This window comes from Pseudanabaena sp. PCC 6802 (genome assembly GCF_000332175.1).
Classification (GTDB): Bacteria; Cyanobacteriota; Cyanobacteriia; order Pseudanabaenales; family Pseudanabaenaceae; genus PCC-6802.
In genome coordinates, this window is the sequence record NZ_KB235914.1 from 3,658,891 (window position 1) to 3,889,576 (window position 230,686).

Here is a 230,686-nt window from a genome sequence, read left to right on the forward strand (position 1 = left end):
TCTGATGTTGTCAGAGATGGGGAAGTTGTAGAACAACTCCAGGTTAGTTTGAGTGCTGTTACCCACCTGGTTAGTAATGAATGGCTGACCCACAGCGATCGCGGCGAGAGAGCCTGGCTTAAATAAGTCTGGGAAGGCAAACCCAAACATCCAGGTTTGAGGGTTAATGTTGTTGCCTGTGCCGGGGTTGACAAAGTTGCTGTAGGATGATGCGGTAGCGCTAAGCGGCACGCCACGACCATCTATACTGCCGAAGCCATAGCGACCAAACAAAGCTGCACCCTTCGCAAACGCCCACTCAACGTTGACCCCGCCAGAGTTAATATCCACATTGCTGATTGCACCTCTGGTATATTGCAGACGCAAAGCAAATGGGCCTTTCTTATCGCCATCCTTAGGCGCGAACTCAAGTTCGATCGTCCCTTGGTAGGGGTCGCCGAATAAACCACGGTTGGTAATAGCGCCAGTACCGTTATTGCCTGAAGAAGCGATCGAGCCATTGGCAGCAGCATACACGGCTCGGAGGCTAAATGCTCCACCACCAGGGTTCCAATCGAGAGCAGCACCGGGTACGCCATTGAATGGGTTAATCAGCACTATCAATGGATTGTTGATGAAGAAGGTAGACGAGAAGTCAACGGCTTCGTTGTTGGCAAAGCTATTTACATCAACGTAATCCCAAACGTTGATTGCAGGACCAATAGCGACCTTGAGATCTTTGAATGGTTTAAATTCATAAACCAGTTTTTGCAAGCCAAAGTTAGATCCAACCCCAGCATAGTCCAGGGCAAATGTGTCAAAGCCAATGTTGCCAAGGTCGCCAGCCGGAGCAATGCCAATGATATTACCGGCAGTCGAACCACCGTTACCAGCTTGCAGTCGGGTAATTAAGATGTCATCTCCGGTAAAACTGGTATTGAAGTCAAGGCGAACTCTGGAATTGAAAGTCGTGTTGGTATTGTTGTTATTGCCACCACTAGAGCCAGTAACAGCAAAAATGGCCTGACCGCTGAGTTTAGTTGTGGTGGAGAACTGCTGTGCTTCTAGAGTTGCAGTCTTAGATTCTAAGGTGTCTACGCGACCTTTCAGGGCAGCTAGTTCGGCTGCAAACTCTTCTTGCAGTTTTTGGACGGCGGCGAAGTCTTCTTTACTGACTTTATCTGCCAGACCAGCCGTGATGATTTCGTTGATTTTGTCCAAGCAAGCATTGAGACCTGCAGCAAACTCAAAGCGCGTCATGGCGCGTTGACCGCGATAGGTGCGATCGGGATAACCAGCAATACATCCGTAGCGCTCGACCAGGGACTGCAAAGCCGTAAATGCCCAGTCGGTGGACTTAACGTCGCTTAGTTGCGAAACAGAAGTAACATTTTGAGATAGAACCTCATTGTTATTCAGTACTTCCGTAACCTGGCTAACCTGGTTTGGTTGAGTAACTTCTGCTGTAGTTTCGGCTAATACCGGACTGCCTGCCACTAGACCGGCCATAGTCAGGACACTGATACCGCCTGCTAACCTAAGGTAATTTTTCATGATTTCTACTCCTCACGAGAGCAATTAGCTATTGAACGTTGTATTTGGACTAGTAGTGGAACTAGTGAATACCCTCACAATCTCGTTTCTTCTATTTTGAGATAGGCGTAGCACAGGAGGGCACAATTTGTCTGACTTCTAGAGTCTAGATATTAGTAAGCCAAATGTAGCAGATTACTTTGCTATAGATGGTTTCATAACTCATTCTTCTAGCTTAAGCCAGATTAGCATAGATATAGGCGTTTCATGCTAGCATCTCAAGCATTCAAGTTAAGTAAATGTTAAGAATGGTTAACTCCGACAAAGCTCGATTCTGCGAGTTCTTAGAGGTGGGTAATTGTATTTAAGGTTATTTAAGGTTATTTAAGGTTATTTAAATTTATTGCCGTGTGATGAATTCTTGACAAGCAGTTGGTCGTGTTGAATTGCTAAGGTTTTCATAACTCCAGCTAGAATAGCGCATTAATGCGCTCGTACATTGCTATAGCACTCCTATTTGAGTTGTAAAATTTCTGCGCTGACCGCTGGCTGCTAACTTGCACGAATCATTTTGGATTGCTATATAACCTTGTAACGATCTAGGAAAATCTGAATTCGGTATGGCAATAGTATTAGCTGGCGACGTGGGTGGCACCAAAACCTTACTGCGTTTGGCAGACACCACAACTTCCAAATATGGGCACCTGCCCTTACTCCTATTTGAAGCGAGTTATGCCAGCAACACCTACGAGCATTTAACGGTAATCGTGCAGAAGTTCCTGACCACGTCGGAGGCTAGCTTGGGATATTTGCCGCAGCCGAAAACTGCCTGTTTTGGCATTGCTGGGCCAGTGGTCGATCGTACTTCAGAACTGACAAATTTGGGCTGGTCGTTGCAAGGCGATCGCCTTGCGGCAGCTTTGGGCATTGGGCGGGTAGAGTTAATCAATGACTTTGCGGCTGTAGGCTACGGCATTGAAGGGCTTGCTCCCCAGGATTTGCATACGCTCCAGGTTGGGGAATCACAACCACATGCCCCCATAGGGTTGATTGGAGCTGGTACGGGACTGGGAGAGGGTTTCATGATCTGGGATGGGAGCGGCTACAAGGTTTATAGTTCGGAAGGCGGACATACTGATTTTGCTCCGCGCGATCGCTTGGAAATAGATCTACTGCAATATCTCTTGCAAAGACACGAGCGCGTATCCGTCGAGCGAGTAGTGTCCGGACAGGGAATAGTCTCAATTTATCAGTTTCTTCGAGATAGCCAATTTGCCACTGATGAGGTTGGACTCGATGCGATCGTAAGAGATTGGGAACAGGGTAAGCAAGCTCTCTCTCCAGCCGCTGCTATTTCTCAAGCCGGAATTGAAAAGCGCGATCGCTTAGCGGTACAAACTATGCAGATGTTTGTACGGGCTTATGGTGCGGAGGCAGGCAATTTGGCACTCAAGTTGCTCCCCTATGGTGGGTTATATATTGCTGGTGGTGTGGCGGCTAAGATCTTGCCACTGATGGAACAGGGCGAATTTATGATGGCATTTCAGCAGAAGGGGAGAATGCAACCGATTTTGAAGGATGTTCCCGTCCACATCATTTTGAATCCAGAGGTAGGATTGATTGGCTCGATGCTTTATGCGACAAGAGCTTGCTTGGAGGATTAAGGGCAGCCTCCCATAGGCGATCGACGCTTAGTTATGGGAGTCTGCCCTAATATCCAATGGATGATAGATATTATCCCAAATCCTGTTGAGTTACTCCCTTTCACTTGAAGTCCGCGCAGGCGGACTTTGTTCGTGTAGCCGCGACTTCCCATCGTCAGGCAATATTAGGGATAACTAACGCGGATTGGTATTACCCCCTAGGCAGCTATTTCTGCCATGGGGCGTTTGACGACAACGCGGTCGATCAACCCATAGCTTTCCGCTTCTGCAGCAGACATAAAAAAGTCGCGCTCCGTATCTTGCATAATGCGATCGATCGGTTGACCTGTGTGGAATGCGAGCAGTTCGTTAATGCGATTTTTATGGTAGAGAATTTCCTTTGCCTGAATCTCAATATCAGTTGCTTGACCTTGAGCGCCACCTAGAGGTTGGTGGATCATAATTCTGGCATGGGGTAGGGATAATCTCTTTCCGCTAGTTCCACCTGCTAGCAAAAATGCCCCCATACTGGCAGCTAATCCCACACAGATGGTAGAAACATCGGGGCCAATGTGCTGCATGGTATCGTAGATTGCCATGCCTGCGGTCACGGAGCCGCCAGGAGAGTTGATGTAGACAAAAATGTCCTTTTCAGGATCTTCTGCTTCGAGGAACAGTAATTGGGCGACTACCAAGTTTGAAATAGTGTCATCGATGGGCTGGCCCAAAAAAATGATCCGCTCTCTTAGCAGGCGAGAGAAAATATCGAAGGCACGCTCTCCACGGCCAGACTGTTCAATGACGGTTGGGATCATAATGACGTTTAATAATTTCAAGTAGTTATATTTTAGCTCTTTAGCATATAGCGTTATGACGCATGGCAGAATTAGATTGAGGAAGTTTGCTCAGTATGCCGCGTTTTCAAAGTTGGTTGTTTAATTCTGTCGATCGCTCATTGCCCGTAGAACTGGGTCGTCGGGCCAGATGGGCTTGTCAGCGGTTTATCGATCGCTTCAAGCGAGATCGGCCACTACTGCGACCATCCGAAGTTTGGGCACAGGTTACCAAGCAGGTAGCAAAGGTCGTGCTCTATCCCGTATACCTGATTGCAACCGCTGCCAAACGCAGCGATCTTCAATTGCGTCCGGATAGTACAAAACCGCCGCTGCTGCTTCGACCATTTCAGCAATTGGTGGTATGGGCAGAATCCACCGATCTATATACGGCTAGATCGGCATCCGATCGAACCGACCCGGAAATCGATCGAGAAATCGGTATAGAAGGCGATCGGCCTCAGTTAGGGGCTAATCCAGAAAGTAGCAATCCCAAACTGCCTCCATCTCAAGCCGAGCAGGCAAAGATAGCGCCCCGCACCAATATTTTTCCGCAAATCTGGCAGCCGCCAGCCAATCTTGGGCACCCGAAAGCCTTTAAATTAGTGTCGATCGCCTACGAACAACAGTTGGAGCGCATCCGTCGCTTAATTAAAGCCGCAATCGACTATTTCTTTGGTAAAAAAACGACTAAGCCACAGCTTGAAACTGCGGAAGTGCCATCGCAGCCCTGGTTGACCATGGCCGATCTGTTTGATGATGGCGAGCCTTGGCCTCAAATCGAACAGCGACATGCGGAGCGATCGCACGAGCAGTTACCCGCACATGTGAAGCAATCCCAACAAGCTTTTACTGGCAAGCGCGAGCGATCGCTCTCCCAACGCAGCTCTGCTACGACAACCCCAGCAATAGCAGCAGAAAGCCGATCGAGTAGCATAACCAGACGTGCGACTGGTAGTATAACCAGCAGTGAGGCAAGCGATACGGCTATTACACCTAGTAGCGATTCTCCTGGAGAGATAGTGCCTGACTTGAGTGGTTGGTTAGAAGAAGTTCCAGACTTAGAACCCGAAGAACCCTATCGTACCTTACAAGCCTGGATTGAAACTCAAGCTACATTTCTTGGCTATGTTTACAGTCCGATTATGGAGTTTATCCATCGCCTGGATCGCTTAATCGCTAGGTTCGAGCAATGGCTGGTTAGTTTATGGCGAAAATTATGTCAAATGTTGCGCCGTAGTTCTTAGCTGATAGCTATAGCGATGCTAAATCATTTATGAACGGGGTGGGGTAGAACACGGCAGTGGCTTTAGGGGGAAACCCCCAAGACCGCCCTGCCTCCCCTGCGTGGGGCGCAGCCCCACATCCCCTTTTTCACAAATCATTTGTGATTGCTATATATGCGATCGCGATCGCTAACTTCCAGGATCGAAATCACAATACTCTAATAACTCAAATCACAGAAATCTGCGATGGAGCGATCGAGAATATTGGTAATTAAGCTTATAGCACTACGAAATTAAGGGGTACAGGGATAGCAGCCCTTCATAGGGACGCAGCACCTCCAGCCCCATCTCACAAACCAGTTTGCTGCTATATATGCTTAAAGCACGTAAAACAATCGTTAAACATCACCAAGCGATTGTTAAACATCCTCTATATTTTCTAGATATTAAGGTTGAGGTAATTTGGTTATGACTACTCGTAAGTTATTACAGCAGGTGGTTCTGGCTGGACTTGTGACAATGCCGATTATGGCAATGGGTGCTACTGCGGTATCCGCACAAAACTTATATGGCGCGATCGCCCGTTCCCGTTCCACAGGAGATAAAGGCTTTGCCTGGAACTATAGTACTCGCTATGAAGCCGAAAGAAGAGCGATCGCCGAATGTAATAGTTACTCTGGAGCTGGTGATTGCCGCGCATTGCTGTGGTTTAGAAATGCCTGTGGCAGCATAGCCGAGTCTAACGATGGTGGGGCTGGTACTGGCTGGGGTACGACTAGAGCTTTATCCCAAGATTACGCGATCGATTCATGCAGCGGTGTAGGTAGTGGCTGTCGGGTCACCAGAACAATTTGCACTGGTCGGTGATTTGCTTTTTAGGAGGCAGGGAAGAATTATGAAAAGTACCGCAAAGTACCTCCTAAATTAAGCATACACAAATAACTAATAGGGATAACTTACATGATGATGCGTCAATTAGGTCGACATCTAGTTCTGGCCGGAGTGATGGCAGTGCCAATGGTAGCAATGAGTGCGGCGGCTGCTTCTGCAGGAGATTTATACGGGGCAATAGCCCGTTCCCGTTCCACCGGAGATAAAGGATTTTCGTGGAACTATAGCACTCGCTATGAAGCTGAAAGAAGAGCGATCGCCGAATGTAGTAGTTACTCTGGAGCTGGTGATTGCGAAGCTTTGTTGTGGTTTAGAAATGCCTGCGGCAGTATCGCCGAGTCTAACGATGGTGGTGCCGGGACTGGTTGGGGTACGACTAGAGCTTTATCCCAAGATTACGCGATCGATTCATGCAACAGCGTAGGCAGCGGTTGTCGGGTCACCAGAACAATTTGTACTGGCAACTAAAACTTTACTGCTGGAGTTGTCTGGCAAATACCCCCCTATGCGTGCATATTATTAATGTTGTCAAAAAGCTGACCACTAGTAAGTGCTTGTGGAAATTCCGTTAATTCGAGATGTGGGCGAGCAGGGACTTTTGCAACTGTTTCGCCCCTTTTGCTCTGACCTGGTTGGCGACGATGCCGCTGTGATGGGAGCGTTGCCAGAAGATCGCGAGCTGGTAGTAACGACGGACATGCTTGTTGATGGCGTGCATTTCAGCAATGCTACTACCAGTGCCGGAGATGTGGGCTGGCGAGCAGCGGCAGTTAACTTATCAGATCTGGCTGCTATGGGTGCCCAGCCTTGGGGCGTGACGATCGCGGTAGGATTGCCCCCCACAACTTCAGTGGATTGGATTAAATCTGTCTATCAGGGCTTCCACGACTGCTTGCAACAGTATGGCGTGCAGTTAGTGGGAGGGGATACGGTGCGATCGCCCCATACTTGCATATCCGTCACGGCCTTTGGCACGGTGATGCGGGGTCGAGTTATCCAAAGACACGCAGCACAAGATGGCGATCTAATTCTGATTACGGGAAACCACGGACTATCCAAAGCGGGCCTAGAACTACTACTACATCCTGAATTGGCCGATCGATTATCAGATTCCTCGTTCAGAGAGGAAATCATCTCTAGTTTAGTGCGATCGCATCAAAGGCCAACACCTCGTTTGGATGTCCCACCATTAATCTGGTCGATTTTGCAAGAACAAGCTCTATCGCCTCCTATTAGACTGGCGGGTATGGATAGCAGTGACGGGCTTGCAGATGCAGTTCTGCAAATTTGTCGTGCCAGTGGTGTCGGCGCTCGTTTAGATTGGCAGGAAATTCCAATCCCAGAAGTAATAGAACCCCTGGCAGGCGATCGGGCATTAGATTGGGTACTGTATGGTGGTGAGGACTTTGAACTGGTTTTGTGCTTGCCCCCTCGCGTAGCAAAAGCCTTAGTAGCACGGTTGCCAGAGGCAGCTATTATAGGGGAGATTATCAGTGGCGATCGCGTTGAAGGTTTAGCTTGGCAAAGCACGTTTCAACATTTCCAGAGCCAGTAGATATTGGCATATTATGGCGGTCTATCAAGTACGTCTGCTCAATCCCTCGCTAGGTCTCGATCGCACGATCGCGGTACCAGATGACGAATATATCCAGGATATGGCGATCGCAGAGGGAATTAGATTGCCCGCCGGATGCCGTCAAGGTAACTGTTCTGCTTGTATTGTTAAAGTAGCGATCGGTGAGGTCGATCAAAGCGAGCAGAAGTTTCTGCGCCCAGAGGAAATTGCCGCTGGCTATGCCATTACCTGTGTTGCCTATGCCTTGTCGGACTGCACCTTAGAAACTCATCAAGAAGGAGTTTTATACAAGTCCTCTCTTTATGCACCCGTGCCGGAGTTAAAGAAAAGTGAAAGCCAAAGCGATCGCCAATCGGAAACATAAACCCATCGTACCGCCGCCAACTCCAATTCGGCAGCAGTACGAACAGCATAGCGTGCGCGGTTTTTACGAACAATTTGGTGCCGAATATCGCAATCCCCATGAAAGCGCGATCGTGGCTCTAGTTACATCCGCAGTCGAGCGCTGGCAATTAAATTGCGATCGGGTGTTAGATTTAGCTTGCGGTAGCGGTGAAGTAACTCTGGCTCTACGCGGCTCAGGCTATGCAAATATTACTGGGATCGATCCCTACACCTATGCAGCCTATCAGCACCGCACGGGTCTAGAAGCTGAAACCTATAGCTTTGAAGATATTGCCGCTGGTATGCTTAGTGACAGGTACTATAGTTTAATTGTTTGCAGTTTTGCCCTACATTTAATTCCCTCATCCTGGTTACCTCTAGTTGTTTATCAACTCAGACAAATCGCGCATAGCCTGGTGGTAATTACCCCTAATAAATCCCCACAACTAAAACCAGAATGGGGATGGACTTTTCTAGATGAGATAGAAAGCGATCGCGTTCGAGCGAGGCTATATCAATAAATGCCACACCAGAATAAAGGAAATTTAACAAATTCCAGTGACGCTGACGATCTCCCAGGTCATGACTTGGCAGATCGCCTCCTCAATGCGCTCGCACAATCGGAAGTTGCGCAGCTAATTGATGCTTTGTTTCAGGTTTTACCCCCTCAATTGCAAGAGCAAGCGATCGCTCAGCTCTCTCCTAACACGCAACAAGTTATAAAGCAAATTCTGGCTCTACCACCTACAGATAGGCCAGCTCAGACAAATGCTCCAACCGAGCAAACTGTTTCGCTAGCTAAACAGGCGCAGATCTGGTCTGAACTATGGCAAGATTGGGATGCGATCGTAGAAGAAGCTGCCCAAGAAGAGGGAAAGTATATTGTCCAAGAAGAGCACTGGGAGCCACCCTATTTTGATGCCACCACATTTAATGAGGATTTAGAGAAACTTGCTGACAAGATGCTGCCAATGGTTCAGATCGCATTTGAGCATGGATTTACACCCGATCGTAGTTTTGTTGCTGCCCTTTTGGATGCAGAGGCAGATATTTTGACAAGCATCCCAGATTGGATGGAAATTACCGACGGAATATATTTAGAGCGGCAATTAACCCACTGCGCACTGCAATGGGAATGGCTAACTATTCAGCAACAAGGACAGGATGCCTTTGATTTTACTCAACACATGTGCCAGTACGAGCAAGAATTTCAAGAGGTAAAGTTTGATAGTGATGTAATTCCCGATTTCCTGGTGCAGTTATCTCAATCCGATCGGCGGTGCATTTTAGCAGGATTAAACGCGAACAAAGAAACTCCTCTATGGAGTCGCGTGCTGAGTGATGTCCATTCTCATTGGTACGATCTCTATCTAAACCTTATCGAGCAATTTACGCCTGAAGTCTATTTGGATAATCTGCGCGAAACGATTCCACAACGGTGGCAAAATGGTTTGCCCGTTATTAATGCCTTACTGACCGCACGTAACTATACAGAAAGTCTGAATGCGATTTCAGAAACACTGAGAGCATTTCTGAAATCAAATCGGGGAGAGGCGAATTGGATGCCTGAAACTTCACTTTTGCTGTCTAGCTCGGGCTTTTACTATCTGAGCGAGTCGGAAAATATTCTTCTACTATTGCGCTATTACCAGCAAACCACACTGGAGTTAAATCAAACAGAGCGAGCAAATGCTCTAGAGATTCAGCAGACAGCGATCTCCGAGTGGTTTAACTGGTCGGAAATGTTTAAGGTCTTTGCTGAAGTATCCCTATCTAAATCTACGCACCAAGCACTGTTTACATCATGGCGAGGTTACATCGATCGCCAATCTAAACCCCATGCTTGGGGTGGATATGGCACAGTCAAAGTCGATGATTGGTGGGTTCCCTGGCTGATTGATAGCATTGCCGATCCCCAAAAAGGAGCAACCTGGTTTGGGGAGAAAATTACCCAATGGATTGCAAATCTACCTGGAGACAAAACTCAGTTAGGTGAGAACTACGACATACTACGACTTTTAACTAAAGATCTAGTCGCAATCCAACCCCAGAGGCAGTCATTCTATCCTCAGTTCCATCAGGTTGTGATTCATCCGCAAATGGCATCTCAACAAAGCGATCGATCTCGGCAAGAGTATCTTCAACAATACGCACCGACTGATTTGTGGGATCGGGTAATGAATTATTGGAAAACCAACCTGCAGTACTTTATCCCGAAGCCGGAGTTTGCTCAAAAATCTGACTATAAGGAACATGCGCGTTGGATGCTGACTCTGAAGGAGTTATCCCCACAGGACTATGCAACTCTCTTGGCTCAGTGGCAAGTAGTTCACCAACGACGGAGCAATCTGTGGAAAGCGATGGGACAGATGGGATTAGTTTAATTATGACTATTTCATTTCCCCAATTGGATAAAGGAGGTTAAAGATGAGCGAGCATCAATATTACGAATTTCAGACAATCGATCGCCCGCTCTCCACAAGCGAACAAGCGGAGATTAAAAAGCTATCTAGCCGGGTTCAACTCACTCCCACACAAGCGATCTTTGTTTATAACTTTGGTGATTTTCGTGGTAAGCCCGAGCAAATATTAACCCAATATTTTGATGCCATGTTTTACATCGCTAACTGGGGTACCTGGCAACTAATGTTTCGGTTCCCCAAAGCGATTATTGACCCGAGTTGGTTTGTACCCTATGACCTGCCCAATGCGATTACTGTTACCACAACCCCTAAATATATAGTCCTTGATATTCAAATTATCGAGGAAGATGGATTTGGATGGGTTGAAGGTGAGGGGTGGTTGCCAGAGCTGCTGCCGCTGCGCAACGATCTATTGAGTGGAGATTTACGCTTGCTGTACCTGGTGTGGTTGCGAGTAGCTCCCTACCTAGCTGGAGAAGAGCTGGATGACGATCCGATTGAACCACCAATTCCTCCTAATTTAAGTCAGCTATCCCCACCGTTGGAAGCGTTTATTAAATTAGTAGAACTCAATCCCGATTTAGTTGATGCTGCGGCTCAGGCAAGTACTCGCCACCAAGCATCTTCAGATTTGCCTTTGGAGAATTGGTTGTCTGCTCTTTCGGAAGCCGAGAAGCAGAAATTTCTGCTTAAACTCTTGCAGCGAGAACCCCATACCGATCTGCAGTTGATTAATCGCTTGAAGGAGTTAGCGGGGGCAGGTCGATCCTCTCCTCCATTCACTCCAGGTCAACGCCGATTATCCGAATTAGAAGCGATCGTCGATACATTGAGAGCGAAGCGCGAACAAAAAGAACAAAATGCGGCAAAGAAAAAACGCATTAAAGAACTAGAAGCACTAGCGCCCCAAGAAGCTGAAGCATGGCAAAGAGTAGGGCAGCTAATCGAATTTAAGCAGGCTAAACCTTATGATGAAGCCGCTGCCCTACTCAAAGATTTGCTCGATCTTGCAGACTATCAAGGGCGATTGCCGGAATTCGATCGACGCTTTGAAAAGCTCAAGTCAGACTATAGTAATCGCCCAGCCTTAATCGCGCGTCTCAGAAAAATTAGATCGTAGCTTATTGAGGTATAGCGGCTGCAATCGAGCTATACTGGGAACAGTAGGCAAAGAGAGCAATCCTTTATTCAGATAGCAGTTTGGATAAGGATTTAGATATAAAAAGCAAGATCTACGCTGAAGCAGGAATTCCTGAATATTGGGTAGTCGATCTCAGAAATAGGCAGCTTATCGTATTTCGAGATCTCCAGTATGGGGAATATAGATCGAAATCCACCCTAACTGGTGGGACGATTTATCCTCTAGCTTTTCCCGATCTCCCTGTATCGATTAGCGAAATTATCAGTAATGCATGATATATTGCTCCGGCAACCTGAGATATTACAGGAGATACGGTTGTTTCAAGGGTCACTACCTAAAAAATGCAGGCTGTATTATTGCCGGAGCAATAGCTATAGCCAACAGGCTTAGGACGGGGGGCAGGGGTAGAACCTCTGCGTGGGGGCGTAGCCCCCACACCCTCTTGTACTAACAGATTCTGAATATAGCTATATTCAACTGTGAATTATCTTGCTCATTTGTTCGAGGTTTAAGACTTCTGCTAGTTGCTCCTCTGACATTAAACCCTTTTCTAAGACGATTTGGCGGAGGGATTTACCCGTCGCCAGCGACTCCTTGGCAATGTCCGCGCTATTAAGATAGCCAATGTGCGTGTTTAGAGCCGTGACCAGAGATAAACTGCCTTCCGCATAGTCAAGGCAGCGATCGCTAACTGCGGTAATTCCTCTAATACACTTCTGCGCTAAGCTTTGCAGTGCATTACCCAAAATTTCAATACTGTGTAGCAGGTTATAGGCGATCGAGGGCATCATCACGTTTAGCTCCAATTGACCTGCTTGTGACGCGATCGCAATGCTAGCGTCGTATCCCATCACCTGAAAACAGACCATATTCGTCATCTCAGCAATCACGGGATTGTATTTACCTGGCATGATCGAAGATCCTGGCTGTACTGGGGGGAGTTGAATTTCCTTCAAGCCTGTTTTAGGCCCAGAGTCGAGCAGGCGCAGATCGTTGGCTATTTTGTTGCAATCCTGGGCCAGGTTGCGCAAAGCCCCCGATACATGCACGAATGGAGCCATACTCTGCATGGCTGCCATCAGATGCGGTGCTGGCTGCAAATTGAATTTAGTTAATTCACTCAGAACGGCAGCGACGCGATCGCAGTATTGGGGGTGGGTATTCAGTCCCGTGCCAGCCGCACTACCGCCCAAACCAAGTTGCTTGAGATCGTCAGCAGCTTGACAAATCCGTCGTGTGTGGTCGGTAATAATCTGAGCATAGGCACCAAACTCATCTCCCAGTCTGACAGGTACGGCATCTTGCAGGTGCGTGCGCCCCGACTTCACAATATCCTGAAACTCCTCGGCTTTTTGGGACAGCTCAGCCTCAAGACTAGAAAGAGCCGGATACAGAAATCGCTCTAACGCCATCAACGCCCCAACCCGAATCGCTGTAGGAATAACGTCGTTGGTAGACTGGCCGTAGTTGACCAGATCGTTGGGACTAACGCGCTTGTAATTACCTTTGACATCGCCCAAGATCTCCAGAGCTAGATTTGCCAGCACCTCGTTGACGTTCATGTGATGCGACGTACCTGCACCTGCTTGGTAAATATCGACAACGAATTGATCCCGCAGATTGCCGTTCAAGATCCGATCGCAGGCTGTAGCGATCGCCGCGCCCACATCCGCAGGAATGCAACCTAACTCGGCATTCACCAGTGCCGCCGCCTTTTTGATTAGCAGGCAAGCATCCACATAAATGGGTAAAGGCTTAATTCCACTAATCTCGAAGTTAGCGATCGCCCTAGCAGTTTGAATGCCGTAATAAGCCGTATCAGGTATGAGCATCTCGCCCATAGAGTCTCGCTCAATTCGATTTTGGTTCATACGTTATCGATCGGATATTTATTAAGTATTTATACAGCAATTGCAGGAGCGATCGCGGCTAATACAAGGGAAGCGTATCAGTGTGGGGCATTTCCCCCACATCCGATCTCAAACCAGATCGATTTTTGCGATGAGTGTTTATACATGCCTGGTGAACGGGAATAATAAGCACAAATAATAAGGGAAATATCAAATTTTGAAGACATTATTAAATTAACTTCTTCTTCGGGATCGCTGCATGATAATTCCAGTAACGATCCCAATGTGATTGATTCCCTAAGCCCTACTGCATAATTATGCACGTATCTAAATTCTGAATCGCTTTAAGCACACTTTGAGCAAACACGCACACATTGTAATGGCTTTGCAATAAATGAATTTCTTTACAAATTCAGGTTTAACTTGTCGTTTTTGTCATCATTACGATCCCATTGGTAGGAGGGGTGGCAACTGTCAGAAACTACAAGCTTTAGTAGAGGCTACCTGGGAAGCCTGCTCCCTTGCTGTTCCAGCCTTCGATCGCGAATGGGAAACTCCGGCGGAAGTAGCAAATACCTATAGCACCCAAGTGGCTAACAGAGTCAATCATAGGGTTGCTCAACAGGAAGAGCAATGCAGGCAATTGATCGAAGAAACTTTGCTAGAGCGCAACTCACTTAAAAAGGGCGATCGGAAGATCGCACAGGAAGAGCAATATATACAGGCGATCGAAGAAGTGCTAATGGAGCATAACTCGTTAGCTTTTGTAAGGCTCAAACAAGACTCTTAGTTGAATGGCACTGATGGAAGGTGGGGGAAATGCCCACCCTATAATAAATTAAGCCTTAAAAGTTTTAGAGAGCTTGATTCTAAACCGTTTCAAGCTCATTTGTCTCCACATTTTGTATTCCGCATGAATAATCCAGGTTAGGGTGAAAGTCCCCGATAGGTCAATAGCAGTAGCTGTACCGAGCAAGATCCATGTCCTAAACCAAATTAGGCAATTTGTGCTTTCTTGTAAAAAACGTAAGTATGTATGTAATAATTTAAAAGCTAAATTAATCGCATTTAACTGTGGTTAAGCGTTGCCCTCATGGCTCAGGGGTAGAGCATCTCCTTGGTAAGGAGAAGGTCACGGGTTCAAATCCCGTTGAGGGCTTGAGTTAGAGAAAATCACCTTCAGTTATCTACCCAATTTCTACCCAAACTCATTTGGGTTTATTGAAGTTTCTTTGATTACTGGGTAGACTTCTCTGCCAATTTTCGATAGCTCGTAAATGAGAATTAGGATCGTGCTGATTTGCTACCCAATCTTGCAATAAGTAGGCATTGTATCGAATCGAGGTTCTGCTCGTGTGCTGGTAGTGAATGCCAGCCAACAACTTACCAGACTCGCGCAGTTTTTTAAGTGTTTCTGTAGACTTCCCAATAATTCTTGCTGCTTGATGCTTGTCTACCCAAACTGAATTCGTCAGCTTGCCAATACCTAGTAGCTTGAGTGCTTGATATTCTTGGTCTGTAACTTCGATCGGCATGATGATTTCATCTACCCAATCAATTCAGCTTCGATTTATGGTGGTGACTTTCGAGATAGAGAACCCGTTGCAAAGCGATCGCAGCTAAAGCAGGGACAACGGCGTTGCCGATCGCTGCAAGTCTGTCCAATCGGCGGGGAAGCCCATGAGCCACTCCACAAATTGGGGGTTCAACACCTCGCCAGGGGGCAAGTATGGTTTGATTTCCTTGACCAGTCCGTAGCCCTGCGATGCCGTCGGGGTCGGTAACAGCCGCAATTTGCGATCTAATTTGGTCTGACCAGGGCGGCGCTTGCCCGCATAGGCTACGGGTGTAGGCAACCGCAAAGATACGTTCGCGCAGATGGGGCGCTCCGATTGCCGCTGCTGATAGGATCTCCACATCGAAGCGATAGCCCAATTGACAGAGTCCTTGCAAAACTTCGGCAAGCCCTCCCGTATAGAAGGCACCTTTGACGTTCTCCCAGATGACGAAATTGGGCTTTGCCTCCTCGATGACTCGGAGCATCTCGAACCAGAGTCCTGAGCGATTTCGTTCCGAATGCCTTCGGCCGCCTGAAATTCCGGTTCTTTTTCCAGCGAGGCTAAGGTCTTGGCAGGGCGATCCGCCTGTGATGATGAGGTTGAATTGCATCGCGAAGTTACTATAGAAGAGGATTTCAGCCGTAAAACGTAAAACACGTAATTCATTATTGACAAATTAAACATCCTGTGGCATTATTACTTGTGACCAATAGCTAGTGAGAGCCATGACAAAAACATCATGGATTTAAAATCATGAGCTACAGTTTCAAACAGATCCCTATGTCTGAGATGAGGGTAAAACTCCCTAAACTTAGGCGACTTGTGCAGTTGGGGAAGCAGCGAATCGTAGTGACCTATTATGGTGAAATTATTGGATTTCTCTTACCCATAGATGATTTGGTGAATGAACAGATACCTATCACCGCGTCAGAAGAGATGCCTTTAACAAAATTTCGAGATCAGATGACGGAGGCGTGGGAACTTTTACAGTCAGGAATAGATTGTATCTACCTAACTTTTCACAATAGACGGGTTTTAGTTTTTCTTAGTCCGAAGCTATCACAGTATCTCTCTCTACCTGTTATTGGGGATGCTGACAAAATAATATTTCTTCTGTCCACTCAACTTGAAAGTTCTAAACTTTAGGGAGGAAAAATGTTTCGATTTGATTATGTGACTCATGAAGTTAAACAGAGACTCTGCGATCGAGACACATTCTGGGATGACTTGTTGACAGGGGAATTACACTCAAGCAACTGAAGGAATCTGGAGAATCATCCTCTGATTTTGGGATCAATCCAGTTGTCAGTGGCTCAATGCACAAGATTAGGGGCAGGACATTTGAACTAACATATGCTGTTTCCCCAGAGCTAAAACTTGTCAAGTTTTATGACTTCCAGTTGGTCGCTCAAGATATTGACTGGAGGACAATTATTCAGATGAATTCAAACTTGAATGAACGCGAAATCTATCTCCCTCAAATCGGTATTGATCGGATTATTAATCCTCTGAAACTGATATATAAAGGAGAAAACACTCCATATAAGCTTGGTAAAGCATCAGGCAGTAAAGCACTAAAAGAAAGATACGTTTCTCGACATGGGCAGTATACTGCCAGATTTTTGAAAGAGTTAAGGTTGATTGAGGGTATCAAAGAAGAAAAATCTTCTGAAGTGTACAAATGTGCCCCGAGAATTCAAGCTAGCTTAGAACGAGGTGATGAAGACACTACTCACCGCCTTATTGCTGAAGCACTGCTTGGATTTGCTCCTATTCAACTTATCATTGAACAGACAACTAATGGTGAGAAAGAACTAACTAAGGAGTTGATCCAGGAAATTTTCAAGCAACTAGAGATCTCAGAATGTGGAGGGACTACAGCTCCCAGACGAGCGCAGTCGATTAGAGGACTAACAAACTGGGTTGCACGAATGGCAGGTATTCCTATACGTCGTCAAGGACAAAAACATCTTCAACCTTATATTCCTTACATCTATGCAAGCCAAGCAATATGATTTCAATGTCCAACATGAAATCGGCAAAAAAGGGGAACAGATTTTAGATCGATGGTTAGGAACTACGTACAAAATTACTGATGTTTCTCACGATCCAAAATATCAAGGAGTTGGGATAGATCGAATTCTAACTCGTCCTGATAGCTCTGTTATCACTGTTGAATACAAGTTTGACTTAGCTGCTAAGAGAACTGGCAACTTATTCTTTGAGACGGTTTCCATAGATTGCAAAAGTATTCCAGGGTGGGGGTGGAGTTCACAAGCTGACTACTGGATATTCTTGATTCCCGATCAAGAGATTCTTATTATTAAGCCACCAAGTTTACGCGCTTTGATTTGGAGGAAATATCGAGAAAACTCTGAAAAACAAATTCCCAATCGTGGCTATAATACTCTTGGCTTGCCAATTCCTCTATCTGAAGTGCGAAAAATCGCAACTCAGGTTCAAAAGCTCTATCTTGACAACTTGTAGAATTTGTTTCCTCATGTGATTTTTCAATAGTTGGAAGAAAAATATGTTGGAATGTTTGAGCCATAGCATTTGGAATGTTTGAGCCATAGCATTTGGAATGTTTGAGCCATAGCATTGAGTTTGCGAGCGCACTCGCGGTTAATCAGAGCTATGACCTCGTTCCTGATGGATTTAGGGATGCGGATCATCTCGGTTTCACCAGACTTGAAGATTTGGGGTCGTCTTTCAGCGGCCACTACCATATACCTGCTACTAGCGTGGTGTTGACAGACTAGCATCTCTTTCCCGTCTATGGCAAGATATAGTCTGGTCGCTAGCAAGTTAGATTCATGGAATTGCAAAAGTGGGTGCAGTCCGAAGTGGACAAGCATGGTTCGGCTAATCGGTTTGCGGCAGTGCTGGGCGTGGCTCGCCAGGCTGTTGGCGATTGGCTATCGGGTAAGAAAATATTGAAGGATCGCTCGATTGAGGCGATCGCTCAGTACATGGGCAAGTCTGCGGCGGAAGTGCGTCGGCAATTTAATCTGGAGGATTTTGCCGCGTATCAGTCGAAAGCACGAACGCGAGGTGCGAGTTTGCCCAAGGGGCAGGCGGCTAAACTGGAGGCAGAAAATCGGCAAATCAAGAAAGAAATCGACGAACTGCGCGAGGCGATCGAGGATTTAACTGTTGTTGTGAAAGAGTTGGTGGCGCGCGATGGAACCAAGAGAAATATGGGCACCAAAACAAAGATTCAGGAGCCTTGAACTTTTACTGAGTCTGTGCGATTGGTCTTTGCAGGAACGGGCTTTATCCATTTCCGGTTCTGAGGCGATCGCGACAAAGTTAAAGACAAAGGTGGAGATTTTGCTGCTTTACTTCGGGCAGTTGGAGTCCATTGCCATCAACAATGAGGTTGTCCACAGGACGTTACCCGTAATTCTCGACCCGCCGAAGCGGGATATCAAACTGGAGCGGGTCGAGATAGATCTGACTAAATAGGTGACAATTCCGCTGTATCGGATGAAAAGGGACTAGATCGGCTGGGATTTTTATGCTTTGATAAGAGTACAGTATTCCGAGTCCTATTATGCCTATCAATCCTTCTGACATCGATTTTTCGATTCTGGTAGAAATACCTCTGTTTCTATGCCCTGTTTCGGCGGGACAGCCTTCATCTACAGACGATTACGTTCAGAGTAGCATCAAGGTTCCAGCAGCGCTGGGGCTTCTTCCTGAGACATCATTTGCATTAGTGGTGGCTGGGGATTCGATGAGTGGTGTGGGTATCGTCGATCGAGATATAGTTTTTGTGAATAAATCTATCGAACCCGTACATGGCAAGATTGTAGTAGCGGCAATTAATGGCGAGCAGACGATTAAGCGACTGTACAGGCGAGACGGACAGGTGAGGTTATTGCCTGAGAATCCAGACTATCAGCCGATTGCGATCCATCCTGAGATCGATCTGATTATTCAGGGGGTGGTAATAGGTATGTACAGACCGTATTAATTTAGAGTGTTTGGGGTGGTGAGTGGCGAGGATCTTCCTTGGGAGGATGCCAGTTACCCCGAACCCAGAGCTTGCGCGATTGCTGGATGAAGCGATCGCTTCTGCGGTCGTCATTGAGAGCCAGACGATGACAAGTAGCTCTTCCTGTAGGTGTCGTGCCAATAATTCTTGAGCCGTCTACTGACCAGATAAAATGCTCCGACCAGGATTGTTGTCTTGGATTAAATAGAGCTACTTGTTGTTGCGAATCTGGATCGATGCCAAAGGTAAAGTTGTAGTGGCGCTCGTTGCAGCGGCGGCAAGCCAGAGCCAGGTTATCAGCATCATCGCTGCCGCCCAGAGATTGAGGCTGGATATGGTCGATGGTTAGAGGAGATGTACTGAGAAATTCAGGATAGTGGCAATATTCACAACGATAGTTTGCCCGTTGCCTTACAAATTCCTGCGTACTGCTTGAAATGGTCACGATTGCGAGGCAGTAATAGCATTAATGTAGCTGAAGATCGTGTCTAGCTCGCCAATGGCATCGAGTTCGGCGGATTCCTCTTGCGTTAGCGCGTCAGCTTTTTTCTTGTTAAGTAGCTCGTTCATGCGATCGCCTAGTTCTGGCGTAAATTTAAACAGATTCAGGTTGTGGATACGCTCGACCCGGACTTGGGTGATGCCCCGCGCTTTTTACTCACGGATGCCCAACATTGGGAAAGCACGCGCATCATGGAAACTTGGAACTATCGCTGGTCTTGTGAAGTCTTTCATGAGTTCTGCAAGCAAGTTACAGGATTGGAAGCGGCTCAGGTACGCAACCAGCAAGCGGTCAAACGCCACTTGCGTTTATGTTGTCTAGCGCAGTCTTTGCTCCAACGCGTAACGGGCTCGGGCGGAAAATCGGAAAGTTTTTCGTTTGCTAAGGGAACGCAAACCATCGGGCAGAAGCTCCATTCCCTCTCGCGTGAAGCGCTTGCTCAACTACTGGAGTTGGCTCATGGCTTGTTTGCCAACGGACGTTCTATAGCTCAGGTATTGGAGGTGCTTATGCCTGCTTAGAAGCCATTTAGGAAGTAAAAGGCGCACCAAAAGCAGGTATAAATACTGATGAAGTCTAGTATAAACCTGAAGAGATGCGCCGATCCTATAATACCGATTTATCCAACCAAGAATGGGAAATTATCGCACCCATGCTACCCAAACCATCAAAATGGGGTAGGCCACCCAAAACAAATATGCGAGAGTTACTGAATGCCATTTTCTATATACTCAAAAATGGTTGTACATGGCAGAATCTACCCCATGACTTTCCGCCTTACTCAACGGTCTATTTCTACTGGCAAAGGTGGGAAAGAACTGGGCTACTGGAGGAGATTAATCGCAAATTGAGCCAACAATTTAGGGAAAAGGTTAGTAAAGAGGCGACCCCAAGCTTGGTGAGTATCGATAGCCAGAGTGTGAAGACAACAGAAAGTGCGGGCAGTCGAGGTTTTGATGGCGGTAAGCAAATCAAGGGCAGAAAACGCTTCGCTATGGTTGACACCTTGGGCTTAGTTGTAAAGGTGTTGGTGTGTGCAGCTAACATCGGTGAAAGAGCAGGAGCTAAGCAGTTGTTACAGAATCTCACATCTCCATTACCACGATTAGAGAAAATTCTGGTTGATGCTGGATTCTCTGGTGATGAAATCACACAATGGGTCAACGACAACTTCGGATGGCTTTGGGAAGTTAGCAAACGGGCAGACAATCAGAAAGGTTTTGTAGTGGAGTCAAAGCGTTGGGTGGTAGAGCGAACCTTTGCTTGGTTAGGTAATTGTCGTAGACTAAGCAAGGATTATGAATTTTATGAGCAAATGTCTGAATCGTTTATTTACTTGGCTTTAATCCGCAAAATGCTAAGAAATCTGGCAACTGCGACTTCCTAAATGGGTTCTTAGGTAATTGTCGTAGACTAAGCAAGGATTATGAATTTTATGAGCAAATGTCTGAATCGTTTATTTACTTGGCTTTAATCCGCAAAATGCTAAGAAATCTGGCAACTGCGACTTCCTAAATGGGTTCTTAGATTCATCTGACATTCTGTCCTCGGCTTGAATAACCTTCCAAGTCGTGATAAGTAAGATGATTCTTCAGAGTGCCGCTACTATCTGCCAGATCGCGTACAGAATTCTGATGGTCGTTCAACGTCCACAGCGTACTACCACTACTTTCATCAGCCAAAATCTCATCAATACTATTGCCATGCAAGTAACGATTAGTAAGCGTACCGCTACCATCGAATTTCAAACCAATATTTTGATTCTGCCCGTAGATATATCGCTCAGTCGTCCCGTTTGCAGTCCTGCCAATCCTTAGATCGTTGGGATCGTAAGTCTGGTTGCTTTGATTGATTACCGTGTCAGCAGAATTTTTCTCTGTGATCTGAGTCAACCTGTTTCGATAATCCCAGGTGTAGGCTGTGACTTCGCCTGTGAGGATGTCGGTTTGCCTGATGACATTGCCCTTGGCAGGTTGGGTCGAGGAGGAATATGACTTCCTGCCCCTCCCAATTAGATCGCAGCGTGCGACTTTCACCGCACTGCGCTCCCGATATTCTCTAGCTTGCGCTTTTGCCCATGTGGAAATAGGTATGGCAACTCTCATGAATCGCTAACAGGTTTTCTTTCTTCCAGTTGTTGTGGTTGCCATCGGCATGGTGGAGATGAACTCTTTCGTCCGATAATAATTTGTGACCGCAGGAAGCACATGAATGGTTTTGCCTTTTTAGGGCTTTAGAGGTTTGACCGTCATAGAGCTTGCTGTTTCGCTCACTCCAGTAGACCAAATCGCCATCAAAGGGAGATTTATTTCCTCTGACATTTACGTGTTTGTTTTCAGAGTAAGGAACAGATGGGAATGCTTTCTCAATCAACTGCTTGGTTGAGTATCGATCCTGCTTCTTCTCCTGATTGAATACCTTCCATGCCCTGTGACTGATGTGCCATAGGCTATGCTTAGCCCCATCCATCTTGCAGTACCTGTGGTATCTCCTCCATCCTCTCACGAGCGGCGCTAGCTTTTGAGCTTTCACCTCTGCACCATAGTTTGAGTTGTTGACTATGGCTTTGACTTTCTTGCGGAAAGCTTTGTAGTTGTCCACTGAAGGGAAACTTCTAAACTTGCCGTTGTTTTGGACTTTAAAGTGCCAACCGAGAAAATCGAATCCATCTGTCGTTGCGGTTAGCTGCGTTTTGTTTTGGCTAATGTTCATGCCTCGTTTGGCAAGGAACTGGCTGATTTTGACCAGTATCAAGTCTGCGTTGTCTTCTGGCTTGAGCATAAACACCATATCATCAGCATAGCGGATGGATGGATGCATATCTTCTATGCCATTTAGGGCAATGTTCGCTAATAGAGGACTGACCACTCCGCCTTGAGGCGTTCCTTGTTCAGGAAATTCAACACTGGTTCCTGCTTTTAGGCATCGGAATATGCCGAGCTTTAGCCCTGATGGGGCAATTAGGTTGTCCATTATTGCTTTGTGGTTGATGCGGTCGAAGCATGTTTCGATATCAAGCTCAATCACTCTTTTACCTATGCCATTGCTTCTGGAGCTTAAATTGTTGAACAAAAGTCTCTGGGCATCATGTGCCGAGCGTCCTGGTCTAAATCCATAGCTCCTAGCATGGAAGGTTGCTTCGTGTGCTGGTTCTAAGGCGAACTTAGCCAGACAATAGACCTCTTGCAGATTAGGTTGAGGTTGAGTTGCCAAAGAACCCCAAGATAGGAAAATATCAGGACATAGCAATAACGAAAAAGCGTCCTGATGATGAACTATATAATAGCGCAAACCCTACCTGCTGCACACTAGACCTCTTGCAGATTAGGTTGAGGTTGAGTTGCCAAAGAACCCCAAGATAGGAAAATATCAGGACATAGCAATAACGAAAAAGCGTCCTGATGATGAACTATATAATAGCGCAAACCCTACCTGCTGCACACTTTAAGCGTCGATTTGGTATCGAGACTAATACGTTCAAAGCAATTGTGAAAGTGCTTAAACCAGAGTGGCGAGCAACGCCAACACCTGGAGCCAAGCCTAAACTCGGACTAGAAGACCGCATATTGGTTGCCTTCGAGTATTGGCGGGAATATCGCACCTACTTTCACATCGCCACTAGTTGGGGCATCAGCGAGTCTACAGTTTGTCGAATAGTGCATTGGGTAGAGGAGACTTTAATCCGCTCACGTCGCTTTCGACTACCTGGGAAGCGCCAGTTGGTGCGGGGCTTTGGGATACCTACAGTCGCGACGTTGATGTGACTGAAACTCGCATTGAGCGTCCTAAGCGGCACCAACGTGCCTTTTATAGCGGCAAACAGAAAGGGCACACGCTCAAATGTCAACTCATAATTGACGCTCTTACTGGGCAGATTATCTGTACGTTTTTCGGCAAGGGGCGACGGCATGATTTCAAGCTGTTCAAAGCTTCTGGCATCCATTTCCATCCTCAAACCGAGAGTTTGCAGGACAAGGGTTATCAAGGCATCCAGAAACTGCATCTCTACTGCCGCTTACCCCACAAGAAACCGAAAGGTGGTCAGCTTACGCCTGAGCAGAAAGCGTTCAACCGCCAACTTGCGCGCCAACGGGTTGGCATTGAGCATGTTAATCGCCGCTTGAAGATCTTCCGCATCTTATCTGGACGCTATCGCAATCGTCGTCACCGCTTTGGTTTGCGTTGCAATCTAATTGCTGGTCTCTACAATTTTGAACGCTCTCAAGGCTCCTCAGTTGGCTAATTTGCAAGAGGTCTACTTTAAGCGTCGATTTGGTATCGAGACTAATACGTTCAAAGCAATTGTGAAAGTGCTTAAACCAGAGTGGCGAGCAACGCCAACACCTGGAGCCAAGCCTAAACTCGGACTAGAAGACCGCATATTGGTTGCCTTCGAGTATTGGCGGGAATATCGCACCTACTTTCACATCGCCACTAGTTGGGGCATCAGCGAGTCTACAGTTTGTCGAATAGTGCATTGGGTAGAGGAGACTTTAATCCGCTCACGTCGCTTTCGACTACCTGGGAAGCGCCAGTTGGTGCGGGGCTTTGGGATACCTACAGTCGCGACGTTGATGTGACTGAAACTCGCATTGAGCGTCCTAAGCGGCACCAACGTGCCTTTTATAGCGGCAAACAGAAAGGGCACACGCTCAAATGTCAACTCATAATTGACGCTCTTACTGGGCAGATTATCTGTACGTTTTTCGGCAAGGGGCGACGGCATGATTTCAAGCTGTTCAAAGCTTCTGGCATCCATTTCCATCCTCAAACCGAGAGTTTGCAGGACAAGGGTTATCAAGGCATCCAGAAACTGCATCTCTACTGCCGCTTACCCCACAAGAAACCGAAAGGTGGTCAGCTTACGCCTGAGCAGAAAGCGTTCAACCGCCAACTTGCGCGCCAACGGGTTGGCATTGAGCATGTTAATCGCCGCTTGAAGATCTTCCGCATCTTATCTGGACGCTATCGCAATCGTCGTCACCGCTTTGGTTTGCGTTGCAATCTAATTGCTGGTCTCTACAATTTTGAACGCTCTCAAGGCTCCTCAGTTGGCTAATTTGCAAGAGGTCTATTATCAAATTCCTGAATTTAACAGCTATGACCTGAGGTGGACCCCAAAAACTGGACAGGGGGTTAAGCTCTGAACCACACAAAATAATGATAGGAGTAGTTCATGAGTAACAAACGCAAGCAGTACAATCCGCAATTCAAAGCGAAAGTTGCCCTGGAAGCGATTCGGGGCGAGAAGACCATCTCGGAATTGGTAAGTCAGTATGAAGTTCATGCAACGCTGATTAACAACTGGAAACGACAGTTGCTGGATGAAGCCATTAGCCTGTTTGAGAAAAGTAGTGGGGCGCATAAAGCTGATGAGAGCCAACAAGCCGAGATTGACGAGTTATATCGTCAGATCGGACAGTTGAAGGTAGAACGGGATTTTTTAGCCAACAGGTCAGCACAGTTGGGGTTGAAGAACGCAAAGCCCTGGTAGTGTCTGACCATTGTGAACTGAGTATGGTGCGGCAATGCCAATTGCTAGGGATTGCTCGTTCCAGCTTCTACTATCAACCGCAAGCACCCACAGAGGAAGAGTTGAGATTGTTAAAGCTGATTGACCAGCAATACTTAGAAACACCATTTTATGGTAGTCGTCGCATGACCGTAGTGCTGCGCCAACAAGGTCATGAGGTGAATCGCAAACGGGTACAACGGTTGATGCGTCAGTTGGGGATAGCAGCGATTTATCCCAAGCCCCGTTTAAGCCAGGCACATCCAGAGCATCAGGTATATCCCTATCTGCTGCGTGGATTAGCTATTACCGACGCCAATCAGGTCTGGTGTACTGATATCACCTATTTGCCAGTACTGAAAGGGCATTTCTATCTCGTGGCAATGATGGACTGGTACAGTCGGAAAGTCTTGTCTTGGCGGATTTCAAACACCTTAGAAGTAAGGTTTTGCATTGAAGCCTTGCAGGAGGCAATTGCTCAGTATGGCAGTCCTGAGATTTTTAACTCGGATCGAGGCAGTCAGTTTACCGCAAATGCCTTTACAGGATGTCTGAAAGCCTCTGGAGTGCAAATCAGCATGGATGGGCGTGGACGGTTTTACGACAACATTTTCATCGAACGGTTGTGGCGATCGCTGAAATACGAGTTGATTTACTTAATCGCTTTCGAAGATGGTATTCATTTGAATAAGGAAGTACGAAAATGGTTTAATTGGTATAGCGGTTTTCATCTGAAAACGAGAAGGGGGTTTGGGGCGTTGCCCCCAAGAAGGGGTTTCACCCCTTCACCCCGTCAATAAAACCTGTTCTCAATTGAAAAACGCTATATAATCAAGAGCGTCCGCATCAAGCATTGAATTATCGCACCCCAGAACTTGTTTACTGGGAAAGGCTTTCAGGTAGTGTCTCCACTGGAGAATCATTTCCTAAAACCACTTGATGAGGAAATTAGAGATCTCAATTTCTCAGAGCTTAGAGATCCCTCAAAGTTGTTCAGGCGATTGGAGCCACTTCACATGTTGCGGTCTCCTTGATTTTTGTGATTCTAGACCGCTTACACAAAATTCTGATCAGTCTCTTTCCTAAAACCACTTGATGAGGAAATTAGAGATCTCAATTTCTCAGAGCTTAGAGATCCCTCAAAGTTGTTCAGGCGATTGGGTCCACTTCAGACTTACTGATTTTCCTGTAACCAGCGATCGCCTTTAAATGTCATTAGGATTTACCCCAAGCGATCTGAGGTATGCTGCTAGTCTTTCCTTTTCTTGACGTTCTTGGATGGAGATCGCTTCGGCTTGTTCTTTAGCTAGTTTTTCTTGTAGGGCGATCTTATGATCTTGAATGGCGATCGCTTTTATGATTGTGAACAGCGATCGCATAGATTGCCATGAGATTTTATGACTAATTCTGCAACCAAGTTACAAGATCGTCGGTGAGATTACTTTTAACATTGCCTTACAGACTTTTGCTCATCCTCTTTATCCAGGGTTTTCCTAACTCGTTCTGACTTGCGTTGGCAAATTTCCAGTCCTAGCCTAGCGTTAAGCGCAGCCAACTCCAGGTTTAATTCTTTCAGTTCTAAGCGCGATCGCCTTAAATTAGCTAGACCGCGATCGCGCGTTTCAGGATTTGGAATACGTGGTTGCTCGATCATGACAAATTCCAGTCAACTATTGCCTCTTGGATGCTACGTTCTAAAGCAGGAATTCTTGCTTGAAACCGAGGAATCATCCTTGCCATCAAATTTAGCATATCAGCAGAAGCAAAAGGTTGAGCTTGTGAAACTTGGATCTGAAATGTCGATAACTGAGTAAATGACGAAATTGACTCCTCTACAACATTTTGCAGTTCCTCAAGGTATGGCTGCGTTGCTTCTGTCTCCCCAAAGGTCTCAAACAATATAAACTCAGTTGCTGTTGCTCGATCGACAATTTCTAAAAATTGGCGTTTTAACAACCAGATAGTTTCGATAGTCTCTTCAGGAATCTTAGCCATCTATGAATCTTGCGCGATCTCACTTCTTTGTAAACTTTACCCGCATAGCGATCGCTCGGCAAAAAATCCACTAACTTGGATTCAGATCCTGACCTAGTGGTGACAATTCGGCCAGGCAAGATGGTGTTTCTGCAACGATTTCGTTCCGAATGCGTTCCGACGCCTCATCTCTGAAACCAATGCATCAGGAGCAACCCGCACCTATACTTACGATGCCGCAGGCAACCGCACGGGCATCAGCGATCGCATTTTAGTTTTCGGTCAGCCAGCGATCGCCATCAAGGAATATTTGCAGAGCGATCGCTGTTTTTATGGGATAAACTTTTTGGAATAGCGATCGCTTCATCAAATTTCATTAGGATTTATGCCCAAAGACCGCAAGTAAGCAGCAAGTCTCTCTTTTTCTTGACGTTCTTGTTGGGCGATCGCTTCAGCTTCTTGTTTAGCTAAATTTGCTTGAATGGCGATCGCTTCAGCTTCTTGTTTAGCTATACGCTCTTGTAATTTTTCTTGACGTTCTTGGGTGGCGATCGCTTCGGCTTGTTGTTTAGCTAAACGTTCTTGTAATTTTTCTTGACGTTCTTGTTCGGCAATCGCTTCAGCTTGTTGTTTAGCCAGTTCAGCTTGCTCTTTCGCCAATTTTTCTTGGGCTGCACGTTCTGAATCTGTCGGGTATTTTACGCCAGAGCGATCGTACCAATACAGCCAATCGCGTTCCCAATCCCCTCGCATCCCTTGCTCGTAGCCAATCCCCAACCCAATTTCATTCAGCCATACCATGCGTCCCCCGTCTGGCAGGATCGCCAAGGGCATCAACTCATACTTGCCATCAACTAACTTGTATACGTCCATGAATTGACGTTTTTTGTACGGTCTTTTGCCACTAAACGGGTTGTAAATTACATAGTACAAAACCCCTAAATCCTGATACTTGGTGACCTTGTCATCGTATTCCCCGTTATAGGTCTTAGAAACTACTTCTAAAACTAAAATCGGTACCTTCTCCTGCCACAGCGGATAACTAGAGCGTCCATCTTTATCCGGTCTTCGTTGCGCCACACCCAAAGCCAGAAAACCATCAGGCACAATTGCCTTGGAATTTTCAGGCTGTTCGAGGTCAGGTTCGTAGTAGACACCCATATCAACACCCCAATACCAGTCCGAGCGATCGCGCCAAATCCACCGCAGTATCTCTAGCAGGATATTGGGGGTATCGTTCTGGAGTTCGTTATCCACGGGAGTGTCATCGGAGTCGGGCAGTTCTGCGGCTGTAGGCAAGCGGAGTTGTTCAGAGGCTAGAGTAGTCATAGGTTTCTGCCACTCTTAGTTACATTAGCTTCATTCTGCCATAGTTCTGGCTGTAGTGACCGTATCTGCAGGCGATTTCGTGCCGAAAGCGTTCCGCCGCCTCATCTCTGAAACCAACGCCTACGGAGCAAATCGTACCTACACCTATGACGCACAGGGTAACCGCACGGGCATCACAGACCGCAATGGCAAAACCCGCCGCTTCACCTACGACCCCCTCAATCGCCTCACGACCGAGACATGGGTGGGAACGGGACGTACCACCACTTCCACTTACGATGCGACAGGACAGCTAACCAACATTAGCGATCCAGATGCCACCTACGCTTACAACTACGACCCCAACGGGCGCTTGCTCTCAGTCAACAATGCTGGCACGGCGGGTAGTCCGAACGTCCTGATGACATACGGTTACGACGCGACAGGCAATAGACCTCTTGCAGATTAGGTTGAGGTTGAGTTGCCAAAGAACCCCAAGATAGGAAAATATCAGGACATAGCAATAACGAAAAAGCGTCCTGATGATGAACTATATAATAGCGCAAACCCTACCTGCTGCACACTTTAAGCGTCGATTTGGTATCGAGACTAATACGTTCAAAGCAATTGTGAAAGTGCTTAAACCAGAGTGGCGAGCAACGCCAACACCTGGAGCCAAGCCTAAACTCGGACTAGAAGACCGCATATTGGTTGCCTTCGAGTATTGGCGGGAATATCGCACCTACTTTCACATCGCCACTAGTTGGGGCATCAGCGAGTCTACAGTTTGTCGAATAGTGCATTGGGTAGAGGAGACTTTAATCCGCTCACGTCGCTTTCGACTACCTGGGAAGCGCCAGTTGGTGCGGGGCTTTGGGATACCTACAGTCGCGATCGTTGATGTGACTGAAACTCGCATTGAGCGTCCTAAGCGGCACCAACGTGCCTTTTATAGCGGCAAACAGAAAGGGCACACGCTCAAATGTCAACTCATAATTGACGCTCTTACTGGGCAGATTATCTGTACGTTTTTCGGCAAGGGGCGACGGCATGATTTCAAGCTGTTCAAAGCTTCTGGCATCCATTTCCATCCTCAAACCGAGAGTTTGCAGGACAAGGGTTATCAAGGCATCCAGAAACTGCATCTCTACTGCCGCTTACCCCACAAGAAACCGAAAGGTGGTCAGCTTACGCCTGAGCAGAAAGCGTTCAACCGCCAACTTGCGCGCCAACGGGTTGGCATTGAGCATGTTAATCGCCGCTTGAAGATCTTCCGCATCTTATCTGGACGCTATCGCAATCGTCGTCACCGCTTTGGTTTGCGTTGCAATCTAATTGCTGGTCTCTACAATTTTGAACGCTCTCAAGGCTCCTCAGTTGGCTAATTTGCAAGAGGTCTAATTTATTCTCGTCTAAAAACTCATAAATGCAAGCATACACCTCCGAAATTTCTTGCAGAAACCCATTAAATAAATGACAGTTGGTAGTACGATTAGCATCGATCGCACCTCTAAATTCATTCTGGATAAGATCGGCTCGGTTGCAGAGCGCTTGACAATTTTCACGATCGATTACCTGAAGGATAAGTGGGATAGAATCCAGATGGAAGGCCGAAGATAGCGTTTACAGCTTCCTGCGATCGCGCCATCAAATTCTGGAATTCAGGGCGATCGCGGATTAGATCGAATCGCGGCTCGCCAGCCACGATGTCGTGATAAGGCCATATCGAATTGGACTTTTTGGTAGCGATAATTTCTATAGCTTGAGTGAGATTGGCGATTGCATCCTCAGCCTTATCCTGGATAGCGCAGAGCAACGCTTTGCCGTAGAAAGATGGGTGGTGATTGACATCGATGGCAAGACCGCGATCGTAGCTAATCAGAGCTTCATCATAGCGATGCAGTTCTACCAGAATGCTGCCGTGATGGTAATGAGCATAGGGTTCGGGCAGGAGTGCGATCGCGCGATCGTAGCTTTCTAGAGCTTCTTCGTAGCGTTTCAGCGATTTCAACGACCAGGCGCGGTTGAACCAGGCATCGCGATCTTCGGGTTTGAGTGCCAGCAGCCGCTCGTAGTCCGATACCGCCTCAGTGTAGCGTTCCAGTTTGAGAAAGGCATAGGCGCGATGTTCTAACTGCGTCGCGGGATCGGCACCGAGATCTAGGGCTTTAGAAAGTACGATAATCGCAGCGGTGTAGCTGTCATCGTTGTTGCAGATCAACTTGTTGCCCCAATGGCTCCAGAGTGCAGGTTCGGTCAACCATTGCGCCACATTCTGTAACTCCTCAGAGTTAAAATTACCCTCCAGGTAATGACAGATGAAAGCTTCTTCAAATCGTTCCAGTTCGATCGCCGCCACACCGCGCTTGTAATTAATCCATTCTAGTTGCTGGGTTCCTATGGTAGCAACCGCAGCCGCCCGTGTGTAACTCGCGATCGCATCTTCATAACGTTGTAAGCGGAACAGGGTATCGCCCCGTTTGCACCAGGCATCGCTCGCTAGCGAATCGTCTGAGAGAGAATGCTCTAGGGCGCGATCGAAAGCAGCGATCGCATCGTCATAGCATTTCAAAGCACGTAGCGCCAAGCCGTGCAAAATCCAAATTTTGGCATTACGTTCGTCGAGCGCGATCGCGCGATCGCAACTGGCAAGTACGTCATTGTAGCGGCCTAGCTCGAATAGTGAAGTACCGCGATCGAGCCATACTTCAGCGAGATCGGGCTGGATCGCCAGGGCGCGGTCGTAGAATTGAACTGCTGCCGCCCGATCCTCTTGTTTGGAAGATTCCTTCCCTCTGGCATACCACGCTTCCCAGTCGTCGGGATGCGCCTGCGTTCTTTCTTCTAGTTGTTTAATTTGAATCTTTTGCCGTAATTGCTTGGCGCGACTGTGACTGTCGCTACCACCATATTGGAGCGATCGCTCGTAACTCTCTAAAGCTTCTTCATCTCGCCCCAGTTGTTCGAGGGCAATGCCGCGACCGCGATAGGCTCTCAATCTTTGCGTGCCGTCTGTTTCTGGTGCTAGGAATAGGACGCGATTGTAGGAGTTCAAAGCATCTTGAGGTCGGCTCAAATTCCACAACAATAGAGATGCGCGTTTATTCCAATTGATGTAGTCTTCAGGAACCAGTTCCAAAACTCGCTCCGCACTTTGATATGCCTCATCGAAGCGGCTTAGTTTTTCTAATACTTTGATACGAGTTACCCACATGTCTGGATTGTCAAGTGCCAAGGCGATCGCCCGTTCGATACTCTGCAATGCTTCAAGATAGGCATTGGTACGACCTTCCAGATTATTGTGAATGCAATCGCCCAGCCATAGCGAATGTTCCGCTCGCACCTGATGGAGTTCGGCGGTTGTAGGTGGAACTGCGAGAAGGCGATCGAAACTGGCGGCTCTCTCTCGTTCGAGCGCAGGTTTCCAAGTCAGAGAATCTTGAGCAGCGATCCAGGTATCGGAATGCTGCGGGGGTAATAGCGCCCTGCGATCGTCATTGAGAGGCAATATCAACCACATTTTAGTTAAGACAATGCCCCGCCAGCCCCACAATACCGCATTCTCAGGTTCCAGCTCCAATGCACGCTCGAACTTTAGGAAGGAATGGAGATATTCCTGATATTCCTCACTGCGAAAGGAACCTATCCCCTGTTGTAGCAGCATACGTGCGGCATCTTGATTTGCACCCATTTTCCCTCCGATTGTGAAACCCACCAAAGTAAATAGGCAGGAATTATTGTCTAGATTATGCCCAATATTGGTAGTAAATAGATCTCCTGCAATGAAGAGGTGACAAGCTCGACTTCGCATCAAAGTCCCTCTCCATGCTAAAATCCGTCAATGCGAACTGATACGATCTTCTACCAGTTATTTATCACTTTTCACTCCCTGCTGTTTGAACTACTCGGCCAACCAGTAGAGAATGCGGACGGCTATCAATTCACCTCAGTCGAGGTTAAAGAAAAAGCATTTCGCTTCGATGGCATCTTTATGCCCGACAGCGTGGAGAAACCGATTTATTTTGTGGAAGTTCAGAGCCAAAACAAGTCGGAATTTTATTGGGAACTGATTGCTGAAATTAATATCTACCTCAATCAATACAAACCAGTTCAAGATTGGCAGGCTGTCGCCATATTTGCTAAACGCAACCTGGAAACCGAGACATTGTCTGGTTATCAGCAAGAATTGATTGCCAGTGGTCGGATCGTCCGCATCTACCTTGACGAGTTGCCCCCAGGGTCAATCGCAATTAATTTGATTGAGCTAATCGTCAGTCAGGAGAAACGTGCCTCAGAACTAGTCACAGAAATAATGCAACGCACCAGGATTGAGATTACCGATGCAGCAGTTCGGCAAGGTATCATAGAATTGCTGGAGACAGTTTTAGTGTCGAAGTTTTCTAAGTTAAGTCGGCAGGAGATAGAGGCGATGTTTCAACTAAGCGATATCAGGCAAACGCGGGTATATCAAGAGGCTATGCAAGAAGGCAGGCAAGAAGGCAGGCAAGAAGGCAGGCAAGAAGGCAGGCAAGAAGGCAGGCAAGAAGGCGAAGCAAGATTGTTACTGCGTCTGTTTTCCAAACGTTTTGGCAAGCTGAGCGATCGCTATATCCAAGCGATCGATAATCTCGAACTCGAACAACTAGAAGATTTGGGTGAAGCAATGCTAGATTTTGAGAATATCTCTGATTTAGATCGTTGGTTAGAGGGGTAGTGTTTCAGACTTGTTGCTACTGTTCAGGTACCCCTTGTACAGCAGGGTATCTAGATGAGGTGTCCACACTTTTGCAACACTACCGGGATTTGCTCGGAAATAAAATAATAGCGGCGCGTTACGGCTAGCGCCTAACACGCCCCCTAGAGGAGGGACACTATTTGTTAGCAATTCCCTAACTGCTAAGGTAATTGATGCGAAAAATGTTAGGATCGACATACTGAAGCCTGGCTGGAGGTAAGATAGTGACTGTTGCAACTCAAAAGTTATTAACCTTCGAGGAATTTCTCAACTACGATGACGGTACTGATGCATTGTACGAACTAGAGAATGGGGAGTTGATTGACATGTCTGCTGAAAGCGAAATAAATCGACGAATTGCAGTATTTCTGCTGATTTATTTTAGCCAGCTAGGAATTTCTCCCAGTCGCTTGACAATGAAGACTGAGGTGGTAGTGAGCAGCACGCGTTTATCAGTGCGCGTACCCGATCTACTGATTCTATCCGAGGAACTGGCGATCGCGCTTGAAGGAGCCAGTCGTTCGATTATCCTAATAGATATGCCACCCCCATCGTTAGTAGTGGAAGTAGTAAGCCCGAACCAGGAGAAGCGCGATTATCGTTACAAACGGTCTGAGTATGCGGCAAGGGGAATTAAAGAATACTGGATTATCGATCCAATTCAGCAACAGGTAGTCGTATTGGAATGGGTGGAGGGACTGTATGAGGAGCATGTATATACTGACGAGCAAAGACTCATCTCGCCATTGTTGAGCGGTCTGGTGACAGAAGGTCGATTGGAATTGACTGCTGCCCAAATCCTGAAAGGAAGTTAGCATAGCGACTCGAGCAATGCGGTAGCCCTAACCAAGTAAGGATGAATTACAATCTGAGAAATCCTGTGTTCGTCACTTCAAAAAGACAAATCTGCCATTATTCCCATCCGCATCCATCTTTATCTGCGCTACGTAAAAATTCTTTTGCAGCACCTCTCCTTCTGGTGTGAAGGCAATCTCTCCGAGGGGAGTATTGTAAGTGCCTTTCAGAAGTTGCTCGTTCAAAGCCGTCCGCAAGTCCGCAAGTAAGAATTGGCCGAGCTTTTGCCTGCGATCTAGCGATCGCAATGCTTCTACAAATACCTGAACGGCGGTGAAAGCCTGGGCGCTAAACTGCGGCGGTGCTTTCTGGTAGCGATCGCGATAGAGCTGGCGAAAGGCGAGATTGATTTCATTTTCGTAGTCGGGACTGTAGGCTTGCGCGATTAACACGCCATCGCACAGTGTTTTGCATACCGCGAACAGATTGGAGGTATTCAGTCCGTTGCCACCGACGATAATTCTGCCATAACCGAGTTCGCGCAACTGTCTCACCAAATTGCCCCCATCCGCTGCCAGACCAGAAATTACAATCAAATCCAGTTTGAGATCGATCGCGCTGGTGGCTTGTGTTTGGAAGTCCGTATCCGTAGTCTGAAATTTTTGCACTGTAACTAGCTGCAACCCTTGAGATTTTATTGCTTGCTGGAATATCTCTGTCTCTGAGGTCGTAAATGCATCGTTCTGCGCGTAGAATACGGCAACGCGCTGGATGTTGGGATCGAGCTTCAGAGCTGCCGCGATCGCGCTAGGAGCGACTTCGGCAATGGGAGCGGAGACGCGCGCGATATAATTCCCAATTTGCGGTATGCCCTTGGCTGTATTTGAAGCACCGATGACAGGTACCTTAGCGCGTTCGGCGACCGGATCGGCACTGAAAGCCTGCTGTGAAGATGATGGCCCCACAATTCCCACCACCGCATCTTTAACTATCAGCGTTTGAAAAGCATTAATCGCGCTCGTTTCATCGCCACCCACATCCTGAAAAATCAGCGCGATCGGCACGCCATTAATACCACCCTTCGCATTGAAATATTCGCCCGCAATTTTGGCACCCGCCACCGATTCCTGACCGAGCAGGGCAATGTTGCTGGTCTGAGCGAGGGCGATGCCAATCGGGATGTTGCCAGTTGCATTGGAGGTGGGAGAAGGGATATTGCGATCGCAAGCAATAAATAAAACCGCGCAAATTAGCGATAGCAGAATGTAAAGCGCTTGCCGTCTCAGCATGGGTTTGGTATGGGTCTAAAGCAAAGCTTGGGCGTGATGGCGGATATGATCCTCCATAAAAGTAGAGATAAAGTAGTAGCTGTGATCGTAACCCTTCTGTCGCCGCAAAATCAAGGGTTGCCCCACCTTGGCGCAGGCTTGCTCGAATATTTCGGGTTTGAGTTGTTCGTTTAGGAAGCGATCGCTCGTTCCCACATCGATGAGAATCGAGCCGTGAAACTGTCGCTCCAGAACTAATTCACTAGCATCGTAGGCACGCCAATTCTCCCGATTCTCACCGAGATAACCTGCAAGCGCCTTGTTACCCCAAGGACATTGCATGGGAGCGACAATGGGAGCAAACGCCGAAACCGAACGATAGCGATCGGGGTTGCGCAAAGCGCAAACCAGCGCTCCGTGTCCGCCCATGGAATGACCGCAAATACCTTGCCGTTCGCTCTGGATTGGAAAATTAGCAGCAATCAAAGCGGGTAATTCATCGGTAACGTAGGAATACATGTTGTAATGCGATCGCCAGGGATGTGCGGTAGCGTCAACGTAAAAACCCGCCCCCGCACCAAAATCCCAGTCATCGTCTTCGCCAGCAATACCCGTCTGGCGCGGACTGGTATCGGGCACGACAAGCATCAAACCGTACTCCGCCGCAAATTGTTGCGCTCCCGCTTTAGCCATAAAATTCTCTTCGGTACAGGTTAAACCGGAAAGAAAGTAAAGTACTGGCACGGACTGCAATTTCGCCTGCGGTGGTTGATAAATGGAGAATCTCATCTCACCGTTGCAAACCTGCGATCGATGTCGATAGAGCCCAACCGTGCCGCCATAACATTGATGCTCCGATGTTAGATTTAGAGGGATAGACATACATTTACTATTACGAGAAAGTGATAACGCTGCGAATGGATTCGCCCTTGTGCATCAGATCGAAGGCATCGTTGATTTTCTCTAGGGGCATGACGTGGGTAATCAGACTGTCGATATCGATTTTGCCATCCATGTACCAATCGACAATTTTAGGGACATCCGTACGACCCCTAGCACCGCCGAATGCCGACCCTTTCCAAACGCGACCCGTCACTAACTGAAAGGGTCGCGTACTAATTTCCTGTCCCGCCCCCGCCACGCCAATAATCACACTCACACCCCACCCTTTATGGCAGCATTCCAATGCTTGACGCATGACATGCACGTTGCCAATACATTCAAAACTGTAATCGGCACCGCCATCGGTCAAATTCACCAGATAAGGAACCAGATCGTCACCCACTTCTAACGGGTTGACGAAATGGGTCATGCCGAACTTCTCCGCCAGTTCGCGCTTGGCCGGATTGATATCCACGCCGATAATCTTATCTGCTCCCACCATGCGAGCACCCTGAATTACGTTCAGTCCGATACCGCCCAAACCGAATACCACCACGTTCGCTCCTGGTTCGACCTTCGCCGTATATATCACCGCCCCAATCCCTGTGGTAACGCCGCAGCCGATATAGCAAACCTTCTCAAATGGAGCGTCGTCGCGAATCTTGGCAAGGGCAATTTCGGGCAGCACGGTGTAGTTGGCAAAAGTAGAGGTGCCCATGTAGTGATGCAGCATTTTACCATCGAGGGAGAAGCGACTGGTGCCATCGGGCATAAGACCGCGCCCCTGCGTACTGCGAATTGCCTGACAGAGATTGGTTTTGCGACTGAGACAGAATTTGCACTGACGGCATTCTGGCGTATAGAGAGGAATGACGCGATCGCCCTCTTTGAGGCTAGTGACTCCCGCACCTACTTCTACCACCACACCCGCGCCTTCGTGACCTAAAATTGTGGGGAATAGTCCTTCGGGATCGGCTCCAGAAAGCGTAAAGGCATCGGTATGGCAAACACCCGTCGCCTTGATTTCGACCAGTACCTCTCCTGCTTTAGGCGGTTCTAGCTGCACCGTCTCAATTTTGAGCGGTTGACCTGCGCCAAAGGCAACTGCTGCTTTTACATCCATAGCCTTACTCCAGAATCGATGCTTTTGTAATTTGGGTTAAGCGATCGCGCGTAGCGATCGCTTGCTTAATTATCTACCGTGTCTGGCAGTACGATGCTTAAGGCACTATAAAATTCTCAGGGGGGCACTTAATAGGCAGCTTTGGTTTCTTTCTCTCAATTTCCGAGCTTAAGCTCTCCTAATCCCATAGCTCTTATTTCGCGATTTGTATATCGCTATTGATTTAACTTAATAAAGACGCTAGAGTAGACATGGCTTCAACAAATTTATCTACCCAGGTGTCAAATCATTTTTTGATAGCAACTCCCATCTGTCAACAGTTTTGAGGAGTTTGAGTGTAGGGGGTAAGAGAAATCACCTGGACTGGGGGCGCACTTTTGCTACCCTTAGTCGATCGTGGCGATCGCACCTCCTTATCCAAAGCTTAATCTTTTAGGTATTGACAAATTTCTTAGGGGAGGTAGGGTTTTGATAGGTAAGTTTTTGATGGATTAGATTTAGCTCTAGACATCAAATTGCTTGTTCCCTTAGTATTATTCACTATTCCGAGACTATATCTGCCTGCTCTTCCAAGATAAGTGTTCGAGAGGCTATGCGAGCCTTTGGAGAGCGATCTCATCTTTTCCATGTTCCGTCTAATCGCGATGGGGTAGGAGATCCGTTTTTGAATCTGTTTATTTGACTGTTCCATTAATGAGGAGCGGGTGGTGAAGTTCGATGTTGAGATTGATATTATCTCTAGCAATAGTTGTAACTTTATTTATTGCAGGTATCAGTCCTGTATCTGCAACGAAATACGATCCGTATAAGATGTCAGTAGCCGAGGTATTTTCTTGCTCTAACTGGCTTTGTTGCATGATTGAAAAACGGACAGATTCGCCTTGATATCTTTCTAGAATTAAGCCTCAACCTTGTAGCTATCGGGTTTAGCGATCTGAATCATGCGATTGAGCGCAGCACATTTATTGCGCTAAATCCCTACCAATCGCCTGGGTTACCGCTGTAAGATCCTCTATTTGCTCGTCAATGCGATTAGCTCGTTCGGCATTAGCTGCCTGTACTTGTTCTATCCTGGCAATCGCCTCAGCATTGGCTTTGACTAACTCATTAATTAGCCGCGATCGCAGTTACCACCGTTGCCGCAAACCGGTCTAGCGTCTCTTCCGTCCAGCGTTCGACAGTCATGACCGATCGCCTCCCATCAGTTTCCGTTGGGCTGCTTCGGTGATGACTCGCCTCAGCCATGCCGACCGATTGGGTAGCGATCGCACTAAGGCATCGATATCGCTAAACAAAGCAATACATCTAAGAGAAAACAGGCGCCGACGACCAATCTCTCTCATAATCCCGATCGATCTGAGCAATGGGATGCCAGTTCGTCACATCTTCCCACAGAGAGCGATAACCCTCCACATTAGGATGGAGTCCATCGGAACTGAGGCGAGAACGCCACCAACTTTCTCCCCGCGACATCCAAAGGTCGAAAATGTCCAAATACGGAATCTGGCGAACTGCGCAGGCACTTTTTGTCGCTTCCTTGTAACGGAACTGGTCGATATGGTTGAAATAGAAGCAGTCGAGGAAGGGCATCCTGGTTTCATCGACAGGAACCAGGCCGACAAAGAGAACGGGGCACATTTGCTTCGCCTCATCCAGCAAATTATTAATTTCTCCCTGGAAGTCATCAAAATCGGTAAAAGAACGCCCATCAGAGCGACCCAAACGCGCCGAGTCATTAATGCCAACGGACAGAATAATTAAATCGGGGACGCGGTTGCGCAGTTCGCCCCGATAACGAAATTCTTGGCCCAGCCGTTCTCTGACCTGGAAGGTACGATCGCCACGAATACCCAAATTGTAGAGGACGTGTCCGCCATCGCTGGCTGCCATCCACTGCCGACGCAGGCGCTCTACCCAACCGCCGCCTTCAGGATCGCCAAAGCCATAAACCAGGCTGTCCCCCAGCGCAACAACCTTGAGCGGTTGAGCGTAGCGATCGGCAGACCTGGCTGTAGAAGGTAGAGAAAGGGTTAGCATGGGGCAATTCATTGTAACGGGCTTTACGTAACTTTACATTTCTATATAGATGTATAAAGAGTGTACCCTAACTAGCTATTGTCAGTAAGTAATTATTCTTACAAATTATTCTTGCAAAATCGGACTAGGTCATCTGCCGCCAGTTAGAAACTCCTGCTCTACTGCATTCAGGTGTAGCAGAGGTATAGGCTTGCTAAAATGGAGCCTATCCGCCTCCAACATCGTGAGGAACGACGCTATGTATCAACAGCATCCGCGATCGCCTGCGGAATCTATGCCAACCATGTATGACTTGCCGAGCGAAGATCCGGAGGAACCTGGTTTGCCCGATGAATTCCATGACTTTCAGCCCAAGTTGCTACGCGAAACTTGTAAGCCGATCGCTTATCCACCTGAAGAAGTTTTCATTGGCGCAGATTTAAACCTCTACTACGATGGTCGCCACCCCCAGTGGTACAAGCGCCCCGACTGGTTTTTGGTACTGGGGGTGACAGCAGGCGATCGCGTTGAGAATCTGCGCTGGAGCTATGTAGTGTGGCAAGAGAGCGTAAATCCCTTTGTGGTGGTGGAATTGCTATCTCCGGGTACAGAGGATGAGGATCTGGGGTCGAAGGTGCGAGAGATTGGGAAACCACCACTGAAGTGGGAAGTGTACGAGCGGATTTTAAGGGTTCCTTTCTATGTCGTTTTCGATCGCTACGAACAGCAACTTCGCATCTTCGTATTGGAACAGGCGCGTTACCGATCTGTCGAATTAGATGAGCTGCGCTACTGGTTTGAACCATTAGAACTAGGCTTAGGTGTGTGGGCCGGTCGCTATCAGGGGATTGAAGGACAGTGGTTGCGATGGTACGACCGATCGGGCAACTGGATTCCCACAGATGCAGAACGTAGCGAACAAGCCGAACAGCAGGTACGAGAAGAAGCTCAAGCCAGACAGCAGGCCGAACGGCAGTTGCAGGAAGAAACCCAAGCTAGACAGCAGGCCGAACGGCAAGCAATAGCTGAAGCGCAGGCTCGACGAGAAGCAATTCCTCGTTTATCAGCACTGGGCTTGACTTCAGCTCAAATTGCCGAAGCTCTAGGGCTGACAGTTGCAGAGGTAGAAGCATTTTGAGGAACGGAATCGCTCGTCATGCTGAAACATTTCTAGCGATCGCTGAAGATACTCTGTCAGTTAAGATGTGCTAACCCCCAAATGTACTAAGGGAGTTGCAGGTTGATAGGATACCAATCGTAAGGGCGAACGGCCGTTCGCCCTTACAGAAGCGCATTCCCGATCGTGGTAGGTTATTTAATTGCGGATCCCTAATTATTTATGGCAATGGCTATAACTGCAAGTTTTGACAGGCTCAGACAAATCCTTGGAGTTGCATCGCTCATAGTAGGTTTAGGAATATTGGCTCCAGTCTCGGTATCGGCGCAAAACCTGGCGCGATCGCTCCAGTTAATCGCCCAGACCAATCCTCCTGGCACGCCCGTTAAACCTGTCGCTGAACCGAGCAATGAGAAGGTAAGCCGAGCTAAGTTCGATCGGGTTATGCAGTATGCGATCGCCCAAAAATTGCACCAGAAAACCATGCCCGAAATTATGCAGGCGATCGCTACTCAATTTATCGGCACGCCTTATCAAGCTGGACTGCTGGATATAACATCGAAAGAACGACTCATACTTGCCTTAGATAAGTTTGACTGCGTGCTGTTTGTAGAGGCGGTATTGGCGATCGCGCGGGGAATTGCCATTCAGGACTACAACTATGCCACCTTTGGCGAACGGATTAGCGATTTACGTTACCGCGACGGCAAACTGGATGGCTATTGCAGCCGCCTGCATTACTTTTCGGAATGGATTGCGGAGAATCAAGCACGCGGTACGGTCAAGCAAATTACGCAGGAATTAGGTGGGGTAAAAACGAACAAGTCCCTCAATTTCATGAGCAACCATCGCCAGAAATACGCTCAGTTGAAAAGCAATGAAGTATTTCAATGCATCGTCCAAGCGGAACAACAATTGGTCGATCTAGATTTTATTTACATTCCGTCCGATAAAATTAAGCAGGCTTACAGCAAGATGCAAGCTGGGGATATCGTGGCGATCGCCACTAAAGTCAAAGGTCTAGACTTCACCCACACCGGCCTGGTATATCGCAATCGCGATCGCAGTATCGGGCTAATTCACGCTTCTCCCAGCGGCGCGGTCAAAATCTCCCCCGATTTGCACGCCTACGTCAATCAGGTCAAAGAACAACAAGGTATAGTCATAGCTCGCCCCACCGATCCGCGCTAAGGCGATTCTCGCCAGGCAATATTTGGTTATTTGTCTGCCAAATGCGAGTGTAATTAGGTAAAGTGACATAAGAACTCCTGGCAGCAACTTAAAATGAGCCTTCATTCCGTCGAATTACCAACACTTGGCAATACATCGCCCATGCAGTGGCAGCGTCTTGACGGTCGCAGTTGGGATCAATTGCGTGCGGTCAGCTTCAAGAAGCACTTTACAGACATACCAGCAGGCTCGGTGTTAGCTAAATTCGGCAATACCCAACTCATTTGCACGGTATCGATTGAATCGGGAGTCCCCAAGTTTTTAGAAGATAGCGATCGCGGCTGGCTCACCGCCGAATATCGTTTTTTGCCCGGAGCGACCAAACCACGCCAACCCCGCGAACTGCAAAAGCTATCCGGGCGCACCCAAGAAATTCAGCGCCTGATCGGGCGCAGTCTCAGATCTGCCCTGGATCTCAAAGCGATCGCCAATTACACCATTACCGTTGATGTAGATGTCCTGCAAGCGGATGCAGGCACCCGCACAGGAGGCGTGACGGCTGGGTTTGTGGGCTTGCAGTTAGCCATAGATCGCCTGCTGGCGGAAGGTGTCATTACGCAGTCGCCGATTCAGCGAGCGATCGCCGCCGTGTCGGTCGGCCTGATTAACGGCGAACCATTTTTAGATCTCGACTATACCGAGGATGTGGTTGCCAGCGTCGATCTGAATGTGGTGATGGACGATCGCTTCAATTTAATTGAAATTCAGGGGACGGCAGAGTCAGAAACCTATAGCCGCCGCCAACTCAACCAAATGCTAGATCTAGCCGAAACAGGCATCAAAAGTTTACTAGCTTTGCAGCAAGCCTGATAAAGGATTTGCGAACAGCGGAAATGTTAATATTCCAGAAGCCGAAATGCCGTGCCCATCTAAGTCAATTCTGATTTAGTCAGGCATAGCATGTTATAGCCGTAGACAGATCTGTTAGGACAGGGGGTGTGGGGCTGCGCCCCCACACAGGGGTGGAACCACTGCACCCCGTCCTAAGCCTATTGGCTATAGCTATACTTAAAATCTTTGGAGAAATATACCTTGAAAGGAATTCTAATTAGCTTCGGAATAGTCGCCGTAGCGGTTTTAGTCTTGTTTTTCGCCCAACCCAAAGGTGGCTCCGATCGGGCGATCGCCTCCGAACCACCTGCTACTGTTATTGCTAATACAACCGCAAATATCAAAACAACTACCGAAGAACCTACTATGACTGCTGCCGCTAATGATGCCGACCTGGTAACTACTGAATCTGGACTCAAATATAAAGAAATCAAAGTGGGAACGGGGGCAACTCCTACCCAAGGACAAACCGTGACCGTCCACTACACGGGCACCCTGGAAGATGGCTCGAAGTTTGATAGCTCGCGCGATCGCAATAGTCCCTTCTCATTTAAGCTTGGTGTCGGTCAGGTGATTAAGGGTTGGGATGAAGGTCTATCGACAATGAAAGTAGGCGGTCGCCGTCAGTTAATCATTCCACCTGAATTGGGCTATGGTGCTAGAGGCGCTGGTGGAGTGATTCCTCCAAATGCCGTTCTCATCTTTGATGTGGAACTGCTCAAAATCTCTTAGTTATAGCGTTTTTCAATTGAGAACAGGTTGTATTGACGGAGTGAAGGGGTAGAACACGGCAGTGGCTCTAGCGGGGAACCCCCGAGAACGCCCTGCCTTCCCTTCTTGGGGGCAACGCCCCCAAATCCCCTACTCACCTCCGATCTGAAAACCGCTATAGGGATAATTAACGCGAATTTGGTATGAGAGATGGGGGCGATGGTGATGTCCGCTACAGTTAGCAGTCATACACTGCTGGAGAATAAATAGTAGAACTTTTGTAAAACCCGTAACCTATGGCTCTTGATGGTGTAGCAAAGGCGCGGATTATCGTTTGCGGACTTAACCGAACTGGTTACAAGATCCTGTGCCTTCTCAAACAGCAGGGAGCGTCAGTAATTGGCGTGCACGATCGCCGCCCCACCGATGCCCAGGATCGCGATCTTGATGGAATTATCATTGGCGATTTGCAGGCTGCTGCTACGCTGCTCGCTGCGGGTATATCTGAAGCCCATACTTTGGTCTTGTCTGGCGCAGATGAAGCCCTAAATTTAGCTATCCTCATGCAAGCGCGGGCGCTCAATCCCCGCATTAGAATTGTGAATCGGCTCTTTAATGCTAGTTTGGGCGAACGGTTAGACCGCACGCTACCAGAGCATTTCACCATGAGCGTAGCGGCACTTGCCGCTCCGGTGTTTGCTTTCACGGCATTGGGTAATAAAGCGATCGGGCAACTCCGCTTGTTCCATCAAACATGGCCGATCTACGAAGAATATATTGACGAGCGCCACCCCTGGCGCGGCCATACTTTAGCCGAACTGTGGGTCGATCGCTCTCGCATGTTGATCTACTATCTTCCCATCGATGGCAATATAGATCTGGTATCGGCGGTGACCGGAGAACAAAAGCTGCGCCTAGGCGATCGCCTGCTCATAGGCACGCAACCAAAGGTACGCACTGTCCAAAGAAAACTAAACCAAAAGCTCGGCAAGGTAGTATCTAGCCTGCGTCAACTCAAGGAATATAGCAACTCCATGCTCGTGGTTGCTCTCGCTCTGATTAGCACTATCTTCGTGGCGACGCTTGTTTATACCAGTTTGCAACTGCACGTCTCTTTGGTAGATGCCCTTTACTTTTCTGTGGGCATGATTACTGGTGCGGGGGGCAACGAGCAGGTAGTAGAAAAATCATCGGATGGCATCAAGATATTTACGGTGGTGATGATGCTGACTGGTGCGGCGGTAATTGGCATTTGGTACGCATTGCTGAATGATTTTGTCCTCGGTACCAGGTTTCGGCAATTTTGGGATGCAGCGCGGGTACCCCAGCGCAACCACTATGTTGTCTGCGGTCTGGGTAATGTAGGCGTGCAGATTGCCTCCCAGTTGCATAAATACGGGCATGAAGTCGTGGCGATCGAGCGCGATCCGAATAACCGCTTTCTAGAAACCGTGCGATCGCTAGGCATTCCCGTAATCCAAAGCGATGCTAGCCTGCCAGCTACGCTGAAATTAGCAAACTTGGCGCAAGCTGAGGCATTGATGTCTGTAACCCGCAGCGATACTGCCAATTTAGAAATAGCGCTGAATGCTAAGGGTGTTGCGCCTAAAGTACCTGTCATCGTCCGCTACGAAGATCCCCACTTTGCGCACATGGCACAGCAATTATTTGAGTTTGAATCAGTACTTAGCCCTACGGAAATTGTGGCACCAGCTTTTGCAGCAGCAGCTTTAGGAGGTAGAATCCTGGGTAATGGCATTCTGGGCGATAAGTTATGGGTATCGCTAGCAACGATAATCACGGTTAACCATCCTTTCTGCGGCAAGCAGGTGAAGGATGCGGCCAGGATGTCGGATTTCGTCCCACTTTACATCGAAACCGAATCTGGCACTATCCACGGATGGGATCTACTAGCAGCTCATCTTAGTGCCGGAGATGTTTTGTACCTGACCATACCTGCAACAAAGCTGGATCAACTATGGCGGGTTACCCCACTTCAAGTTCCATCTAGTCAAAACACCATCTAACAAGGCAATGCCTCATAATTGGCTAGACTAGACACAGATTCGGTATCGCCACTTATGAGCTACTGCCTCAACCCTAACTGCCCCCAGCCCCAAAATGACGATCGCTTCCAGTTTTGTCAGAGTTGTGGAGCGCGGCTACTGCTAAAAGACTCATATCTGGCGATCGCTCCCATTGGCGAAGGAGGTATGGGCAGAACCTTTCGCGCCATCAATCGCGCTAAGTTCGACCAGCCTTGCGCGATTAAGCAATTAATGCTCCAGTACCAGGCTGGCAGTCATCGGCAAAAAGCGATCGAGCTATTCAACCGCGAAGCCGCACAACTGCAATCCCTAGGCAAGCACCCTCAAATACCCGAACTAATCGCCTACTTCGAGCAAGAGAATTCTCTCTATCTCGTCCAGGAGTTGATCGAGGGACGGAATTTACTGGATGAAATGAAGGAACAGGGAGCGTTCGACGAAGCCAAAATTCGCGAGTTGCTGCTGGACTTACTGCCAGTCTTGCAATTCATTCACGAGCGCGGCACGATCCATCGCGATATCAAACCAGAAAATATTATCCGACGGCGATCGCCCCTTACACCTGAGGGGTGGCAGCTAGTTCTGGTTGACTTTGGTGCCTCGAAGGTAGTGACATCTGCCACAGTATCCAAAACCGGAACGTTTATTGGCAGTGCAGAGTACACAGCACCGGAACAACTGAGGGGTAAAGCCACTTTTGCTAGCGATATTTATAGCTTGGGTGCGACTTGCATACATCTATTGACAGGAACCTCTCCGTTTGACCTATATAACGATATTGAAGATCGATGGATATGGCGACAATATCTCAAAGAGCCAGTCAGCGAGTCTTTAGGAAACATCCTGGATCGAATGCTGGCCAAACCCACCAGCAATCGCTTTGAATCGGCTGGTATTATCTTAGATATACTAAATAATAAGTCATCAATTTCATCTCTAGTAGTAACAAAAAAATCGAGTGATGATGATAAAATCGCACCTGTAGGCAATTACTCCAAATTGAAGGAATTACTGGAGACAGGGAATTGGCTGGAAGCAGATCGCGAAACTAGCGCCATCATATTAAAACTTACAGGTAAAGACAAGATACGCGAGATCGCTCGCAAAGATATCGAAATTCTTTCCTGCGCCGATCTCTACGAACTAGATCGGATGTGGGATTACTACAGCAATCACAAATTCGGATTTAGCGTTCAAAAGGAGATTTGGCAAGGCTTGGGAGGAGTTTTATTCTATGACAGCAGAAATTACTGGAAATTTGCCGAAACCTATATCAAATTCGCCGAACGCACGGGCTGGGCAAAGAAATCCTGGTTTTCAGAGTCAAGCTGGCTCAAATATAAAGATTTAAACTTCTCAATCGATGCACCTAGAGGACATCTCCCCGCCACTTTCCATTGGCACGGACACGAAGTCATGGATGCATTGTTCCTGCGCATCAAAGTCTGCGGCTATTAAAGAAATTTCTAGTGGATATAGCTATAGCTAATAGGCTTAGGACGGGGTGCAGGGGTTCCACCCCTGCGTGGGGACGCAGCCCCCTGTCCTAACAGATCTATCTACGGCTATAACATCTCTATCTACGGCTATAACATCCCCATAAGGGCAGGTTGTGCCAAGATGGCGGAGTTGGTTGTGGCCGATCGCGAAGCAGCAATTGCGCAAGCAAAGCAACTCACGCAGCAGATGCAGGAGGATTCGAGCAGTTCGGGTTTTGAGGAGGGCCTATTAAAATTAATCCAGGCAGTTATTGTTTACAAGTTAGAGTATAACGGTCTCCAGGATTTACAAGCCACGTTCGCATTAGATGATGTCAGGAAAACACGTTTGTTTATAGTAAGTTACCCCTACTACTGGTCAGAACTTATCCTGATTGGTAACCAGTTGTAGAATAGGGGAGTGTAGAGTCTATATTCTCCTGTTTTCTAATTAAAAATGTCGCTATGACTTCTCCCAATTTTCCTTTCTATACTGCAACTGCTGCACTACTGGCATCTCTTAATCTTGTAGCTCTTCCCCTTGCACCAGTGTCTGCTCAGAAGATCTCAGGCGATCGGGGCGAAATTGCCAGCGCGATCGACAAGCTTAAGGGCGGTAAGGTAGTCTATACCCCACCCAAGGATGTTGGTACGCCTACAAATACCGTAGGAGGATTGTCGCGCGGCGAATGTAAAGAAGTTAGATGCTTAATGGCATTAATGCCCAATACTAAGTCTGGTGTCGATCACTTCCCGCAAACTGTCTCCTCCCATCCCGTTTTCTTTTTCAATGCCCCCAAATTCTCAGGTTGGGCTGAATTCAGATTGTACGAAGTAAGTACGAAGGCAGCGCCAAAACGCATCTACAAAACAAGATTCCCAATCGAAACCCAAGCCAGCATTATTAGTTTCCGCATGCCCCTGGATGCTCCAGAACTGAAAGTTGGGAAATTTTATCGCTGGGAATTTGCGTGGAATAACCCTGCCAATAGTACGTGCGTGGGTGTGGTACGGCGGGTAGACCTCGATCGCACCGTATTGCAACAGATAGCTAAAGCCAAGCCTATTGACAAAGCTAGCCTTTATGCCAAAGCGGGAGTTTGGTTTGAGGCGGTGGAAACTCTGGCAGAAGCTCGTCGCGATCGCCCCGACGCTCCCGACTTAATGACGGAATGGAGCGATCTGCTCAAATCGGTCGGTTTAGATGTCGTCGTCTTGCAGCCGATTAGCCCCGAATCGCTAAGTACAAAAGCAAGCAATAGCTATTGATGCCGAGCGCGATCGTTAAACAGCGAGGAATTGTTGAATGATGTCATTACTGAGGCTTTTGGTTTCGCCAGAAGCAACGATCGTGCCCTTTTGCATGGCATAGTAGCGATTGGCCTGACGGACAAAATGGAGGTGCTGTTCCACTAACAGCACTGAGATACCTGTAGTCTTGACGATTCGTTGGATCGATGCTTCGATTTCCAGAACGATTGAGGGTTGAATCCCTTCGGTTGGTTCGTCCAAAAGTAAGAGTTGCGGTCTGCCCATTAAAGCGCGGGCGATCGCCAGTTGTTGCTGCTGCCCGCCGCTGAGGTTACCACCCAAGCGCCAGAGCATGGATTTGAGCACCGGAAAAAGCTCGAATGCTTGTTCCATCATCTCGGTTTCTCTTCCTTTCGTTCTACCAGTTTCCAAACCAAGCAGCAAGTTTTCTTTTACGGTTAGCTTCGGGATAATTTCTCTGCCCTGTGGCACATAACCTATACCCAGCTTGGCACGGCGATCTGGCGATCGGCGCAGTATGGACTCTGTCATCAAGTTCACTTCACCGCTACGGGCAGACAGCAACCCAATAATGGTTTTGAGCAATGTTGTTTTACCGACACCATTGCGTCCGATCAAGCAGACCATTTCACCTGAAAACACGTTCAGATCGACATTGCGCAGGATGTGACTTTCGCCGTAATAAACATTAAGCCCCGATATGTTGAGAATGGGGTGGGTAACCTCCGGCTTGTCGAGCAGAGCGGAATTGAGATCTTTTGTCATAGTAAACAGTCCAGGTGACGATCGTCTAGCTAACCTAACCCAATTAGTGTAGGGGTTTCTGTAGCCTTTATACATTTTTTATTAGCAACGATAACGATGCCCGATATGGGTAAATAAGCGCGTAGCAATCCAATGTTGGATTGCTACGAAAAGTTATTGCTGCAAATTTCAGGCAGATCGGGGTTGGGGCTAGGGAATGCCAAGCAGGTTTTAATTACCAAGTTTCCTCAGTTTGGTTTTGTTTCTCCCAAAATTCCAAGTCCAGTTCCTCCAGGTAAACCAGAGCACTTTGAATCTGTCGGTCAGTACCAACTAACTCCAGATTAAACCAACCATCTTCTCTGGTATTTTCTCCCAACAGGGCTGCAGTGATGTTAACCGTCAAGCCGTGCTCTGATACGAAATTAGAAACAATCGGTTCCTGGTGATGGGTTTGCGGAACCCTGAGGGTAATGTGGTGCTTGGCTAGCCTTTCCTGGATAGCCTGTTGGCGATTAAGCTGGTGATCGAATTGAGCATTTTGCGTGCGAGCGGACATATTCATGCTTGCGTCTCCTAAACGTTTTGCTTTTGTAAAACACGAAATTAATATCAATTGATACTGACTAATTAAGCGTTCAGTTACGTTCCCGATCGGGAGTGCTCTCTAGAACCACTATCAGGTTAACCAAAGATTGCAAAATGTAAAGCGATCTACATCACAGTTTTTAGTGTTTGTTGGTAGAGAAGTCTCGTCTGTGGAGCTTTTACAGCTAACTTGAGAAATTCAACACCTGCATAAACTTTTTTTGCCATGCATAAATTTTGGGCGCACCAAGCAAACGTGCGGTATTGGGATTTGCTGCGATCGCTACCATTTGGTGCCTAAAAGTATCTTAAGATACCAGTCCAAACTCAACAGCCCGAAAAGCTTGTAAGTATTTTAGATTATGCGATCGCTCAGACACCTCAGTATCAAATCGCAATTGATTGTCATGCTTTTATCCGTTAGCGGACTATCCATTCTCGTTACCACCTATTTGGGCTACCGCAGCGGACAGGCGAACCTCACCGATCGCGCTTTCAGTCAGCTCACCAGCGTGCGAGCATCCAAAGCCTACCAAATCGAAGCTTACTTCAAAAATATTCGCAACCATACCCAAACTCTTAGCGAAGATCCCGCAATGGTGTCGGCACTTCAGGAATTTGCGCTTGCCTATCAGCAGTTACAAGGCGCGACTGTCCCCGAGGCGTTCGATCGACGAATTCAATCCTACTATCGCGATGAATTCCTGCCCAAACTTGCCAAGACCGAATCCGGGTCTCCCGTTTTGGCTGCCTACCTCCCTAAAGTCACTGCCTCCCGCTATTTGCAATACCACTACATTGCTGCTAATCCACACCCCCTGGGCAAAAAACATTTGCTGGATGCCGCCAACGATAGCAGTAACTACAGCCGCCTCCACGCCCGCTACCATCCGATTTTCCGCAATATCATCGAAAAATTTGGCTATTACGATATGTTCCTGATCGACACCCAGGGTAACGTGGTTTATACCGTGTTTAAAGAAACTGATTTCACCACAAATTTTAATAATGGTGCTTATCAAGATAGCAACCTGGCCAGTTTGAATGCCACAGTGCGCTCGTCCAAGGAACGAAACTATGCCAAACTGGCAGACTTTGTAGCTTATGCCCCTTCCTATGGCGCACCAGCAGCATTTATTGCTGCCCCCATGTTCGATCGCTCCGAATTTGTCGGCGTTCTCGCCTTTCAACTCCCCGTTGATGAAATTAATAACGTGATGACGGGCAATCGCCATTGGGAAAGCGATGGTTTGGGCAAAACTGGGGAAACCTACCTGGTTGGGCGAGATCGGTTGATGCGATCGGTATCTCGCTTTTTAGTGCAGGATCCGCAAACTTACTTGAATACCCTGCGATCGCTGGGAATGCATGCGGCTACCATTAACCGGATCGAGCAATATGGCACCTCCATTTTGCAGCAACCCGTACACACTGATGGCGCTACCGCAGCTTTGAACGGACAACAAGGCACCCAAATTATCAACGATTACCGAAATATTCCGGTGCTCAGCTCCTACGCGCCGATTCGGATTGATGGACTGGACTGGGCAATCTTAGCGGAAATAGATTTGGCGGAAGCTTATGCCCCCATCTATGACTTTGAGCGCCAGATTTTAATTTCGGCTACGCTTTTAATGCTGCTGGTGACCCTGTTAGCGATGGGATTGGCAAATCTATTTGTGAAGCCAATTCAACAATTGATCGATAGTGCCCGTAAAGTTGCGGCTGGGGAATTGGATACCATTGTGGCTCTGGATACACGCAACGAATTTGGTGAATTGGCTCAATCTTTTAACCTCATGGTCGATAGCCTGCAAACTCAGACCAATTTGGTTGAGGAGAAAAATCGCGAGAACGAACAATTCTTGCTCAGCGTCTTTCCCGCCGCGATCGCAAAGCGTCTGAAGCGAGGAGAAAAAGATATCGCTGAAGATGTTTCCAATGTCTCCGTCCTGTTTGCCCATCTCACAGGGTTTTCCCAACTTTCTGCCGCTCTGACAGCCTACGAAATAGTGACAATTTTGAACGAACTCGTGACAGCCTTTGACGATGCCGCCGAGCGACATGGCATGGAGAAGATTAAAACGATTGGAGATAGTTATCTGGCAGTTTGCGGCGTTTCTACACCCTATTTAGATCAGGATAAGCGGGCGGTCGATCTGGCAATGGAGATGCGTGCGATTATTCGTCGATTTAACCACGAACGCAATTTTCATTTGAATATCTGCATCGGTCTGAATTCAGGAGATGTTGTGGCGGGAATCGTGGGGCGAAATAAATTTATTTATGATGTTTGGGGCGACACGATTGACCTGGCGAATACCCTATGCACGACTTGCCCACCCGGTGCAATTCTCGGGTCTACGACAATTTACCAGCGATTGCACGATCTCTATGCTTGGGAAGCACTGGAAGTGTCGAATAACGGCACTAAGCTGCGTGCCTGGCAACTGAAGCCCTCTGAGTTTGCGGATCGCTGATGGGGCTATCCATCCAATTCCTCCCGCCCCCCTAAATAACTTCCCCTCTCAACGGTATCTATGAACAGCAGCACCCTTTGGCAAAGTAGCACCTGGATTTGGGCGATCGCGCTCGCAATTGGCTTTCCCTTCACGACTATTCTGCTGGGCGAAACCATCCACTGGTTAAGCCGACATGGCAAGCCCCTGGCTACCACCCTGCGGTTGGTTCGCAACTTGATCGTGCCAGTACTGGTATTCCTGCTGTTTATGCAACATGTCTTGCATCTAGAGGCCGATGGGCGCACGATCAAAACTATGCAAACCCTCCTCTGGGTCTGTATTCTCCATGCTTCTTTATCTCTACTGAATGTAGTGCTGTTTGAAGAAGCCGAGACCGATACGTGGCGCTCGAAGGTGCCAAAACTGCTGATCGATCTGTTGCGTTTAGTCCTGATCCTGGTGGGAACGGCAATCGTCCTCGCAACGGTGTGGAATGCCGATTTAGCCGGTCTAGCTACCGCTCTTGGGGTTAGTTCGATCGTGATCGGTCTAGCTTTACAGGATACCCTGGGCAGCGTGACCTCTGGAATAGCCTTGCTGTTCGAGCGCCCCTTTTCCGTGGGCGATTGGCTGCAAGTGGGGGATTTTGTGGGACAGGTGATCGACATTAACTGGCGAGCGGTGCGACTCCAAACCTTGGAGCGAGAAATGCTGGTGATTCCCCACAAAGTAATTAGTGCTGAAATCATTCGCAATTTTAGTCAACCGCTGCTGCTGCATGCAGAACGAATTAAACTGGGATTTTCTTACAATAATCCACCGAACCTCGCCAAACAAGTGCTGAAAAGTACGGCTTTGGGAACTCAAGGGATTCTGTCCGAACCCGAGCCTCAAGTTTTTACATTAGCCTACGATGATTCTGCGGTGACTTATGAAGTGAAATTCTTTATCCACAACTATGGCGAGCTAGAAGAAATTCGCGATCGCTTCATGACGCGAGTTTGGTATGCTGCCCAGCGCAATGGTTTATCCATTCCCTTTCCCATTCGCACGCTTTATCATTTCCACGGCCCCACCGCCCAAGCTAAGCAAACCGCCAAACGCTTTGCCAATAGTTTGCAATCGCTGCCCTCGTTTGTGCCTTTGGAGGAAGAAACCGATCTGCAAAACCCCTCCGAAAATATCGAGCTACAGCACTTTGGAGCAGGTGAAAAAGTCATGCGCCAGGGGGATTTGAGCCACGCGCTGTACATCATTATCTCTGGCAGAGCGCGATTGACTACCCGCGATCGCCAGGGAGTGGAGCAGGAAGTTCTGGTGCTGCAAGCTGGAGAATTCTTTGGGATGATTACCTTATTTTCCGGCGAACCTAGCGCGGTATCGATCGCAGCAATTAACGATCTGGAGGTCATGCGCCTTTCCGCTACGGTGGTCGATCGAATGATCGAGCGCCAGCCTCAATTTGCCCGCGAAATCGGACAAGTTTTAGAAAACCGCCGTCGGGCGATTCAAGCGGTGCAGCAGCCGGAGGAGAAGCCCGCTTAGGGATTTGCGGAATGTACCAACTGTAGGATGTGTTAGGCGTTAGCCGTAACACATCGCCGTTTCGTGCAAGCTCCTTAACAACGCTATACGACAAATCGCTGGCCGGATACAGGTTCTATTACTTTTGTGGTGAGTTGATGCTCGGCCAGGGAAGTTCGCAAACAATCGGCACTGCCCTCTGAGCGCAGTAGAGAAAGCAGCACGCCCTTAAATTCGATATCGCCACCGGCAGCGGTCGGTACGATCGCTTTTGGTTTTAACCACTGCGCTAGCTGCAATGCGCTTTTGTGCCCCTGAATCACTGGGCCTAACAAGGGGATGCGCAGATCGATGATGGGGGCGATCGCTACATCCACAGGTGCAAATTCCTTAATTTCAGGACTGTGAAACCCATGCGGTTCGTAGTATAGGGTTTTGCCGTCCTCAAGTTGCTCGATCAGGTAACCGTTTTCCACTAGCATCGGGCCGATGGGCGAACCGGGCAGAGCGCGAATTTTCACGCGATCGCTGAGGGTAAATGTCTCGCCGTGTGCTAAAGCCGTGACCTGGGTAAATCCTGAGTGTTTGGCAACTTTTGCCGCATTTGGCGATGCCACCACGGGTATATTTTTATCCAGTTGTTGCAGGGTAGCAGGATGAGCGTGATCCTCAATGCCTTGGGATAGCAAAATCAGGTCGATATCGGTTGGAATCGGCTTCGGTATGGTGCGCTCCCCCTTAAATAACCAGGTCATGTTGCCAAACACTAAAGGCCCGACCAACCAGGGATCGAGGAGGATATGCTTACCCCCCATTTCAATCAGCCAGGAATTGCTGTCTAACCAGGTCAGGTACATAGCTTTAAGTTTTAACAATAACAAAGTATGTACTATTGTAAAGAAATCTTCGACAACTATTTTCGCCGTAATAGCTGGCGATCGCCACGCCCAAACCGTAAAAGCAATCACAAAAGCGATCTGAACGAGAAGAAGATCGATCGTACAAGTCGAGCTAAGCCTTGTTTTTTTAGTGTTAGAGAAAGCGATCGCGCTCTTAGTTTTCTGTCAACCAGCGATCGAGGTCGGTAATATTATTGAAGTCTAACAACGCCTCGCTGAGTGCTTCCATTTGCTCGAGATTAAGATTGTTAATTTGGGTTTGGTGGCAGTCTAAATTACCAAACTTTTTGTTTAGGAGACGTAATAAAAGCGATCGCGCCTCATTTTGTCTACCTTGCTGCATACCCTGCTGCATACCTTCTTGTCTACCTTGCTGCATACCCTGCTGTATACCCTGCTGCATGCCCTCTTGCCTAGCATCCTGATAAACCCGAGTCTGCCGCAGATCGTCTAGTGTAAACATAGCTTGAATCTCCTCCCGACTTAGCTTAGGGAATTTATATACCAGGACAGTCTCCATAAATTCTACTACAGTCTCTTTTAGCTCTGGCAAGCATCTCTGCTCCACCTCTGTTTTGAGGTTCGCAACCAATTCAGGAATTGTCGCCGATGGTGTGACGATTAACTGCACGATCTTAATTGCCCAAGAATCAGTTTCGCGCTCCTGCCAATCGTCCAGGTAAACCCGCCTGATTCGATTACTGGCAAATAGTTCGCGAAAATGCTCGGCTTCACCAGGGTCGTAGCTGCGGCGGGCAAAGATTGCCACTGCTTGCCAATCTCGTTCCGGTTCGTACTGGCTGAGGTACATGCAAATCTCTGCCATGAATGCGCTGTAGAAATTATTCTTGGGCTGAGACTGCACCTCGGTAAAGACGATCGGGTTGTCAGAGTTTTTGGGTAAAAAAACGCCATCAAATCGAAATGCCTTTTCCTTCACTTCGACAGAGACAAACTCATAATCATCTACGTTGGGAATTGGCTGCTCGGTTAGCTCAAACAGGAGCGAATGAAAGGTTTTTAGCAACTTATAGAACAGGGTGTCAGTTTTCACGACGAATTATTACAACTCAAGTTTGACAGTGCGTTTAGCTTGCCATCCAATTATCGCAACAGGAGAGACATGTTCCCAATCTCTGGGCAACAATCTTCCCACCATTCCTTCCGTATCACAAGCAGTCACGACATTGGAGCGCATCTATCAGTACGACCTGAACTTCAGGCCAGCCATAGAGTTTCTGTGTAAAATCCAACAGGTTATTGATTTACGACTCCTTATAGAGTTTTTCACATAGAAAACGCTATATCAACCGTGAAACAGCCATAACCAGAGGGGAATTGTGATCAAGATACCGACGCTACTGAGCGCGATGCCGAGCAGGATTGTTTCCTGGCGCACGTTGTATTCTTCTGCCAAAATTGCTCCGGCAAAGGCGCAGGGCATTCCTGCTTGTAAAACCATTGCCAAACGCGACATATCAGTAATGCCGAGCAAAGTCATCGCTCCACCCACGCACAAAGGTACGAGCAATAGCTTAATAACCACGGCAGGCATCGCTTTGCCAACACCATCCCACTGCTTCAATTGGCTCAAGCGCACGCCGATTAGTAGTAGTGCCATTGGGATGACTATTTGCACCGATGTTTGGATGCCGCTAGTTAGAGGTGCTGCCAGTTCGACATGCTCCAACTTCAGCCAGATCCCGATCGCGCAGGCCCAGATCGATGGTGTGGCCATCATGGACTTGAGATGTGTAGACCAGTGAGTCGGCCAACTATGTTCGCCGTAATAGCTGGCGATCGCCACGCCCAAACCGTAACTGCAAATCACGTTATGCGCCAAGCTGAATAACACCACCCAGGCGAGGTAGGCATCATCTACCAGGTAAGGTGCGATCGCCAAACCCACAAACCCCACATTCCCCAAACTAGAGGAGAGCAGAAAGCCACCCCGTTCTGCCTTGGGCATCTGCCGTATGTGCGTCCACAGCCAGCCTAAGCCCAAACCTATTAAAAAGGCAAAAGCAACCACAAAAGGGACAAGCCCTACAGATCTAGTTAAATCTGCCCTCTGAATAAATGCCAATACCTGTAGAGGCACTCCCACCCAATACAGCGATCGGCCCATAAACCTGGGTACTGTTTCAGGTAAATATCTGAGGAATAAAAGCCCCGCTAGTGTCCAGCCAACTAGAGGTAGGTAAATATCAGTAAGGCTGTCAATCACTAAAGTTTAGAGGTTAAGAGCAAGTTAAGTTTAAGTATCTTAGCTTTTTTACTCTAATCTTTCCAAATCTAGTGCTTGTTTTAACTCTGTCAGTTCGTCTTTATGCCCGCGCATCCACAGACTGCCATCCGATCGCAAGCTTAAACTAATTTCTTCGCGGCGATCGGCACCGCGCCAATAAAATATGCCAACCAATGGCGCGATCGGGACAAAGCACCACCACAGATCGCCTATTTCAGGAATTAACGCTTTGAGGACTAACCCCAAACAGCCAAATCCAACTGTGGCCAGACCGACCAGAAATATTGCCAGAAATATGCTGGGTTTTACCTGTCCGGCCAGGGTTACGGAGTCGGTTTGGCGATCCAGTTTCTCGACTTCGTAGGCTCTACCAGTTAAGTAGTCTCTGACCTGTCGCAACAGTTCGTCGCTATCCAGGGTTTTGGATTTAAACAACATCTCCGTCGTGCGATCTTTGACCGACGATCGCAGGAAAGATACCAAACCAACCATCAGCAAGACTGTCAGGAGGAAGGTAGAAGACAAAACGCTATCTTTTAAGTCCATTAAACGCACTAATGTCGTAGGTTCACGATAATGATGATATTATTCTAGACTGGGTGGCTTACTATAAGCTGCTAGGCTGAAGATCGTGCCAAACCAGCTATGTCCCCTGAGCAATGTATTGTAAGCGTTTTGCGGGCAAATACAACGCTAATTGGGGCATACATGTTAGATGCATAAACATGCAATTGTGGGATGAGGAAAAATGGCAGAATACTCAGTCACCTATCGTGAAGAAGGCAGCTTGTCTAAGCTGCAAAGGATATTGCGGCGACGCTGGCTCGCAGCACTGGCAACATCAGTTACCGTATTTGCTGGCGCGGCAGCTTATACTTTTACGAGAACTCCCATTTACGAATCCTCCACTTCTTTACTTGTCGATATCAATGCCAATCGGACTGGCAATTTGCAGGGTAAGCCCGATCGCGTTATCAATCTCGATCGCGTCAATGTCGCTACGGAAATAGCTATTCTGCGCAGCCTGCCTCTAATTGAAACCGCCGTCTCAAATTTGAGAGCTGCACAAACAATTCCCATCCCAGCAGATTTCGTCACTAAAGTTTCCAGCAATCTCGCAATCAGGCAAGAGAACGATGCTATGGTGCTGTGGCTGACGTATCGAGATACCGACCGAACTCGGATACCGCAGGTTTTGCGCGCTTTAACCGATGCCTACAACGAATACAAGCTTAAAGATCTGCGCTCCCAGACGACCTATGCCATTCAATCCATTCAAGCTAAGATACCGCAGTTAAAGAAGAAATCAGAGCAGTCTGCTCTGGCAATTACGCAGTTCCGCAGAAAGAATGGCATCACCGATCCCGATACCTATGCTGCTTCCGTATATGCCATGAAGCAAGCTTTGGAGCAGAAAGAGCAGGAACTCGAAATGAAGGCGATCGAAGCTGAGAAGAAATACAGCGAACTCCAAAAGCAGATTGGGAATCCTACCGATGTAGCTGTCGATCGGGCAATTTTGGCACAGGATACAACCTATCAAAATCTGGTCAAGCAGTTCCAAACAGCGGAAATAGACTATTTCATGGCACGTACCCGCTACCAGGAAGCCCACCCCTCCGTGCGCGTGCTTAGAGATAAGCGCGATCGCCTCTACAGCCTTTTGCAAGCCCAGGTGGAATCTACGCTTGGCGGCAGAGCCTCATCCGTGGGAGTAATCACCGATGGCGAATCGAATATCAGACAAACGCTGGCGAGCCAGTTATTTGACACTAAGGTCGCGATCGCCGTGCAATCCGCCCAACGAGAAAGCGTGCGTCGCGCCAGCGAGCAGGTGGTAGCCGCATTCGCCCAAATTCCCCAGTTGCAACAAACCTATACGGAACTACAGCGCCAATTCTCCTTTGACTCTTCTTTACATGCGAAATTTGCAGAGCGATTAGAGGAGTTGCGCCTCGCTGAATCGCAAGAGAGTCCCTCCTGGCGCTTGCTCGATCGCCCAATATTACCAGAATATCCAGTCGATCCGAATATCCTTCTCAATCTCGTGTTGGGTGGTGTTGGTGGAGTTCTACTAGCTTTAGCACTCGTCCTCCTTTTGGAACGCAACGAGCGTCGCATTCAAGAGGTAGATGAGATTAAAGAGCTGACTGATATTCCTTTGTTGGGAACGATACCCAAACTTAAGACATCGCCATTTTATGCCAGCAGTACTAGCGATCGGACTGACAAAAGCCATGAGAGCGTATCTAATGCTGTGGCAAACATCGTATCGAACTACCAGCATGCTGCTTTTGTCGAGTCTCTGCGCTCCCTGGCAATTAACCTGCGCTATCTCGATGTGAACCGCTCCATCAAATCGATCGCGTTCACTTCAGCGCTGCCAGCGGAAGGCAAAAGTACGTTGATTTACAACTTAGGTTGTATCTTAGCAGAACTGGACTATAGGGTACTCGTGGTCGATGCCGACCTGCGCAGGCCAACTATTCATAAACTGGCTGGACTATCTAACGGCTTAGGTCTATCTACAGCGATCGCGACCAATCATGCCTGGCGGGAAATAGTCCGTACCTTGTCCTTGCAAAATTCCCTGGACGTGCTGACATCAGGGCCGATTCCGCCTAACCCATTAGTGCTGCTAGAGTCCGTCAAGATGACAAACCTGATGCAAGCCTGGGAAGACGAATACGACTATGTTTTATTCGATACACCCCCCATCGTCGGTCTTGCCGACGCTCAAAGTCTGGCTGCTAAGGTCGATGCGGTGGTGATGGTAGCGGCAATTCAAAAGTCTACTCGCACTGCGATCGCCCGCACTGTGGATATTCTCATCAAGCGACACGCTCGTATTGCTGGGATTTTAATTAACATGTGCGATCGGCACGATAGCAGTGACTACTACACCGACTACCGCAGCTACTATACGGAACCTCCCATCGAGCAAATCGATCGCATCGATGGCATTGATGGGGAAGATCGAGCCGATCGCTTTGCAGGCTCGGAAATTAATCCATCCCTAGCACTACCACAGGCGAAGGATATGGAACCAGACGACGATACCGCAGCCGTAACTGAAATCGATCGTTGATAACCATGTAGTTTCTACGCAATCGCATATCCGCTAAATTGGCGTTTGAAGGGAGAGTGAAAACCTAGCACAATATCGGAGGGTGGAACGCCTTTTTCGGTCAAAACTTGAGCGATCGCCACTTCCGTTCCATTATGCTGAATCCAGATTTTGCCATCTTTAATATCAAAGTGCAGGATGAGATTAAAAATTCGTTGCTGATCTTCCCAGCCGATATAGGTGAGTTGGTAATGATCGTGTTCGGTGTCGCAAATGATTTCAGTCTCTACCTCATTGGAATGAGCGTAGGGATGGGCTTGTTCTGTTAAGACCTGACGAATTATTTGTTGGTATTGTTGAAGCTTATCCATTGTTTGATTTCCTCCTTGGTAGGGTTGTAAATAATTAGCTTTACCGCATGACGTTTGAGAGATTTTTGGATGAAAGGGACTTGAAAAAAATCACGATAGGTTTCAAGGGGAACTGCAAGATACAAAACGCGATCGGGTTCTTTATCTTCGAGTGCCTGAAGATAGTTCAAATATTGTCCTAAAGCTGTGTGAAACTCATTAATGTCTGAGTCTGTAATAAAGCTTTTGATTTCGACAGCAATTTTTTCCTGGCCGCGTTGAGCCGCGATCGCGCTTTCAGCCCCCAAGTCAATTTTTAGTTTAACGGCTTCGCTAATTTGGATCGTAAATGGATCGTGGGTAATCAGCCAGCCATCTTTTTCTAGAGCGTGTTTAACTGCTTCATGAAATCGATCTTTGCGAGACATGGCTCTACACCCCCACCTCTACAGCAATCGAGGTATCGCATACCAAGGCATCGATGCCCTTATGAAGGACAAGAACTTCGTTGGCTTGCAGTACTGCCATTGCATATTCGCGTCCTTTAAGGTCGGCAAATTACTTCTTAGAAGGCTCAAGCTTTTTGGGTTCCGGTTCTGATTTAGGAGCGTCGCTAGACTGTAATGCTCTATCCAGGACTTCCCTAGCGTTATGTGCCTGAGATTTGGCTTCTTGATAGCGCAAATTATATTGGGCAAAGTTCTTGAGGACTTTGAACCCTTCGCGCAAACTGGAAATTTCCTCCTCGCTAACAGGTTCGTCGGTAAATAAAATATCTACCTGCGATCGCACTTTCATAGCTTCGGCTCGCAGTTCCTGCATTTTTACCTTTAAAGTTGCCAGATTATTCAACACCTGTACTGCTTGAGTAATAGCATCCTCTGCCTCATTAGTAGCTGGCATAGGTAGCTCCTTGACTTCAATAAACTGTTGGGGACTAAACCCATCCTCTAGCTCCGCCTCTATCTGACCGGCATCCATCAGTTCGACTAATTGAGCCATGGCTTTTTCGCGGGCTTTGGGTGAATCTTTGCCAGGAACTGCAATTACAACTTCTGGACTTTGGGCAAGCGTGTACTGAACCATACTTAACCTGGTATTGTGTTTATCCGAGAAATAACTATTGAAAATCTAACTTTTCATGTAGCATATTCACACAAAATTTCTGGAATTGGAAATTATTACCATGCACTGGGGACAATTAGGTCGGGGTTTAGTATCTACTACTGGTACTTTAGGGCTATGTACTTTAGGGCTATGTTGGTCGGCAAATGCAGGTGTAACAGGCACTCCAGAAATTACATCTGTGGAGGGTGCTTTAAGCCATGTAAGTCCTGGCACCATCACTGACAAACCTTTGCTGGTAGCCCAGCAAGACACGAACGTTATCTTTGTCGCGCCCAATGGCACTGATATTACAGGCGCAGGTACGCAGTCGCAGCCATTCCGAACGATTACAGCCGCATTAAGCACTAACCCCCAACCAGGCACCACGATCCAACTAGCCCCTGGTGTATATGATGCGGAAAATGGAGAGGTGTTTCCAATCAAATTGCTGCCAGGGATCAAACTTATTGGCACTAGCAACACCAAAGGCGAAGGCGTGACGATCTCTGGTGGCGGTAAATTCATCAGTCCTACATTTGCCAGCCAGAATATTACGATGTTGGCGGAGCATAATACTACTATCGAAGGCATCACTCTCACTAATAGTAACTTTAGAGGTTATGCCCTTTGGTTAGAGTCCAGGCGCAATGTGGTAATTACCAACAACACTTTTAGGAATACCACCCATGATGGTATTTTCTTGACTGGCGATACTCAAGCTCTTATCGCGCACAATATATTTACTCGAAACAGAGGCAGTGGTATTTCAGCAGTTGGTAATAGCACGGGAGAAATTCGGGGAAATACCTTCAACAACACTGGATTCGGCTTATCTATCGGACAGAAATCTCAGGTGATGCTTGTCAACAATCGCATCGTCAACAATGTAGATGGGGTAATTATTTCCAATGTCGCAACTCCAGTTCTACGCGGTAATACGATTACCAACAACAATCGCAATGGTGTAGTCATTCTTAAGGATCGGGAGGGTCAGCCCGTACCAGACATGGGTATCGCCACCGATCCCGGTCGTAACATGATTCAAAATAATAAGGTTAAAGATATTCACAATGTCTCTGGCGTGGCGATCGCTGCGGCTGGTAACGAACTGAGTCGCAGTAAAATTGCTGGCCCCATCGATACAGTCGCAACCCGATTTGTGGCGAGAACTCCTAGTTACACCCCACCGCCGCAAACTACTCCCAGGGTAGTTTCGCCAGTTTCTCCCATCACAACATTACCGTCACGTACGACAATCCCACCGCGCGTAACGTTACCTCCACGTACGACGCTGCCGCCACGCACGACTACATTACCTCCACGTACGACGCTGCCGCCGCGCACCACCAACCCAGAGATTAATCCAGACCCTGCTAGCGTTGCACCTTTACCCTCGCCCAACGAACCTATTCCTACTACGATTTCGATCGAGCGCAGTTTACCCCCTGTGTCGACTAAGCGGCCTCCAGGTAAAGTGGTGGAGCGCCCCATCAGTACAGTTGTAACTCAGCCCGTGACACCCGTAACTGCCCTGCCACCAATTACTACGAGCAGCCGGGTCGAGAATCCCACTACGAACAGAGAGGTGCTGCGCTATCGCGTGGTAGTACCTCTGAGCGCAAGCACTACCAGAGAAGCGATCCGCCGTGTAGTTCCTAATGCTTTTATGGCTAGATATAACGGTCGCCCCGCCATGCAAACCGGAGCCTACAGCGATCGCGATACTGCTGAAGAGCAAGCCAAAATATTACTGGATTCTGGTTTGCCAGCGATCGTCGTTCAGATGAACAGCTAGCTAAATCTGAGTTACTGCGTATTTATCTTTAGACTTGCCCATAGCAAAGCGCAATGATTCGGCGAGGCTGTGGTTTGCTTGCGTGCTGAAAATAACGATCGCCAGAATAGATAATCCTGTAGCGATCGAAAAGGAATTTGCTAATCCCACGCGCGGAATAATATTGCCCATCACTGGCCCCGCAAAAGCGATACCTAAGTCGAAGCCAGCCCAGGCTAAGCCAAAGACAAAACCCCTTTCAGCGGATACAGTCCGATCTGCGAGCAAAGTCACGATCGCCGGAATCGTAATACCCGCTCCAATCCCCTCCAGCATTCCTGCAACAAGGAAGTGAGGTGCAGAGTGGGAGACAAAGATCGTTAACATGGACGTTGCATAGAAACACAATCCCAACGATATGAATAAGCCGCGTCCGTAGCGATCGCTAATTCTAGCCAGTGGCAATCGCACTATAAAACCTGCGATCGCGGCGGCCATGTAGAACAGGCCGACATTAAAGGGAATTTTCTGCGCTTTAATCAATAAAGGCAAAAAGGCGCTGAGATTGCCGAATATCAGACCGATTAGGAATAAAATCAAAGCGGGAGTTCGCACCCTGGGGCTAAGCAGGGTCGGCCAAAATGGTAGATGAGTGCGACGATCGATCGTACCGAGATCTTGCACTGCGACACCTCGTACTGTGGATGTATATCCTTCCTCCTCAATCTCCCAAGTGACGGCGTATCCCATCATTGCCAGCCCAGCAGCAACGATAAATAGATTTTGATAGCCCCATGTTGCCTGGATCCACCCCCCTAATGCGGGGCCAATGCCCAAGCCCAATGGATTCACCAAACTCATATAGCCAATGATTTCACCGCGCTGCTTCGGTGGAGCCAGATCGGACGTGAGGGCACTATAACCAGTGGTAAAGGCAGCAATACTGATACCGTGCACGGCTCGAAATACCATCAGCAATGGGATGGAATTAGATAAGGCATAGCATAGTGGCATAGCAGCAGCAACTGCTAAGCCAAGTTGCATCACGATCCGCCTACCTCTGCGATCGGCCAGCCTGCCCAGATAGGCGCGACAGAGGAGCAATCCGATCGCAAAGGCACCCATCACCGAGCCAACCTGTGCCTCAGTACCGCCTAGACTGTCAACGTACAGCGGCAGGACAGGTAGCTGTGATGCCATGCTCGACCAGAACAATAGTCCTGTAAAGAAACATGCAACCAAATTGCGCCGCGTATCAACGGGAAGTTGCTGAAAGGTTTGAGATAAGCGCATCTGGTTATGTAAGAGTTAGCTTTTAGCTTTTAGCTTTAAGTCCCTACCTGATAGCTAGAGAAGCTAAGGGATCTGGGATAGTTGCGCTAGGTGCAGTGAATTCGCCTGTGGCGACAAACTCCAGGCGAAGCTTTAACCAGCGTACTACGTTTGGATCGGTGGAAACGATCGCTGCCGCCGGTTGCGGGCATTGCCGTTTCACATCCGCCATTTCCGGCGCATCCAGAAAAGCTGGCTGCTCTACCAGCCAGAAGTCGATTTCTTTTTTGCGATCGCCATAATTTCGGGTACGTTCTTTCAGCGATTCTGCTAGGGGTTCGTCTTCGCACAAAAAATTACGGCTAGCGGCGACAAAATAATAGTTTTTTGGCTCTTGCATATGAAAAAAGTTTTGAACAATTGGAAAAAGTCAGCTTCGTCTATATATAGCCGCAGACAGATCTGTTAGGACAGGGGGTGTGGGGGCTGCGCCCCCACGCAGGGGTTTCACCCCTGCACCCCGTCCTCAGCCTATTGGCTATAGCTATATTTTAAGACTTAAGCATAAGCCCTAAAATTATCGATCTTAATTACTTAATGTTATAGCCGTAGACAGATCTGTTAGGACAGGGGGTGTGGGGGCTGCGCCCCCACGCAGGGGTTTCACCCCTGCACCCCGTCCTCAGCCTATTGGCTATAGCTATAAAAGGTTATCGATCTTAAACCGCAGCTAAACCCAGTGCTTGCATGACTGCCAATTGAGCTGCAGGTAGCTGGCTGTAGGAAAACGTCCAGGGTATGCCAGGTGGTAGCAATGGAATGATGCGGTCGAGATTGTAGGGACTGCCATAGACGGCGATCGCAGCTAGTTTGTCTTGTTCTACTAGTTCTGTGATTAATTTACCGATCTGCTCGTGCAGATCGACACTGCCCCGGAAGGGATTACCGCGACTAAATATTTGCAGGAGTACGTGCGGATAGCCTTCTAACTTGACGTACGGCAAAGTATAGCGATCGAGAATCAAATGCGGGTAGCCCAATTGACTGGGCACTGCAACCGCAGCCGATCGCGGAGATAAAAATTCCGTGCAGGTAAGTTGGTCGTCGACGATTAGAAGATCGATCGCCTGGCGATCGCGGAGTGGCGCAAGCGATGGAGGCTTATGAATGCGTAGAGAGTTAACCGTAATTTCCTGGCTGGCCTGGAGATTTTCCTCACTACCCAAGTTGGTATAAAGCTCGTCAAGGGCGGGCTGTTCGCCACAAACACGGGTCTTTGCTTTCCAAATTCTTTCCAGTGAGGCTTTGATGCGATAGCGACTAATTTTACCTGCTTCAACGGCAGCGCAGATCGCCTCAATGGTGGCGACAGGATCGACAGGCATCAGCAGTATATCCGCACCAGCCATCACAGCTTGTACTGCCACCTGCTCGACTGTATAGCGATCGGCAATGCCAGCCATAACCAGTGCATCGGTGACAATCAGACCATCAAACCGCATTTCCTGTCTTAGCAAATCTGTAACGATTTTGGGTGATAGGGTGGCGATATACTGAGCGTCCAGAACGGGCGCGTAGACGTGTGCTGTCATCACCGCATCCACACCCGCAGCGATCGCGCTGGCAAAAGGCGGCAGTTCCACATTAGTAAAACGCTCGCGATCGCAGTCAATAGTAGGTGTTTGCAGGTGAGAGTCAATGGCTGTGTCTCCATGTCCGGGGAAGTGTTTGGCGGTAGTCAGCACGGCATGGGATTTAGCACCGCGAATAAACGCCGAGCCTAATCTAGATACCTCCATACTGTTTTCTGCAAACGACCGGACGTTGATGACTGGATTGGCAGGATTATTGTTTACATCTACAACGGGAGCCATTAACCAATTCAGCCCAATTGCCTTTGCCTCCTGCGCCGTGACAGCTCCCATCCTTTCTGCCATATTTATCGCTGTGTGTGGCGATGCCAGATTCGAGAGTGCCATCGGCGGTGGAAAGCAAGTAGCTCCCTCAAATCTTTGCCCCACACCCTCCTCAACATCAGCAGCGATTAGAAGCGGAATCCCTGCCCAGGAATGGAGTTGCTGCGATCGCAAATAAACTTCTGGCGCGCTACCACCCATCAGGATGACACCACCCACACCATACCGACTAATCCAAGTTTGCAGAGTTTGGTTGGGTGGTTCCCAGTTGGGATATTGAATCTGATGATCGTATAAGTATCCTGATGCCCTGATCGCAATCATCTGAGCCACTTGTTCTTGCAGCGACAGCGAATCAATATTTGGGAGAGTAATCATGGAGAGTGCCTCGCAGCATGTGACGCTTAAAGCTGCCAACCTTGTAGTTGACAGCTTATCAAAAAATTTAGAACAATTTAGTTATAGCCGTAGACATATCTGTTAGGACGGGGTGCAGGGGTTCCACCCCTGCACCCCGTCCTAAGCCTGTTGGCTATAGCTATATAGAAAATCTATAGCGATCGCAAATGATTGGTGAAAAGGGGTTGTGGGGCTGCGCCCCACGCAGGGTTGACCGCCCCTGCACCACGTTCATAAATGATTTAGCATCGCTACAGATTACTTTAAGAATTTAAACTTACCGTTACTACCGCCTGGTTCCATACTGATTTGTGCGACATAAAATTCCTTCTGAATGATTTCGCCTTCGGGGGTAAAGGAGATCTCGCCCAGTGGAGTATCGTACTTACCTGCCAAAATCGCTTTATTTAGATCGGTGCGCAATTGAGGTAGGGATAAAGTACTAATTTTAGTTTTGCCATCTACGGCTTTCAGTGCTTCTACGAATACCTGTACGCCTGTAAATGCCTGCGCGCTGAACTGCGGTGGTTCCTTCTTGTTTTGCTCGGTGTAGATTCTGCGAAATTCTTTGTTAATTTCGTTAGGATGCTCGGGACTGTATGCTTGGGCGATCAGGATGCCATCGCATAGAGCTTTACAAACAGGTAGCAGATTAGAAGTATTTAACCCATTACCACCAATAATTAAGCCCTTGTAGCCTAGTTCGCGCAACTGTTTCACCAGGTTGCCGCCGTCAGCCGCTAGCCCGGAAATTATAACCAGTTCGGGCTTCAGGTTAATTGTATTAGTTGCCTGGGTTTGAAAGTCGGTATCCGTGGTCTGAAACTTTTGCACGGTAACCAGGTCAAGCCCTTGAGCCTTCACCGTCTCTTGAAATGTTCCGGTTTCCGACTTACTAAAAGCATCGTTCTGGGCGTAAAATACTGCCACCTTTTTAATATTGGGGTTAATCTTGAGCGCGGCTTTGACGGCGTTCGGTGCTACAACCGCTACTGGTGCCGATACCCGCGAAATGTATTCGCCTATTTGGGGAATGCCCTTAGCCGTATTTGAAGGCGCGAGCACGGGGACTTTGGCTCGTTCGGCGATCGGGTCGGCGCTGAAAGCATGTTGAGATAGGGTAGGCCCCACTATACCGACCACTTTATCTTGATTAATTAGGGCATTAAAAGCATTGATGGCACCTTGTTCGTCACCGGAAGTATCCTGGAAAAACAACTTAATTGGCGTGCCATTTACACCACCTTTCTGATTAAAAAACTGCTCGGCAATTTTGGCACCAATTACTTGCTCCTGACCCAAAAGGGCAACGTTACTGGTCTGAGCCACACCTATCCCAATGGGGATAGGTGCGTTACCCGTTGTGTTAACTGGGGCTGTAGTTGTAGTGGCGATCGGTGTGTTTGACTGGCCGCAGGCTACAACCAGAATGCAGGTTATAAATGCAGTCAGCAGGTGTTTAAATATGCTTTTCATAAAATCATTACTTAAATATACGAGCACAATTATCTTAAGAAATAGTTGCTTCTTGTCACTTTCCTACCCTACACAATAACAGAGGCTTTCGATCGGGGTTCGGTATTGCGCTCCGGTACAATTTGTTATGGTCAAACAATTTATGAAAAAAATCGATCGCTTTTATGAGTCAAGCAAAAGAGCTAAGCCCAGAAGAGTTGTTTCAAGAGGGGATTCGGCTCAGTAAAATCGGGCAGTACGAAGCGGCGATCGCGGCGTTTAACCAGGCACTGATTGCTAAGCCAGGTTTTGCGGAAGCTTGGAACGATCGTGGTATGGCGCTTGGCGATTTGCAGGAATACGATGAGGCGGTTGCCAGTTACGACAAAGCCATAGAGATTAATCCCAAACTCCATCAAGCTTGGTATAACCGAGGTGTGGCTCTGGGCAACTTAGGCAAATATGAAGAGGCGATCGCCAGTTGGGATAAAGCCCTAGAAATTAATCCCGATCTGGCAGAGGCCTGGTACAATCGCGGCTGCGCTATGGGAAATTTGCAGCACTTCAACGGTGCGATCGCTGCCTTTGCCAAAGCGATCGAGATAAATCCTAACTATGCGGCTGCCTGGTTCAGCCAAGCTTGCATTTACATGGTGCAGGGTAATGTAGACTCAGCGATCGAGTATCTCCACCAGGCCATTCAATTAGATCGGCATCGATATCTCAACCTAGCTAAGAAGCATCCTGGTTTTGATGAAATCCGCCAAGATTCAAGATTCCAAAATTTGCTGATGCAATAGGTTACGAAGCCACGAGATAGTCTTCTGTTTCAATTACTTGTCGATCTGGTTCCACATCTGCAATTACTGCACTAACAGCAATACTAGTATGCAAGGTACACAAAGTGCGGAATGGATCCATAATCGGATCGACCGCAAAAAAGAGAACCAGAACCGCATCTAAAGGTAAGCCTAAAGGTTGTAAAACTACACCCATAGTTGCGAGGGTAGCAATACCCGTTGCGCCCGAGCTAGCGATGCCTGCAAAAATCGAACCAACCACTACTATCGATAGTCCCCCCACACCCAAGTCAAACTTATAAAGCTGAGCCACAAATAGACTGGCAAGGGCGAAGTAGAGCACCTGACCAAATCTACCGACCGTAACTGCCAAAGGCACAATCACATTGATTGCCTGCAGATCGAATTTAAGTCCGTCGCTCATGGCGGCAATGCTAGAAGGCAGACAAGCAAAAGCATTACTCGTAGCTAGCGCTAATATGGAAGTATCGCGCAACGTGGCAAAAGTGAATAGGAAGGAGCGCTTGACTCGACTCCAAATTACTAACATGCTGATGATGTAGACAATGGCATAGGCGATTAGCCCAGCGATTAGAAAATTTACCATCGCAAAGATCACATTTAAACCTGCTTTAGCAATCTGTGAAGCTAACAAGCAGAACAAACCAAAGGGTAGTAGTAAGGTCAGCCAGCCAATCAGCTTATTGAAAGATTTGTAGATATAGTCAAAGGTACTAAAGACTCGATATGGATTACTAGATTTACTATTAACAATCCCAAGCGTGGCACCGAATACAATTGAGAAAAAGACAACTTTAAGCGTTTCCCCTTCGCTGAGCGAGCCGAATATATTACTAGGAATCATGCTAGCAATAAAGCCGAGTAAGTTCGGCACCTCTTTGGGTGGAGTTAGAGGCCCACTTAGAGATATGACTAAATCCACTCCTTCTTTATTGATTAAAACGCCTAGCCTCTGGAGTGTCCCCGAACTCAAACTTCTGCCAGGCCCTAAGATTAATGCGGTCAGAAGACCTACCAGCGATACCGCCAACATGCCAATGGGAAATACGAGAAGAACTCTCTTAATATACCGCCCAGCTTCATGGGAGACCATCAATCTGCCTATACTCATGGTAATTGCTGAAATCAGTATGGGCAGAACGCACATTTTCAGCAAAGAGAGATAGATATTTCCAAATGGAGCAAGTGATTTCGCAAAATTTGGTTGAGATGCACCCAGATATATTGCAATTAAAGCACTACACAAAATAGTCCACGGATTGCGCAGTACCCCGAATAGCCAGGAAGTGGGAGTCCATGATTTTAGCTCAGCCAATGCAGTTACTCCTTCCGAAATGAATTTTCATAGGTTTTTATTAGTTGATCTGCCGTATAACTCAGCTTGTTCAGACTGAGGTCATAATTGACAAAATCTATGAGTTGAGAACTCTGCCAGTGGCCAACAACGGCAAGTAGGTCTGTCGTATCGCTAAATGCAACTGTCTGCACCTGAAGTGCGAAATCAGGTTGGAGGAGAAGGACTTTCTTAATTTCTAGCTCATCGCGGAAGGCAGCCAGAATCTCGCCTTTGCCAACAGCATCAACCGCATCAGTCCATTTAGGGAACTCTACCACCGTTGACTTGGGGAATCTTTTCTTCGCAAATAGAGAATACTGCGTACCCTGAATTACACCTACCTTACCATCAAGGCCTCTAATCACTTCTTCCGCCGTAAAGCCTCCACTCATTCTCTGCGCGAGTTGTAACCTATTTACAAGAAGGGCTTGACGCATAGTCACGTACGGCAACGAGAATTTCATTTGTTTAGCTCGTCTCAAGCTAATACTGAGTTTAGAGATTGCTAAGTCAGCTTTTCGTCTTTGCACCAATTCTACAGCTTCGTTAAATGTTTTCGGCGAGCGATCGAATCTCACTTTTACGCCTAATTCCCGAGCGATCGATCTGCCAATATCGACATCTAAACCTGAAAGCACGTTACCCTTTGCCCGTTCAAAAAAAGGTGGATTATCAATTCCCAGCATTGCTACTATAAGTTCGCCGCGTTTTAATATTCTCCCTATATCTTCTGGAAAGCTAGGTTCTATTTCCTTCTCAGCAGGTACTTGCTTGGAAATCTTCAACTGAGTGAATGTTGGAGATATAGAATCTGGGGCTGCTTGCTCTAGATGACCTCTCACGCTTATTGTCGGTAATACCTCTGTAGCACCATGCTCTATGTCTATGTCTTTAAGCACGCCCTGAATGCTGACATCTGGTAAGACTTCAGATGCTCCTTTATCCAAAGTCATTTGCTCGATCGCGCCTCGAATGCCCGAGCGATCGCTGACTGGAATGTCCTGAGCAATTTTAAGAGGAAGCGCCAAAGCGTAGGGCGATCGCCCCATAAAAATAAATAAAATTAGAACGATAATCAAGCCCGAGCGGGTTCTTGTCAATAAAGTTTGCAAGCCTTGAATTACTGCATAGAACTTTAAATTATTTATTCTAGGTAGCATTTAGTGAGTCTCCTAGCGCATGTTAGCCCTGTGGTTGTTTGGGCTTAATAACTTCTCAGTTAGTCGATTTAGCTATGACCTGTACCCCTATAATTCCCAAATTCTAGGGGAATTTGAACAATCTGTCTCCCCTAGTTGTGCAGGGGGCAAGGACTTGACCAAGAAGTATTGGGTTTAGGTTAATATAGTAGTTTGTTGCCACTAATACCACATGACTACCCATTTCGTTACCGCAGAAATCGACTTAAATAGCGCGGAATCCTCAGTAATTGAGGCGGTCAATACCGAACTAGCCAAGCACGGCGAACCACTGCGCTGGGCGATTACTTCTGTAGATGCCGATCGACAAACTGCGCAGGTAGAAGCAGTAGTTACGGTCGGCTCCGTACAAAACTTACCTAAGTAGACGCTGAGGTTCGTGCAGAAGTGTAGCCTGAATTCAGCCAAACTACTCCATATAACAACACATTAACCCCTATATGTCCACTTATCAAACTGCTCCTGACCTCCAGCCTTCAGATTACATTATTTTGGGCATTGCCAACTGCTTCATTAAAGCTGATGGTGAAGTTCAGCAAGTCAAAGTGGCAGAACCGATTCCCTCTGCGGCTTTAGAGGCAATCCTCAAGCAGATCCCGACCTCCTACGAACTTGCCTATGCCACCGATCTCGGGCAGATACTGGATAGTGATGGTAAGCCCCAGCTACCGGCAGGGGTTTTTCCGGCTGATGTCCAGATCTGTAGTGAGTTTCTCGATCGCGCGATCGCTGCTGCCCGCACCTACAAAACTCGTCCCGAGGCCAAAAAACACATTCCCGTAGGGCAAACTCATACCAACTTTAACTTTTCGCTAGAGAAAAAACGCATTCTCAACCCAGATCGCGTCGTCCGCGAAGAAGATAACGTCAAGCAACATCCCCACACCCATAAGGTACTCTAGATATCAGCTTTTAGCTATGAAATATTAGGAAGTTTTTGATGTTAAGCAGTGCCAGATCGAGATCGAGAAAATTGGCAGGAGCTAAATAATCTACACCACCTGAAGTGGATGCAGCGCTGTCTGGAACTTGCTCAAGGGGCTAGAGGGCGGACTGCACCCAATCCTATGGTTGGTTGCGCGATCGTCAAAGATGGCGAACTAATCGGTGAAGGCTTTCACCCCGCTGCCGGACAACCCCATGCGGAGGTGTTCGCGATCGCCGCCGCCCAATCTAATCGTGGTATTGATGCCACGCAGGGAGCCACGCTCTACGTTAATTTAGAACCATGCAACCATTTTGGTCGTACCCCTCCCTGCACCGAAGCGATCGTCAAGGCAGGTATTAGCCATGTGGTAGTGGGCATGGTCGATCCCGATCCGCGCGTTTCGGGTAGCGGCTGCGATCGCCTGCGTCAAGCCGGAATTTCTGTTACGGTGGGCGTAGCTGAAACTGCCTGTCAAGAACTAAATGAGGCATTCATCCATCGCGTCACCCATCAAGTCCCGTTTGGCATTCTCAAGTATGCCATGACTCTAGATGGCAAAATCGCCACTGCAACTGGGCATAGTTACTGGATTACTTCTGAACCTGCGCGTCGCGAAGTACACTACCTGCGGGCAGGATGCGATGCTATTGTCACGGGTGGCAATACCGTACGCCTCGACAACCCCCATCTCACCACCCACGGCATCTCAGAGCAATCACCTTTGCGAGTAGTCATGTCTCGAACCTTAGACCTTCCAATTGAGGCTAACCTGTGGCAGGTGAACGACCGACAGCGTACCTTGGTAATTACCCAAACCGATCGAGATCGTCAGGTAGCAGAATGCCTGCGCGATCGCGGTGTTGAAGTACTGGTGTTGCCAGAATTATCTCCCCAGTATGTCATGTCAGAATTAGGTCGGCGCGGCTGCAATGCGGTGTTGTGGGAATGCGGTGGTGTCCTGGCTGCCAGCGCGATCGCATCGGGATCGATCCAGAAAGTTTATGCTTTTATCGCACCTAAGTTAATTGGTGGGCTTGACGCACCTGGGCCAATTGCATCGCTGGGCTACACCAGGATGACGCAAGCATTAAATCTAGAGAGAATTAGCACCTCAAATATCGGCGACGATTTGCTTGTTGCAGGTTACGTGAGACAAGAGATAGATATCCCAAGTTGAGGCAGAAAGAATCGAGTCGTTGAAACCTTCTTTGTCAACATATAGTTTTTCCAACTGAACTGAAAGATTGCTCAATCGATCTAGCATAGGCAGTAAACTTATCCGGTTTCACTTCGATATTCCCGACAAGAGATGCGATCGCAAATCTTAACAGCAATAGGTAGAGCAAAATAAAAACTCTCAGGAATATCACTCGTTTACTTTTCTTGTCTCCCATCAGGAACCATGTCAGCACTAAGAGTGGAGCTACAAGCCAGAAATCGATCGCAAATAGACGATTGCCAAATTCTTGGCAAATTGGGTGGCTGGCATGGAAATAAGCGGAGGTTGTTCCAGTGCAATATATTCTAAGACCGACAAAATGTAATATGTAGTAGAGTTGACTGGCTACAAAGATAACCAGTAAGAAGCACCGCCAAGAAAATCCTGCCATATTTACTTCTCGATCGCAAATTTACGGTAAATAGATATTATTAATCTCTGGATATAACTGTCGATACTGCTCGGAAGAGTTTAACCACTGACAGCGTTTGAGCTTTACCTGATGCCAACCGACCATATATTTTCTAAATCCTTCTACTTCTCTAGTTTCACCATCGCGGAGGGGTGGCTCAAAACCGAAAGTCCATCCCTGGTAGCGTCGATATGGGTTGCTCAACGTACGCAGATCGTTGCCATCCTTATCCAAAATTTCTAGTTCGACGGCAAGAATTTGTTGTTTTCTCTTGCTACGGTTGGTGACGGCGATCGTGAAGGTTACTTCTCCATATGGATCTAACAAATTCCAATTTTTGAGACTGCAAGTTGAGGAATCGCTAGTGTGGGCTGAGTTGGCAGTTGGAGCGGCAGGAGATTGCCATCGATCTTTAGTTGCCTCCAGCAAGCGAACTACTTCTTCGCGATTGAGATAGTAAGAATCCACTAAAACTGTGCGATAGAAGATATTAACAGCATTGGGTGCGTAAGGGCGTTCCCAATCTTTCCATGCTTGTGGCTTGTTGAGATCGAGGCTATTGGAACGATTGGAGCTGTCAATTCTTTTGCCCTCGCTCGCTCGCTCGAACTCTGGCCAGGTGACGCACCTCGGCACACTCGAATGAAGTCGTTCGCCGCTCGACTTAGATGTCGTCAGAGGGGGAGGATCGATGGGAATTGGCTCGGAAGCAACTGACGGATTACTAGCACAATTTGTCGTAACCAGCAGTATGAAGGGTGCTAGCAATACGGAAAAAGTAACTTTGGAAATTTGCATCTCGATCGATAGCTATATCAACGTCAAAATCAGCCAGAATTAATGGTAATGACGCACTTCCAGTTTTAAGCTGCGATCGCTCTAACATCCTAATTGAACGCTTCGACCGCTCTCTTGTACCTGATGTTCCCCAATTCACCTTAAGATTTAACCTGCCTTGGGAGGAGGGGCTGGGGGATGAGGGAGTACGTTAGTTGCACATCGCGTAAGTATTGCATTAACACTAAAAAAACTCAGGTCATTTAAACCTGCTTTGTCGGCATAGCACGGGCTAAAATCAGAATTAAGGTTTGTTCTGAGTTACTGCACGTATGCCCGTTTTATCGCCCGATCTCCAACAAAAGCTGGCTGCACCGCTCAAGGTAGGCAACTTTGAGCTGCACAGCCGCGTATTGCAGTCACCCTTGTCCGGTGTTACGGATATGGTATTTCGCCGACTGGTGCGCCGCTATGCCCCCCAGTCAATGCTCTACACCGAGATGGTGAACGCAACTGGATTGCAATACGCCAAAGAGCTACCCAAGATTATGGAAGTAGAGCGATCGGAAACGCCAATTAGCATCCAACTATTTGACTGCCGACCTGATTTCCTCGCTGAAGCTGCTCGCATGGCGGTCGCTGAAGGAGCCGATACCGTTGATATCAATATGGGTTGCCCGGTAAATAAAATTACTAAAAATGGGGGTGGCTCGTCCTTGCTGCGCCAGCCAGAGGTGGCAGAAGCAATTGTCCGCTCTGTAGTTAGTGCGGTTAACGTTCCCGTCACCGTCAAAACTCGGATTGGCTGGAGTGAAAGCGAGATTAATATCCTGGACTTTGCGCGACGCATGGAGGATGCGGGCGCTCAGATGATTACCGTACACGGGCGCACGCGAGCGCAGGGTTACAATGGTCCTGCCAAGTGGGAATGGATTCGTCGCGTTAAAGAAATAATGTCCATTCCCGTAATCGCCAATGGCGATATCTTCTCGGTGGAAGCGGCGATCGCTTGTCTAGAACAAACAGGCGCGGATGGTGTGATGTGTTCGCGCGGCACACTGGGCTATCCGTTCCTGGTTGGTGAAATCGACCATTTCCTTAAAACTGGAGAACTTAAACCCAAGCCTTCACCCATAGAACGCCTGCAGGTGGCGCGCACCCATCTAATCGAACTGTACGACTATAAGGGCGATCGCGGCATTCGGCAGGCACGCAAACATATGACCTGGTATGCCAAGGGTTTTGCTGGAGCCGCAACTTTGCGGGGGCAATTATGCCTGGTAGAAAACCTGCAACAGGGTTTAGATTTACTAGATGCCGCGATCGCTCAACTAGCAGATCGATCGCACGAGTTGCAAGCAACCGAAGCGGATCTGGCGATGTCGGTGGCAATGTAGGCATATGCAGCCCGATCTATGTTATCGTCACGGAGGTTTGGCAAGATTTGTAGGACTTACGTATTGAATGCTGAGATCGAGATCCCCCCTAGCCCCCCTTAACAAGGGGGGGACTTCTAAAGCCCTCTTAATTAAGGGGGTTGGGGGATCTATCTTGCGTAAGCCCCGATTCGATAACTCCCCCACTAGGAGCATAGATTTATGAAAAATTTGGATTGGTCGAAGCTGCGCTTTGTATGGCTACTGGTTGGGGCATTGCTTGGAGTTGGAGCCTACACTGTCTGGTGGTTTACCATCCAGAGGCAAACAGTCCCAAATGGCTCTATACCACCAGTATTACCAGGATCTAGCCTTTCCAATATCACGTTTTCAGAAGTTGACAAGAATGGCAAGCAGTTGTGGGAAATTCAGGCCAGCAATGCGGAATACAACCAGAATCAGCGCATAGCTTCGGTGAAGAAAGTCAGGGGCAAGTTTTTCCGCGATGGCAAGCCAGCGATCGAAGCTGTGGGTGAGAGGGGGACGATCGATCAAGCTAAGCGCGAGATTACGATTGAGGGGAAAGTGAGCGCGATCGCCATTAAAGACGGGATTAACCTCAAAGCAGATCGGATTGTGTGGGAAGCGGATCGAGATTTATTAACCGCAACGGGCAATATCAAGGCCGAAAAACCTGCCGATAAGCTAGCGATCGTCGGCAAAAAGCTGACGGCCTATCCCAGTACGAACCGCTTTAAACTAGAGAAAGAAGTGGTTGCAACCTCGGTGAAACCGCCGCTCAGACTAGAAAGTGCCTTACTAGTGTGGGATGCCAATCTCAATAAGGTGATTGCGGATGTGCCTTTTCGCGTCGTCCATCTCAAGGAAAAAGTGAGGATCAGAGCTGACAAGGGCGAATGGAGTATCAAAGATAGTCTGGTGACTTTAGTTGGGAATGTGAAGGGCAGATCCTTCGACCGCGATCTTGATGTCATCTCTAATTCCTTAGTGTGGGATATTCAGAAACAAATCGTGAACCTGCCTGTTTCTCTGCGCGTGGTCAGCAACAGCCGAGGCGTGGAGCTAAATGCTAATAAGGGGCGAATCGATCTAGGCAAACAGCAAATAAACCTGGACGGCCAAATTCAAGCTAGTTCCAAGCAGAATCAGGCTGTCCTCACAGCAGATGCGGTGGAGTGGCAAATTCCCGCTCAGACAATCGTCGTTCAGGGTAATGTCAACTACCGTCAAACCGAGAAAAATGTCAGCGTTACGGGCGATCGCGCCGTTGCCAATATTGCCGAGCAAACCGTACAAGTTTCCGGTGGCGATGTGGTTACCAAAATTACACCATAGTTAGCTATAATTTCTAAGCCTTGCTTTTATCGAATGATATAGCCGTAGACAGATTTGTTAGTACAGGGGGTGTGGGGGCTGCGCCCCCACGCAGGGGTTTCACCCCTGCACCCGGTCTTAAGCCTGTTGGCTATAGCTCTATAAAAGCCTAATGTCCACAAGGAAACTGTATTAATGCGTCCATACGAAACCATGTACATTCTCCGCCCCGATTTAGGTGATGGAGAAATTGAGAGTGCGATCGCCAAGTACCAAACTTTCTTACAAGACCAGGGATCTGAGTCAATTAAAGTCCAGCATCGCGGCAAGCGCCGTCTTGCCTATGAAATTGATAGGCATCGCGAAGGCGTGTACGTTCAAATGAACTACTATGCCAAGCCCAGCACCATCGAGCTGTTGGAGCGCTCTATGCGTCTGAGCGACGATGTAATTCGCTATATGACTTTAGCTAGAGAGGCTGAAGATCGAGTCGCAGTAGGCGCGGGGAATGAAGTTGAGTCAGAAACTGCTGCTAGCTAAAACGAGCGCTGAACGCTAAAAGTAACCAATACCCAGCCTATTTATTTTGTATAATGATAGGCTGGACTAAAAACAAAAAAACAACAAAGCATTAAATAGGTTGAACTAACATGAGCCGCCACTGTCAGCTAACAGGCAAAAAAGCCAATAACTCCGTTACCATTTGCTTTTCCCATAAACGTCACAAGCGCCTACAACACGTTAACTTACAGTGGAAGCGTATTTGGTGGCCGGAGGGCAATCGTTTTGTGACATTACATATTTCCACGAAAGCCATTAAGACCCTGCAAAAGAAAAGCTTGAGTACCTTTGCGAAAGAAGCAGGCATAGATCTAAATAAATTCTAAGTGCGATCGATCTGCGATCGCGAAATTAGAAATAGCGGCATGTTAGGGGTTTGCAGTTTTGCAGACCTTTTTGCTCGTTGAAATACAACAGGGACGGGTTTTGTAGTTAATCTAACGAATAGAACCATAGGATTCGTGCTAAACCTGCCCCTAAACCAGGGGTATATTTTCACTGAGAAATCTCCCTATGAACATTGGCATTGCTGGTTTAGGCTTAATTGGTGGCTCTCTCGGTTTAGATCTGAGAAGCTTGGGGCATTACGTTTGGGGTATCAGTCGCAGTTCGGATACCTGCAAGCAGGCCGTAGCGATTGGTGCCGTAGATGCCGCCTGTCAGGAGGTATCTATGATCCCTTATCTGAATAAAACCGATGTGGTGTTCGTTTGTACGCCCATCACCGCCATCTTGCCAACGATCGCGGCGATCGCGCCACAACTCAGCCCAAAAACTATCTTCACAGATGTTGGCTCTGTTAAATCCGCCATAGTCGGCGAAGCAACTAAGCTATGCCGCTTTGTGGGCAGCCACCCTATGGCAGGTACCGCCTTTAGTGGCATTAATGCCGCCGAGCGCAATTTATTTAAAAACCGCCCCTGCGTAATCGCACCTACCGAAGATCGAGAGGCAATGGTAGTAGTGCGATCGCTATGGGAGTCATTGGGGATGCTTATCTATGAGTGCGATGCCGCAGTTCACGACAGGGCTGTAGCCTGGATCAGCCACCTACCCGTAATGGTCAGTGCCGCGCTCATCCATTCCTGCCAGCAGGAACCTGATGCAGAAGTAGTCCAACTGGCAAAAAATCTAGCCAGTTCTGGGTTTCGCGATACCAGCCGCGTGGGTGGTGGCAATCCAGAGCTAGGCAGGCTAATGGCAGAGTATAACCAAACCGCACTACTGAAAACATTGCATACGTACCGCGATGTTTTGCAAAGCTTAATTGGTGAAATCGAAAATGGCAACTGGGATGCTCTGCAAGCTTTACTAGAGACAACTCAAGCCGCAAGACCTCTTTATATCAAGTAAAGCAGGCCAGTCTAAACTGGAGAGCGACTCTCCAGGAAATACTCAAACGCATAACCGAAGATCTCAATATATACTTTGAACAGGAGCTGCAAATGTTCAGCTTGGAGGATAAAGGAAATTTATGAGTACAAATCCTACACAACAAACTTCGCAATCTCCCACTGCTGAGGATAAACTTGAAAATATCCAAGCAATGGCATTAACTATAATTGATGAACTTCATAAGTTGACTGAGGGAGGCGCGAAATCTAAAAGCGCTCTAGAAGAAGCTCAACTATCAAAGAAGCTAGAAAAACCACCAGCTAATTCTCGTGTAATGGTGAATATATCTTCTGATATAGATGAAAAACTTGAAAGTCTTGCAAACAAGATAGGACGGACAAAGGATGAAATCCTGCTAGGAGGTATTTCCTTGATTGAGCTTGCCGTTAAAGCAAAAGAAGAAGGAAAGAAATTTGGAGTGGCTGAACAAGATCAGACACTTATAACTGAGGTTGTTGGATTGTAAGCATACTGATGACATCTGAGAACCCAACTCCTGCAAATCTTCCAGAAAAATTCGACTTATTTAGTAAATCTGGACAATTTCAATACAGTCAAGAGCCTGACGATGTAAGAGCTGCTCGTTTAGCAAACGATCGCCTTAAGCTCGAAAGTGAGACTCGACAAAAAGAGTATGACTTAAGCTTCCAACGAAGAATGGAAGTTTTTAAAACTACTGCATTCACAATTGTCTCGATTGCAGCAATTGGTTTTGGTTTGTACTTTTGCTTGCAAATTATTAACAGTTCTACCTCATCTGAAGACGCGAAAAAAGCTGCGATCGCAACTATTAGCTCTATTTTGACTTCATCTATAACTGGAATTGCAGGATATCTTGCTGGAAGTAATAAGAATAGTAATCTCAAGTAGAAAAGGGTGGAATTTCGTAGCCAAATAGATTAGCATCTACGGCATCGAGTTTTAGATCTGCCAAGCCGTACTCTGCCCAACGGCGATCGCACATAGCAGCAACGTCAGGATCGCTCTCCAGGGCTTCACCCCATTCATGCTCCGCTTCAGGAGGTACTTTTGTAGTGGCATCAATGCCCATGCGACCGCCTAAGCCGATCTTCTCGCTGGCAAAGTCGAGGGAATCGAAGGGAGTGCTGGGTAGAATAAATACATCGCGCACCGGATCGACTTTGGAACTAAGCGCCCATACTACCTGACGCGGATCGCGAATATTAATCGACTCATCCACTACAATTACGAATTTGGTGTAGGTAAATTGCGGTAACGCGCTCCAAAACGCTAGAGCCGCGCGGCGAGCCTGTCCGGGATATGACTTTTTAATTGAGATAATCGCAGCTTTGTAGCTGAGAGCTTCCATTGGCAGAAAGAAGTCGGTAATTTCCGTTACCTGTTGGCGCAGAATAGGCGTGTAGATGCGATTGAGCGCGATCGCGATCATAGCCTCTTCTTTAGGCGGTCTGCCGCTGAATGTCGTGAGATAGATCGGATCGCGGCGATGGGTAATTGCCTGGAAGCGAATCAAAGGGGAATCTTCCACACCGCCGTAGTATCCCATATGATCGCCAAATGGACCGTCGGGCAGAACTTCTCCTGGCGCGATCGTACCCTCTAGAATAAACTCGGCTTGGGCGGGAACTTCTAAATCTATGGTCTTGCACTTGACCAGTTGCACTCCTTCACCACTATAAAGTCCAGCAAATATCCATTCTGAGAGATCGATAGGGATGGGAGTCGCCGCCGCCATAATTAATAAGGGATCGACTCCAATCGCGATCGCAATTTCTAATTTCTTCCCCATTTCGGCAGCTTTGCGCAGATGCCTCGCTCCTCCCCGTACTGAAAGCCAATGCACGGTCATCGTATTTTTGGATTGCTGCTGCAAGCGATAGACGCTGACATTGGGAATTCCATTCTCTGGGTCTTTGGTAATGACTAATCCCAGCGTAATTACCTTACCCGCATCCTTTGGCCAGGGACGGATCGTGGGAATGATATCGAGATCGACTTCTTCGCCGTGCAGTACGACTTCTTGGCAGGGAGCGTTACCGAATAGAACTTTCTGCGGGCGCGACTTCACCACATCAAATAGAATTTTACCAAAATCCACAGCTTGAGATAGTTTTTTGGGCGGCTTGGGGCTTTGCAGTTTGCCAAGTTTTTCGCCCAACGCTTCCAGTTCCTGTTGACTTTCCATTCCCATGGCCCAGGTTACCCGCTCGACCGTACCGAGTAGATTCACCACAACTGGAACCTTGCTACCTTTCACGTTTTCAAAGATCAGCGCGGGGCCAGCAGCCTGTAAGAGTCGGTTGCTAATTTCGGCGATTTCCAGATCGCGATCGACTAAAGCGGTGACCCGCCGCAGTTGGTTGCGAGTTTCGAGCAATTTCAGGAACGAACGCAGGTCACGGGTCATAGTTTTAAGTCGGACTTTGTTAAGTTATGTATCAAAATTCTGTTACTATTCTATGCTAGTTAAACCAAACAGTTGAAGTGGATCCAATCGATTCATCCCTTAAAGAAGGCGAAACTTTGCCAGAACCACAAGTCTTTGCGCGATCGCTTCAAACTGCATAACTACCTTTTAGGTATAAATAGTCGAGCTTAGATTTTTGAGGATGAGTTTTGAGGCAGCGATCGCTTCTAAAGGCTCGGTCAAGTAAAATCCCTGCCCCTGCTTGCATGCCAATGACTTCAGTTTGTGCAGTTGGGCTGGCGTTTCAATCCCTTCTGCGATCGCCCCTATCCCCAAAGCATCGGCCATCATGATAATGGCATTCACCACTGCCCACTCTTCCTGCGACACAAACGAGCGATCGATTTTGAGCGTGTCGATCGGGAAATTATGGAGGTGCTTCAAAGAAGAATAGCCGGTACCAAAATCATCGACGCAAAGCTGAATTCCTAAATTCTTGAGCTTCCTTAGTATTTCGCACACATAGTCCGGATCGGTCATCAACGTACTTTCGGTAAGCTCAAAGTTAAGGTTGGCGGGAACGATCTGATTGTCGTGCAGTACCCTTTCAATTAGCTGTGCAAATCCCGAACCGTTGATTTGTCTGGAGGATATATTAACGCTCATGGTGAGATGGGCAGCATGAGGAGCTTGCTGCAACCAATTGCCCATATCCTGACAGGATTGGCAAATCACCCATTCCCCTAGTGCCTCGATCAATCCCATAGTTTCCGCTAAAGGAATGAAGTCCAGGGGTGAAACCTCCCCAAAGTCGGGATGATGCCAGCGCAGTAATGCCTCAAACCCTCTAATCCTGGACGTTTCCAACTCGAAGATCGGTTGATACTTTAACTGCATCTCGTGATTGGCGATCGCCGCACGTAAAGCTGGATGCAGAGATTTATCAACCCGCCGCAGAGCTAGGATTTGACGTTGCAGATCGCGATTCTGGTTTTCCAAGATCCTGGCTTGTTCCTGTAATTGTAGTTGCAAAGATCGCAATCTGAGGTGGGTCTCGACCCGCGCCAGGACTTCTAATACTTGGAAAGGCTTGTTGATGTAGTCTAGACCGCCGACCGAAAAAGCCTCGATCTTATCGAGGGGGTCGTCGATCTCGCTGATAAATAGAACGGGAATCTCGCTAGTTCTAGCATTACTTTTGAGGTGGTTGCATACCTGATACCCATCTATATCGGGTATGTAGACAGCCAGCAAGATTAGATCGGGCGGATCGGCTGCTGCCTCAGCTAGCGCGTCCGAACCGTTTAGGGCTATACGTACCTCGTACCCCTGCCGCCGCAATAGTAGAGACAAAAGCTCTAGGTCATTTGGGGCATCATCGACAATGAGTATACTAGCCTTATTTTGCTCGTCTGTATAATCTGGGTAATCTAAGCTGGCTGACATGGAGGAGTGTAAATTTAATGGGTTGGCTAGGTAAGTGCTGTCTGACATTACCTAACTTCATTCATTTTAGTCCCTCTGCGAACTGCTGTACCTGCGCGATCGCTGCTGGACGAATTTCATGCCCCATATCGTATTCTAAGTATTTGACTTTAGCTCCCAGCCCGAGCAATGTGTCGCGGGCTATCTGTGCTGCCTTTAATGGTACAACTGCATCCTGCTTGCCATGTACGATCAAAATTGGCGAAATTGGCGATTTAGGGGGAGTGGCGATCGCGTGCAAATAACCGCTCAAACAAACCAGACCTGCCAGCGGCAACCTCAAGCCTACGTCGAGTGCCATCGCCCCACCCTGAGAAAAACCCAATAGAATCGTACGAGATAGCGGAATACCGGTGGTTTTCGGTAGAGAGTTTAAAAATTCTGCGAGTATTTGACGACTTTTGGCTAAGCCGCCGCGATCGGGATCTTGAAGGTCGTACCACATTTTGCCGCCCGGTACCTGGGGGTGGTCAAATGGCGCTTCCGGAAAGATAAATTCATAGTCCGGCAGATTTAACTCAGGTGCGAGCGGTACTAGATCGTTGCCATTAGCACCCCAGCCGTGCAAGGCAATCAGTACGCCTGACTTGGTTTTACTAGCCGGAATAGTTCTGAGTTTCAAAGGTTTAGATTGTGCCATTGGGGTTGGGGGTTGGGGATTGGGGGTTGGGGATTGGAGGGTAGAGCGATCGCCAGTCGAGCGTTCCGCACTACAAGCTGCTAGCGATGCGAGAAATTGTGCTAGAAATAAGCGCCGTGAAAATTTTGCGATTACCTACCACCTACCTTATTTGTTAATTATGCGATGTACAACTTTCCCCCATTACCCTCACCCTAAATCCCTCTCCCGCTCTGGGAGAGGGACTTTGACCGATTCTGGCTCCTTCCCTTCTCCTGGCTTGGGAGAAGGGGCTGGGGGATGAGGGAATGAGGGAGTACGTTAGTTGCACTTTGCGTTTAATTAAGTTTCTGCTTGTAATTCCCGAACGATCATTTCGGCAGCCAGACTGTCTACAGGTCTGGAAATGAAATATCCTTGCACTGATTCCTGCCCCATTGCTTCCAGGCAAGCTAACTGCTCTGATGTCTCAACTCCTTCCGCCACTACGCCCATACCAATACTACGGGCCAGTGACATGATTGCCTGGACGATTTGCAAGCTGTTTTCGTCAAAAGCAATCTTATTGATAAAGGATTTGTCGATTTTCAGCACGTCGATCGGGAGATTTTGTAGGTACCCAAATGATGAATAGCCAGTACCAAAATCATCAATGTAGACCTGAATATTTCGGTTGCGCAATTGCTCGAACCGCTTACAGGCAATATCAAGATTGTCCATAAGGGCAGTCTCTGTGATTTCTAGCTTTAAGCATTTGGGATCGAGTCCAGTTTCTTGTAGTATTTGTTCGACCTGGTCGATAAAGTTAGGTTGGGTAACTTGCAAACTAGAAATATTGACGCTAATTGTCAGTGGCGTATCCAGGGGGAACTGTGCCTGCCATTTTAAAAGTTGGCGACAGGCTTCGCGCAATACCCATTCGCCGATCGCCACAATTAGTCCGGTTTCTTCAGCAAGAGCGATGAAGTCAATGGGGAAGATAAATCCCCGCTCGGGGTGGTGCCAGCGTAGTAAGGCTTCAAAACCCGTCACCTTTTTAGTAGCGAGCGACATGATCGGCTGATAAAAAAGCCTTAGCTCGTTGCGTTCGATCGCTTTGCGCATGTCAATTTCAGATTGCAGTCTGGTTACCGCACCTGCATACATGGCGGGTTCGAACATGACATATTGCGCCTTACCCCTAGCTTTAGCACGATACATCGCCGTGTCGGCATCGCGTAACATCGACTCCGGATCTTCATACCCAAAGCTACTCATAACAATACCAATACTGACAGAAGTAAACACTTCATATCCGCTCAGAACAAAGGGTTGGTGTAATTCTTGTTGCAAGCGATCGGCGAGGGAGATAGCTTCGCTATAGTCAGCAATATCTTCCAGCAAGATCGTAAATTCATCTCCCCCCAGACGAGCAAACGTATCAGAGGAATAAAGACAAGATTGCAGGCGCTTGGCGATCGCAATTAACAGTTGATCGCCAATCGTATGTCCGAGACTATCGTTAACGACTTTAAAGCGATCTATATCGAGAAAAAGCACCGCAAATAAATGCGAACTGTGCCGCTTGGTACGCTCTACAGCGTGACTGAGGCGATCCATAAATAAAGCTCGATTTGGCAGATCCGTAAGGGAATCGTGAAAAGCATTGTGCAGTAGCTTGGCCTCTGCGAGCTTGCGCTCCGCCAACTCTACCTGCGATTGCTCTAAAAGAGAAGATTGATGAATGGTGATGGCTAGCTGCGGTGCAAACCTTTCCAGGAAAGCAATTTCCGTTGGTTGCCATTGCCGCAGTTCCGTGCAGTGGTGAATTACCATCAACCCCCACAGTTTATTTCCCCTTGGGATCGGTACGATCAGACTGGATTTCACCTGCAACTCGGTTAAAAACTCAACATCTGTTTGCTCTATTCTGGCTTGAGAAATATCTTCGATCGCGATGGCATTGCCGCGCAAGAAAGAATCGGTAGCAATATTGTCAAAGTAGTCGTGGCGAATATTTCTACCTAAAAGCGACCACTGCAGTGCAGATACTGATTCAAGACTAAGTATCCCATCCCAATTCGGATCGAAGGGATAAATAAATACGCGATCGCTCTGCAGCCAAACCCTGATTTCTAAAGCAGCGGTTTCTAAAATTTCTTCTAAATCTAGAGACTGGCGCAGTCGCATAGCAATGATTGCCAGTAGATAATCGCGCTCGATTTCAGCTTGAATCGTTGAGTTACTTTGAGTTTCAGGGACTTCTGCACTCTTATTCAAACTTTGCAGCAGTTCTAATTTCTCTTGCTTGAGACTATTGACCTGTTGCTGTAAATTTGCAGCAAACCCATAGACAATTGTGGGATTGAATACTTCTAAAATAGACAGTTGTGGCATTACACCTACCAGATTTCCCCGACGATCTACTACCCCCAATTGAGAGACTTGCAGTCGTTGCATCATTTGATGTGCGTGCCACAGAGAGTCATCGCGATCGATGCGATCGAAGTTTGCATTCATGACCTCACCAACTGATAACCCGCTGAGGCCGCGATCGCGCACGGACAGGTAGATGATATCTCGGGCAGTAATAAGGCCAACTGACTCGTCAGCAAGAACGATCGCGTAGTTAATACTATGCTTTGCCATTAATTTGGCTGCGGAAAGTACAGATGTAGATGGCAGCGCGGAGACCAAATCGACCTGCATGAATTCGGCAACCGAGCAATATTTCAGCAGGTTAGTCACTTCCAGAGCTTGCAATAGCTTATCCAACGTCACCACCCCAACTAAACAGCCCCGATCGTTGAGAATAGGAAGGCAGTTAGATTGATGGTGCTTTAACAAATCGAGGACAGCAAAGATATCTTGGAAATCTGACTCTTCCAAGGTCGCAAGCGGTGACACCATGACATCAGCAGCATGCACCGCACTTATATCCTCCCCTCGAGATATAAGCCCTAGAATTGCAGCTTCAGTGATGATACCGACTAGTTGTAGCTCATTTACCACTACAGTAAAGTCATTCCCCCCCGTAACCGAGCTAGAAGCATCTTCCTGCTTTGATTCATCTGCCTCCAGCCTTCTACCGTTATAGCCAATTAGCTTGATAATCTCTACTAGAGGAGTATCCTGTGTAACAGTTAATACATTGGAGTCGAGAACGTCGCGCAGTGGTGGCAATAAGCTATGCAAACCTTTATTGTTCTGCATACTTAGAATTTGTAATTAGCGATCGATTATATTACATAGCCTTTCACATATAGCAGTCCCGTTTGAGTTGTAAAATCTCTGCACTGACCGCTGACCGCTGACCGCTAATTTGCACGAATCATTGCGGATTGCTATACACCTAGCTTTAATTAGTAACAATACCTAGGTTCCTCGCCGTTTAATCTCGCTGCTAACAGCAGCCAGGGTGTTGCTGAGCGAGCTTTTGAAAATATCGTAGAAAGTGGACTGCGGTACAGATGACTTTGGCTGAGCGCTAACATTATGCGTGATCAGCACTTGGTTAGGCTTAGCACCCGGATAGGTAGCAACCAGTTCCATTTTCCAGTAACCTTGCAAACTTTCCAGATCGCCATCGACCATTTGAAAGTCAATTTGCTTTTGAAAGGTTTCTTTAATAGCCAGTTTAGTGCGCGATCGCACGTTAATTAAAAATACTTGACGGCTATCGACCTGCTCTACTACTTTTCGGTTGCCCTTGTTCTCCAGCACCTTGCTAGAAGCTAGGTTAGGAATAAACTTAGACAGATTAGCGTAATCGGTTAAAACACTCCACACGGCTTGGGGCGAAGCTTGCACCAATACCTTAGCCTCATATTGGCCCAGATCGCCTTTGACAACTACCTGTCCCTTGCGCAGAGCATCGCGCTCGATGGGCGGCAATCGATCTACAGGCCCATTGAATAGCTCTGCTTGCACAGATGAGATGTTGTTGAGACCGATTAGACTAGTTAATGCACTCCCTAAGACCGCTAAGCTAACTTGCTGGCATGTCCTAAGTACCACCCGCGTACGATTTATCTTTTTGCTCAAGCTAAATCTCCTACTTCCTAATACTTATGTACATTAAAGTTTGCGGAATTACTAAGCCGGATCAAGCCGTAGCGATCGCCGCTATGGAAATCGATGCTTTGGGCTTTATTTGCGTACCTTACACGCCCCGCTATGTCGATTGCGAACAAATTCGCTGCATATGCGATCTCCTGCCTGCAAGCGTAGATCGAGTTGGTGTATTTCTGGATGCCAGTTTACCTGAAATCCACCAAATAATACAGCGATCTGGTTTAAATTGCGTGCAATTACATGGGAAGGAATCGTTACAGTTTTGTCAGGCTCTGCGGTCTGCAATCCCAAATGTCAAGTTAATTAAAGCATTCAGAATTCAGACAAAAGAGGATCTAGAGCAGGCACGGGCATATGTTGAAGGGACTGATGCCATTGATGCCATCCTGCTTGATGCTTACGATCCTAAATTAGCTGGTGGTACAGGTAGAACGATTAACTGGGACATTCTGACTGATTTTCGCCCCACCTGTCACTGGTTATTGGCAGGTGGGCTAACGCCTGAAAATGTCGCGATCGCTCTAGAGCAGTTGCATCCCGATGGCATAGATATATCGAGTGGAGTAGAAATTGCACCTGGGAATAAGGACATCGGTCGTGTTAGGAAATTAATCCATGCAGTTAGACAACCGCTCGCAATTTAACTATGAGTCTCTGACGCAGGTGCACCTGCATCGGAAAGCAGTTGAGCTGATTTTGCAGTGCTATAGCACGAGCTGGGATTGGGTAGCTAGCCAAAATACCTAGACTGAGGCAACACTAGGCACCAAATAGAACTTTTAAAGTAGGTTACTAAGAGTTAAATTTTGGCAAAGATGGGGAATACTATTTCTGAAGATCGGGAATACTAGTGCTATGGTTGTGACTCAGATTATAAAAATTACTAATTTGCATAATTTGCATCGCTCATCGTAGCTTTACTTTTTGTCAGCTATATTTTTATATTTTGAGACTGGCTTAATATTAAGTAATGCTAGGTGAAGTATTTTCCTATAGCATTAGTTAATAAAAACTTGGAGCTAACCCTCAAGCTCAGCAGTTACTTAGCTGACAATACCGATCGCTTCGGATACGGCAAGATATTACTAACTATACCCTAACTATAACTTTACGCTTTTAGTTCTTCCAAATACAAATGGATCTACTAGTAGTTGTACGAGTAGGCCAATCCAAACCGCAACTTAAATTAATGAGACTTCGAGCGCATGGAAGCAGAAATTTCAGCATTATCAGGGATCGCGAACGAGCTAAAGCTCTTGCAACACGATCGCGCATCAGGAGAGTTAATAGTTGTTCCAGAACAGCAGCCATCTTCTACCTGGAGCTTTTACCTCTACCAGGGGCGGTTGATCTATGCCACCGGTGGCAGCCATCGGGCAAGGCGTTTATTTAGGGCAATTAGGCAGCATTGCCCTAGTGCCATTTCCGAAACCTGGCTGCGTACTCTGGGTAATCTGCCTGAGCCGTGGGAATTTTATCTGATTGGGAACGCGCTCAAACAGGCAAAAATCGACTCGGAAAAGGCGAAGGCATTGATTGTAGCAAGCGTGCAAGAAGTGCTATACACCTTAATCGATCGCGGTCAGCTCCAAATTGACTGGAAATTTAGCAAGCAGCCTTTACAGCCTCTAGTCTTGCTATCAGTGGATCAGGTGATTCAACACGCCTATGATGCCAAGACAAAATGGCAAATGGCCGGTCTAGGCCATATTCAAAAAATGATGCCGGGGTTCTCTTTTGACTTCGCACCTTTTCTGGCATTGCCCGATCAGCTCAAAGCTATGGTTGATAGTGGCTCGATCACCCCACCGACATACAAGGTCTTAGTCAGCTTGCTAAACGGTCAGAATACCCTTTGGGATCTGTCGTTTAAGATGCAGCGCTCCATGATTGCCGTGATGCGATCGCTCTTGCCACTGATAATCGATGGCATTGTGGAATTAAAAGAAATTCCCGATTTACCCTATCCGCCAGTCAGCCAGCAACCGGAAAGCGAGCCACCGCCTCCCAAGAGCAAAGGTTTGATTGCCTGCATTGACGATAGTCCGCTCATCGGGCAAGAAATGACTCAGATCCTCAATAATGAAGGGTACGAAGTCATACATATTATCGACCCACTGCAAGGGGTAAGTTTGCTGTTAAAACGCAAACCCGACCTGATTTTTCTAGATCTGGTCATGCCCAATACTAATGGCTATGAGTTATGTACGTTTTTGCGTAAAACTTCCACCTTCCAAGATATTCCGATCGTGATCTTGACTGGACACGATGGCGTAATCGATCGGGTGCGAGCCAAGATGGTGGGTGCATCGGATTTTCTAGGGAAACCAGCCGATCCAGTGAAAGTGAGGCAAATGCTTGATAAGTACCTAAATCAAGCAGAAACGGAAAATTAGTTGCGGAAAAGTTAAGATTTTGCGCGTAAAACGCTGACCTACAAGTGCTTTATGTTTGAATGCCAAGTTAGAGATCGATGCGTTTTTTTTGGGAATTATTTAGTTTGAGAACCATTATTAGGGAGACATAAATGTCAACAGTTCTAATTGTCGAAGATACACTGACAGAAGCGGAAATCATCACCAGCACGCTCAAAGGTGCTGGCTTCACGACTGTGGTAGCAAAGAGTAGCGAAGATGCCAAGACTATGCTGGCACAGCAAAAACCCGACCTGATTGTTATGGATGTTGTTTTACCAGGCGAAAGTGGATTTGAGCTTTGTCGCGAACTCAAGGAAAAGCCAGAAACTAAAGATATCCCCATCGTCATGTGTTCGACCAAGAGCGGTGAGATGGACAAGTTCTGGGGCATGAAGCAGGGCGCATCTTCCTACTTGACCAAACCCATCGATCCAGCAGAATTAGTGCGTACGGTTAAATTATTGGCTAAAGGTTAATCTTTGATTTATGGCAGAAAGCACCTCGACCAAAGCAACTGCTAGCGAGCAGTTCTTAACCTTCTTGCTGCCTCCTAAGCAAAGGGTAATGATCTCGACTAAACAACTGGTAGAGATCGTTAATATCTCTATCGGTCAAGTTGTGCCCATACCAGATGTCTCTCCCTATGTTATGGGAGTAAGTAACTGGCGGGGGGAAGTTTTGTGGATGGTCGATCTAGGTTGCATGCTGGGGTTTGAGCCGCTTCACGCGGCAAGCTACACCCAAGCCACCTACAAATCCATCCTGGTACGCAGCCAGGGACAAATTATGGGTCTGGTGGTAAGTGGGGTGGAACAGATGCTCTGGTGCGCTCCCGATCGAATTCAAACATCAGTCGCGAACTACGTTACTTCGGATTTAGCTAGTTACTTGCGAGGGTATTATTTGGCTCCCGATCGCGACTTGACACTAGTTTTAGATGGGGATGCGCTTGCGCCAGCAATGAATGCGATAGATGCATAAGTGTCAATCCGATGTAGATATCAGATAAAAGTCAATTTCCACCTCAGGACTAATCCTCATACTATGACTGAGCCGATCGAAAATTTTAAAATTCTGACGGATGCTCAAGGTGAAACGGTTGCCAGAGATTTGCAGGTCGTCAGCGCATCTCAGCTTCAGGTTAGCTAGCTACTAATCTCCCGTTATCAATATTGCAGATTCTTCCTCGATTATCCAACCACATCAGCAAAGGACAACCAACCATGCTTTTAGATAACAATCAGGTTTCCAAATTCGACGACACCCAATCCCCCAACGGCACCACGATCGCAAAAGGTACGCTCAAACTATCTCCTACTCACCTTACACGAGGTACTGGCGGAGCGACACCCCCACCTCCAAATAACCTTCAATCTGCAAACAAGAAGCGTTTTGGCTGGCGGTCGCTGAAGTTACGCACTAAGGCTACAGCGCTAGCAGTGGCGATCGGAATTGTACCTGTAATTGCGATCGGGACGGCTGCATATTTAGCAGCGGATAGAGCCTTTGAAGCCCAGATCGCGCGACAAAAAACTTCCGAAGCTGAGGAATTTCTGGCAACAATCGAGCGCTTTTTGTTCGAGCGTTTCGGAGACATTCAGGCGTTATCCTATCAACCAGTATTGCAAGAAAAAAACACCCAGGATAAATCCCTCCTACTGACAAAATTTAAGCAAATCCATGGCGTGTACGACAGTATTACGCTCATGGACTTAACCGGCACTGATATTGCGGCAAGTGAGGGCACGCAACTGGGCAAACACGAAGATGACGACTACTTTCAAGCGATCGTAAAGGGTGCAAATGTCTTTTTTTCGCAGCCGCGTGTGGCTAAAGCGACTGGCGAGGTTGTGATGTACTTTTCGGCTCCTGTACGCGATCCTGCTACGGGTAAACTTACTGGTGTGGTGAGAGCGCGCATGCCAGTCAAACACATTGATGCCCTGGTCAGCAGGTTTGGGCAAAACTCGACCACATATCATTTGGCGGATCGTAATGGTAAAGTTTTTGTGGTTAACGACGGCACAGCAATTGGTACGCCTGCTAAAGAGCACCTACCGATTTTTGAACAATTGCGCAAAGAAGGCAAAACGACGACAGTTGATACTTACGAACCGCTTGAGAAACGAGATGTGTGGGGAGTTTACGCTCCTTTTAAATCGCAACGCCTACCAGATATCGGTTGGGATGGCTTCCTCTTAGCTGATGACAAGGTTGTTTTTTCCCCATTGTATGGTCTGGCTGCTAACCTGATTGGTGGTACTTTAATTGCCTCGGGTGTGGTGGCTCTGCTTGCCGCATATTTGGCGAGACGGGCAACTCAACCGATTCAAGATGCGGCTTTAGCTGTGGAAAAAATCGGGCAGGGCGAATTGGATACCCGTATTCCTACGGTTGGTACCGATGAATTGGCGGTGCTAGGTACCAGTATTAACTCGATGGCGGCGCAAATTCAGCAGAGAAACAAGCTTTCTAGTCTGGCTCTGTCAATTCGGCAATCCGTAGATTTAGAAACGGCATTGGAAATGTTCGTGCGGGAAACGCGGCAACTGATTGGGGCTGAGCGAGTGGTGATCTACCGCTTTAACCCTGACTGGAGCGGTTATCTATCCCACGAATCCGTCCTGTCCGGCTTACCCAGTGCCCTCAAAGAAAAGGCTACTGACTCCTGTATCAGTCCAGATTTGCTCGAAGCCTATCGCCAGGGGCGCGTGGCAGTAAATAATGACGTATCCGAACGCGATTATCATCCAGAGCACAGGCAGTTATTGCAACGCCTGCAAATTAAGGCGAATTTGGTCACCCCCATTGTGCAGCAAGGGCAACTTTTCGGTTTGTTGGTCGCCCACCACTGCACTAAAAAACACACTTGGCAAGCAGATGAAATCAATCTGCTCTCCGAAGTTGCGTTTCATGTGGGTTATGCCATCGGTCAAATTATCTCAATCGAACAAAAGGCTAAAGTCGCTGCGCTTAAAGATAGATTGGCGGAAATCTCGCTCAAGATGGGGAAAAATCTCGACTTCCAGGAAATCCTCGATACGGCGGTGCATGAGGTGCGCGATTTACTCAGAACCGATCGCGCCATTATCTATAGTTTTGACGCGGATTGGCAAGGCACGATCGTCGCAGAATCGGTGGGAGACAAATGGCCGAAATCTCTGGGCACTCAAATTGCCGATCCTTGTTTCGCCGATCGCTATGTGGAGAAATATCGCAACGGTCGAGTTCAAGCTACACCGGACATATACGCCGCTAACTTAACTGACTGCCACCTCAAACAATTGGAACCCTTTGCGGTGAAGGCAAATCTGGTCGCACCCATTCTGCGCAATAAAGAGCTAATGGGGCTGTTAATCGTGCACCAGTGCGATGCCCCGCGCAAATGGGATGAAAACGAGATCGAGCTCCTGGGACAGTTGGCGGTGCAGTTGGGCTACACGATCGAGCAAGCCACAACGATCGAACAAATTGAAAAAGCTCGTATTGATGCTCGCGCTGAAGCAGATGCGCGGGCAGAAGCACAAAAGCAAGAGAAAGAGTTCCTGCAAAAACGCGCTCTAGAACTACTAATGGAAGTCGATCCAGTCAGTAAAGGCGACTTGACCGTGAGAGCGAGAGTGACTGAGGATGAAATCGGTACGGTGGCTGACTCATATAATTCCACGATCCGCAACCTCAGACAAATCGTCGAACAGGTGCAATCTGCCACCCAAGCTGTATCTCAAACTACAGCAGATAGCGAACCAAAGGTAAAGAGCATGGCTGTTGAGGCGGTACGGCAGGTGGAAGCGATCGCCGCAGCCCTAGAGCAAATCGAAACCATGTCCAAATCTAGCCAGGGTGTAGCTACTCGCGCCAAAACCGCCACCGAACAAGTGCAAATGGCCGATCGGGTTGTAAAGGCAGGTGACGAAGCCATGAACCGCACGGTATCGAGTATCTCTTTGGTACAGTCCACCGTATCCGATGCTGCCAAGAAAATAAAGCAGCTAGGGGAATCTTCCCAAAAGATTTCCAAGGTAGTCAAGCTGATCCGCAATATCGCTGCCCAGACTAATATGCTGGCGCTGAATGCTTCGATTGAAGCTGCCCGCGCTGGCGAAGAAGGACAAGGCTTTGCGGTGGTAGCAGAACAGGTACGGGCGCTAGCACAGCGATCGGCATCAGCCACCACTGAAATCGGACAAATTATCGAAGAGATTCAAGCTCAAACTAGTGAAGTGGTGCTGGCGATGGAAACCGGCACGGAGCAGGTAAATACCGGGTCCCGTCAGGTAGAAGAAGCCCGACAGCAACTAGCCCAGGTTGCTGAGGTGAGCGCCCAGGTTAACAAACTGGTACAAGAAATCGCACGGGCAGCCGTAACTCAGACACAGGTATCGACCAAAGTCGGTCAAACCATCAAAGATGTAGCCGAAATCGCCTCCAATACCCAAACGCAATCTGGCAGCGTCGTCGCATCATTTAGCAATTTACTCGAAGTTGCCAAAGAACTACAGGTCAGTGTCTCGCAGTTTAAAGTCAACTAGCTGCTAATCTCCCGTTGCGATTTTGCGGAATCTTAACTTTACCCATCTAACCACACCATCAAAGGACAACCAACCATGCTTCTAGATAACAATCAGGTCTCCAACTTCGATACCCAATCTGCCAACGGCACCACCACGAAAGATACCATCAAACTAACTCCCCCCTCCCAGCCCCCAACCCCCAGCCCCCAACCCAAGAGCGAGAAGCTTTCTAAGCAACGATCGCTTAATCTACGCACCAAAGCCACAGCTCTGGCGATCGCGCTCGGAACGATACCTGTAATTGCGATCGGTACAACGGTCTCCTTACTTAGTGCTGGTAACTCTACTCGGCAGTTGGAAGCGAATCAAATAAATCTAACGCAGTCTTTGGCTACCAACCTTAGTGGCTTTATGTTCGAGCGCTATGGCGATGTCCAGGTGCTGGCTGACTTACCAATTCTCACCAATGCTAAGCTCCGTACTACCCTGACTACAGCAGAAAAAATTGACATTTTAGATCGCTACATCCAAGCTTATGGTGTTTATGACAGCATTGCTGTCTACGGTTTAGATGGCAAATTGCAACTGGCATCATCCAAGGTTGAATCACCTGCTGACGTTAACTTCCGCCAATACTTTCAAGAAGCAAAGCGTACTAACCAGCCCTACATCGAACAGGAAGTGCAGGTTTCAAAAGTTACGAAGCTTCCCAGTTTCTTTCTAGCAGCACCAGTAAAAGATAGAGCTACTGGTGAGACAATTGCGATTCTGCGTACTCGCATTCCTGCTTCTGCAGTAGAAGTTTTGTTCTCAGATAACGAGCAATTTGGTGAATATCACCTCGTTGATAGTGCGGGCAAATTTGTTCTTGCATTAGAAAAAAATCAGATTGGCAGAGAAGCCGATAAAGATTTACCAGGTTTTGCTCAGAAAATTGCTACTAGTAAATCGGGGGCATTTTACTCAACCGACCAGATTGATGGCAGTCGACAGATTCTTGCTTTTAGCAAGACACCCCAAGTTCGCTCCCTACCTCAGCTCAACTGGTTTGTCATCCTCGGCCTAGATGAAGATATTGCATTTAAACAACAACGCGAGTTGCAATTGCTGCTTGTGTCCAGTATATTGCTGGCTTCTGTTGTGGTTGCTGCGATCTCGGCAATCTTGGCAAATCGCACTGTTAGACCAATTCAAACTGCGGCAACAGCAGTAGAAAAAATCGGTCAAGGCGAACTCGACACCCGCGTTCCCGTCGAGGGTGCAGATGAATTAGCACTGCTGGGTTCTAACATCAACTTGATGGCCGAGCAAATTCAGCGCAGAAATGATGTCTCTAGCCTGGCTCTGACAATTCGACAATCTACGGATCTAGACAATACCCTGGACGTGCTCGTTACCGAAACCCGCCGCATGCTCGATGTCGATCGCGTGGTGATCTACCGCTTTAACCCCGACTGGAGCGGTTATCTGTCCCACGAATCCGTCCTCCCTGGCTTGCCCAGTGCCCTCGAAGAAGATGCTACAGATTCCTGCATCAGCCCAGACTTGATCGAAGACTATCGCCAGGGGCGCATAGTCGTCAATAACGACGTATCGGAGCGAGATTACCATCCAGAGCACCGACAGTTATTGAACCGCCTGCAAATTAGAGCGAATTTGGTAACGCCAATCGTACAGCAAGGACAGCTATTCGGTCTTTTAGTAGCGCACCACTGTAAAAACACCCACGTTTGGCAGGCAGATGAAATCGGTTTGCTCTCAGAAGTATCAGTCCAGGTAGGTTATGCTGTGGGGCAAATTCTCTCAACCGAACAAAAAGCTAAGGTTGCCGCGCTCAAAGATAGGCTGGCTGAAATCTCGCTCAAGATTGGTAAAACTCTCGACTTCCAAGAAATCCTGGATACAGCAGTGCATGAAGTGCGAGATTTGTTCAAAACCGATCGCGCGATTATCTATAGTTTTGATGCCGATTGGAAAGGGACGATAATTGCAGAGTCCGTGGGGAGTCAATGGCCGAAAGCTCTGGGTGCCCAAATTCACGATCCCTGTTTCGCCGATCGCTATGTCGAAAAATATCGTGAAGGGCGCGTTCAGGCTACACCTAATATCTACAAAGCCAACCTCACCGACTGCCATTTAAAGCAACTAGAACCATTTGCCGTGAAAGCCAATCTGGTCGCTCCCATTGTGCGCAACAAGGAGCTAATCGGCCTGTTGATCTTGCATCAATGCGATGCCCCGCGCATTTGGGATGACAGCGAAATTGACTTGTTCAGACAACTGGCAAGCCAGGTAGGTTATGCGATCGAACAAGCCACGTTCATCGAACAAATGGACAAAGCCCGCCAAGAAGCTCGTGCCGAGGCTGCCGCGATCGCTAAAGATCAACAAGAGCAAAAGGAACTACTGCAAAAACGAGCGCTTGAGTTGCTGATGGAAGTCGATCCTGTGAGTAGAGGCGATCTGACGGTCAAGGCCAAGGTGACACCCGATGAAGTTGGTACCCTGGCTGACTCCTACAATGCGATTATTCGCAGCTTGCGCCAGATTGTAACCGACGTGCAAGGTGCCTCGGTTGAGGTGGTAAAAACAGCCATGAGTAATGAAGGTGCAATTAGCGAAGTTGCAACGGTATCATCGCAACAGGCTGAAACGATTAGCACAGCACTCAAACAGGTGGAGGCGATCGCTGAATCGCTGCAAGTGATGGCAACCCGAGCCAAGCAAGCCGAACAGCAGGTGCAACGCGCTAACCAGGAAGCCCAAGCTGGCGACGAAGCTATGAACCGCACAGTGACCGGGATCTCTAACATCCGCGAGACGGTATCTGAAACTGCCAAGAAGGTAAAACGATTGGGTGAAGCTTCTCAGAAAATTTCTAAGGTAGTTAACCTGATTAGTGGCTTTGCCGACCAAACCAACCTCCTGGCACTGAACGCCGCCATTGAAGCAGCCCGCGCTGGAGAAGAAGGTAGAGGCTTCGCGGTGGTAGCCGAAGAAGTCCGCGCCCTAGCTCAACAGTCCGCTTCTGCTACAGCCGATATCGAGCAGTTAGTCGAAGAAATTCAAACCCAAACTAACGAAGTAGTAGCAGCAATGGAAGATGGTACCGAGCAAGTAGTAGTCGGGACGCAACTCGTAGAAGAAGCTCGCCAAAAGCTCGCCCAGATTACAACCGTAAGTAATCAGGCCAATAAACTAGTGCAGGAGATCGCTCAAACGGCGGCGGCACAAACTCGCACCTCGGCGACGGTAAGTAAAACCATGCAAGACGTTGCCACCAGCGCTAAGGAAGCATCCGAGCAGTCCACCTCTGTGGCAGCGTCGTTCGAACAGCTTGTAAACGTTGCCGAACAATTGCAAGTTAGCGTATCTCAGTTCAAGCTGTAGCGTTGGTGCCTGGCTCTCTTCCCTTCTGCTTAGCAAGGGGTGAGGGCTTTGACATTACGCGCTCTAGAAATTACCTTAGTTGTTAGTGGCTAATTCCTATGTCTAGTCTCGATCCCCAAATCCGCGACCAAGCCTATCAATTTTTTGCCCAGGAAGCCATCGAGTTCTTGCACACCATCGAAGGCGGCCTGATGCAACTACGCAGCGATCGCAGCGTACCTCAGGTGCACAGTCTAATGCGAGCGGCGCACTCGATTAAAGGTGGAGCTGCCAGCGTCGATCTACCTGGCATCCAAAAAATTGCCCATCGCCTCGAAGACGTGTTTCGCGCCTTATATCGCCAGGAAAAAGAAATCGATCTAGATGTCGAAGAACTTCTACTCCAGGCCTTTGACTGTTTGCGCGTGCCATTAGTCGAGCAAATTGAAACTGGCTACTACAATGCTGAAGAAGCGATCGCTAAAGCAGAGCCAATTTTTAGCGTCCTGGAAAATTATTTAGGCGATAGCATAGGAGCGGATTTGGAGCTGCCCACTGCTGCCGAACTGGGGTTTGATATCGCTCAGGTGGTGTTCTCCGGCGACGTAACGATGGGGATAGAACGACTAAAGTCCGTGCTGGCTCATCCTGAGGTAGAGGAAGTAGAAGGTGAGATTAGGGCGCAGGCAGAAGTATTTGCCGGTATTGCTGAGTTGTTGAATTTGCCAGGGTTTAAGGCGATCGCCCAAACCACAGTTCAGGCACTAGATCGCCATCCTGAAAATCCATTGCTTGTAGGACAGACTGCCATAGCTAATTTCACAGAAGCACAAGCTGCCGTTTTAGCAGGCGATCGCTCCCAAGGTGGCACTCCCAGCACCGAACTATTAGCGCTCGCTGGCGCGACAGATAGTTCTAATGGCTCGTCGCAACCGGCAGTCGCAGACTTAACGGACGTTGATAGCAGTATTTTGCCTGACTTAGGATTGGACTTTTCTGATGCGGATCTAAACCCTCTAGCGGATCTGAGCGATCTTTCCGATTTATCTAATCTATCGTTAGATAACCTGGACATAACCGATAATGTTGAAGATATTTCCAACAACTTCTCCAGTGCTTTTAGCGACGACCTTCAAGGCGATCTGGCTGACTTAGATCTCAGTGCGCTGAATGCAACTGTATTTGATGATGCTCGCGATTCCCAGATCGGCGATCGACTAGCCCCATCTACAGAATCCCAACTTGTTAATACCGATTTAGCGCACAATCTTGGCGATCTGGATGCTGATACCTATCAACTTATAGATCGAGGTATCGGTCTAAATGAAGAAGATTTAAATGCCGAGCTAGGAACCGGATTAGATGCTTTGTGCGATCGCATAGATGAGGTGACCTTAGACGAAGCTCCAACTACCCAGTTCCAATTCTCATCTTTTGCTGACGAGGCCGACCTCAACGAGAATGTAACCTTACTGGATAATACGTTTGGTAATATTAGCGAGGCAGAAGCAGATAGTCTCATCGCCGCTGAGATATCGGCATTTCCATCGCTGCCAGACATCCCAATTACATCCGTCAGCGCACCTTCCACAACTACTCCCACTAATGCTAATGCGTCCGACACATCGGGAGTCAAGCCACAACTAACTCCTCCACCTCCAGACCCTGCCAGGAGACCTGCCGCCAGATTGGAAATTACAACTAACTCGGGAGCTACCTCTTCCCAATCTCCTGCCCAGCTTGCCACCAGTATGGTGAGAGTAGATTTGGGAAGGATGGAGCGCTTAAATAACTTGGTGGGAGAGCTAGTAACCCAAGAAAATGGCTCCATGCTGCAAAGCCAACAGCTACAGGAGACACTGCGCACCTTGCAAAGACGGTTCGAGCGGTTTGAGCAAATCGCCAAGGAATTAGAAAAGTGTCTTGATACCAGTCAGACCTCGCAGGTGAGTAGTATCAAGTCAGAAGCTCTAGAACGTAATTCTTTGAGTTTATCTACCGTCCTTACACCTACCAATGCTCTGGCCGAACTCGATAGTTTCGATCCCTTGCTGATGGATTCCTACAGTTACGTTTACACCGTCGTGCAGGAATCTTTAGAAGAGATTGCCCAAATGGGAGAGACCATGCGGGATATGGCTCTCCTGACGCAACAATCCCAACAAACTCAACGCCAGAAGCAGCAAACCCTGAAACAGGTTCGTAATGACCTGTTATGGGCGAGGATGATGCCCCTCAGTGAAATATTGCAGCGCTTTCCACGGATGGTGAGAGATTTAGCGGCCAAAAATAATAAGCAAGTAAAGCTCAAGACTGTTGGTGCTAATACTTTAGTAGATAAAGCGGTATTAGAGAAACTCTTCGATCCTCTGGTACACCTGATCCGTAACGCTTTCGATCACGGTACTGAGACCCCAGAAGAGAGGAAAACCAAAGGCAAGCCACCAGAAGCAACGATCGAACTGCGCGCCTATCATCGCGGTAACCAAACCTACATTGAAGTACGGGATGATGGGAGGGGCATCGATATTGAGAAAGTGCGATCGGTGGCGATCGCAAGGGAAGCCATGACTAAGGATGAGGCCATGGCAGCTTCGGCTGCGGAACTATACGAACTGCTTTTCTCACCCAGTTTCTCAACTGCCGACAAAGTAAGCGAGATTTCCGGTCGCGGTATGGGTTTGCCAGCCGTGCGAGAGCAAATCGGCAGTCTCAAAGGTGGTATTGTGATTACTTCTGAACTAGGTCAGGGCACGACATTCACAATTCGGCTACCACTAACTCTGACCATTGCTAAGCTACTCATATTTAGCATCAGTTCCAACTTGATGGCAATCCCCGTCGATACCTTAACCAGCATCGTGACTGCTGCTGATGCCGATATTCAAACAATTCAAGGCAAACAATTCTATCGTTACCAAGAACGTCTCATCTCCCTTTATCCGCATTCAGCTTTCTCCTATGCCTATCCATTACCGAAACGAGCCGAGGAACCGATCTCTACAATGGCTTTACCTTCTGAAGAAGGAATACCGCTGCTGATTGTATCGAGTGGCGAACAAACAATTGCCCTGGAGGTAGACCAGATCCTGAGCGAACAAGAATTGGTAATTAAGCCGTTTGGCAAAGCGATCGCCGCACCTTCATATCTCTATGGCTGTACTATTCAAGGCGACGGTTCTATGCTGCCAGTAATCGACGGTCTGGCCCTAGTATCGAAACTCCTCAACCCTCAACCATTACAGGACAAGCGCTTTGCCAGGTCAGCCAGCACCTTCGCAGATCTGTCTGCCGCTCCTAATCCTCAACAAAACGCCAGGAGTGTCCTGGTTATAGATGACTCGCTCACAACTCGCCAAACCTTAGCTTTAACTTTAAAGAAAGCAGGCTATCGCGTCATTCAAGCTGGTGATGGGCGCGATGGGTTAGATAAACTGCAACAGGAACCTGAGATTGATGCCGTTTTCTGCGATGTGGAAATGCCGCGTATGAATGGCTTTGAATTTTTGAGCCAGTGTCGCCAAGAGCCAGCCCGTGCGGGATTGCCCATCATTATGCTGACCTCCCGTTCTGGAGAGAAACATCGCTCGCTTGCCAAACTGCTCAAAGCTACCGCATACCTCACCAAACCCTACTTGGAGCAGGAATTACTCAAAACCCTAAACTCGTGTTTAGAAAGTCAACCTGTGGGTAGTATTAGATAAGTAGATCCGCTCGACTCGCACTCAATTCGTGCTGAACCCATGCTAAAAACAAAGACTAAAGAAGCTACGCAGAAGATGCTAGTTTTTGCCCTAAAGCATCTTAATGTTGCCATCAAACTAGACGACGTAATTAAAGTTATTCCCACTCCCGAAATCTTTAGAAGCGGTGACAAAACCCTAGGGCTTGCCAACTTTGAGGACAAGGAGTTACTAATCGTCGATCTTTCCCATGAAATCTTTGGCAGCTCTAGTACCAACCCAGGGCGCTATTTAGTCGTCATGCAAGGAGACAGGCAAGAGTTTTTTGGCGTGCCTGTGCCCGGTTTACCAAAGATGAGCGATGTGGCTGCGTCGGCGGTGCGTCCGATTCCTAGCGACTACCGCGATCGCGATGCCCTCGGCATTGCCAGCCACATGGTACAGGTACCGAGCGGCGAAGCAACCCAAACCGCATTCCTCCTCTCAACAGATAAGCTAATCGAGATCGTGCGCCGCCAGAGCCAAAGTTAATACGGTTGCCTGACTTAAACCATCGATTCAGATAGGATTGCTATAGTAACGCCATCTAAAACTAATGTTTGCATCTTTATTCAGCACGCTCCAAATCTGGCTGTATCAACTCGAGCAGTGGTCGGATGTTCTGGTAAACAGCCAGTTAGCTCATCTCTCCTTGTTTAGTGCTGGGTTCGTATTTTTGGCGGGATTAGCAACAAGTCTATCGCCTTGCACTTTGTCGATGTTGCCTTTGACGATTGGCTATATTGGTGGGTTTGAGTCAAAAAATAGCTGGACGGCGGCAACTCAATCGATATGGTTTGCTCTGGGATGTGCCACGACGCTGACAGGACTCGGACTGGCAGCAGCCCTACTGGGTAAAATCTACGGTCAGGTTGGTTGGGGCTGGTCGATTCTGATGGGTGCCGTGGCGATCGCAATGGGACTGCAGCTATTAGAAATTCTGCCGATGCAGTTGCCGAATTGGGGCAATATCGAGATTTCGCGTCAGTTACCTAGTGGGGTTAGATCCTATTTAGTGGGATTGACTTTTGGTCTGGTGGCCTCACCCTGCAGTACGCCAGTTCTCGTCACGCTACTAACCTGGGTGAGCGCGACTGGCAGTATTGCAATTGGGGCAGGATTCTTGCTGGCCTATGCCATAGGCTCTGTTGCACCCTTAATCCTGGCGGGTACTTTTACAGGCGCGTTAAATCAGATTGTTGCCATCCGCACCTGGTCGGGTTGGTTAACGAAGGGAAGCGGCATAATTCTGATCGGCTTTGGCACTATCTCTATTCTCAGTCAAACTTAATCAACAGGTAGCGATGCAAAGTAATGTTTAGGCGCAAAGCCTCTCAACACAGAAGCAGAAGCGCTAACACGCATTCTTGGTGCGATTATTGTCAAAGTTAAGAGAAGTAAAAAATGGAACTCTACTTTTTACTTTTTACCTTTAAAAACCGATCACGTACTTTTGCCACTCCTGATGGCCGCCGCTGCGGAGATACTTTGTTACCTCAAAATAAAGGCCGCTGTGAGGGCGGCGCGGTTGTTTCTTTAAAGGCATGTGGGCTTCTTTAGGCGTGCGATTACCTTTTTTGACATTACAGCGCACGCAGGCAGTGACTATATTGTCCCAAGATTCACCACCGCCACGCGATTTAGGAATGACGTGATCTAGGGTCAGATCGTCACCCGTATAACTACAATATTGACAGGAGTGCCCGTCTCTATGTAGTATATTTCTCCTTGTCAGCGGAATTTCCTTGTAAGGAAGATTGATGTAGTGCAGAAGCCGAATCACCGTTGGCGCAGGGAAGCCTGGATAAAGCATTCTGCCGTTGTGCTCTACCTGTTCGGCTTTTCCTTTAATTAACAAGCCAACCGCGCGTTGCCAACTAGTTATGTTTAGCGGCTCATACGATGCATTGAGTACCAAGACTTTTGCCATCGGTTAAATCTACATAGGCTTTCAGAAGATGCTAGCATAGGCGGAACCGATCGCATATATATTAAGTGAGTTTTATAGTCAAATTTTTATATAGCGACCTCATTCTGCATCACGTCGTAAGTTGCTATTCGATCCAAGCTCAATCCAAAATCGGCTGGCATGTTAACTACCGAAACACTGACTAAACAGACTAAACGGAGCGATCGCTCTATTTCATTGCCAGCCATGTCAAGCCGCGATTGGGTCTGGAGGGGCTGGCAAACCCGCTACACCTTTATGCGCCCATCACAGGAGCAGAGCCGTATTCCGATTATTCTCGTGCATGGTTTTGGCGCGTCGGGACTGCACTGGCGGCATAATATGCCCGAACTTTCCCAACGACATATGGTCTACGCGCTAGATCTGGTTGGGTTTGGCGGCTCGGAAAAACCGCCGGCTAGTTACAGTATTAGTTTGTGGGTAGAGCAGGTGTTTGAGTTCTGGCGTACGTTTGTGAAGCAGCCTGCGGTAATTGTGGGGAACTCGTTAGGCGCGCTCATCTCAGTAATTGCCGCACATACCCATCCAGAAATGGCGGCAGGGGTAGTGGCGATTAGTTTGCCCGATCTCGATGCCCTGGAGGCAATGGTGCCGAAACCAGTACGACCGATTAAGCGATCGCTAGAAGCTATTGTTTTGCGGTTGTGCCTCAAGCCCATGTTTTATTTTCTCGCTCGACCCCAGACGATCGAGTCAGTGTTGAAAAATTTTGTCTACTGCGATCGCAGTAATGTCGATCCCGAACTGGTGCAGATTATCGTCGAACCAACTCTGGAGAAGAAAGCCGTTACTGCTTTTTTACACCTGAGCCTCAGCCTCAATCGACCTGGATACTCGCCCAGTTTGACCAAAGCCCTGCAAGCATTGCACGTTCCCTTATTGATTCTGTGGGGAGCTAAAGATAAAGCAATTCCGCCCACCGAAGGGCCGCGTTTAGTTAAATTAGCTCCCAATGGACGGCTTATTCAACTGCCGGATCGGGGTCACTGCCCCCACGATGAAGATCCGGCTAGAGTAAATCGGGAAATCCTAGACTGGTTGGATGCGATCGCAAAGCAGCAATCGTGAATTATCAACGCATGGAATAGAGCCTTAGGTGTTATAGCAATTAGCGATTGGTTTTATTGTGCAAGTTGAGCTAGGTGTCTAAAGCTCTATCCCAGAGAGCGTTAGTGGAGAGCGATGGTAGCCGCTACGTGGCTTCAGGAGATTCACGCACTCTACGTTTGAGGCTTCGGAGCAATTCTCTCAGTACTTCAGTTTTGGTTCGCTGAGTTTGCTGACAATAAAGCTCCAGAAGTTGCTTTTCTTCATCAGAAGCCTGAAACGTAATCCAGCCCTGTTCTTTTCTTGGCATTGATTACCTCTCAATCGCGTCTTCATTGTTCACTGTTCATTGTAACAACAACTTTTTATCTTAGTTGGTATTTGCCACATATCTGTCAAAAGTGATAGCCTTATAGCGCAATCAACTCGCAATCACCCCCCCTAGCATTATGTTTCGCCCCTCCTGCGGGCGATCGCATTCATCAAGCCATCAGTTTGGCTGGGTATGTTCGACTCACGTACAGGCTTATGAATAGAAAGGTTGCGGATAAAAGATTTATACCAAATCCCGATCTGTTAACCCGATTTTCTTGGAGTCCGCACAGGCAGACTTTGGTTGTGTAGCCGCGACTTCTAGCTGCCAGGCATATAGAGGTGTAATCAACTCGGATTTAGCCTTAGTATGGCGATCGCGTGAATTCTTGAAGAATTTGAATATTTGCAGGATCGATATCCAGGCCAATAAGCCCAACAAAACGAATAAACCAAATCGCGTCACGTAATGAGCTAGCTGTTCTAGGGAGATGAAACTACCTGCAAAGTAGGCAAGGCTGGTTATAATCGACGACCATATAATTGCCCCAGTGGCATTAAAAAATAAAAATCGCCTGTAGGACATACCCGATAGCCCCGCCATCGGGCCTGCAAAGATACGGAGTAGGGTGATAAATCTACCAAAAAATACCGCGCGATCGGCATTGCCAACAAATTTCTCTCTGGCTCTAACCACTTGCTCGTGACTGACGCGGAACAGTCGGCCAATTTTCTCTAGAACCTTTATCCCTCCCCATCTGCCCAGCCAATAACCAAAGTTATCGCCGAGGATTGCCCCTAATGCAGTACAGACAAGCACTATGGGATATGAAAGTTCGTTGCTGCCAGCCAGAAATCCACCTACTAGTACGATCGTCTCCCCAGGAATAGGGATGCCAGCATTTTCCAGCATAATGCCCAAAAAAATGAACCAGTAGCCATAGGTATGGGCGAGGTTCTGAATTGCTTCTAGAGGTATAAAGTCGAAGGACATCCAGTGGTTTGCCTGAGGAGATTGTTACTTTTTGTATCAATGTATCAATTTTATTATAGGAGCTAAGCTCAGGTTTTTGGTTTAAAAATTGAGATACTGAGATACAACGGAATTCTAGATATAGCCGTAGACAGATCGGTTAGTTCAGGGGGTGTGGGGGTTTCACCCCCACGCAGGGGTATAACTCCTGCACCCCGTCCTACGCCTAGCTATAATTCTTCCCTGTATTCGGAATTGCCGATCGGGTTGAAATTGCTTTAAGAAATTGCTTCAAACAGATCGGCAATAATCTCGTTAGAAAATAGCCAGCCTTCAGGTACTGAAAGACTGAGGTAATCCTGGCGATCGCCGATTAACTGCGCCCATCCTTTTTGAAAATAGGGTTGCAAGCATGTCAAAGCTCTTGCCACTAAGTCTTTGCCATAGTTCTGGTTTAGTTTATGCAGGCTAATCCCCTCCGCTAAACGCAAACCCTGCATGAGCGTATCGAGTAATTCATCTTTCGGTAGAGTTGGCGGCGCGTTGGGCGCAATGCCTCGATCTCGCCACGCAGCCACCATCTCAAAGTAATCTCGCAGTTTGCGGGGGCGATCGATACGACATTTATCGACATAGCTGGTTGCGCCCATGCCGACACCGTAAAACGGGCGGTTGTGCCAATAGGTGAGGTTATGGCGGCATTGATAGCCAGACCGAGCATAATTCGAGATCTCGTAATGCGTGTAGCCTGCCGCTTGCAGTTGGGCGCTCGCTGATAGATACATTTCCACCGTAGCTGCCTCAGTTGGTAAGGGTCGATCGCCTGCTTGATAGCGTTTGCCAAATGCCGTGCTGGGTTCGATCGTCAGATCGTAGACAGAGAGGTGGGTGGGCTGCAGCGCGATCGCCCGTGCGAGCGACTCCTGCCATTGGTGCATATTTTGATGGGGGAGACCTGAAATTAAGTCGAGGCTGAAATTAGTAATTCCAGCAAGAGCGATCGCCTCAACCGCCGTGTAGATGTCGTCAACACCGTGACCGCGTCCGGCTAAGTCGAGCAGTTCCTGTTGAAATGCCTGAGCACCTAAGCTAATCCGATTAACCCCCGCCGAGCGATAGCCGCGCAAACTCTCCAGGGTTACAGTGCCAGGATTAGCTTCCAAGGAGATCTCCACATCATCGGCAATGCCAAACTGGCGATCGATTGTCTCCAGGATGGTTGCGATCTGCCGTACATCTAGCAACGAAGGCGTACCACCCCCAAAAAATATAGTTTGTAGAGGGGGACAGTGTTTTTGTTGTATTTCGGCTGCGGTCAGTACGATCTCCCAGCAAATAGCATCGACATATCGTGCCTTTAAGTCCTGACCGCCTGTTGTAATGGCGAAGTCGCAGTAAAAACAACGCCTGAGGCAAAAGGGAATGTGTAGATAAATTGACTCAACTAGTTCCACAAATACATAAAGTGCATAAAGACTCTACTAGGCAGAGCACGATCTCTATAGGTTAAGGTGGTAGTAATTCCCACACCACCTAACCTACCTAATTTATTAAGAGATGGTGGAAAAATGGTAGTTGTGTAAAATTATATGTTAAGCCTTGAGAAAGGCTGAAGGGATCGTGCTGTGGCAGGAGTAACACTCTAAGCTAATCCAAGTTCCCCAATTTAGAACATACATAACACATACATACATACTAGAGCGGAGATGCTCAACCATCATGATTGATGCTGTCATTATTATTACATTCATTCTTGCAGGTGCGGGCACGGGCTTTCATGGCGTGGACTTGCTACCTGTAGAAGTACTAGCAAAAATTAACCCTCACGGGTTGCGCTGGGTAGCCTTAGGTTTTGGCGCATTTTTTGGGTTGATTTTAGGCATAGTAGCGCAAAATGCCTACCGTCGCCTCGAAGCCAAAGTTAGGGTTATGCCAGTTGAGGCTCTACTCAGCCGCGCTGTAGGCCTGGTAGTGGGGTTGCTGGTTGCCAATCTGATGCTAGCGCCATTATTCCTATTACCCATTCCCGATGACTTCTCCTTTTTCAAGCCTCTAACGGCAATCCTGGTGAGTATCATGTTTGCCTATACGGGCATGACGCTTTCAGATACTCACGGACGTGCCCTCGTGCGCTTGATTAACCCCAACAACATTGAAAGTAGCTTGCTAGCTGAGGGTATCCTCAAGCCAGCAGCGACCAAGATTCTCGATACAAGTTGCGTGATTGACGGTCGGATTGAAACCCTAATGAACACGGGCTTCCTGGAAGGACAACTCCTGATCCCGCAGTTTGTGATTCAGGAATTGCAGACGATCGCCGATAGCTCCAACGATCAAAAGCGCGTGCGCGGACGCAGGGGACTGGATATTCTCAATAATATGCGGAACGATTACGGCGATCGCGTGGTCATTCACCCCGCCGACTACGAGGATATCTCCACTGTTGATGCTAAACTCGTGCGACTGGCGCAGGAAATTAACGGCACGCTCATCACTAATGACTACAACCTCAATAAAGTCGCAAACCTCCAGCAGGTCGATGTACTGAACATTAACGATCTGGCTCAGGCATTGCGTCCTACCTATTTACCTGGCGACGGCTTGAACCTCAAAGTAATCAAAGACGGGAAAGAACCAACACAGGGAGTTGGTTATCTCGATGACGGAACTATGGTAGTGATCGAAGATGGACGACGCTACATTGGTAAGCAATTACATGTAATTGTGACGAGCGCCTTGCAAACGTCCGCTGGCCGCATGATTTTTGCCCGACCTGAAGTGACGGCAAACGTTTAGTCATGGTAATTCCCGAGCGTCAGGTGGTTTCAGGTAAGCCAGATTGGGGTTCGTCGCAATCGGCGCAGTTAATTGCTATTTCCTCATTTTTGGCTGGTCTTTTCATTCTAGTCAATAGCATCGTGCCTGTTTTGAGGGTAGGCAATCCGCAGCTATTAACGATTGTTTTAGTCTCTTCATTACTGGCATTTATTTTTTCTAGGTATGTAGCGCTTTCGATCTGGCGAGACTGCCGACAAAACTCGCCTTTTAGCTTTACGGGCGAGTTAACTACGGGCATAGGAATTGGTTGGTTGGTGCTGTTAGGGCTATTAAACTTTAACCTACCGCCAGAAATAACAAATGCACTGGTTGCAGCTTTATGGTTGTTTGTAAGTGCGGGATTATTAGGTATATCAACGTGGCTGGGTTTAGCCATAGGTAAACCAATAACAGAAGCAGATTTAGCCATTTCCGATCGCCTCAGCGTGATTACGTATGGCGATCGAAGCGTGTGCATCAGCCCCACATCTCTCAGCCAGCAACCGCGTCAGTTTAACAGCGCGATCTTATTGCTCCTGAGCGTGTTTTTTTGGACGACGCTAGAAGGTTCTGGGTACATTCGGACAATTGTGGCGATCGCGCTGGCAATGGCAGGTTTGACGGGCTTAAGTACGTGGCAAATTCTAGTAAAACCACAGCAGCGGCTGTTACAGATGCAATTTAGCGGTATCTGGGGCTTGGAGTCTATCTACACAATTAACTTGCAAGCCTTTTCCAGGTTAGAGGTGGTGAAGTTGCGCGAAGGCGATCTGAGTTGGATGCAGTTGGCTGGCTATAGTAAGGATATTACCTTACCCAGTGCGGTTCTAGGTACGGGTAAGACAAATGGCGAAAGCGAGTTAGGACAAGCCTTATTGAACAGTTGCAATTTAGCACGCCATGAAACTACCCGCGATAGTTTAGGTTTAGTTGGCATTCTATTACCTCAAGGAGCTGGCATCCTGGCTGGTATAGCGTTTATCGCTGTTGGCTTGTTTTCTATGCTATTTTTACCTTCACTGCCCAGGACCGCCCTTCCAGGCTGCGTTATGCTGATGGGTGCATGTCTGATCGCTCCTGTGGTGGCACGATATGTAATTAATTTGGTTGCACCTGCGAGCCTGATGCCAGACTCGCCAAAGTATGCCGATCGCCTGCAAGCATGGGAAATAGGGCTGGCTTTAGTAATTGCATTTGCCGCACTGAGAAACGCTCAAGGAGTTAATGTCTTACCATTAATTAGTTTGGCCGGAGCGTGGACGTGTTTTGGCATAGGGGTTTGCATTCTTACCTTAGTGCGGCGCACGCCGATCGCAACTAAAAATTAGAATTGGAACTTATGCCAGCTTCATGAGAACAAATGGCTGGACGATTAAGCTAGGAAATGTTTGCTCTTTGTTTTGATTCCAGGTTAAGAATTGTTCCTCTGTTGGATGTGCAAGTAATCCATGCTCCAACCATTGCTGTACCAGAGCTACGTTATCTTGGGCGATCGCCACTCCCACATCGACTAAATCCAAACTGGAAGAGACTAGAAATAGTCTACTCCGTAGTGCGTGTTCCTCCAACCAGCCCCATTCAGCCACATCCATCATTTCCGTTAACTCTGCTCTCAGGTCGCTCATTAAAATTCCTCCTCTGCCATCAGTTCCAAATACCTAGCCTTTACCCGTTGAATATCTTGCCACATCAGCCACTTGGGGCTGCCTTCTTCTCGACTAGCATTCCGCAATAAATAAGCAGGGTGGAAAATCGGCATTGCCAATCTTCCTTGCCACTCCATCCATTCGCCTCTAATCCTGGTAATGCCGCGCTTATCACCCGTAATTGCCTTTACGGCAGTCGCTCCTGTGAGAAGGATAATTTTGGGATCGACGAGACGGATTTGCTCTAATAGGTATGGCTTGCAAGCGGCAACTTCTTCATCGGTGGGCACGCGATTGCCAGGCGGCCTGCATTTATTAATGTTGCAAATATAGACATTCGACTCGTCTAGTCCCACTGATGCCAGAATCTTATCCAGCAACTGCCCGGCCTTACCCACAAAAGGTAGCCCCTGTTCGTCCTCGTTCTGACCGGGAGCCTCGCCAATAATCATAATCTTGGCATTGCGATTACCGCGCTCTACCACAACGTTAATCCGCGTTGCTGCTAGAGGGCACTTCTGGCAAGCCATAGCCTCCGCCCTTAGAGCGTCAAGGTTGGCATAGATAGCGTTACTTGCAGGTGGTACTGCCACTGGCACGGTGGGCTTAGCCTCCGATTTTGGTGGAACTGGCTCTAGATCGAACAGGCTCATTTGTTCGCGATCGCTTTGGTTCATTGAAATATCCAACAAATTTTCCACTGATGGGCGATTCTGTAGGGGGCAGGTTTTGTAGGAGCGTATCGTTGAAAATCGACAACTTCGGGCTAAACCTGCGCCCCGCGCTAATAAATTTTTACCGCACCCTGATGCTACTCAGCATAATATTCAACTATATTCTTAATCTTATTCGCCGTGTAAAGAACAGTTGCTAGTGCCAGCATTATAAAAATAAAGAATGTTTAAGCGATCGCCCCAAGGTGCTTACCCGCCATTTAGGCTTAAAAAAGATTTATAAGTTAGCGCTATAGAGAAGAACATATATGAAATTGGCATATTGGATGTACGCTGGCCCCGCGCATATTGGCACGTTGCGCATAGCTAGCTCGTTTAAGAACGTTCACGCCATTATGCATGCGCCTTTAGGCGATGACTATTTCAACGTCATGCGCTCCATGTTGGAAAGAGAGCGCAACTTCACCCCAGTCACGACCAGCGTAGTCGATCGCCACGTACTGGCACGCGGCTCTGGCGAAAAGGTGGTCGATAATATTACGCGCAAAGACAGCGAAGAGTCCCCGGATTTAATCGTACTAACCCCTACCTGCACGTCCAGCATCCTGCAAGAAGACCTGCATAACTTCGTCGAGCAGGCTCAAATGAATTCCAAGGGCGATGTGATGCTGGCGGATGTCAATCACTATCGCGTTAACGAACTGCAAGCTGCCGATCGCACCCTGGAACAAATCGTCAAATTCTACATTGAGAAAGCACGCAAGAAGGGCGATCTGCCTACGGGCAAAACTAGCAAGCCCTCTGTAAATATCATCGGCATTTCCACGCTCGGCTTTCACAACCACCACGACTGCACTGAACTGAAGCGCCTGATGGCGGATCTCGGTATTGAGATCAATCAGGTAATTCCTGAGGGTGCCTCGGTACATGAATTGAAGAATCTCCCACAAGCCTGGTTTAACCTCGTCCCCTACCGCGAGTTAGGATTGATGACAGCTAACTACCTGCAAGCAGAATTTGGGATGCCATTTGTGGATATCACACCTATGGGCGTAGTGGAAACCGCACGTTGCATTCGCAAAATCCAGGAAGTATTGAACGCTCAAGGCGCAGAGGTTGACTACGAAGAGTTCATCAACGAGCAAACTCTCTACGTCTCGGAAGCCGCATGGTTCTCTCGTTCGATTGACTGCCAAAATCTCACGGGTAAAAAAGCCGTAGTCTACGGCGATGCCACCCATGCTGTCGCAATGGCAAAAATTCTCACCCGCGAGATGGGAATTCACGTCGTCTGGGCTGGAACGTTCTGCAAATACGACGAGGAATGGTTCCGCCAGGAAGTAAGCGAATATTGCGATGAAGTAATTATCAGCGACGATCACGGTTATATCGGCGATCGCATTGCTCAAGTCGAACCCGCCGCCATCTTTGGCACTCAGATGGAGCGCCACGTTGGCAAGCGCCTGAATATTCCCTGCGGCGTGATTTCGTCACCCGTCCACATCCAGAACTTTACGCTGGGCTTCAAACCGTTCCTGGGTTATGAAGGCACCAACCAGATCTGCGACCTCGTCTACAACTCCTTTACGCTAGGCATGGAAGATCACCTTTTGGAGATCTTTGGCGGCCACGACACCAAGGAAGTGATTACCAAGGGTATCTCAGCAGACTCTGATATGAACTGGAATAAAGAAGCCAAAGAGCTGCTCAATAAAATCCCCGGATTTGTGCGCGGCAAAGTGAAGCGCAATACAGAGAAATTCGCACGCGATCGCAACATTAGCGAAATCACGTTAGAAGTCTTCTACGCCGCCAAGGAATCTGTTGGTGCATAAAAACAGGTAAACATAAGCGACTAGCTGTAATTTTGAGTAATACTTAAGGCAGGGAGAACCAATTGACACGATTGGCTTATCCCTGCTTGTTTTTGCTACAAGTATAGATAAATACTATAGCTGTGTATTAATTACTTAGCAGGAATATTATGGTTACATTACAGGCAAAGAACTTAACTCTAGAGGATGTACAAAACCTGTTAGGCCTTCAGGAAGAAGTTGACGGCTCATTTACAAATTTATTAGATTTAAAGCCCCTTACAGAATTTGAGCAACAAGAGCTTACCCAAATTAGAGATGATTTTCGACACTATATTGCCAGTGGCAAGGTTTCTGAAGGACAGGTGAAATTTTTGGTAATTGCGCCTTTGATGCGTCTAGCTGGTTTTTATAAAGCTCCTTTGGAAATTACCCTCGAAGAGGATATTGCCGCGATCGAGATCGTTGATGAAGATACTAAAATTAACGGTAGGTTGGACATCCTAGCTGTCAAGAAAACTCTCTCAAAAACTGAAGCTGCTTTTTGGATTTTGGTAGTTGAGGCAAAGAACAGTGAAATCTCAGCCCTCGCCGGACTACCACAACTGCTGGCCTATGCCTACAAAAGTCTGGAATATCAACCCAATATTTGGGGATTGACTACAAATGGCGTAACGTATCAGTTCGTCCACATTCGCCAAGGGAATCCACCAACTTATCAATTACTGCCGGATCTGAGCTTGATTAATTCTGAGCGTTTAGTGCAATTACTCCAGGTACTTAAATCTATTCGCGATTTGGTAGCCGCATAAATCTGCTACAGATTTATCGCCGACGGGCAACTCTGAGGATTTGACAGGCAAGCATTGCCGCACCAAAGCCATTATCAATATTAACGACCCCAATGCCTGTGGCGCAGGAATTGAGCATGGTAAGTAAAGGTGCAATACCGTTAAAACTGGCACCATAACCCACGCTGGTCGGTACGGCAATTACGGGACAATCCACCAAACCTGCTACGACGCTCGCCAAAGCGCCTTCCATTCCCGCTACGACAATCAGGACATCGGCGGCGTGCAATATTTGTTTGTGTGTTAAAAGACGATGAATGCCAGCCACACCGACATCCCAGAGACGCTGCACTTGATAGCCGCACAGTTCGGCGGTAACCGCTGCTTCCTCGGCCACTGGAAGATCGGCTGTACCCGCTGTCACGATCGCGATCGCTCCCTTCTCGGCATCAATGTCTGGGGCTTTGCCTAGCGTGCAGATCTGCGCCAGGGGAAAGTAATTTAAATCGGGTAGTTCGGACTTTAGTTGTTCGTATACAGGCTGGGAGATGCGAGTTGTCATGACGAGAGGAGTGCGCGATCGCATCGCCTGCACGATCGCCACAATTTGCTCCGGGGTTTTACCCAAGCCAAACACGACCTCTGGGAATCCAGTGCGCAGTTGGCGGTGATTGTCGATTTTGGCAATGTCGCCAACTGGTTCAAAATCGAAATATTTGAGTTGCTCTAGTGCCGCATCTGGGCTGAGGGTACCGTCAGCTACAGTCTGCAAAAGTTGTCTCAATTCTTCTTTCATTAACTAACTTACCGCACAGTGCGGTTAAAAACCTACCACAGAGTTACTAGACCGCAATATACAGTCTAACATGCACAAATAAACATACTAGACGCAAAAAGTGGTAAAAGACGCTTTTTAAAGGTACTAGACTACTAAATGCGGTAATATACGTCAATTCAGTGTGCTATACTACACTTGGCGCTTTAATATATAGTTCGACAGACCAACGATGGGAGCTGCGACCAGATATCTGTGCCGAGGGCGACTCGAGGGCGGCGAGCGAATCTTTCTGTGGGAGACGAATGATCGCGACCGCGTCGTGGTTGATGAGGCTGGCGATGTGGTCTCGTTCGCCACGGAGGCTGAGGCCCTTGAAGCGCGGGCTACCTCAGCGGGTATCTCGAGTGAACCGAGTGCATTTTACGACTTCGACGCGATACAGGCATGGTGTCACTCTCGGAACCAAGCGGTAGACTGCCCGGCCGTCTTGAACATATGGAACCTGCTCAATGACGTTCCGGGCGTGCAGGAACTTTTCTCGGCGGCCGAGTCTCGCGCCGCCGAGATCTACGGCAAACTCTTTCACGGCTGCAATCTACCCGCGATGGGAGCAAGTCCCTGCGAGTACGTTCCCGAGTGGACAAGTGCCGAGATACTCGATCTGAAGCGACTAATCCTGCTGGGACTCAATGACTTCCGCATGCGCTGCAAGTCGTGGTAAGCTGTCGAACCAAGCGTTGCAGACGGACCTGGCCCTCGCTGGCGCTCGGAACCAGGTCGCTGAACGCCAAGCCGTTAGCCGTTAGGTTTTGTAGCCTTCAAGCTGCTGAGAGCTGAGTATTGATGACTGGCATAAGATTTGCGCTCATATGGAGTAATAGGTGGAGCTATTTAACGGGCTTGCCTGGAATCTTTGCAGTTGCAAGATAAAAATTTTTCATGTATACGATTTTCACCTGCTTGCCGATATGAGCGAAGATTTGATGGATACTATAAGTCTATAGATCCATACAATGATAAATTCATAGATATAGCGTTTTTCAATTGAGAACAGGTTTTATTGACGGGGTGAAGGGGTGGAACCCCGTCATGGAGGCAACGCCCCCAAACCCCCTACTCTTTCCGATCTGAAAACCGCTATATATTTCGTTTTTATCCTAATGGAAGTATAAGTAAATTTGTGTTAGTATAAACGGCTGAATAAATACCTGTATCTACAAATCTCATACGGTTTAGTCATGCATCTACAACTTACAAAGGTCTTTAAAAAAGTCCCAGAGGGCTACATCGGTTTTGTCGAAGAGTTACCAGGAGCTAATGCACAAGCAAATACTCTGGAAGAGGTAAGAGTAGATTTAGAAGAAGCAATTGAATTAGTTCTTGAGGCAAATCGTCTACTCTCGGAAGAACAACTTCAAGGTCAAGATGTTGTTCGTGAGTCTATTACCCTGTCTGTTGCATGAAGCGTTTAGACTTAATCCGTCACCTTGAAGCGCATGGATGTGAATTTTTGCGTGAAGGCAGCAAGCATACCATCTACGTCAATCGTGCTAAACAAGCCTCATCTTCTATTCCATGTCATCGTGAAATAAATAATATGCTTGCTCGCAAAATTTGTCGTGACTTACAAGTGCCTGATATATCTGGAACCTAACCAGGGCTTGCAGCGGATAGACTCAACACCCTAGCAATGACTCGAAAAACCTTGCAACCGCTGAAGCCCAAGCCGTTGTTATACGTAGCGATAGCGCCGATTGAGACCGTTGAGATGATCTGAGTGCGATTGGCTACGCCACGCAAGCTAACGCAAATAAGCAAGCAAGACGAATGGACTACGTTTGCAAGTCCCGAAAATGGATCGGCGATTGGCTACGACACGCAAGCTACGGAAGTTGGCTAGTAACAAAGGAGAAATTATTAATTAATTTCTTAGATGTCCATACCCTACATCCTCGATTAAGGCGAGTCTGTCTGCACGCCTCGGATAATACGCGATAGTTCGCTCTTTTCATCGATGGAGGTGCGAGAAGGCGAGCCGCTGAGGATGCGCTCGAATCCTTGGAAGGAGTCTTTAATCTGGGCACCGCGATCGGTGATGATGTACTCCCGAATCTTGTTGTCATGTCGAGAACCCCGCATCTTAAATACGTTGACAGCACGGGACATTTGACCGCGAATTTCCACATACTGCAACAGAATGATCGTGTCGGTAATCGTGGAAATGTGAGACTCGGTAATGGAATGAGAACCCATAAACTGGTCGGTGGTATTGGTGAATAGTCCGGTAATTTCCTCTTGCTTCACAAAACCAGTTAAGCCGATCACGAACTGGCGGAAGGTATTATTACTAACGCCGCGTGCCAATGCAGACAGCGAGTCGATCGCAATGCGAGAAGGCTTAAACGAATCAATTTCCGACTTGATCGTTTGCAGGTGATCCTCAAGACCAGTGGACTCGGGATAGGCGCAAATAATTTTGAGCAACCCTATGCTCTCTAACTCCTCAAAGTTAGTGCCCCAAGAGGAAGCATTGCGAGATAGCTGCGCTCGCGACTCCTCGTAGGCAAATAGAATAGCGCGCTCGCCGCTTTGACAGCCATTCTGTAAAAACTTGCTAACCATCAAGGTCTTACCCGTGCCAGTGGCACCGGTAATGAGGATGATAGAGTCTTTGAAGTAGCCACCGCCGCACATTTCATCCAGGGTTTCCACACCAGACGAAACGCGCACGTTTGAGGATTTTTGCGTGAGGCGCATGGCTCCTAAGGGGAAGATATTGATGCCATGGTGGGTCATGGTGAAAGGAAACTCGCCTTTCATGTGGGTAGTACCGCGTAACTTTAAAATTTCTACAGTGCGGTGCCGTCTTTCCCCTTCCAACACGTTGCGCATAATGATCACGTTATCCGAGACAAACTCTTCCACGCCGAATCTGGCAACGGGGCCGTACTCATCGACTCGCTCAGTGGTCATTACAGTCGTAACTCCTAAGGATTTGAGCCTGGCTACCAGGCGAAAGATTTCGCGCCGCACTAAACCTAAGGAATCATATTGCTGGAAAATTGCCGTAATTGAGTCGATCGCTACCCTTTTCGCTTTGTACTTGACGATGGCGTACTGAATGCGTTCGATCAGAGCTGACAGGTCAAACTCCCCTACAATTTCCTGCATTTCTGGATCGGGCGAAGCATCGAGAATAAATAGTTTGCCCTGGTCGATCAGCGCTTGCAGATCCCAGTTAAAACTAAAAGCGTTCTTAATAATGTCCGCTGGTGATTCTTCAAAAGTAACAAAGATGCCGTGGTCGCCCAGTCCGACAATGCCGTTATAAACGAATTGCAGAGCCATTAAGGTTTTGCCAGTGCCCGACGTACCGCTGACAAGCGTCGATCTCCCCATAGGTAACCCACCGTGGGTAATATCATCTAAACCTTCAACCATAGTGCGTAACTTTTGCACGCCCTGATCTGGATTTGATAGCGGCAAATTAGACATCATCCATTAATTCCTCATAAAGTAAATCGAGACCAATCAAAACTTTCTCGCGATCGGAGAGATCGCCAATAATTTTGCGGACGGGTGGTGGCAAAATTTTGGCGAGCGTTGGAGTGGCAAGAATTTTGTCTTCTTCTGCTAGTTGCGGATTTTTTAAGACATCAATGACTTTAAGCGTATAAACTCCCTGAAATTCTTTTTCAAGAATATCATTCAGTGTTTTTAACGCGCGGACGGAATTAGGAGTGTTACCCGCCACGTAAAGTTTCAGTACATAAGTTTTACGCATAGAACTCATTGTTTTAGGCTTCCCTTGGAATCGATCGACGATATAGCTCGCATAAATGGGCAATAACATCAATTAAAGTAATACGATAATCTAACAGAACCTCATCATTGCGACCTTCTAACTTAAGCTGCTTAGAAAATTCATCAATAAGAGACATGTGAATTTCTAACACCTGGGTGACAGAAATATCGCTAAAGAAAGCCAGATTAATAAACTCATCTATTTGCTGATTTAAATTGCGATTACTATCCTTAAAGTACTCTAAAACAATGGTACGGTACACGTCTGTTAATCGTGCAATTAGTAACTTCCTCTCCTCATCGGAAAGATACCGAAAAAATTGTTTGGGATCGCGCTTATAGTACACTCCCAAGTACCCCAGTCTTTCTTTGAGTTTTTCTGATAGGCGTTGTTGTTGCGTAGTTAGAGAAATAAACGTTCTTGACTCTGGTATATCTAGATAAAGTTGCCCTCTTTGGGGCACGGAGAGTTTTAGAAACATAGCGATCGCTCGATCGATAGCATCTGGTAAATCTGTTAACTGTTGACAGTTGACTGTAACTACGGCTGTATTTAGAATATACGGCTTTTGACTGGTATAGCCCTCTTGCGAGCGAGGGCCATCCGTCACAATTACTACAGGTAGTAGTATGCCAAGCTCGGCCAACTTATGCCTGATGTCATTACCATCGTCACACACAATTAAACAGTCCTGGCTATATCCTTGCCTGCTTATTAGCTCGGTTAGCCCTTCTATATTGCTAGCAGTGGTAATAATGTAACGATCCACAGCCAGAACCTCATGAAGCTGTGCTTGCAAGTTTTGAGATTGCTTGCCTGAAATCAAGCAACAAATTTGCAGGGTTGGGGAAGAAGCCACAGTAGAACTAGCTGCTAGAGTTTACCTTTCGTAATTTATCTTTGTACAACTATACCAAGTAAGTGCCAATTGAGAATGATGACATAGTACGAAGCCGACACCTGTAGAACCCAGCCGCCCCACTCCTGCTTGCAAACCACTTGCAAACTACTTACAAACTATGCGGCATCTTTAATCTGATTTGTAAAATTTCTTTGCCGATCGCTGAGCACTAACTTGCACGAATCATTTCGGATTGCTACATGAATTGCAATTTGATTAACAGTTTGTAATTTTGCAAGTGTTTTTTTTAATCTTTATTTTCTCACTCTATTGGCAAAACCATGTGAAATTGTTTGATATTACAGGTCAAGCACTGAAAAATTCTCGGTCAATTGTTGTGCAAATTTATAGCCGCAGACAGATCTGTTAGTACAGAAGGTCTTTATCATGGAGTCAATAGCCTCAAATCAGTCTCTGGATCTGTTTGCCCAAGCTAAGGTCATAACCTGCAGCCTGGACATGTTGGTAGTTGAGGCAGTTTCTTTGCTCAAAAAAGGGCATCCTTACGCCGTCGTGCTCGATCGCGAGCGTATTCCCCAGGGCTTATTTAACTCGCAGTGCCTGTTGAGTTGGCTGGAATTCCAGAGCGAAACGATCGGCAGTCAACGACGAAACAGAAAACACGAAAAACTTGCTGATGTCGATCTGCAACCTTTACCATCGATCGCTGCTGCCACTTCGATCGATGAGTTTCTAGCGCGGGTATCGCAATACGATCACTCCGCCAGCATTTGGGCATTGGTCGATCGCGATAGTAGGTACATCGGCGCGATTGAAGTATTGCCATTGGTGCGGCAAATAGCTTGGCAAAATTTGACTGATACTGCCAGATCTTTGGAGCAGTTGCGCAGTTTGATCGAGCCTTTACCTTTACCGCTGATGATCCATAATGCCGAAGGTCATATCCTGGGGGCAAACCAGCAGTGGCAAATTTATTTGAACCAGTGCATTCACCAGATCCCGCAACACTCTGGCGATCGCCCGCATACCTATCATTGCCCGATTGATGGTGGCGCGATTCGCACGTGGCAGGTAGTCAGTGTAGAGTTATCGGGTAGACTGAGAGGCTTGTCGCTGGCGATCGCTCAAAACATTACCAACCAGGAGCAACTAGCGACGGAGTTATCGGAGCAAAATGCCAGCCTGGTACGGCTAAATCGCATGAAGGACGAATTTCTGGCTTGTATTACCCACGAGCTTAAAACCCCCCTGACATCGGTAATTGGCATGGCAAGCCTGCTAGAGACCAAGACATTTGGCGAGTTAACCGAGCGGCAAAGCCGCTATGTGAATCTGATCCATCGCAGCGGTCGGCATTTAATGGCGATCGTCGATAATATTGTCGATCTGGCAAAAGCGGAAACAGGACAACTAGAAATCGATCCAGTCACCATTGCCATCAAACAAATGTGCGAGCAAAGTATTTACCAAACCCAAAAACTCTTGCAGCAGAATGCTTGGACGGAGCAGAGTCCGGTGCCCCATATTCAGCTAGATATTGACCCCGCGCTGACAAATATAGTGGCAGATAGCGTAAAGGTGCAGCAAATGCTGGTCAACCTCCTATCGAATGCGTTTAAATTTAGCGAAGACGACAAGCAACCCGAGGTGGGGTTAACCGTGCGGCGCTGGGAGGGCTGGATTGCCTTTACTGTTTGGGATCGCGGTATCGGCATCCCAGAAGAAAAACAGCATTTGATATTCCAGAAATTTCAGCAGCTAGAAAATACTCTCACCCGCAGGTTTGACGGTACGGGCTTGGGATTGGTCTTGACTCGACACCTGGCCAGATTGCATGGTGGCGATGTTACGTTTGTGTCGCAGGTGGGAGTCGGCAGTCAGTTCACAATTTTGTTGCCTCCCATTCCACCGCGCTCGGCTGAAACTGCGAAAGTGCCGATTGTATCCAGTCAGTTTGTCCTGGTTGTAGACAATGCGGCTGTGGATATCGATAGATTGTCAACGATGTTAACGAATAGGGGCTATAGAGTCGCGATCGCCCGTACGGGTACGGAAGCGCTCGAAAAAGCCAGGCGGCTCCAACCTTCACTGATTTTGCTCAGTCCCGATTTGCCCGTCTTATCCGGTTGGGACGTGCTGGCATTACTAAAACAAGATGCCGCTACTAAGCACATCCGCGTTGCCATGATGGTTAGTAATGGCGATCGCAATCGCGATACTCAACAAGCAAACGATCTTTTGGTGAAGCCAATTGAACCGGAGCATTTAAACGCCTTTTTATCTCGCAAGCCCGTTCATAGAGATCCATTGACAATTATCTGTTTGGGTAAATGTCAACACGAGGATGTGATGACTCATTTGCAAGCGTTGGGGCATCGCCTTTTAGAAGCCGATAGTGTAGAGCAAGGAGAAATATTGACCCAAATCTGGCACCCCAATTTAGTTTGGCTTGACTGCAAGCCTAAAGACGTGTTTGCCAACCTGGAGCGTATCGATCGGTGCCATTTTTTAAAGTCCTTACCGATCTTAATTGGTTCTGAGGGCATCGATCGCTGTCGCATGGAATTTCCCAAGCTGGACTTGCATGGATTTTCTAGTACACTACCGCACCAGGTTACGGAAACAGAAGTCAGTCGTATTGTCAATCAAGCTGTAGGCTATCTACACTCCCCAACCGTATTGGTAGCGGACTTCAGCAGTTCGGGTATTCTGTCACAATCTTTGCAACAGTACATTTTAATGGCAGGATTCCACGTACAGATATCCCATTCCCACGAGCTAATCTTGCAGCAACTCCAATCTGGTAGCGTTGATGCTTTGCTCGTGACATTGCATAACCAATCTTGCCTCTCTCCTAAAGAACTAGCTGCTATAGACTTCCTGGTTCAAATCGATACGGATATCCCAATCATCGTAGTTGATGGTAGAGAAAATCCACCAGCAACAGATGAGGCTCGGTCGCTCATTAAGATTGCTACTGCCGTATTGCAACAACCCGACGCGATCGCGCAGTTATTACCAACTTTACGTCGATGCTTATCCCTCGGTTAATCTTTCCGTCCAGGTTAAAAGGGGCGATCGCTAGCAGAACCTTCATAATTTGGGCAAGTCATGATTTGGGCAAGTACAGATGTAGCATCAGTGGGACGATCTTTAGTTTATACCCTAATTTTCTAAGTGATGACAACTCCAGATCAATTTCTCGATCGCTTTAGCAAGTTCGGCATTCGCTTGGGCTTAGAGCGCATTTACCAACAATTGTCAGATCTGGGTAATCCCCATACGCAGGTGCCCGCGATCCATGTAGCGGGGACGAATGGCAAAGGATCGGTATGTGCCTATATCTCGTCAATTCTGCAAGCTGCAGGCTATCGAGTTGGGCGCTATATCTCACCCCACTTAGTCAACTGGCGCGAACGCATTAGCATAAATTCGCAATGGATTAGCGATCGCGATCTGATGGCGGCGCTCCAACAAGTAGAACGCACGATCGTCGCAGATCGGATGCCAACTCAGTTTGAAGTAGTCACGGCGGCAGCGTGGTGGTATTTCGCACAGCAAAAAGTGGATGTGGCAGTAATCGAAACGGGGTTGGGAGGGAGATTGGATGCGACAAATGTTTGCGATCGCCCCCTAGCAGCGGTAATTACTTCGATTAGCATGGATCATTGGCAGCGCTTAGGTAATACTTTGGGCGCGATCGCGGGGGAAAAGGCAGGTATTATTAAATTCCGCTGTCCGGCAATTATTGGAGAGGTGCCAGAGGAAGCGAAAGCGGTAATCGCTGCTAAGATAAATGACTGCGAAGCAGTTGCAGCCTGGGTGAAGGCAGCAGTTAGAACTGAAAATGGAGCGGAATGGGAAGGATTTAAATATCCATTACCGTTACTGGGCAAGCACCAGTTAATGAACTCGGCGATCGCTCTGGCAACGATTCGATCCTTACAAAAGCAAGGATGGCAGATATCAGAATCTGCGATCGTACAGGGCATGAGCCAGACGCAATGGGCGGGACGGTTGCAATGGGTGGAATATCAATCCCATAAATTACTGATTGATGGGGCGCATAATGTGGAAGCAGCATTATGTCTGCGTCAATTTGTAGATGAGGCTTTTCCTCAGAAGCGCGTTCGTTGGATTGTAGGCATATTAACTACAAAGGATAGCCAGGGAATTTTGCAAGCCATCCTGCACCCAGATGATTTGCTATTTACCGTCCCAGTTCCTGCGCATCAAACCACCGATCCAGAAAAATTAGCAAATCTAGGCGATGCAATTTTGATCCAACCTCCTACTGTTTGCCAGGATCTGCCATCCGCCTTAGATGCGGCTTGCAGAGATCGCAATTCCGATCCAGTTATTCTCTGCGGTTCTCTGTACCTTGTAGGAGAGATGCTCAAAATTTGCCAGTGAATATCTTGAGGAACGGTTACTTGATTTCATTAACACGGCTATTGCAAATTCAACTTGCTGAGGCAATCCAAATTGCTTTGGGTATCGATCGCATCTATGCAGAAATTCCCGTCAAACCTTATGTCACTAAACAATCGGAATCTTATCAAAGCAATACCTATCACTACACATCGCCGATCGCATTGTCTCTGGCCCATCAAGTGGGGCGATCGTCTCTGGAAATTGCACGGGATATAGATCGGGGAATGGAGAAATTAAGCTGCGATCGCTTTTCGACTGCGGTAGAAGGTGAAGGGTGGCTCAATTTTCGATTATCAGATCGGTTAATCGCAGAAAGTCTTTATGCTTTGTCCCAAACTCTGAAGGAGAATGAGATAGCAACGCCAGACCAACCTCAAAATTTTCCAGGCTATACCTACGTCCAGTATGCCTATGCCCGCTGTTGTGCCCTGTTGCGCCTGGCGCGACAGTTGGAATTAATGGGAGATTGGCACGACTTTTCCTGGCAATTATTAGATCCGACAGGTAATTTATATTTGCGAGAGTCGGTGGAGATGAGGTTGGCGTTGTGTTTGGTAGACTTTGAAAAGCGCTCTAAGTTGGATGAATTAGAGCGTAAGAGAGCAATTAAGCTCAGTAAGAATTTAGCGGCTAATTTCCTGGATTTTTACGACACCTGTCGAATTGCAAGCGCAGCCCGAGATCTGAGCGAAGCTCGCATGGGTCTGGTTGCTACCACCCAAAAAGTAATTGCATACTTAGCCTCGGGACTGATATTTTTACCTGAATTCCTCTAAGGAGCCGATCGCTGATGTTATGCGGAATCCCTATCTCTTTTAGCCTGCAAGCACCTTTACATATAAGGGTCGCAGGGACGCAGACCCCGCCCTGGTTTTCCCTCTCCCTCAAGGAGGTGGGCAGCCCGAAGCGTTGCCTCGCTAGTAGACAACTGGTTAATCGCAATAAGGATCGTAAAATGGTGCATTTTAACATCTAGATGCTACTATTGCGAGAAGTATAAATAAAGTAAAAGTCAAAGTGATTAGGGACAAGAATGACTACTACAGAAAAAGTCATCTCCTTTTATGGTCGGGAGATTAAGTTAAGGATAGGTTTATTAGCGCCACAGGCTGGTGGATCGGTATTAATACAATGTGGTGAGACGGCGGTTTTAGTGACAGCAACGAGGGGGCCTGCTCGGGAAGGCATTGATTTTTTACCCCTTTTGGTAGATTACGAAGAAAGGCTCTATGCAGCCGGTAGAATTCCTGGAGGCTTTTTGCGGCGCGAAGGCAGGCCGCCAGAAAAAGCAATTCTGATTTGCCGATTGATCGATCGCCCCCTCCGCCCGCTGTTTCCTGGTTGGCTGCGCGACGACATTCAAATTGTTGCCACGACTCTGGCGCTAGACGAAAAAGTGCCCCCCGATATCCTGGCTGTAACGGGGGCGTCGATCGCCACCCAACTAGCAGGTCTACCGTTTAACGGGCCGATGGCAGGCGTGCGGGTTGGTTTGGTGGGCGATGAATTTATCATTAACCCCACCTATGCCGAAATTGAAGCGGGCGACCTGGATCTAGTCGTTGCAGGTACGCCTGAAGGCATCATCATGGTCGAAGCAGGGGCTAACCAACTGCCCGAACATGACACGATCGAGGCGATCGAGTTTGGCTATGAAGCGGTGCAGGAGTTAATTGGCGCTCAGAAATCGCTCATGCAAGAGCTAGGTATAACGCCACCAGAAGTTGTAGAACCCGAAGTGGACACGACGCTGGAGAAGTATATTGCCCAGCAGTCTGAAGCCAAAATTCAGCAGGTAATTGCTAGCCTGGAAAAAGATCGCACCGTGCGCGATGCCGCTTTAGATGGGATTAAGGCAGAGTTGGTCGCAGCGATCGAAGCCCTGCCTGAAGAAGATCCGATTAAGCTATTGGCTGATGCCAAAGCTGTTGGCAATACCTTTAAAGCCTTGACCAAAAAATTGATGCGCCGTCAGGTGCTCGATCAAAATCTGCGGATTGATGGGCGCAGTCTGGATGAGGTGCGTCCCATATCGGCAATGACCGGACTCATTCCTCGCGTGCACGGCAGCGCTCTGTTTAATCGCGGTCTTACCCAGGTGATGTCTGTTGCTACGCTCGGCACTCCCTCAGATGCCCAGGAACTCGACGATCTGCATCCCGACGAGAAAAAGCGCTACCTGCACCACTACAATATGCCGCCCTATTCCGTGGGTGAAGTTAAGCCCATGCGATCGCCGGGTCGCCGTGAAGTTGGTCATGGTGCCCTGGCGGAACGCGCCCTCGTACCCGTACTGCCTCCGGCGAATCAATTTCCTTATGTTTTGCGGGTGGTGTCGGAGGTACTGTCATCGAATGGGTCTACCTCTATGGGTTCTGTCTGTGCTTCCACGTTAGCGCTAATGGATGCTGGCGTACCGATTACCAAGCCCGTTAGCGGTGTGGCAATGGGACTAATTCAGGAGGGCGATCGGGTGCGCATTCTCACTGACATTCAAGGAATCGAAGATTTCTTGGGTGACATGGACTTCAAGGTCGCAGGGACAGAGACTGGGATTACGGCGCTACAAATGGATATGAAAATCACTGGCATTGCCATGTCCACGATCCGCACTGCCATCCTGCAGGCAAATGCTGGGCGCAGCCATATTCTCAGTAAAATGCTGGAGGCACTGCCAACACCGAGACTCGAACTGTCACCATACGCACCGCGTTTGCTGACTCTGAGCATCAACCCCGACCAGATTGGCATGATTATCGGCCCTGGCGGTCGCACTATTAAGGGCATTACTGAGGAAACGGGAGCTAAGATCGACATCGAAGATGACGGTACCGTAACGATTTCTTCCACCAACGGCGATAGCGCCAAGCGTGCCAAGCAAATCATTGAGGGAATGACGCGCCGCGTTGGTTCCGGTGATGTCTATTTGGGTAAGGTGGTGCGGATTATTCCCATTGGTGCTTTTGTGGAGTTTCTGCCGGGTAAAGAGGGCATGATCCATATCTCTCAATTAGCGGAGGGACGTGTTGGCAAGGTGGAAGACGAAGTCTCAGTTGGTGATGAGGTGATCGTCAAGGTGCGCGAAATCGATCAGCGCGGTCGATTTAATCTCACCCGTTTGGGCATTCATCCTGACGAAGCTGCTGCTGCTAAGGCTGCGGGTTCGCTCTAGTGGGATTTGCCCCCCTAGTCCTCCAATTCTCTAGTAGATCGGAATTGATTCAGCTTGTCGAAGGTATCCCACAGGCAAGCTGAGTCGATCCAACCCACATAACCGCTGTACGAGCAATTACCCTCTGGATCGCCTACATATACGCGATCGACCTGGAGATAATTTTTCCCAATGCGAATGGTAGAGCCATCTGGATATGTCATGAAGATTTTTGCCGCAGCAAACCCACGGGGATGCGTATCAGTTATGCCGGGTATTGCTTGTAACGTGCGAACAATCTGTGTAGTTAGATCTAGATATCGGGCTACGGGTGCGATCGCGGGACGCTCCCAAAAGTTGTGGATTGCTGCCGCGATCGCGGGATGATTTTTCATGTCTGCATGTTTCAAATTGGGAATGCAGATTGAGTTCGCACGATCGAATTGGGTAGCGAAGATCGGCACCGTGCCGTCGCTACCACTATCGCTATCCCCAGCAATCGAGAGAGTGGGAATGGATGCGGCGATCGCCGTTGCCATGTTGCGGCGGTTTTTGCCCAGATCTCTGGCTATCCCTATGCCCCATCCCAACGGATCGAACGTGCGTCCTAGATCTGAGCCGCCTACGGGCGAACCTACCAGCACGAGGCTATGTACTCGCGTCCACCATTCTCGATGTCGATCCAATATTTCCAGCCAGATCAAACCACCCATTGAGTGACCGATGATGCGGATAGGTATGTGGGGATGGGCAGCGATCGCATCGGCTGCAATTTTCTCTACCTTCGCAATTAGAGGTTCAATTCGCAGCCAGGTATTGACCCAACCCAAATCTGGAGCAATGACAAGAGTCTCAGGTGTAGCAAGACTATGAGCTAACTGAGAGATTTTTTTGTTTGTATCCGCCCATCCATGCTGAGCAAAGAGAATGAAATCTGGCAAAGGTTTTGCAGGTAAATGACTACATAGCTATCATAACCTTTCCTTATCCTCAGACTATCCTCCTATTGTGCTAACGATTCGTTGCATCTTATGCAATAAACCTCCAGTTTTAGCTAAGCATCTGGGTCAATTTATGAAAGAACTGATGCACATCTTCATGAATTTCAGCGGGAATCATCTGAGAGGCAACTATTTCGCGAGTCAATTCTAACGAAGAATCGGGCTGTATTGGAAGTTCATAGGATTTGAGTTGCTGAAAAAGAGAATCTGCGTTCTCAAACAAAAGCTTTTTCCCATTGACTACTTGGAATATGTTAGCTTTAACATTTCGCCATGACTGATTAGCTGGCAGCGTAAGATTCTCACTAGCAAAAAAATCACTAATTAATTGCTGGATTGGAGATGAGAAAGTACTATCATCATTATTAGTAATGCCAATTTTTTGAAGAGCTGCTCTGATCCAAGCATCTGGAACGAGTAAATAATTTTCAATATTTTTGCGCCGCCACTCATACAGTACTGGGTTATTTGGGTCGGGGTGAAATGTCCCTTCCTCATCATAATCAAATAATATAAGACGTTTGGCATTAGGAATAATTTGTTTTACTCCATCAAAGTGGCGATCGCTATCTTTCCTCATTTTATCCTTAGAGCCCCCACCCATAACACGAAAACAAACTTGGTTGAGTTCGTGTTGCTTACCTAGAGAAGTTGCCCAACCTCTTAAAAGACGCTCGTCGGTTTCCCCCTCAACATACAAAAGTATAGGTATGCTAAGCTCTGAAAGTTGAGTAATCTCCAGATTGGAAACATCTGCCATAGCAGTCAAAATTGCTGGCGTTGACTCTACTCGTTTCGGAATCTTATCAAGCAACGAGACAATTTGGCGAACATCAACACCTTGAATAAATTCCTCAGCATGTGTAGCAATCAGAAATTGGGTATTACGTTGTAGAATCTTCTGATTTTTGAAGTAATCTAGGATTTCTCTTTGCAGATTGACATGTAGGTGTGCATCTGGTTCGTCCAAAAGAATAGTAGTAGGTTTGTAACCATAAAAGAATGATAGAAGAGTTAATGTTTGATGAAAACCACTGCCTCCAGAGATGATGTCATAATATTTATCCCCTTGCTTGTATTCACAGACTATTTGTGTATCTACCCCTCGTTCATATTTAGGAGCACTCAGATCGACACTAAACCACTGTTTAATCACCCTTTGAATCTCATTCCAGTCTGCTTGATTCTCTTCCCAAACTCGAAACAATAGGTTCCTCAGAACACTTCCTGGCTGAGCTTTGCCAACTTGTTTTCTGATTGGCCCATCATCTCGCCATTCTTCATTGGGCTCTAAACCTGAAAAGGGTGGTACATAAGCAATTACTGGCAAAAGAGAGTTTGGCTGTTTAGGATCTCCTTCCAGCTTCCGAAAATATCCCCATCCTTCTGAAGGAATGGCATAGATTGTTTGCGGTGAACTATAGCGCAACTTGACACCAAAAGAGCATTGTTTAGTCTCGGGTATGTCAGTTATCCAGGTAACATCAATTTCTACTAAAATAAATTCCTGTTTTTTAGAGCCATTAACTTTAGGATAGCGACGATCGGTTTTCTCTTTCCAAAGTAGATTAAACTCCGGAACTGGCAATGCTGTAAAGTTTGGGAGAACAACCTGTTTCCCCGTCTTGCCTCCACGCTTAACTCGTCGGAACTCATCAATACAGAACTGCCAAATTGCTAGAGCTTGTAGGATTGTACTTTTACCACTATTATTACGTCCAACTAAAAGATCGAACTGAGCAAACTCATATGTTTGCTCGTCAATGCTTTTAAAGTTTCTTAGGTTTAGTTTGGTAATCACCGATTGATATTGACAAGCATTTAATACTGGTTGGGATTAACGATCGGAGCTCGAAGATATAACAAATTTTATCGATCGTCATTGTTTGTGCCAGTTGTAGCACGACTCTATCTACGATCGCAAGCCGCAAAGCGATCGCAGATGGCTTCTACTGTAAAAATGCCAAATAGCCAGGGTAAATGTCCAATCGGGGCGTTGAGCGTAAAGTCCAGTTCGTGAAATCGCTTCCAGCGTAGAGAAGTCCTTAACAAATCGTAGGTGCGCCAGCCTACGCGATCGCCAAATAAACTCCAGGCCGCGCCTTTGTCCCAACGACTATCGTCGCACTTTTGCCAGATCGGTTGCTGCACGCTGAACCCAAATCGACCGTTACTGTATTTGAGCCAGAGGCGATCGATTATGCCCAAATCTTCACAGGGAAATTCCTTAATATGATGGTCTTTCAATTGATACATCAGATGTCGCTGCGGCGTTATACCAGATGCCTTCAGCATGAGATCTTTCGTCATGCGATCGGCACCCCGCCATTGTTTCTTTTCCAGTAGCTCCTTCAGTGGCGTGTAGTTAACCCTATTGGTGGAGAATAGCTCTAAAGCCAGTTTCACCCTCGGTTCTGGCTGTTCGCGCAAAATATCGTAGGCAGCCCATTGCACCTGCTCCGATTCATCCCGTAGAGCACGAATGACTAAATCTAGCCCCCTTTGTCCGTGTTGCAGGGCTTCTCGCAAAGCCGCTACGCGCAGGTCAATAACATCGGTTTGCAGCCGCCGCTTTACTCCATCTAGTCCGCCCAGGACAAACCCTCCCGCAGGCACCCGATCTTGCCCACCCAAGACAGCATCATAAGGTTGCGGTTGATTGCGATGACGATCGTTCATAGTTCAAATTTAGCATTACTGGAGCAAGCACGCAGTTATCTATCATCGGGGTGACGCATATTTAGATGTTTCTGTGGCACTATGTCTAGTTGCTGATTGCTGCCCCTCCTGTTGAAACATGAAGTCTCCCGATCGCCTGCTTATAGTTGATGATGTACCAGATAACCTCTTCTTGATTCGGACAATTTTAGAGGAGGAAGGTTACGAGGTCTTGGAGGCAACTAATGGGGAAACTGCATTAGAATTGGTCAGATCCCAATTGCCAGATCTAGTATTGCTAGATGTGATGATGCCTGGTATGGATGGGTTCGAGGTAACTCGCTGCATACGTGCCTGGCAGGATTTACCCTTCATTCCCATTTTGCTAATTACGGCTTACGATCAAACCAGCGCGGTTAAGGGCTTAGATCTGGGAGCAGATGAATTTATTCGCAAGCCAGTAGAAGCAGATGAATTGCTAGCCAGGGTGCGATCGCTCTTACGACTAAAACATAGTATCGAAGAGCGCGACAACATCGCCCGCCAACGTCAAGATTTTGTCTCGCGCCTGACCCACGACTTGCGCACGCCCCTGGTGGCAGCCGATCGCATGTTAGGGCTACTGCAAGACGGGGCGCTTGGCCCCATATCCCAGCCAGTAAGAGAAGCTTTGGAAGTGATGGCACGCAGCAACCTTAACCTGCTGGAAATGGTGAATAAGCTGCTTGATGTCTATCGCTATGAGGCGGGCAGCAAAACTCTGGAAACGATCCCGATCGATGTAGCGGAATTGGTGCAGCAGGTCGTGCAGGAACTCAGGCCTATTGCTCAAACTAAAAACCTGGATCTAATTACTGATATAGCAACGGATTTGCCACCTGTCAAAGGCGATCGCCTGGAATTGCTGCGCGTGTTTAATAACCTGATTGGCAATGCCTTGAAATTCACCGAAGAAGGCAAGGTGGAGGTAAGCGTGGCACAAAAGGGGACTGAGATTGCTATCTCGATTAGCGATACGGGACCGGGTATTCCTGAAGCGGAACGCCCGTTTTTATTTCAGCGGTTTCAGCAGGGGTTTCACCACAAGCAAGGTAGCGGTTTGGGCCTATACCTATCGCACTATATCGTGACGGCGCATGGTGGCAGAATCTCATTGCAATGCGGGAAAGATAAAGGTTCCTGCTTTTCCGTGTACCTACCGATATAATTACCCTGTAGACCTATCGCTATATAAACACCTTGGATTTATCGCAACTCAAAGAGAGATTGCTTTTGCATCTTCGCCAAATTGTCAGAGAGCGCAGCCCCTATCTCTCAACAGGCGGTCATTTTTACGTGCAGCAGTACGTGCGGCAGCAGCTCTCTCAATGGGGAATTGTAGAAATCCATAAGTTTCAAGTGGGAGGAGAAGTATATCAAAATTTAATCTTAAATTTACCAGCGATCGCTTCTCGTAAAAACAGTGCCAAACAAGCCCCTATACTAATTGGTGCCCACTATGATGCCGTGCCGGGTTCTCCAGGCGCTGATGATAATGCAACTGGAGTGGCAGTCTTGTTGGAATTGGCAAGAGCGTTTGCCGAGCAGCCGATCTCCCATCCAATCCGTCTTGTTGCTTTCGATCTGGAGGAATATGGATTACTGGGAAGTTCGGCCTACGCTGCCGATCTATGGCAGCAAAAACAGCAACTGCGCTTGATGCTCTCGTTGGAAATGCTGGGATATAGCGATGACGCGCCAGGCTCGCAGCAATATCCCCTGCCATTACTCAAATGGCTGTATCCCGATTGCGGTAATTTTTTAGCGCTAATTGGCAATGCGATCGCAATTCCCGATCTCCTGCGACTGAGTTACAAGATTCGTAAAGATGAGGTGCCCTGCGAGTGGCTGCCAGTACCCAATCGCGGTTCGATCCTTCCCGATACCCGCCGCAGCGATCACGCACCATTTTGGGATCGAGGCTATCGGGCAGTACTGGTTACAGATACAGCAAACCTGCGCAATCCACACTACCATCAACTCAGCGATCGCATCGATACCTTGAATCTAGATTTTCTTACTGGTGTTTGTAATGGGTTAATTCATGGCATTTCGTGTCTGTAGAATCGATACTCTAGCTATGATTTAATTCCATCAATGAAAGTTTCTCGCCAGAATAAAGCCACTTCTCAAAATTTGCCTTGCATCGTTCCCACTCCTTATCTGTCATGGCAAACCAATCTGTATCCCTATTTTTGCCACGGACAAACATGTGCTGACGGAATCGACCTTCATAAATAAATCCCATCCTGGCAGCGGTAGTTCGACTGGCATGGTTTAGCGCATCGCATTTCCACTCGACTCGACGATAATTGTGGCGATCGAACAGGTGCTGAAGTAACAGAAACTGCGATTCAGTATTGACTTTACTTTTATGGACTCCAGGAGTAAACCAGACGTGACCGATTTCGGCGCGACCGTGATTTGGGGTAATTGCCAGTAACGCCACGATCCCAACTGGCATATTCGCCAGGTTCTCAAAAACCGTCCAGGTCAGAGGATCGGATTTGCCCACCAGGTTTTGCTCCATCCAGTTTCTCATTACGGAGGCGTTCTCGAATGGGCCATAGAACAAATATCGCCACACAGCTTCTTTTCCCAGCGTTCCATGCGAAGCGGCGTATAGAGACTCTACATCTCTTTCTGGAAGTAGAGGCTTGAGGGTAACAAATTGACCGTCGAGTTGAATTAACTCAGGCGATCGCCAGGTTGGTGGCAGCATATTTTATTTGGTTGTGTTATGGGTACCGCGCAACTGACCGCAGGCAGCGTCTGCTTCGATGCCTCGCGTGCGACGCACGCTCACGGCAATATTCTGCTCCTTGAGGGTTTGGGCAAATAGCTCCACCATTTGAGGTGTAGGGCGCTTGTAATCCGCATCGCTAATGGGATTGTAGGGGATCAGATTAACATGGCTTTGAAAGCCCCGCAAGATCTGCGCTAGTTGTTTAGCCTGCTGGGGTGAGGCATTCACGCCAGCTAACAGAGTATATTCAAAGCTGACCCGTCGCCCCGTGATATTAATATATTCTCGGCAGTCATCCAGGATGGCTGTAATGGGGTACTTACGAGCAGAGGGGATTAAAGATTCTCGTAGTTCTCGATCGGGAGCGTGCAGGCTTACTGCTAGGGTAACCTGGAGATGATACTGAGCCAGTTGCTTAATTCGATTGGGAACTCCCACAGTTGAAATGGTAATATTGCGCTGGCCGATGCCGATATCCTGATTGAGGACGCGCACGGCTCCTACCACATTCTCTAAATTCAGTAATGGTTCGCCCATGCCCATAAAGACCAGATGGCTTACCCGTCGATTCATCTGTTCCTGAACTGTGAGGACTTGATCGATAATCTCGTGCTTAGCGAGGTTGCGCTCGAAACCGCCTTTACCTGTAGCGCAGAAATCACATGCCATCGGGCAACCAACTTGGGTGGAGACGCAAACGGTGAGACGCTTGCTGGTGGGAATACCTACAGTTTCCACGATCGCACCGTCAGCTAGACGTAGCAAAAACTTCATCGTGCCATCGCTGGCTTCGGTTTTGTGGTAAATCTGCGATCGCCCGATCTCCGTACCTGACATCTCCTGTCGCCATGCTTTTGGGAAGACGGTCATCTCCTCCAGGCTATGCGCTCCTTTTTGATAGAGCCAATCATGTAACTGTTTGCCGCGATAGCGCGGCTGACCAGTTTGTTCTACCCAGGTTGTGAGTTCCTCCTGGGATAATCCCAGCAGAGGCACTGGTTTGTCAGTAATAGCGCTTGTCATATCTTATCTCTTCCATCGTTTGAGTCGAACCGAAAAAGTACTGCCCTGCCGTTCCTGCGAGCTGACCAGAATCTCTCCTTGCATTTTTTGGACGAGGTCGAGGGCGATCGCCAGCCCCAGACCCGTGCCAGGAATTTCTCCCATTGCTTGCCTGCCGCGAAAATTCCGATCGAATAGATGGGGTAAATCCTCAGTGGGAATTCCCAAGCCCGTATCCTGAAAGATCGCGGTAGCGCAGTCCCGATCTACTTCTACCTTCAAAGTTACGCGTCCGCGAGCTAATGTATATTTCATGGCATTATCTAACAAATTGCCCAGAACCTCTCTGAGGGCGGCGGCATTGCCTAAAATTAAGGGTAGCTCGTCGGGAATATTTACCTCAAATTCTAGATTGCGCTCTTGGGCGATCGCCGTCCCAGAATTAATTAAAGGATCGAGAATTTCCTTTAAGTCAACCGCACTCAGTTTAAAGCTGGCAGATGGTAAAAGCAAGCGATCGGGATTCGCCTCCAAAATGGCTGCGGGGCGGAAACCATCTACTTCGGCCAGTAGTTCTTGCATGTGTTTGGCTTCGCTCAGCAGACTCTGCACAAATTTTCGATTGGGATCTTCAGGCAAAATGCGACGCATTAGCAGTTGTGCGAAAGTGCGCATGGCAGTAAGCGGGTTGCGGAGTTGATGTAACAGGCTTGAGAGAAAGTTGGCATGTTGTTCGTAGACCTGGCGTTGCTGCGTCTCTAACCACTGGCAGCGGCGATCGAGGGCACAGGCGATCGCCAGGGTATTAGCAATCTGTTGAATCTGTAAGTGTTCTTGCTCGCTCCATTCGCGATCTTCCCGCCCCGCCATCAAAAAGCCCATAATCGCGTCCTGGTAAATCAGGGGTAGAACTATGCGCCCTGGTTTGACGAGGGCGCTACCTTCGGACTGTCCCAAGGCGGATGGCAGTAGTAACTGGGGATTGGCATTTAGCTGCTCGGCGGCATCATCTGGATAGGCGACGACCTCAATCAGATTGGGCGTACGATTGCCCATTTCCTCAGTGATATACATGACACCTGAAACTGCACCCAGGGCTTGGGTGAGTAGGACGATCTGCGATCGCGCTAGATTGGTGAGGTCAGGACTAGCTGTCAGCATGAATAGCGTTTAGGGAGTGTTATGTGAGGCAGGAGATATATAGACTTGAATAACTCAAATTTGACAAATTTAATAATTAACGATTAGTAATTCATAAATTCGACCGCGTTTTGTACCTACAGAATTGATCGCACGACTAGCTAAAACCCTATGTATAGAATAGCCTGCGTACAGGCGTTCAAAGTAATCATCGTCCGCATTTTCATTTTTAGGGTCGGAGTTGCTGAGCATCAGTTTTGCTCCCTTCTCCCGATCCAGCCGTCGGAATAGATGGGCTAACTTTTCCTGCTCGCGATCTGTAAATCCCGTACTAGCATAGCCTGTAAAATTGGCTGTTTTACTAATGGGACGATAGGGCGGATCGAAATATATAAAAGAATGCTCGTCCGCGATCGCGTAACACGACTCAAATTCTGCCAGCCTAATTTCTGTTTTATTTAACAATTGAGATATCCTGCGAATATTATCGGCATCCAGGATCTTCGGCTGTTTATACCGACCGTATGGCACGTTAAACTCCCCTTTGGAGTTCAATCTAAAGAGACCGTTAAAACAGGTTTTATTTAAAAATATAAGCTGCGCCGTACGATTTATCGCAACCTTGGATAATTGACGGCTATCAGTTCTCTCTCTTTGGGCATTAAATTGAGTTCGCACTTCCGAAAACAACAATTCTCTCTCTATTTGGCTAGATTTGTCATATTGGACTTGCAAAGTTTCGAGGGCAGCAATCAATTCATCTGGCCACGCCTGGAGCGTTTGGTAAGCCAAAACCAAATCGGGATTAATATCAGAAATAAACGCCAATTCGATCGCATAGGTTTGGCATATTTCCAGAAAAACCGCACCACTACCAATAAACGGCTCGATATATTTCTTAACCTTACCTCGCTTTAAAGATTCAGGATAATATGCTTCAAATTGTCTTAAAAGTTGTGTTTTGCCCCCTGCCCACTTCAGGAACGGTTTAGCTTTAATGCTTTCCATACCATTGACAGTGTAACAATGTTTAGATTTGTTGTTAGACCTCACAAGCTCTCAATAAACTCCTCAACTGGGATTTGTGCCTGTTTGAGAATGCCATTTAACGTACCAACTTTCAATTCTCGATGTACTGGAATAACACAACCAATTTCACCCTCAGCAGTTTTCTTTTTCATGACAATATGGCTACCGGTTTGACGAACTTGCTCAAACCCTAATCGTTCCAGTACTCTAATTGCCTCCCTACTTGAGATTCGAGGCATTTTAGGCATAGCTAACCTCAATGCTAGTCACAAATCTAGGCGATGTTTCCGGTAGAGGAAATTCCTCTAAGTATAATCGCGTAGCCTCTTGCAAACCTTCGATCGCCTCCTCGATCGTTTCTCCTTGATCTACTGTACCGACTTCTGGACATTCAGCTATGTACATATCTTCTTCTTTATAGACAATAGCTGTAAGACTGCGAGTTTTCATAACAATGACCTGCCTTATTTACTGTCAAGGTAATAAATTTAAAGTTGTGTTTTGCACCCTGCCCACTTCAGGAACGGTTTAGCTTTTACTTCTACCATGCGATCGCAAATTTCAAGCTAACACTTCCGGTAATCATACAACTGCTCTCCTTACATTATTACTAATTGAACAATACGATATAGCGGTTTTCAGATCAGAAAGAGTAGGGGGTTTGGGGGCGTTGCCCCCAAGAAGGGGTTTCACCCCTTCACCCCAAAAATAAAACCCGTTCTCAAGTGAAAACCGCTATAGAAATTGCATCCCCTTTTTGTTAAGATGCAAATGCTAAAATTCTTACATATTTCTTACTTTTTGACACTGAGGATCTAATGAAAGTCACCCGATTGTCTAGTAAAGGACAGATTATTATCCCAAAAGCTTTACGTGCTGCTCATAACTGGGAAGCTGGTCAAGAATTTACTGCTGTTGATGTTGGCGACGGTATTCTTCTAAAGCCCAAAAAACCTTTTCCAGAGAAAACATTAGCGCAGGTTGCAGGGTGCTTGAAATATCGAGGACAGCCAAAGAGTCTGGATGAGATAGAAGATGCGATTCGCCAGGGAGTAATGGAGCAGTGGCACGATCGTGTTGATACAAGGGAGTAATGGAGCAGTGCCATGATCGCTGTTGATACAAATGTTGTCGTACGTCTCTTAACTCAAGATGATGAAAACCAATACAATAAAAGCCTCGAGCTATTTCGGGAACGAGATGTATTTATTCCTGAGACAGTTATCCTTGAAGCTGAGTGGGTATTGCGGTTTGCCTATCGTTTTAGACCCGATGAAATTTGTGAAGCATTTAGAAACCTACTGGGGTTACCCAATGTCCAGGTTACGAATGGAGGTCTGATAGCACAAGTTCTACAATGGCATCAGAATGGTTTAGATTTTGCAGATGCGTTCCATTTGGCTCAAAGCCACAACTGTTTAGAGCTATACACATTTGACATTAAGTTTGCAAACAAAGCCAAGGGATTAACCAGGTCTGAAGTTCGACAGCTATAGACCTGATACTTAAATTGCACAGAAATACCATGCAAATAGCAACTTGGAATGTTAATTCAGTGCGTACTCGTCTAGAGCATGTGGTTAATTGGCTGCAAAGTCATCCTGCCGTTGACGTACTTTGCCTCCAGGAAACCAAAGTGGTTGACGCTGACTTTCCGCACCAGCCGTTTACCGATCTGGGTTGGCATACCTACATCTACGGTCAGAAATCTTACAATGGCGTGGCCATAGTTTCTCGTCAACCCATGTCAGACATCAAGATGGGGTTTGCCGCCATTTTAGATGATGTTGGCGATCTAGACGAACAGAAACGGGTAATTGCCGCGATCGCCAACGACATCCGCATTGTCAATCTTTACGTGCCGAACGGTTCGGCAGTTGGTAGCGACAAGTACGAGTACAAACTGCGCTGGCTCGATGCTTTAAGGCAATACCTGCAAGCTTTACTCGCAAACGATCCGCGCCCCACCCTGATCTGCGGTGACTTTAACGTAGCGCTGGAGGATATTGACATTCATGATGCCAGCGATCGCGCCAATCAGGTGATGGCAACCGATGCCGAGCGCGAGGCGCTCCAGTCCGTTCTGCACTTAGGGTTTAAGGACGTGTTTCGCAAATTTACCGCCGAGGCGGGTCATTATTCCTGGTGGGACTATCGCGGCGGTTCGTTTCAGCGCAATCGCGGTTGGCGGATCGACTACCACTTTGTCACCGAGAACCTGTACGAGCGGGCGATCGCCTGCGAGATCGATGTAGAACCGCGCCGCCTCACTCAACCAAGCGACCATACGCCTGTCATCGTTGAATTTTAGCGTCAATTATTGCTAACATTTTCGCCAACGTGATGCCCTGGCAGTAGCTCGGCACCAGCCGGAAAATCTCTAGAGCCAAATACGCGATACAAGCGATCGTGGATCGAGCAACTTGGCTTAATTAGCGGCCAGACAATTCGTCCTAGAAAAATCTGATCTGCTACGCGACTTTCTGTTAAGGTTTTGTAACTAAAGCCTTCCAGTAACCTGGCGAGTGGAGGGAGAATCCCACTTACGCCGCCCCACATGCCTGCCAAAACTAAATCCGTATGCGAGGTGCAGTCGCGCATAATGTGGAAGTGGCAATGGGAATCCAACCATTCTCCCACGGCCAACCGCTCGCGAATATTGATGACGGAATCGCAGTCGCGAATTAGAAATCTTGTCACATTGGGATCTTCAGCTACCAGAAACCGCCAGAACAAACCATCCGTAGATCGTTGATGGCGCTCCATCATTACCACCTCCGCCCCTGCATGAGTCAGAGCCGCGCACGTATCCGAGGGAACTGTATCATCCACATAAAAGCGACAGCGCCAACCTGGGTAGAGATGGGGCGCAGCGGTAGCATTCGCGATCGCCCCGCGTTGGTACATCTCTACCCGTCCAAATAGACTGAAAGCAATAATATTAGCTTTCTGCCCGCACATCTCAAACGGTGGGATAGGAATGTTTGCGAAATCTATTGCTGCAAATGGGGTTTGCGCGAGTCGATCTTTTTGGAGGAGCGATCGCTCGCCATAATGACGCGCCCGTTCCAGATTGCCAAGTTTGCCATATAAATCTGCCAAACCATCCAACAAATTGAGATCTTCAGCTCTGTCTAATTCTGCTGCTTGTAGCGCTGCTCTTGCTTCTTCTAAGCGATGGGCGCGCAGCAAACTCAATCCCAAATTCAGATCTACGCCTGGGAAATCCGGTTGATGACGCTTCAGGATACTGAACACCTGTACGGCGGTATTCCAATCCTTAGCCGTAAATAGCATGGTACCGAGCAGTTGATAGTCATCCGGGGCGATCGCCCCCCGTTTAATGCCATCGTTAACCAATTGCACCTGAAGGGCGATCGCCTCATGCAAGCGCCCAGCCGACCGCAATTCTTCAACCCTACTGCGGATCTGGTCTGGGGTCAATTGCGAATTAGAGGAATTCATAGGAGAGTCTCTATCTTTACTTTCTCCGGCGCGTTCTTGCAGGGCGATCGCTGCTACTCCCGCCGCTCTATCCCCCCCTGGACGGGCGTGACATCAGAATTAGAGTTATTCCAGTTAAAGTCGCTAATCCGCAGTAAAATCTCGCCAATTTCGCGGGTGGGATTGTAGCGAATGACAACCGCATAGGTGCGGCGACTGTATTCCAAGCTATAGCTAGAATCTATCACCTTCCCCGTCAAAGGGTTCCAGGTTTGCTGCACGCCGAGGCGAATTGGACCGTAGATTTGTTGCAGAATCCCAGCGGTGATGGTCTGGCGATCGGCAATGCGATCGAAGAAGAAGGGAGATTCACCCGACACTAATCCTTGGGTGTAGCTGAGATTGATTTTGGTGTAGTCCAGAAAGGGACGTGAGAAATTGCCTAAAACCGCCGACACCCCGACGGTACCTGCCAGATAAGCTTGGGAAGATCCTGCTGTATAAGCTGAGTAGGCTCCGGTCACGCCAACTACTGCATCTACGCCGGGCACAATTGGCTCTGGGGAATACTTTAAACCCGCTTCCTTCTCTGCTGGTAAAGGTTGACCCCGCCACAGTGGAAATCCCTTGCTCAAAGCTACCGCCGTTTGCAGCCGCCCGAGACCGCTCACGCCTGTGGGCTGAATGTCGCCGCGTTCGGCGTTAATATATTGCAAACCAGCTTGATAGCTAAAGTTAATCCCCGTGTCGCCCAGTACGCGGTTGGGTGAAAATATGTTGAAACCAATAATAGTGCGAACGTCTTGAAACCCTAACGAGCCATTAAATATGCGTTCGCGGTAGGCAAATTGCGTAGCTAGCTGATGATCGCCAAATATAGGGCGATTGTAGGCAATGCTGGCACGCAAGCTATTGGGAAGATCGTTGGGATTTAAGCTCGATAAAGTAACTCTACCAGCTAGATATTGGTTATCTGGCAGAATTGATTCCAGCTTGGCAACCACGCCGAATAGGCCCGAGTCCAAAATATTACCCTGCAAGCCCTTTTGCACGAATATCTGCGGTGATATGCGGAAGCTCAGATCCGGTTGCGCAATGATGTCAAAATCCTGCTGGTAGAAAAATCCACCTCGATCGGTGCGATCGTAGCCGACTAATAGGGGAAACGATCGCTGAAATCGATCCAAAGTCAGCTTGTTAATCGGTACTGGCAGTGAAAATACACCGTCGAATACCAGCGTTGGTGCTTCTGTTTCTAAGCGATCCTGGGTGGGAGAAATCGGTTCTAATTTAGCGCTATCGGTAATTAGTTCGAGTTCTGGTGGGCTAAAGGGGTCGTTAGTTACCCTTAACTTTTCAGCCGACCAGCGATCGCCATCCAGCCGGATCAGATCGGCTCTGAAACCCATGCGACGTATGCCCTTGTTATTGGGAGACTGATTCGGATCGGGGGTATCCCTGCCAATTGCAAAAGTCTGAGAGCTGGGTGCTACGTCTGAGGGAAGCTGGCTGGGACGCGGATCGGCGAGCGTGCCGAAATTAATCGAACCAGAAGCATTCGCCAGAGTCCCCTGTACTTTGGCATAGTTATACTCCAGGCGCGAACCGCGCACGCGCTGATCGCCGCGCTTAAAAAAGACATTGCCATCGGCAACCGCTTGCTGGGTTTTCAGGTTTAGCTCGACTTTGTCAGCTTTAAGTTCTGAGCCTTTGTAAACAACAACTACATTACCCGTAGCAGTAAATATTTGGGTTTTAACGTTATATTCCTGACGATCCGCCTTAACATTCAGCGGCTCGCCTTTAGTCGGTTGTTTGGGCGTTTGTGTTTGGGGCGTTTGTACGCGATCGCCAGGTTTAGGTCGCGGTTGGCTATCTGGTTTGACCGGGCCAACTTGAGCCAGGATGCTGTCGGGCGTAATTTCTACGGACGACAGCGACTGCATTAGCGATCGCAGATCGCTTTCCACAATTTCTGGTAATACTTGTGGCAGTGCTTGGGGTACTGCTGCTAATACGAGATCCTTCGACTCATTCTGAGGCGACTGAAATCTGAGCTGTGCCACCGACTGGGGAGTCTGGTGGGTTATCTGTGCTGGCGGAGGAAGAAAATGTAACATACCGCCACTATTGTAGAACTATCTCCTCAAGTAGATCGCGTGAAAAAAACTCATAGTTGCCCTGTTAGTAAACAGAACTCAGGATTTTTTCAGTCAAACTAAATATTACCAAATGTTACGAGTAAAACTGACGCTTGCTTAAAAACAGCGCGATCGCGGCTGTCCGTCGTAGCCATTGCTCGATCGTGAAGCTGTAAACTGTGGATATATTGAATATGGAATCGATCGAGTTGTTCCCTGTCGATCTCGCACTCCATGCCAACTGACCGCGATCCACAACAGCAAGTAAAAATGACCCAGAATCTGTCAAATGCCCCGATCGCCAGCGATCGTCTCGATCGCCAATTGGAGACTAAACTGACACAGCTACGCCAAATTTTGGCGGAAGCGCAAAAGGTTTTAGTGGCATACTCTGGTGGCATTGACAGTACTCTGGTCGCAAAAGTAGCATTTGATGTCTTGCAGGACAGGGCTTGTGCGGTTACGGCTAACTCCCCTTCTCTGCTTCCTGCCGATCTCGATGATGCCAAAATGCAGGCGCGGGCGATCGGGATCGAGCATCAAATCGTCGCGACTGCAGAAATGGAGAATCCCAACTACACTTCCAATCCCATCAATCGCTGCTATTTTTGTAAAAGCGAACTGCACGATACGCTCAAACCCCTGGCGCGATCGCTAGGTTATGAATATGTCGTTGACGGATTAAATGCTGACGATCTTCACGACTACCGACCGGGAATTATGGCAGCCAAAGAACGAGGTGTGCGATCGCCTCTTGCAGAGGCGGGCATTACGAAACTGGAAGTACGTCAATTATCGCATTATCTGGGATTACCCTGGTGGGATAAACCATCTCAACCTTGCCTCAGCTCCAGGTTTCCCTATGGAGAGAATATTACAATAGAGAAACTGCAACGAGTTGGGAGAGCGGAGCAATATTTAAGGAATCTTCTGCGCGATGCAGGCTGGCTCTGGGATGTTCGAGTGCGCTCTATAGGCGATACTGCGCGCATTGAAATACCATTCGAGCAGATTCCTAAATTTATCAACAATATCAACTTGACTAACCTAATAGCTGCATTCAGAGAATTTGGATTTACTGCTATTACTTTGGACTTAGAAGGATTTCGTAGTGGCAAGTTAAACGATGCGATCGTCCAAACCTTCCAAACATAAACGTGCAGATTATGCGGGCAAAGAAGACAGATAAGTCTATCCTACTACAGTTCACGGAATATTAACAAATTATAAAGAAAATCTATAGATTACTAGAAGCAAGATGGCTGGGAGACTATGATCTAGTTGTTCCCCCGTTAGTATTGGAAGATCGCAATCATGAGTGAAGAAAATAAAAACATTGCCCAAGATCTAATGGGCAAGGCAGGCGATATGCTGGGCGACCTCAAAGAGAAGGCTGGTGATGTTGTCGAAGGTCTGGTCGATAAAGTTGAAGATGTTGTCGGTGAAGAAAACGTTAAGAAGGTCACTGATGTTCTAAATACCGATGTGATGGATATCGCAGAAGGTGCTAAGGATAAAGCTGGAGATGTCCTTGAGGGCATGAAGGATATGGCAGGAGATGCTAAGGATAAGGCTGGAGATGTCCTTGGCAACGTGATGGAAATGGCAGGAGATGCTAAGGATAAGGCTGGAGATGCTCTTGGCGATTTGAAGGAAAAAGCTGGTGATGTTGCTGAAGCTGTAGAAAACAAGGTAGAGCAGGTGGTTGGTGAGGAGAAAGTTCAGAAAGCCAAGAATATTCTCAACACTGATGTAATGGAGTTGTTGGGCTTTAAAAAACCAAACAGTTAGCTTCACTGCTCGTACATTTCAAGTTTGTGTACCTTAGATAACCTGCATGTTTGTCATGTAGGTTTTTTGTAGTTATAGCAACGGCCAAAAGGCTTGGGGTAGAGCATGGCTGGTCAAAATATCGAATTAAGGGTATTACAGAACGAGCAGGAGCGTCTCGATCGCTATCTAGCCGAGCATCTAGATGGGATATCGCGATCGCGAGTTCAAAAACTGATCGAACAGGGCATGGTACGAGTTAACCATCAGGTGTGCGACGACAAAAAAGTAACGGTTAAATTGGGAGACTTCCTACTGGTAGCTATTCCCGACGTACAGCCCATTAGCTTGCTACCAGAAGCAATGGCGTTAGAAATTCTCTACGAAGACGAACATCTCCTGGTAATTAACAAGCCCGTCGGTCTTGTGGTTCATCCTTCCGCAGGGCACGAGTCCGGTACCCTTGTGAATGCGCTTTTATCCCACTGCACCAATTTATCTGGTATTAATGGGATGCAGCGACCGGGTATCGTGCATCGCCTCGATCGCGATACTAGCGGCGCTCTTGTCGTTGCCAAGCACGATTTAGCCCATCAACACCTCCAGTGGCAGATCCAGGCGAAAACAGCGCGGCGAGAATACCTGGGCATTGTTAACGGTGCCCCTAAAACAAGTACGGGTACGGTAGATGCCCCCATTGGTCGCCATCCGGTCGATCGCAAGAAAATGGCGGCGATCGCAACTGGACGGGCGGCAGTTACGCACTGGAGCGTTCAGGAGCGTTTGGGTAACTACACGCTAGTTAAATTTGACTTAGAAACTGGGCGCACGCATCAAATTCGCGTCCATGCCGCGTATATGGGGCACGCGATCGCGGGCGATCCGGTCTACGGTAAGCCATTGAAATACATCGATCGGCAGGCATTGCACGCCTGGCGGCTGACTTTTCAGCATCCGGTGACAGAACGGGAAATCGTGGCGATCGCGCCATTACCAGCCGACTTCGAGAAATTCCTCACCTATCTGCGCCAGCGCTCCAGGTGAGAACGTCGCCGCGCTAGAACATTTGTGACAAAATATGAGCAGGTTCTCTAATTAGTAAGCAAACTTTAGTAACACCGTGACGGCACAGCAATTAAACATAGCCAATTCACCCGAACGGCTGGAGTGGGCTTGGCAAGGACATAGAGTTGAATACACCGTAGTTGGCAGTGGCACCCCCATAGTGCTGGTACATGGGTTTGGTGCTTCTATCGGCCATTGGCGCAAAAATATACCGGCTTTAGCAGCGGGTGGCTACAAAGTATATGCACTGGATTTATTGGGGTTCGGTAACTCAGATAAGCCCGCGATCGACTACTCGATGGAACTGTGGCAGTCTCTGCTTGTAGATTTCTGGAAAGCGCACGTCCAGAAACCAGCCGTGTTTATCGGTAATTCCATCGGTGCCCTGGTTTGTTTGATGCTAGCGACTAACTACCCTGAGATAACTTTGGGTGCGGTGCTGCTAAACTCCGCTGGCGGACTCAGCCATCGCCCCGACGAACTCGACCCGTTTCTGCGGTTTGTGATGGCTACCTTTACTAAGCTAATTAGCTCCAAAGTTACGGGGAAATTCCTATTTAACCAAATTCGCAAAAAGCATCGCATCCGCCGCACCCTGCATCAGGTGTACTGCGATCGCGCCAGTATTACCGATGAATTAGTCGAGATGCTCTATCAGCCTGCTTGTCACCCCAATGCCCATCAAGTATTTGCTTCCGTCGTCACCGCCCCGGCTGGGCCTAAGCCCGACGATCTGCTACCAAACCTCCAATGTCCCTTACTCGTAATCTGGGGTGCCGCCGATCCCTGGACACCAATTAATGGTGCTAATATCTATAAGGAATTTAGTGCCACAAAAGATATCGAATTCCAAGCCATTCCCAATACCGGGCACTGTCCCCACGACGAAAGACCTGAAATCGTGAACGCGCAGGTGTTGGAGTGGTTGGAGAAGATCGACGATCGCGCAACATAAACAGCAGATGAGATTCAATTAGTTAATGGTTGGAGTGAAAGGAACCCGATTATGGCAAAAACTAAGAAAGTACAATTAGGTGGGTTGCCACCTCGCTATAACTTTCTACTCAATCCTTATCCCAACGAACGGCTTTGGCGCTGTCCTCACTGCGAAAAGAAAAGCGGACAACGAAAGTTGCCGTTACTGATTCATGTCAAACCGTCCAATCTTATTGCGCTCAACTATACATGTCGCTATTGCAAAGACTGCGATCTACTCATCGGGCATAAAACAGAAATCGAGCACCTGTTAACAGAGATTTTTCGCCAACGAGATCCAGAAGCGATCGGGAATGACTATCTGATTGTTGGCACAGTAGAAAAAAGCACTTGGCGCGAAGGTTTAAACCACCACCAAAACATAGCTGACATGTTAAGTCATATGAGCGACTTTGTTGAGTACGAGGGAGAGCTAAGGATGACTAGAGGGGGTTATTATCCAATCGATGTAGAACCACCAGTCATGGAACCACCTCCATCAGAGGAATGGGTCAAGTCAAACAATATTTCTTCACGCGATCGCCTATCTTGGACGAAAAAAGGCTTTGGGTAAGAAAGTTCACAGAGTTCGCAATAAAGCAAAAGTACTGCTCTCTTGAAATATAGCGTTTTTCAATTGAGAACGGGTTTTATTTTTGGGGTGAAGGGGTTCCACCCCTTCTTGGGGGCAACGCCCCCAAACCCCCTACTCCTTCCGATCTGAAAACCGCTATATATTATGCAGACTGAAAATGGGCGATGCCCTGCTCGATATCGATCCACATGGCTCGATAGTCTTCCTCGCGCAGCAAATCCCGGATCTCTAACGCCCGATCGCGATCGCAAATTAAAATTAACGGCTCGGGCTGAGTAATTAGCAGAACCATTTCAATTTCGGGAAGATTAAACTGACGAATCTCTTTGCGGTTAATTGCAAACCTGAATTTCTGCCGATCGATGTAGACGTGCTTGACCTGGCTAATCTGAGCGCCGCGCCCGATCGCGATCGTAGTGGCGATCGCTACAGCTATCCAATCGATCCAGGACAAATTTGGCTGGAAGAAAAAGTTAAAAATCCCACTAAAATCCAGATAAACAATTTCGCTGGCGCGGTAGTAGGTAATTAAAGTATCCAGCATTTCGCCAAAGCGCGACATAAAGCGCGTCAGTAGCAAAGTAAAGAGCAGAAAACCCGATTCATGAAAGACTTTACCGAAAAACTGCCATGAATGCCCAAAAGTCCAGCGCGAAAAGATATGCCATCGCTGTGCTGTTTGAGTTAACCCCACAGCGTTATTACGGGTTGGGTTTCGACTTGCCATTCTCATAGAACTTGATGTTCGAGCGATCGCTGGATCGGCATACGCCCTTTGTCCCTCGCTGTCTCGAAATACAATCCGTACCTCAAACAGATCGGCAAGCTCGCGCGCGCGATCGATGGCATCGATCGCCCGTGGTTCCTCATACATCAGCAGGTTGGTTTCATCCGTTAGAATAAGCTCTACTTGCCATGCACGCGCGATCGCCGAGTCAAATGCCCCGCCATTAGCGCGAATCGCTCTAATCGCAATATGGCTGAGATGATGGCGATGAAATCGCATTTGTCGGGGTTCTTCAAGCGGCGATCGCATTGTCCACGCCACCATACCGTCTTTACTCGCGGTCAAAGAGGTAACACTTCTCTCTTTACCATGAAAATATCGTCGCTTAGCCAGCAGGCGATCCACATACCAGAGGCAGCTAAATAGGATAATTACGGAAGTTTGGTATTTCTCCAGGCGAAAAGTCAGTAAAGAAAGCAGGCAGAATACAATAAAAAGAACCAGGTTTAAAATCTCATTATCTACTTTTTCCCCTTTGACTAGCTCCGTCCAAATCGCGCGATCGATATATCTTCTCACAGAATCCACAGCTTTCTTGAGCAGTACGATTGGCATCAAGAATTTTGTATAGAATTCTGGACTGCGATTAGGGATGTGACCTTGAAACTTCATGGGCTATCCCCCAAAGTAGTGCATTCATAACAATCCTAAGATCTACCGACAAAACGCCAGCGTGTAGCTGGCAACTCGACTAAATAGAAAGTTACAGTTGCCACTAAGGTGCAGAGAAACATCACAGTTCCTACCTTGATGAAGAATAACTCCAGGGGAATTTGCGAAGTGACAAGGGGAGTAATTCGACGAATAATTGGCATGTGCCAGACATATATGCCATAGGAGAGGTAACCGAATACTTCAATTAATCTAATCGGATTGCGAATGCAAGCGTGAATGGAGAATTTTTCGTTGTCTAAATGCCCTTGATAGGCCGATCCCGCTTCAAAGCAATAAATCAACAAGGCAGCTATTAATGCTGTAATTATTGGCAAAATAAAGAAACTGTTAGCAGTTCTAATCCCAGGTTCGGCACCGGGGATATTACGCATCTCATTGTGATATATGTGATATGCCGAATAGAAATGGAAAGCGATCGCGAGGCTTACTGCTGCAAATTTTCCCCACCAGTCCGGTAGCCTGAGCCTGAGTTTGTACTTCTGCGAGCCATTACTACCATTACTGTCAACCTGCACAGAATCTTGAACGTGTTCCTGAAGATGCGATCGCATTTTGCGCTGTTTTTGCTCCTTTTGATACTGAATCAGTGGATTTAGGAAAAATCCGCACATAAACATATCCAGATTGCTCACCAATGGTGTATACCAATAGGAAATTACACTCGCTCCCGATCGCAGATCCATCACCCAAAACAGCAGGCGCAACAAAGTGACAAACAGGATGACTGCCCCAACTGCCATGAAAATTTGCCTGGGTTTGGTGTAGCGATCCTTCACAAATCCATAGATAAATGGAACTAGCAAATAGAACTGAACTTCGGTGGATAGCGACCAGAGGGGGCCGTTGAAATCCACAGGCAAAGCGTGGTTGTAGGTGAAAGTGCAAATTCGGACTAGATAGCCCCAATTCTCTTGCTTGAGTAGATCGGTATAAACGAACACCACCAAAATTAGCACTGCAAAAAAATAGAGGGGAAATACCCGCAATACGCGATTGCGCCAAAACTTGAGAATGCCATCCCAACTGAGTTGATAGCGCCCTGTATAAAATAGCTTGCCCATCAAATAGCCCGATAGGCAGAAGAAAGTGCGCAGATACGCACCGCCAGCCGCAAAAAATAACCAGCTCAGGTCATAGCCTTGATAAACGACCGCACTTCTGGGCGGCGAGCAATGGGCGACAACAACAAAGAAGCAGGCGATCGCTCGCATGGCTATCAGTACGTCGAGGCGATTGGTTTGAGGCTTAGCTGTCTCTATGGCAGAGCTAGAGTAGGATATGCTTGGTTTCATTACCAGTCAGGTTGCAGGTTAATTGTTGGTGGATTGCACCAATTCCGTTAGAACAGTATACAAATCCGCCGCATACTTTTGGGGATTCCATAAAGGGGACAGGCGATCGCTTTCCTTAGACTGTTGTAGTTTTGCCCGCACGGATTGAAGCAGGTCGGGATCTAAACCAAAGCGCACGCCCCACGCCACGTAATCCTCCCAGGTACGGGCAATACCCTCGGAAATCCCTAACGTGTTTAAAAAGGATAGTCCCATGCGGGCAAAAGAGCGATCGCCAACCCGAGTTACCAAGGGCAGGTGGCACCAGAGTGCCTCTACGTTATGAGTACCGCCATTGTAGGGGTATGAATCAAGGGATACATCGGCGATCGCATAGGTAGTGCGATGTTCTTCTTCGGTAGCAGAACGCGGCAGAAACATAATGCGATTGAAGTCCACGGATTGAGACTCGCATTCTCCCCGATACAGGGATTTGATAATTTCCACATCGCCAATGCCTTTATGGATGAGGACGGACTCAGGTACGCGCTGGAGAATCTCGATCTGAGCCTGTAAGCTTTCCATACTGAGTTTATGTCCTGGCGCAGAGAACAAATAGACTACTTGTGCGGGCTGAATGCCGTATTGAGCGCGTACTGCGTCTCGATCTACAGAAACACAGTCAAACCCACTCACGGCCATGTGGGAATCCGGCATCCGCAGCAACTGTTCCAGGTAATCCACCTCGACCCCAGGTGGATGGGTATGCCAGTCGCAGATTTCGTAGTTGCGATCGCAAATAAATGGCGCATCAAATGACGGCCAAGTGAGACAGACTTTGGCAGGTCGATAGTGCATGATTTCAGTATGAACGAGATTCATAATTGAATCGAGATCGATCAGGACATCGAGATCGTCAGCGATAATTCTGGTGGTAATTTCGCGGGCGATCGCGGCAGGTTCTGTCTGCTTGGTGCGATAGAATTTGTCAGTAATTTGAGCGAATTTCTGAGTGCGATCGTCCTCGGAAAATTGGCGCGTAGTATAGATGTAGATATGGGGAGTTAAATGGCCTAACTCGCGCATGAAATCGCAAGCACACCAGCCAATGGGATGCCGCTTGAGATGCATTGAGATGAAACCAATTCTCAGATTCTGGTTAATTACACCATTGCTTTTCCGGGCATGCGCTTGAAGCCCTGGATCGCATGCCCTAGTGGATCGTGCTGCTGCGACTAAATCGCTCTGAGCTACTAGAGCGATATATTTGGCACTAATTAATTTGCTGAAATTGGCATCGGCAGCGCGATCGTCGCGCATAAACGGGAGGAAATACAAAAGCTTGACATAGAGAGCTTCCAGTTCGATCGCGCTGAGATAATCGCGTTTGCGATCGACGCGCTGCTCTAATTCCAGGAATCGCGCCGTTGCCTCCTGGTGCAAGCCAGATTTGAGATAAATCGCGATCGCGCACACAAAAGGGATGACCTGCTCCCGTTCGCCGCAGGCGCGTACAAAGGAATCTGCTGCTTCTCTCGCTGCGGCTAGATCCTGCTGAGAGAGAATGTTAAATAGCTGATAGTGAGCTTCGGCGCAATCCGATCGCACTTGCAAAGCACGCTGCAATGGGGCGATCGCTTCAGCTAACCGATTTTGCCTTTGGAAGATGGTAGCAAGATTAATGTAGCACTCAACGTAGGCGGGTTCGATTTGTAACACTTGCTGAAAAAGACTGGCAGCCTCAGGCAAGTTTCCTTTTTCCATCAAGATTGTGGCGAGATTGAATTGCGCTTCGATAAAGTTAGACCTCTGCGCGATCGCTCGTGCATAGGCAGGAATGGCGGCATCGATTTGCTTTAATTCCACTAAGGTATTAGCGAGATTGTAAAATGCTTCAGGATAATGTGGTTGGCGGGCGATCGCGTCTCTGTAGCTAGCGATTGCAGCATCAAGATCGCCTTGTTTTTTTAAGGCATTGCCCAAACTGTAGTGGGCTAAGGCGTTGTCTGGCGCAAGTTCGGCACAGATACGATAGCTAGCGATCGCGGCATCGAATTTCCCCTGCTTCATGAAAATGACACCTAGATTAAAGCGAACTTCCCATCGCTCTGGATGCAAACTTAATAGAGTGCGATAGATATTGGTGGCTTCCTGGAGGCAATTGCGCTGTACGAGGGCATTAGCTAAATTTAAATGTATGTCCGCTGAGAATCGCTGCGGTGCGATCGCCAGAGCGTGATATTTACACAACAACGCCTCTGTGGGCTTAGATTGCTGGTGCAAGATATCTCCCAACTGCCAATAGGCATTGATGGCACTAGGCTCGATCGCGATCGCTTTTTGATAATAAGCGATCGCTTCGTTAAGTTTATTTTGCTGTTGTAACTGTTGTGCCTGTTCTATGTATGGATGACTGGAGCCTCCCAGTAGCGCTATAGAATTTAATAGATCTCGATCTGAAGCGGTAGCGCTTTGCTCTCCAGCTTGAAATACTGCCAGCAATCGATCTACAACCCGCTCCCATGTAAACCCCTCCGCCACAAATGCGGGACCCTTCTCGCGACTCAGAGCGATAAACGATGGACTTTCTATTACTTCCGCCATTAAAGTAATGAGATGGTCGATATTAGGTTCTAAATAGATGGGCTTTTCGTCATAGGTTTTGTCAACCTTGAGGGTGCTGTCAATGCGTTTGGCAAAATCTGGCATAGTGAAATCATCGGTCGAACCGCCTGCGGTGCATATTACGGGCAGTCCGCAGGCGATCGCCTCTAAGACTGGTAAATTAAATCCTTCAGCAATATAGGGAGAGACATAGACATCAGCGGCTTGATATAGCTTAGCTACTTGCGCAAATGACATCGCCTCGCCAATGTAGGTAAATCGCGATTCAATTCGTGCCATCTCGGCAGTAGTAAGCACGTCGCCAATTACCCTCTTTAAATCTCCAGCGAAATCTTTACCTGGAAAGAGCGAATTTACTCCTTTCAAGATTAATCTAGCCGTGGGGTAGCGCTCGGCGATCGCGGCAAAGGCTTTAAATAGATAAGGCAAACCTTTGTTACGGGTGGGATTGCCCACGTTCAGAAATATAAAGTCACGCTGCCATCCTAATGCCTGACGTAATTGCTGCCGACTCTCAGGATCGAGCGGCTTATAGATATGTGGATCGACACCGTGCGGCACGACTTCTAAGCGATCACGATCGGCTCCGCTGCGGAGAAAGCCTTCTCGCGACCACTGCGAGGAGGTAAGAATAACCGCGCTGGAATCAGCATGGGCTTGCCCAAAAGATGAGATGCCCATTGAGATCAGATCGCTGGTAATTACATGCCCCCATTCGGTTGTGCTGAATACAAAAGTACGAACTGCGGAAGAATCTCTCAAATTAGGGGGATAGGACATGCGCAACCGCACGTCAATAGGTTGCGAGCCTGAGGGCTGAGGAATATTACGGAGCGACTCCTCGTCTGTGGCATTAAATAGACCGCCGGACGGTTGCCAGGGCTTGAGAAACGGCACGTCAATATGAAAGATTTTTAGATTCCGCCGTTTTAACATTTCCAATAGCTGGAATTGATTGATTACCGCATAGGAATGCGGTACAAATCGCCAGCCCTCAATTAGGATTCGCATAATCTACGCATAGCAGAATCTATTCGATACTTTGGCTGCGCCAGGGAACCGGATTGACAGCAAGACCGTTCACGTAAAATCCCCAGTGCAGATGCGGCCCCGTGGTAGCGCCAGTGGAGCCAACTCCTCCTACGGTTTGACCTGCTTGCACGAAGTCACCTTCTCTCACATCAATGCGACTGAGGTGCAGGAATATGCTCTCGACACCTTGCCCGTGATCGAGACCGACCACATTACCGTGAATGCGAAACCCATCTCTTTCTCTCCCAACTAGGCGCACTTGCCCCGCTGCGGGCGCGACTACAGCAGAACCAACTTCACCAGCATAGTCAACCCCACGGTGGTAATAGTCCTTCGCAAATACGCCGTTATAGTTGCGGCGCACGCCAAAGCCTGACGTAACTGGCCCTTCGTTCGGTCTGAGCAAAGCTCCCTGCCAAAACTTCTGCGGCGTAACTAGGCGCTTGAAGGCATCAACGCGATCGAATTCGCGATCGGTTCCTTCAATTGAAGCAGTATTGTCATCCATCCAAATATCCTGGATTGGGAAGCGTCGATCGCGCAGTTTCAGGTCGAACTTTTGCGATCGCCCCTCTCCTACCACCTCGATCCGTTGCTTTCCCGGTCGATCTAGGGGCGTGGTGGGAATAAAGGCACGCCAGCGATTTTGCCCTATCCTAAAAGCGGGATATTGTTGGCGGTTCATCACTACCACAGGCGCATTACTGACGGCATCTGCTGGCTGCTCCATCTGCAATGTGACGGAGATGGTATCGCCCAGTTGGGGGTTGCTGGGCGCGATCGCAGCTTGGAACGCTTCTGCGTTGGGGGGACTGATAAACATGGCGATCGCACCGATGACAGCAGCGATCGCCACACCAAAAAACATCAAAAATAGATACCTAAAACGACGTAGTTTCATGTCATTTCCCAAATCTTTTAAGGGATCAAAGGAATGGTAGCACTGCGCGTAAACTGGTCGTAGGCAACCTCTAAGTTGCTACGCATTCCAGCATTATTAGGCGCATAAAGGAGCTGAAACTTGTATTCCTTATAGGCATCGGGTACCTTGGCATATTTAGCAAATACCTCTTCTTTCGTCAGGTTTTGTGCTTTCCACTCCAGAGCGCGCCTTTCCAGATCGCTGAAATAAGCTTGCAACTCCTGCATCCCTGCTTTATTCGTTACGTCTCCGTGCCCGGGTACGACTGTAGCATCGGGATAGGTAGCAATTAGCCTGTACAAACTGCCCTGCCAGTCGCGGATATTCCCATCACCCACATAGGGAATGCGTTTATTAAAAACGATATCACCTGCAAATAGGACATTAGAATCTGGCACAAAGGCAATCAGATCCGTGCCGCCCGAGTGCCCTTCTACTCTTTGTAATCTTACAAGGCGATCGCCCAGCCAAATATCGCTTTCACTATTGACGATAATGTCAGGCAATTTGAGATTTGGATCGAGATCGCGGTTGCGACCCGCCATAAATTCTCTGATCGTGCCTCTCCCCATAATGGGAATGCCCTGCGCTGCGGCCACCGAATTGCCACCGGTATGATCGAAATGGTAGTGGGTATTAAGCACGTATTTCACGGGCTTGTCAGTCAGGCTCTTGACCGTATCCAGCATTAAGGTAGCCAGGGATGGGTTTTGAAACGGATCTATAACCAGGACGCTATTACTGCCAACTACAATGCCACCATTACAAATAGCAATTTTTGCCGGATCGCTAGGGGGGAAATCTGTACTGGAAATTAAGCCGTAGACTCCACCACCCAACTCTTTTAGCGTTAAGCCCGCTGCGGTCAGACCCGGGCTTGATGGTTTTACCTCTGGTGCCTTGGGCGGGGCAGGTTGTTCCGGTTCAGATGGGGTTGGGGTAGACGGCTCGGGCTTCGATGGTGCAGGGGTCGAGGCTGGAATATCATCGAGGGGATTTGCCACTGCGTAATTATGCCAACCAGTCCAGCCTGTATGCCAGCCGACGATACTGCCAAAGGTAATGACAGCGGCAAGTAGAGACACCCAAAAGTACCTGATTTTCATGATTCTATGCTTAACTACGCCTATATTGAGAGCTTGAGCTAGTTTAAAACATTAATCATAAATCTGCGATCTATTTACTTGATTAACTCCGAGCCGTTGGGATCCAAGAGGTTAAATTTTCGGTAATGTCCCAAATCTGTGGGCTGACATTATGAAATTAATGAGGGCAGGACTTGCACAGAAACAGTAACCACAGATTCAGCGCACTACCTTTATGGCTTAATGAAATGTTGGGATTTACTGTGTTTGCTGCGGTCAATGCGATCGCGACGCACACTGTTAAGAACCAATCTGGTTAAGCCAGTTAAGCCAAAACTTAAACCCAAACCTAGAATTAGGGCTGCGATAACCAACAATTTGAGCAACCGACCCGATCCCACTAGCATTATGTAGGGGAGAACCCCCATACTGAGACCTAAACCTGCGGTCACTACTACTAACAAGATACTTTTGCCGCGATTAATACCGTTTTGGCGCGATCGCTTGAAGGTTCTGCCAACTGCCGCACCGAACATGGCATAGAGCAAAGGTGCTCCAAATATAATTACTGGTTCGAGTCTACTGTTACCTGATATGAGAATTACGACAACAAAAGCTAGGCTCATGAGTACCACCCCAAACACCGTCCAGCCTAATGCTTTAGCGTCAGCACCATACCTGGCATTCGATACAGTGGCAGCACTTGTTATTAGGAAAGAGCCAACAAAATAGATGACTGCTAGGAAAAAGTTCTTATAGCTGTAAATAGAACTAATTGCCAACATCAGAGAATAACTAACTGTAGTTCCTGTGAGAGTGGCGATCGCTAGCAGTACTGGTAGCCAGAGGTAAGGAGGTTGTCGTCTTGCAATTCCGGGGGCTGTTTTAACGGTAATTGGAATGTGGATGGTTTCTGTTTCCAGGTTAGTATGCAGAACAAGCGTGCGATCGTAAACTTCACTCGCTATTAATGGTGTTGTATCTACAGATATCCAACATTCGGCATTGCCAGTGAAGGTTGCGGGATCGAATGAGATCCAGGCACGATTGTCAGGGGTATGCGGCGGATCGCTAGGATGTGGAGCTACTTCCCATTTGCCCTCTAGTTGAAGAGTTTGAGAGATATCTGCCTGTGATGTGAATCTAGAGTTGGAACCATTGACTGAGATGGCAGAGCGCATCTGTTCGCCCACAAAAGTCGCTGTTAACTCCAAGCTTTTTCGACTGACCTGCACGTCGGGAAGGCGAACTATACTTGCCGATTGGAGTGCTGCCAGAGCGGCGGAGGCATTGGCAAAGCGATCGGAGCGCTTGGGTGCTACCATGCGCTCCAACCAGGTAATGAAGCGCTGACTGAGGTTGGGCAATAGAGGTTGAAAATTAATTCTGCCATCGTCATCGGTGATGGTATCGATCGCAGTGGATTTAGTATTCGTCAGCAAGCAAATCAGAGTTGCACCAAGTCCATACAGATCGGTGGCTTCATTCAGTTCGCGGTTGCGTAGTTGTTCGGGAGCCATAAAGCCGAAGGTGCCTGCTGCCACGCTACTCATCGCAATTTCGCCTGTGCCGATGCGAGCAAAACCAAAATCAATCAGATAGACATTTCTGTTCTCATCAAGCAGAATATTCTCGGGCTTGATATCGCGGTGTATAATTGGAGGGATACGATCCTGAAGATATACAAGGATTTCCAAAACAGCGATCGCGATTTGCTTAACAAGATCGCCATCGTAGCTACGCGCTTCTGAGAGAGGCTTGGCATCTTTATATTCCTGCACGATGCAGTAACCATCATCAGTCTCAAAGGAACCCAAATAGCGAGGGATTCCAGGGTGGGATAAGTTTTGTAGAACTTGCATCTCTCGCTCGATCGCTTTAAAACCAGACCAGTCAGCACCTTTAACAAACTGAAACTGCTTGATCGCCACCAGACGTTCGATTCCCTCTGCATTATTGCTTGGGATCGACAGATCTTTAGCGAGATAAACAACACGACCACCCGCTGAGTTTTGACCGAGTTGTCTAATGACCTCAAAACCGGATTTAGAGAAGTCGGGTAAGTTATGCATGGTATAGGGGGAGAGACGGCACTTGCCTACCATCATAGGTAGCTTTGGTTGTTATCGCGCAGCGATCGAGATCGCAGGTAGTATGCGATCTCGATCGCTAGTTTCCTCGACACTGAAGCATTAGGTTTTGCAGATTGCCAACCAGGACGAGGGCAGTAAAGAATGGAATTAGAGAACGGAAAGGCGATCGCCGCAGTATTCACACCAACAACCAATCAAACAAATCCTTGACCGTAAGCTTTAGCTCGCTTGCAAACGGTGGCACTGGTAAAAGAGCTTCTGGCTCGTCAAATACCTCAGGTTCCTGTCCGGGACGATAGACAAATATAGTTTTCTCCTCCGGATCGATGAGCCACCCCATCAAAGTGCCATGCTTCAAACAATGCAAAATATTTTTGGTCACCCTCGTGTGACTCTGGTCGGGTGAAAGAATCTCAATTGTCCAGTCCGGCGGGATGAGAAATGCATTAGCTACGCCACCATTTTCCTTACGCGGGATGCGTTCCCAAATAAATACAGAGATATCGGGTACAGTTGACCGTCCACCAAAGGTACACCGCAGTTCTGAGAAAGCTCGTGCAATTCGCTTAGGTCGGAGAATTGCGTTGATTGCCGATGCGAAATCAGTTTGAATGGCGCTATGTTCTCCTTGGGGCATTGGTTTCTGAATAATTTGACCATTAATGTACTCGCTGGCAGGTTTCGTTTCTGGTTGTCGCAGAAACTCCTCCAATGTTAAAACTCTAGAAGGTGTCTGTACCATAATCATCGCGATCGCTAGTTGCTTCAACTCATTTTACAACTACTACCCGCTTTGCCAAGCGTATAATGGGTTAAACCGCCAGTAACTTGAACTGCTCGCAACATCAAGCCTTGATTCCCGTTTGTACGCGCCATAGATTGGCGTAGATTCCTTGTCGATCTAGTAAGTCTTCATGCCTTCCCTGCTCGGCGATACGCCCCCGATCCATGACATAGATCCGATCGGCATCGCGGACGGTAGAGAGACGGTGGGCGATCGCGATCGTGGTGCGATTTGCCGTGATTTGTTCTAGAGATTTTTGGATGGCTGCTTCGGTTTCGTTATCTACAGCGGAGGTGGCTTCGTCTAAAATCAGGACAGCCGGATCGCGCAGGACGGCACGGGCGATCGCTAGGCGCTGCCGCTGACCGCCGGATAGCTTTTGACCGCGCTCTCCCACAATCGTATCGTAGCCTTCGGGTAATTGCTCGATAAATTCATGGGCTTCTGCTACTTTAGCTGCCTGTACGATCTCGTCAACAGTAGCATCAAAACTGCCGTAGGCAATATTTTCCAATACCGAACCGTGAAAGAGAAAGACATCCTGACTGACCCAGCCGATGCAGGAGCGCAACTCTTGTAATTGCAAGTCTCGAATATCGATCCCATCTAAGGTAATTTTGCCCTCAGTCACTTCATATAGGCGCATAATCAGCTTTACCAGCGTACTTTTGCCAGATCCAGTCGCGCCTACTACCGCGATCGTTTTGCCAGCCGGTACGTGCAGCGACAGATCGCTAACCACTGGGAAACCTTTTCTATAGGAGAAATTTACATGGTGGAACTCGATTTCACCGCGCACTTTGTATTTGTGTTTATATCCATTCGAGGTGCTTCCGTTAACTTCGGATGTGCGAGCGTAGGAATTCCGCTCGGAGATATAGCGATCGGATAGTGGAAATGATAGATGTCTGGAGGGAATCTCAATCGGTGTATCCAGGAGATTCATGGCGCGGTTGGTGGAAGCCATGGCACGCTGGTACTGGTCGAGGGTTTCGCCCAGGCGAGTGAGCGGCCAGAGCAACCGCTGCGTTAGAAATACCATGACGCTATAGGCACCAACAGCAAGTCTGCCAGCTTCCACTTCCAAACCGCCAAATAGTAACGTAGCGATAAATCCCACGAAGACGATAATGCGAATTAGGGGCACGAATGCGGCACTTAGAGCGATCGCGCGTCGGTTGCTCTGGCGATATCTTTCGCTTTCGGCGGCAATGCGTTTCTGCTCGTAATCTTCTGTGGTGAAGCTTTTGATCGTGGTAATGCCACTGAGATTATTGGATAGCTGTGCGTTCAGTAGACCGACTTTTTCGCGCACGTCGGCATAACGGGGGGCTAGAAGTTTTTGGAAAGCGATCGAACCCCAGAGAATAAATGGCATGGGTAACATCGCCATCCAGGCGACACCCGGCGCTAGTATAAAGAACGCCACACCAATAATAATTACCGTGGTTGCTACTTGCAGTACCTCATTCGCGCCGCCATCGAGGAATCTCTCCAGTTGATTGATGTCGTCGCTCAGAATTGCCATCAAGTTACCTGTATTGCGCTCCTCAAAAAAGGATAGTTCCAATTGTTGCAGGTGTCCGTAGGCATCGAGGCGGAGATTGTGTTGAATATTTTGCGCCAGGTTTCGCCAGAGTCGGGCATAGGCATACTGAAATGCCGATTCCAATCCCCAGACAACTGCACTGGCAAGCGAGATTACTATTAGTTGCCACCATACCTCTTTAATGCCCCAGATGCCCAAGAGGGAATTCTGTCTTTGTACGACCGTGTCAACTGCCGTCCCAATTAATGCAGGTGGAGCCAGATCGAATAGTTTATTCAAAATGGAGCAACTACTAGCTAGGGCAATTTGACGGTTATAGGCATGACCGTAATTCAGCAGTCGTACTAGGGGATGCGGTAATTTCTGGGATGTATCGGATTTGGTAGAAAGGGGCGATCGCATGTCAGCTAATTGTTCCTAGGCACGGGGATAAATTTGCTTGTATTGGTAGGTAATACCTGGTTGCCACTCGATCTGAGGATCGAAGTTTTGTTCGTAGCTGCCATTATTAGCTGCATTAGTCATATCGGTTGACGATCGCAAAGATGCCAAGACAGACTGGGGACTGGCGACGAAGAACTTAAATTCGATCGCGTCAGGTAGTTGAGTTAGCGCGTTCAGTACCTGGGCGATCGCCTGGCGATAGGGGTGTTCCAGGTGCGCGTACCAATCACCCACATTTGTATTGGCAACATCGAGTCCAAGATGCACGATCGTACACTGCGGTGCGGTCAAAGTTGCTAAGGGAGAGCCAGCATGATAGGCGACCCCAAATCGGGCAGCGGCGGCGAGCGATACTTCTTCTTGCATGAGTAGATCGGCTCCATGGGCGAGCGATCGCAGTTTATCTTGACCTCGATCGCCATAGTCAGTACCTGGGGGCATAGACCAGCGCACAAACAGGGTAATTAGTCTGGTTTGCAGTAAGAGGTGTCCTAGTTTTTCGGCCTTAGTTTCCAGGTAGCGCAGATTATATTCATTAGTTTCGATCAAGAGGGGCAGGCGACCGACCACCTCAATCCCAAACCCCTTAAGACCGGCAATTTTACGCGGGTTATTCGTAATCAGGCGCATCCGTCGCACGCCCAGATCGTATAAAATCTGCCCGCCCACGCCATAGGTGCGCAGATCCGGCGCAAAGCCCAAGCGTTCGTTGGCTTCCACCGTATCTAAGCCCAAATCCTGGAGCGAATAGGCTTTGAGTTTGTTAATCAGGCCAATGCCTCGACCTTCCTGACGCAGATAAACTACTACGCCCGCGCCCGCATATTCGATCATTTTGAGCGCGCTTTGCAACTGCCCCCGACAGTCGCAGCGCAGGGAACCCAAGGCATCACCCGTCAGGCACTCTGAATGCACGCGCACGATTACTTCTCGATTGGGGAACTGACTGGGATCGCCCTTGACAATGGCAACGTGTTCGGTGTTGTCCAAACTGTTGCGGTAAGCATAAATGTCGAAGTCCCCAAACTGCGAGGGTAGCTTGGCAACTGTCTCGCGGTGTACAAACCGTTCGTGTTCCAAGCGATAGCTAATCAGATCGGCAATACTGATCAGCTTAAGGTTGTGCTTCTTGGCATATTCGATCAACTCCGGTAGGCGTGCCATCGAGCCGTTATCATTTTGAATTTCGCAGATTACGCCCGCTGGATATAACCCTGCCAGGCGTGCCAAGTCTACAGCAGCTTCCGTGTGCCCCGCCCGCTTGAGCACGCCACCATCGCGACTCCGCAGCGGAAAAATATGACCGGGGCGGCGCAGATCGTCGGGCTTGGTACTGGCGTGGATTGCTACCTGGATCGTGCGCGAGCGATCGTCGGCAGAAATACCAGTAGATGTCCCCACTTTGGCATCGATGCTAACTGTAAAAGCAGTTTGGTGGCTATCAGTGTTTCGATTTACCATGAGGGGCAGATCTAGCTCGTCGAGGCGATCGCCTGTCATGGCTAAACAAATTAAACCTCTAGCATGGGTAGCCATGAAATTAATCATTTCTGGCGTGGCAAACTGGGCAGCACCCACCAGATCGCCTTCATTTTCACGATTTTCATCATCGACTACGACAATCGTGCGCCCTGACTGTAGATCGTGCAGGGCTTCGGGGATCGGATCGAACAGAAACTGTTGCAAGGCTATATTATGTAAGGCTGTTTAAAATTACCTGCTTTCATCATAATCAATATTCGCAGCACCCAAAAAGTAATGTCGTGTAGTTACAAATACCCAATATTATCTAGTAGACAATTCACAATAGAAGGTATTATTGCTTAAGTCCAAAAGGAGAACTAACATTTATGATGCGTGTACTGGCATTGGTTCCAGGCGGGATAGGCGATCAGATTTTGTTTTTCCCCACCCTCGATAGCCTTAAACAGCAATATCCACAGGCAAGTATAGATGTTATCGTTGAGCCTCGTTCTGCTGGTGCCTACAGAGTTTGCACGTCAGTCAATAAGATCTGGCAATTTGACTTTAAAGACATGAATAGCTTGGCCGATTGGGGCAATCTGCTAGGTAATATTCGCGATCGCGAGTACGATGCGGTCATTTCCCTCGGCAAGGGTTTTTCTGTAGATTTCTTTCTATGGTTGACAGGTATTCCCAAGAGAATATCGTATGCTAGTGCGGGGAACATGTTTCTCTCGCAGCCCGTATCGCTTAATGAAAGGCAGTATGTAGCCGTTACTTACCACGACCTTTTGAAGGGATTAGACATCAATACTGACTGCCCTCCCATTCAGATCAAGGTTCCCAAGAGCGATCTTGACTGGGCCGCTAAAGAGCAACAGAACCTGGGGATTCAAGGCAGTGGCTATATTCTGCTCCATCCCGGCGTAAGTGCATTCGCTAAGTCAAGAGGAACAGATATTTATCCGGTAGATAACTGGGTGGCGATCGCGCAAGCCATCCAAACCAAGCTGCCCGGTATTCCCATCCTTCTGCTCCAGGAACCGGGCAATCGCGACGTAACAACACAGATTGCCGCGAAACTACCTCAAGCCCTGGCGATCTCTCCACCGGATATCGGTAAGCTCGCTGCGACGATTGCCGCCGCCAATTTACTGCTCTGTACGGATAGTACGCCCATGCACCTCGCAGTAGCAGTAGGAACTAATCTCGTTGCCTTGTTCAGTACTACAGAGCCGGAACGCTTGCTACCCCAAGACAAACGTTTTATGTCGGTTAAAGCTCCAGCAGGTAACCCCCTTAGCGCGATCGCGCCTCAAGAAGTGCTAGCTAAAATATTTCCATAGGGATAGTGCTATCTCTGAACTTTGTCCTAAAACCATTCATCCCCGAATTACAGTAATCTCCCGACCATGAGATGTTTCCGCTGTTTCTGTAGTGGTGCGCTCCTCAATCGGTGGGAGGTGAGATCGGCGATCGAAAATTACCAACCACCCCGATGTTAGCCCCAATCTTCCCAAATAACTATCCAATTGCTCCAGACCTGCTGCTAGAGGATCGGGACGGCGATCGCGCCATACTTTCAGTTCAAGTCCCAATGTCACGTCCCCATAACGCAAACATAGATCCATGCGGTCGGAGCCAATCGCATATTCGCGTTCTAAGGTGCCACCACCATTCACAACTCGATGGAGAAATGCCATTAACACCAAATGGGGGGCAATCTCGTGGTAAGCTGCGCTATTGAGCATAGGTTCGCCATGTTGTCGCCAAAAACGAAGAAAGGATTGAAGTAAGGCTCCAGGATTTAGTTCGCCGTCTGGTTGCAACCAGGTTGGGCTAATCGTTGGCAGGCTATCCTGCGAGCTTTGGGCTAAGGCACGGGGAATGACTTCTCGATAAATTGGATTTGCAATTACCAACCCCCCAAATCCATCTCGCTGGATCAATCCTAAATCGATTAAATAGCGGCGGTCATCATCGGGTGTATCGCCTAAAAGTTGACCTGCAAGAATAGGTTCCACGATCGACTTTACCCTAGGTTCTCGCAGTCGTTCTGCCAGACTATCCAGGTGCGTGTCTTGTCTTTGAATGAGAATCTCTTTGGCTCGATCGATTACTTCTAATGTAACGGGTATCGTGGGATCTGGCACTATAGTTTGCACGGCTTGACGAGCGATCGCATTGACTAACCAAGGTTGCCCTTGTGTCAGTTCATAGGCACGGGCAATCGCTTCTGATGTAAATGACTGTCCCGTATCAGAGGTATGCTGCTGATAGAGTTGCGCTACTTCTACCTCAGTAAAATTCCGCAAGGTGAGCGATTCTACTTTTATATTGAAGGGACTTGAAGTATTCAGGCGATCGCTCTCACTGGTGGCGATTTTGTAGTCCCGCACATCACGCAGACCGACCAGTGCTACGCTTTGAGGAAAGCGATCGGGTCTTTTCCCATAACCATCGCGCAGTTGTCTTAGCACCGATAATAGCGTTTGTCCTTGCAGAGCATCGATTTCGTCAATAAAAACTATTAAAGGGCGAGGACATTTGTTTGACCAGGATCGCAATGCCGATCTAATACCCTGACCTGGTTCTACAGGCTCCCATTGAGGTGGGGCTAGCTCAATGGGGAGAGAGTCCTCCGCATTTTCATACCACGAACGCAAAATCGCCCGTTCGGCTGCGCCAATGTCATCGCCAAAAGGTGCCCCACCTTCAACTGTTACCATCACAGCCGCATACCGTCCTCGTGCCGTTAGCTGTTGCGCCAGAGTAGTTATGGCAGTGGTTTTTCCAGTTTGACGAGGTGCGTGGATGACGAAGTAGCTCTGCTGGTCAATCAGATCCTGCACCTGTGGCAGGCGATCGAGCGGAGCCAGCATGTAATGGATATCAGGCTTACAGGGGCCAGCAGTGTTAAACCAGCGGGACATGGGTAAAAAGGCAATCTTGATGCTTCTATAGTACCTGGTTTACCTGAGATTGCGTTTTCGACATTTTGCCTACTTGCCTTTCTCTTTCTCAGTGGATATCACTTTTACGTGCAGTTCCTTCAATTGGGACTCATCAACCGGGGCGGGAGCATCGGTGAGTAAATCCCTTGCCTGCTGGGTTTTGGGAAATGCGATGACCTCGCGAATGGAATCCGCTCCAGCGAGAAGCATTACCAGTCGATCTAGTCCGTAGGCAATGCCGCCATGCGGTGGCGTGCCGTATTCAAACGCTTCTAGTAAAAAGCCAAATTTCTCCTTTGCTTCTTCTGGCGATAAGCCGATCGCAGCGAATACCTGTTCCTGCACGTCGCGTTGATAAATGCGGAGGGAGCCGCCACCGATTTCGAGACCGTTGTAGACGATATCGTAGGCGATCGCCCTGGTCTCAATTGAGAGCGATTTGCCAGCTAAGTCTTCAGGATTGGGTGCTGTGAAGGGATGGTGAATCGCTTCTAAGCGTTTCTCATCGGCATTCCATTCAAACATGGGGAAGTCAGTAATCCAAAGGATATTAATTTTGTCGGGATCGATGAGGTTCAACTCCTGACCTAGAGCTAAGCGCAGGCGATTGAGCGATTCATTGACGATACCTTTATTGCCAGCCCCGAATAGCAGCAAAGTACCTGGTTCTGCTCCCGTGCGTTGGAATAGTTCAGTTTTTTGTGCGGCAGTGAGATTATCCTTAATCGCGCCGATGGTTTCAATCTCGCCGCCGTCGCGCACGCGGATATAGGCAAGACCCTTAGCACCGTACTGCGCTGCCAGATTTGCCAGGTCGCCGCCGGGCTTAATACGGGTATTGGAAATGGTGCTGTCGCCGCCGGGAATTGGCAGGACTTTGACAATGCCGCCACTGGCGATCGCGCCGGAAAATACCTTAAATCCAGAATTGGCAAATAGATCGGAGACATCGACCAGTTCCAGCCCAAAGCGGGTATCGGGGCGATCGCAACCGTAGCGATCCATTGCCTCCGCGTAGGTCATGCGCGGAAATGGCGGCAGTTCGATCCCCTTAATCTCGCGGAAGATATGCTTGACCAGTTCTTCATTGAGAGCCAGAATCTCTTCTTGAGACATGAAACTCATCTCCATGTCTAGCTGCGTAAATTCCGGCTGGCGATCGGCTCTCAGATCCTCATCGCGGAAGCAGCGGGCAATCTGATAGTAGCGATCGCAACCGCCCACCATCAGCAACTGTTTGAATAGCTGTGGCGACTGGGGCAGCGCGTACCACTGGCCGGGGTTGGTACGACTGGGCACGAGGTAGTCGCGCGCCCCTTCCGGCGTAGCGCGGCAGAGCATGGGGGTTTCGATCTCCATAAAGCCGCACCGATCCTCCAGGTAGCGGCGGATGGTTTTCACGACCCGCGCCCGTAACTGCAAATTGTTTGCCAGCTTTTCGCTGCGCATGTCCAGGTATCGGTACTTGAGCCGTATTTCTTCCCGCACGCTCTCTGTATCGGACAGGACGAAGGGCAGGGTTTTCTGCACGGGATTGAGCAGCTCGATCGACTCGGCGTATACCTCAATTTCGCCAGTGGCAATTTTAGGATTGATCGAATCGGCGGGACGCTGCGTGACCTTCCCGGTCACCCGTATGACATATTCACTGCGCATGTCATTGGCAGTTTCGTAGGAAGCAGGCGTACGACCGATATCGCTGACAACCTGGATGATGCCGGTGCGATCGCGCAGATCTAGAAAAATCACGCCACCTTGATCTCGCTTGCGATTTACCCAACCACAGAGGCTAACGGATTTACCAATATGTTCGGCGTGGAGAAGGCCACAGTAATGGGTACGCATAGGAGTCGGTATCGGGACAGTTAAATATACAGCTTTAAGATTTTAGAATGCCTGGATTGCAATTAGATTATAACTTTCTCGATTTAGTCCCGTCTGTTAGCAATTAGTAGCGCTAGCCCTTAGATCGGTAATTAGATATTAATAATACGCGATGTGCAACTTTCCCCCATTACCCTCACCCTAAATTCCTCTCCCAGGGCGGGAACTGCTCCTAAAGTTGCGATCGCGTCGGGTTACGATAAATCTTGTGCCAAAGCCCCCTCAAGGCAAGCAGAACTTATTACAAAATATTTAAAATAAAGTGACGTATCCTCCCCTATAATGACAATAATTATTACTTAGTGGTTGTCCTTAGACTGCAAAAGTTTATGTCTCGCTTAGCATTAAGCCTCTCTAGTTTGAGGTTAGCTCTAAGAATAACTGAAGTAGTTTGTCAATTGTTTATTTTTAGGACGATCGCGTGGTAAAACAATCGCAATTTTCTTTTCTCCAACTTTCAGTGCCAGGACTTTTAGCTTGTTTAACAATCTTAGGTGGGTGCGCGGACAGTACGACAACCCCAACAGCCACTGCTCCCACACCAGCCAAAACTGAAGCTAGTTCTAAACAGACTGAGAAACCTGCTGCAACTCCCTCTAAGTCGGAGAAGTCAGCCAGGATTAATATCAACAAAGCTCCGATCGCGGAATTGGATAAGTTGGAACTTCCCGGCACAAAGCCATCTCTGTCAGAACGTATCCAAGGTGGCAGACCCTACAGCAACCCTGAAGATATGGTCAAGAAAAAAGTAATTTCCCAAGAGGAGTTTGACCTGATTAAGAATCTAGTTACAACTGAAGAGAAGTAAGTAGGAGTAAAGATGGATTTTAGTGCTGCACTTCCAACCTTCTTGATCGTACTGAGAGAGGGAACAGAAGCTACTTTGATAGTTGGTATAGTTCTGGCTTATTTGAGTAAGGCGAAGCAGTCTTTCTTAAGTAAGTGGGTATGGCTGGGTGTAGCTGCTGGACTGTTTGCCAGTAGCGTGATGGGAGCGATCGCTCAAAAACTAATCGGTGGTTTCAGCGGCACCGTTTATTACTTAACCAAGGGCATCTTCTCCTTAGCTGCGATCTTCATGTTGAGTTGGATGTTGATCTGGATGACCCAACAGGCAAAAACTTTAAGGCAGCAAGTTCAGTCCAACGTCGAACATGCTCTTAGCGATCGCTCTTCAAATAAAGCGGGTTGGGCACTACTTACGCTAATTTTTGTCGCGGTTCTGAGAGAAGGAGCTGAGGCAGTTTTATTTATTGCCGGAGCCTTTAACCCAGATCTAAGCCAGTTCGGTTTGTCTCAGTATGCCCCAGCTATAGGCTGCGCCTTGGGAATTATTGGAGCGGCAGCCGTGGGTCTAGGAGTATTTAAATTTGGATTGAAGCTCAATATTCGTCTATTTTTTCAAGTCTTGGGCGTTATTCTGCTCCTGATCGTATCAGGACTGGTAATAACCTCACTTGCTGCCTTCGATCTAGCAAATACGATTGATAAAGTGAAAGACCCTATTACTGGAGCATATCAGTTTCTCGATCCACCCCAAAAGGTCTTTGGTTGGTTTACCCTGGGACCGCAGATCTTAGATACGTCAGGGTTTCTTCCACAAGATAAAGTCCCTGGCATAATTTTTGCGACGTTGTTTGGCTATTCCGATAAGCTGCACTCAGTTCAGCTAATAGCTTATGCGATCTTCCTTGTAACTACTGGTACTTTGTATTTTCGCTCCCTCTCAGGCAAACAAGTAATCCCAGCTATAGTAAGGTCGAGGTAGACCAGAATTTTTAATAAAAGTAAAAGCTGGGCATGTAAAGTGCCCAGCTTTTATATTTTTTTGAACGATAACCCTGAAATTACAAGAAATTACAACGACTTAATCCAAAAAGCCCATGAGTGAAACAGGATCGTCAATTTCATTAGAGGCAACTGGGCGCGTGCCCATAGAAGAGTAAATTTCGCCAATCTTCAACGTACCTGCCATCACGGGGCGCTCGCCTGCAATGTTAAAAACTTCGCTGACCTTGAGCGTAGCTGCCATGACGGGGCGCTCGCCCGCCGAGTGAAACATTTCGCTGACTTTTTGCTTGCCAGCCGTAATCGGGCGATCGCTACCAGCAATATGAATGATATCGGTAACCTGTAAACCCGTGGTGCCAATGGGACGATTGTTAGGCAGTGGAATACTGGGTTGCAGGAGTTGGATTGCACCTTTCTGCTCTGCAGGCGCTTCAGCTACGGCCACAAGCTCGGTAGCAGAACCGCTGGTATCAGTGGTAGCTACACTAGCTACATCAACTGTTTTTTCTTCACTTTTAGTACTCGTAGTACCAGGGCGACGGTTTTTGCCGTTATCGCCTTTATCAACAGTGCTAGTGCTCATACCTGAATCCCTATGAATTATTAACTTACTTTTACTAACAGCAAACAAAAGTCATAATTTAGTTGCTAATGACCCTTGCTTCATTTTTGCAAAGCTTTAAAAACTATTATAAATGTACAAGCCTATTAATGAGCTATAGATAAAACTAAATAAACCTATAAGTTTTTACATATAGCTTTATGATTTTTAGCAATTGCCAATAGTTTTGGCTCATTCTAATTCTGGGGATGACTATCTTTGTTCAGGAAATCGTAAACGTAATTGCTTAGCTCGCTGGCTTTTGCTTTTGAGAATAGAGGCAAGAGACCTAAGGATATATGCTCGCCAGATCGCATCACCAGGTTTACCTTATAACTGGTTGGATCTGACATTTCGGCTACTCCAACTCCATGGGACTCCAGCCTCAGGAGGTCTGATAGCGGTGCCGACCAAATGCGATCGCCAAATAATCGATGATTTACGACTGAAATGCGATTCCCGGCCCGATTTAAGGTAAGGACTATCCTGCCGTTCAGCAGGATCAGCACGATATTAAAAATACCAGCAACGCACAAAAGCGCTCCTAAGCTATAGCTGATGGCTTGAATGTTTTCCTCTATGTTTAGTTTATTGGTGGCGTTACTCTCCAAAAATCGATCGATCTGCGCCGCTAAAGAGCGCTTTTTTTCAGCATCCGCCATGATTAGCGTTAAGCGAAATTGCCCAGTTTGAGTTTCTAAAACTAAGGGGTTGCCAAAAAATTCGTCAGTGCTACTGTCGTCGAGTTTGGCTCCTTTGAGATCGGATAAAGCCCATTCCTTAGACGAAGAGCCAAATATAAGGTGTTGCTGAAATTGGCATTTTCCCACTCCTGCATCGTTTTTGGTGCATGTAAGCGACATGGAGCGCCCAAAGATGGCGGCGACCAGAATTCCACTGCCGATAAAAGTTATTCCAGCTAACCAATAAGCAATTCCAATAGGCTTAACCTGCAATACTAGCTTTTGCAGGCTTGATTCTAGAACCTTAATTTTCATTTGCTATGCCCATTTGCCAGACCATATACTAGGCAGCATCAAAATAGCAAAAATTTCTGCTAAAGCAAACAATAAGTTAAAACAAGTTACACCAAACCCTGTGCGAACTTGATACGCTGCGATCGCTTCATAATATAGCTATAGCCAATAGGCTTAGGACGGGGTGCAGAGGTGGAATCCCTGCGTGGGGGCGTAGCCCCCACACCCCCTGTCCTAATAGATCTGTCTGCGGCTATATTTGAAAGAGATAGAAAAGCAGCTTGGCATGGCTGCCAAACTGCTCGATTCTTGAGGAGAATTAAGGAAATTGATATAGCCCATCGCAAGTGGCGACAGTATACCGGATTATTTGTTACTTATCTGTCCACTCGGTATGGAAGGAGCCTTCTCGATCTATGCGCTCGTAGGTGTGGGCACCAAAGTAATCGCGCTGAGCTTGGGTGAGGTTCTGCGGCAGGCGATCGCGTCGATAGCTATCGAAATAGTCCAGCGAAGCGCTAAATGCCGGAACGGGAATCCCCAGTTTGGCAGCCGATTGCACCACTAACCGCCAGGCATTCTCTTTGCTGAGGATGGTCTGGGTGAAGTCAGCGTCTACTAGCAGATTCGGAAGTTCGGAGTTGCGTTTAAAGGCTTGCTTAATCTTGTCGAGGAAGACAGCGCGAATAATGCAGCCACCCTTCCAAATCCGAGCTACTTCAGCCAGGTTCAGGCCATACTTATATTCCTTGGAAGCCTTTCCTAGGAGCGCCATGCCCTGTGCGTAGGAACAGATTTTCGAGCAGTAGAGCGCATCCCGCACGGCATTGATAAATTCGGCGCGATCGCCATCATATTTGCCAGTTGTCGTACTGGTCAGGATCTTCGATGCTGCCACGCGCTCTTGCTTATAGGAAGACATCACGCGAGCCGTTACCGCTGCAATCATGGTGGGAATTGGTACGCCCAGGTCAAAGGCAGTTTCTACCGTCCACTTCCCAGTTCCCTTTTGCCCTGCAGCATCGAGGATTTTATCTACCAACGGCTCCCCGGTTTGGTCGTCCATTTTGGTAAAGATGTCAGCCGTAATTTCAATCAAGAAAGATTCTAACTCTGTCTGGTTCCATGCCTTAAATGTTTCGTGCAGTTCTTCTGTCCCCATCCCTACGCCTGTTTTAAGCAGATCGTAGGCTTCAGCGATTAACTGCATATCGCCGTATTCAATGCCGTTGTGCACCATTTTGACGTAGTGACCGGCACTGCCAGGGCCAATATAAGTTACGCAAGGCCCATCATCTACTTGAGCGGCGATTTTGGTCACGATCGCTTCGATCTCTGCATAGGCGGTTTTTTGTCCGCCAGGCATAAGGCTTGGACCATTAAGCGCTCCTTCTTCGCCGCCGCTTACGCCCATACCAATAAACTGGAATTGGGCTTTTTCGAGTTCGATCGTGCGGCGATCGGTATCGGGGAAATGGGAATTTCCACCATCGATAATAATATCGCCAGGTTCCAAGAGCGGCGTCAGTTCGTCAATTACAGCATCCACAGGCGCACCAGCCTTGACCATAATCATGACCTTGCGCGGACGCTCCAGCGATTCCACTAGCTCGGCAATACTATATGCTGGTTTTACGTGTTTCCCAGCGGCACGAGTTGCCATAAACTTGTCGGTCTTATCGCGGCTGCGGTTGTAGACCGCGATGGGGAAGCCATTGCGCTCGATATTCAGCGCCAAATTTTCTCCCATGACAGCGAGACCAATTAAACCAAAGCTTTGTTTATCATTTGCCATAAGCGCGGGTTGAGTCGTTTCTTGGGATCTCCACTACCTTAACCCGACCTAATACGATCCCCCCAGCAGCGCAAGTTTTTATTAAGAATCCTCAATATATTTCTTTACTAATCGATCGAGCGATCGCATTTGCCTTAATTTCATGTCGGTACTTGTATGCCTGCAATGGTGCTCCCATTGCAACCATTTGCTTTGAACACCGCTAGATCTTTATGTAGCTATAGCCAATAGGCTTAGGATGGGTGCAGGGGGTTCATGCCTGCATGTCGGGTAACAGACCCCACACCCCCTCCCTGTAATATAGCGGTTTTCAGATCGGAAAGAGCAGGGGGTTTGGGGGCGTTGCCCCCAAGAAGGGGAGGCAGGGCGGTCTTGGGGGTTCCCCGCTAGAGCCACTGCCGTGTGGAACCCCTTCACCCCATCAATAAAACCCGTTCTCAAGTGAAAACCGCTATAACCGATCTGTCTAGGGCTATATTTCTTTACAAATAGTTTCTAAATGCACCGCTGTAGGACTGGTATGAAGTGTGCCAGGTCAGGAGTATCTAACCCGACTATTTTAGCCCGATCGTCCAACCATCGCAGTCGAACGGCTTCTCGAGCATAAGGTCGATCGATGAATTGCGAAGCCTCTTCTGAAGAAAGTGCACCGCCTTGCAACTCCAGACTTACTTGAGAAGCGCGCGAAAGCGTGGACCAATAGTCAGGATCTGCGGTGCAAAGATAGCGTTTCGCATCTACGTGAAGCCGAATGGGTTCTGTTATTGCGGCACCAAATAATTGCTGGAGCAAAGGCAAGGCTCGGTGTTCGTGGCGATCGTCTATGCCTCGTTTGGCAGCATCGTCTCCGAATTCATGGATGAGGTGCCCTAAATCGTGAAGCAAGCAAGCGGCGATCGCTTCGGGGTTTTGTCCCTCTGCTTCGGCGAGCGTAGCGCATTGCAAGGCGTGTTCGAGTTGGCTGACGGCTTCTAATCCATACATTTGCGAACCTCGCTGCGCAAATAGATCGAGTATCGTTTGCAAGGTGGGTTTCATATTGGAATTCTCCTTAGCGTCAACATAGAGAGGCGTACTGAACGATTGGGCGACCAGCAACGTACACTGCCGCGATCGCGCTCGGCATAGCGTTACCTGGCTGCACTAACAAGAAATCGGCATCGTATGTAGGTGCGATTTTTCCTTTGCGATCGCCCAAGCCACTAGCTACAGCAGGACGACCGGAAACCAATTCCCAAGCTTGCTCGAAGGGCATCAAACCCAGTTCCTGCAACTTGAATGGTGCGTGGAACAGGGATGGGTAATGGTAATCCGAACAAAGGATATCCAGGACACCAGCTCGCAAGGCATCGGCGGCATTCATCCAACCCAGATGAGAGCCGCCGCGCACGAGATTAGGCGCTCCCATCAACACCGCAGCACCGTAGGCGCGGGAATTAGCAGCCAATTCGACTGTGGACGGAAACTCTGCGATCGCCACACCTCGGCTTTGACTCAAAGCTACTTTTTCTTCGCTATCATCATCGTGGGACGCGACGGGAATTCTCAAGCTATGAGCGAGTTCCACTAGTTCCTTAACCTGCTGGTGCCCAGGCTCTCTCTGCAACTCGATGCGAGCGAAAAGCTCGTCTATTTCCTCATCCGTTAGTGACAAGCGTCTCCTCAAACCTTTAAGATGGCGCAGCAATTTCTGGGGATTGCCGGGAGGTGGCAGGTGATCGTTGAGAGATAGCATGTGAACTCTCCCCGATTTCAACCAATCACACAGTTCGTCATAGCAATCGGTATTTGCCAGTTCGTGACGGATATGAATGTAGCTATTACAACGTAAGGTGGATTTGCCCGTATCCAAAATAAAATCAAGTAAATTGCGAGCCATTTCTCGACTGCGCAAACCCGGTTCGTAGGAGTCGGTAATGGAATAGAAAAAGGTAGTGATTCCTGCGGCGATAAGCTGGCGGTCATTTTCCGCGATCGCTAGAGAAATCGGGAAGTTTACGCCAGGACGCGGGGCGATCGCCCGTTCAAAGGCATCGCCGTGGATATCGACGATACCTGGGAGCATTTGCAATCCCTTGGTATTAATTTGGTGGCTGCCATTTGGACTAGAACAGGAATCGATACTAGCAAATTTGCCATCTTCCACCAGAACCGTGGCATCCTTGAGCCATCCGTTTGGGGTCAAAACATCTACTCCTTGAATGGATAACGAGCGATCGTCGAGCTGTTTCGAGCGAGATTGAGCTTCCAGAATTGTTCTTTCCATTAACTTATCTACCTTGCAAATTTAAGGTGTAGGGTGGACAATGCTCACCTTACAGGTTACAGATTGGAGCGTAGAGAATATCTAGAATTCCTGTCAGGCGACGCGATATCCCTGACAGATGGTTACCTTAATTTTGGGTACTACACCGTCATCGCGCACGATCGCCAGATCGGCTCGTTTACCGATTTCCAGGCTACCGCGATCGCCATCCAGTCGAATCGCTTTGGCGGGATTGCTAGTAATGAGATGGATGGTTTCGTAAAGCGGCTTGCCGGTTTTATGCGCGATCGTGAAGGCAGACTGCAGCAAGCTCAGAGGTACGTAATCAGAGGAAACGATATCGGCTAGATCGCTCTCCACTAAGTCCATAGCGGATACGTTCCCAGAATGAGAACCACCTAAAACTAGATTGGGAGCGCCAACCATTACTTGCAGACCGTTGGTATGAGCTTCCTTTGCTGCGATGAAGGTGGTGGGAAACTCGGCGATCGCCGCCCCTTCCTCCAAGGCGATGCGAACGTGTTCCACCGTTTCGTCGTCGTGACTGGCGAGAGGGATTCCTCTCGCTTGGGTCAGGGCTACTAGAGCGCGACGACTGCTCTCAGCATGGCGCTGCTGGTCGTCGAGGCGATCTTGAATGAATCGCTCCATCTCCCCAGGTTTGATGCCGTGCTTGCCGGAGTAATATGCTTTAAACTTGTCTAGATTGACAAATTGGCGCTGTCCTGGCGTGTGATCCATGAGGGAAATTAAAACTAGTAAGGGACTGCTGGCATAGCGTTCGGTAATGTCATAAACGCGGTCGAATCCCAATTCACATCGCAGGTGTAGGCGGTGATCCACACTGAAACCTCCAGCCTGCTGTCGCTTCTGGATTGCATCGATTGCCTCATCGTATTGGTTAAATCGCAGGGATGTGGGCGTAACATCGCCGATTGCGATCGCATCGCAGACGGTCGTGATACCTGCGGCAGCCAACTCGCGATCGTGGTAGATCGCGGCAGCCTCCAGGGGCCAGCGAATGCCGGGACGGGGCGAAATACAGGTTTCCAGGTTGTCGGTATGCAGTTCGACTAAACCGGGCATGAGATAGTCACCGCCACCATTCTGTCCGATCGCCACAACGTCTGGCTGGATGTCGGCGATCGTACCGTCGCGGACGACTAGGGTGCCCAAGATCTCGCGATCGGGTAGCAGGAGCCGATAATTAGTATAAATCTGTTCGTTCATGATTCCGTATATTCGCGATCGATATTATGGCGGGTGAAGGATAAATCCCGGTTACAAAGTCGCGATCGCACTTCTCGATCGTGAAAGATGCCAATCAGCGTGCATCCTCTGGCTTTGCGTTCCTCCAGTAACTCCACGACAACTTCGCAGTTGATGGCATCCAGCGCCGATGTCGGTTCGTCCAACAGTAAAATTGGATAATCCACCACCAGAGCGCGGGCGATATTGACCCGTTGCTTTTCACCTCCCGAAAAAGTAGTGGGAGAAAGTTGCCACAGGCGTTCGGGCAAATTGAGGCGACAAAACAGTTCTCCGACCGTTTTCTCTGCCACCTCTGCTTCTATGCCTAGTTCCAATAAAGGTTCGGCAGCTACTTGCAGGGCAGGCACGCGGGGAATGACGCGCAAAAATTGACTGACATAGCCAATCGTCTTCCTCCGCAATTCCAATAGTTCGTGAGGTTCCAGTTTTGTCAAATCTACCCACTCGCCGTCGCGTTCGATCCAAATTTCACCGCGATCGCAGTGATAATTTCCATACAGGCAGCGCATAAAAGTAGACTTGCCACTGCCTGATGGCCCGGTCAAAGCGATACATTCTCCAGCGTTGGCCGTCAGAGAAACCCCAGATAGGACAAGAAGTTCGGTTCCTCCTTGCTGATGCAGCGTAAAGCTTTTATGCAAGTTGTCAACCTGCAATCTCTTTTGGAAGGTAGGTTGGATAGAAGTATGAATGTCTCGAACATCTGCGATTTTCATGTTTGCGAATTCTCTTCTGGATTAAGGAGTGAGGGTAGCGCTTGCTAAAAGTTGGGTGTAGGGATGCTGGGGATCGTCCAGCACCCGATCGGTCAGCCCTTCTTCCACGACCTGGCTGTTTTTCATTACCAGCAGGCGATGGGCTAAAAGCCTTGCCACTCCAAGATCGTGGGTAACAAGAATGATGCTGAGGTGAAAGGTGCGGACGAGCGATCGCAGTAAATCCAGCAAGCGCGCCTGTACCGATACATCTAATCCTCCGGTTGGTTCGTCCATCAAAACCAGGCGAGGGCGGGTGACCAGGACGCGAGCCAGTTGCAAGCGCTGCTTCATACCTCCCGAAAAAGTTGTAGGGACGTCGTCCATGCGAGATGGATCGATTTCCACCTGTTGCAACCAGTAAGCTGCCTCCTGGCGCATGTTGCCATAGTGTCGCGCTCCCACATCGAGCAGCCGCTCCGCTATATTAGCTCCAGCACTCGCTTTCATCCGCAATCCATCGTGGGGGTTCTGCTGCACAAATCCCCATTCCGTTCTCATCAACCGACGGCGCTGTGGTTCTGGTAATTGGATAATATCTAGTGGCTCTCCATTATTGTTGGTGTAGGAGATCGCGCCCATATCGATCGCGAGTTTGCCCGCGATCGCGTTCAGCAAGGTCGTCTTGCCCGAACCGGACTCGCCGACGATTCCCAACACTTGACCGGGATAAAGGTCGAAAGAGACGCGATCGCACGCCTGAATTGCGCCGTAGGATTTACTAAGATGTCGTACTTTGAGTAGGGGTTGCATGTGACTGCCTTTGATTGCAATAGTCTGTATCCGAGCAAATCCAGAGCCGTCCGCCCCGGTCGTCGATAACCACTTCATCGAGGTAACTTTCCGTTGAACCGCAAAATTCGCAAGCTCGATCCCATCGTTCCACGCTAAAGGGATAGTCTTCAAAATCCAGGCTTTTGACAGGCGTATAGGGAGGGATGGCATAGATGCGTTTCTCTCGCCCAGCCCCAAATAGTTGCAGTGCCGGACTCATGTGCAGTTTAGGATTGTCAAAGCGCGGAATCGGGCTGGGACTCATTAAGTAGCGATCGCCGACGATCGCTGGATAGTCGTAGGCGGTGGCGATATGGCCGTATTGCGTGATGTCTTCGTAAAGCTTGACGTACATCGGCCCGTATTCTTCCAGAGCGTGCATTTTGCGGGTTTCCGCTGCTGACGGTTCCAGCCAGCGCAGTGGTTCGGGGATCGGCACCTGAAACACGATAATCTGTCCCTCTCGCAAAGGTGTTTCGGGAATGCGATGGCGGGTTTGGATTAAGGTCGCAGCTTCGGTCTGCTGCGTGGTTTTTACGTGGCAGACTTTCTTGAAAAAGTTGCGAATGCTTGCGGCATTAGTCGTATCGTCCGCGCCTTGATCGATAACCTTCAAGATATCGTCCTTGCCAATTACGGAAGCCGTCACCTGAATGCCACCCGTGCCCCAGCCATAGGACATGGGCATTTCCCTAGAGGAAAAGGGAATTTGATGGCCGGGGATAGCAACAGCTTTTAAGATGGCGCGACGAATGGAACGCTTGGTTTGCTCGTCTAAGTAAGCGAAATTGAATCCCGTTGAGTGATTCCAATCTTCGGCAAGATAGCCATTACCGTTCAGATCTTTGTTATTGCGGTTCGAGTTTGTCATCATCAATCTTCTCTCTCCCCTCCTGGCAAAATCGGTTCTGCGACTGGAGTACCCGATCCTGTAGTTGAACGATCGAGGCGATCGCCTGAGCATCCCAATATTTCTAGCGAATCGGACGATACTGACATTTCTAATTCTTGGTGACCGTTGGCATTATAACCGTTCGCACTGCCTTTCTCCTGACGCAGTTTGCGAATGAGGTTGAGTTCGGCTTGGAAGTCAATATAGTGCGGCAGTTTCAGGTGCTGGACGAAACCCTGAGCTTCGACATTGTCGGAATGGGACATCACGAACTCAATATTTTGGGCAGGTCCTCGGATCGTTTCGTCAAATTCCTCCGCTCGCAGGGCGCGATCGACCAGTGCCACAGACATGGCTTTGCGTTCGTTATGTCCGAGAACCAGACCGTAACCCCGCGTAAACTGCGGCGGGTTGTCTTTATTACCTTTAAACTGGTTCACCATCTGCACTTCCGTAGCGGTAATTTCACCCACTACAACCTCAAATCCCAATTCCTCCGGACAAATGACAACATCCACTTCACCCATGCGAATTTCACCAGCGAAAGGGTGATTTTTACCATAGCCCCTTTGAGTTGAGTAGGCTAGGGACAGTAGAAATCCCTCGTCGGCGCGGGCGAGATTCTGCAACCGTGCATCTCTGCCAACTGGAAAACTGAGGGGTTGGCGGGTCAGATCGAAGATCGGTGCTGCCTCTTCCAGGCTGGATTCGGCCTGAATCGTTCCTTCACGCTCCAGAATATCTGTGGCATGTGACATGGGCAATAATTCTTCCTCTGCTTCTGGAGCAGACGATGGCGCTTCCTCCTCAGCCATTAATTTGAAGTCCAGCAAGCGGTGGATGTAGTCGAAGGTCGGCCCCAAGCACTGTCCGCCTGGCACGTCCTTAAAAATCGCGGAAATACGACGGCGGACGTGCATTTCTGCCGTATTCAGCGGTTGGCTGTAGTAGAAGCGGGGCAACGTAGTGCGGTAAGCGCGCAACAGGAAAATCGCCTCCACCAGATCGCCCCAGGATTGTTGGATTGCTAAAGCTGCTAGTTCGCGATCGTAGAGACTGCCTTCCGCCATGACGCGATCGACTGCTAGCTTCAGTTGCTGTTCGATCTGCTCTAGAGAAAGTTTTGGAACTGTGGGATCGCCGCGCCGCAGTTGCTGGAGGAGCATTTCCGCATTCTCGATCGCTTTTTCGCCGCCTTTAACCGCTACATAGGCCATGCCATCAGACCTCCATTTTTGTTTTACTGAGAACGCACTTAAAACTCCAACCGTGTTGCTTGAATCCCAGCGATCGGTAGAATTCATGGGCGCGATCGCGTTTCAGATTAGATGAGAGCGCTACTTTATAACATCCCGCTTCGGCACTGAGTTGGATTGCAGCCCGCATCATCGCCGCGCCGATGCCCTGACCGCGCCGATCCGAACGCACCGTCACGGCATCGAGGATGGCATACTTGTGATAGCCGCGATGCATCATGGTGGGAACGTAGAGGAGGCTAAACGTACCGACTGGCCCGCTTTCCTGAAATGCTAGATAGATAAAATAGTTGGGAACCATCGCGATCGCGTCGAATAGTTCTGCGATCGTTTCAGCGGGTAATGGATTCTCTGCATCCATGTCAGCATAAAGTTCCTGAAGGAGAGGCAGATCGGCGGAGGTGGCACAACGAATGTCTAAGGGGATTTCTAAGGCGTTTTTTCTCATGGCGTTCCCTCCAATCTAACTGCTCTAGTTGTGCGTGGCAAGCCGATCGCAGCATCTCCTGTAAAGAAGAAGACATCAATCCCTAATGGATAGGCTTGATGATTTGCTTCCCATTGCTCCCAGAACGCAGCATTAACTTGCGGTCGGACTGCGCGCCGATCCAAAATTCCATACCCTGTAAGCGTTACAGACCGCCCACCTCCCCAACTGGGAATTTGGATTAGTAATGTTGTGGAGGCTTCCGGTTGCTCGTGGGTGCCCCAATTGAAGCGATCGAGTTCGGGCATGGCATCGATCTGTGAAATGACAGCAAAATCAGCGCGATTGGGTTCTGTCGCAAACTGACATCCCGTATGAAACTGCAACCAATTTTTGACTGCTGCCTCAGATGACGGTTGCAGCCAGATCGCTACATCTAAGTCGAACAGCGTTAAGCAAGCAGATGCGCAGGCAGGGGTTAACCCCACAGGTGGGTGGATTTCAGATGCGATCGCGCTGGGTAAACCAGGATGGGCGCAGGCATCGAGCAGCGCTCGAAATGTTTGCTGGGCATCATTGACGGGGTTGGCAAAACCAGGAAGCGATGGAGTAATAAAGGACGCAGTCATCTTAGCTCAACACCTCGCCTCTAAGCATCGTGAAAAAGTTAACTTTAGTCGCTGCCGTTTGGCGATCCCGGATGCCTTTCTGGCGATCGCGCTGTTCTCGGAGTGGGCGAACAACTTCAGCCTGCACTCGATCGTGCCAGTCGGGATGCTGCAAGAGGGCATCGCACAGAGCAGCCAGTTCGGCATGGCGGCGCGATCGCCCTGCCACATAACTGAACCCAGTAATTGCCTCGCGCTCGGGAGAAGGTGCTAACTGGACGGCACAGCGAGCGATTGGCATTTCGCCCAGGTTGAATGCCTGACCGTTCCCGCCTGCTCGACCTCGCACCATTACCAGACCGATTTCCGGCGATCGCAAAAAGCTGTAGTTGGGTATACCCTCCAATTGGCCGACGTGTTGCTCCAGTGTACCGAGAGCAGCTTTTGCCAGGGTTGCCATCCATGCTTGTCGTTCTAGTTGCAGGGTCATTGCGGGTTCCATATGCAACCAAGTTATCTTAAACTAGTCTTAACTTATCTATATGTCTAGACAAATTGGAGCTGAAAATACATTAACCGAACGGTTGGCACTTTGCAACCCCTAATTTATGAACTCTGAAATTACACCGCTGTACGTCCAAATTGCCGCCGAACTGCGGCATAACATTCAGCAAAATGTCTATCGAGTTGGCGAGCAATTACCTACGGAAGCTCAGTTGGCAGAACGGTTTGCCGTCAATCGACATACTCTGAGACAGGCGATCTCCCTGCTGAAAACAGAGGGATTATTGCGGGTAGATCGCGGACGGGGAACTTTTGTAGCTGGCCCCACCATTCGCTATCCGATCGGGCATCGGGTTCGTTATAATGAAGCCCTTAAAGCCCAGGGGCGGCAAGCTAGCTTCCTACTCCTGCGCGCGCTAGAGACTCCAGCGGATACTGCCGTAGCAAAGGGGCTAGAAATCGCACCAGGCGAATCTGTAGCGCTCGTTGAAAGGCTGGGTTTTGCCGATGGCGAACCGATTAGCATCACAACGGGTTATTTTCCCCTCAAGCATTTTCCAAACCTGCTCGATCCATTTAGCCTCGAACAATTGCAAGCTCTTCAATCGCTTTCCAAGTGGTTGCAACAGAATTATGGCTGCGATCATATTCGTCGCTCCACTACAGTTTCCGCCCGCTCGGTTTTGCCGCAAGATGCGCGCTTGCTGCAATTACCGCTCAACCAGCCCGTGCTTTTAGCCGAATCAGTCAATGTTGATCGCGCCGGGAAAGTTATCGAATATGGCGTGACGCGACTGAGAGGCGATCGCGTTGAGTTAGCGTTTGAGAACAGAATTTAACCATAGCTTAAATTTTTGTTTGCCTAAGCCTATCCGTTTCTTAACCTTGAAACTTTAGAGTGAAAGTTATGCAGTTTCTAGGCTAGGAAAATTTCCGTGACCGCAACGATTGAAGTCAGTAACTTGTCCAAAAGTTTTAAAGGCAAACCTGCACTACAGAATATCTCGTGCTTCATCGCACCGGGAGAAATGGTTGCGCTAGTTGGAGCTTCCGGCTCTGGCAAATCCACTCTCTTGCGACACCTAAATGGCTTAGCAACTGCGGACGCTGGGACAGTTTTAGTTTTTGGCATCCCTTTGCAAACGGATGGACGCTATCATTCCAACGTTCGTTCCCTGCGCAGCCAGATTGGGTATATATTTCAGCAGTTCAATCTGGTAAACAGGTTGACGGTTTTGGAAAACGTCCTGATCGGCACTCTGTCCCGGACGAATTGGTGGCGATCGCCGCTACGCCTGTTTGATAAGGAACAGAAGCTGCACGCCCTCTCAGCACTAGAGCGAGTGGGAATTCTGGAACAGGCATATAAACGCTCCTCCCATTTATCAGGAGGGCAACAACAACGGGTAGCGATCGCTCGCTGCCTGGTTCAGGGAGCCATGATTATTCTGGCGGACGAGCCAATTGCTTCTCTAGACCCAGAATCTGCTCGTAAAGTGATGGAATTGCTAGTCGAACTGAATCAAGAACGCGGGATTACCATTGTCAGCGCCCTGCATCAGATTCAATACGTCCGCCATTACTTCAAACGAGCGATCGCGCTCAGAGATGGCGAGATTTCATTTGACGGATTGACCTCCATGTTAAACGATGCCAAGTTGCAAACCCTTTATGGGTTGGCAGCTTCAGAACTCGTGATGTCAGGTCATGGAGAACTCCTAGTCTGAGAACTATAGCGGTTTTCAGATCGGAACAAGTAGGAGGTTTGGGGGCGTTGCCCCCAAGAAGGGGTGGAACCCCTTCACCCCATCAATAAAACCAGTTCTCAATTGAAAAGTGCTATATTCTGAACCTGAAATAAAGATCGGACAATCCGAACTGACGATCGGAATCCAGTTTTTCTCCTCCTACGCGCTTATATTTCTACTGTTTAAGGAATCAATTTAAGGATTTAATCATGAAAAGACGTTCTTTTGTACAGCCAGCTTCTTTATTTGCGCTCTCCCTAGCTGGTACTAAGCTCATCTCGGACTTTTCAACTGGCACTGAAGCAGCAAGCGCGCTGGATATTAAGCAGATCAATTTTGGCATTCTCTCTACAGAATCGCAGGCTAATCTCAGACCTCTGTGGGAGCCATTTATTGCGCAAATGTCAAAATCAATCGGGGTTCCCATCAAGCCTTTCTACGTCACTCAATATGCCGGTGTTATTGAAGCAATGCGTTTTGGTAAAGTACAGGTTGCTTGGTATGGGGGTAAATCCTATATTGAGGCGGCGAGAATTGCCAACGCCGAGGTTTTTGCCCAGGTTGTCAATACCGATGGCACAAAGGGCTACTATTCCCACCTGATTATGAATAAAGCGAATCCCTTAACCACGCAAGCAAAAGCGATGGGTGGGGATAAATTCGTCATCAAAAATGCCTCAAAACTGACATTTGCCTTTAACGATCCTAACTCCACTTCGGGTTTTTTGGTGCCAAGTTATTACATTTTTGCTAAGAATGATGTCGACCCTAAGAAAGCATTTAAGCGACTGGTTTTCGCTGGAAACCACGAGGCAACGGCTTTAGCAGTAGCAAACAACCAGGTTGATGTTTCTACAAACAGTAATGAAATTCTAGAGCGCCTGAAAAAAACTAACTCAAGCGCTCGCCAAAAACTTGAAGTTGTTTGGACTTCTCCCGTTATTCCCAGCGATCCGATCGCCTATCGCAAGGATTTACCAGAGGATCTAAAGAAGAAATTTCGCAACTTCTTCTTCAACTATAAAGACTCCAAGATTCTCACCCCTATGGGTTGGGGAGGCTTTGCTGCTGCTCAGGACAAGACCTGGAACGCAATTCGCGAACTGGACATTGCCAAGCAGGTTCTGGAGATCAAAAACAAAGATAGTTTGAACGAAGCAGACAAGAAAAAGCTTAACGAGTTGAATCGCCAGCTTCAGGCTCTGCAAAGAGGTTAAACCTTTATCTCGATCGCGAATGAAAGCTCCAAAACAGGACAATCTTATCAACAGCCCAAATAATGGGTCTGGGTTTTCTCCAGAAGCGATCGCCATGCTGGAACGGGAAGCAAAACTTGTCACAATAAAGCGGGTGATATTCTCGATTGCCGCAATTGCGATTTTGATAGCTTCATTTATGCAGAGCGAGATCGATTTACCCCAATTGCTTTCACGTGGGGATAACATGTCTGAATACATCCGGGGATATTTCCCACCCGATTTTTCGGATTGGTCGTATTACCTGGAAGAAACGCTCGATACTATATCGATGGGAATTTGGGGAACCTTGCTCGCAGCGATCGCAGCGGTACCTCTTTCAGTTCTTGCATCCAATAATATCTGTCCGTTTTGGATCGTACAGCCCGTGCGGCGCATACTGGATATCCTCCGAGCCATTAACGAATTAGTTTTTGCACTCATCTTTGTAGTTGCTGTGGGGTTGGGGCCATTTGCTGGAGTACTGGCACTGTTTGTCTACACTACTGGTATCCTAGGGAAACTCTTCTCAGAGGCGGTGGAAGCGATCGACATGGGGCCAGTGGAAGGCATCCGCGCTACAGGGGCTTCAAAGGTGCAAGAAGTTATTTACGGAGTGATCCCTCAAGTTATGCCCCTGTGGACTTCATTTACTCTATATCGCTTTGAATCGAACGTTCGTTCTGCTTCTGTCCTGGGAATTGTTGGTGCTGGTGGAATTGGCGTTTCGCTATATCAAAGCTTTGGCTCGTTTCAATATCAGAAAGTCTGCGCTATTTTGATTATTTTGGTAGCTGCTACAGCTATCATTGACGCTTTATCAGCTAGAATTCGCGCCTGGTTAGTTTGAGAATGCTAGTGCGCTCCATTGCTTAGAGAGTGAAACTGGCTCGACGAACTTGGGGGGCGATCTGTAGTGTTGCCAACAAGCAAATGTATAGCCCCTTACCCAAGAATCGAACTTGGTACGCCGTCCTTCGGAAAGACAGCTCTGCAAAATCCAGCAGGCAAGGGAGAACCCCTCTGGGTGGAATCGAACCACCGCATCCGACGTTCGTAGCATCAGCGCTAGCTCCACTAGCAGAGGGAAATCCACCGAGGAGGTACTGCCCCTCCTGACAACACAGTTATCGGCTGTGCGCGTCGCTATTTCCGCCTTCGGTGGGAAAGGAGAGTAGAGGAATCGAACCCCTAGAGCGTTACCCTACCCTAGTTTTCAAGACTAGTTGCCAACCATTTAGCGGTACTCTCCATTTGGGATGTCTGGCCAGACTCTAACTGGCTAATACTGGATTCACAGACCAGCACCGCGATCGCTTTGGTCTCAGACACAAGGGGATAGTGGGACTTGAACCCACAACCAATCGCTTAAGAGGCGATCGCTCTGCCAATTGAGCTATATCCCCAATAAAAAGGGTGCTTGACGGGACTTGAACCCGTTAACAACTGACTTCACAGGCCAGCGTCTCGACCGCTTTGACTTCAAACACCATCAGTGGATTCTGGTCGGAGTCGAACCGACATCTTTCTACTTGCAAGGTAGACGCTTTCCCAGTTAAGCTACAGACCCATAACGAGGACGGCAGGACTCGAACCTGCACGAGTCACTTTAGAAGAGTGATGCTCTGTCCGTTGAGCTACATCCCCATCGATCCTGGCAAGAATCATTTTGATTTCTTTTTTGTTACACTGACGTTTGCTGGCAGCATAAACCGCCCTACCATATTCTTGCTCTGCCACTTGATGTGTAATCCACTCTTTGAGAATTCCATCCCTTACTTTTTCCAAAGGAGGGAAGTCTCGAAACGTCACAATATACCAAACCCCATCCAACTTGCGATAGTAGTGATTTGCATCAATTCTCACGATATCGTCTCGCTGTTGGGGTTTTATCATTGGTTTGGGCTTGGGCGATCGCACTGCCAAACAAAGAAGGCCCGTATCGGGATGAATATAAAATTGGCTTCGATCCCACCACTTAGTAAGTTGACAATTTCGGTAGCCCCTACAGGTTTTGCGATAGGGAATGCCCTCGACGATCTTGACATGTCTCTCCACATAGTCCCAAAGATGATCGATAACGTGCTGACCGATGGTAGTGCTGCGATCGAGCCGCTGACAGAGATCCCGATAAACATCATTCCAAGGTTGGCCCACCTTGGACAGCAACAGGCGGCGCAAAGGGCCAAGATGGTCGGAGAGCCACTTAGTCTTATTCCTTACTTTAATCAGATAAGGACGGAACAGTCCGTCATCAGATGCTTCTTGGGAGAGCTTATAGAGCATCTTCTTAGTGCCTTTGATGCTTTTAGATCTGATTCTCATGCCGCCTCGCGGTCGCTCAATAACGATCTCATTTAATCGATGTTCGCTCATAGTTTTACCTGTTTTGATATAAAAGATATAGTCCCGGCAGGATTCGAACCCGCAATCCATTGCTTGTAGGGCAAGTGCTCTCCCGTTGAGCTACAGGACTATGTTTGTTAAGTTCCACGAAAAGTGGAAAGCGAGTGAAGGGATTTGAACCCTTGCGCTGAGACTGGCAGACTCAGATGCTAGCCGCTACATCACACCCGCAAATTTCCAAGCGGATAATGGGAGTCGAACCCATATCAAGAGGTTGGAAGCCTCACATGCTTTCCTTTGCACCATATCCGCATGATGGTTGCTGACCGTCCAGCCTGGTGGAAATCTCAAGGTTTTATGGAACCTGCAACCAATCTCCAGGATTTAATCGAGGTTTATGGGTTAACCTTTTAGACTTGATTAGCTAAAGATTGAGACATGACCCTTGAGTGTTAAGCGTTGAGCTTTAAACTTTAAGGTTCATGGAAGATGGAGCTGGAGTCGAACCAGCAACTTCACGCTTTCATGCATGACGCTCAGCCATTGAGCTATCCATCTCAAACCATAAATTTAGAGATTTTCAGACGGCCAGCAATATTCAAACTTTAATCTGGTACTTCTACCATAGTTCTAGCGTTACTAATAGAAAGAACGCGATCGACAGTAGATTTAAACTCTTCTATGAAGAATTGCCTTCTCTCAGTATCTTCTGCCAGACGGACTGGATCGAGCAATTCGATGCCCTCACGAGCAAGGAAGCTATCAGCCAGATTTTGATATTTCTCAGAAGAAGCGTTTTTTCCCAAGACTTCGATCGCCAGTTTATCAAGACGCTCTTTGACACGCGCTTGAGCTACGTCGTAATCCTTGCGGGCACGAGCATAGGCTGACTGCATGGTTCTGAGAACCCCTTCGTAGTACGCGATGAAACTCTTCATCTCAATTGCTTCGGCGACAGTCATCTCTTGACCTGCCACAGTTACCATCGTTGCAGCGTTTGAGAGAACCAGCGATCGCTTAATTCCCCGCCGTCTGACAATCAGGGCATCTACCTTTTGCAGAGCCGCTCTTGCCTTGGTTTGATGCTCTTCGCGAGTTTTATAACCAGTTGGCACCTTACCCACTTCAACTACAGCGATCAGCGTGTTATTATCCAGCTCGATTGTGGCAGAAGCAATCCGCTTTTCAAGCAAAGTCAGTTCTGCCAATGCATCTGTGACTGTCATAATTGTCATCTCCCCACCTCCTGTTTAGATTTCGGTTTTTTGTTCCGTACGCATTTTTTGTACGTCAAGCGTTGCTTTATGAGTTGGCAACAGAGCTGGTGACAGGAATTGAACCCGTAACCCATCGCTTACAAGGCGATCGCTCTTCCAATTGAGCTACACCAGCATATTTGGTGGCAGGGGCAAGATTCGGACTTGCCGATCTCGACGTTATGAGCGTCGCGAGCCGCCATTGCTCCATCCCTGCAAAGGGTCATACTGGGATCGAACCAGTCTAGTCTCGCTTAAAAGGCGAGCGCATCCATCCACTCTGCCAATGACCCATTTTTATCAATCCGAGTGGTAGGATTTGAACCCACGACCTTCTGCTCCCAAAGCAGTCGCGCTCGCCAAGCTGCGCCACACCCGGACAATACTCCCGACAGGATTTGAACCTGTAAAACCCAGCCTCTCATACTGGTGTGTATACCATTCCACCACGGGAGCAAATACCCCTGACAGGACTCGAACCTGCAAAAACACAAGGTCTAAGCTTGCGACGGTTTCCAATTACGTCACAGGGGTAAAGTCGGGATGGTTGGATTTGAACCAACGACTCCATGCTCCCAAAGCATGGCTTCTGGCCGCTGAATTACATCCCGAAATACTCCTGACAGGATTTGAACCTGCACTAACTGGTATCTGATGCCAGTGCCTCTGCCTTTGGGCTACAGGAGCGTAGTTGGATACTCCTAGTGGGAGTCGAACCCACATCGAACTGGGTTTAAGAACCCATTTAGGAAGTCGCAGTTGCCAGATTTCTTAGCATTTTGCGGATTAAAGCCAAGTAAATAAACGATTCAGACATTTGCTCATAAAATTCATAATCCTTGCTTAGTCTACGACAATTACCTAACCAAGCAAAGGTTCGCTCTACCACCCAACGCTTTGACTCCACTACAAAACCTTTCTGATTGTCTGCCCGTTTGCTAACTTCCCAAAGCCATCCGAAGTTGTCGTTGACCCATTGTGTGATTTCATCACCAGAGAATCCAGCATCAACCAGAATTTTCTCTAATCGTGGTAATGGAGATGTGAGATTCTGTAACAACTGCTTAGCTCCTGCTCTTTCACCGATGTTAGCTGCACACACCAACACCTTTACAACTAAGCCCAAGGTGTCAACCATAGCGAAGCGTTTTCTGCCCTTGATTTGCTTACCGCCATCAAAACCTCGACTGCCCGCACTTTCTGTTGTCTTCACACTCTGGCTATCGATACTCACCAAGCTTGGGGTCGCCTCTTTACTAACCTTTTCCCTAAATTGTTGGCTCAATTTGCGATTAATCTCCTCCAGTAGCCCAGTTCTTTCCCACCTTTGCCAGTAGAAATAGACCGTTGAGTAAGGCGGAAAGTCATGGGGTAGATTCTGCCATGTACAACCATTTTTGAGTATATAGAAAATGGCATTCAGTAACTCTCGCATATTTGTTTTGGGTGGCCTACCCCATTTTGATGGTTTGGGTAGCATGGGTGCGATAATTTCCCATTCTTGGTTGGATAAATCGGTATTATAGGATCGGCGCATCTCTTCAGGTTTATACTAGACTTCATCAGTATTTATACCTGCTTTTGGTGCGCCTTTTACTTCCTAAATGGCTTCTAAGCCAGTCGCCTCTGCCAGTTGGGCTATAGGAGCATAGTTCCAATACTCCTGGTGAGATTTGAACTCACACTTGACTACTTTTGAGATAGTCGCCTCTGCCGTTGGGCTACAGGAGCAAACTCGGAAGGAAGGAATTGAACCTCCAAACATCGCGTTCAAAGCGCGATCGCTTTGCCTATTTGCGTACTTCCGATTAACTGCCGAGGTAGGGTTTGAACCTACACAACTCCACTTTCAGAGAGTGGGGACTTTGCCAATTCGTCTACTCGGCACCAACTGCCTCGGTAGGACTCGAACCTACATCTTTCCGCTTAACAGGCGATCGCTCTGCCATTGAGCTACAAGGCAATAAGCCCCCCAGATCCGATTTGAACGGATGACTTCCTGTTCTTCAGACAGGCACTCTCACCGAACTGAGTTACCGGGGGATAAGGAGAGGGAGGGATTTGAACCCATCGACGGTCTTTTGAACCGTTCCTTCTTAGCAGGAAGGTGCTATAAGCCACTCAGCCACCTCTCCCAAAATGGGGCGGGTTGGATTTGAACCAACGTGGGATTAACCGGATGTTTTACAGACATCTTGCTTCAGCCGCTTGCATACCGACCCATAGTTGATATAGCGGTTTTCAGATCGGAGTTAGGTAGGGGGTTTGGGGGCGTTGCCCCCAAGAAGGGGTTCCACCCCTTCACCCCATTAATAAAACCCGTTCTCAATTGAAAAGCGCTATAGTGCTGACGGGATTTGAACCCGCAATCGATGCTTTGAAAGAGCACCCGCTTCAACCATTTGCGTACAGCACTATGAAAACTTTCTCGCGTTCTTTCATTGCCATATCTCACGTAGGGGCAGGTTTAGCCAGGTACTGTCGGATATTGCCAATAACCTTTATGCAAAACCTGCCCCCTACAGCCATGAAATTTTTACGCTAAAAATATGAAAGAGAAATACGCAGGAACCAGGACTTGAACCCGGAACATCAGTTTTGGAGACTGAGGTGTTGCCAATTACACCATCCCTGCATTTTGGTAGCAGTGGCGGGAGTCAAACCCACAACCTATCATCTTATGAGGATGCTGCTCTATCGTTGAGCTACACTGCCACTATATAGCGGTTTTCAGATTGGAGTTAAGTAGGGGGTTTGGGGGCGTTGCCCCCAAGAAGGGGAGGCAGGGCGGTCTTGGGGGTTCCCCGCTAGAGCCACTGCCGTGTGGAACCCCTTCACCCCATCAATGAAACTTGTTCTCAATTGAAAAGTGCTATATCCAAGGCTGAGGTGAGATTTGAACTCACGCATAGAAGCTTTGCAGGCATCTCCCTTAAACCGCTTGGGTACTCAGCCATTTGGGAGCCTTGACGGGAGTTGCACCCGCTTCTTTCTGACTGAGAATCAGAACGACTTATCTGCTCGTCCACAAGGCTATCAGCGGGGGTAAGGAGATTTGAACTCCCGATCTTCGGCTCGACAGGCCGCTGCTTTAAACCGCTAAGCTATACCCCCATCAGTCAACTTCTGGAAACTTGAGAAATCTCTCATAAATATTTGCAGGAGAAATCTCCTCGCAGTTAGCCCAATTGGTTGAGGTCAGGCACGGGGGCGCTACCCCTAAAGTTACCAATAGGCTTTTTAGCTCTTCGCCTGCACTCGATCGCGTGGCTTTCGCTATTTCGATTTCCACCAGAAGTTGAATTTCTCTTTCTTTATACCAATTTGAACAGTAAACATGACAGATCGAACGGGGTGAAGGGGTTCCACACGGCAGTGGCTCTAGCGGGGAACCCCCAAGACCGCCCTGCCTACCCTTCGTGGGGGCAACGCCCCCACACCCCATCCGTAACCACAACAATTTAAATTGGTATTACTTGATGGCAAACTATTTAGTTTTCATGGTTCGGTTGGAATCCTTTCGTCATCCATGTAATATACTGTAGTATATGTATTACAAATTTGTCAATAGGTTTTGGAAATTTTTTTAGAAGATATTTGGAAGTCCCAAATTCACTATTTGGATTTCCTGTCCCTTGTAGGTGGTAGTGCTTCGTGCCCACCCTCCTGCGCGATTATTACGAGTTCGCATTAGATGGTTGCCACACGTTTATTAAGACACATATCTATCTAAGGGATTTGCGCAAAATAAGATGCCTGCGATGTGTTAGGCGATAGCCGTAATGCATCCTACGGTGGGGCATTATCTAACCGCATCTCCCTAATGTAGTTATGACGTGCTAACACCTGCGTGAGGTTGAGTCAACTGCCATACCCTATGCAGATAGAATTCCACGCGATCGCTCAAAGCAGATGCGAAAATTCCTTCTTCAGCATCGGGAGCGGATGCCACCCATACGCCCTTAACGCTAACTTCCACATACTGAGCATCAACGATTCCCAGCGAAATGGTTTTAGAGCGATCGCTTCTAATCGCTTCATCTAAAAGCGCTAGATCGGGAGTTTGGATTGGCAGTAGAAATGAAGCACAGCCGGGTTCGACGTGAATCGTAGCACCACTGCGCAGTGCCAAAATTACGCGATTGGAGACAAAGGATTCCACAGAGCAGGCAGTCCACTCCAAATGCAATCCGGATTCGATATAGTTGATTTTCAACATAACTCTGTTAGTTGTTTGATATTCCCTTTTAGTCGCAAGAACTCTGTTGGGAGCTTCTAGTGGGTATCTAATTCACTAGAAATTCTCACAGGTTTTCTAAACTCACTTAGGTATCGCTTCGGGATCGACTAACCCTAGCTGTGGCTTCCCTTTTGTTCCCGCCAAAATTGTTCGGCAAAGGCAACTGTAGGATGTACGGGAGCTTTGGGCTTAGTTCGTAAGGTCATCCCTGCCTCGTGAGGCGTGCGATCGCCCTTGGACTGATTGCACCGCTCGCAGGCAGTGACGACGTTCTCCCATGTATGGGAGCCGCCTTTAGAACGGGGCAGCACGTGGTCGAGCGTCAGATGTTTTACACTGCCACAGTACTGGCAGGTGTGGTTGTCGCGCCGCAGTACCTCTTTGCGATTAACGGGTGGAACTCGCCACAGCCGCTCGGTTTTGCCAATCGTGAGACGGATATGCTCCGGTACGAATAGCACCAGGCGCGGTGCGATCACCTGCCAACCCCGATCGCCCATGTAACTTAGGGGTTCAGCACGACCTGCAATCAGAAGCGCAATCGCTCGTTTGATGTTGATTCGACAGATGGGCAGATAGTTTTGCGAAAATACTACTACCGTCTGTCGCAGTACTTCTGGTTCTAAATGTTTTGCCTGTGTCACCGTTTTACTCCACTGATTTAAAGCCTGGGCTTATAGCGTTTTTCAATTGAGAACGGGTTTTATCGATCGGGGTAAAGGGGTGGAACCCCAACCTGGGGGCAACGCCCCCAACCTCCTACTTCGTCCGATCTTGAAAACCGCTATAGAAAATTGAGGTGGGTGAGGAGCAGGGGGCTATGAGGTCATAAAATAACCCCCTACTTTGTCGCAAAGCAGGGGGTAAAAGACTGAGTTTGTCTATTTTTACCTGGATACTATCGATCGCGATCGGCTGTATCCCCTACCTTGCTTGGTCTGCGGATGTTCTCCTAAAGACCAGTTAATCGAGCTGAGCGAGTTAATTAGCGAGCTAATTGCGCTCCTTAATTCTGAAAATTGGCTTCCGTTGGGTTGGAAGTTATGGCAATCTCGCGTGACTGGATTTTGCGCGCCATTTGCGCTATTGGTACCGACAGAGTTGCCTGTGGGTTTATGAATGCCTCTAAATTTATTGCCATCCACGCCATAGCCATTGGATAGGCTGATGCCAGCGAGCATAGCGGCTCGCAAGTCGAGGAGGCTCGGCATACCTATTTGTAATGTGGCTGTTGGGTAATACATGGAAAGCTATTGAAATCTCCAGATAAAATACTACACTTGTAGTATAGATTTGTCTACTATATTTTCGGACATATTTATATAGCTATAGCCAACAGGCTTAGGACGGGGTGCAGGGGTGAAACCCCTGCGTGGGGGCGCAGCCCCCACACCCCCTGTCCTAACAGATCTGTCTATGGCTATAGTTTCTAAATAGTTCCTTATCTCACCCGTCGTAATTTGTTATCGAAAGGAGTAAACATCGTGCAAACACTACATCAAATCTCCACCACCGAAATGGAAGTAACCAGCATTCGCCTGGAACGGGAACTCAAAGAGCGGCTGAAAGAATTGGCGGGGAACCAGGGGTATCAGGCACTGATTCGCGATGTTCTATGGCAGTACATTCATTCCCAAAGTTCATCTGCACCTCGATCGCAAATTGCCCGCCAGGAAATTAGGGCTAGCGTACCAGCGATCGCCCAGCAGGAAGAAAAATGCGTTTTAACGGGCAAGCGAATTCATCCGCAGGAGTCAATGTTATTAGGTTTAACCGCTAAAGGCGGCTGGGTGCCCTTGAGTGTCGAAAGTATGGCAGCTTAGATCTGACCGCCGAAAGCTATAAAACCCATACACAAATACCTCTGACGGTAGATAAATTTTGAGGGCATTTGCGGGAATGCTTAACTATGCAAAATTTTGTTTTTGCCGAGTTTAAGGTGTGAAGACTATGCTCAAAAAACTTTTACCCCGTCTCGGCGTTTCATGCGTGCTGCTCGTAACACTGCCATTGATGGCAGATGAAGCGATCTCCTACTTTGAAATTCCGCATATTTTTGGGGGTGTGGCAGCGATCGCTTCATGTATTGGGGCTTGCTTGCCAGTGCTGAGTATTTTTCAAAACTCAGAGTCTTAGCGGAGTACAAAATAGTTAAGATATACATAGCGATCCCATTGGGATCGCGTCGTTTTCGTGGCTGAAAGCTGACCGCTGAAAGCTAATTTTCGTACCTTAACTGTGGTGGATATTGTGGATATTAACGAAGCTGGTCTTTTGAGCTTAAATATACTGCTTGGTCTGTTAATCCTCCTGTACGTATTTCGGATTATTTTGACCTGGTACCCACAGGTGTCGCTGGACAAGTATCCATATAAGCTAATTGCTATTCCCACAGAGCCGTTGTTGTTCTTGTTAAGAAAATTTATCCCCCCTTTAGGTGGCCTGGACATTACGCCTGTAATTGGTGTTGGTTTATTTAGCTTGATCCGCGAGATGCTTTTGGGGCAACAGGGCATTCTGACAATGATGCAGTCGCTAAATTAGCCTTACTAAGCCTAATCGCAAGATTTCTTGTTATGAATTTTCTATCGATGCGCTACATGTAAGGGCAGGTTTAGCAAGAAGCTTTCGATTGCGACCAGTAGCGCTTTTACAAAACCTGACCCTACGCCAATGGATTTTTACAACAAAAATTTCCCCATGCAAATCCGTCGCCGTCTCGCCTCTAGCCTCGAACGCGGCTATGCGATCGCCGAGCCTGAGGCTCTACCCCAAAATATTCTAGAGAAAATTGTCTGGCAAAAAGAAAGGGAGATCGCCCAAATCGAAGCAGGCGAGTTGTTCCCAGGACTGCTAGATACGATCGAAGATAAAATTAACCATGCTCCAGCACCACGAGATTTTCGCGCCGCGTTATTGCATAGCCGCACCAAGCCCGCCTTAATTGCAGAAGTCAAAAAAGCTTCCCCCAGTAAGGGCATCATCAAGCCGGATTTCGATCCCGTAGCGATCGCCCAGGCGTACGAGCGTGGCGGTGCTACCTGCCTATCCGTACTCACGGATGAAACTTTTTTTCAGGGCAGTTTTAATAATCTTCACCTGATTCGTCAAGCAGTTGACCTGCCATTACTGTGCAAGGAATTTATTATCGATCCGCTGCAAGTGGCGATCGCTAGAGCCTATGGTGCCGATGCGGTGCTATTAATTGCAGCGATTTTATCTGACGGCGATCTGGTGCATTTGCAGGAGTGCATTCATGCGATGGGGATGACCGCTCTGGTGGAGGTTCATACTGCTGCCGAGCTAGAGCGCGTTTTGCAACTGGAAGATTTAAGGGTAGTTGGGATCAATAACCGCGATCTGGAGACTTTTCAAGTCGATTTACAGACAACGCAAGTATTGATGGCAGGACTGGACGACGCGACTCGTCAAAATCTGCTTTGGGTTGGCGAATCTGGCATCTTTACCCATGCCGACTTGGAGTTTTTAGTGGGCTGCGGTGTTAGTGCAGTGTTGGTGGGGGAATCGCTGGTAAAGCAGGATGATATTGCGATCGCGGTGAAAAATTTATTCAGGAGATAGTGATTCTTCAATCCAATTCTGAATTTGCTGGTACGTTACGCTGTCCCTAACAACACCCTACAAGCTAAACCCCAAACAACTAACAGCTAACAGCTAACAGCCCTATCTTTCGCTAAAATGACTATGAATTCTACTATTTCGAGCCTGCCATGCACTACGCGATCGACTTTGGCACTAGCAACACGGTTGTAGCCAGAATCAATGAATTGGGTGAGGTGGAAACTGTCAAACTACCAGATCTCAGCACCACGATCGCAGGTAACCCGCCCTTGATCCCTAGTCTGGTCTACGTTCAGAATGCCCAAACCGCTGATGTTTTAGTCGGTCAAGAGGTGCGCGATCGCGGCCTGGATGTGAAACTTGCTAAAGGCGAACAGAGATTTTTTAGCAGTTTTAAACGTGCCATTAGTAACCCTGGGCCTGGATTTGTGCCAGAGCTAGATGGAGAAGCGGTTAGCTTTGCACGGGTAGGGGGGTGGTTCCTGCGACGCATTATCGACCGACTGCCCGAGATTGACTCGTTGGTCTTTACCGTGCCAGTGGATAGCTTTGAACCATATCGCCAGTGGCTGTCCGATGTCTGCGCCCAGTTAGATATTAAGCAAATTCGCCTGTTGGACGAACCGACCGCCGCTGCTCTGGGCTATGGGCTAACCCCTGGCACCCAAACTATCCTTACGGTTGACTTTGGTGGTGGCACGCTCGATCTGGCTCTGGTGAAGCTAAATTTACCCGACCTGCAAGCAAGCGCTACAAATACTACAAATACCAATACGCCTGGGCAAAATCCGCTGGGATTTTTGCTGAAATGGGGTAACCGCGACGTTAGCCCCGTGAATGCTAAGCTGCAATCTCAGACCGCCAAGGTTCTGGCAAAATTTGGGATTAACCTCGGCGGTATCGATATCGATAATTGGTTGGTAGACTACTTCCATACCACGCAAAATCTACCCAAAAACTCCCTGACTACCCGCCTCGCGGAGAAAGTAAAAATAGCGCTTTCTAAGAGCGATCGCGCCAGTGAAGTATGGTTTGACGATCTCGCTCTCGATAGTTACCTGCTGGATCTCGATCGCGATAGTTTTGAGCAGATCTTGAAACAAAATCAGTTCTTCGATCGCCTGGATGAAGCCGTAGAGCAAATTAACCAGCAGGCAAAACGGCAGGGTATCGAACTCAAAGATATTGATGGCGTATTACTCGTTGGCGGCACAGCCCAGATTCCCGCCGTGCGGAATTGGGCAGAACGACATTTTTCGGCGGAAAAAGTCAAGGCCGATCGACCATTTGAGGCGATCGCCCACGGAGCCTTAAGCCAGGGCTGGGAAATTAAGGATTTTCTCTACCACAGCTACGGCGTGCGCTTTTGGGATAAACGCTATAAAAAGCACGGTTGGCACCCGATTGTGAAATCCGGGCAACCCTATCCCCTAGCAGAGCCGGTGGAACTCTTGTTGGGTGCATCCTTACCCAATCAGCCGAGCATTGAGTTGGTGATTGGCGAGTTGGGAGAAGCCAGTACGGAAGTGTATTTTGATGGCGATCGCCTCGTAACCCGCAACTTAGAGCAAAAGCAAATGTCGGTGCAGGCACTAAACGATAACGATACTGGCAGAGCGATCGCGCAACTGCAACCGCCGGGGAAACCGGGTAGCGATCGGATCAAAGTATTATTTTATGTAGACGAACAGCGCACGCTCCGCATTACAGTCGAGGATTTGCTTACTAATGAAACGATTGTGGCAGATCGGGCAGTTGTGCAGCTATTATGATCTAAACTATCAAGGATATCTCTTGTTATTCGGCAATGCTTCAAGACCCAATTACTACAACCTCTAGCCCTCTAGGAATATCTGAATCTGAAGGCTTAATGCTCTACGAAGACATGGTCTTAGGGCGTACTTTCGAGGACAAGTGTGCCGAAATGTACTATCGCGGCAGAATGTTTGGCTTCGTCCATTTGTACAACGGGCAGGAAGCAGTTGCCACGGGTGTTATCAAAGCCATGCGCCCCGATGACTATACGTGCAGCACCTATCGCGATCACGTCCACGCCCTCAGTGCAGGCGTTACGGCGAATGAGGTGATGGCGGAACTATTCGGCAAGGTCACCGGTTGTAGTAAAGGACGCGGCGGCTCCATGCATATGTTTTCCTCCAGGTGCAATTTCCTGGGCGGGTTTGCCTTTGTTGCCGAGGGCATTCCCGTGGCGGCGGGTGCTGCGTTCCAAACTAAATATCGCCGGGAAGTACTGGGCAATGCTAATGCTGACCAGGTGACGGCTTGCTTCTTTGGCGATGGTGCCACCAATAACGGTCAGTTCTTTGAAACCATGAACATGGCACAGTTGTGGAAGCTGCCGATTATCTTTGTCATCGAAAATAACAAGTGGGCGATCGGGATGGAGCACACCCGCGCCACCTCAGACATTGCCATCTACAAGAAGGCAGCAGCTTTTGGGATGCCGGGTTATGAAGTTGATGGTATGGATGTATTAGCCGTGCGCAAGTATGCCCAAGAGGCAATTCGCCGCGCCCGCGCCGGTGAAGGCCCAACCCTACTAGAATGCATGACCTATCGTTTCCGGGGGCACTCGCTGGCCGATCCCGACGAACTCAGGCCGAAGGAGGAAAAAGACGAATGGTTTGGTCGAGATCCGATCGAAATCTTTGCCAGTAAATTGATGGAGCACGGTCTGGCTTCGGAAAAGCAATTGAAAGAAATCGATAAAAAGATCCAGACCATTGTGGAGGAATCGGTCAGGTTTGCAGAACAATCGCCCGAACCCAGCCCCGACGAGCTATATCGCTATCAATTTGCGGAGGACGAGTAGATTCAGATTGCTCTATCAGATTGTTCTAAGAGCCTGAAGCCCTCACCCCTAGCCCCTCTCCCTCAGGGAGAGGGGAATAAAATCAGAACGGGGGCTGCGCCCCTGCGACCCTATAGCGTTTAATAAGTAAGAATTTAAATCAACGTGAGTTTGATAAATCTGGATTTGACGATATGGCTCAGACGATCGCCGAGATTAATGCCAAAATTGCGAAAAAAACTGTCAAGGTCCTCACTGTCACGGAATTAAAAGCTCTGGTGGCAGAAGTAGGCGTAAAGCAGGCAGCGAAGCAGGTGGATGTAATTGCGACGGGCACCTTTGAGCCAATGGAATCATCCGGTGCCATCATCAATCTCGGTCATACCGATCCGCCTATTAAAATCCGCTCCTGCTGGATTGATGGCGTGCCTGCCTATGCGGGTTTTGGGGCAGTGGATTTATATCTGGGCGCAACTCAGGAAGTCGAACTGGGTGAAGATGAGAAAAAGATCGATCGCGGCGGCGGACACGCGATCGCCGATTTGATTGCTGGTAAGTCCCTCAGCCTCAGAGCGATCGGTCATCCCAACGACTGCTATCCCAGGGCATCTTTTGAGTCCACGATTAGTAAAGACAGCATCAATCAGTTTTATCTGTTTAATCCTCGCAATCTCTATCAAAACTTTATTGTGGGAGTAAATAGCGGCGAACAAGCCCTCTATACATACCTGGGGCCTTTGCAAGCTCGCCTCGGAAATGCGGTTTACTCCAATCCCGGTGCTATTTCCCCTCTGTGGAACGATCCCGATTTGCAAACTGTGGGGATAGGTACCAGGATATTTATGGGAGGTGGAATTGGCTATGTGGCGTGGGAGGGCACGCAACATTTTCCTTTGCAAAAGCGATTGCCAAATCGCACTCCCATTGGGCCTGCTGCGACTTTGGCATTAATTGGCGATGCCAAACAGATGGACTCTAAATGGGTGAAGGGTTGCTACTTCCACAACTACGGTGCTTCTCTGATGCTGGGTGTGGGCGTACCGATTCCCGTCTTGAATGAGGAGGTAATAACTAGAGCAGCGGTGCGGGATGAGGATATTGTGGCACCAGTAATTGATTTCTCCATTCCCCGTCGCGTGCGTCCCACTTTTGGTAGCGTTTCCTATGCCCAACTTAAATCTGGCAAAATTACGGTTGGCGGTAAGACTATCCGTACTGCCCCTTTGGCAAGTATATTTCTGGCCGAACAGGTGGCGATCGCATTAAAAGAGTGGATTGTTGCGGGGACATTTATGTTGACCGAGCCTGTAGCTCTATTGCCAAGCGATCGCGCCTTTATCCCCCAAGACGCACGCGGTTTTTAGGATATTTCGGGAATATGCTACGCATGTACAATAGATGAAGTTAGTTTGGTGACGGGAATGCTGCTTAAACTACGCCATAGAGAACAGCACCATAAAAAAGATCCCCACCCCGAGGTGCCGAGAAAGGTATCATTGCGCCTAATTCTGATCGTGCCGTTCCTGTTGCAGATTTCCCTCGCTGTTGGTCTGACGGGTTGGTTATCCCTAAAAAACGGGCAGAAAGCAGTCAAGGATGTAGCTAAGCAGCTTAGTAGTGAAGTGACAGAAAGAATTTCACGGGATCTAGTTACATTCCTGGCAACTCCTCACCAAATTAACCAGGTTAATGCCGCAGCGTTCAGACTAGGGCAATTAGACATTAATAATTTAGAGCAGATACAACGACACTTTTGGGAGCAAATTCACATATTCAGAACCGCCGCCGCAATCACGATTGGTAGCGAACGCAATCAGTTTCTGGGCGTGGAGAATCGCGATCGCCAGGAGATGATTATTATGCGATCGGATCTGTCTACAAACTACGATCTGCACACTTATACAGCTACTCCCAATGGCGATCGCCTGAATTTACGTTTTCTAGATCGCAACTACAATCCACGCCTCAGACCCTGGTATCGAGCTGCCGTGCAGGCAGGCAAGCCGACCTGGAGCCAAATCTTCCCCCAGGTCACCACGCAAGACTTGACAATTGCCGCAGTGCAACCCTTCTACGGTCGCGATGGCAAATTAGAAGCAGTACTCAGTACCAGCATTTATCTGCTCCAGGCTGGGGAATTTTTGCGATCGCTCAAAATCGGACAAACCGGCCAAGGTTTCATCATCGAGCCTAATGGCTTTATGGTTGCTACTTCTACTGATGAAAAACCATTCCGCATGGATCGAGAAGGTGTTAGCCGCATCCAGGCCACTGATAGCAGCAATCCCCTCACACAATCGACAGCCCAGTTTCTGCGCAGCAACTTTGGCGATCTCAGTCGCATTAATACCGCTCAAAGCTTAGTATTTTCCATCGATGGTAAGTCTCAATTCGTGCAGGTTATGCCTCTGCGGGATGGCAAGGGATTAGATTGGCTCATTGTAGTGGTGCTGCCTGAAGATGATTTCATGGAGCAAATCCATGCCAATACATACACGACTATTCTGCTATGTATTTGCGCTCTTGCGATCGCGATTATCCTGGGTGTAATTACCTCCCATTGGATTACGCAGCCAATTCTGGGTTTGGTGGCGGCATCGAATCAGCTTGCCAAGCAGTTTGAGGCAGATATTCGCGATACAAACGATATAGATCTAGCCAAGGAAATCGAGCGACAACAAAGTCCGAGCAATACCGCAATTGATGTGGGGTGTGCCAGCGAAATTGGAGTGCTGGCAAACTCCTTTAACCAGATGGCAGTTCACCTGCAAGCTTCATTTACCACACTAGAGAAACGCAACGCCGAGCTAGAACGAAGGGTAATGGAACGTACTGCTAAAATCGGTGCGGCAAATAATTTGTTACTGCTAGAGATTCAAAATCGCAAACGAGTAGAGGATGCATTGAGAGAAAGCGAAGAACGCTATCGCAGTATTGTCGAAAATGCTAACGATCTAATTGCGACAGTTTCGCCAGATCAAACCTATCTCTATGTGTCCCCTAACACGCCTCGGAATACTGGTTACGAACCGGAGGATTTAATCGGCCAACACTGGACTCCGCTCATCCATCCCGACGATTTGTCCATACTCATAGACTACGCCCAACAAGCAGTTAAGGAAGGAGAAAGACTTACTACAATTCCCTATCGCTTTAAGCACAAAGATGGAGTTTGGCATTGGTATGTCTCGACCGTGTCTCCTGTAAAAGATGAAGATGGCAATCTGCTCTACTCAGTCGTAATCAGTCGGGATGTCACGCAACGCAAGCAGGCCGAGTTAGCAGTCCAAGAGAGCGAAGCTCGATTTCGCGGCACCTTCGATCAAGCAGCGGTGGGCATCGCCCATGTTGATGCGGATGGCAGGTGGCTTAAGGTAAATCAGCGGTATTGCGATATTTTAGGCTATAGCGAAGCGGAGCTATTGGGCATGACATTCCGCGACGTGACGCATCCCGACGATATTGAGATGAATACGGAATATTATCGCCAACTCAGAACCGGAGAAATTGCAGACTATGGGATTGAAAAGCGCTACATTTGTAAAGATGGTCATATGGTTTGGGTGGCTCTCACTGTTTCTCCAGTTTTCAATTCTGAAGGAGAACCTCAGTACTACACAGCAGTTGTTGAGGATATTAGCGATCGCAAACGTGCCGAAGCAGAACTCAAACAGGCTAAAGAGGCAGCTGAAGCAGCTAACCGTGCTAAGAGTGAATTTCTCGCTAATATCAGTCACGAATTGCGCACTCCTCTCAATGGTATTTTAGGCTATACGCAAATCCTCCAAAACGCTGAATGTCTGACACAGCAGCATCTGGAAGGCTTACATGTCATCCAACAGTGCGGCGCTCATTTGTTAACGCTGATCGATGACATCTTAGATCTTTCAAAGATCGAAGCCTGGAAAATGGAACTCCACCCTAGTGAGTTCTACCTCCATAACTTTCTGGGCAGCCTTGAGAAAATCTTCCGGCTTCGTGCCGAGCAAAAAGGAATTACCTTTATCCACGAGCGCGCGACCGAATTGCCTATCTGTGTCAGGGGCGACGAGCAAAGGCTAAGACAAATCCTGATCAATTTGTTGGGCAATGCTGTCAAGTTTACGGACAAGGGCAGCGTTACTTTTAAAGTTGGAGTAATAGACACTCGGAGATCGGATGCAAGCGAGTCGGAAAAGAAAGAGAATAATTCGAGTTATATCAGGTTTCAAGTAGAAGACACAGGTGTTGGCATCGCGCCGGAGCAATTAGAGGAAATCTTTTTACCATTCCAGCAGGTGAGAAATCATACGCGCACAACCGAGGGAACTGGTTTGGGACTTTCGATCAGTAAAAAACTGGCGGAAATTATGGGCAGCGAGCTAAAGGTAAATAGCGTTCCAGGGCAAGGGAGTAGTTTCTGGTTAGACCTGAATCTACCCATCGTGCAGTGTGCGTCTGAGTTGGTGTCGCGATCGCAATGTCATACCATTGGCTACATTGGCGTGCGGCGCAAGATCTTGATTGCGGATGATAATTCGATCAACCGTCTCGTTCTGCTTAACTTACTAGCACCTTTAGGCTTTGAAGTGGCCGAAGCGGTTGATGGTCGGGATTGTTTGCAAAAGGCAGCACAATTCCACCCCGACGCTATTTTTGTCGATCTGGCCATGCCGGTCATGGATGGATTTGAGACCATTCGTCAATTGCGGCGATCGCCCCTTTGGCAAAATACTGCGATTATCGTGACTTCCGCCAGTGCCTTTGCCCAAGATCACCAGGCTAGCCTTAACGCTGGCGCTAACGGGTTTGTCCCTAAGCCAGTCGATGCGGAAGCAGTATTAGCAAGCTTGCATACCCATCTTGGCTTGCAGTGGATCTATGCTGCAACTGACAAGCAAGAACGCGATCGCCAACCCCTGACGGGTGAAACAGATAGTGTAACTGCAAATTTATCCGAACTTGCAGCGATTCTACCCAAGGCAAACATGGTAGAGTTATACGATCTAACCAAAATTGGTGATATTAAAGGTATCCTCAATTGGGCTACGTGCGTGGAACAATTGGATGCTAAATATAAACCACTTACTGCTCAAATTCGGCAGTTAGCAAAGGGCTTTCAAGTCAAGCAAATCCAGGAATTCGTCAAGACGCATTGCGAGCAGAAATGATCCCCGAAGAAACACCTGAAGCGGCGACAATTTTAGTCGTCGATGATAACCCCACAAATTTAAGCGTTCTATTTGACCTCTTAAGTCATGAAGGTTTTAAGGTATTAGTGGCAGGGGATGGAGAAAGCGCGATCGCTCAGGTGCAATACATTCAACCCGACTTACTACTACTAGATGTAATGATGCCTGGTATCAATGGGTTTGAAACCTGTCGGCAGCTCAAGCAGAGCGCATTAACCCAAAATATTCCAGTTATCTTTATGACAGCTTTATCTGAGATTTCAGACAAAGTAAAGGGTTTTAATGTCGGTGCCGTGGACTATATTACCAAGCCTATCGATCGCGAAGAAGTTCTCGCTCGTATCAAAACACACCTGACAATTCAAAATTTACAAAAGACTCTACAGACACAGAATCTAGCACTACAAAAGGAGATTGACGAGCGTATCGCTGCCGAATCAGCACTGCGCATGTTCCTCCATGCGGTTTCCCACGACCTGCGCAATCCCGTCACCGCTATGTTGATGGTATTGCGCCATCTTTTGCGCCGAACGCATGCTGAGAAGCCCGAAGGTGAATCTACCGAAGTGGGGGAAAACGGAGCAAGCGAAGCAAGTACGCCCGTGCCGAAATCAATCTTAGAGAAGATGGAACAAAGTACGGAACGGCAACTTAACTTGATCAATTCTCTCCTGGAATCCCATGTCAACGACATCCAGGGCATCGTGTTGCATCAAGAACCCCGATCGCTCCATCAATTGGTTGAAGGTGCGATTGCCGATCTCGAACCCCTCATAGCCGAAAATAGCACTAAACTCGACAACTTCATCGCATCCGATCTTCCCCTCGTATCGGTTGATTCTACGCAATTATGTCGGGTGTGGCACAACTTGATTAGCAACGCCCTCAAGCACAATCCCCCAGGTCTGCATCTGACGCTTGATGCCTCATCAGTTCCACCAATGATTCTCTGCAGTGTTACGGATAATGGGGTTGGCATGACACCAGAACAGTGCGATCGCCTGTTTAATCTCTATGCTCAGGGCAAGCGATCGCAGCAATCCCTAGGTCTTGGCTTAGGACTCTATCTCTGCCGTCAAATTATCACTGCTCACGGTGGTGAAATTGGTGTAGAGAGCCAACCGAATGCAGGCTCGAAGTTCTGGTTTACAATCCCAATCGCTGTTTGAACTTGTATAGACCAATCGCAACTAATGCTGCGACTAGAACAAAGATGCCTATGCCAAAGATATTACGGCTGTTAAAGAATGTTATTTCCCCATCCACTCTAGACTCGATCGCAGACTGGATATCGCTTGGTACAGCGGATAGAAAATCATAGCCAGTATCGGCTTCAAGCTTATCTATGCTAGTTTTAAACTGCTGCCAATCTTGACTTATGCCGTTCTCATTGGGCATGTCAACGGCGATAGTGCGCGTATTGGAGTTAACGCCACTCACTCCTTCACCAGGTCGCTCCAACACAATAATTACTTTCCAAGTTCTGGCGGGAACGACTACTTTACCGCGAGCAATTTTTCCCTTTTGCCCTACTCCACCAGCAATAATATAGAGTTCGTTGCCTTTTCTTACCAGTTCCCGCGCATATTTTTCCAACTCCACCCAAGCACCGCGATTATTGTCAGGAGCTTGTGGCAAGATATTTGTCATCTGAAAGGTTTCAGAATTATCTCTAGTATTCTTTGTGCGATCGTCAGAGGGAATCATATGCCCGCGATCGTAGCCGCTGCCTTTGTAGCTGCTGGGCGAAATTAGATCCCAGCCTGAGGGCAAACTCAGATCGGCATTCCAGTCCTCGGTACGCTGAACGCGACCCAACCACGAGCTATTCAACTGCCAGCTTACCCAGTTTGGGCCGCCGCGATCGCGATTGTAAGAGAGGGCATACGTCCGTTTCAGCATTAAATAATTGGTGGGATTCTGCAAGCTGGTAGTAGCTTGACTGGGATTACCCATAGTCAGATGCACGCTACTAGTTGGATCGATAGCTGGATTCCGCTTTAATGCCAGCGCGCTTTCTGGAAAGCCACTGAAGATGCCTAAAAGAGCGATCGCCAAGCACGCTCCACATACGCTCCAGAAGATCGACTTAATTATCCGTCTGCGGCTATTATTTCCCATCCTGCACCCAACTCTGTACCCGAGCAATACCTATAGCAATCCTAAAGCATTTATGAATTTTTGGACTTTTTTGAGACGCAAGCCCTTAACCAATCTACATAGATGAGTGGCGGCAACACAGCATATAGCACTTTTCAATTGAGAACGGGTTTTATTGATGGGGTGAAGGGGTTCCACACGGCAGTGGCTCTAGCGGGGAACCCCCAAGACCGCCCTGCCTCCCCTTCTTGGGGGCAACGCCCCCAAACCCCCTTCTCGTTTTCATCTGAAAACCGCTATAGCGCGTAAAACTGTAAGAAGCTATTTGCATTCTAATGCATTTCAACAGAAGACCCTACTAAGTAAGCAACATAGGAGGCACAATTTGCTAAGATAAAGGTATTGTGTTGAGGAGCGATCGCTTTGCCTACTGTAGAGCAAGCATTAGAAAGCGTTAAGGTTTGTCAGATGCTGTCAAATCTTTACAGAGATATTCATCTGTTTCGATTCGATCCTCTTACAGTGGAAATATACATCTTGGCTGGCGAAACGCTTGAAATTACCATTACAAGCAATGGTAGATGGAGGTTTGTTGGTGATGAAACCTGAATTTGATAAGATGTCTCGCTCTGAGTTAAAGACTTATGTACTCAAACATAGAAATGACATGGAAGCATTACGAGCTTTGATGAGCCGCCGTAGTCCTGACGATCGGGCAACCTGGTATAAATTTCCCGATACAGAGGAAGGTATTAAGCAAATGGAAGAAGTTTTCCGTAAGAGACTCGGGGGATAGAGTGAATTAGCAGATTTTTTTCGTTACTGCTGAAGTTTCTTAATCCTGTTTAGAGCATCCTGAACATCTTTTGTTTGCCCCGCTTTTTGATAAAGATCGGCGGCTTTTTGGAAATCGGCGATCGCTTCTGCCTTATTACCTAATTTAGAATAGACATTGCCGCGATTGTAGTAAGCGCTGGCATAGTTAGGATCGAGTTGGAGCGCTTTGTTGTAATCGGCGATCGCGCTTTGCCTGTCCCCTAGATCGTTGCGAACATTGGCGCGATTGTAGTAGGCATTGGCAACTGTGGGATCGATTTCAATTACTTTGCTGTAATCAGCCATTGCGGCTTGTTTGTTGCCCAGGTCATAGTAAACGTTACCTCGATTATTGTAAGCACTAGCGTGTTTGGGATCGAGTTGAATTGCCTTGTTGTAATCGGCGATCGCAATTTGATGCTCGCCCAAACTGTGTTGAACGTTGCCTCGCCGATAGTAGGCATTGACATAACCGGGATCGATTTCTAGAGTTTTGTTGTAGTCGGCGATCGCAGCTCGATAATTGCCTAGATCGCTGTGAGTATTGCCGCGATTGAAGTAAGCCTTAGTATATTTAGAATCGATGGCAATCGCTTTATTGTAATCGGCGATCGCGGCTTGATAATCGCGCAAACTGTGGCGAGCGTTACCGCGATTGTTGTAGGCATCGGTATGCTTGGGATTGAGTTCGATGGCCTTGCTGAAATCGGCGATCGCAGTCTGCTTGTTCCCCAGATCGCTGTAGACATTGCCTCGGTTGTAATAAGCATTAGCAACTCCAGGATCGATTTTAATTACTTCGCTGTAGTCAGCGATCGCGCCTTGCCGATCGCCTTTAGTCAATTTCTCATTGCCGCGATCGATCAATTCCTGTACGGTGAGCGATTTGGCAACGGGAGTCTCAAGGGGAGTTGTAGGAGGAGGAGCGGATTGAGTCTTTTGAGATATTATACCCGAGCGCTCGATTGCAGCCCCAGTCGCGATTACCGCCATAACTACCGCTGTTATCCCGATGCCAAACCCTAAAGCCAATTTTAGCTTCGATCCACCTGAAGCATGGGCAATAGGAGGGGCTGAGCTATGGACTCGTGGATCGAAAAATGGCCGTACAACTGGAACTGCAGGCGCGATCGCAGGAGTGGGAATGGGAACTGTAGGAGCGACATAAGGTTTTGCCTGCAAATCTTGTAAAACTGCGATCGCCGACTGATAGCGATCTCGTACGTCCTTTTGCAACAGTTTATCTAATATATTGCCTAATTGAACCGAGATGGGATTTGAGATATGCTTGCGCCAATCTGTTACCCAACCATAGCCGTTGTCTGTCCAGAGATGAAAGGGATGAATGCCGCTCATGAGATGAAAGCATGTTGCGCCCAAAGCAAATAGATCGCTGGCATAGACTGCTTTACCTTCCCTAATTTGCTCCAATGGTGAATAGCCATGCGAGCCGAGGGAGGTGCCTGCACTAGCTCCAGTCATGACAGTTTGCGATAATAGCTTCGACACGCCAAAATCAATTAGAACTGGTTTGTTATCCGGGCTGCGACGCATGATATTCTCTGGTTTGATGTCGCGGTGAATCGTGCCGCGATCGTGAATAAACTGGAGAATAGGCAAAAGATCGAGCAATAACTGTCGAATTTGGTTCTCGCTAAATACGCCCTCTTTTTCTAGCTGCTTGAGTAAATTATCGCCTTCGATAAATTGCTGTACTAAATACAGATAGCCGCCCTCTTCAAAATATGCCAGTAATGTTGGTATTTGTGGATTCTCTCCCAATCGTTGCAACTGTTTGGCTTCCTGCTCGAATAGCTGCCCGACCTTTTGCTGCACCGATCGCGTACCCTGACCGTCGTAGGCTAGTTGCTTGACTACGCAGCGATCGTTGAGCTTATGCGTATCTTCGGCCAGATAGGTTTTGCCAAAACCACCCCTGCCAATCGGCTTAATTACCTTAAAGCGGCTGTGTAGCAAAGCAACCAAGGGAACACCGCAATTCTGGCAGTGGAGATGATTGTCGGGATTTATGGGGCGATCGCAGTCGGGATTAAGACAGCACAACATTGAGCGTGAAACAGTAATAGGCTAATTGCATTTTAGCCAACCTTACTTGGGTGTCTGAGTCGATAGCCCATACTATGTACTGTTTCAATCAGATCTTCAACGGCACCAACTGCCTTCAACTTTTGGCGCAGGCTGCGGATATGAACTTTTACCGTATGCTCTTCGGGCGGCGACTCCAGCGACCAGATATGCTCGATAATGGCGCTCCGACTGAGAATGCGCCGACCGTTGCGTAGCAGTAACTCCAGCAGAGCATATTCTTTGGGAGTTAATTGCACTGGTTCTTCGTCATAGCTGACTTCGTAGGTGCTGGGATTGAGTCTTACCTTGCCCCATTCTAGAATAGGACCAGTTACCACGTTGCCCCGACGGAATAAGGCGCGAATTCGGGCAAATAATTCCTGCAAATCTACTGGTTTGACGATATAGTCATCGGCTCCTGCATCCAGGCCAGCAATCTTATCAGTGGAGGTGTCGCGGGCTGTAAGTAAAATAATTGGCATTGTGTAACCATGCGATCGCAATCTCTGGCAGAGGGCAATACCATCAAGTTCCGGCAGCATCACATCCAGTAGTAGCAGATCGTATGCCAGCAATTTAACCTGATACCAACCTGCTTCGCCATTGTTGACGACATCAACTACATAGCGCTGCTCCATAAGCGCTTCCGCCAATGTTTCGGCGAGATCTATATCATCCTCAGCTAGAAGAAGTCTCATATTACAAATGCAAAAGCCCACAAAACAAAGAACAAAGCAATGCAGTTTACATACAACGTAGGGCGCATAAGTTATGCCTGGCTTATGCCCAAAAATGATTTTATTCGATATTGGTTACCTAGCATAATGCACATTTTAAACACGTCATATGTATAAATCGTGTTTTAAATATGCGTATTTTGCATGCCTAGTTTCACATACTACCTTACATATATATAAAGGCTTGCATATAAGGTTTTGCTTGTTAAACTGCCAAATCTGATTTAAGCACCTGGAACCACAGATATAGCCGTAGACAGATCTGTTAGGACAGGGGGTGTGGGGGCGCAGCCCCCACGCAGGGGTCCCACCCCTGCACCCCGTCCTAAGCCTATTGGCTATAGCTATAAGTATAGAAAGCACCGACCTATCATATTTTTGAACCAAGAATTGTTAAATATTCCCCTGAGAAGTCGAATATTTTCATAAGTAATATTACTTACGATCGAGATTTGTTACAAGTAGGTATTTTTTCTGATTCCTACGCATTTGACATGCAATTATAGGTATTACTACTTGCTCGAGATGCTTGCGTTCGGGTTCTTAGGCTTACTGACTCACCAGTTACTAATTCGACGCGAGTCCGACAAACCTGGCTTAGAATTCGCCTTAATTCAATCCAGATTAACTGTAAATAAACCACTTAAAATTTTTAGGTTTTAGATATGTCTATTCCTCTTTTAAGCTACCCCCCAAAATCGCAAAATCAGCGCGTTAATGGCTATGAAATCCCCGGTGACGATCGCCCCAGAATTTACTCTACCGATAATCTCCCCTCGTCTGTGGAAATGGACGATCTGATCCAGGCGGCCTATCGCCAAATTTACAACGAACAGCAGATGACAGCCAGCAGTCGCCAACTGTTTTTGGAATCGCAACTAAGATCGAGACAGATTACCGTGAAGCAATTCATTCGCGGCTTAGCCACCTCAGATTCGTTCCGACGACTAATTTTTGACACGAATAATAACTATCGCTTTGCCCAAATTTGCATTCAGCGTATTTTGGGACGTGAAGTCTACAATGAGCGTGAGAAAATTGCCTGGTCGATCGTAATTGCCACCAAAGGTCTGTCTGCTTTCATTGACGACCTGCTCAACAGCGAAGAATATATGACCAACTTTGGCGAGCATACCGTCCCCTATCAACGGCGGCGGATTCTACCGCAACGAGCACAGGGAGAGTTACCCTTTGCGCGGATGGCTCGCTATGATGAATATCATCTAGCAAAACTGCCCAAACCGTATTTAGGTCGCAGAGGTCCCGGTGCAGCTCGTTTAGATTATGTACGTTGGGAATGGCAAAAGACTCCATCCAAGGGCCTCAGCCAGGTGGGCGCGGCGCTAGTAATTGGCGGAGCCGCTTTTGTTGGATTCCTGTTTTTAGCGATCTTGTTTGGATTTTAATCGCTAAGGGTCGAATTCCCCGCCCCTTGGGGCGTGATAAAATTGCTGTGGTTCGCAGCCCACCGATTGAGAGTGAAAGTCAGGCATTGCCGGGACCTCCAAAGTTCGGGAATTGTATTGTACCCAGGGACTCTGGGGAAGGGAAACAGTCTGTCAAGTCGGTCTGTCGGGGAGTACGTCATGAGGCGGCTCTAGATCAGTGGCGTTGGGCAGAAATGTCTAATCGTGAGGTTAGGATGCCCCGCCCGCTTGCGGGTGGGGAGGATGTCACTCGACTCATACCAAATCCTGTTTAGCTACCACCTTTTCCTTGAAGTCTGCGCAAGCGGACTTTTTCCGTGTAGGCGCAACTCTCAGGCGGCGCAGTTGCCCAGCAATAGGGCGAGCCAGCCAGTAACGGCACGTAGTGTTAAAATGCCGCTACAATGTGGGAAAGATAAAGGTTCCTGCTTTTCTGTATACCTACCGATATGATTACCCTACAGACTCAGTACGAAACCCTGCTGTGCCAGTACTGCAATCAGCTTGAGGCCATTAATTTGCTCAGGCAGTATCGTCCCTACTTTGAACTGCTCCCCAGCGTGCGCAGACCGACTGAAAGCTTGATTTGTCTGCCGCTGCCAGTCGTGAAGCTGGCTAATAGTCAATCGGGCAGCAGCCACCAACAGATCCAGTGCGATCTAGTATTATTGATGTGCGATCCGGAATGGAAGATCAAAACGGGACGCGAGGTGTTTGTGTTCATTCATCGACCGGGAGAAGATTTTTCGGGCTTGCTAAATCGCTGGCGGCAAGTGGAGGTAATGTTAGGGGAAGATTATTTCTGGTTATTGCCCTGGAAATATCACCAACTCATGAACGATAAGGGGGAATATCATTACCCGCTATTTGTAACCTTGAGCTACACGCCGGATCGGATCAAAAAAGGACTGGCTGGGGCTTCATTGCCATTCGTCTCGGTGGATGTACCGGCTGAACTAGATAGTTTGCCCGTAGAACCACCCGAAGGTGCGATCGCGGAAATTGACCCATCTTAATATCATGACCGCACAAATTACTGTCACAGTCAAGCTATTCGCAGCTTTTCAAGAGGCGATCGCTACAGATGCAATGCAGATTACCCTCCCCGATCGCGCTACAGTGCGACAAGTGTACGACTATCTGGTAATCGATCATCCCAATTTGGAACAATGGCGATCGCTTACCCGTTATGCTGTCAATTTAGATTTTGTCGAACCGGACATGCTCTTGAGTAATGGCGACGAAGTTGCTCTGATTCCTCCAGTGAGCGGCGGTTGATCGGAACTAGCACTTGGGGAGATCTCTAATGCGGCCAGGAGATAATTCCTTTGACAGGCTTAGCATTAGACCAGGAGTCCATGTTGAAAGTTAGTCCATCTATGGAAGTACCCTCTAATACGCGATCGAAAGCATCCTAGACAAAACGCCAACGCATATTATCCTGCTTGCCCGCCCCCCCGATCGCCAGTTGAACGTCTTGGGGTATGCCATCTACTAATAGGGAGTTCGTTACTGATTGATTGTGATAGGCAATCAAAGCGCTTTGAGCATCGCAACGATAGATATTGTAATAGTAATCGCTTTGGGAAATATAGATTTTCTTTTGAGGTGCTTTAATATAATTCCAGAGACCTTTCCAGGTAGATGGTTTCACAAATAGATCGCTGTCTCCGATTAGAATGGCAATGGGAATATTTGATAGAGCAGTTCCAGTTTCCTGAATCGTGACTGGATGTGTCAGGAAGGGCAGATCGCCTGGAGGAATGAGTTTCTGTATCCAACTCGGTAACTGCGCCGTACTAGGTAGCGGGTCGGCAGCAATAATGGCTTTAATCTGGTTGGCACCGACGAAATAGGGCCAACTGAGTGCAAACAAACCTCCAAGCGAATGGCCGAATAGAAAAATATCAAAGGTATCCTGCCCGGGCAATATCTCCTGCATAGCCTGGCGAACGCTCTCATTGGCAGTGATAATCGCATCTTTCCCAGTGGTTTGGAAACTATCCAGGGCTGCCTGTAGCAGCTTTATGGGGTTGTCGTAAGTCGGTGGCTGTGGAGTTTGGCAGTCGGCATAGCCATCTTTCTGATAGTCGGCAAAAAAGACATAATATCCCTGTTTGGCAAGGTGCTGCATGTGGGCATCGTAGTAATAAGGATTGCCAAAGGCAAAGCCATGCAGGTAAATTATTGCTTTGGGAGTATCTAAAACCTGCCGTTTGGGAATGTAAGCCATCACGTAATTCCCTTGGGCGTGGGAACCCCAAGCCTGCGTGTAATACTCGTATTTTTCGTTGGGATAATCTGGCTTAGTCGGCGGATCGGGAAATAGCCCCGTTGCATAGGGCTTAAGATTTTGAACGAACCTGTGAAATGTTGTCATATGTTTCATCTGTTATTTAATCTGTAGTGTGTTGGGCCGATCGCAAATCCCTATTCCTCAGCTTAGTTCTCTATAGCTCCCAAAGCTTTTAAGGTAGCTGTTTGAGCTTCGTTCAAACCATGAATGCCTGTAATATTCATGCCTTCATAGGGGCGAGGCGATCGCAGAGTTTTGATACACTCGCCTGTTTCTATATCCCATACCTTGATAGTTTCATCGGCACTGCTACTGACTATTGTCTTCTCATCCGGCATAAACAGGCTAGACCAGATCCAATTTCCATGGCCGGAAAATGTTTTGATACATTGTCCGCTATTAGTATCCCATAACTTGATGGTTTGGTCGACGCTGCTGCTAACCAGGGTATTTCCATCTTGCGAAAATGATGTTGATAGAACTTCATTCTCGTGTCCTGTGATGATTCTCAAACATGCACCGTTAGCAGTACTCCAAAGTTTTATAGTGCGATCGAAGCCACAGGTAGCAATAGTTTCACCATTAGGACTAAAGACAACCAACCAGATACTAAAACTCTTGCCATCAACAGTCCAAAGGCACTCGCCAGTCGCAACTTCCCATAGCTTCACAGTACTATCATTGCAACTACTGACTAAATATCGTCCATCGTAGTTAAATGCAATTGATGGCACCGACCTGATGTGTCCCTTTAATACCTGCAAACATTCCCCTGTATTAATATCCCAAATCCAGATCGAACAATCGGAGCTGCTACTAGCTAAAATTTTGCCATCAGGACTGAAAGCAACCGACCAAATCCAACTAGCATGACCTACTAAGGTTTTAGTACATTTACCCGATCGCCAATCCCAAAGCTTGACAGTGCGATCGTTACTGCCACTGGCTAGAACCTTGCCATCAGGACTAAAGGCAACGCACAAAACGCGATTGGCGTGTCCCCTCAGGGTTTGGATCGCTCCAACACCGATATCCCATATTTTGACAGTTCGATCTTCACAACCACTGGCTAACAATTGACAATCTGGATGTAGAGCCAGCCTGTAGATGGCATTGCTGTGCCCTTGTATGGTTTTGAAACACTGGCCGGAGGCTAGATCCCATAGTTTTGCAGCATAGTCATCTCCTCCACTCGCTAGTATTTTCCCACCAGGGCTGAAGGCAACCGACCACACCGGATTTGTATGCCCCTGTAAAGTATTGATACATCTTCCTGTCTCAACATCCCACAATCTCACAGTACGGTCGTAACTACTACTGGTCAGAATTTGTCCGTTAGGACTGATGTCAATTGCAGTCACGGCATCGCTATGCCCTCGCATGGTTTTTATCAGTTCGCCCGTACGAGCATCCCATAGCTCGATTTTGCGATCGAAGCCCCCACTAAAAAGCACTTTACCATCAGGGCTGAAGCAGAGACATTTAACCCAACCTGAATGGGCTTCCCAAGTTTTATAGCATTCTCCAGTACTAACATCCCATAGTTTAATCTGGCGATCTTGCGCTCCACTAGCAATGGTTCGACCGTCGGGACTTAAGATAGCCGACCAAATGGAACTCTCATGACCCGACCAGGTTTCGAGACATTCACCAGTGTCTGCATTCCATAACCGGATCGTTACGTCTTCGGAACCACTTACCAGGGTCTGTCCATCGGAACTAAAAGCAACGCAAGTAGCAGTACTTCCATGCCCGTACAAAACATTTAGACATTCGCCGGAACTGATATCCCATAGTTTGATGGTGCGATCGGTGCTACCGCTGGCTACAATTCTGCCATCGGGACTAAAGGCTAAACCCCATATCCAGTGATTGTTATGTCCTCTACAGGTAAGAAGTCGTTTCCCATCTGAAACTTGCCAGACTTGAATCTCTCCATGGGAGTCCCCCGTTGCCAATAGTTTACCATTTGGGCTGAAAGCAACTGATATAATGCTGCCAAAGGTTTCTGCAAAAATGCACTGTCTGAAATCCGCATGGGCAAAATTACAGTTATGGAGATTCGTATTTTTTAGGTACGCTTGCCGAATCGTAAAATATGAAAAGTCAAAGTTTGATACATCAATCTCAAGTTGAATCGCGAGATTAAGAATATTTCCGATCGCGTAGCCTACTTGTTTGGTTGCTTGCGATCTTAACTCCTGCACGATCTCTTTTAACCGTTCGTCTAAAGCTGCCTTTGTGCCAAATCGCGAGATTGTATTTTCAAGCAAAGGCTTTAAAATCAAGCGAATTTGACTCTCTCTGATATAGTCTTTGGCAGAAGCTTCGATCGCGGCGAACCTGCTCAACCAGTAAAAGGAGCAGTCAGAATGACAATCTGAATCCCCAGCGATCTCATCACCTATTTTCTCGATCAGACGATCTATCAGATACTCCATCACTACGGGTTGTTGGGTGAAACCTTGGGAACTTGTTTCGATCAGCGATCGCTTTACCAAAGATTCCAAAGCTTCAAGCAGCTTTCTCTTGGAAACAACAGGTACGATCTCCTCAACTAATGTTGCGAGCGTAACTGGTTCCCGGTTAATTGCTAACCAGAACATCACCTGTTTTTCTAAATCTGATAAGCGATTAAACTGCTTATCTAACATTACCCAAACACCGTTAAAGACAGCAGCCCCCTGCTCTAAAAACTCGTCAACTTGACCGACAAATAATTCCTGGATTGACGTAGAGACGATCTGTAAGGCTAAGGGATTGCCTCGATAGATTTCAATCAGGCTGCGCTTGCGATCGTCCGAACCGCGCAATCCTTTTACCCTCAAGATTTCCAATGCGTCATCAGATTGCAGTCCCGTTAGTTGCAGACACCGAACGCATGTGGCTTCGCTTTCATATCTGTCGATCTCTGCTGGTTTCTCACGACTGGTTAAAATCAAGCAGCTCTGATGTTTTACCGAGGCAATTTTATGTAAGAGATTTCCGTATTCCTCATATCCTTCACGATACTTGCCAGTGAAGTTCCCCTCCATGAAAATAGACTCAAAATTATCCAGAATTAGTAAACAACGAGAAGCCCGCAGGTATTGCATTAGACTTTCGAGCTTACTATCGATTGCATCTCCCAAATTAAGATCTTGTTGCTGTGAGAGAAATTGCGTTAAAGAAGTAAGAATACTAGCAATGGGAGGGGCATTACTGAGATTGCGCCAAATTACATACTCAAATTGCGCTGTAATTTGCCGAACTAGCCTTGCAGATAGGTAAGTCTTCCCAATACCGCCCATTCCCAATACTGCAACCAACTGGCATCGATCGCCAAGCACCCAATCGTTCAGGAGTTCGAGCTCCTCATTGCGTCCGTAAAAAGCAGAGACATTAACTACTTCAGCTAAGTCCTGAAAATTGGACGGCTCTATGCCACCGGTTTGGGTGGACGGTAGTGTGGCGGAAATAGTCTGGCTGCGGGCATATTGCGGAAAAACCCCATAAATATCGCTCTTGTTAACTTTGTAGTTGGTTTGGTCGGACAGAAGCGAGGCGGAAATAGTTTGGCTGCGGGCATATCGTTGCAAGACAACATGAATGTTTTTTTTACTAACTTTTACCCCCAAAACTTTAGATAATTTTTTCCAGAGTTTAGCCCCTACTTGTTTGATGTGTTCGGCATCGTAGTCTGTCCACTTTGCGATCGCAGGATATTCCATCCCCTCCCAAGAGCCGCGAAACACTTTTTCCTGGATATCGGTCAGGCGTTCGGGTGCGATCGCCTCGTCAACTGCGTCTATGGCATCTTCAGTGTTCATTTTTGCCAAGTTCTAAGATAAGTACTGACAAATACTTATGCCCAAAAACTTTTATAGCTTTACGCAATCCGAGCTGATATGGGGGTGTGGAGGCTAGGATCCCACGCAGAGGCTCCGCCCCTGCACCCCGTCCTAACCGAGTTTGTAATGCTAAGGAATAAAGCTTGGGCAATTTAATTAATTCTAAAGCTTTTTCACGATTTAGAAGATAAATTAACCACACTTTTTCGATAGCTTTGTTAACCTTAACCTGCCACTGCCAATTACCTTAGCAGCGATCGCAAGCAATCTGAATCTACTGAAACTGGCGGGCGTGAAATTGAGCATAGCGTCCGGCTTGAGCGATCAGTTCGTCGTGCGTGCCGGATTCGATAATCTTGCCCTGCTCTAAGACGAAGATGCGATCGCTATTTCTGACTGTCGCCAGGCGGTGAGCAATTACGAATACAGTACGTCCCTGCATGAGCCGTTGCAAAGCCTCCTGCACCAATGCTTCAGATTCAGAGTCTAATGCCGATGTGGCTTCGTCGAGAATGAGAATATTGGGATTTTGGAGGACGGCACGGGCGATCGCAATGCGTTGTCTCTGTCCGCCGGATAGATTCACGCCGCGTTCTCCCACCCACGTCTGATATCCCTGCGGTAATTGGGAAATAAATCCGTGGGCGTTTGCGACTTTCGCTGCCTCTTCCACAGCGGCTAGATCGAAGTTCTCTTGACCAAAGGCGATATTAGAAGCGATCGTACCGGAAAAGAGAATCGTTTCCTGTGGCACGATCGCCATTTGTCGGCGGAGACTCGATAGAGTGACATCCTGGATATCAAATCCATCGATATAGATTTTGCCCTCATGCGGGTCATAGAAACGCAATAGCAGATTTACCAGCGTGGATTTGCCTGCACCAGTGGAACCAACCAGGGCAATTACTTCACCGGGGAAGGCGATGAAGTCAATATCATCCAACGTGAGTTTGGGAGGTTTCCTCTCGGCACCATTTTCCCGATCGCCAGTGGGAGGACTATAGGCAAAACTGACATGACGATATTCGATTTTACCCGTAACGGCTGGCAGATCGGGAGCGTTGGGCTTTTGTTTGACCGTGGGCTGAATCTGAAAAATCTCAAAGATGCGGTCTACGGATGCTTCTGCTTGTTTGAGTTCGTTGTAGCTGCTGGTGGTATTTACAATTGGGTCGATTAGCAATGCCACCGATGCGCCAAAGGCAACAAACTGGTCGCCCGTAAGCTGTCCTTGCGATATTTGCCAACCAGCTAACCAGAACAGAATAATAATCCCCGTTGCCTCAATAAAACCAATGACGGGGTACTGAATTGCCTTAATCTGGTCAGTAGCGTATTTACGCACGCGATTTTGCTCCGCCTCAGCCCGAAATCGCTTAATTTCATACCTCTCAGTCGCAAAAGCGCGAATGAGGCGGATACCGTTGAATACCTCCGATAGCAGCGATGACAAGCTGGACACTTGATCCTGGCTGCGGCGCGATAGTTCCAGCATTCTATTCCCAAACCAGGCAATCAAAACGGCGATCGCGGGCGCAACCACCAGCACTGTAATCGTGAGCACCCAGTTGAGGTAGATCATGTATGCCAGGATAAATACGAGTTGCAATACCGATGGCACAAACTGATGAAAGAACTTACCGATTACTTCCCCAATGCGATCGATATCTTCCGTAAGCCGATAGGTCAGATCGCCCGTGCGCGATTCGGCAAAATAATCTAAATCCAGACGATGCAGGTGGGCGTATACCTTCACCCGCAAATCTAGCGCTACCTTGAGGGCAGCCTGCGACATCATGGCATCCTGTCCGTACTGGAATAGCCCCCGAAATACAAACATGATCAACGTAAAGCCAGAAATTCTGGTAATACCAGCCACATCGCCCGAGCCGATCGCTTTGGACACCAGCCCCAGGATGTGGGCTAGCAGGGGCATAGTCCCAATAAACCCCACCGTGCAGAACAATGCTTTGGAAATTAGCAGCCAGTGCGGGCGGATATATTCACTTAATTGCCAGTAGGCAGATCGCTTACTCAATGCAGACTTTAGTCACTCCTAAAATTTTCGGCTCGAACCATAATACGATTTGAGCTTAACCCATCTTCCCAGAGTTCTGCCTGTTTCGATCTAAGTACCTTACCGAATCCAGCCTAAAATTCTCATGAATGAAGCAATTTACAATCCGCAATCGCCCCACACTCGAAACAATTACCATAAGTGGTTAGATCGGGTTGTAGTGACTGCCAGCCAAATGCGGGCGATCGTATCCAATGGTATTTTTCCCGCTGCTACCAATCCATTAAATGCCTGTTCGGCAGGGTCATCAGTATGCAAGTCTCGGTAGTTATCGTTTTCCGCCGCCTGCTGGATGGTGCGATCAATCGCTCCGGCAGCGGTATTAATCGTATTGGAGACAAAATCAGCAGCCTTGTCTACATATGATTTGGGGGTGATGCCACCCGCGATCGCATTAACAGCCAAAGCTGAAACTAAGTCAGGATTATTTTGCGCGAAGTCAGTAGCAGTTTGAACTGTGGTATTGACGACTTGGTCAAGCGTGGTAGGTGTGTTTGTCACGCCAGAAGTCGCCACATTAGCAAATGCGCCACTGGTGCCGCCATCATTATTATTTGTCGAAGCGATCGCATTGTTAGGATCGGTTAGCGCATTGGCACCAGACACAACCACACCACTAATCGCATTGCCACCATTATCATTGTTTGCGATCTGCTCGTTTGTAGGAGCGATCGCTGGTGGGGTGAAAGTGGCGATCGCATCCTTGACCCCATTATCATTGTTTGCGATTGGCTCGTTTGTGGGAGCGATCGCAGGTGGAGTGAGATTGGCGATCGCATTACTACCCTTATCGTTATTTGTCGGAGCGATCGCATTGTTAGGATCGGTTAGACTACTTGCGCCAGGAACAACCACACCACCGATCGCATTGCCTCCATTATCGTTATTTGCGGTTGGCTCGTTGGTCGGAGCGATCTCAGGTGGGTTGAAATTGGCGATAGCATTGCCACCATTATCATTGTTTGTAGGAGCGATCGCATTGTTAGGATCGGTTAGACTACTGGCACCAGGCACAATCACACCACCGATCGCATTATTGCCATTATTATTATTATTTGCCGTTGGCTCGTTTGTCGGCGCGATCGCAGGTGCGGCAGGTTGTTGGTTGAAATCGGCGATCGCACCTGTAACGTTATTGTAGTTATTGGCTGTTTGCTCGTTTGTGGGAGCGATGGTAGGTGCGGCAGGTTGTTGGTTGAAATCGGCGAATGCACCCGTGCCATTACTATCAGGATTTGGTGTGACAGGATCGGACGAAGCATCGCTATTAGTTGATAAAATTTGCACGTCCGAGTTATCGGAATTAGGGTTGTGTGCTAAATCAGCGATCGTCGTATTGTTGTTATCGGCAGGTGACGCTGGCTGAATATTAAAGTCCGCCACCGCTCCCGTGCCAGGATCTGAGGCTGGCTGAGTATTAAAGTCCGCCACCGCTCCCGTACCAGGATCTGCCACTGGCTCATTAGCAGGTGTCGTCGCTTGCGCACTTAAATCCACATTAGTCAGTTGCGCATTTAGATTGGGATCGAAACCGCTGCCATTGTTGGCAAGACTGTTCATCCCCGTCGCCCCACCCCCAACCAAGTTGCTGGATGTAGATGTTGAGTTAAGATCGTTGTAATACGCTGGCGTGTAGCCAAAACTAGCAGAAGCATCTTTTAATGATGAATTATTGAGCGTACTACCCACACTAGACGAGCTAGGGTAGTTACCAAATGCACTGCTCGATGAACTGCTAGTATTAGTCGAAGCAGAAGATGCACCCGCAAGTAGCGTGTTCACAACTAGAGGATCTGAAAAGGAAGATTGTTGGTACAAGGAACTCAAACCCGCACCGCTAACTGCCGATTTCCCCGCATCGTTCAAACTGCCATCGTCATTGAAAATACTGCCAAATGGCGAATTATTCAGACTGTTAGACATCGAGCTAACCAGAGAACTGCCCGCAGCAGAAGTATTGCTCGACAAACCACTCGAGCTATATGTAGAGCCAAACGAGCTGAGCGTGCCACCAATTCCCGAGGTACTACTTGAGCTAAACGGACTACTCACAAGACTTGTGCTGCCAAACGAACTCAGCGTGCTGCCGATGCCCGAAGTGCTACTTGAGTACGAACTCCCCAAACCAGAGGAAAGGCTAGAATAGCTAGTGTCATACAAAGAACTAGAGCCAAAGGAACTGCTGCCGCTAGAAAGCCCTGTTGACAAGCCGGACAAAGTGCCACCGCCGCCCGAACCGGAACTACCACCGCCAGAGGTACCACCGCCAAAGCCCCCACCAAAGCCACCCGCAGCACCACCAACATCAGCCGCCCGTTCGCTGGCAACTACTCCACTTTCAGCCATCAACTCCGCATCAAACTTTACCGGCACCACCCCATTCGACTGCCGTGCCTGCAACGCCTCTGCCTTAGTATTGCGCGCCAGCGCTACCGCCGAGTCCTCATCCACCTGGCCAAACCCCGTTTGCCTGTCCCAACCAGGGATATCGCGATCGCTTGCCGACTGCTCCAGAATCTTTGCCACCTGCTGGTAGTTCAAATCCGGATTCGCCGCCCACACCTTCGATGCCACACCTGTCACCTGCGCCGCCGCCACCGACGTGCCCGCCATCGCACCCATACAATCACCCATCCGCGACAGGACGGGATTTTCCGGCGTACCGCCATCCGCAACTACGTCCAACCCATTCCCATAACTGGCATAAGCCGCCCGATTCTCCCCAGCGATCGCACCTACGCTAATGACATTGTCAAACCGCAACGAAGCTTGCCCCAGTGCCGACATTTCCCCATTCTGGTTCCCTGCCGCCACCACTACCAACACCTGATTTTCCTGCGCGTACGCCAGTGCCGCTTCTTCTTGGGGTGTCAGTGCCGTCCGCGTCGTCACGCTGCCGTCGATATTGCGTTGCGTCAGGTCAAAGCTCAGGTTAGCGATCGCATTCTTTTGCCCCGCTGCCCGTGCCGCATCCACAAACTCCACCAACGACTCCGCCCACTCTCCCGAACCCACGGCTCGACCCAGCCACAACGGTGCATCAGGGTTGATGCCGCCTACACCTGTAGTTTCATCCGGTTGCGCCGCGATCGCGCTCAGGATATGCGTGCCATGGTCGCTACCTTCCCCAGATTTGATTAAGGGGTCGTTATCCTTACCGACGCGATCCCATCCCAAGCTAATATTGCCGCGCTTAACGTTTACCTCCGCAAAATTAAATCCCGTATCCACTATCCCCACCAATGGCTGGTTAGACGGCTCTAGCTCTGGTGCTGGCAATGGTGCCACCGTGGCAGCGGTTACCTCTGTAGCGATCGCATCTACATCGGTACTGCGATCGCTGTCAGTACTGCCCAGGAAACCCATTTTACCCATCGTATTCAGGTCGGGTTCGGCCACGATTTCACCCGTAGTCGGGTCTACCAGTGCCGGACTGCTGTCACTGTCCGAGCTACCAAATTTCCTCACATCACCAACGCCCGCATCAGTGCCCGCATTAGTGTCTAAGCCATTTGCCGCCACAGGCTCAACCCGAGCTGCTGCGTCTGCACTCGCGGGCGACACTACCTCCCTATTGGTTTTAATAGGCTGGTTATCCAGCGCCAGATTGCTTGCCAATTGCTGCGTCTCAGCCCGCAATTCCTCGCTGTTTTGCTGCTTGCTGGTTTCCAGGTCTACCTGCTTTGCCGCGCAGTCCCGCCACCAATATCTGAACTAATCAAGTTAAATCTGGCTAAATCCCTGGCATCCCCCAGCATCACGCCTGGATTATTCAAGAAATCCGCCGCGCTTGCCGCACCACTGCGATTATTGCCATCATCGCGGCTGCGATTGAGCCAATTGTCACTCCCACTCAAGTCCGATGCCGACACGCCCAGAAAATTGCCTGGATTGTTCAAAAACGCGATTGTCGCCCTTTCCTCTGCCAATCGCACCGGATCGCTTACCGTCTGGCTCTGGCTATCCTGAATGCTTGCCATATTATCCACGGGGCGATCGCCGCGCAGAAAATTGCCGATACCGCTCAAAAAACTGCCGATTCTACCCAGTATCTTCCCTCTATCGACTTCATCCGTGAGATTGCTATCTAAATTGGAGCTAGCACCAGAACCCAATCGATCCGCTTCTAAGCCATATTCCCCTTCCCCAGTCCTGCCGCCTGTGAAACTACTCGGCTCTAACGTCGATGTCTGCGATGATGCGAAGGGGGCATGCTCTTGGATATTCCTTGCCATTGCTCTGCTTCCTCACTTGCGATGTCGGATAATTGCCATTACATAGCAATAACCCTTATCTCATTTGATTTATCCGTGTCAAGTCGTGGCGATCGCATCCTCCTTCTTTATTACCCTGACTCTTCAACATAATATCCTATGCCTTTAACTGATGAAATTACTTCCCTGCATGACTTCCCAGCTACTTTGACATGTTGTCGATTTAACTTTTACCCATCCCAACTTATGTCATGATTTCATCACATTTGCTGGTGATTAGCAGAGTTTCTAGTAAAATTTATTTACAACAAAAATAAATTTTCTTAATATAATTGACGATATATTATAATTGACGATATTTGATTTACAAGAAGCTATTCGTCTGAGTTACGATATCCATAGCCAAAATCAGACAAATTAAATTATCAGATCTAGACTAAGCCTTCAATAATACAGTCATAAAAGAAGGAAATGACGAAAATATCGGCATCGCCATCCCAACTCAGACAGACAAGAGAGCAACTGCAATCAGAAGACTACGCTTGTCAAGAATTAGCAAAGGCGATCGCCGAACTCCCTCCGCTCTACATGCAGGTACTATCAGGGGGTATTTGTTTGTTGATATCTGCTGTACTGGCTTGGGCGCATTTTAGTCGTGTCGATGAGGTTGCCGTTGCCAATGGCGAATTCGTCCCCTCAACTGAAGTTCGCCCAGTGCGTGCCCTCGAAGGTGGCATCCTCAAAGCAGTTAAAGTCAAAGAAGGTGACAAAGTTGCAGCAGGTACGGTGCTGATTGAATTAGATCCATCCCTACCCAAAGCAGAAATCCAACGTCTAGAAAATCTCGTTCGCCTGCTCAAGCAAGATATCAGTCGCTTGAAAGCAGAGCAAGCAGGTAAAATTGATACTGGCGCGCAACTTCAGGATCAGCTCTTGGCTTCGCGCTTACGCAATTTTAATAGTAGTTTGGAAAAAGCTCGTGCTGATGTTAGCCGACAACAAGGGGCTATAGAGGTTGCTCGCGCTCAGCTAGGAGGCTTAGAAGCAGAGCTAACATTTGCTAGAGATAAAGAACGCAGGCTATCGGGCTTGATGAAAACTGGCGCATCTCCCCGTTTCGATTACATCGATGCACAAAGCAAAGTAGCATCGCTCAGCAAAAGTATTGAAGCTAAAACCCAAGAAATTTACCAAGCGGAGCAAGCGTACAGAGCTGCCAATGAAGAGGTAACACAGCTAACTGCCGCCCGCGAGAGTGAAATTCTCACCCAACTTACAAAGCAGCAGCAGACCCTGGCTGATTTAGAGGGACAACTCAAGAAATCTCACATGCAGCGCGATTTCTCCACCATCAAATCCTCTGTCAATGGCGTTGTCTATAACGTCAAAGCCACCAAAACAGGAGTGAATATCCAATCGAGCTGCTCTCCATCTTGCCCGAAGGCGAAGAATTAGTGCTCCAGGCAAACGTGCTCAACCGCGATATCGGTTTTGTGAAAGCCAATATGCCCGTCAAGATTAAACTTGCCACCTACCCTTACCAAGAGTTTGGCACATTAGACGGAGAAACCAGCCAGGTATCGCCAAATTCCCATATAGACAAAGAATTAGGAGCAGTGTTCTCCACCAAAGTTCGCATTAAGCAAAACACACTACGCGGACGAGAGGTTACCCTCGTACCAGGTATGGATGCCACAGCCGAAATAGTCTTTCGCCAGCGCTCTGTTTTGAGCTTTCTCCTCGAACCCATCCTCGATCGCTGGGATCGAGCATTTTCCACTAGATAACACAAATGACATCTCAACCTTTTCTGATTGTTGGTGGTTATCCCATCTCGCTCGCACAAGCACTGGCTTACCTCAAAGATGCAGGTAAACTTCAGAATCTAGTTGATGAAATTGGGCGCAATCATATCATTACTCAGCATCTCCAAACTATGGAGCCGCAAGCAATAATTCCTCGATCGCTATCCTTTGACTTACGACTAAAAGCCCTGAAGGCACAAATTGCCGCACCAAAACTCCAGCAATATTTTATTCACAACAAACTCAAACTAGATCGAGTAATTCTGTCCCGCATCGTCGTTGCTACTAAAGGTCTAGCCGAAGAATTAAAGCTGGATATCGAAGAAAAGAAAAGTACATTTGAAGAACTAGCAAGACAGTATTCCCTTACACCAGAAAGATTATCTAATGGCATGATGGGTGCGGTTTCTCGTGCCGATCTCTCAGAAACATTGCGCTCCGAAATCGATGCTGCTGAAGTTGGTAATTTAATTGGCCCACTAGAAATGCAAGACCGTTGGTGTTTAATACGCCTGGAAGGGTGCTTGCCCGCCGCTTTAGACGACAACCTCAAAGCGCAACTTGAAACAGAGATTTTTGAGCAGTGGCTGACCGCAAATTTACAAAATACAGACATTAAGCTAGCAATTCACCTATGAACGCTGATAGTAGATTAAACGTTTACTGCATTCCGTGGGATGAACCTCCTTTTAGTTTCCTCACTGAACCACAAAAAGATGTACTCCTCAAATCGGTTAAAATTTCTCGCTACGCCAAAGGAGATCTGCTCTGGTCAACAGAGGCATCGGGACAGCAATTTCTACTGCTTGAAGGTCAAGTCCGCCTACGACAAGAGGATGGCAAGCGATTTACTTTGGAAAGTAATGACTGGTTAGGAGATTGTCTGGAACTATCCGGAATATGGACTGCCAGTGCTGCTAGCGATGAGATTATTATGGCAGTTTGGCAGATTGAAGCCTGGCAAGAATTCCGCACTGAGAACATAACGGCTTTTTGGTTGCTTGAAAGTAAGCGCTACCAAGCGATCGATCCCAGCATCCCACAACCAGCATCGGGATATCCTTACATTTATGCTCTTAACCCTGCCGCTGCTTGTCTGGCAATGGTCAGCGAATATCTCAAAATGCCCGTATCGATGGAATGGATTCAACGGCAACTACGTCACAGCCAACACCCTCAAGATTTGGAAAAGGTATCCGAAAGGTTAGGTCTGGTGCTATGTCAAGTTAAAGCCAGTTGGGAAGAGTTGCCGCAACTACCATTGCCTGCCCTGATGTATTGGCAAGCAGAAACGCATAGTCGTTGGGTTGTTGTCTATGCCGTACAGGGCGATCGCCTCATTATCGCTGACCCCGTAAATCCTCGCAAATCCTGCGAAAGCGTATATAAGCAAGCTGCGATCGCTGCCTGGGATAGATATCTCTGGACAGTGGAAGCAACCCAGCAGCAGGAAAAGTTTAGCCTCAAATGGTTCTTACCTGCGGTACAAAGGTATCGCGGCTTGCTCCTACAGGTTTTAGTCGCCTCCTTCTTTCTGCAACTAGTGGGGCTATCAACTCCTGTGATTACCCAGGTTATAGTTGACAAAGTATTGGTGCATGGTAGCTTAGCTACTCTCGATGTCCTGGGCATTGCTTTAATTGGTGCTGCATTTTTCAATTTGTTTTTGGGAGTTCTGCGACTGTACGTTTTCACACATACAGCTCGTCGTCTCGATCTAAAACTATCCGCTCAGCTATTTCGACATCTCATGCGGTTGCCCCTGGCATATTTTGAAGCTCGTCGCGTTGGCGATACCGTGGCTCGTGCTCAGGAGTTAGAGAATATTCGGCAATTCCTGACTGGTACCGCCTTAACTGTGGTTTTAGATGCCATTTTCACGTTTATCTATCTAATCTTGATGTTCTTTTACAGCCAGCAACTCACTCTCGTGAGCCTGGCAGTTTTACCTTTCTTCGCGGCGCTCGTACTGGTTTCTACCCCAATTCTGCGCAACAAACTCGATGAATCCTTCAATCGACGTGCGGACGGGCAATCTTTTCTAGTGGAAGCAGTTTCTGGTATCCACGCAGTTAAAGCACACACCGCTGAAATTGCCGCACGTCAGCACTGGGAAAGATTATTTGCTCGCTATACCCGCATCAGTTTCCATGCCTCTACAATCTCCAATATCAGCAATAATCTTGCAAACTTTTTAACTGAAATCTCTAATCTCTTAATTCTATGGGTTGGAGCGAAGTTGGTAATCGAACAGACCATAACCGTAGGAGAATTAGTCGCTTTTCAAATGCTATCCGGTCGAGTTACAGGGCCACTGTTACGTCTCGTACAGCTATGGCAAAATTTCCAGCAGGTTCTTCTTTCCGTCGATCGCGTTGGTGATATCCTCAATGCCGCCCCAGAATCCGAACCTAAAACTGGTCTCATTCTCACCGACCTTAAAGAATCGATTAAATTTGAGAAAGTATTCTTTCGCTATCACGAACGCCAGGAATCAGTTCTAAAAGGGATCTCTTTCTGCGTAGAACCAGGCATGTTTGTGGGTATCGTCGGTCGTAGCGGCTCTGGCAAGAGTACAATATCCAAGCTCATCCAACGCCTATACTTACCCGAATCTGGTCAAATCCTATTTGACGATCTCGATATCAAAAAGGCAGACTTACTTTCCCTGCGGCAGCAGATTAGCGTAGTTCTGCAAGATGATTTTCTGTTTAATGACTCAGTATACGAAAATATCTCCCTTGGTAATTCTCAGATCCTACCAGAGCAAGTTGTAGAAGCAGCAAGGCTAGCATGTGCCGATGAGTTTATCTCTGTTTTGCCCGATGGCTACGATACCAATATTGGCGAACGCGGCACGGCTTTATCTGGCGGACAGCGGCAGCGACTGGCTTTAGCCCGTTTATTTCTATCCAACGCCCCCATTCTGATCCTGGATGAAGCAACTAGCGCTCTGGATAGTGAAACCGAGCAGCAGGTACTGCGCAATCTCCAAAAAGTAAGACGAAATCGCACTGTATTTGCGATCGCTCACCGTTTTACGCCACTCAAGCAAGCCAATTTAATTTTGGTTTTGGAAAAAGGTGTTTTGGTGGAGCAGGGCAATCACGACGAACTCCTGAGGCAAAGAGGTGTGTACTGGAGTCTTTACCAAGGACAGCAGTCCTCCATAGAAGCTATTTAATACCAATTTAAATTGCCATACTCCGGACAGTTTTGGGGAACTAACTCTGGAATGAGGGTTCTAGCCATGTTATTCATCTAATTAATGAATAAGAAATCAAGGGTTTCAGTCTTTCTCTAAAAAAATGTCCGAACCATTGCTAAGGAGGTCTTTTGAAAGAATACCCCAATTACACGGGTGCTGCCCCCGTGCCTACCCTAAACCTCGGGGCTACTGCAAGAACACCCCAATGGTTAAATCAGGTTGTAGTGACTGCCAGCCAAATGCGGGCGATCGAAACCCTCATGTTCGAGGCGGGCATGCCCGTTGCTGCCCTCATGGAAAAAGTGGCGGGTTTAATTACACGCCGCTTAGAACAGATTTACCCTGCCGATCGCTACCCAAAAGTGGGGGTTTTAGTGGGGCCAGGACATAACGGCGGCGATGCTTTGGTAGTAGCGAGGGAACTTTGGCATCGCGGGCGGAAAGTTAAGGTCTGCGTGCCGCTCGAAAAACTAAAGGACTTAACGGCTGCACATTGGCAATACTTGCAAAATCTGGAAATTGCAGCAGTGGAACTGGTGGAATTACAAACCTGCGATTTAATCGTCGATGGGTTATTTGGCTTTGGTCTAGAGCGAGAATTAGCGGGTGTGGTGGCAAACACTATCGACGTTGTGAATGAGTGGGGCATACCTATCTTGAGTATTGATGTCCCTTCGGGCTTGCATACCGATACTGGAACTGTAATGGGTACGGCAGTCCGAAGCGATCGCACGCTTTGCCTCGGTCTCTGGAAGCGCGGTCTTTTGACTGAAGTTGCCGCACCCTATACAGGTCAGGTAGAACGGATTGACTTTGATATTCCCGTTAGATCGGTCGAGGCAGTTCTGGGCAATGCTCCCGATTTGTGGCGAATAGATCCAGTCTGGGCATTAGCTCAGCTACCTCGCCGCCGTCCTGTAGACGTACACAAATATCGCGTGGGGCATTTGTTGTTAATTGCTGGCTCGAAGCGCTATGGTGGAGCTGCAATTCTAGCGGCTTTGGGTGCCAGAGCTAGCGGCATAGGCATGTTATCCGTGGCAGTGCCGACTTCGCTCGGGGATGCGATCTTAGCGCACCTGCCAGAAGCTTTAGTAATTAGTTGCCCTGAAACTAGCTCCGGCGCGATCGCCCAATTACCCGCAGATCTAGATTTAACCAAATATCAGGCGATCGCCTGCGGCCCTGGTCTATCCCTAGATGCCCGAGCAGTGGTCGATCTGGTACTGAATGCAAGCTGTCCCCTAGTGCTAGATGCCGATGGGCTGAATTTGCTAGCTCAGATTGGCGTAGAAAGACTGATACAGCGCCATCAAGCCCAATACCCCACCGTAATTACCCCCCATTGGGGGGAATTTTGCCGTCTGTTTCCCCAACTTGCCAGCAGCAGCGATCGCATCGCAGTTGCCAGGACTGCCGCCGCCGAAACCGGGGCGATTATTCTGCTGAAAGGAGCGAGAACCACCATCAGTTTTCAACCCACACCCACACAACCATCATCAATACAGACCTGGATTAATGCTGAAAGTAGCCCATCTCTAGCCAGGGGAGGTAGTGGTGATGTTTTGACTGGCGCGATCGGGGGGCTATGGGCGCAGGATTTAGCCGGGAGCGTAGCGGCGATCGCATCAACCGCATGGCACGCTCAAACCGCCCTCAAACTTGCTAGCTATCGTACGGATATGGGTGTCGATCCCGTCACGCTAGCCCAGAACTTGCTAGAGCCGGGATTGCGACGTCAGCTAAGCGACATTTGGGACATTATTTAACCGCAAACCGCGAGTCTCTTATTGCCTAAACCCGATGATTGAGTTATATTGGGGTGACATGCGAAAGCATATTTGAGATTGAGACCGATTAGGCAACAGGAGGTGATGCCCATGCAAGAAGACAGTAGTAAATGCATGAGTCATCATGTTGCATTAACCATTCTGTGCGCTGGGGCTGTTCTCTAAACAGTCTTGCTACAATTCCTGGCAATTGTTATGTGAATTGTATGGCTAGCTAGGGATTCCTCCCAGCAGTTTGGTTGCAACTTGAAGACCGACTAGACCGCTCCCCCAGATGTGTAATGACTCTACCTGAGCTTCATTGCACGTTTAGGGGAGCGGATAGTTTTAGAATGACCTAAATTGCCTTTCCTCATACAGAAACCCATGCTCTGGGCGCGTAAAATATAATTATCTTCCCTAAGCCTTCCATGCAGACTGAACTATTCAGTGAGATCTTTCCCATTTTTGAATCCGTGGACGATGAAACCCTGGGATGGTTCCTCTCCGTCGCCGATGAGGATGACTACGCTGCCGATCGCTCTGTCATAGTAGATGAGACCTGGGGCAATGCCGTCTACTTTATTCTGTCTGGGTGGGTAAAGGTGCGATATCTACGCGATCGCGATCCGCACGAACCAGTTATAATCGATATCCTGGGGCAAGGCGGTTTTTTTGGTGAAACGGCTATTCTAGGCGAATCGCCTCGCAATATGGATGTAGTGACATGTACGTCCGTGCGTCTTTTGAGCGTACCAGCACAACGATTTATCCAGGCTCTCTTCAAGGATATCCAATTGCAACACCGCATGCTTCAACTGACGGTGAAACGGCTCCAGCAAAACAATCAGCGATTGCAACTACTTCAGGAACCACCAAACGTTAGAGTGGCAAATATTCTCATAAATCTAGCCGAAAACTACGGCACCTCAACCGATGCTGGCCTGGAGATATTTAATCTGCCCATTGAGGATATTGCCGATCTAGCTAATGTTGAGGAGGAGGAGGCATCTAAAGCGATTGAGAGACTAAAAGATAAGGGATGGTTGCAGATCGATCCTAAAGCCCAAATACTAAATTTACCCAACCCCAAACAAATCGCTCAGTTAGCATTGGGGCGTTAGAGCTTCAATTTACTATCTTCGCTATCTTTAGCAGAACGAATATCATTCTCTAATGTCCATTCGATCGCGCCATCCCTTCCCGTCCAGTACAGACGAATGTTAGCTCGAGCGAAGGTATCGGCAACTATATCCGTAACAATTGGGCTGGAAGCGATCGCTGCGGTTGGTTGTACAGCATTGAGCAATTCTGGCACGATATCCCCACCGTCCCACCATAGGATATCGGCTTTGAGATTGGAGACGGCATTGGATTTATCTAATAAAACTCTTTGCACCTTCTCATCAGCATCAGCGAGGAGCAGCCATGTAGTTTCCGCAGTTTGGAGCCGCAAAATACCAGGTGATTGATGGATTAGTTGTAACTTTACTCGATCCGTAAATTCGATGGGAGTATTTAGCTCCAGCGCATTCATGCTAATGCCTTTTGCTGCTAGCTTCTGCATCATTTTAGCGTACTCCTTAGAGGCAACACCCGCACCCGCATCGTGAAATTGTTGTACGGTAATGGAATTTGCCAAAATGGTGTTCCAGCCTTCGCTCACCTCCAATTGGGGATCGGTGGAGATCGCCAGATCGATCTGGTTTAGCCCCGCCTTCTGCAAAAATGGCAGCAAGGTAAACGTAGCAGTTTGCCGATCGCCGCTGTTAATTAATAAGGTTTTGCCCTGTTGTTGCACCACCATCACCGGCGACTGTCCCGTTGCCAGGAGCGTGACCCGAAATAAATTACCGCGCTCTACGGCAATGGGGACAAAGATTATTGCTATTGCCACAATTATGGCGGGCAGCCAGATCTTCTTAATCCAGGGATGTACCCAGATCGAGAACAGAATCGCATAGGCTACCAGCATTTGCCATAGGTGAATCGTGCCCGCATTGGTGACTGCACCCGGTAAAGTATGGATCCACTGCGCCAGAGCGATCGTGAAATGTAATGGTGCAAACATCAACCAACTTACCGCGCTACCGAGAGGTAAAGGTTCAAAAATTGCCCCTAAAATACCGCTCAGCATTCCTCCTATGGTCGCGATCGCCACTAGAGGCAGGGTGAGAATATTGGCTGGGATG

The 230,686-nt window shown here is 48.1% G+C and carries 208 protein-coding genes, 31 tRNA genes and 2 pseudogenes (2 of these 241 running past the window's edge); 108 read left to right on the forward strand and 133 right to left on the reverse strand.

Going from position 1 to position 230,686, the window contains the following annotated elements:
* On the reverse strand, window positions 1-1,533 hold the 5' portion of the coding sequence (locus PSE6802_RS0122755; protein ID WP_019502339.1) for an iron uptake porin. The gene continues 96 nt to the left of window position 1, outside the view; 1,533 of the gene's 1,629 nt are visible here — the first part of the coding sequence; it begins with the start codon at window positions 1,531-1,533; its stop codon lies beyond the left edge, outside the window.
* 599 nt (window positions 1,534-2,132) lie between these two features.
* Between PSE6802_RS0122755 and PSE6802_RS0122760 the strand changes: the two genes are divergently transcribed.
* Window positions 2,133-3,176 (forward strand): glucokinase, encoded by a 1,044-nt coding sequence (locus PSE6802_RS0122760; protein ID WP_019502340.1) that lies wholly within the window; start codon window positions 2,133-2,135, stop codon window positions 3,174-3,176.
* A gap of 197 nt (window positions 3,177-3,373) precedes the next feature.
* Here PSE6802_RS0122760 and clpP read toward each other — a convergent pair whose 3' ends face one another.
* Window positions 3,374-3,970, reverse strand: coding sequence for an ATP-dependent Clp endopeptidase proteolytic subunit ClpP (gene clpP, locus PSE6802_RS0122765; RefSeq protein ID WP_019502341.1), 597 nt, complete (start codon window positions 3,968-3,970; stop codon window positions 3,374-3,376).
* Window positions 3,971-4,065: 95 nt separating this feature from the next.
* On the opposite strand from clpP, the gene PSE6802_RS0122770 reads away from it, so the two are divergent.
* The 9 genes from PSE6802_RS0122770 to PSE6802_RS0122815 all read left to right on the forward strand — a co-directional run bounded on the left by PSE6802_RS0122770 (window position 4,066) and on the right by PSE6802_RS0122815 (window position 11,904).
* Window positions 4,066-5,235: a hypothetical protein gene (locus PSE6802_RS0122770; RefSeq protein WP_019502342.1), complete on the forward strand. Its 1,170-nt coding sequence runs from the start codon at window positions 4,066-4,068 to the stop codon at window positions 5,233-5,235.
* A gap of 447 nt (window positions 5,236-5,682) precedes the next feature.
* The gene (locus PSE6802_RS0122780) at window positions 5,683-6,081 is read left to right on the forward strand and encodes a DUF4189 domain-containing protein (RefSeq protein ID WP_019502344.1); all 399 of its coding nucleotides are present in this window, start codon (window positions 5,683-5,685) and stop codon (window positions 6,079-6,081) included.
* Window positions 6,082-6,174: 93 nt separating this feature from the next.
* Window positions 6,175-6,573: a DUF4189 domain-containing protein gene (locus tag PSE6802_RS0122785; RefSeq protein ID WP_019502345.1), complete on the forward strand. Its 399-nt coding sequence runs from the start codon at window positions 6,175-6,177 to the stop codon at window positions 6,571-6,573.
* Window positions 6,574-6,655: 82 nt separating this feature from the next.
* The gene (gene thiL, locus PSE6802_RS0122790; RefSeq protein ID WP_019502346.1) at window positions 6,656-7,660 is read left to right on the forward strand and encodes a thiamine-phosphate kinase; all 1,005 of its coding nucleotides are present in this window, start codon (window positions 6,656-6,658) and stop codon (window positions 7,658-7,660) included.
* A 13-nt stretch (window positions 7,661-7,673) separates the two neighbouring features.
* Window positions 7,674-8,045: a 2Fe-2S iron-sulfur cluster-binding protein gene (locus tag PSE6802_RS0122795; protein ID WP_019502347.1), complete on the forward strand. Its 372-nt coding sequence runs from the start codon at window positions 7,674-7,676 to the stop codon at window positions 8,043-8,045.
* A complete protein-coding gene (locus PSE6802_RS0122800; protein ID WP_019502348.1) occupies window positions 8,011-8,586 on the forward strand; it encodes a class I SAM-dependent methyltransferase in 576 nt (191 codons plus the stop codon). Before PSE6802_RS0122795 ends, PSE6802_RS0122800 begins: the two co-directional genes overlap by 35 nt.
* Window positions 8,587-10,449, forward strand: coding sequence for a magnesium and cobalt transport protein CorA (locus PSE6802_RS34555; RefSeq protein WP_019502349.1), 1,863 nt, complete (start codon window positions 8,587-8,589; stop codon window positions 10,447-10,449).
* 43 nt (window positions 10,450-10,492) lie between these two features.
* Complete coding sequence (locus tag PSE6802_RS0122810; RefSeq protein ID WP_019502350.1) at window positions 10,493-11,608, forward strand: hypothetical protein; 1,116 nt, start codon at window positions 10,493-10,495, stop codon at window positions 11,606-11,608.
* A gap of 80 nt (window positions 11,609-11,688) precedes the next feature.
* On the forward strand, window positions 11,689-11,904 hold the full coding sequence (locus PSE6802_RS0122815) for a Uma2 family endonuclease (protein ID WP_019502351.1): 216 nt from the start codon (window positions 11,689-11,691) through the stop codon (window positions 11,902-11,904).
* 198 nt (window positions 11,905-12,102) lie between these two features.
* Here the strand turns inward: PSE6802_RS0122815 and PSE6802_RS0122820 are convergent, their stop codons facing one another.
* Window positions 12,103-13,500 carry an aspartate ammonia-lyase gene (locus PSE6802_RS0122820; RefSeq protein ID WP_019502352.1) on the reverse strand — a complete coding sequence of 466 codons (1,398 nt, stop codon included), beginning with the start codon at window positions 13,498-13,500 and terminating at the stop codon, window positions 12,103-12,105.
* Between the two features lie 373 nt (window positions 13,501-13,873).
* On the opposite strand from PSE6802_RS0122820, the gene PSE6802_RS30050 reads away from it, so the two are divergent.
* Both PSE6802_RS30050 and PSE6802_RS0122830 read left to right on the forward strand, forming a co-directional pair.
* Window positions 13,874-14,269 (forward strand): hypothetical protein, encoded by a 396-nt coding sequence (locus PSE6802_RS30050; RefSeq protein ID WP_019502353.1) that lies wholly within the window; start codon window positions 13,874-13,876, stop codon window positions 14,267-14,269.
* Between the two features lie 297 nt (window positions 14,270-14,566).
* A tRNA-Thr gene (locus PSE6802_RS0122830) sits at window positions 14,567-14,638 on the forward strand.
* Window positions 14,639-14,687: 49 nt separating this feature from the next.
* Here the strand turns inward: PSE6802_RS0122830 and PSE6802_RS0122835 are convergent.
* Both PSE6802_RS0122835 and PSE6802_RS0122840 read right to left on the reverse strand, forming a co-directional pair.
* Entirely contained in the window at window positions 14,688-15,014 is a 327-nt protein-coding gene (locus PSE6802_RS0122835) for a hypothetical protein (protein ID WP_019502354.1), read from the reverse strand.
* A 19-nt stretch (window positions 15,015-15,033) separates the two neighbouring features.
* Complete coding sequence (locus PSE6802_RS0122840; protein ID WP_019502355.1) at window positions 15,034-15,648, reverse strand: DNA cytosine methyltransferase; 615 nt, start codon at window positions 15,646-15,648, stop codon at window positions 15,034-15,036.
* Between the two features lie 841 nt (window positions 15,649-16,489).
* Here PSE6802_RS0122840 and PSE6802_RS0122850 point away from each other — a divergent pair.
* Together PSE6802_RS0122850 and PSE6802_RS0122855 are read left to right on the forward strand one after the other, a co-directional pair.
* Window positions 16,490-17,053 (forward strand): hypothetical protein, encoded by a 564-nt coding sequence (locus PSE6802_RS0122850; protein ID WP_156815635.1) that lies wholly within the window; start codon window positions 16,490-16,492, stop codon window positions 17,051-17,053.
* Entirely contained in the window at window positions 17,034-17,525 is a 492-nt protein-coding gene (locus PSE6802_RS0122855) for a hypothetical protein (protein WP_019502358.1), read from the forward strand. The genes PSE6802_RS0122850 and PSE6802_RS0122855 overlap by 20 nt, the downstream gene beginning before the upstream one ends.
* Before the next feature lie 23 nt (window positions 17,526-17,548).
* Here the strand turns inward: PSE6802_RS0122855 and PSE6802_RS0122860 are convergent, their stop codons facing one another.
* Window positions 17,549-17,803, reverse strand: coding sequence for a hypothetical protein (locus tag PSE6802_RS0122860; protein WP_156815636.1), 255 nt, complete (start codon window positions 17,801-17,803; stop codon window positions 17,549-17,551).
* Window positions 17,804-17,854: 51 nt separating this feature from the next.
* Between PSE6802_RS0122860 and PSE6802_RS0122865 the strand changes: the two genes are divergently transcribed.
* The 3 genes from PSE6802_RS0122865 (at window position 17,855) to PSE6802_RS30055 (ending at window position 19,017) form a co-directional block, all read left to right on the forward strand.
* Complete coding sequence (locus PSE6802_RS0122865; protein ID WP_019502360.1) at window positions 17,855-18,271, forward strand: helix-turn-helix domain-containing protein; 417 nt, start codon at window positions 17,855-17,857, stop codon at window positions 18,269-18,271.
* A gap of 28 nt (window positions 18,272-18,299) precedes the next feature.
* Window positions 18,300-18,506, forward strand: a complete 207-nt coding sequence (locus PSE6802_RS0122870; RefSeq protein WP_019502361.1) for a hypothetical protein — start codon at window positions 18,300-18,302, stop codon at window positions 18,504-18,506.
* 88 nt (window positions 18,507-18,594) lie between these two features.
* Complete coding sequence (locus tag PSE6802_RS30055) at window positions 18,595-19,017, forward strand: LexA family protein (protein ID WP_019502362.1); 423 nt, start codon at window positions 18,595-18,597, stop codon at window positions 19,015-19,017.
* A 1-nt stretch (window position 19,018) separates the two neighbouring features.
* On the opposite strand, the gene PSE6802_RS0122880 is transcribed toward PSE6802_RS30055, so the two are convergent.
* Both PSE6802_RS0122880 and PSE6802_RS35985 read right to left on the reverse strand, forming a co-directional pair.
* Complete coding sequence (locus tag PSE6802_RS0122880) at window positions 19,019-19,483, reverse strand: HNH endonuclease (protein ID WP_019502363.1); 465 nt, start codon at window positions 19,481-19,483, stop codon at window positions 19,019-19,021.
* Window positions 19,480-19,680, reverse strand: coding sequence for a hypothetical protein (locus PSE6802_RS35985; RefSeq protein WP_026103490.1), 201 nt, complete (start codon window positions 19,678-19,680; stop codon window positions 19,480-19,482). The genes PSE6802_RS0122880 and PSE6802_RS35985 overlap by 4 nt, the downstream gene beginning before the upstream one ends.
* Here PSE6802_RS35985 and PSE6802_RS30060 point away from each other — a divergent pair.
* Window positions 19,651-20,061, forward strand: a complete 411-nt coding sequence (locus PSE6802_RS30060) for a hypothetical protein (RefSeq protein WP_019502365.1) — start codon at window positions 19,651-19,653, stop codon at window positions 20,059-20,061. The genes PSE6802_RS35985 and PSE6802_RS30060 overlap by 30 nt on opposite strands.
* Before the next feature lie 74 nt (window positions 20,062-20,135).
* Window positions 20,136-20,927 carry an IS5 family transposase gene (locus PSE6802_RS0122895; protein ID WP_019498649.1) on the forward strand — a complete coding sequence of 264 codons (792 nt, stop codon included), beginning with the start codon at window positions 20,136-20,138 and terminating at the stop codon, window positions 20,925-20,927.
* A 142-nt stretch (window positions 20,928-21,069) separates the two neighbouring features.
* On the opposite strand, the gene PSE6802_RS0122900 is transcribed toward PSE6802_RS0122895, so the two are convergent.
* Together PSE6802_RS0122900 and PSE6802_RS30065 are read right to left on the reverse strand one after the other, a co-directional pair.
* A complete protein-coding gene (locus PSE6802_RS0122900; protein WP_083901736.1) occupies window positions 21,070-21,645 on the reverse strand; it encodes a hypothetical protein in 576 nt (191 codons plus the stop codon).
* Window positions 21,599-22,714, reverse strand: a pseudogene (locus PSE6802_RS30065) (group II intron reverse transcriptase); the annotation flags it as partial. The gene PSE6802_RS0122900 and the pseudogene PSE6802_RS30065, both read right to left, overlap by 47 nt.
* A gap of 230 nt (window positions 22,715-22,944) precedes the next feature.
* On the opposite strand from PSE6802_RS30065, the gene PSE6802_RS30070 reads away from it, so the two are divergent.
* From PSE6802_RS30070 to PSE6802_RS30080, 3 genes are all read left to right on the forward strand, one after another.
* Window positions 22,945-23,783, forward strand: a protein-coding gene (locus PSE6802_RS30070; RefSeq protein WP_156815411.1) for an IS5 family transposase whose coding sequence is annotated in 2 segments (ribosomal slippage) — window positions 22,945-23,293 and window positions 23,293-23,783 — 840 coding nt in all. Because the reading frame shifts where the segments join, the coding sequence is not laid out codon by codon here.
* Window positions 23,752-24,599 (forward strand): IS5 family transposase gene (locus PSE6802_RS30075; RefSeq protein ID WP_412973436.1). Its coding sequence is split into 2 segments (ribosomal slippage): window positions 23,752-24,109 and window positions 24,109-24,599, totalling 849 coding nucleotides; the frame shifts between segments, so codons are not numbered across the junction. The genes PSE6802_RS30070 and PSE6802_RS30075 overlap by 32 nt, the downstream gene beginning before the upstream one ends.
* Window positions 24,600-24,716: 117 nt before the next feature.
* Window positions 24,717-25,852 (forward strand): IS3 family transposase gene (locus PSE6802_RS30080; RefSeq protein WP_412973437.1). Its coding sequence is split into 2 segments (ribosomal slippage): window positions 24,717-24,978 and window positions 24,978-25,852, totalling 1,137 coding nucleotides; the frame shifts between segments, so codons are not numbered across the junction.
* Window positions 25,853-26,257: 405 nt separating this feature from the next.
* Here the strand turns inward: PSE6802_RS30080 and PSE6802_RS33850 are convergent.
* The 4 genes from PSE6802_RS33850 to PSE6802_RS0122950 all read right to left on the reverse strand — a co-directional run bounded on the left by PSE6802_RS33850 (window position 26,258) and on the right by PSE6802_RS0122950 (window position 28,355).
* The gene (locus PSE6802_RS33850; protein WP_019502369.1) at window positions 26,258-26,431 is read right to left on the reverse strand and encodes a hypothetical protein; all 174 of its coding nucleotides are present in this window, start codon (window positions 26,429-26,431) and stop codon (window positions 26,258-26,260) included.
* A gap of 65 nt (window positions 26,432-26,496) precedes the next feature.
* Window positions 26,497-26,706, reverse strand: coding sequence for a hypothetical protein (locus PSE6802_RS0122935; RefSeq protein WP_019502370.1), 210 nt, complete (start codon window positions 26,704-26,706; stop codon window positions 26,497-26,499).
* On the reverse strand, window positions 26,703-27,047 hold the full coding sequence (locus tag PSE6802_RS0122940; RefSeq protein ID WP_019502371.1) for a hypothetical protein: 345 nt from the start codon (window positions 27,045-27,047) through the stop codon (window positions 26,703-26,705). The genes PSE6802_RS0122935 and PSE6802_RS0122940 overlap by 4 nt, the downstream gene beginning before the upstream one ends.
* A gap of 345 nt (window positions 27,048-27,392) precedes the next feature.
* Complete coding sequence (locus tag PSE6802_RS0122950) at window positions 27,393-28,355, reverse strand: Uma2 family endonuclease (RefSeq protein WP_019502373.1); 963 nt, start codon at window positions 28,353-28,355, stop codon at window positions 27,393-27,395.
* Between the two features lie 55 nt (window positions 28,356-28,410).
* Here PSE6802_RS0122950 and PSE6802_RS0122955 point away from each other — a divergent pair, with 55 nt between their 5' ends.
* Together PSE6802_RS0122955 and PSE6802_RS0122960 are read left to right on the forward strand one after the other, a co-directional pair.
* Window positions 28,411-28,803 (forward strand): RHS repeat domain-containing protein, encoded by a 393-nt coding sequence (locus tag PSE6802_RS0122955; RefSeq protein ID WP_019502374.1) that lies wholly within the window; start codon window positions 28,411-28,413, stop codon window positions 28,801-28,803.
* A 76-nt stretch (window positions 28,804-28,879) separates the two neighbouring features.
* On the forward strand, window positions 28,880-29,719 hold the full coding sequence (locus PSE6802_RS0122960) for an IS5 family transposase (RefSeq protein ID WP_019498088.1): 840 nt from the start codon (window positions 28,880-28,882) through the stop codon (window positions 29,717-29,719).
* A 176-nt stretch (window positions 29,720-29,895) separates the two neighbouring features.
* On the opposite strand, the gene PSE6802_RS0122965 is transcribed toward PSE6802_RS0122960, so the two are convergent.
* Window positions 29,896-32,025 (reverse strand): tetratricopeptide repeat protein, encoded by a 2,130-nt coding sequence (locus PSE6802_RS0122965; RefSeq protein WP_225902702.1) that lies wholly within the window; start codon window positions 32,023-32,025, stop codon window positions 29,896-29,898.
* A gap of 150 nt (window positions 32,026-32,175) precedes the next feature.
* Between PSE6802_RS0122965 and PSE6802_RS0122970 the strand changes: the two genes are divergently transcribed.
* Window positions 32,176-33,048, forward strand: a complete 873-nt coding sequence (locus tag PSE6802_RS0122970) for an Rpn family recombination-promoting nuclease/putative transposase (protein ID WP_019502376.1) — start codon at window positions 32,176-32,178, stop codon at window positions 33,046-33,048.
* Window positions 33,049-33,293: 245 nt separating this feature from the next.
* Complete coding sequence (locus PSE6802_RS0122975) at window positions 33,294-33,884, forward strand: Uma2 family endonuclease (protein ID WP_019502377.1); 591 nt, start codon at window positions 33,294-33,296, stop codon at window positions 33,882-33,884.
* A 72-nt stretch (window positions 33,885-33,956) separates the two neighbouring features.
* On the opposite strand, the gene PSE6802_RS0122980 is transcribed toward PSE6802_RS0122975, so the two are convergent.
* The 5 genes from PSE6802_RS0122980 to PSE6802_RS0123005 all read right to left on the reverse strand — a co-directional run bounded on the left by PSE6802_RS0122980 (window position 33,957) and on the right by PSE6802_RS0123005 (window position 39,174).
* Window positions 33,957-35,153: an ABC transporter substrate-binding protein gene (locus PSE6802_RS0122980; RefSeq protein WP_019502378.1), complete on the reverse strand. Its 1,197-nt coding sequence runs from the start codon at window positions 35,151-35,153 to the stop codon at window positions 33,957-33,959.
* A gap of 15 nt (window positions 35,154-35,168) precedes the next feature.
* Window positions 35,169-36,014, reverse strand: a complete 846-nt coding sequence (gene fghA / locus PSE6802_RS0122985; RefSeq protein ID WP_026103492.1) for an S-formylglutathione hydrolase — start codon at window positions 36,012-36,014, stop codon at window positions 35,169-35,171.
* Window positions 36,015-36,024: 10 nt separating this feature from the next.
* Complete coding sequence (locus PSE6802_RS0122990) at window positions 36,025-37,137, reverse strand: S-(hydroxymethyl)glutathione dehydrogenase/class III alcohol dehydrogenase (protein ID WP_019502380.1); 1,113 nt, start codon at window positions 37,135-37,137, stop codon at window positions 36,025-36,027.
* Between the two features lie 1,107 nt (window positions 37,138-38,244).
* Window positions 38,245-38,382, reverse strand: coding sequence for a hypothetical protein (locus PSE6802_RS34340; protein WP_193372422.1), 138 nt, complete (start codon window positions 38,380-38,382; stop codon window positions 38,245-38,247).
* 60 nt (window positions 38,383-38,442) lie between these two features.
* Complete coding sequence (locus tag PSE6802_RS0123005; RefSeq protein WP_019502383.1) at window positions 38,443-39,174, reverse strand: GDSL-type esterase/lipase family protein; 732 nt, start codon at window positions 39,172-39,174, stop codon at window positions 38,443-38,445.
* 238 nt (window positions 39,175-39,412) lie between these two features.
* On the opposite strand from PSE6802_RS0123005, the gene PSE6802_RS30085 reads away from it, so the two are divergent.
* The 8 genes from PSE6802_RS30085 to PSE6802_RS31435 all read left to right on the forward strand — a co-directional run bounded on the left by PSE6802_RS30085 (window position 39,413) and on the right by PSE6802_RS31435 (window position 47,837).
* Window positions 39,413-40,291, forward strand: a complete 879-nt coding sequence (locus PSE6802_RS30085; RefSeq protein ID WP_019502384.1) for a Uma2 family endonuclease — start codon at window positions 39,413-39,415, stop codon at window positions 40,289-40,291.
* Between the two features lie 207 nt (window positions 40,292-40,498).
* Window positions 40,499-41,461 carry an N-acetylmuramoyl-L-alanine amidase-like domain-containing protein gene (locus PSE6802_RS0123015; RefSeq protein ID WP_202950722.1) on the forward strand — a complete coding sequence of 321 codons (963 nt, stop codon included), beginning with the start codon at window positions 40,499-40,501 and terminating at the stop codon, window positions 41,459-41,461.
* Between the two features lie 141 nt (window positions 41,462-41,602).
* The gene (gene rph / locus PSE6802_RS0123020) at window positions 41,603-42,310 is read left to right on the forward strand and encodes a ribonuclease PH (RefSeq protein WP_026103493.1); all 708 of its coding nucleotides are present in this window, start codon (window positions 41,603-41,605) and stop codon (window positions 42,308-42,310) included.
* A 222-nt stretch (window positions 42,311-42,532) separates the two neighbouring features.
* Window positions 42,533-43,063, forward strand: a complete 531-nt coding sequence (locus tag PSE6802_RS0123025; RefSeq protein WP_026103494.1) for an FKBP-type peptidyl-prolyl cis-trans isomerase — start codon at window positions 42,533-42,535, stop codon at window positions 43,061-43,063.
* Between the two features lie 275 nt (window positions 43,064-43,338).
* The gene (locus tag PSE6802_RS0123030; RefSeq protein ID WP_019502388.1) at window positions 43,339-45,069 is read left to right on the forward strand and encodes an NAD-binding protein; all 1,731 of its coding nucleotides are present in this window, start codon (window positions 43,339-43,341) and stop codon (window positions 45,067-45,069) included.
* A gap of 54 nt (window positions 45,070-45,123) precedes the next feature.
* Entirely contained in the window at window positions 45,124-46,548 is a 1,425-nt protein-coding gene (locus PSE6802_RS0123035) for a serine/threonine-protein kinase (RefSeq protein WP_019502389.1), read from the forward strand.
* Window positions 46,549-46,710: 162 nt separating this feature from the next.
* Window positions 46,711-46,980 (forward strand): DUF2887 domain-containing protein, encoded by a 270-nt coding sequence (locus PSE6802_RS0123040; RefSeq protein WP_019502390.1) that lies wholly within the window; start codon window positions 46,711-46,713, stop codon window positions 46,978-46,980.
* 53 nt (window positions 46,981-47,033) lie between these two features.
* Window positions 47,034-47,837, forward strand: coding sequence for a DUF928 domain-containing protein (locus PSE6802_RS31435; RefSeq protein ID WP_019502391.1), 804 nt, complete (start codon window positions 47,034-47,036; stop codon window positions 47,835-47,837).
* Between the two features lie 15 nt (window positions 47,838-47,852).
* Here the strand turns inward: PSE6802_RS31435 and urtE are convergent, their stop codons facing one another.
* The gene (gene urtE / locus PSE6802_RS0123050) at window positions 47,853-48,605 is read right to left on the reverse strand and encodes an urea ABC transporter ATP-binding subunit UrtE (RefSeq protein ID WP_019502392.1); all 753 of its coding nucleotides are present in this window, start codon (window positions 48,603-48,605) and stop codon (window positions 47,853-47,855) included.
* 214 nt (window positions 48,606-48,819) lie between these two features.
* Window positions 48,820-49,143: an NIL domain-containing protein gene (locus PSE6802_RS0123055; protein WP_019502393.1), complete on the reverse strand. Its 324-nt coding sequence runs from the start codon at window positions 49,141-49,143 to the stop codon at window positions 48,820-48,822.
* Between the two features lie 391 nt (window positions 49,144-49,534).
* Between PSE6802_RS0123055 and PSE6802_RS0123065 the strand changes: the two genes are divergently transcribed.
* Together PSE6802_RS0123065 and PSE6802_RS0123070 are read left to right on the forward strand one after the other, a co-directional pair.
* Entirely contained in the window at window positions 49,535-51,652 is a 2,118-nt protein-coding gene (locus tag PSE6802_RS0123065; protein ID WP_019502395.1) for an adenylate/guanylate cyclase domain-containing protein, read from the forward strand.
* A 60-nt stretch (window positions 51,653-51,712) separates the two neighbouring features.
* Window positions 51,713-53,179, forward strand: a complete 1,467-nt coding sequence (locus PSE6802_RS0123070; RefSeq protein WP_019502396.1) for a mechanosensitive ion channel family protein — start codon at window positions 51,713-51,715, stop codon at window positions 53,177-53,179.
* A gap of 83 nt (window positions 53,180-53,262) precedes the next feature.
* Here PSE6802_RS0123070 and PSE6802_RS0123075 read toward each other — a convergent pair whose 3' ends face one another.
* The 4 genes from PSE6802_RS0123075 to PSE6802_RS0123090 all read right to left on the reverse strand — a co-directional run bounded on the left by PSE6802_RS0123075 (window position 53,263) and on the right by PSE6802_RS0123090 (window position 56,830).
* On the reverse strand, window positions 53,263-54,015 hold the full coding sequence (locus PSE6802_RS0123075; protein WP_026103496.1) for an MBL fold metallo-hydrolase: 753 nt from the start codon (window positions 54,013-54,015) through the stop codon (window positions 53,263-53,265).
* A 196-nt stretch (window positions 54,016-54,211) separates the two neighbouring features.
* Window positions 54,212-55,111, reverse strand: a complete 900-nt coding sequence (locus tag PSE6802_RS0123080) for an Rpn family recombination-promoting nuclease/putative transposase (protein WP_019502398.1) — start codon at window positions 55,109-55,111, stop codon at window positions 54,212-54,214.
* 252 nt (window positions 55,112-55,363) lie between these two features.
* A complete protein-coding gene (locus PSE6802_RS0123085) occupies window positions 55,364-56,284 on the reverse strand; it encodes an AEC family transporter (RefSeq protein WP_026103497.1) in 921 nt (306 codons plus the stop codon).
* 48 nt (window positions 56,285-56,332) lie between these two features.
* Entirely contained in the window at window positions 56,333-56,830 is a 498-nt protein-coding gene (locus PSE6802_RS0123090) for a cofactor assembly of complex C subunit B (protein WP_263970391.1), read from the reverse strand.
* Window positions 56,831-57,053: 223 nt separating this feature from the next.
* Here PSE6802_RS0123090 and PSE6802_RS30095 point away from each other — a divergent pair, with 223 nt between their 5' ends.
* The gene (locus PSE6802_RS30095) at window positions 57,054-59,393 is read left to right on the forward strand and encodes a GumC family protein (protein WP_019502401.1); all 2,340 of its coding nucleotides are present in this window, start codon (window positions 57,054-57,056) and stop codon (window positions 59,391-59,393) included.
* A 14-nt stretch (window positions 59,394-59,407) separates the two neighbouring features.
* Here PSE6802_RS30095 and PSE6802_RS0123100 read toward each other — a convergent pair whose 3' ends face one another.
* The 3 genes from PSE6802_RS0123100 to PSE6802_RS0123110 all read right to left on the reverse strand — a co-directional run bounded on the left by PSE6802_RS0123100 (window position 59,408) and on the right by PSE6802_RS0123110 (window position 60,808).
* Window positions 59,408-59,743 carry a XisI protein gene (locus PSE6802_RS0123100; RefSeq protein WP_019502402.1) on the reverse strand — a complete coding sequence of 112 codons (336 nt, stop codon included), beginning with the start codon at window positions 59,741-59,743 and terminating at the stop codon, window positions 59,408-59,410.
* Window positions 59,713-60,150: an element excision factor XisH family protein gene (locus tag PSE6802_RS0123105; RefSeq protein ID WP_019502403.1), complete on the reverse strand. Its 438-nt coding sequence runs from the start codon at window positions 60,148-60,150 to the stop codon at window positions 59,713-59,715. The genes PSE6802_RS0123100 and PSE6802_RS0123105 overlap by 31 nt, the downstream gene beginning before the upstream one ends.
* A gap of 130 nt (window positions 60,151-60,280) precedes the next feature.
* Window positions 60,281-60,808, reverse strand: coding sequence for a hypothetical protein (locus tag PSE6802_RS0123110; protein ID WP_019502405.1), 528 nt, complete (start codon window positions 60,806-60,808; stop codon window positions 60,281-60,283).
* Window positions 60,809-60,908: 100 nt separating this feature from the next.
* On the opposite strand from PSE6802_RS0123110, the gene PSE6802_RS0123115 reads away from it, so the two are divergent.
* On the forward strand, window positions 60,909-62,624 hold the full coding sequence (locus tag PSE6802_RS0123115; RefSeq protein ID WP_019502406.1) for a DUF1565 domain-containing protein: 1,716 nt from the start codon (window positions 60,909-60,911) through the stop codon (window positions 62,622-62,624).
* On the opposite strand, the gene PSE6802_RS0123120 is transcribed toward PSE6802_RS0123115, so the two are convergent.
* The 4 genes from PSE6802_RS0123120 to PSE6802_RS0123135 all read right to left on the reverse strand — a co-directional run bounded on the left by PSE6802_RS0123120 (window position 62,625) and on the right by PSE6802_RS0123135 (window position 67,666).
* Complete coding sequence (locus PSE6802_RS0123120) at window positions 62,625-63,896, reverse strand: MFS transporter (protein ID WP_019502407.1); 1,272 nt, start codon at window positions 63,894-63,896, stop codon at window positions 62,625-62,627. It abuts the gene before it with no gap.
* A gap of 43 nt (window positions 63,897-63,939) precedes the next feature.
* A complete protein-coding gene (locus tag PSE6802_RS0123125; protein ID WP_019502408.1) occupies window positions 63,940-64,275 on the reverse strand; it encodes an MgPME-cyclase complex family protein in 336 nt (111 codons plus the stop codon).
* Window positions 64,276-64,594: 319 nt separating this feature from the next.
* Window positions 64,595-66,169: a glycoside hydrolase family 3 N-terminal domain-containing protein gene (locus PSE6802_RS0123130; RefSeq protein WP_019502409.1), complete on the reverse strand. Its 1,575-nt coding sequence runs from the start codon at window positions 66,167-66,169 to the stop codon at window positions 64,595-64,597.
* A gap of 279 nt (window positions 66,170-66,448) precedes the next feature.
* Window positions 66,449-67,666 (reverse strand): ABC transporter substrate-binding protein, encoded by a 1,218-nt coding sequence (locus tag PSE6802_RS0123135; RefSeq protein ID WP_019502410.1) that lies wholly within the window; start codon window positions 67,664-67,666, stop codon window positions 66,449-66,451.
* A 164-nt stretch (window positions 67,667-67,830) separates the two neighbouring features.
* Here PSE6802_RS0123135 and PSE6802_RS0123140 point away from each other — a divergent pair, with 164 nt between their 5' ends.
* Window positions 67,831-68,445 carry a tetratricopeptide repeat protein gene (locus tag PSE6802_RS0123140; protein ID WP_019502411.1) on the forward strand — a complete coding sequence of 205 codons (615 nt, stop codon included), beginning with the start codon at window positions 67,831-67,833 and terminating at the stop codon, window positions 68,443-68,445.
* A gap of 1 nt (window position 68,446) precedes the next feature.
* On the opposite strand, the gene PSE6802_RS0123145 is transcribed toward PSE6802_RS0123140, so the two are convergent.
* Both PSE6802_RS0123145 and PSE6802_RS31440 read right to left on the reverse strand, forming a co-directional pair.
* A complete protein-coding gene (locus PSE6802_RS0123145) occupies window positions 68,447-69,781 on the reverse strand; it encodes a dicarboxylate/amino acid:cation symporter (RefSeq protein ID WP_019502412.1) in 1,335 nt (444 codons plus the stop codon).
* 5 nt (window positions 69,782-69,786) lie between these two features.
* A complete protein-coding gene (locus PSE6802_RS31440; RefSeq protein ID WP_019502413.1) occupies window positions 69,787-70,962 on the reverse strand; it encodes a substrate-binding periplasmic protein in 1,176 nt (391 codons plus the stop codon).
* A 211-nt stretch (window positions 70,963-71,173) separates the two neighbouring features.
* On the opposite strand from PSE6802_RS31440, the gene PSE6802_RS0123155 reads away from it, so the two are divergent.
* The 3 genes from PSE6802_RS0123155 to ribD all read left to right on the forward strand — a co-directional run bounded on the left by PSE6802_RS0123155 (window position 71,174) and on the right by ribD (window position 73,106).
* Window positions 71,174-71,368 (forward strand): hypothetical protein, encoded by a 195-nt coding sequence (locus PSE6802_RS0123155; RefSeq protein ID WP_019502414.1) that lies wholly within the window; start codon window positions 71,174-71,176, stop codon window positions 71,366-71,368.
* A gap of 73 nt (window positions 71,369-71,441) precedes the next feature.
* Entirely contained in the window at window positions 71,442-71,903 is a 462-nt protein-coding gene (locus PSE6802_RS0123160) for a hypothetical protein (protein ID WP_019502415.1), read from the forward strand.
* A 108-nt stretch (window positions 71,904-72,011) separates the two neighbouring features.
* Window positions 72,012-73,106: a bifunctional diaminohydroxyphosphoribosylaminopyrimidine deaminase/5-amino-6-(5-phosphoribosylamino)uracil reductase RibD gene (gene ribD, locus PSE6802_RS0123165; RefSeq protein ID WP_051050654.1), complete on the forward strand. Its 1,095-nt coding sequence runs from the start codon at window positions 72,012-72,014 to the stop codon at window positions 73,104-73,106.
* Between the two features lie 34 nt (window positions 73,107-73,140).
* Here ribD and PSE6802_RS0123170 read toward each other — a convergent pair whose 3' ends face one another.
* Window positions 73,141-73,539 (reverse strand): hypothetical protein, encoded by a 399-nt coding sequence (locus PSE6802_RS0123170; RefSeq protein WP_019502417.1) that lies wholly within the window; start codon window positions 73,537-73,539, stop codon window positions 73,141-73,143.
* A 21-nt stretch (window positions 73,540-73,560) separates the two neighbouring features.
* The gene (locus PSE6802_RS0123175) at window positions 73,561-74,358 is read right to left on the reverse strand and encodes a hypothetical protein (RefSeq protein ID WP_019502418.1); all 798 of its coding nucleotides are present in this window, start codon (window positions 74,356-74,358) and stop codon (window positions 73,561-73,563) included.
* 311 nt (window positions 74,359-74,669) lie between these two features.
* Here PSE6802_RS0123175 and dusB point away from each other — a divergent pair, with 311 nt between their 5' ends.
* The 7 genes from dusB (at window position 74,670) to PSE6802_RS0123210 (ending at window position 79,874) form a co-directional block, all read left to right on the forward strand.
* Window positions 74,670-75,734 carry a tRNA dihydrouridine synthase DusB gene (gene dusB, locus PSE6802_RS0123180; protein WP_019502419.1) on the forward strand — a complete coding sequence of 355 codons (1,065 nt, stop codon included), beginning with the start codon at window positions 74,670-74,672 and terminating at the stop codon, window positions 75,732-75,734.
* A 201-nt stretch (window positions 75,735-75,935) separates the two neighbouring features.
* Window positions 75,936-77,069, forward strand: coding sequence for an LPS export ABC transporter periplasmic protein LptC (gene lptC / locus PSE6802_RS0123185; protein WP_019502420.1), 1,134 nt, complete (start codon window positions 75,936-75,938; stop codon window positions 77,067-77,069).
* Between the two features lie 174 nt (window positions 77,070-77,243).
* Entirely contained in the window at window positions 77,244-77,588 is a 345-nt protein-coding gene (gene rpsF / locus PSE6802_RS30105) for a 30S ribosomal protein S6 (RefSeq protein WP_036945728.1), read from the forward strand.
* Window positions 77,589-77,698: 110 nt separating this feature from the next.
* Window positions 77,699-77,935 carry a 50S ribosomal protein L28 gene (gene rpmB / locus PSE6802_RS0123195; RefSeq protein ID WP_019502422.1) on the forward strand — a complete coding sequence of 79 codons (237 nt, stop codon included), beginning with the start codon at window positions 77,699-77,701 and terminating at the stop codon, window positions 77,933-77,935.
* A gap of 187 nt (window positions 77,936-78,122) precedes the next feature.
* Complete coding sequence (locus tag PSE6802_RS0123200; protein ID WP_019502423.1) at window positions 78,123-78,962, forward strand: prephenate/arogenate dehydrogenase; 840 nt, start codon at window positions 78,123-78,125, stop codon at window positions 78,960-78,962.
* Window positions 78,963-79,083: 121 nt separating this feature from the next.
* Window positions 79,084-79,470, forward strand: coding sequence for a hypothetical protein (locus PSE6802_RS32865; protein WP_019502424.1), 387 nt, complete (start codon window positions 79,084-79,086; stop codon window positions 79,468-79,470).
* 8 nt (window positions 79,471-79,478) lie between these two features.
* Window positions 79,479-79,874 carry a hypothetical protein gene (locus PSE6802_RS0123210; protein ID WP_019502425.1) on the forward strand — a complete coding sequence of 132 codons (396 nt, stop codon included), beginning with the start codon at window positions 79,479-79,481 and terminating at the stop codon, window positions 79,872-79,874.
* On the opposite strand, the gene PSE6802_RS0123215 is transcribed toward PSE6802_RS0123210, so the two are convergent.
* The 5 genes from PSE6802_RS0123215 to PSE6802_RS0123235 all read right to left on the reverse strand — a co-directional run bounded on the left by PSE6802_RS0123215 (window position 79,867) and on the right by PSE6802_RS0123235 (window position 87,520).
* On the reverse strand, window positions 79,867-81,393 hold the full coding sequence (locus PSE6802_RS0123215) for a UbiD family decarboxylase (RefSeq protein ID WP_019502426.1): 1,527 nt from the start codon (window positions 81,391-81,393) through the stop codon (window positions 79,867-79,869). The two genes, PSE6802_RS0123210 and PSE6802_RS0123215, sit on opposite strands and share 8 nt — an antisense overlap.
* A 168-nt stretch (window positions 81,394-81,561) precedes the next feature.
* On the reverse strand, window positions 81,562-82,887 hold the full coding sequence (locus tag PSE6802_RS30110) for a GGDEF/EAL domain-containing response regulator (RefSeq protein ID WP_051050595.1): 1,326 nt from the start codon (window positions 82,885-82,887) through the stop codon (window positions 81,562-81,564).
* 13 nt (window positions 82,888-82,900) lie between these two features.
* The gene (locus tag PSE6802_RS0123225; protein WP_019502428.1) at window positions 82,901-83,518 is read right to left on the reverse strand and encodes an alpha/beta hydrolase; all 618 of its coding nucleotides are present in this window, start codon (window positions 83,516-83,518) and stop codon (window positions 82,901-82,903) included.
* A gap of 321 nt (window positions 83,519-83,839) precedes the next feature.
* Complete coding sequence (locus PSE6802_RS31450; protein WP_019502429.1) at window positions 83,840-86,689, reverse strand: EAL domain-containing protein; 2,850 nt, start codon at window positions 86,687-86,689, stop codon at window positions 83,840-83,842.
* A 162-nt stretch (window positions 86,690-86,851) separates the two neighbouring features.
* Window positions 86,852-87,520, reverse strand: a complete 669-nt coding sequence (locus PSE6802_RS0123235) for an SRPBCC family protein (RefSeq protein WP_156815639.1) — start codon at window positions 87,518-87,520, stop codon at window positions 86,852-86,854.
* Between the two features lie 26 nt (window positions 87,521-87,546).
* Here PSE6802_RS0123235 and PSE6802_RS0123240 point away from each other — a divergent pair, with 26 nt between their 5' ends.
* The 9 genes from PSE6802_RS0123240 to PSE6802_RS0123290 all read left to right on the forward strand — a co-directional run bounded on the left by PSE6802_RS0123240 (window position 87,547) and on the right by PSE6802_RS0123290 (window position 102,863).
* Window positions 87,547-88,194, forward strand: coding sequence for a phosphoribosylanthranilate isomerase (locus PSE6802_RS0123240; RefSeq protein ID WP_019502431.1), 648 nt, complete (start codon window positions 87,547-87,549; stop codon window positions 88,192-88,194).
* 561 nt (window positions 88,195-88,755) lie between these two features.
* The gene (locus tag PSE6802_RS0123250) at window positions 88,756-89,946 is read left to right on the forward strand and encodes a response regulator (protein ID WP_019502433.1); all 1,191 of its coding nucleotides are present in this window, start codon (window positions 88,756-88,758) and stop codon (window positions 89,944-89,946) included.
* A 131-nt stretch (window positions 89,947-90,077) separates the two neighbouring features.
* The gene (locus PSE6802_RS0123255) at window positions 90,078-90,443 is read left to right on the forward strand and encodes a response regulator transcription factor (protein WP_019502434.1); all 366 of its coding nucleotides are present in this window, start codon (window positions 90,078-90,080) and stop codon (window positions 90,441-90,443) included.
* 10 nt (window positions 90,444-90,453) lie between these two features.
* Window positions 90,454-90,948 carry a chemotaxis protein CheW gene (locus PSE6802_RS0123260; RefSeq protein ID WP_019502435.1) on the forward strand — a complete coding sequence of 165 codons (495 nt, stop codon included), beginning with the start codon at window positions 90,454-90,456 and terminating at the stop codon, window positions 90,946-90,948.
* A gap of 242 nt (window positions 90,949-91,190) precedes the next feature.
* A complete protein-coding gene (locus tag PSE6802_RS0123270; protein ID WP_019502437.1) occupies window positions 91,191-94,499 on the forward strand; it encodes a GAF domain-containing protein in 3,309 nt (1,102 codons plus the stop codon).
* Between the two features lie 75 nt (window positions 94,500-94,574).
* Entirely contained in the window at window positions 94,575-97,871 is a 3,297-nt protein-coding gene (locus tag PSE6802_RS30120; RefSeq protein WP_019502438.1) for a GAF domain-containing protein, read from the forward strand.
* Between the two features lie 98 nt (window positions 97,872-97,969).
* A complete protein-coding gene (locus PSE6802_RS30125) occupies window positions 97,970-101,554 on the forward strand; it encodes a hybrid sensor histidine kinase/response regulator (RefSeq protein WP_019502439.1) in 3,585 nt (1,194 codons plus the stop codon).
* Window positions 101,555-101,593: 39 nt separating this feature from the next.
* Window positions 101,594-102,064: a chemotaxis protein CheW gene (locus PSE6802_RS0123285; protein WP_019502440.1), complete on the forward strand. Its 471-nt coding sequence runs from the start codon at window positions 101,594-101,596 to the stop codon at window positions 102,062-102,064.
* A gap of 64 nt (window positions 102,065-102,128) precedes the next feature.
* Window positions 102,129-102,863, forward strand: a complete 735-nt coding sequence (locus PSE6802_RS0123290) for a cytochrome c biogenesis protein CcdA (RefSeq protein ID WP_019502441.1) — start codon at window positions 102,129-102,131, stop codon at window positions 102,861-102,863.
* 141 nt (window positions 102,864-103,004) lie between these two features.
* Here PSE6802_RS0123290 and PSE6802_RS0123295 read toward each other — a convergent pair whose 3' ends face one another.
* The gene (locus PSE6802_RS0123295; RefSeq protein ID WP_019502442.1) at window positions 103,005-103,502 is read right to left on the reverse strand and encodes an HNH endonuclease; all 498 of its coding nucleotides are present in this window, start codon (window positions 103,500-103,502) and stop codon (window positions 103,005-103,007) included.
* A 159-nt stretch (window positions 103,503-103,661) separates the two neighbouring features.
* Here PSE6802_RS0123295 and PSE6802_RS0123300 point away from each other — a divergent pair, with 159 nt between their 5' ends.
* Complete coding sequence (locus PSE6802_RS0123300; RefSeq protein ID WP_019502443.1) at window positions 103,662-104,609, forward strand: alpha/beta fold hydrolase; 948 nt, start codon at window positions 103,662-103,664, stop codon at window positions 104,607-104,609.
* A gap of 154 nt (window positions 104,610-104,763) precedes the next feature.
* On the opposite strand, the pseudogene PSE6802_RS0123305 reads toward PSE6802_RS0123300, so the two are convergent.
* From PSE6802_RS0123305 to hemW, 3 genes and pseudogenes are all read right to left on the reverse strand, one after another.
* Window positions 104,764-104,898: pseudogene (locus tag PSE6802_RS0123305) on the reverse strand (CopG family transcriptional regulator); the annotation flags it as partial.
* Between the two features lie 246 nt (window positions 104,899-105,144).
* Complete coding sequence (locus PSE6802_RS30130; protein ID WP_019502445.1) at window positions 105,145-105,894, reverse strand: DedA family protein; 750 nt, start codon at window positions 105,892-105,894, stop codon at window positions 105,145-105,147.
* Between the two features lie 257 nt (window positions 105,895-106,151).
* Window positions 106,152-107,327 carry a radical SAM family heme chaperone HemW gene (gene hemW, locus PSE6802_RS0123315; protein WP_019502446.1) on the reverse strand — a complete coding sequence of 392 codons (1,176 nt, stop codon included), beginning with the start codon at window positions 107,325-107,327 and terminating at the stop codon, window positions 106,152-106,154.
* Window positions 107,328-107,592: 265 nt separating this feature from the next.
* Here hemW and PSE6802_RS0123320 point away from each other — a divergent pair, with 265 nt between their 5' ends.
* Both PSE6802_RS0123320 and PSE6802_RS0123325 read left to right on the forward strand, forming a co-directional pair.
* Window positions 107,593-108,669 carry a PIN/TRAM domain-containing protein gene (locus PSE6802_RS0123320; protein ID WP_019502447.1) on the forward strand — a complete coding sequence of 359 codons (1,077 nt, stop codon included), beginning with the start codon at window positions 107,593-107,595 and terminating at the stop codon, window positions 108,667-108,669.
* A gap of 2 nt (window positions 108,670-108,671) precedes the next feature.
* Entirely contained in the window at window positions 108,672-110,018 is a 1,347-nt protein-coding gene (locus PSE6802_RS0123325; protein WP_019502448.1) for a hypothetical protein, read from the forward strand.
* Window positions 110,019-110,027: 9 nt separating this feature from the next.
* Here the strand turns inward: PSE6802_RS0123325 and PSE6802_RS0123330 are convergent, their stop codons facing one another.
* Together PSE6802_RS0123330 and PSE6802_RS0123335 are read right to left on the reverse strand one after the other, a co-directional pair.
* On the reverse strand, window positions 110,028-110,315 hold the full coding sequence (locus PSE6802_RS0123330) for a DUF2288 domain-containing protein (RefSeq protein ID WP_019502449.1): 288 nt from the start codon (window positions 110,313-110,315) through the stop codon (window positions 110,028-110,030).
* The gene (locus PSE6802_RS0123335) at window positions 110,315-111,013 is read right to left on the reverse strand and encodes a uracil-DNA glycosylase (protein WP_019502450.1); all 699 of its coding nucleotides are present in this window, start codon (window positions 111,011-111,013) and stop codon (window positions 110,315-110,317) included. The genes PSE6802_RS0123330 and PSE6802_RS0123335 overlap by 1 nt, the downstream gene beginning before the upstream one ends.
* Before the next feature lie 305 nt (window positions 111,014-111,318).
* Between PSE6802_RS0123335 and bchB the strand changes: the two genes are divergently transcribed.
* Together bchB and PSE6802_RS0123345 are read left to right on the forward strand one after the other, a co-directional pair.
* The gene (gene bchB, locus PSE6802_RS0123340) at window positions 111,319-112,845 is read left to right on the forward strand and encodes a ferredoxin:protochlorophyllide reductase (ATP-dependent) subunit B (RefSeq protein WP_026103502.1); all 1,527 of its coding nucleotides are present in this window, start codon (window positions 111,319-111,321) and stop codon (window positions 112,843-112,845) included.
* A gap of 149 nt (window positions 112,846-112,994) precedes the next feature.
* Complete coding sequence (locus tag PSE6802_RS0123345; RefSeq protein WP_019502452.1) at window positions 112,995-113,636, forward strand: hypothetical protein; 642 nt, start codon at window positions 112,995-112,997, stop codon at window positions 113,634-113,636.
* Window positions 113,637-113,649: 13 nt separating this feature from the next.
* Here the strand turns inward: PSE6802_RS0123345 and larB are convergent, their stop codons facing one another.
* Window positions 113,650-114,411 carry a nickel pincer cofactor biosynthesis protein LarB gene (gene larB / locus PSE6802_RS0123350; protein WP_019502453.1) on the reverse strand — a complete coding sequence of 254 codons (762 nt, stop codon included), beginning with the start codon at window positions 114,409-114,411 and terminating at the stop codon, window positions 113,650-113,652.
* 211 nt (window positions 114,412-114,622) lie between these two features.
* Here larB and PSE6802_RS34165 point away from each other — a divergent pair, with 211 nt between their 5' ends.
* The 3 genes from PSE6802_RS34165 to PSE6802_RS35990 all read left to right on the forward strand — a co-directional run bounded on the left by PSE6802_RS34165 (window position 114,623) and on the right by PSE6802_RS35990 (window position 116,047).
* Complete coding sequence (locus tag PSE6802_RS34165) at window positions 114,623-115,114, forward strand: hypothetical protein (protein ID WP_019502454.1); 492 nt, start codon at window positions 114,623-114,625, stop codon at window positions 115,112-115,114.
* A 517-nt stretch (window positions 115,115-115,631) separates the two neighbouring features.
* Window positions 115,632-115,856 (forward strand): type II toxin-antitoxin system HicB family antitoxin, encoded by a 225-nt coding sequence (locus PSE6802_RS0123360; protein ID WP_019502455.1) that lies wholly within the window; start codon window positions 115,632-115,634, stop codon window positions 115,854-115,856.
* On the forward strand, window positions 115,853-116,047 hold the full coding sequence (locus PSE6802_RS35990; RefSeq protein WP_071592318.1) for a type II toxin-antitoxin system HicA family toxin: 195 nt from the start codon (window positions 115,853-115,855) through the stop codon (window positions 116,045-116,047). Before PSE6802_RS0123360 ends, PSE6802_RS35990 begins: the two co-directional genes overlap by 4 nt.
* Window positions 116,048-116,349: 302 nt before the next feature.
* Here the strand turns inward: PSE6802_RS35990 and kaiC are convergent, their stop codons facing one another.
* Genes kaiC through PSE6802_RS0123380 form a run of 3 tightly spaced genes read right to left on the reverse strand, consistent with a single transcriptional unit; the run spans window position 116,350 to window position 119,057 of the window.
* Complete coding sequence (gene kaiC / locus PSE6802_RS0123370; RefSeq protein WP_019502457.1) at window positions 116,350-117,888, reverse strand: circadian clock protein KaiC; 1,539 nt, start codon at window positions 117,886-117,888, stop codon at window positions 116,350-116,352.
* Entirely contained in the window at window positions 117,881-118,186 is a 306-nt protein-coding gene (gene kaiB, locus PSE6802_RS0123375) for a circadian clock protein KaiB (protein ID WP_019502458.1), read from the reverse strand. The genes kaiC and kaiB overlap by 8 nt, the downstream gene beginning before the upstream one ends.
* A gap of 4 nt (window positions 118,187-118,190) precedes the next feature.
* Window positions 118,191-119,057: a circadian clock protein KaiA gene (locus PSE6802_RS0123380; RefSeq protein WP_019502459.1), complete on the reverse strand. Its 867-nt coding sequence runs from the start codon at window positions 119,055-119,057 to the stop codon at window positions 118,191-118,193.
* 429 nt (window positions 119,058-119,486) lie between these two features.
* On the opposite strand from PSE6802_RS0123380, the gene PSE6802_RS30135 reads away from it, so the two are divergent.
* The 4 genes from PSE6802_RS30135 to PSE6802_RS0123400 all read left to right on the forward strand — a co-directional run bounded on the left by PSE6802_RS30135 (window position 119,487) and on the right by PSE6802_RS0123400 (window position 126,666).
* Window positions 119,487-122,111 carry an ATP-binding protein gene (locus PSE6802_RS30135; protein ID WP_019502460.1) on the forward strand — a complete coding sequence of 875 codons (2,625 nt, stop codon included), beginning with the start codon at window positions 119,487-119,489 and terminating at the stop codon, window positions 122,109-122,111.
* Between the two features lie 129 nt (window positions 122,112-122,240).
* The gene (locus tag PSE6802_RS0123390) at window positions 122,241-123,473 is read left to right on the forward strand and encodes a bifunctional folylpolyglutamate synthase/dihydrofolate synthase (RefSeq protein WP_019502461.1); all 1,233 of its coding nucleotides are present in this window, start codon (window positions 122,241-122,243) and stop codon (window positions 123,471-123,473) included.
* A 20-nt stretch (window positions 123,474-123,493) separates the two neighbouring features.
* The gene (locus PSE6802_RS0123395) at window positions 123,494-124,270 is read left to right on the forward strand and encodes a DALR anticodon-binding domain-containing protein (protein WP_162139238.1); all 777 of its coding nucleotides are present in this window, start codon (window positions 123,494-123,496) and stop codon (window positions 124,268-124,270) included.
* 257 nt (window positions 124,271-124,527) lie between these two features.
* The gene (locus PSE6802_RS0123400; protein WP_019502463.1) at window positions 124,528-126,666 is read left to right on the forward strand and encodes a polyribonucleotide nucleotidyltransferase; all 2,139 of its coding nucleotides are present in this window, start codon (window positions 124,528-124,530) and stop codon (window positions 126,664-126,666) included.
* Between the two features lie 14 nt (window positions 126,667-126,680).
* On the opposite strand, the gene PSE6802_RS0123405 is transcribed toward PSE6802_RS0123400, so the two are convergent.
* The 3 genes from PSE6802_RS0123405 to PSE6802_RS31455 form a co-directional block, all read right to left on the reverse strand.
* Entirely contained in the window at window positions 126,681-127,586 is a 906-nt protein-coding gene (locus PSE6802_RS0123405; RefSeq protein WP_019502464.1) for an alpha/beta hydrolase, read from the reverse strand.
* 109 nt (window positions 127,587-127,695) lie between these two features.
* Entirely contained in the window at window positions 127,696-129,447 is a 1,752-nt protein-coding gene (locus PSE6802_RS0123410) for an ATP-dependent nuclease (RefSeq protein ID WP_019502465.1), read from the reverse strand.
* A 107-nt stretch (window positions 129,448-129,554) separates the two neighbouring features.
* Window positions 129,555-130,325, reverse strand: coding sequence for a GUN4 domain-containing protein (locus PSE6802_RS31455; protein WP_019502466.1), 771 nt, complete (start codon window positions 130,323-130,325; stop codon window positions 129,555-129,557).
* A gap of 118 nt (window positions 130,326-130,443) precedes the next feature.
* On the opposite strand from PSE6802_RS31455, the gene PSE6802_RS0123420 reads away from it, so the two are divergent.
* Both PSE6802_RS0123420 and PSE6802_RS0123425 read left to right on the forward strand, forming a co-directional pair.
* Complete coding sequence (locus PSE6802_RS0123420) at window positions 130,444-131,511, forward strand: hybrid sensor histidine kinase/response regulator (protein WP_019502467.1); 1,068 nt, start codon at window positions 130,444-130,446, stop codon at window positions 131,509-131,511.
* Between the two features lie 32 nt (window positions 131,512-131,543).
* Window positions 131,544-132,407, forward strand: a complete 864-nt coding sequence (locus tag PSE6802_RS0123425; protein WP_019502468.1) for a M20/M25/M40 family metallo-hydrolase — start codon at window positions 131,544-131,546, stop codon at window positions 132,405-132,407.
* A gap of 10 nt (window positions 132,408-132,417) precedes the next feature.
* Here PSE6802_RS0123425 and PSE6802_RS30145 read toward each other — a convergent pair whose 3' ends face one another.
* The 6 genes from PSE6802_RS30145 to PSE6802_RS0123455 form a co-directional block, all read right to left on the reverse strand.
* Window positions 132,418-133,065: a GNAT family N-acetyltransferase gene (locus tag PSE6802_RS30145; RefSeq protein WP_019502469.1), complete on the reverse strand. Its 648-nt coding sequence runs from the start codon at window positions 133,063-133,065 to the stop codon at window positions 132,418-132,420.
* Between the two features lie 3 nt (window positions 133,066-133,068).
* Entirely contained in the window at window positions 133,069-134,112 is a 1,044-nt protein-coding gene (gene rlmN / locus PSE6802_RS0123435; protein ID WP_019502470.1) for a dual-specificity RNA methyltransferase RlmN, read from the reverse strand.
* 3 nt (window positions 134,113-134,115) lie between these two features.
* A complete protein-coding gene (locus PSE6802_RS0123440) occupies window positions 134,116-135,252 on the reverse strand; it encodes a sensor histidine kinase (RefSeq protein ID WP_019502471.1) in 1,137 nt (378 codons plus the stop codon).
* A gap of 69 nt (window positions 135,253-135,321) precedes the next feature.
* Window positions 135,322-136,239 (reverse strand): DNA adenine methylase, encoded by a 918-nt coding sequence (locus PSE6802_RS0123445; RefSeq protein WP_019502472.1) that lies wholly within the window; start codon window positions 136,237-136,239, stop codon window positions 135,322-135,324.
* Between the two features lie 41 nt (window positions 136,240-136,280).
* Entirely contained in the window at window positions 136,281-136,508 is a 228-nt protein-coding gene (locus PSE6802_RS0123450; RefSeq protein WP_019502473.1) for a type II toxin-antitoxin system HicA family toxin, read from the reverse strand.
* Window positions 136,501-136,710 carry a type II toxin-antitoxin system HicB family antitoxin gene (locus PSE6802_RS0123455; RefSeq protein WP_019502474.1) on the reverse strand — a complete coding sequence of 70 codons (210 nt, stop codon included), beginning with the start codon at window positions 136,708-136,710 and terminating at the stop codon, window positions 136,501-136,503. Before PSE6802_RS0123455 ends, PSE6802_RS0123450 begins: the two co-directional genes overlap by 8 nt.
* Before the next feature lie 368 nt (window positions 136,711-137,078).
* Between PSE6802_RS0123455 and PSE6802_RS0123460 the strand changes: the two genes are divergently transcribed.
* From PSE6802_RS0123460 to xth, 3 genes are read left to right on the forward strand one after another with little or no spacing between them, the layout of a single operon-like run.
* The gene (locus PSE6802_RS0123460; RefSeq protein WP_019502475.1) at window positions 137,079-137,354 is read left to right on the forward strand and encodes an AbrB/MazE/SpoVT family DNA-binding domain-containing protein; all 276 of its coding nucleotides are present in this window, start codon (window positions 137,079-137,081) and stop codon (window positions 137,352-137,354) included.
* 12 nt (window positions 137,355-137,366) lie between these two features.
* Entirely contained in the window at window positions 137,367-137,756 is a 390-nt protein-coding gene (locus PSE6802_RS0123465) for a type II toxin-antitoxin system VapC family toxin (RefSeq protein ID WP_019502476.1), read from the forward strand.
* A 29-nt stretch (window positions 137,757-137,785) separates the two neighbouring features.
* Window positions 137,786-138,571 (forward strand): exodeoxyribonuclease III, encoded by a 786-nt coding sequence (gene xth / locus PSE6802_RS0123470; RefSeq protein ID WP_019502477.1) that lies wholly within the window; start codon window positions 137,786-137,788, stop codon window positions 138,569-138,571.
* Between the two features lie 2 nt (window positions 138,572-138,573).
* On the opposite strand, the gene PSE6802_RS30150 is transcribed toward xth, so the two are convergent.
* The 3 genes from PSE6802_RS30150 to PSE6802_RS33860 all read right to left on the reverse strand — a co-directional run bounded on the left by PSE6802_RS30150 (window position 138,574) and on the right by PSE6802_RS33860 (window position 142,081).
* Window positions 138,574-139,725 carry a tetratricopeptide repeat protein gene (locus PSE6802_RS30150; protein WP_019502478.1) on the reverse strand — a complete coding sequence of 384 codons (1,152 nt, stop codon included), beginning with the start codon at window positions 139,723-139,725 and terminating at the stop codon, window positions 138,574-138,576.
* Window positions 139,726-139,778: 53 nt separating this feature from the next.
* Window positions 139,779-141,824: a DUF3769 domain-containing protein gene (locus PSE6802_RS0123480; protein WP_019502479.1), complete on the reverse strand. Its 2,046-nt coding sequence runs from the start codon at window positions 141,822-141,824 to the stop codon at window positions 139,779-139,781.
* 98 nt (window positions 141,825-141,922) lie between these two features.
* Complete coding sequence (locus PSE6802_RS33860; protein ID WP_019502480.1) at window positions 141,923-142,081, reverse strand: hypothetical protein; 159 nt, start codon at window positions 142,079-142,081, stop codon at window positions 141,923-141,925.
* A gap of 34 nt (window positions 142,082-142,115) precedes the next feature.
* Here PSE6802_RS33860 and larE point away from each other — a divergent pair, with 34 nt between their 5' ends.
* The 5 genes from larE (at window position 142,116) to PSE6802_RS0123510 (ending at window position 146,229) form a co-directional block, all read left to right on the forward strand.
* The gene (gene larE, locus PSE6802_RS0123490; protein WP_051050655.1) at window positions 142,116-143,000 is read left to right on the forward strand and encodes an ATP-dependent sacrificial sulfur transferase LarE; all 885 of its coding nucleotides are present in this window, start codon (window positions 142,116-142,118) and stop codon (window positions 142,998-143,000) included.
* 159 nt (window positions 143,001-143,159) lie between these two features.
* Window positions 143,160-143,636, forward strand: a complete 477-nt coding sequence (locus PSE6802_RS30155; protein WP_019502482.1) for a hypothetical protein — start codon at window positions 143,160-143,162, stop codon at window positions 143,634-143,636.
* A 105-nt stretch (window positions 143,637-143,741) separates the two neighbouring features.
* A complete protein-coding gene (locus tag PSE6802_RS0123500; RefSeq protein ID WP_019502483.1) occupies window positions 143,742-144,659 on the forward strand; it encodes an RluA family pseudouridine synthase in 918 nt (305 codons plus the stop codon).
* A gap of 76 nt (window positions 144,660-144,735) precedes the next feature.
* Complete coding sequence (locus PSE6802_RS0123505) at window positions 144,736-145,635, forward strand: alpha/beta fold hydrolase (protein WP_019502484.1); 900 nt, start codon at window positions 144,736-144,738, stop codon at window positions 145,633-145,635.
* A gap of 51 nt (window positions 145,636-145,686) precedes the next feature.
* Complete coding sequence (locus tag PSE6802_RS0123510; protein ID WP_019502485.1) at window positions 145,687-146,229, forward strand: hypothetical protein; 543 nt, start codon at window positions 145,687-145,689, stop codon at window positions 146,227-146,229.
* A 163-nt stretch (window positions 146,230-146,392) separates the two neighbouring features.
* Here PSE6802_RS0123510 and PSE6802_RS0123515 read toward each other — a convergent pair whose 3' ends face one another.
* The 10 genes from PSE6802_RS0123515 to ribBA all read right to left on the reverse strand — a co-directional run bounded on the left by PSE6802_RS0123515 (window position 146,393) and on the right by ribBA (window position 161,203).
* Window positions 146,393-147,649, reverse strand: a complete 1,257-nt coding sequence (locus PSE6802_RS0123515) for a hypothetical protein (protein ID WP_019502486.1) — start codon at window positions 147,647-147,649, stop codon at window positions 146,393-146,395.
* Window positions 147,650-147,684: 35 nt separating this feature from the next.
* A complete protein-coding gene (locus PSE6802_RS0123520; RefSeq protein ID WP_019502487.1) occupies window positions 147,685-149,004 on the reverse strand; it encodes an acyltransferase family protein in 1,320 nt (439 codons plus the stop codon).
* 18 nt (window positions 149,005-149,022) lie between these two features.
* Entirely contained in the window at window positions 149,023-152,619 is a 3,597-nt protein-coding gene (locus PSE6802_RS31460; RefSeq protein ID WP_019502488.1) for a tetratricopeptide repeat protein, read from the reverse strand.
* Between the two features lie 19 nt (window positions 152,620-152,638).
* Entirely contained in the window at window positions 152,639-153,541 is a 903-nt protein-coding gene (locus PSE6802_RS0123530) for a M23 family metallopeptidase (RefSeq protein ID WP_071592319.1), read from the reverse strand.
* Window positions 153,542-153,558: 17 nt separating this feature from the next.
* Window positions 153,559-154,668 carry an MBL fold metallo-hydrolase gene (locus tag PSE6802_RS0123535; RefSeq protein ID WP_019502490.1) on the reverse strand — a complete coding sequence of 370 codons (1,110 nt, stop codon included), beginning with the start codon at window positions 154,666-154,668 and terminating at the stop codon, window positions 153,559-153,561.
* Window positions 154,669-154,880: 212 nt separating this feature from the next.
* Window positions 154,881-156,755 (reverse strand): serine/threonine-protein kinase, encoded by a 1,875-nt coding sequence (locus PSE6802_RS32250; RefSeq protein ID WP_083901738.1) that lies wholly within the window; start codon window positions 156,753-156,755, stop codon window positions 154,881-154,883.
* On the reverse strand, window positions 156,752-156,922 hold the full coding sequence (locus PSE6802_RS33865; RefSeq protein WP_019502492.1) for a hypothetical protein: 171 nt from the start codon (window positions 156,920-156,922) through the stop codon (window positions 156,752-156,754). The genes PSE6802_RS32250 and PSE6802_RS33865 overlap by 4 nt, the downstream gene beginning before the upstream one ends.
* Window positions 156,919-157,482, reverse strand: a complete 564-nt coding sequence (locus PSE6802_RS0123550) for a Uma2 family endonuclease (protein ID WP_026103505.1) — start codon at window positions 157,480-157,482, stop codon at window positions 156,919-156,921. The genes PSE6802_RS33865 and PSE6802_RS0123550 overlap by 4 nt, the downstream gene beginning before the upstream one ends.
* A gap of 103 nt (window positions 157,483-157,585) precedes the next feature.
* Window positions 157,586-159,475, reverse strand: a complete 1,890-nt coding sequence (locus PSE6802_RS0123555) for an ABC transporter ATP-binding protein (protein ID WP_019502494.1) — start codon at window positions 159,473-159,475, stop codon at window positions 157,586-157,588.
* Between the two features lie 15 nt (window positions 159,476-159,490).
* Window positions 159,491-161,203 (reverse strand): bifunctional 3,4-dihydroxy-2-butanone-4-phosphate synthase/GTP cyclohydrolase II, encoded by a 1,713-nt coding sequence (gene ribBA, locus PSE6802_RS0123560; protein ID WP_019502495.1) that lies wholly within the window; start codon window positions 161,201-161,203, stop codon window positions 159,491-159,493.
* 167 nt (window positions 161,204-161,370) lie between these two features.
* On the opposite strand from ribBA, the gene PSE6802_RS0123565 reads away from it, so the two are divergent.
* Window positions 161,371-162,327: a glycosyltransferase family 9 protein gene (locus PSE6802_RS0123565; RefSeq protein WP_026103506.1), complete on the forward strand. Its 957-nt coding sequence runs from the start codon at window positions 161,371-161,373 to the stop codon at window positions 162,325-162,327.
* A 36-nt stretch (window positions 162,328-162,363) separates the two neighbouring features.
* Here PSE6802_RS0123565 and PSE6802_RS0123570 read toward each other — a convergent pair whose 3' ends face one another.
* On the reverse strand, window positions 162,364-163,914 hold the full coding sequence (locus PSE6802_RS0123570; protein WP_019502497.1) for an AAA family ATPase: 1,551 nt from the start codon (window positions 163,912-163,914) through the stop codon (window positions 162,364-162,366).
* A gap of 69 nt (window positions 163,915-163,983) precedes the next feature.
* Entirely contained in the window at window positions 163,984-165,780 is a 1,797-nt protein-coding gene (gene aspS, locus PSE6802_RS0123575) for an aspartate--tRNA ligase (RefSeq protein WP_019502498.1), read from the reverse strand.
* A 460-nt stretch (window positions 165,781-166,240) separates the two neighbouring features.
* Between aspS and PSE6802_RS0123580 the strand changes: the two genes are divergently transcribed.
* Window positions 166,241-166,627: a ComEA family DNA-binding protein gene (locus tag PSE6802_RS0123580; protein WP_019502499.1), complete on the forward strand. Its 387-nt coding sequence runs from the start codon at window positions 166,241-166,243 to the stop codon at window positions 166,625-166,627.
* Between the two features lie 12 nt (window positions 166,628-166,639).
* On the forward strand, window positions 166,640-167,587 hold the full coding sequence (locus tag PSE6802_RS0123585; RefSeq protein WP_019502500.1) for an FTR1 family iron permease: 948 nt from the start codon (window positions 166,640-166,642) through the stop codon (window positions 167,585-167,587).
* Between the two features lie 99 nt (window positions 167,588-167,686).
* Here the strand turns inward: PSE6802_RS0123585 and PSE6802_RS0123590 are convergent, their stop codons facing one another.
* The 13 genes from PSE6802_RS0123590 to phnG form a co-directional block, all read right to left on the reverse strand.
* Window positions 167,687-168,193 carry a hypothetical protein gene (locus tag PSE6802_RS0123590; RefSeq protein WP_019502501.1) on the reverse strand — a complete coding sequence of 169 codons (507 nt, stop codon included), beginning with the start codon at window positions 168,191-168,193 and terminating at the stop codon, window positions 167,687-167,689.
* A gap of 215 nt (window positions 168,194-168,408) precedes the next feature.
* On the reverse strand, window positions 168,409-169,209 hold the full coding sequence (locus tag PSE6802_RS0123595; RefSeq protein ID WP_019502502.1) for a hypothetical protein: 801 nt from the start codon (window positions 169,207-169,209) through the stop codon (window positions 168,409-168,411).
* A 352-nt stretch (window positions 169,210-169,561) separates the two neighbouring features.
* Window positions 169,562-170,983, reverse strand: a complete 1,422-nt coding sequence (gene gndA / locus PSE6802_RS0123600) for an NADP-dependent phosphogluconate dehydrogenase (RefSeq protein WP_019502503.1) — start codon at window positions 170,981-170,983, stop codon at window positions 169,562-169,564.
* A gap of 495 nt (window positions 170,984-171,478) precedes the next feature.
* Complete coding sequence (locus PSE6802_RS0123605) at window positions 171,479-172,021, reverse strand: phosphonate degradation HD-domain oxygenase (RefSeq protein WP_019502504.1); 543 nt, start codon at window positions 172,019-172,021, stop codon at window positions 171,479-171,481.
* A gap of 19 nt (window positions 172,022-172,040) precedes the next feature.
* Complete coding sequence (locus PSE6802_RS0123610) at window positions 172,041-173,249, reverse strand: alpha-D-ribose 1-methylphosphonate 5-triphosphate diphosphatase (protein WP_019502505.1); 1,209 nt, start codon at window positions 173,247-173,249, stop codon at window positions 172,041-172,043.
* A 93-nt stretch (window positions 173,250-173,342) separates the two neighbouring features.
* The gene (locus tag PSE6802_RS0123615; protein ID WP_019502506.1) at window positions 173,343-174,479 is read right to left on the reverse strand and encodes an alpha-D-ribose 1-methylphosphonate 5-triphosphate diphosphatase; all 1,137 of its coding nucleotides are present in this window, start codon (window positions 174,477-174,479) and stop codon (window positions 173,343-173,345) included.
* Entirely contained in the window at window positions 174,476-175,237 is a 762-nt protein-coding gene (gene phnL / locus PSE6802_RS0123620; RefSeq protein WP_019502507.1) for a phosphonate C-P lyase system protein PhnL, read from the reverse strand. Before phnL ends, PSE6802_RS0123615 begins: the two co-directional genes overlap by 4 nt.
* Before the next feature lie 21 nt (window positions 175,238-175,258).
* On the reverse strand, window positions 175,259-176,029 hold the full coding sequence (gene phnK, locus PSE6802_RS0123625; RefSeq protein WP_019502508.1) for a phosphonate C-P lyase system protein PhnK: 771 nt from the start codon (window positions 176,027-176,029) through the stop codon (window positions 175,259-175,261).
* Complete coding sequence (locus tag PSE6802_RS0123630) at window positions 175,998-176,924, reverse strand: alpha-D-ribose 1-methylphosphonate 5-phosphate C-P-lyase PhnJ (protein WP_019502509.1); 927 nt, start codon at window positions 176,922-176,924, stop codon at window positions 175,998-176,000. The genes phnK and PSE6802_RS0123630 overlap by 32 nt, the downstream gene beginning before the upstream one ends.
* The gene (locus tag PSE6802_RS0123635) at window positions 176,924-178,159 is read right to left on the reverse strand and encodes a carbon-phosphorus lyase complex subunit (protein WP_019502510.1); all 1,236 of its coding nucleotides are present in this window, start codon (window positions 178,157-178,159) and stop codon (window positions 176,924-176,926) included. The genes PSE6802_RS0123630 and PSE6802_RS0123635 overlap by 1 nt, the downstream gene beginning before the upstream one ends.
* Before the next feature lie 4 nt (window positions 178,160-178,163).
* Window positions 178,164-178,646, reverse strand: a complete 483-nt coding sequence (locus PSE6802_RS0123640) for a GNAT family N-acetyltransferase (RefSeq protein ID WP_019502511.1) — start codon at window positions 178,644-178,646, stop codon at window positions 178,164-178,166.
* Window positions 178,643-179,254: a phosphonate C-P lyase system protein PhnH gene (phnH, locus tag PSE6802_RS0123645; protein WP_019502512.1), complete on the reverse strand. Its 612-nt coding sequence runs from the start codon at window positions 179,252-179,254 to the stop codon at window positions 178,643-178,645. Before phnH ends, PSE6802_RS0123640 begins: the two co-directional genes overlap by 4 nt.
* A gap of 1 nt (window position 179,255) precedes the next feature.
* On the reverse strand, window positions 179,256-179,735 hold the full coding sequence (gene phnG / locus PSE6802_RS0123650) for a phosphonate C-P lyase system protein PhnG (protein WP_019502513.1): 480 nt from the start codon (window positions 179,733-179,735) through the stop codon (window positions 179,256-179,258).
* Window positions 179,736-179,841: 106 nt separating this feature from the next.
* On the opposite strand from phnG, the gene phnF reads away from it, so the two are divergent.
* From phnF to phnE, 4 genes are all read left to right on the forward strand, one after another.
* Window positions 179,842-180,576: a phosphonate metabolism transcriptional regulator PhnF gene (gene phnF, locus PSE6802_RS0123655; protein WP_019502514.1), complete on the forward strand. Its 735-nt coding sequence runs from the start codon at window positions 179,842-179,844 to the stop codon at window positions 180,574-180,576.
* A gap of 96 nt (window positions 180,577-180,672) precedes the next feature.
* Window positions 180,673-181,464 carry a phosphonate ABC transporter ATP-binding protein gene (gene phnC / locus PSE6802_RS0123660; RefSeq protein WP_019502515.1) on the forward strand — a complete coding sequence of 264 codons (792 nt, stop codon included), beginning with the start codon at window positions 180,673-180,675 and terminating at the stop codon, window positions 181,462-181,464.
* Window positions 181,465-181,694: 230 nt separating this feature from the next.
* Window positions 181,695-182,702 (forward strand): phosphonate ABC transporter substrate-binding protein, encoded by a 1,008-nt coding sequence (phnD, locus tag PSE6802_RS0123665; RefSeq protein ID WP_019502516.1) that lies wholly within the window; start codon window positions 181,695-181,697, stop codon window positions 182,700-182,702.
* Window positions 182,703-182,721: 19 nt separating this feature from the next.
* Window positions 182,722-183,570, forward strand: a complete 849-nt coding sequence (gene phnE / locus PSE6802_RS0123670; RefSeq protein ID WP_019502517.1) for a phosphonate ABC transporter, permease protein PhnE — start codon at window positions 182,722-182,724, stop codon at window positions 183,568-183,570.
* Window positions 183,571-183,888: 318 nt separating this feature from the next.
* Here the strand turns inward: phnE and PSE6802_RS33870 are convergent.
* The 5 genes from PSE6802_RS33870 to PSE6802_RS0123685 form a co-directional block, all read right to left on the reverse strand.
* Window positions 183,889-183,972: transfer RNA gene (locus PSE6802_RS33870), tRNA-Ser, on the reverse strand.
* An 81-nt stretch (window positions 183,973-184,053) separates the two neighbouring features.
* Window positions 184,054-184,126 (reverse strand) — tRNA-Lys (locus tag PSE6802_RS0123675).
* A 9-nt stretch (window positions 184,127-184,135) separates the two neighbouring features.
* Window positions 184,136-184,210, reverse strand: a tRNA-His gene (locus tag PSE6802_RS33875).
* A 6-nt stretch (window positions 184,211-184,216) separates the two neighbouring features.
* Window positions 184,217-184,290: transfer RNA gene (locus tag PSE6802_RS0123680), tRNA-Ala, on the reverse strand.
* Between the two features lie 4 nt (window positions 184,291-184,294).
* Window positions 184,295-184,367: transfer RNA gene (locus tag PSE6802_RS0123685), tRNA-Arg, on the reverse strand.
* Between PSE6802_RS0123685 and PSE6802_RS35535 the strand changes: the two genes are divergently transcribed.
* Window positions 184,341-185,081 (forward strand): hypothetical protein, encoded by a 741-nt coding sequence (locus PSE6802_RS35535; RefSeq protein WP_071592320.1) that lies wholly within the window; start codon window positions 184,341-184,343, stop codon window positions 185,079-185,081. The genes PSE6802_RS0123685 and PSE6802_RS35535 overlap by 27 nt on opposite strands.
* A 43-nt stretch (window positions 185,082-185,124) precedes the next feature.
* Here PSE6802_RS35535 and PSE6802_RS0123695 read toward each other — a convergent pair.
* The 30 genes from PSE6802_RS0123695 to PSE6802_RS0123835 all read right to left on the reverse strand — a co-directional run bounded on the left by PSE6802_RS0123695 (window position 185,125) and on the right by PSE6802_RS0123835 (window position 191,806).
* A tRNA-Val gene (locus tag PSE6802_RS0123695) sits at window positions 185,125-185,196 on the reverse strand.
* Between the two features lie 29 nt (window positions 185,197-185,225).
* Window positions 185,226-185,297: transfer RNA gene (locus PSE6802_RS0123700), tRNA-Gly, on the reverse strand.
* Window positions 185,298-185,306: 9 nt separating this feature from the next.
* Window positions 185,307-185,378 (reverse strand) — tRNA-Gly (locus PSE6802_RS0123705).
* A 171-nt stretch (window positions 185,379-185,549) separates the two neighbouring features.
* Window positions 185,550-185,624, reverse strand: a tRNA-Ser gene (locus PSE6802_RS0123710).
* Between the two features lie 47 nt (window positions 185,625-185,671).
* Window positions 185,672-186,301 (reverse strand): hypothetical protein, encoded by a 630-nt coding sequence (locus PSE6802_RS0123715; protein WP_019502519.1) that lies wholly within the window; start codon window positions 186,299-186,301, stop codon window positions 185,672-185,674.
* Window positions 186,302-186,385: 84 nt separating this feature from the next.
* Window positions 186,386-186,458, reverse strand: a tRNA-Thr gene (locus tag PSE6802_RS0123720).
* 5 nt (window positions 186,459-186,463) lie between these two features.
* Window positions 186,464-186,540: transfer RNA gene (locus PSE6802_RS0123725), tRNA-Met, on the reverse strand.
* 1 nt (window position 186,541) lies between these two features.
* Window positions 186,542-186,615 (reverse strand) — tRNA-Lys (locus tag PSE6802_RS0123730).
* Between the two features lie 11 nt (window positions 186,616-186,626).
* A tRNA-Pro gene (locus PSE6802_RS0123735) sits at window positions 186,627-186,701 on the reverse strand.
* Between the two features lie 4 nt (window positions 186,702-186,705).
* Window positions 186,706-186,778, reverse strand: a tRNA-Leu gene (locus PSE6802_RS0123740).
* Window positions 186,779-186,781: 3 nt separating this feature from the next.
* A tRNA-Leu gene (locus tag PSE6802_RS33880) sits at window positions 186,782-186,856 on the reverse strand.
* Between the two features lie 4 nt (window positions 186,857-186,860).
* Window positions 186,861-186,933: transfer RNA gene (locus PSE6802_RS0123745), tRNA-Pro, on the reverse strand.
* Between the two features lie 3 nt (window positions 186,934-186,936).
* Window positions 186,937-187,009 (reverse strand) — tRNA-Leu (locus PSE6802_RS0123750).
* Window positions 187,010-187,067: 58 nt separating this feature from the next.
* Complete coding sequence (locus PSE6802_RS0123755; protein WP_019498649.1) at window positions 187,068-187,859, reverse strand: IS5 family transposase; 792 nt, start codon at window positions 187,857-187,859, stop codon at window positions 187,068-187,070.
* Window positions 187,860-187,980: 121 nt separating this feature from the next.
* A tRNA-Leu gene (locus PSE6802_RS0123760) sits at window positions 187,981-188,053 on the reverse strand.
* 3 nt (window positions 188,054-188,056) lie between these two features.
* Window positions 188,057-188,130 (reverse strand) — tRNA-Gln (locus PSE6802_RS0123765).
* A 4-nt stretch (window positions 188,131-188,134) separates the two neighbouring features.
* Window positions 188,135-188,209: transfer RNA gene (locus PSE6802_RS0123770), tRNA-Gln, on the reverse strand.
* 4 nt (window positions 188,210-188,213) lie between these two features.
* Window positions 188,214-188,285 (reverse strand) — tRNA-Asn (locus PSE6802_RS0123775).
* A 5-nt stretch (window positions 188,286-188,290) separates the two neighbouring features.
* A tRNA-Phe gene (locus tag PSE6802_RS0123780) sits at window positions 188,291-188,365 on the reverse strand.
* Window positions 188,366-188,368: 3 nt separating this feature from the next.
* A tRNA-Ser gene (locus PSE6802_RS0123785) sits at window positions 188,369-188,457 on the reverse strand.
* A 5-nt stretch (window positions 188,458-188,462) separates the two neighbouring features.
* Window positions 188,463-188,544: transfer RNA gene (locus PSE6802_RS0123790), tRNA-Tyr, on the reverse strand.
* A 120-nt stretch (window positions 188,545-188,664) separates the two neighbouring features.
* Window positions 188,665-188,738 (reverse strand) — tRNA-Glu (locus PSE6802_RS0123795).
* Window positions 188,739-188,885: 147 nt separating this feature from the next.
* Window positions 188,886-188,957: transfer RNA gene (locus tag PSE6802_RS0123800), tRNA-Trp, on the reverse strand.
* Between the two features lie 4 nt (window positions 188,958-188,961).
* A tRNA-Met gene (locus PSE6802_RS0123805) sits at window positions 188,962-189,037 on the reverse strand.
* A 166-nt stretch (window positions 189,038-189,203) separates the two neighbouring features.
* A tRNA-Cys gene (locus PSE6802_RS0123810) sits at window positions 189,204-189,277 on the reverse strand.
* A gap of 3 nt (window positions 189,278-189,280) precedes the next feature.
* Window positions 189,281-189,357 (reverse strand) — tRNA-Glu (locus PSE6802_RS33885).
* A gap of 5 nt (window positions 189,358-189,362) precedes the next feature.
* Window positions 189,363-189,436 (reverse strand) — tRNA-Asp (locus PSE6802_RS0123815).
* Window positions 189,437-190,151: 715 nt separating this feature from the next.
* Window positions 190,152-190,541, reverse strand: coding sequence for an alr0857 family protein (locus PSE6802_RS0123825; protein ID WP_019502521.1), 390 nt, complete (start codon window positions 190,539-190,541; stop codon window positions 190,152-190,154).
* A gap of 134 nt (window positions 190,542-190,675) precedes the next feature.
* Window positions 190,676-191,206, reverse strand: coding sequence for an HNH endonuclease (locus tag PSE6802_RS0123830; RefSeq protein WP_019502522.1), 531 nt, complete (start codon window positions 191,204-191,206; stop codon window positions 190,676-190,678).
* Between the two features lie 243 nt (window positions 191,207-191,449).
* Window positions 191,450-191,806 carry a hypothetical protein gene (locus PSE6802_RS0123835; protein WP_156815643.1) on the reverse strand — a complete coding sequence of 119 codons (357 nt, stop codon included), beginning with the start codon at window positions 191,804-191,806 and terminating at the stop codon, window positions 191,450-191,452.
* Between the two features lie 240 nt (window positions 191,807-192,046).
* Between PSE6802_RS0123835 and PSE6802_RS0123840 the strand changes: the two genes are divergently transcribed.
* The 9 genes from PSE6802_RS0123840 (at window position 192,047) to PSE6802_RS0123880 (ending at window position 203,296) form a co-directional block, all read left to right on the forward strand.
* Window positions 192,047-192,385: a hypothetical protein gene (locus PSE6802_RS0123840; protein WP_019502524.1), complete on the forward strand. Its 339-nt coding sequence runs from the start codon at window positions 192,047-192,049 to the stop codon at window positions 192,383-192,385.
* 127 nt (window positions 192,386-192,512) lie between these two features.
* Window positions 192,513-192,698, forward strand: coding sequence for a hypothetical protein (locus PSE6802_RS0123845; protein ID WP_019502525.1), 186 nt, complete (start codon window positions 192,513-192,515; stop codon window positions 192,696-192,698).
* Window positions 192,699-192,836: 138 nt separating this feature from the next.
* A complete protein-coding gene (locus PSE6802_RS0123850) occupies window positions 192,837-193,106 on the forward strand; it encodes a YggT family protein (RefSeq protein ID WP_225902704.1) in 270 nt (89 codons plus the stop codon).
* A 129-nt stretch (window positions 193,107-193,235) separates the two neighbouring features.
* Window positions 193,236-194,144 (forward strand): indole-3-glycerol phosphate synthase TrpC, encoded by a 909-nt coding sequence (trpC, locus tag PSE6802_RS0123855; RefSeq protein ID WP_019502527.1) that lies wholly within the window; start codon window positions 193,236-193,238, stop codon window positions 194,142-194,144.
* Window positions 194,145-194,293: 149 nt separating this feature from the next.
* On the forward strand, window positions 194,294-195,916 hold the full coding sequence (locus PSE6802_RS0123860) for an Hsp70 family protein (protein ID WP_019502528.1): 1,623 nt from the start codon (window positions 194,294-194,296) through the stop codon (window positions 195,914-195,916).
* A 35-nt stretch (window positions 195,917-195,951) separates the two neighbouring features.
* Entirely contained in the window at window positions 195,952-196,977 is a 1,026-nt protein-coding gene (pdhA, locus tag PSE6802_RS0123865) for a pyruvate dehydrogenase (acetyl-transferring) E1 component subunit alpha (protein WP_026103513.1), read from the forward strand.
* A 173-nt stretch (window positions 196,978-197,150) separates the two neighbouring features.
* A complete protein-coding gene (locus tag PSE6802_RS0123870; protein ID WP_019502530.1) occupies window positions 197,151-198,320 on the forward strand; it encodes a homocysteine biosynthesis protein in 1,170 nt (389 codons plus the stop codon).
* A gap of 57 nt (window positions 198,321-198,377) precedes the next feature.
* Window positions 198,378-202,106 (forward strand): PAS domain S-box protein, encoded by a 3,729-nt coding sequence (locus tag PSE6802_RS31470; protein ID WP_019502531.1) that lies wholly within the window; start codon window positions 198,378-198,380, stop codon window positions 202,104-202,106.
* Window positions 202,103-203,296, forward strand: a complete 1,194-nt coding sequence (locus PSE6802_RS0123880; RefSeq protein WP_019502532.1) for a hybrid sensor histidine kinase/response regulator — start codon at window positions 202,103-202,105, stop codon at window positions 203,294-203,296. Before PSE6802_RS31470 ends, PSE6802_RS0123880 begins: the two co-directional genes overlap by 4 nt.
* Here the strand turns inward: PSE6802_RS0123880 and PSE6802_RS0123885 are convergent.
* Window positions 203,274-204,248 carry a DNA/RNA non-specific endonuclease gene (locus PSE6802_RS0123885; RefSeq protein WP_019502533.1) on the reverse strand — a complete coding sequence of 325 codons (975 nt, stop codon included), beginning with the start codon at window positions 204,246-204,248 and terminating at the stop codon, window positions 203,274-203,276. The genes PSE6802_RS0123880 and PSE6802_RS0123885 overlap by 23 nt on opposite strands.
* A gap of 447 nt (window positions 204,249-204,695) precedes the next feature.
* Here PSE6802_RS0123885 and PSE6802_RS35995 point away from each other — a divergent pair, with 447 nt between their 5' ends.
* Window positions 204,696-204,836 carry a DUF6888 family protein gene (locus tag PSE6802_RS35995; RefSeq protein ID WP_019502534.1) on the forward strand — a complete coding sequence of 47 codons (141 nt, stop codon included), beginning with the start codon at window positions 204,696-204,698 and terminating at the stop codon, window positions 204,834-204,836.
* Window positions 204,781-205,023, forward strand: coding sequence for a DUF6887 family protein (locus PSE6802_RS0123895; protein WP_202950724.1), 243 nt, complete (start codon window positions 204,781-204,783; stop codon window positions 205,021-205,023). The genes PSE6802_RS35995 and PSE6802_RS0123895 overlap by 56 nt, the downstream gene beginning before the upstream one ends.
* Window positions 205,024-205,046: 23 nt before the next feature.
* Here PSE6802_RS0123895 and PSE6802_RS0123900 read toward each other — a convergent pair whose 3' ends face one another.
* Both PSE6802_RS0123900 and PSE6802_RS0123905 read right to left on the reverse strand, forming a co-directional pair.
* Window positions 205,047-207,110 (reverse strand): tetratricopeptide repeat protein, encoded by a 2,064-nt coding sequence (locus tag PSE6802_RS0123900; protein ID WP_019502536.1) that lies wholly within the window; start codon window positions 207,108-207,110, stop codon window positions 205,047-205,049.
* A 32-nt stretch (window positions 207,111-207,142) separates the two neighbouring features.
* Window positions 207,143-207,829, reverse strand: coding sequence for a response regulator transcription factor (locus tag PSE6802_RS0123905; RefSeq protein WP_019502537.1), 687 nt, complete (start codon window positions 207,827-207,829; stop codon window positions 207,143-207,145).
* A gap of 704 nt (window positions 207,830-208,533) precedes the next feature.
* On the opposite strand from PSE6802_RS0123905, the gene PSE6802_RS0123910 reads away from it, so the two are divergent.
* The 3 genes from PSE6802_RS0123910 (at window position 208,534) to moaD (ending at window position 210,573) form a co-directional block, all read left to right on the forward strand.
* Window positions 208,534-209,274, forward strand: coding sequence for a phycobilisome rod-core linker polypeptide (locus PSE6802_RS0123910; protein ID WP_019502538.1), 741 nt, complete (start codon window positions 208,534-208,536; stop codon window positions 209,272-209,274).
* Window positions 209,275-209,744: 470 nt separating this feature from the next.
* Entirely contained in the window at window positions 209,745-210,311 is a 567-nt protein-coding gene (locus PSE6802_RS0123915; RefSeq protein ID WP_019502539.1) for a hypothetical protein, read from the forward strand.
* A 4-nt stretch (window positions 210,312-210,315) separates the two neighbouring features.
* Window positions 210,316-210,573, forward strand: a complete 258-nt coding sequence (moaD, locus tag PSE6802_RS0123920) for a molybdopterin converting factor subunit 1 (protein WP_019502540.1) — start codon at window positions 210,316-210,318, stop codon at window positions 210,571-210,573.
* A gap of 136 nt (window positions 210,574-210,709) precedes the next feature.
* Here moaD and PSE6802_RS0123925 read toward each other — a convergent pair whose 3' ends face one another.
* The 5 genes from PSE6802_RS0123925 to PSE6802_RS0123950 form a co-directional block, all read right to left on the reverse strand.
* A complete protein-coding gene (locus tag PSE6802_RS0123925; protein ID WP_019502541.1) occupies window positions 210,710-211,675 on the reverse strand; it encodes an alpha/beta hydrolase in 966 nt (321 codons plus the stop codon).
* Between the two features lie 62 nt (window positions 211,676-211,737).
* Window positions 211,738-215,400, reverse strand: coding sequence for a WD40 domain-containing protein (locus tag PSE6802_RS0123930; RefSeq protein ID WP_019502542.1), 3,663 nt, complete (start codon window positions 215,398-215,400; stop codon window positions 211,738-211,740).
* Window positions 215,401-215,695: 295 nt separating this feature from the next.
* Complete coding sequence (locus tag PSE6802_RS0123940; protein WP_019502544.1) at window positions 215,696-217,459, reverse strand: ABC transporter ATP-binding protein; 1,764 nt, start codon at window positions 217,457-217,459, stop codon at window positions 215,696-215,698.
* Between the two features lie 171 nt (window positions 217,460-217,630).
* The gene (locus PSE6802_RS34350) at window positions 217,631-221,116 is read right to left on the reverse strand and encodes a S8 family serine peptidase (RefSeq protein WP_202950725.1); all 3,486 of its coding nucleotides are present in this window, start codon (window positions 221,114-221,116) and stop codon (window positions 217,631-217,633) included.
* 56 nt (window positions 221,117-221,172) lie between these two features.
* Window positions 221,173-221,733 (reverse strand): hypothetical protein, encoded by a 561-nt coding sequence (locus PSE6802_RS0123950; RefSeq protein WP_019502546.1) that lies wholly within the window; start codon window positions 221,731-221,733, stop codon window positions 221,173-221,175.
* A 450-nt stretch (window positions 221,734-222,183) separates the two neighbouring features.
* Here PSE6802_RS0123950 and PSE6802_RS30180 point away from each other — a divergent pair, with 450 nt between their 5' ends.
* From PSE6802_RS30180 to PSE6802_RS0123975, 6 genes are all read left to right on the forward strand, one after another.
* Window positions 222,184-223,167: a putative HlyD family type I secretion protein gene (locus PSE6802_RS30180; RefSeq protein WP_051050596.1), complete on the forward strand. Its 984-nt coding sequence runs from the start codon at window positions 222,184-222,186 to the stop codon at window positions 223,165-223,167.
* Window positions 223,146-223,499 carry a putative HlyD family type I secretion protein gene (locus PSE6802_RS32880; RefSeq protein WP_051050597.1) on the forward strand — a complete coding sequence of 118 codons (354 nt, stop codon included), beginning with the start codon at window positions 223,146-223,148 and terminating at the stop codon, window positions 223,497-223,499. The genes PSE6802_RS30180 and PSE6802_RS32880 overlap by 22 nt, the downstream gene beginning before the upstream one ends.
* Window positions 223,500-223,504: 5 nt before the next feature.
* Window positions 223,505-224,155 (forward strand): peptidylprolyl isomerase, encoded by a 651-nt coding sequence (locus PSE6802_RS0123960; protein ID WP_019502547.1) that lies wholly within the window; start codon window positions 223,505-223,507, stop codon window positions 224,153-224,155.
* Complete coding sequence (locus PSE6802_RS0123965; protein ID WP_019502548.1) at window positions 224,152-226,701, forward strand: peptidase domain-containing ABC transporter; 2,550 nt, start codon at window positions 224,152-224,154, stop codon at window positions 226,699-226,701. The genes PSE6802_RS0123960 and PSE6802_RS0123965 overlap by 4 nt, the downstream gene beginning before the upstream one ends.
* Window positions 226,702-226,853: 152 nt before the next feature.
* Entirely contained in the window at window positions 226,854-228,494 is a 1,641-nt protein-coding gene (locus tag PSE6802_RS0123970; RefSeq protein WP_019502549.1) for a bifunctional ADP-dependent NAD(P)H-hydrate dehydratase/NAD(P)H-hydrate epimerase, read from the forward strand.
* A gap of 431 nt (window positions 228,495-228,925) precedes the next feature.
* Window positions 228,926-229,618 carry a Crp/Fnr family transcriptional regulator gene (locus tag PSE6802_RS0123975; RefSeq protein ID WP_019502550.1) on the forward strand — a complete coding sequence of 231 codons (693 nt, stop codon included), beginning with the start codon at window positions 228,926-228,928 and terminating at the stop codon, window positions 229,616-229,618.
* Here PSE6802_RS0123975 and PSE6802_RS0123980 read toward each other — a convergent pair.
* A protein-coding gene (locus PSE6802_RS0123980) for a ComEC/Rec2 family competence protein (RefSeq protein ID WP_019502551.1) crosses the window boundary here: on the reverse strand, window positions 229,615-230,686 show its end. 1,202 nt of this gene lie beyond the right edge of the window; only the last 1,072 of its 2,274 coding nucleotides appear in the window; its start codon lies off the right edge, out of view; the stop codon is at window positions 229,615-229,617. The two genes, PSE6802_RS0123975 and PSE6802_RS0123980, sit on opposite strands and share 4 nt — an antisense overlap.

Coding starts and splice junctions, on each gene's coding strand:
- PSE6802_RS0122770 (WP_019502342.1), top strand. CDS start 4,066: ATGCCGCGTTTTCAAAGTTGGTTGTTTAATTCTGTCGATCGCTCATTG.
- fghA (WP_026103492.1), bottom strand. CDS start 36,014: ATGTCTATCCCTCTAAATCTAACATCGGAGCATCAATGTTATGGCGGC.
- PSE6802_RS0123825 (WP_019502521.1), bottom strand. CDS start 190,541: ATGTTGAAAATCAACTATATCGAATCCGGATTGCATTTGGAGTGGACT.
- PSE6802_RS0123885 (WP_019502533.1), bottom strand. CDS start 204,248: ATGGGAAATAATAGCCGCAGACGGATAATTAAGTCGATCTTCTGGAGC.
- phnE (WP_019502517.1), top strand. CDS start 182,722: ATGAAAGCTCCAAAACAGGACAATCTTATCAACAGCCCAAATAATGGG.
- PSE6802_RS30180 (WP_051050596.1), top strand. CDS start 222,184: ATGACGAAAATATCGGCATCGCCATCCCAACTCAGACAGACAAGAGAG.
- PSE6802_RS0122835 (WP_019502354.1), bottom strand. CDS start 15,014: ATGCCGATCGAAGTTACAGACCAAGAATATCAAGCACTCAAGCTACTA.
- PSE6802_RS0122940 (WP_019502371.1), bottom strand. CDS start 27,047: ATGGCTAAGATTCCTGAAGAGACTATCGAAACTATCTGGTTGTTAAAA.
- PSE6802_RS0123270 (WP_019502437.1), top strand. CDS start 91,191: ATGCTTTTAGATAACAATCAGGTTTCCAAATTCGACGACACCCAATCC.
- PSE6802_RS30120 (WP_019502438.1), top strand. CDS start 94,575: ATGCTTCTAGATAACAATCAGGTCTCCAACTTCGATACCCAATCTGCC.
- PSE6802_RS0123445 (WP_019502472.1), bottom strand. CDS start 136,239: ATGGAAAGCATTAAAGCTAAACCGTTCCTGAAGTGGGCAGGGGGCAAA.
- larE (WP_051050655.1), top strand. CDS start 142,116: ATGACCCAGAATCTGTCAAATGCCCCGATCGCCAGCGATCGTCTCGAT.
- PSE6802_RS0123975 (WP_019502550.1), top strand. CDS start 228,926: ATGCAGACTGAACTATTCAGTGAGATCTTTCCCATTTTTGAATCCGTG.
- PSE6802_RS0123320 (WP_019502447.1), top strand. CDS start 107,593: ATGATTGATGCTGTCATTATTATTACATTCATTCTTGCAGGTGCGGGC.
- phnK (WP_019502508.1), bottom strand. CDS start 176,029: ATGCAACCCCTACTCAAAGTACGACATCTTAGTAAATCCTACGGCGCA.
- PSE6802_RS0123290 (WP_019502441.1), top strand. CDS start 102,129: ATGTTTGCATCTTTATTCAGCACGCTCCAAATCTGGCTGTATCAACTC.
- PSE6802_RS0123450 (WP_019502473.1), bottom strand. CDS start 136,508: ATGCCTAAAATGCCTCGAATCTCAAGTAGGGAGGCAATTAGAGTACTG.
- phnH (WP_019502512.1), bottom strand. CDS start 179,254: ATGACTGCGTCCTTTATTACTCCATCGCTTCCTGGTTTTGCCAACCCC.
- PSE6802_RS0123125 (WP_019502408.1), bottom strand. CDS start 64,275: ATGCAAGAGCCAAAAAACTATTATTTTGTCGCCGCTAGCCGTAATTTT.
- PSE6802_RS0123360 (WP_019502455.1), top strand. CDS start 115,632: ATGCATCTACAACTTACAAAGGTCTTTAAAAAAGTCCCAGAGGGCTAC.
- PSE6802_RS0123030 (WP_019502388.1), top strand. CDS start 43,339: ATGGCTCTTGATGGTGTAGCAAAGGCGCGGATTATCGTTTGCGGACTT.
- PSE6802_RS0123250 (WP_019502433.1), top strand. CDS start 88,756: ATGGAAGCAGAAATTTCAGCATTATCAGGGATCGCGAACGAGCTAAAG.
- PSE6802_RS0123755 (WP_019498649.1), bottom strand. CDS start 187,859: ATGCGCCGATCCTATAATACCGATTTATCCAACCAAGAATGGGAAATT.
- PSE6802_RS0123900 (WP_019502536.1), bottom strand. CDS start 207,110: ATGTTGTGCTGTCTTAATCCCGACTGCGATCGCCCCATAAATCCCGAC.
- PSE6802_RS0123175 (WP_019502418.1), bottom strand. CDS start 74,358: ATGCAAATTTCCAAAGTTACTTTTTCCGTATTGCTAGCACCCTTCATA.
- PSE6802_RS30125 (WP_019502439.1), top strand. CDS start 97,970: ATGTCTAGTCTCGATCCCCAAATCCGCGACCAAGCCTATCAATTTTTT.
- aspS (WP_019502498.1), bottom strand. CDS start 165,780: ATGCGTACCCATTACTGTGGCCTTCTCCACGCCGAACATATTGGTAAA.
- PSE6802_RS33850 (WP_019502369.1), bottom strand. CDS start 26,431: ATGCGATCGCTGTTCACAATCATAAAAGCGATCGCCATTCAAGATCAT.
- PSE6802_RS0123160 (WP_019502415.1), top strand. CDS start 71,442: ATGTCCACTTATCAAACTGCTCCTGACCTCCAGCCTTCAGATTACATT.
- PSE6802_RS0123015 (WP_202950722.1), top strand. CDS start 40,499: ATGGCTATAACTGCAAGTTTTGACAGGCTCAGACAAATCCTTGGAGTT.
- PSE6802_RS33860 (WP_019502480.1), bottom strand. CDS start 142,081: ATGGAGTGCGAGATCGACAGGGAACAACTCGATCGATTCCATATTCAA.
- PSE6802_RS0123845 (WP_019502525.1), top strand. CDS start 192,513: ATGCTCAAAAAACTTTTACCCCGTCTCGGCGTTTCATGCGTGCTGCTC.
- PSE6802_RS0123400 (WP_019502463.1), top strand. CDS start 124,528: ATGACTACTACAGAAAAAGTCATCTCCTTTTATGGTCGGGAGATTAAG.
- PSE6802_RS0123210 (WP_019502425.1), top strand. CDS start 79,479: ATGACATCTGAGAACCCAACTCCTGCAAATCTTCCAGAAAAATTCGAC.
- phnD (WP_019502516.1), top strand. CDS start 181,695: ATGAAAAGACGTTCTTTTGTACAGCCAGCTTCTTTATTTGCGCTCTCC.
- PSE6802_RS30130 (WP_019502445.1), bottom strand. CDS start 105,894: ATGTCCTTCGACTTTATACCTCTAGAAGCAATTCAGAACCTCGCCCAT.
- PSE6802_RS0123905 (WP_019502537.1), bottom strand. CDS start 207,829: ATGAGACTTCTTCTAGCTGAGGATGATATAGATCTCGCCGAAACATTG.
- larB (WP_019502453.1), bottom strand. CDS start 114,411: ATGAAAGAAGAATTGAGACAACTTTTGCAGACTGTAGCTGACGGTACC.
- PSE6802_RS0123550 (WP_026103505.1), bottom strand. CDS start 157,482: ATGGTACAGACACCTTCTAGAGTTTTAACATTGGAGGAGTTTCTGCGA.
- PSE6802_RS0122760 (WP_019502340.1), top strand. CDS start 2,133: ATGGCAATAGTATTAGCTGGCGACGTGGGTGGCACCAAAACCTTACTG.
- PSE6802_RS0123155 (WP_019502414.1), top strand. CDS start 71,174: ATGACTACCCATTTCGTTACCGCAGAAATCGACTTAAATAGCGCGGAA.
- PSE6802_RS0123860 (WP_019502528.1), top strand. CDS start 194,294: ATGCACTACGCGATCGACTTTGGCACTAGCAACACGGTTGTAGCCAGA.
- PSE6802_RS0123715 (WP_019502519.1), bottom strand. CDS start 186,301: ATGACAATTATGACAGTCACAGATGCATTGGCAGAACTGACTTTGCTT.
- PSE6802_RS0123925 (WP_019502541.1), bottom strand. CDS start 211,675: ATGACAACATTTCACAGGTTCGTTCAAAATCTTAAGCCCTATGCAACG.
- PSE6802_RS0123420 (WP_019502467.1), top strand. CDS start 130,444: ATGAAGTCTCCCGATCGCCTGCTTATAGTTGATGATGTACCAGATAAC.
- phnF (WP_019502514.1), top strand. CDS start 179,842: ATGAACTCTGAAATTACACCGCTGTACGTCCAAATTGCCGCCGAACTG.
- PSE6802_RS0123870 (WP_019502530.1), top strand. CDS start 197,151: ATGGCTCAGACGATCGCCGAGATTAATGCCAAAATTGCGAAAAAAACT.
- PSE6802_RS0123455 (WP_019502474.1), bottom strand. CDS start 136,710: ATGAAAACTCGCAGTCTTACAGCTATTGTCTATAAAGAAGAAGATATG.
- gndA (WP_019502503.1), bottom strand. CDS start 170,983: ATGGCAAATGATAAACAAAGCTTTGGTTTAATTGGTCTCGCTGTCATG.
- PSE6802_RS0122810 (WP_019502350.1), top strand. CDS start 10,493: ATGAGCGAGCATCAATATTACGAATTTCAGACAATCGATCGCCCGCTC.
- PSE6802_RS0123555 (WP_019502494.1), bottom strand. CDS start 159,475: ATGCGATCGCCCCTTTCTACCAAATCCGATACATCCCAGAAATTACCG.
- PSE6802_RS0123005 (WP_019502383.1), bottom strand. CDS start 39,174: ATGCTAACCCTTTCTCTACCTTCTACAGCCAGGTCTGCCGATCGCTAC.
- PSE6802_RS30145 (WP_019502469.1), bottom strand. CDS start 133,065: ATGCTGCCACCAACCTGGCGATCGCCTGAGTTAATTCAACTCGACGGT.
- PSE6802_RS0123640 (WP_019502511.1), bottom strand. CDS start 178,646: ATGAGAAAAAACGCCTTAGAAATCCCCTTAGACATTCGTTGTGCCACC.
- PSE6802_RS30055 (WP_019502362.1), top strand. CDS start 18,595: ATGCCTATCAATCCTTCTGACATCGATTTTTCGATTCTGGTAGAAATA.
- pdhA (WP_026103513.1), top strand. CDS start 195,952: ATGCTTCAAGACCCAATTACTACAACCTCTAGCCCTCTAGGAATATCT.
- PSE6802_RS0122970 (WP_019502376.1), top strand. CDS start 32,176: ATGCGAACTGATACGATCTTCTACCAGTTATTTATCACTTTTCACTCC.
- PSE6802_RS0123070 (WP_019502396.1), top strand. CDS start 51,713: ATGAACAGCAGCACCCTTTGGCAAAGTAGCACCTGGATTTGGGCGATC.
- PSE6802_RS0122840 (WP_019502355.1), bottom strand. CDS start 15,648: ATGCAATTCAACCTCATCATCACAGGCGGATCGCCCTGCCAAGACCTT.
- PSE6802_RS0123100 (WP_019502402.1), bottom strand. CDS start 59,743: ATGGATAAGCTTCAACAATACCAACAAATAATTCGTCAGGTCTTAACA.
- urtE (WP_019502392.1), bottom strand. CDS start 48,605: ATGACAAAAGATCTCAATTCCGCTCTGCTCGACAAGCCGGAGGTTACC.
- PSE6802_RS0123960 (WP_019502547.1), top strand. CDS start 223,505: ATGACATCTCAACCTTTTCTGATTGTTGGTGGTTATCCCATCTCGCTC.
- PSE6802_RS0123605 (WP_019502504.1), bottom strand. CDS start 172,021: ATGAAACCCACCTTGCAAACGATACTCGATCTATTTGCGCAGCGAGGT.
- PSE6802_RS31450 (WP_019502429.1), bottom strand. CDS start 86,689: ATGCAGAACAATAAAGGTTTGCATAGCTTATTGCCACCACTGCGCGAC.
- PSE6802_RS0123570 (WP_019502497.1), bottom strand. CDS start 163,914: ATGTCCCGCTGGTTTAACACTGCTGGCCCCTGTAAGCCTGATATCCAT.
- PSE6802_RS0123130 (WP_019502409.1), bottom strand. CDS start 66,169: ATGATTACTCTCCCAAATATTGATTCGCTGTCGCTGCAAGAACAAGTG.
- xth (WP_019502477.1), top strand. CDS start 137,786: ATGCAAATAGCAACTTGGAATGTTAATTCAGTGCGTACTCGTCTAGAG.
- PSE6802_RS0123285 (WP_019502440.1), top strand. CDS start 101,594: ATGCTAAAAACAAAGACTAAAGAAGCTACGCAGAAGATGCTAGTTTTT.
- PSE6802_RS0122935 (WP_019502370.1), bottom strand. CDS start 26,706: ATGATCGAGCAACCACGTATTCCAAATCCTGAAACGCGCGATCGCGGT.
- PSE6802_RS0122860 (WP_156815636.1), bottom strand. CDS start 17,803: ATGCTAGTCTGTCAACACCACGCTAGTAGCAGGTATATGGTAGTGGCC.
- PSE6802_RS0123510 (WP_019502485.1), top strand. CDS start 145,687: ATGGCAAAAACTAAGAAAGTACAATTAGGTGGGTTGCCACCTCGCTAT.
- PSE6802_RS30085 (WP_019502384.1), top strand. CDS start 39,413: ATGTATCAACAGCATCCGCGATCGCCTGCGGAATCTATGCCAACCATG.
- PSE6802_RS0123880 (WP_019502532.1), top strand. CDS start 202,103: ATGATCCCCGAAGAAACACCTGAAGCGGCGACAATTTTAGTCGTCGAT.
- PSE6802_RS0122865 (WP_019502360.1), top strand. CDS start 17,855: ATGGAATTGCAAAAGTGGGTGCAGTCCGAAGTGGACAAGCATGGTTCG.
- PSE6802_RS0123200 (WP_019502423.1), top strand. CDS start 78,123: ATGAACATTGGCATTGCTGGTTTAGGCTTAATTGGTGGCTCTCTCGGT.
- PSE6802_RS31435 (WP_019502391.1), top strand. CDS start 47,034: ATGACTTCTCCCAATTTTCCTTTCTATACTGCAACTGCTGCACTACTG.
- PSE6802_RS0123610 (WP_019502505.1), bottom strand. CDS start 173,249: ATGGAAAGAACAATTCTGGAAGCTCAATCTCGCTCGAAACAGCTCGAC.
- PSE6802_RS35990 (WP_071592318.1), top strand. CDS start 115,853: ATGAAGCGTTTAGACTTAATCCGTCACCTTGAAGCGCATGGATGTGAA.
- PSE6802_RS0123930 (WP_019502542.1), bottom strand. CDS start 215,400: ATGAACACTGAAGATGCCATAGACGCAGTTGACGAGGCGATCGCACCC.
- PSE6802_RS30050 (WP_019502353.1), top strand. CDS start 13,874: ATGAATTTCTTTACAAATTCAGGTTTAACTTGTCGTTTTTGTCATCAT.
- PSE6802_RS0123330 (WP_019502449.1), bottom strand. CDS start 110,315: ATGAGCGACCTGAGAGCAGAGTTAACGGAAATGATGGATGTGGCTGAA.
- PSE6802_RS0123565 (WP_026103506.1), top strand. CDS start 161,371: ATGCGTGTACTGGCATTGGTTCCAGGCGGGATAGGCGATCAGATTTTG.
- PSE6802_RS0122950 (WP_019502373.1), bottom strand. CDS start 28,355: ATGACTACTCTAGCCTCTGAACAACTCCGCTTGCCTACAGCCGCAGAA.
- PSE6802_RS0123835 (WP_156815643.1), bottom strand. CDS start 191,806: ATGTATTACCCAACAGCCACATTACAAATAGGTATGCCGAGCCTCCTC.
- PSE6802_RS0122900 (WP_083901736.1), bottom strand. CDS start 21,645: ATGAGAGTTGCCATACCTATTTCCACATGGGCAAAAGCGCAAGCTAGA.
- PSE6802_RS0123035 (WP_019502389.1), top strand. CDS start 45,124: ATGAGCTACTGCCTCAACCCTAACTGCCCCCAGCCCCAAAATGACGAT.
- PSE6802_RS0123465 (WP_019502476.1), top strand. CDS start 137,367: ATGATCGCTGTTGATACAAATGTTGTCGTACGTCTCTTAACTCAAGAT.
- PSE6802_RS0123520 (WP_019502487.1), bottom strand. CDS start 149,004: ATGAAACCAAGCATATCCTACTCTAGCTCTGCCATAGAGACAGCTAAG.
- rpmB (WP_019502422.1), top strand. CDS start 77,699: ATGAGCCGCCACTGTCAGCTAACAGGCAAAAAAGCCAATAACTCCGTT.
- PSE6802_RS0123295 (WP_019502442.1), bottom strand. CDS start 103,502: ATGGCAAAAGTCTTGGTACTCAATGCATCGTATGAGCCGCTAAACATA.
- PSE6802_RS0123300 (WP_019502443.1), top strand. CDS start 103,662: ATGTTAACTACCGAAACACTGACTAAACAGACTAAACGGAGCGATCGC.
- PSE6802_RS0123915 (WP_019502539.1), top strand. CDS start 209,745: ATGATTACCCTACAGACTCAGTACGAAACCCTGCTGTGCCAGTACTGC.
- PSE6802_RS34555 (WP_019502349.1), top strand. CDS start 8,587: ATGCCACACCAGAATAAAGGAAATTTAACAAATTCCAGTGACGCTGAC.
- trpC (WP_019502527.1), top strand. CDS start 193,236: ATGGATTTTTACAACAAAAATTTCCCCATGCAAATCCGTCGCCGTCTC.
- PSE6802_RS0123260 (WP_019502435.1), top strand. CDS start 90,454: ATGGCAGAAAGCACCTCGACCAAAGCAACTGCTAGCGAGCAGTTCTTA.
- phnG (WP_019502513.1), bottom strand. CDS start 179,735: ATGGAACCCGCAATGACCCTGCAACTAGAACGACAAGCATGGATGGCA.
- PSE6802_RS0123615 (WP_019502506.1), bottom strand. CDS start 174,479: ATGAACGAACAGATTTATACTAATTATCGGCTCCTGCTACCCGATCGC.
- PSE6802_RS31460 (WP_019502488.1), bottom strand. CDS start 152,619: ATGCGAATCCTAATTGAGGGCTGGCGATTTGTACCGCATTCCTATGCG.
- kaiC (WP_019502457.1), bottom strand. CDS start 117,888: ATGTCTAATTTGCCGCTATCAAATCCAGATCAGGGCGTGCAAAAGTTA.
- PSE6802_RS0123325 (WP_019502448.1), top strand. CDS start 108,672: ATGGTAATTCCCGAGCGTCAGGTGGTTTCAGGTAAGCCAGATTGGGGT.
- PSE6802_RS0123910 (WP_019502538.1), top strand. CDS start 208,534: ATGTCTATTCCTCTTTTAAGCTACCCCCCAAAATCGCAAAATCAGCGC.
- PSE6802_RS0123115 (WP_019502406.1), top strand. CDS start 60,909: ATGCACTGGGGACAATTAGGTCGGGGTTTAGTATCTACTACTGGTACT.
- PSE6802_RS0122780 (WP_019502344.1), top strand. CDS start 5,683: ATGACTACTCGTAAGTTATTACAGCAGGTGGTTCTGGCTGGACTTGTG.
- PSE6802_RS0123215 (WP_019502426.1), bottom strand. CDS start 81,393: ATGACCCGTGACCTGCGTTCGTTCCTGAAATTGCTCGAAACTCGCAAC.
- PSE6802_RS0122980 (WP_019502378.1), bottom strand. CDS start 35,153: ATGCTGAGACGGCAAGCGCTTTACATTCTGCTATCGCTAATTTGCGCG.
- PSE6802_RS0123535 (WP_019502490.1), bottom strand. CDS start 154,668: ATGAAAATCAGGTACTTTTGGGTGTCTCTACTTGCCGCTGTCATTACC.
- PSE6802_RS0122965 (WP_225902702.1), bottom strand. CDS start 32,025: ATGGGTGCAAATCAAGATGCCGCACGTATGCTGCTACAACAGGGGATA.
- PSE6802_RS0123040 (WP_019502390.1), top strand. CDS start 46,711: ATGGCGGAGTTGGTTGTGGCCGATCGCGAAGCAGCAATTGCGCAAGCA.
- PSE6802_RS31440 (WP_019502413.1), bottom strand. CDS start 70,962: ATGCTACCTAGAATAAATAATTTAAAGTTCTATGCAGTAATTCAAGGC.
- rph (WP_026103493.1), top strand. CDS start 41,603: ATGCAGTGGCAGCGTCTTGACGGTCGCAGTTGGGATCAATTGCGTGCG.
- PSE6802_RS34165 (WP_019502454.1), top strand. CDS start 114,623: ATGGGAGCTGCGACCAGATATCTGTGCCGAGGGCGACTCGAGGGCGGC.
- PSE6802_RS30135 (WP_019502460.1), top strand. CDS start 119,487: ATGGAGTCAATAGCCTCAAATCAGTCTCTGGATCTGTTTGCCCAAGCT.
- PSE6802_RS0123065 (WP_019502395.1), top strand. CDS start 49,535: ATGCGATCGCTCAGACACCTCAGTATCAAATCGCAATTGATTGTCATG.
- dusB (WP_019502419.1), top strand. CDS start 74,670: ATGCCCGTTTTATCGCCCGATCTCCAACAAAAGCTGGCTGCACCGCTC.
- bchB (WP_026103502.1), top strand. CDS start 111,319: ATGAAATTGGCATATTGGATGTACGCTGGCCCCGCGCATATTGGCACG.
- PSE6802_RS0123440 (WP_019502471.1), bottom strand. CDS start 135,252: ATGCTGACAGCTAGTCCTGACCTCACCAATCTAGCGCGATCGCAGATC.
- PSE6802_RS0122960 (WP_019498088.1), top strand. CDS start 28,880: ATGAACTATATAATAGCGCAAACCCTACCTGCTGCACACTTTAAGCGT.
- PSE6802_RS32865 (WP_019502424.1), top strand. CDS start 79,084: ATGAGTACAAATCCTACACAACAAACTTCGCAATCTCCCACTGCTGAG.
- PSE6802_RS0123240 (WP_019502431.1), top strand. CDS start 87,547: ATGTACATTAAAGTTTGCGGAATTACTAAGCCGGATCAAGCCGTAGCG.
- PSE6802_RS35535 (WP_071592320.1), top strand. CDS start 184,341: ATGCTCTGTCCGTTGAGCTACATCCCCATCGATCCTGGCAAGAATCAT.
- PSE6802_RS0123630 (WP_019502509.1), bottom strand. CDS start 176,924: ATGATGACAAACTCGAACCGCAATAACAAAGATCTGAACGGTAATGGC.
- PSE6802_RS0123460 (WP_019502475.1), top strand. CDS start 137,079: ATGAAAGTCACCCGATTGTCTAGTAAAGGACAGATTATTATCCCAAAA.
- PSE6802_RS0123140 (WP_019502411.1), top strand. CDS start 67,831: ATGAGTCAAGCAAAAGAGCTAAGCCCAGAAGAGTTGTTTCAAGAGGGG.
- PSE6802_RS30150 (WP_019502478.1), bottom strand. CDS start 139,725: ATGAATTCCTCTAATTCGCAATTGACCCCAGACCAGATCCGCAGTAGG.
- PSE6802_RS0122785 (WP_019502345.1), top strand. CDS start 6,175: ATGATGATGCGTCAATTAGGTCGACATCTAGTTCTGGCCGGAGTGATG.
- PSE6802_RS0123390 (WP_019502461.1), top strand. CDS start 122,241: ATGACAACTCCAGATCAATTTCTCGATCGCTTTAGCAAGTTCGGCATT.
- PSE6802_RS0123635 (WP_019502510.1), bottom strand. CDS start 178,159: ATGGCCTATGTAGCGGTTAAAGGCGGCGAAAAAGCGATCGAGAATGCG.
- PSE6802_RS0123345 (WP_019502452.1), top strand. CDS start 112,995: ATGGTTACATTACAGGCAAAGAACTTAACTCTAGAGGATGTACAAAAC.
- PSE6802_RS31470 (WP_019502531.1), top strand. CDS start 198,378: ATGCTGCTTAAACTACGCCATAGAGAACAGCACCATAAAAAAGATCCC.
- PSE6802_RS30110 (WP_051050595.1), bottom strand. CDS start 82,887: ATGTCAGACAGCACTTACCTAGCCAACCCATTAAATTTACACTCCTCC.
- PSE6802_RS0122795 (WP_019502347.1), top strand. CDS start 7,674: ATGGCGGTCTATCAAGTACGTCTGCTCAATCCCTCGCTAGGTCTCGAT.
- PSE6802_RS0123055 (WP_019502393.1), bottom strand. CDS start 49,143: ATGTCCGCTCGCACGCAAAATGCTCAATTCGATCACCAGCTTAATCGC.
- PSE6802_RS0122855 (WP_019502358.1), top strand. CDS start 17,034: ATGCAAGCCAAGCAATATGATTTCAATGTCCAACATGAAATCGGCAAA.
- PSE6802_RS34340 (WP_193372422.1), bottom strand. CDS start 38,382: ATGGCTGAGGCGAGTCATCACCGAAGCAGCCCAACGGAAACTGATGGG.
- PSE6802_RS0123110 (WP_019502405.1), bottom strand. CDS start 60,808: ATGGTTCAGTACACGCTTGCCCAAAGTCCAGAAGTTGTAATTGCAGTT.
- PSE6802_RS0123105 (WP_019502403.1), bottom strand. CDS start 60,150: ATGTCTCGCAAAGATCGATTTCATGAAGCAGTTAAACACGCTCTAGAA.
- moaD (WP_019502540.1), top strand. CDS start 210,316: ATGACCGCACAAATTACTGTCACAGTCAAGCTATTCGCAGCTTTTCAA.
- PSE6802_RS0122895 (WP_019498649.1), top strand. CDS start 20,136: ATGCGCCGATCCTATAATACCGATTTATCCAACCAAGAATGGGAAATT.
- PSE6802_RS0123075 (WP_026103496.1), bottom strand. CDS start 54,015: ATGTACCTGACCTGGTTAGACAGCAATTCCTGGCTGATTGAAATGGGG.
- PSE6802_RS0123135 (WP_019502410.1), bottom strand. CDS start 67,666: ATGAAAAGCATATTTAAACACCTGCTGACTGCATTTATAACCTGCATT.
- phnL (WP_019502507.1), bottom strand. CDS start 175,237: ATGAAAATCGCAGATGTTCGAGACATTCATACTTCTATCCAACCTACC.
- PSE6802_RS30155 (WP_019502482.1), top strand. CDS start 143,160: ATGAGTGAAGAAAATAAAAACATTGCCCAAGATCTAATGGGCAAGGCA.
- PSE6802_RS30095 (WP_019502401.1), top strand. CDS start 57,054: ATGGCAGAATACTCAGTCACCTATCGTGAAGAAGGCAGCTTGTCTAAG.
- PSE6802_RS35995 (WP_019502534.1), top strand. CDS start 204,696: ATGCTGTCAAATCTTTACAGAGATATTCATCTGTTTCGATTCGATCCT.
- PSE6802_RS0123255 (WP_019502434.1), top strand. CDS start 90,078: ATGTCAACAGTTCTAATTGTCGAAGATACACTGACAGAAGCGGAAATC.
- PSE6802_RS0123500 (WP_019502483.1), top strand. CDS start 143,742: ATGGCTGGTCAAAATATCGAATTAAGGGTATTACAGAACGAGCAGGAG.
- PSE6802_RS0123965 (WP_019502548.1), top strand. CDS start 224,152: ATGAACGCTGATAGTAGATTAAACGTTTACTGCATTCCGTGGGATGAA.
- kaiB (WP_019502458.1), bottom strand. CDS start 118,186: ATGAGTTCTATGCGTAAAACTTATGTACTGAAACTTTACGTGGCGGGT.
- PSE6802_RS0123585 (WP_019502500.1), top strand. CDS start 166,640: ATGGATTTTAGTGCTGCACTTCCAACCTTCTTGATCGTACTGAGAGAG.
- rlmN (WP_019502470.1), bottom strand. CDS start 134,112: ATGACAAGCGCTATTACTGACAAACCAGTGCCTCTGCTGGGATTATCC.
- PSE6802_RS32250 (WP_083901738.1), bottom strand. CDS start 156,755: ATGATGGTAGGCAAGTGCCGTCTCTCCCCCTATACCATGCATAACTTA.
- clpP (WP_019502341.1), bottom strand. CDS start 3,970: ATGATCCCAACCGTCATTGAACAGTCTGGCCGTGGAGAGCGTGCCTTC.
- rpsF (WP_036945728.1), top strand. CDS start 77,244: ATGCGTCCATACGAAACCATGTACATTCTCCGCCCCGATTTAGGTGAT.
- PSE6802_RS0123480 (WP_019502479.1), bottom strand. CDS start 141,824: ATGTTACATTTTCTTCCTCCGCCAGCACAGATAACCCACCAGACTCCC.
- PSE6802_RS0123950 (WP_019502546.1), bottom strand. CDS start 221,733: ATGGCAAGGAATATCCAAGAGCATGCCCCCTTCGCATCATCGCAGACA.
- PSE6802_RS0123120 (WP_019502407.1), bottom strand. CDS start 63,896: ATGCGCTTATCTCAAACCTTTCAGCAACTTCCCGTTGATACGCGGCGC.
- PSE6802_RS0123590 (WP_019502501.1), bottom strand. CDS start 168,193: ATGAGCACTAGCACTGTTGATAAAGGCGATAACGGCAAAAACCGTCGC.
- PSE6802_RS0123530 (WP_071592319.1), bottom strand. CDS start 153,541: ATGAAACTACGTCGTTTTAGGTATCTATTTTTGATGTTTTTTGGTGTG.
- lptC (WP_019502420.1), top strand. CDS start 75,936: ATGAAAAATTTGGATTGGTCGAAGCTGCGCTTTGTATGGCTACTGGTT.
- PSE6802_RS0123225 (WP_019502428.1), bottom strand. CDS start 83,518: ATGGCACAATCTAAACCTTTGAAACTCAGAACTATTCCGGCTAGTAAA.
- PSE6802_RS0123515 (WP_019502486.1), bottom strand. CDS start 147,649: ATGAAGTTTCAAGGTCACATCCCTAATCGCAGTCCAGAATTCTATACA.
- PSE6802_RS0123595 (WP_019502502.1), bottom strand. CDS start 169,209: ATGAAAATTAAGGTTCTAGAATCAAGCCTGCAAAAGCTAGTATTGCAG.
- PSE6802_RS31455 (WP_019502466.1), bottom strand. CDS start 130,325: ATGAACGATCGTCATCGCAATCAACCGCAACCTTATGATGCTGTCTTG.
- PSE6802_RS0122990 (WP_019502380.1), bottom strand. CDS start 37,137: ATGGATGTAAAAGCAGCAGTTGCCTTTGGCGCAGGTCAACCGCTCAAA.
- PSE6802_RS0122820 (WP_019502352.1), bottom strand. CDS start 13,500: ATGAACCAAAATCGAATTGAGCGAGACTCTATGGGCGAGATGCTCATA.
- ribD (WP_051050654.1), top strand. CDS start 72,012: ATGCAGCGCTGTCTGGAACTTGCTCAAGGGGCTAGAGGGCGGACTGCA.
- PSE6802_RS0123335 (WP_019502450.1), bottom strand. CDS start 111,013: ATGAACCAAAGCGATCGCGAACAAATGAGCCTGTTCGATCTAGAGCCA.
- PSE6802_RS0123170 (WP_019502417.1), bottom strand. CDS start 73,539: ATGGCAGGATTTTCTTGGCGGTGCTTCTTACTGGTTATCTTTGTAGCC.